Source organism: Nocardiopsis sp. CA-288880, from assembly GCF_050955985.1.
In the GTDB taxonomy this organism is placed as follows: domain Bacteria; phylum Actinomycetota; class Actinomycetes; order Streptosporangiales; family Streptosporangiaceae; genus Nocardiopsis; species Nocardiopsis tropica.
This window is the reverse complement of the sequence record NZ_CP192105.1, coordinates 3981050-4200251: the sequence shown is the minus strand read 5'-3', so window position 1 is coordinate 4200251 and position 219202 is coordinate 3981050. Positions and strand designations below refer to the sequence as shown.

Sequence of the window (219202 nt, the reverse complement as noted above, 5' to 3'; positions counted from 1 at the left end):
CCAGGGACGCGGTGGTCCGGTGCACCCGTGCCGTCTCCTCGGCCAGGAGGTCGATGCTCTCCAGCGCCACGACGAACGGCGTCGTCTCGCGCAGGTAGGTGTTCCCGAGGTCGGTGGCCTCGTGGGCGCCGGCGACCCGGGGGCCGAGCAGCACGGCCGAGAGGGCGGTGCCGTTCGCGAGCCCCTTGCTGAGCACGGTGATGTCGGGCCTGGGGTCCAGGCGCGCCGTCAGCCCGCCCGGGCCGACGCGGAACCCCGTCATCACCTCGTCCAGGACGGCGACGCCGCCGAACCCGTGCGTGATCGCGATCAGCTCCTCCAGGTGCTCCGTCGGCATGACGTCGTGCTCGGGGGAGACGACGACGGCCGCGAGGTCGTCGGCGTGCTCGCGGCAGAGCGCGAGCAGCAGGTCGGCGTCGTAGCCGAAGTGGTGCACCCTGGGGTCGTACGCGTGCTGCCGGGCGTCGCCCTGGTACTGCAGCTGCCAGTCGTGCCATCCGTGGTACCCGCTGGTGAGGACGGTGTTCTTGCCGGTCGCCGCCCGTGCCAGGCGCACCGCTGCCGAGGTCGCGCAGGAGCCGGTCCGCATGAAGGCGACCCTCTCGCTGTGCGGGAACAGGTCCAGCAGCCGTAGCGCGAGGTCGACGCGGATCCTGCTCATGGTCCCGGGGAGGATGCCGCCGCCGTCGGCGAGGTGCCGGGTGACGGCTTCCACGATCCTGGGGTGCCCCATGCCGAGGGGAGCGGCGCCGGTGCACGAGGTGAAGTCGACGTAGGACCTGCCCTCGGCGTCGGTGAACGTCGCGCCTTGGCCCCGTTCCAGCAGCAGCGGGTTCTTGCGGTCCATGTCCCGCGTCCGGGTGCAGGTGGTGTCGAGCGCTTGCTGTATTCCGTCCAAGGGGTCCTCCTAGGAGTGCTGTGCGAGCTGCCTGCTGATGCGCAGCGCGTTGGCGATCACGGTCATCGTCGGGTTGGCGGCGGCCGCGTACGGGAAGTAGGCGGAGTCGGCGACATAGACGTTGTCGCACTGGTGGAGCCGTCCCTCGGGGCCGACCACCGAGGTCCTGGGGTCCGTGCCCGCGCGGCAGCCGCCCGCCAGGTGCGCCATGCCCGTGGCGTTGAACTCCTCCTGGGCGCGGACGCCGCGTCCGATGCGTGCGAGGGTGTCGACCGCGATCGAGCGGAGGGAGCGCAGCCGTCGCAGGTCGGACCGGTGGGTCCTGTGCCGGATCACGACGTTGGGACCGTCGGCGGAGGAGGGGGCCGGCGCCACGGAGTTCTCGGACATCGGCGTCTCCGACACGACGAAGTGCAGACGGATCGTGTCGGGCCGGTCGGAGGTCGACGCCTCGTAGAGGAAGCCGCCGCATCCGCCCCCGGGCAGCCGGTGGTAGAAGTCCGTGGTCGCGGTGGTGCTGAACAGGGTGGGGCTCTCCCGCAGCTGAGCCGAGGCGGGGGCCCGCACGTCGGCGTACCCGGTGAGCTTGAACTGGATGCCCCGTCCCACCTGGTCGTTCCCGTTGGCCAGTCCGTGCGGGTGGAGGCGGCTGGTGGAGCGCAGGAGCAGGGCGCAGCTGTTGAGCGCGCCGGCCGCGATGACGAAGTGCCGGGCTCTGATGGTCGCGTGCCGGCCCCTGACCGTGTCCAGGCACTCGACCGCGCTGACCCGGCCGCTCGGGCCGACCCGGAGGGCTTCGGCGGTGACCGCGTGGGCGAGGCGCAGCCGGTGCTCGGAGCCGGATCCCAGCACGAGCGGGAGCACCGAGGCCTTCGCGCCGGTCGGGCAGAGCGTCTCGTTGCAGGGACCGCACCGGGTGCAGGCGGGGCGTCGGGCGAAAGGCCGGGAGTTGACCCCGAGAGGTGTGGGGAAGTGTCCGATCCCGAGTTCGTCGAACGCCTCGTTGATGAGATCGGCCCGTGCGCTGGGCGGGTGCGGTGGCAGCAGGGGCGCGCACGAGGGCGGCTCGGTGGGGTCGAGGCCGGCGGTGCGCGCGATCCCGAAGCGCCGCTCGACCTCGTCGTAGTACGGGCGCAGGTCCTCGTATCCGATGGGCCAGCGCGGGTCGGCCGAGGCGTGGGCGAACGCCGCGGACCTGTCGAAGTCCTGCGCGCGGTAGCGGACCAGGATCCCCGCGTACCGCTCCATGCCGCCGCCGGGACCGCGCAGGGTCCACGGGTTGGCCGGATGGACGCCGTGGTCGCTCACGAGCACGCTGTCGGTCGTCGCGGCGCGCAGTTCGCCGTAGGAGCTCTCGGGCGAGGCCGCTCCGGCTTCCAGGAGCAGCGTCTCGCCGCGCCTGGAGAGCTCGTGCGCGGCGATGAGGCCCGCAGGTCCTCCGCCGATGACGCAGTAGTCGTAGTCGGGGTCTCGTGGGATCTGACTGAGCTGGACGAAATGCTTCACTGGCTCGGTGTCCCGTGCTGGCGTGGCTGGCCGGAGGCCAAGGTCGGGTGAGGGGCCTCGGATTACCGCGTGATTCCGACTGGTTCTCGTTCGACGTGAAAGGGAGTAGTGAATCCGGAGCGAATTCTTCCGGCTGGGGGACCGGTTTCCGGGGCGCTCGGTACGTTGGCGGGAATGGGGTCTGCCGGCACTCCAGGGCCGTTCGGTCTGTTCACTGCTCGTTCTCGGTCGTCGGCGAGAAGCCCCCCGCGGAACATTAGTTCCCTCAATCGCCCCAGTCAATAGCAGTCCCTTATTCGTTGATTTACCCGAATTGGTGTCGGTGTGGGACTTTATCGTTCCTTTGTGGGGGCGCCCGGGCGAGGGGGTGGACAGATACTTCTGTCCTGTGGGTGATAGTGGTCCTCGGCGCGGTCGTGCACACTCGTGGGAGTGTGCTGTGGCCCGTGGGATTCCCTGTGCGGCCGCGGGAGCATATCCGCCCTCGGGAAAGGAGTGGTGTCTCCTTTCTGTTTCCACTCGCGACGAAGGCCGGCGTTGTCCTTCGGTGGGAGTGGAGGCAGCGGGAGCCGTCATTTTTCACGGAAGCCCTTTCGCGCCGGTTCTGCCCGCGGTGGTTTCCGTCGGCCGACGGGCGGCGGAACGGCGGTTCGGCGCGCCGAACCGCTCTTTCGCCCTGCCGGCGAATGTTTCTCCGTGCGAGGACCCGTGTATCCGCGCACCGGGACCCCTCGGAACGGAGGGCCCCGCGCACACCGCCCCTGTCCGCCACGGCACGGCGCCCGGAGCCGCCGGTCCGACGCCGTTTCCCCGGGGGCACGTCGCCCGGGGGCACGTCGCGGGAGCCCGGGCAGGGGCCGGTGCGCGGCCCCGGACCCGCCCGGCGACGGCGCCGTGCAGTGCCTTCCTCACCCCGTGCGGGCGCGCCGGGCCGCGTCCGTGACGTCGCGCACGCTCCTGTGGTCCGAGGCGTCCACGAGCAGGCTCCGCGCCAGCCGCAGGGCCGCGCGTTCACAGGCCGCCCTCGCCCCGGGGTCGGTGATGCCGGTCAGGTCGGCGGGACGGGCGAAGCCGATCAGGCGCCTCATGAGCTCGGCTCCGCAGAAACCGACGGAGTCGCAGAGGACCCGGTCCAGATAGGCGCCGCGTTCGGCCTCCAGGGCGGCGGCCCCGCGGGCGTCGGCGAAGAGCGCGGCGGGGTAGGAGTCGCCGTGGCCGGACGAGCGCCACAGGGCCAGGAAGCGCTCCCGGAAGACGTTCCAGGTCTGCTCCACCTGGTCCAACAGCCAGGCCTGCTGCTCGTCCTCGTGGGGAGAGGGCGTTCCGCGGCGGCCGTCCGCGGCGAAGTAGGCGATGAGCAGGTGCGCCAGGAACCCGCCCACGTCGAAGCCCATGGGGCCGAAGCACGCGAACTCGTGGTCGAAGACCCTGCTCCCGGTCGCGCCCACCATGACCGAGCCGGTGTGCAGGTCACCGTGCAGCAGCGCCTGTCTGCTGGTGAGGTAGCGGTCCTTGAGGCGGGCGGCGGCGATCAGGACGCAGGCGTCGGCCCGGACGGCGGCCACCTCCGGGTCCAGCTCGGGAGAGGTCCAGCTGTTGCGGTGGAAGTCGCGGTAGATCTCCGTGAAGACCATGTCCTCCATGATCCGGCACATCTCGGTGTTGAGTTCGAACTCCGCGACCAGGGCGCGTTTGTCCGCGGCGGGCAGGGCCAGGTCCGAGGTGGCGAAGAGCGTGCGGGCCAGGTAGTCGCCGACCTGCTCGCCCAGCCCCGGGTGGAGGGCCCCTCGGCCGAGGTGGTGGCGCAGGACGGTGTGGTCCTCCACGTACTCCATGACGAGAAGGTGGCGGTCGCGGTCCAGGTGCAGGGGGGCGGGCAGCGCCCCGGGGGCCGCCCGCCCGTGCTCCTCCAGGGCGCGGTACTCGTGGACGACGCGTTCGGGGGTCAGCGGCCAGGACTCGCCCGCCACGCGCACGTAGGGCGGGGCCTGTTTGACGCACACCGAGCCGGAGGGGCCCAGGACCCGGTACACGAAGTTGACGTTGCCGTCGCCGACCTCCTCGACCCGCCAGTCGCCGGCCCCTCCGCCGAGCCGCGCACGCGGCCGGGGGAGCGTCTCCAGGTACGCGGTCAGGGCGCGGTCGGCGAACGCGGCGCGTCCGGGCGGGGCTGGATCGGTGTTCTCCACGGCGGCTCCTCCGGTCGTGTGCTTCCTGTCAGGGTGCGTTCAGCGGGCGCCCGCGTCGCGGTACCACTCCGGGACGGGCAGGGCGAAGTGTTCTCGAAGGACGGCCTCCGCGCTGTCGAGGGTTCCCTCGACGGATCCCGGGTCGTGGGTCCAGCAGTCGCCGACCACGTGCACACGCTCGCGTGCGGCCGGCTGCCCCATGCGCCGTGCCAGGGCGTGCGGGTCGTGGCCGGGGCGCCTCGTGTGCCACGCGCCGCTGCTCCAGTCCCGCCAGCAGGCGGCGAGGGGCGGTTCGAGGGAGGGCAGGCCGTGGACGTGTCGGAGCAGGGCGTGGGCGCGGGCGACCACGGCGGCGCCGGGCGCCGGAGCGTCGCCCGCGGAGGGGAAGGCGTGGTCCCCCGCCGTGCCCCCGCCGGCACCGACGCGGAGCCACTGCCCGACCGAGGGGCCGCTGGGGTAGGCGGCGAGCATCGGGGCGGGCGACGGGTGCGGATCGCCCTCGGAGGGTTGGCAGGTGCTTCCGTACCAGAGCTGGCGCAGGGGGGCGTCGGTGGTGCTCCTTCCCCGGGTCAGGCCCAGATCCCGCCACCACGGGCGCCGGTAGAGGTGGAGGAGCTTGAGGGCGGGGACGGCCTCGACCGCTGCCAGGTCGGCGGACAGGTGCGTGCCCATGGGCAGGCCGGTGAGGTCGAGAGCGCCCAGCGGCCCGGGAGGCAGGGCCAGCACGACGGCGTCGGCGCACACGCGGACATGGCCGGGCAGGAGACGCCCCCGCGTGTCCGACCGCCGGAAGAGGAGCCGGTAGTGTCGCCGCCCGGAGCCCTCGCCGGGAGCGTCCCCGCGCTCGACCCGCACCAGCCGGTGGCCGAGGCGGGTGGCGCCGCCGGCCTGCGTGAAGCGTTCGTGCAGGGCCCGCGGCAGGCTCTCCATGCCCCGCCGCAGACAGACGTACTCGGTGTCGGGCGGGGTCCGGTAGAGCAGGTCGAGCTGCGCGGTCGCGCCCTCGCCCCCTACGGACACGTCGTAGCCGCCCGCGTCGTGCACGAAGGCCACGGCGTCGCCGCTCAGGACCGCCCGCAGGGCCTCGGGCCAGGTCGCCTCCTCCAGGGGGCGGCCGTGCAGCCGCCCCGTGCGGCACCGCGACCTGAAGTCCGCCAGCGCGTGGTCGGCGACCGACCGGTCCCCTCGGGCGCGTGCCTCGTGGTGGGTGCGGCGGCTCTCGGTGAACCCCGGCACCAGGGTCTGCGCCACCCTGTCGGCCAGGGCCCCCGGCGCCAGCCCGCGTTCGGCCGGGCGCAGCCGGTAGGGGAGGGCGGCACCGGCCAGGTCCCCCTGCCGCGTTCTGCTCCCCCTCAGGTGGAACAGGTTCTCCGGCCGTCCGAACTCGAACGGCACCAGGTCCGCGCCCAACCCCAGGTCCTCGACGAGCGCCAGGACCCGGCGCAGGCCCGTGTGCAGCCGCATGGCGCCCAGGTCGGCCCAGGCCCCGGACGGGCCGGGAAGACGGACGGAGTGCATTCTTCCGCCGATCCTGTGGTCGTTCTCGAAAAGGCCGATTCTGCTCCCTCTCCTCGCCTCGGCCAACCTGTTCGCGACGTGGCATCCGGCGAGGCCGGCGCCGACGACCGCTACATCCAGATATTCCACATCGGAATCTTCTTCCCCTGAAACCACAGAACCATCACCTGCGCTTCCGCCCCACAGTACTCTTGCCAGCCGAAGGCACCGCACGCATACTGAGGGCATAATATTCTGTTCATATTTCCTTGAAACCGGGGAGCTGCATGATCTTCCGTCCGCAGGTACTTCAGGAGACCTCGAACGCTTACGACCAGTTCTCCGAGTACTTCCGCGACATCAGATCATTCTTCGAGGTCCTCAGTGTCCGGTTCTCCCTCCCCGAATACGGGACCCGGCTCACCCCCGTGGCGGGAAAGGCGCTGTTCTCCAACGCCAACAGCTACCTCCTGTCGGACGACAGCGCCTACCCCTACTACCTGTGGCTTCCCAGCTGGCTGGGCCGTTTCTACATCGACGCCGAGCGCATCCCCGAGGGCAGGACCGCCGACGACTGCCGTATCGCCGACGCCGGCCTCGTCGCCTTCGTCTGGCCCTGGCTCGGCTTCGGCGACGCCTACGTGCAGAACTCCCCGCACCCGGAATGCTGGTTCGGGGTGACGGACCCGCGGCCTCAGAATCCCGATGAGCCGGTTCTCACCACCGCTCAGAGCCTCTTCAACCACTTTCGCCTGGAAACCACGTTCGAGGCCGAGCGCGGGGGCTGGCTCACCGGTGGTTTCCATCCCGAACCGAGGATCGACTGCAACCTGACCGGCACCTGGTACCTGCGCCGTGTCCCCCTGTCGGTTCTCACCGACTACTACCAGGTGGAGAAGAACGTGATACGGCCGCTGGGCGAGAAATTCACCGAGCTGTCCGAAGCCGGGCGGGAAAAGACTGCTGTCTTCTCGGCCGGGAAAACGGAGGGGTCCTTCTCCGGCAACGGCGTGAACGGGAATTCGTCGAAATCGGAGATCCCCTGAGGGCTCATCCCGCGAGCCTCGGGAGGTGGCTCCGCGCCTGGTCCGGGATGTCCTTGAGTCGTGTCCGCGGCGAGGCTCCGCGTGGCGGGATCGGCCACGTTCCACGGAGGAAAGTCCTACCGCCTTCCGGGTCGGAACCCGACAGCACCTCGCGAGCGGACTGAGTGATGTGACGGTTGAGGGGTGGCTGGGCGGACGGGAAACCGAAACCCGAAAGCCACACCGTTGCGCGCGGAACCCGCGGCACCGGAAACCGGCCCCTGGATCCTCCCCGGTTCCATCGGGGCGACGAATCTCGGACATGAGGTGGCGAATCCGGGATGCCCAGGGGTTTTATGGCGTACTCGTCGGAACGTGGATCTGCGGTCGTCGGACGTGCATCACACTGGGTAGCCCATGTCCCTGTAGTCCAAGACCTTCATGATGTCGATGAACTCGCACGTTCCAGTGGTCAGATCGACCTGAATGGGGATGTTTCCCACAAGGCTGTCCTCCATCTTTCCCGTCTTCAGGAATGAAACAGTATTATAAGGTGCAATCAGATATCTTCCATGCTGGAATGCTCTCTCCCGTATGACTTCCACGTCATGGTGTTTCCATTCCCTTGATTCAGTTTTAAGGAACTTCTCGGCCTTGGTCAGGGCGCTTTCTCGATCCAGTTTCGGCATCTGATTCCTCCTGGTGGGGCGATGGTGTCGTCGCGTGTCGGCATGGTCGGCGAGGGCCTGTTGGAATTCGAGGAAGACAATATTGGGCGCCTGCTGATTTCGGATGTGCTCGAAATTTCCTGCATCCTCATGTACGGCAGTAAGCTCGTCGATCATGCTGATGGATGTCGAGATGAGCCCTTACTCCTGAGGAGCGGTTGTGTACAGGGTCTCGGCGACCGCGATCATGGCCTCACGCTCCCGCCGCGGGCAAGGTTCTGCTGGGAGGTTCATCAGGGCCGGTCCGAAACGGGCGAAGAACTGGTCGGCATCGTCGATGCCGTCCGGCAGTTCGATGAACCATCGAAAACCGCAGGGTTGGGAGGGCACCCGCGCGTCGGTGAGGTAGTCGTGAATCATTGAGTCAACCGCCGACCGGTCGCCTCGCGTCCGCTCCTCGACTCTGACCGTACGCTTGCCTCTGCTCTCGCAGACCACGCGGACCGGTTCGGGGGGACGGGTGTCCAGGCACCGGACCATGTGCTCGGGGCCGACGGCCCAGGCGAACAGGGCATGCCAACCGGACTCGGGGACCTCGAAGAACCTCCGTCCATCGCCCGTTCCGCTGTCGGTCGGCGGTTCGGCGACGATCGGAACCGCTGACCATGAACGTTCGTGCATCAGAGCACTCTCCTCGTCCTCGCGACGGTCTGCCGTCTTCTGTCCGAGGGAACGAGCGGGATTCGTCCCCATCCATGCTCGGAGGGCAGTGGAAAACCCGTATTCAACGGAGGCATGCCCGTGGAACCATATCCCCCAGGCCATGCGTGCCCCTTCGCGGTGCATGGTAATGGAGGGCCTCCTTCAGGGGTCGCCGAGGGCCCCTCAGGGCCCCGGAAGCGCGCGTCATGGAAATATTCCTCCTGGAAGGTGGGCTGCGTGGACAGTGGACCGGACTGGACCGACCTTCTCCCGGAGTTCCGGTGATCGAGAAAACACCGAACATGGAAAGCTTCATGCTCTCGATCCAGGTGGCGTCCTGGAGCGGGGAACGCCAACTGGACTGGATCATACACACGGGCTGTGCTGAGGACGAGATCGTCCTGCAGTTGGCAGACTTCTACATCGCTGTGAAAAGACGTGTCACGTATGACGAGGAGGAAGAGTTCCCCGACTTCCTCGATGAAGGGATCCAGGAAATCCTTGATCTCTTCACGGGACTGATCGACGTCGATCCGGAACTGTGGAGCCCTGAGTCCATGGTTTCTGCGAGGCAGTGGGAAGTGGTAAGGGAGAGGGCCCGCCGCCTCCTGGTGGAAATCGGGGGTTCTTCGTGGTCCTCCTTTTTGGACGGGTGAACTCGTCTCAGGTCGGGGTCGGAGAGCTGGAACGCGGTGATCGCCCTTGCGTCCATGGGAGTAGTGATGGTCGAACAGGCTGTGTGCCTGAGTGATGCGTGCGAGGAGTGCGGTGGTGTCCGGAAGGGCTGGGTCGTTCAACTGGTCAAGAGTGGCAGGCTCCGTTGGGAGGTCGAGTGGGAGTGCCCCGGCTGTCTGGTCTCTCACCAGTGGGTGTGGGGCCCCGCCCCGGCTCATGTGCGCGACCTTTTGATCGACCGGCACGGCGTGGAGCGCTTGAAGGTCGTGGGGGAGGTCCAGAAGAAGGGTGTGCTGCTCAAGGTTTTCAGAGAAGTTTTCGGCGTGCCTATCGCCGAGGCCCAGGAATTCAGTCGGGACGCAATGAGCTCCGGATATGAGGGAACCCGAGTGGAGGTGGCTCTTCTGTCCCGGCTCCTACGTGAGAGGGGTGTGGAAGTCGAGGCGGGCTCTGGTGCGTGCGGGTGATCCTTGGGAGCGGGGAGATACGTGACGACATCCACGAAAACTCCCGCACGCCAGCCGTAGAATGTGATCTTATTGGTGTGGGGTAGCGGAGAGATATGCACGGCCACCGCTGATCATCGGTGTAGGAAGACCGAAGATCGCGCGGTGGCCGCAGGGCACAGCGTGGAGCCTGCCCGTCGGCAGGAGTCGTTCGAGGTCCTGATGTCCCGGACAGCGGACCGGCTCGCGCGGGTTGAACCCCGGCGCCGAGTAAGAGCTCATCTCATGTGGATTCTCGGTAACCAGGCCGCGTGTCGACGGTTGAACGGCTGGTGCCGGACGAGCTGTGGGAACTGTTCCAACCGGTGGTGCCCGAGGCGCCCACCCGACCCCAGGGCGGCGGGCGGCGCAGACACGGCGACCGCCAGGTGCTGGCCGCGACCGTCTTCGTCGCGACCAGCGGCTGCACCTGGGCGCAGCTCCCGCCGGTGTTCGGCCCCCGGTCCCGACGCGAACCGGCGCTTCGCCGGGTGGCCTCCATCGCCCGCCTGCTCGGGGTCAGCAGATCGACGCTGTACTAGCACGTGCCGGAGCTGTCCGGCGGCCGCCCCGGCGCCTGCGGTCAGTCGAGGACGACGCCGTAGACCGCTTCGACGATCCGGGCGGGGAGGTCCAGGCTTCGCGGCTCGATGTTGCTGTGGACGACGACGCTGCGCCGACCGTCCGCGGTGCTCAGCGCGAACGTGAAGGACCCGGGCAGGGTGCCGCTCACACCCCGCAGGGTCAGGCCGTCGGTCGCCGCGGGGTCGAACTCGATCACGCCGAGGCCGTAGCGGGCGTGCGGCAGCCAGACGGCGTCATCGGGGGAGACCGTGGTCCACATCGCGCGGTGCTGTGCCTCGGGCAGCAGGGCGCCGGTGGCGATGGCCCGCAGGAAGCGGCCCAGGTCGCCGGTGGTGGATACGATGCCGCCGGCCGCCCACCCCCACGAGGTGTTGAGCCCGGTGCCGTCGACGGGGGGCCGAGCGGAGTCCTGGACCATCCGTGCGTAGTCCTCCGGGGTGAGTGAGGCCGGGTCGGCGCCGTTGTCGAGGACATCGGCGATGTAGGCCCGCGGGTGCGGGTTCGGGTACCCGGTGTCGGTGGCGGGCCGCACGTAGGTGTCGGCCAGGTCGAGCGGCCGGAGGACCGTGCGTTCGACCTCGGCGGCGTAGCTGTTGCCGGTAGCCTTCTCGATGATCGCTCCGGCCAGGTAGTAGCCGCCGTTGGCGTAGAGGAAGCCCTCGCCGGGCTCTCCGGTCGGCGGCTGGGAGACGGCGAGGTCCAGCAGCTCCGAGGTGGTCCAGACACGGGATGGATCGGTGGCGAGGCTGTGCTGGAGTTCGGGTGCCAGGCCGGTGAGGAACAGGCCGCTGGTGTGGTTGAGCAGGTGCCGGACGGTGATCGTGCCGCCGTCGTAGCCGCCCGCCGCCATCACACCGGGCAGCCAGGTGTCCACCGGATCGTCCAGGCCCAACGTGCCTTCGGCCGCCAGGGTGAGGATCACGGCGGCGGTGAAGGCCTTCCCGGAGCTGCCGATGTGCAGGTGTTCTCCGGCTCGCCGGGTTCGGCCGGTGGTCAGATCGGCCACTCCCGCGGTGGCGAACCACGGTCCCCGCGAGTCGTGGACTTCGGCGACGATGCCGGGAACGCCGTCCTCGGCCACGGCCCGGTCCAGGACCTGCTGCACCTTCTCGTGCGTGGTGGGTGTCATTTCGTTGCCTTTCCAAGGGTGAGCAGCGGGGGCGGGCACTGCTCGGTCAGCGCCCGGCGCGGGTGAAGGCGCGCAGCGACAGGGGGACGAACACGGCCAGCAGCGCGGCGGACCAGAGAAGGACGGCGGCCACCGGGTGCGTGAGCGGCCACGCCGCGTCCGCGCTCGGGGCCCCCGGGTTGCCGAACAGCTCGCGGGAGGCGGCGGTGAGTGCGCTGATCGGGTTCCAGTCGGCGAGGAACCTCAACCAGCCGGGCATGCCGTCGGTGGGGACGAACGCGTTGGAGAGCATCGTGACCGGCAGGAACAGCGGCACCCACTGGGCGGCGCTCTGTTCGTCCTTGACCACGAGGCCCAGGTAGACGCCCACCCAGCTCAGCGCGTAGCGCAGCACCAGGATCAGAAGGAACGCCTGGATCGTGGGGACGGGGCCCTGGTGCGGCTGCCATCCGACCAGCAGGCCTGCGGCGACCATGGCGGCCAGCAGCACCGCGCCGATCACCGAGTCGGCGCCGGTCTGCGCGAACGGTACCGCCAGCCGTGCCATCGGCATGGACCGGAAGCGGTCCATCACTCCGCGGGAGGCGTCGGCGGCCATCCTTCCCATGACGCCCTGCACGGCGGTGAAGGCCATCATCGCGAACAGTCCGGGCATGAGGTAGGCGCGGTAGTCGCCGCCGTCCGGCACCTGGATGGCACTGCCGAAGACGTAGCCGAACAGCACCACCATCACGACCGGGAAGGCCAGTGCCGCAACGATCTGCCCGGGTTCTTGCCGCAGCCTGGCCAGCTCGCGGCCGACCAGGACCAGCCCGTCGGTGAGCGTGTGGCTGAGGCGTTCGCCCACGGTGGGGGTTGCGGCGGTCATCGGGCGGCCTCCGCACGGTCGGTGAGGCGCAGGAAGACCTCGTCCAGGGTGGGGCGGCGCAGGCTCACGTCCACGACTGCGACCCCGGCGCGGTCGAGTTCGCGCACGACGTCGGCGAGCCGGACGCCGACCGCGGGCAGGGGGACGGTGAGGCGGTCGCCCGAGGTCGCCGTGGGCCCGGTGCCCGCGAGGGCGGTCAGGACGGTCGCCGCCCGGTGCTGTGCGGCGGGGTCCTCGACGACGACGTCGAGGCGGTCGCCGATGGCGGCCTTGAGTTCGTCAGGGGTGCCCGCGGCGATCACCCGCCCGTGGTCGATGACGGCGATGTCGTCGGCCAGGTGGTCGGCCTCGTCCAGGTACTGCGTGGTGAGCAGCACGGTGGTGCCCTGGGCCACCAGTTCCCGGATGCTGTCCCAGATCTCGCCGCGGCTGCGCGGGTCCAGCCCGGTGGTCGGCTCGTCCAGGAAAAGCACGTCGGGGCGCTGGATGAGGCAGGTGATCAGGTCGAGGCGGCGGCGCATCCCGCCGGAGTAGCCGGTGACCGGGCGGTCGGCCGCCGTGGCCAGGCCGAAGCGTTCGAGGAGTTCGTCGGCCCGCCGGTGCGCCTCACGCCGGGGCAGGTGGGACAGGCGTCCGAACATGCGCAGGTTGGCGCGGCCGGTCAGTTTCTCGTCGACGGCCGCGTACTGGCCGGCCAGCCCCATCTTCTCGCGGACCCGGCCGGCCTGGCGGACGACGTCGTATCCGGCGACGCGGGCGTGGCCGGAGTCGGGGACGGACAGGGTGGCCAGGATGCGCACCGCGGTGGTCTTCCCCGCGCCGTTGGGGCCCAGGACGCCGCAGACCGTTCCCCTTTCCACGCTCAGGTCCAGGCCGCGTAGTGCTCGGGTGTCGCCGAAGGACTTGTGCAGTCCTTCGGCGAGCACGATCGGATCGGCCATGACGCCTCCACTGGGTACGTTGTACTCGGTTGTCGCGCTCAATGTAGATGACTGGGTACCATGTACGCAACAAGGGGGTGGGGCGGTGACCGACGCCGAGTACGTGAACATCTGGATGCGTCCCGAGCGCGCGGCCCGTGGGCCCCGGCCGGCCTACAGCCGCGCGCAGATCACCGAGGCGGCGATCCGGATCGCCGACGCCGAAGGGCTGGAGGCCGCGACCATGCGGCGGATCGCCGCCGAGATCGGCGCCGGCGCGATGTCGCTCTACCGGTACGTGCCGAGCCGCGACGACCTCATCGAGCTCGTGGCCGACCGGATCCAGGGCGAGGTCGACGTCGCCGGCCTGCCCTCCGGCGACTGGCGGGCGGACCTGGCCCACTACGCCCACGGCATGCGGGGGATGTGGCTGCGCCACCCCTGGATCGCCACCGTGCACCGGTCGCTGCCCGGCTACGGGCCCTGCCAACTGCTGCTGATCGAACGGGTGATGGGGGTTTTGGACGCCCATGTGGGCATCGACGACAACCTCGGCCTCATGGCCCTGTTGAACAGCTACATCGAGGGAGCCGTTCGCGAGGAGATCAGCTCGGCCGAGGAGGCCCGCCGCCGAGGGCTCAGCGAGGCGCAATGGGCGGCGCGGAGCTTTCCGCGCATCCAGCAGATCGTGTCCGGTGGTGAGCACCCGATCTTCACCAAGATCGTGACGGACTCGCGCCGGTCGCGGCTCAGCCGCGACGAGCAGTTCCGGCAGGGGCTGGAACGCGTCCTGGACTGTATCGCCGCGACCGTCTCACCCCAGGGCGGCACCCGCGATCCCGGAACACCGGCGCCGTGACCACATCGCCGACCCGCCCGGCCCCGCTCGTACCTGACGGTGGCCCGCGCCCGGTCTGACGCCTGGACCGCCTCCCACACCCCGCACGGGACGAACCGGGAGAACAGGGCCGCGCAGGTGTCGGAGACGTAGTGGTCGGTGTTGTCGGCGTACCCTGCCTCCAACGCGGTAGAGGCGCACAGGTGCCGGTGCTCGAGGTGGTCGACGAACCCCGCCGCGGTGTCGGGCAGGCCGACCCCGGCGCAGAACGCGGCCAGCTTCTGCTCGCACTCCTCCCACGGCAGCGGGTGCTCGGACCAGTCGGCGTACTCGTTCGAGCCGACGACGGCGATGTCGCCGGTGTGCAGCTCCTCGGCCAGGTAGCGCAACACCATCGCCTCGAAGCGGCGGCGCTCCACCATGCGCCGCCAGTTGCCCGAGGTGAAGCCGATCCCCGACTCCGCATCGTCCGGATCGGTCGGTTGATCAGCCCATTGCCGCTTGCCGGCGTACCTGGTCCGCCCCCAGGTAAGCCACGACCGGCGACAAGCGGCACAGCCATGGAGCTCACGAACTGCGGCGGACAGTTGGTCGTTGCAGACCAAGAGGTTCTTCACACCGGGTCGGCTACAGGCCACTCGGGCTCTGGGCGGAGTCTGGATCTCGGGCATCGACGATTTCGTCCCAGTGCTCCGTTGTCCAGGCGTACACGTCGAGCAGCAGCGCGAGCAGGCTCCGCCCGAGGGGCGTGAGTCGGTAGCCGGTTGGACTGGGGGTGATGAATCCGTCGCGTTCCAGTGACCGGAGTGCGCGAGTGAGTTCCTTGGGGCCGATGCGCGGGAGCTTCAGTCGGAGAGCATTGAACGATTGGTCACCGTGGTCGAGCAGCCGTAGCACGAATGGTGCCCACTTGTTCTGCATCCGGACCGGCAGCATCGACGACGGGCAGAGCTCCTCGTCGAACGTGAGGGGTGTCGTTGGGTGCATACAACAAGCGTAGGTACCCGAGCGGGAACCGGATGTCGATCTAGCATCTCGCACATGTTGAACATCGTGATCTTTGGAGCCGGCGGCCAGGCTGGGACCACTGCTGCGGCCGAGGCATCGTCGCGGGGCCACCATGTGACCGCCTTGCGAAGGGCTGATGCGGACGTCACCGATCCGCAGGCGATAGCCGGGGCGGCGGTCGGGCACGATGCCGCAGTCGTCGCAGTGGCACCCTCCGACGGCGACCCGAGGGAGTTCTATCCCGCCGCCGCGAACAGCCTCGCGGCCGGTCTTCTCGAAGCGGGCATTCAGCGCTTGGTGTGGGTGGGTATCGCGTCACTGCTTCCGGGTGCCTTCGGGGTCGCTCCGGTCGACGCGGAGGGTTTCCCGGCGGAGTACCGCCCGTTCTCCCTCGGCCACCGTGCTGCCCTCGAGAGTTTCACCCGATCGGAACTGGCATGGACCGCTGTGAGCCCGGCGGGAGACTTCGACCGTACCGGCTCGCCTCACCGCCGCTACACCCTGACCGCGGCCGGCGACCTCGGTGCGCGGATCACCTACGCCGACCACGCCCGCGCACTCATCGACCTCGCAGAGCAGCCCAGCGAGCACGTCGGCGAGCATGTCGGCGTTCTGCTGCCGGCATTGCACACGACCGCGACACCAACGTCATAGCCTCCTACGGTCAGCGGTCCTCCAACTCGACGAACCGGCTCGCCCATGCCCTGAACCGGTCGTCGGTCTTCTTCCGACCGGTCCAGAGCGCGTCCAGGTCCTCCGGCGGCTCAAGGCCGAAGTTCTCCTTCAACCAGGTGAGGAACTCATGGTGGCCGTCGCTGTGCTCCTCGACGTCCTCCGGGGCGAGAAACCCGAAGTCGGCGACGGGCTCACTGTCGATCGCCAGAAGCCGGAACAGCTCCCTCAGGTCTCGCGCGATCACATAGAGGTGCCCTTCATCGCCGACCAGGACGACGGGCAGAGTGGCGAGGTCGGTCCGATCGTCGCACCGCCACAGCGCGTAGTCGGAGCCGGAGTGGTTGGCCTGCGCGAAGGGGATGAACCGGCTCAGGAACTCCGGATGCTCAGACCAGGTGTGGAGGCCGGCGTCCGCGCCGTACTCGCGCAGCTCGAAACCCTCCGAGTAGTGGACCGGACCGATCCGGCGCTCGAACTCCTTGAGCAGGTTCAGCTCCGGGATCGGCGAGTACGCCTCGCTCATGTGGCCTCCTTGCCGGGCCGGGACGCCTGGCGTCGTTGCGGACGTCTTGCACCGGCCAGGTGATGCTATCCACGCCGGGGACCACCGGGCAGTGCCGCTGCGCCCCGCGACGGCGACCGCGGGCGCGATTGCGGGGGCCGTCCGGCCGGGGAGCGCAGGCGCCCACGGGGGAACAGCGGTTCCGAGCCGTGGCACGCCCTCGTGCGCCGGTGGCGTCCGCAGTCGTTGCGGCGGTCGTCCTCACTGCATGGGGGAGCAGTCGGCATCGGGGTCCCGCGTGATGGCGATCACGTCGTCGAGCCGGTCGCGCACGTCGAGCAGGTCGGTGATCCGCTGGTCGATGCGGGCGCGTTCGGACTCCAGCTGGTCCAGGAGCGCCGGGTGCGCCTCACCCGAGTCCACGCACGGCAGCACATCGCGGACCACCCTGCTGGGGAGGCCCGCGGCGTACAGCTGTTGGATCAGCCGGACCCGGCCGACGGCGGTGGCGGGGTAGTGCCGCTGGCCGCCGGGGCTGCGGTCGGCCGGGAGCAGATCCTGTTCCTCGTAGTAGCGCAGCGCCCGGACGCTCACTCCCGCCTTGTCGGCGACCTCACCGATACGCACCGGTCCTCCTCCGTGCGGGCGGTATGCCCGATTTGCACCTGACGTCAACGTCAGGTTCTAGCGTAGTGGGTGTCGGCACTCGCCGAGCATTCGCCTCACCGATCTCACGAACGGCCGGTTCCGGCCGCGTGGAAAGGCAGAACATCATGCGCGCAGTCCGTTATCACGAGTACGGCGGTGTGGAGACCCTCGTGGTCGAGCAGGCGCCGGACCCGCACCCCGGACCCGGCGAGATCCGCATCCGCGTCGCGGCGGCCGGCGTCAACCCCGTCGACTGGAAGGTGCGCTCCGGTGCGGTCCGGGAGATGCTCCCCGTGGACCTGCCCGCGATTCCCGGGCGTGACGCAGTCGGCGTCGTCGACGGGATCGGTGACGGGGTACAGGGGGTGGACGTCGGCGACCGCGTCTTCGGCCTGGGCGGCGTCACCGGCGCGACGGCGGAGCTGGCCGTGCTCTCGGCCTGGGCCCACGCTCCCATCACATGGACGGACGAGGAGGCCGCCGGCGCCGGTCTGGCATCCGTCACCGCGATGGGCGGACTGAAGGTGCTCGGCCCCCTGCGGGGACGTACCCTGCTCGTCGAGGGCGCCGCCGGAGGCGTGGGCAGTGCCGCGGTCGAGATCGCGGTGGCCCGGGGCGCCACCGCGATCGGGACGGCCAGCGAGCGCAACCACGCCTTCCTCGCCTCCCTCGGGGCCGTTCCCACCACCTACGGCACCGGCCTCGCGGAGCGCCTGGCCTCCCTGGCCCCGGGCGGCGTCGACATCGCGCTCGACACCGCGGCCTCCGGCTCCCTGGACGACCTCGTCGCGATCGTGGGCGACCCCTCCCGCGTGTCGACGGTCGCCGACCACGCCAATGCGCAGCGCCTGGGCACGCACCTGGCCAACGCGGAGAACGACTCCGCGCTCCTCGCCGAAGCGGGCGAACTCGGCCGACAGGGCCGCTACACACCGCGCATCGAGCGGACCTACCCCCTCGAACGGCTCGCGGAAGCGCACGCCCACGCCGAGCGCGGACACACACGGGGCAAGATCGTGGTCCGCGTCTGAGTCCGTCCGACCGTCCAGGGCTTCCCGCTGCTTCGGCCGCGGGGAGCCCGCGTCCCCGGAGGGGCCGTGCCGATGTCCTTGGGGCGGGAGCGGCGCTCCGGCGCGTCCCCCGCTGTCCCGACCCGCTCGGCGACCGGTTTGCCCCGGCCGATACCCAGGGTGCCCTAGAGTCGGCCGTATGCGGCGAAGGACGGGGCTGGCGGTGGTCGGGATCCTGACCCTGGCCTGGAGCGAGTGGCTGAACTGGCGCTGGTCCCGGACCCTGGTGGGGAGCGGTGGCGGAGCCGCCGACGCCGTGGTCGTGCTCGGTTACCGCAACCCCCAGCCGAGGGCGAACGCCGTCAACCGGTGGCGGGTCCGCGCCGGGATCCGCTCGATCCCGGCCGATAAAGCGCACGCCACCCGCCTGGTCCTCAGCGGTGGCGCGGTCGGCAGCGGCGTCGCGGAGGCCCGGCTGATGGCCGACCACGCGAAGTCGCTCGGGTTCGACGGCACGGTGCTCCTCGAGGACCGGAGTACGACGACCTGGGAGAACGTCGAGAACGTGATCCCGCTGATCGAGGACGCCGAACGCATCGCGATCGTCTCCCAGCCGGCCCACGCGCTCAAGGCCCGCGCGTACCTGCGGCGCCGGCGCCCGGACCTGGCCGCGAGGCTGGTGCGCGCGGACGACTACCGTCCCGGCGAGTGGGTGCTCGTCAAACCTCTGCTGGCCCTGTACGGGCTGTGGGCGCTTCGCCGTCTCGGGGCCGACGAGCGCACCACCTTGACCGGCATGTTCGAAGACGATCCCGGCCTGCTGGAGCAGCGCCCCGGTCAGATACTGATCGCGGACAAGAACTACTACGGGCGCGACTTCGAGCGCTCCCTGGACCAGGCGGGGGTGAGCCTGCTGCGTCCGGCCCGCAAGGGCGAGCCCCCGCGGGCCGGAGCGGCGTTCTTCCGCCCGTTGCGGCAGGTGATCGAGTCGATCAACCAGACGTTCAAGGGCCAGCTGGATCTGGAACGGCACGGTGGCCGCACCCCGGGCGGGGTGATCGCCCGGGTGCTCCAGCGCATCCTGGCGCTGACCGCGGCGGTCTGGCACAACGACCGCACCGGCCAGCCGGTCCTACGCTCGTTGACGGCCTACGACCACTGACCCCTTGGAATTACTCATCTAGCTGCGAACCGCCTATGACCGGACCGCACAAGGGTTCAGAGCGCGGGTGTCCGGTCGCAAGGGCGCCCTGCCCCGGCCCCGTCCGGGCGGGCCCGCCCACTGGGGAAGCCGACCCCGAGCGCGAGGTCCACGAGCCTGTCGACGTCGCCGGAGTCGGCCTTCGCGGGGCCGCCGGTTGCACAGCCAGCGGGTGGGGTCAGCCCAGATCCGCCATGACGTAGGGCTCCAGCTCGGCGGCGAACGTCTCGCTTTTGACTCCTTGCGCCATGCCCGGGGTGCCGGAGTCGATCGGGATGCGCAACGCGCTCGGGCACGATGAGTACGCATCGAGGTCGCTGTCGATGACGAAGGTGGCTACTGCCTCACCGGTCCTGGCCTCGTACACCCTGAACGAGTGCGTCGCCGGGTACACCGGGCTCTCCCCGAAATCCCATTCGCCGGTGCCCATCGGTGTGAACTCCCGCTGATGAACACCGGTCAAGCACACGACCAACTGGCCCGGTAACGGTTCGTCCTCCTGCGTTTCCTCGTCGTAGGCCCGCCATTCGTGAGGCACCGTGTAGATGTCGAAAGATCCACTCCCCAGGTCAGAGCCGGATGAGGGCAACAATTCCACGCCGACCAGCACGAGGTGCGGTCCGGGACCCGCGTAGGGAGGCGCGGCCGGGTTCGGAACGCCCCACCGCCGAGGCAGTAGTCGACGGAATTCGAGGGCTCCGGTGAAGTGGGAGCTGCCGTCGGCACGATCGGGGTGGGTGAGGGAGTCGGTTCCGGCTCACCCGACCCGCCGCATCCTGGGGCGCTCGCCAGCAGCACAGCGATCAGGGACAGCGCACTCCGGTATGGCATGCGTTTCATGGAACCGTAAAACCGTAAAGACGTGCCGAAGGGAACTCTGGTTGTTCCATTCTCCGTCCTGGGAAGACCTCGGTTTCTGGCCTGCTCGACCGGTTCCCCGAGTTGTGCGGGGCGGAGCGTCAGTGGCACACGGTGAGGAACATTCCGGTCGCGCTCGGCCTTTGAGAAGCCCTCATGGTCGCTGCCCGCATCAGGCTGCGGCTTCCTCGTGACGTGCCGGGCGGGGCACCCGGCGGGGGCTGATCAGGATCAACGTCGTCGCCACGGCGAAGCCGGACAGGAGGGCGGATACGGTCAGGACGGCTTGAACCCCGTCGGTGACAGCTTCGCGGTCGGCGCCGCCGTAGAGGGTGTAGACGGCGCCGAGCGCTGCGGTACCGATACCGGCTCCGACGGAGGCCAGGGTGGAGACGCTTCCGGCGACCATGCCGACGCGTTCGGGTGCGGTGACGTTGACCGCCACGGCCATCACCGGCGCTCCGGCGATGCCGCCTCCGGCGCCCCAGGCCAGCAGCGGGACCAGGAGCACCCACCACGGGGTGTCGGGGGCGACCAGCAGCGCCAGCGCGAGGAGCCCGGCGCCTTTGAGGGTGTAGCCCAAGCCGATGACCAGACCGGGCGCCCAGTGGCTGAGGAGCTTGGAGCCGACCATTCCGGTGATCATCTGCGCGAGGAAGATCGGCGTCATCAACAGGCCCGCGAGGGTCGGGCCCAGCAGCAGCGCGTCGGCGAAGTACAGCACCAGGTAGACAGAACCCCCGATGCTCAGAACGCGGGAGAGGAACACCGCGAGCATCGCCCCGGAGAACGCCGGCTGGGTGAACAGCCGCAACTCCAGTGTCGGCTGGGGCACGCGGAACTGGAGGACGGAGAACCCCGCCAACGACGTGAGCGCAACGATCAGCAGTGCCGTGTCCTGTATGCCCCAGGTTGCCTCTGGGCGGAGCATGAGCGTGGTGGCGGCGCCGAGACCGACCATCAGCAGCACGCTGCCCAGCCAGTCCGGACGGGCAGCGGGGCCGGGCTGCGCGGTGCGTGGCAGCACACGCGCTGCGACGATGTAGGCCGCGATGCCCAGGGGGATATTGATCCCGAAGACGGCCTGCCATCCGAAGGCCTCGATCAGCAGCCCGCCCAGGGTCGGGGCGAGCAGCCCGGCCGCAGTGGCGAACGATCCCCAGGCGCCAATCGCGAGGTTGCGTTCTTCACCCGAGTACCGGTCCGAGAGCAACGGGATGCCATTGACCATGATCACCGCAGCCCCGGCGCCCTGGACGACCCGGGCGAGGTTCAAGAACCCCAGGCTCGGCGCCAGCATCGCCGCCAGCGAGGCCAGGGTGAACACCGCGATCCCGGTCAGGAACAACGGCCGCCGCCCCCACCGGTCGGAGAGGCTTCCCACCACCTGCGTGAGGGCGCCCATGGCGACCGTGTAGGTCACCACCACCGACTCCACGGAACCTCCATCGGCGACGTCGGCGCTGATCAGCGGTAACCCGAGCGCGACGATCGTGATGTCGACGACCACCAGCCCGGTGGAGGCCATCACCAGCACCAGCACCCCGCTCAACGGCGGCAGACGACGGGACTTCTCGGCGGCCATACGATCCTCGGCTTTCGACGTGTCAAGGGTTACCTGAGCCAGGGTGCGGCACCAACGACCTAAAAGTCAATGTGTGTGAAGTTTAAGTGTGCGGCCCTAGGATGGGGCCATGCCCAGCTCGCAACGCCGCCGACCGACGACCCGCAAGGGCCGCCCCGTGCTCACCCGCGAAATCATCGCGACCAAAGCCTTGGAGATGGCCGGCGCACAGGGGTTCCGCGCGATCACGATGCACGCCCTGGCCGCCGAACTCGGGGTGACCGTGCGGGCGTTGTACAACTACGTCGAGAACCGCCGCCAGGTCATCGACCTCACCGTCGACCTCATGCTCGACGCCTGGAACCCGCCCCCGCTCGACCCCGGGACCTGGGAGGACTCGGTAGCCGCCCACGCCCGATCACTGCGAGCGCTGTACCGGCGCTGGCCCCGCGCCCTGCTCGTCGCCGTCGACGAGGACACCCCGCCGACCTCGGTCCACCCCAACCGGCTGACCAACCTCGACCGGTTCCTGACACTGCTGCGCGACATCGGCCTCGACACCACCGCCGCGCTCGAGGTCCACCGACACCTGTCCCTGCTCGTGTTCTCCTTCGCCCTGATGGTCGACCACCCCGCCGACCGCGCCACCACCGCGAACCGACCACTCATCCCCGCCCCCTGGCTGGAGGAACACACCGACCTCGACATCCCCACCCTCCGCGAAGCCGCCGCCCTCCCCACGCCGAGCCCGGACGAACAGTTCCAGGCCCTGATCGCCTTGATCACCACACAGGTCAGAAGCCACCTCCACAGTCGGTAACCGGGTTGCTGCAAGGAACGCACCGCGTACGAGGGATGGCACGGTCTCGTCACAGGCCGGGGCGTTAGAGGGCCCGGACCGGTGGCTGGACGCCGGGAACGAATCCGGCGGGGGCCGCACCGTCTCCACGGCGGCCCCGGCCGCCGGCGAACGGCCCCGTGTACGGTCTGCGGCATGACAGCAGAGGAAGGGAAGGCCCCCAGGCCCCGGGTGCAGCTGGTCATCGGCATCGTCCGCCAGGGCCATGAGGTCCTGCTCGTGCGGGAGAGCCTCGGCAGCGGCGGCGAGATGCGCTGGTCACTGCCCGGCGGCGGGGTCGAGGACGGCGAGCTCATGCACGAAGCCCTGCGCCGCGAGCTGCGGGAGGAGACCGGGCTGTTGGTGGGCGACCCGGTGAGGACCGCGTTCCTCATGCACATCGACTCCGAGGAGCACCCCTCCGCAGTGGCCGCAGCCTTCGAGATCGACGAGTGGTCGGGGGACATCGCCCCGCAGGACGACGACATCGAACACGCCGCCTTCTTCCCCCTGCCCGACGCCCTGAAGCTGCTCGGCGAACTGGACAGCGCGACACAGCGGGAGCCCATCCTCGGCTACCTGACCGGGGCCGTCGCGTCGGGGGCCACCTGGCTGTACCGCAACCGGGGCACGCAGGAGAGGCTTGTCGCCCGCTGGTGACGCCAGACCGCATCCACTGTCGTCTTCGCGGCTGCCAACGGTCGCGCGGCCTCGCGCACGGCACTCCGTGATCCGGTGTTGCGTCCCGGACCCCCGTGCCCACGACGGCGGCGGCCCCGGCCGCTCCGCCGGGGACCGTGGCCGCGCATGACATCTGTCATCCCGGGGCCGTGCGGATCGCAGAGGGATCCCGTGACCGGTGGCACTCGGTTGCGGGCGCACCCCGAAATACGTTCGTGGCATGTACCGCAACGATGACTTCTCCACCCCCCTCCCACCGTCACGACCAGCCGCCGGGCCGTTCCGCACGGCGTGGGGCGGCGGTGCGGGGCAGGCCCCGCAGCCCCCGCTGTCCGGAGAGCCCGGCCACTCCGCACCGGTTCCTGGGCGCCGCGGTCCGCGGGCGGTCCCGCCGGGCGTGGAGTACCACCGCGTGCTCGCCGGGGACAAGCGCCGCATCGGTCGGGGCGTCCTCGCGATCGTGCTCCTGGTGGCGGGGCTGTTCGTCTTCAGCTTCGCCTTCGTCCAGGCCGCCACCTTCCTGGACACGCGGATGGGCGACACCAACCCGGCGGCTGGCGGCACCGACTACACGCCGCTCTACCACGCCGCGGGCATGCTCTCCCTCGCGCTGCTCATCCCGTGGAGCATGCTCCTCCAGCGGTGGCTCTACGGGGTGAGGGGCGCCTCGCTGCACTCGGTGGTCTCGGGCTTCCGGTTCGACGTGTTCGGCCGGGCCCTGCTGTTCATCGGCCCCGTCTGGCTGATCGCCGTGGTCGTCATGAACGTCTCGATGCCTTTCGAGCAGACCTACTGGCCGGTCGCCGACCTGGTCGGCGTGCTGGTCGGCACCCTCCTGCTGACGCCCCTGCAGTCGGCCGGAGAGGAGTACGGGCTGCGCGGCCTCGTCTTCCGGGTCGCCGGGAGCTGGAGCCGCGGACCGCGCACCGGGCTGGTCCTCGGCGTCCTCGTCTCCAGCCTGCTGTTCACGACCATCCACGGCGCGGACGACCCGTGGATCAACCTCTGGTACTTCACCCTCGCCGTCAGCCTGGCCGTCATCACCTGGCGCACCGGCGGCATCGAGATCGCGGTCGTCGTCCACGCCTTGCTCAACACGCTCACCTTCATCATCGTCACGGCCCTGCACTCCGACATCGGCAGTGCTGTCACGGACCGGTCGGTGGGCACTGGCTCGGCCGTCCTGCTCGTGCCGAGCGTCACCGTCGCCGTGATCGCGGCGGTGGTGTGGCTGCGCACGCGCAGGACGGGGCCGGCTCTCACCCCTTCCGGCCCACACCCCGTGCGGGTCTGACGGGGCGACGGCGGCCATGCGCGCATGGCCGCCGTCCGGCGACCGCGGCGGCCCGGCGGCCGGTCGACGTTTCTTCCTCTCCTGAACACCGGTGACTTTCTGTCCGACGGCTGGTCTACAACGACGGATACAGGCGAATCGACGGGGGCAACTCATGGGACGACTGGTCGTGGTCAACTTCGTGTCGCTGGACGGCGTCATGCAGTCGGTCCTCTCCGCGGACGAGGACCGGGAGGGCGGGTTCGACGGGGGCGGCTGGGTGCTGCCCTACGTCGACGACGCCGTGGAGCGGTTCATGAGCGAGGCCACGGCCGGAGCCGGCGCGCTGCTCCTCGGCCGCAGGACGTACGAGATCTTCGCCGGAACCTGGCCGTACGGCGACATGGACGATCCCGCCGTGGCGGCGATGAACGCGATGCCCAAGTACGTCGCCTCCCGCACCCTCGAGGACCTCGGGTGGGCCAACTCCGTTCTCCTCGGCGCCGACCTGGTGGCGGAGGTCGGCGGGATCAAGGCCGCGACGGAGGCGGAGACCGTGGTACTGGGCAGCGGGGACCTGCTCCGGACGCTGATCGGGCACGACCTCGTCGACGAGTACCGCCTGCTGGTCTTCCCGCTCATTCTGGGAAGGGGCAAGCAGCTCTTCGCCGAGGGCACGGCCCCGCGCCGCCTGGCCCTGGCCGCCACACGGTCGACACCGTCCGGCGTCCTGATCAACACGTACCGCCGTGCGGCGGAGAGCGCCGCCACCGCATAGGCCCGCCGGCCCGGGGCGGCCCCGCAGGGCCGCCCCGAGCCGAACCCTTCCCACCGCGGATACGGGCGCGCGGACGTCGTCGCGTCCCCTCGCGGAGCGGCATGGACGTGGTTGGATTGGCGACGCACCTTCGCGCCGGAGCGCCCTGGTTCGTCCGGCGCTCGCTGCGCCGCCGCCCCTCGATCGGCTGCCGACAGGGCGGTCGGAGCGCCCTGGCGAGAGGCCGTCCCGGCCCGCTGCTCGACGGCACACCCCCGTGAGGAACCACGCGATGAGCACCCCGCCCGCCTTCCCCCTGAAGCCCGTTCCGATCCACGTCTGCGACGAGGTCCTCGACGACCTGCGCGCCCGCCTCGCATCGACCCGACCGCCGCTGGACGAGGGGAACGAAGACTGGTCCTACGGCGTCCCCGACAGCTATCTCCGTGAGCTGGTCGCCTACTGGCGGGACGGCTACGACTGGCGCAGGGCCGAGGCCGCCATCAACGTCCACGAGCACTACCGGGTGGACGTCGCCGGCGTTCCGGTGCACTTCATGCGCAAGCCCGGCCGCGGCCCGCGGCCGATCCCGCTGATCCTCACGCACGGCTGGCCGTGGACGTTCTGGCACTGGTCGAAGGTGATCGGCCCGCTCGCCGACCCGGCCGCGTTCGGCGGTGACCCCGAGGACGCCTTCGAGGTCATCGTGCCCTCCCTGCCCGGCTTCGGCTTCCCCGGTCCGCTCACCGGCTTTCCGGACGTCAACTTCTGGAAGGTCTCCGACCTCTGGCACACCCTGATGACCCGGACCCTGGGGTACGGGAAGTACGCCGCCGGGGGCTGCGACATCGGCGGGATCGTCTCCAGCCAGCTCGGCCACAAGTACGCCGACGAGCTGTACGGCGTCCACATCGGCTCCGGGCTGCCGCTCGACTTCTTCAACGGCCCCCGGGCCTGGGACTTCGCCCGCAACCGGCCCCTCACCGACGATCAGTCGGCCGATGTCCGCGCCCGGATCGTCGAGATGGACCGCCGCTCGGCGAGCCACCTCGCCGTGCACATGCTCGACGGCGCCACCCTCGCCCACGGGCTGAGCGACTCACCCGCCGGACTGCTCGCCTGGCTGTTGGAGCGGTGGAACGCCTGGAGCGACAACGGCGGCGACGTCGAATCCGTCTTCACCAGGGACGACCTGCTCACCCACGCCACGATCTACTGGGCGAACAACTCCATCGCCACGTCGATGCGTTACTACGCCAACGCCAACCGCTACCCCTGGACGCCCTCCCACGACCGCACTCCGGTCGTACAGGCACCGGTCGGCCTCACCCTCGTCACCTACGAGAACCCGCCCGGGATCCACACCGCAGCCGAACGCGTCCAGGCGTTCAGGAACGGCCCGCAGGGCGACTGGTTCAACCACGTCAACGTCAACGCCCACGACCACGGCGGCCACTTCATCCCCTGGGAGAACCCCGGAGCCTGGGTGGACGACCTGCGCCGCACCTTTCACGACCGCAGGCCCTGACCGGCCTCCGCCGGCTCCCGGGCCGACGGCCGGGAGTCGGCCCGGCGGGGGGTGGGCCCAGGCACTGTTCTTTGAACGGGTCAGGTCGCGGAGCCAGATCCGGACCGAGGCCACTTGAATGGTCCCGTCGAAGATCGCGGCCCGCTTGTCGTAGCGGGCCGCGATCGCCCGGGACGCACGCGCTTGCCCACCCGGGATGTGAACGAGTGCGCGGTCGGTTCCTTCCTCCGGCGACTTCGCGAGTTCGAGCGTTCCGTGTCGGGTCAGTGGAGGAGTGGGATGAGGTAGATGACCTCCCAGGCCTCGAAGACGGCGACGACGAAGAGCACCAGGACGATGACGGGATAGAGGCGCAGGTTGACGCCGAGGCCCGCCCGGTACCCCGCCCGTTTGGACGGCAGTTCGAGTCGCTGGTACCCGAAGGTCGATCGCCAGAGAATGATCGTGCCGAGCGTCGCCAGGATGTAGGCCTGGAATTCGATGATCAGGACGGGGAGGTGGGGGATGAGGGCGATGGCGGCGTCCGAGGACGTCGGGGTGAGCCATATGCCGATTTCCATGGCTCGGTAGACCGTGGCGGCGACCCCGAAGAACGGAATGACGAGCGAGGGGATCGTGGTCGTGAGCAGGGCAGCGAAGGTGAGGTTGAAGATGAACGTGCCCAGGGCCGCCGACACGAAGTCGCCGTTCACGTAGGCGGAGACCACGAAGTCCATGGGTCCGGGCTCCATGAAGGCTTGGGCGCGTTCGAGTCCCCTCTCCTGCAACCCGGGGGAGAGGGCTGTCACGGCCATCGTCGCTCCCAACAGGCCGTAGACGGCGATATTGAGAAGGACGTAGGTTCTTCCATGCTCTCTGATGACGTTCAGGAAATCGCGAAAAAGGCGCATCAGGTCGTTCCCTTCTGGTTCTGCGGCCGAACGGCGACGCCGTTCAGTGGCCGAGGGCATCGAGGGCTGTGGCGATGATGGTGGGTCGCCATTCCCGCTCACGGCCGACGCGCACGGCGGTCAGGCAGGCGTGGGTGAGCACGGCGGCAGCGCTGATCACCCGGATCTGGCGTTCCTCGTCGGAGGAGGCCCAGTCGATCCCGAAGGCGCGTGTGACGGCTTCCCCGCAGGCGAGGAGCTCCGCGGGGGCGTCGTTCGGATCGATGTCGATCAGGCCCAGGGACAGCGTGCTCACGCCTGGCCACTGGAACGTGAGGTCCACGAACCCGGCTATCAGGCCCTGGTCCCGCTCCTCGCCTGCGGGGAGGGCCTCCACCTCGGCGGTGACGGCGGTCACCGCTCGGCTTATCGCGGTGATGGCCGCCTCGTAGAGCGCGTCCTTGGTGGCGAAGCGGCGCAGGATCCCGGCCTTGGAGTATCCGGTCGCGTCGGCGATCTGTTGGACTGATGTGTTCTCGAAGCCGTGGCGGGCGAACAGGCCCGCCGCCCGGTCCACGATCTGAGCGTCGATCTGCTCACTGGTCGGTTTCACCATGGGGAGACCATAGCGCATGTGTGACCATAACGGTCACAAGGTGACCGATATGGTCACAATGGAGATGGTCCATGCGGGAGCGTTGCGGTGGGCGGCGGAGTCCCCTGGCCTGATGCTCTGCTGGCCGGGCGAACTCATGTGGTGGCTCCGTGCTGGGGGTTGACCTCGATGGGGAGGGGCGGGCTCACGCCGGCAACCACCCCGTGGCCAGCGCGAACACCGCCGGCGCAAGGGGTCGGTGGGCGGCAGGCCCCCGGCCTTCGCCCGGGTGGCCCACCGCGAGCGCAACACCGTGGAGCGGGCGATCAACCTGCTCAAGCAGAGCCGCGCGGTCGCGACCCGCTATGACAAGCGGGCCGCGATCTACGACGGGACCGTGCAGGTCCCCCCCGATCAGGATCTGGCTCTGCGACCCGACCCGTTCAAAAAACAGTTCCCGGGCCGACCGGCCCCTCCCGTTCGCCACGCCCCCTGCTCGCGCACGCGTTCCTCCGCGGCCCTCGCGGTGTCCCGGGGGCGGCCGTGCGGGGCCCGCCGGCCCGGGAAGAACGGCGGGCACGGCCGGGCCGCCCTCAGGCCCCCGGCTCCTGGCGGACGCGCTCCTGGTGGCGACGGGCCTTCAGGCGGTTGCCGCAGGTCTTCATCGAGCACCAGCGGGCGGTGTTGGCGCGGCTGCGGTCCAGGAGGAAGAGGCGGCACTCGTCGTTGCCGCAGGGGCGCAGCCGACCGGGCCTGTGCGCCCGGACCTCGTACCAGGCGAGCACCAGCTCCACCGCGAGCCTCCGCTCGGGCGGCCCCTGCAGAGGCCACCGCAGCTCCTCCCGGCCGATCTCGGGGACCCGGTGGGCGCCGGCGAGGATCCGCCGCAGCTCCGTCTCGGGCAGGGGGCCGCGGGTGGCGGCCTGGACCGCGTCCCTGGCCGTCCGCAGCCAGTCGAGCGCCGGCGCCTCGTCCGGGCCGCCGTGCTCCTGCGCCCACCGCCGCAGCACGGCGTCATCGGCCCACAGGTCCTGCGGTCGGCCGTCCACCACCGGGGTGCTGTTCAGTGCCTCCAGCAGTGCCTTTTCGTCGATCACGACCACCCACCTCCCCGTCTAACCCTCTTGCTCCACTTGACAGGTTACCTTGCGTGGGGTCCACTGGGGGTGCAGATAACCACCAAAACAGATTGATGGGGTTAGTCATGGTCGAGGTTCGCCACCAGTACGCCACCGTTCGAGGGCACCGCGTCTTCTACCGGGAGGCCGGTCCCCGCGATGCGCCGGCCCTGGTGCTCCTGCACGGTTTCCCCACCAGCTCGCGCATGTTCCGCCACCTGATCCCGCGGCTCGCCGACCGGTTCCGCGTCATCGCCCCGGACCATCTCGGCTTCGGCCACTCCGACACCCCGCCGGCCGACACGTTCGGCTACACCTTCGACGCGCTCACCGACGTCACCGAGGCGCTCCTGACCGAGATCGGCGTCGACCGCTACGCCGTCTACGTGCAGGACTACGGCGCCCCCATCGCCTGGCGGCTCGCACTCCGCGCCCCGGAGGCGATCACCGCGGTGGTCTCCCAGAGCGGCAACGCCTACGAGGAGGGTTTCGTCCCGCAGTTCTGGGCACCCCTGGAGGCCTACGCCGAGGACCCGGGGCCCGGGACGGAGCCGGCGGTCCGCTCCGCCCTGGGGTTCGACGCCATCCGCTGGCAGTACCTCCACGGCGTGGACCGCCCGGAACTGGTCGACCCCGACACCTGGACGGCCGACCACCGCGACATCAGCCGCCCCGGCAACGACCTCGCGCAGCTCGCCCTCTTCCGGGACTACGCCACCAACCGGCCCCTGTACCCGCGGCTGCACACGTACTTCCGGGAGAGCCGCGTCCCGCTCCTGGCCGTGTGGGGGGAGGGGGACCTCATCTTCGGCCCCGACGGTGCGCGCGCCTTCGCCCGGGACCTGCCGGACGCCGAGATCCACCTGGTGCCCGGAGGCGGCCACTTCCTGCTCGAGAGCCACCTGGACACCGTGGTCGGCCACATGCGGGACTTCCTGGGCCGCACGCTGCTGTGACCAGGGGCGGGGCCGGCACCGAGGAGAGAGCCGGCCCCCGGCGCGGGCTGTGACGCTCCGCCCCCGCGCGGTCCCGGCGGCCGACGCCGCCCGGACACCCGCCGAACCCCGCCGTGCGTGCCGGCGCCCCTCGGCGCGCACGGCAGGGAACGCCCGTGACATGGCCCCGTTCGGGCCGGGACGGCGGCAAGCCCCCGCCGGCGGGGCGGGAATCGGAGTTCTCCTGCGCCCGCCGGCCTCCCCGGCGAGGATGGGGTCATGACCCTCCCGCGCCCCCTCCTCGCCCCGGCCGCACTCCTCGTCCTCGCCCTCACCGCCTGCGGCGGACAGGACACGGCCCCCGACCCGGAGCCCTCTCCCACCGCCGACGCCTCGGCGTCCCCCTCACCCGAGGGCCTGTCGCAGGAAGCCCTGGAGCAACAGGAGATCGACACCGTCTCGGCGTGCACGCACGCGCGCATGGCCGCGGAGTCGTGGGACGTGGCCGCCGGTGTGGAGCCGGCGGAACCCGGTGTGGACGCCGACAGCACCATCACGTCCTTGACGGAGCTGGGCGACATCTACGCCGGGACGGCAGCCGATTTCCTGACGACGGCGACCCCGGAGGCCCGGGAGGCGGTGGCCGACCAGGCCTCACCCCAGGGCATGGTGGCGGTCCTGCGCGAGTGGTGCCTGGACACCGGGGTCATCGACGAGGAGGGGGAGCCGATCGACCCTCCGCCCGGGTACGAGCCCCCTGCCGAGGCGGAGTGACACGGCCTCTCGCCCTCATCGTGGCCCGTTGGCGCAGGACGACGACCCGCGTAGGGGGAAGCCCCGCCCTTCACACGATGTGGAGGGCAGGGCTTCTTCGCGTCCAACCGCACACCTGTCGCGCACGGCCGCGTCAGGTCTGGAAGGGCGGGGGGTTGGTCCCGCGCAGGCGGTAGTCGGGGCGGGGCCGTTCCAACCGGATCGACTCCAGCACGGTGTAGGCGTGGTACTTGGTCTGGGTGGTGGCGCCCGCAAGGCGCTCCCACCACAGTTGCCCGTTGCCGGTCCGCTTCTCCAGAACGTGCTGGGTGGTGTAGTTCGCCATGGAGTTGATCCAGTTCTCCGTGCCGACGAAGACCCTGTCCTGGCCGGCGCCGGCCAGGATGCCGACCAGCGCGTCGGAGCCGCTGAACCGCTCGACCGCCGCGGTGGCCCCTTCGAGCACGTCGGCGAAGTACTCCACGCACAGCTCCACCTGCTCACGGGTGCCGTAGTGCATGTGGTGCCCGCCGACGAAGAAGTCGAAGTCGTACTCGAGGATCTGGGAGTGCGCCTCGTACCAGCCGGAGATGTTCTGCGAGGCGTCGCAGTGCATGAACGTCACGGAGCCCGGGCTCAGGATGTCCACGGCGGTGAGCACCTTCTGCCGGGGGGCGTAGACGAAGATGTTCCCCGGGCAGTGGTTCTCGCCCTTGTAGGACAGGTGCAGCTCCACGCCGCCCACGTCGAGGACGTAGTCGTTCTCGAACGTGCGCGTCGGCACCGGGCGCTTGGGGTCGGGGAACCGCTCCAGGAGTTCCTTGGTGATGCTGTGGGCGACGATCTCGACGTCGGGGCCGTACACGGAGGCGGCGCCGATGTGGTCGGCGTGCCAGTGGCTGTAGACCACGTGGGTCACCGGTTGGTCGGTGACCTCCTCGATCGCCGCCAGCATGTTCTCGCCCAGCGTCGGCGGTGCGTCGATGGCGACCACGCCCTCGCCGGTCACCACGAACGCGGCGTCGTAACCGGCGCTGGTGACCCAGTAGAAGCCGTCGCGCAGTTCCTCCACGTGGTAGCCGTACTTCTGGAAGCGCTCACTCCGCAGATACGGGGGGTAGTAACCCTCGGGGTCGGAGGGGTCGTCCTCCCCGGTCCTGGGGAAACCGTAGTGGTCGATGCCGTAGAAGTCCGGGGCGCTGTCGGCGGTGATGGTTCTCTGGCTGCTGGGGCACATCGGTGAAATACCTTTCCCTGTTCTTCGCTCATGTGGAACATGCGGTCCTCAGCGCGGCGCACGAACGGCCGCGCTGTTCCGGTCACGTGAACCGCAGGACCGCCTTGGTGATCCGACCCGAGCCCGCGTCGTCGAACGCGGTGTTGATGTCGGTGAAGTCGTAGAAGGACAGCAGCCGGTCGATCGGGAACCGGCCCGCCCGGTAGAGTTCGGCGAGTTCGTCGACCAGCAGCGGCGACACGGCGTCGCCCTGGATGATGCCTTGCAGCGACTGGCCCGCCGCGAGGCGGCCCGCGTCGACCACCGCGCCCCCGCCCTCGTGGAAGGCCACGAAGCCGAACCGCCCCATGGGCGCCAGCGCGCCGACACCCGCGTCGAGGTTCTCCGCCCGGCCGCTCGTGTCCAGGACGTACTCCATGCCGCGCTCCTGGACCGCGCGGAGCTCGGCTGCCAGGTCCCCGACCAGCCCGGGGTCGACGGTGTGGGTCGCTCCCAGTTCGCGCGCGAGTGCGAGCCGGTCGGCGTCGACGTCGACGGCCACGATGACGGCCGCACCCGCGACGCGCGCCGCCATGACCGCCGCCAGGCCCACGGCGCCCACGCCGAACACGGCGAGGGACGCGCCCACCGGAACGGCGAGGGCCTTGAGCACGGCCCCGGCGCCCGTCTGCAGACCGCAGCCGAGCGGGGCCATGACCTCGAGGGGCAGGTCGGCGGGCACCTTGATGGTGTTGCGCTGGTGGGTGAGGGCGTAGGTGGAGAAGGAGGACTGCCCGAAGAAGTGTCCGCGGGGTTCGGGACCGGTCCCGGGGCCGCCGACGGCGTGCAGCCCGTTCGACCCGTCCAGGCGGGCACCCGCGAAGTTCGCCGCCCAGACGTCGTCGCAGTAGGCCGCGTGCCCGGAGACGCACGGCTTGCACCGACCGCACGAGTGGTAGGACAGCACGACGTGATCACCGGGTGCGACGGAGGTGACGGCGCTTCCCGTGCGTTCGACGACCCCCGCGCCCTCGTGCCCCAGCACCACCGGCAGCGGTGTCGCCATCCGCTGGGCCCGCACGTGGGCGTCGGTCGCGCATATCCCGGTCGCGACCATCCGGACCAGGACCTCGTCGGACCGGGGTTCCTCGACCTCGACGTCGCGGAACTCGAACGGCCCGTCCTGCTTCTCGATCACGGCGGCCAGCGCGGATGTGGTCGTACGGCGTTGCCCTCTCACAAGGCCCCGCCGACGCCGAAGCGACCGAGGACAGCATTCATCGACGACTCCTGGAATCGGTGTGGTGCGGGCCGAAAGACCCTCGAGCGGGACTGAACCTACGGCAGCCGTCCGGGTCCGCGAATCGGTCGCCGTATCGGTCACGGCCTGCGCGCCGCGGGGCACGCCTGTGCGGTCCGGTCGACCGGAACACCCGTCGAACGCGTTCCCACCGTGGTGTCGTCCGCACGCGCACGCGCACGGGCCCCGGCCTGCTCTTTCGGACCGGGGCCCGCCACGTGCTCGGGGCCGCGCCTTCAGCCTTGGGGCCGGTGCTCCGAGCGATGGGGACGCTGTCCCCCAGCCCGCTGTGAACGCCGCGACCGTCGGCCCGCCCGGAACCGCGAGCGGTCACGTGGGCCGGCGCGTCGGACCGGTCACGGCCGCAGGTGCTGCCGGAGGCCGGTTCGCGCGGCCTGTTCCACGCGGGCGATCAGTCGGCTGTTGTGGACGGCGTGCGCGAACCCCGGGGTGTCGTACGTCCCGTTCCCGATGTCGCGGGCCAGAGCGGCATACACCTCTCCCACGTTGACGGAGGCGCCCGTCCAGACCTCCGCGGCGGCCGGTCCGGTGCCGGTGGCGACGGGGGCGTCGGGCGCCGTGAACTCCGCACTCGAGGTCAGCGCGAGGTCGCCGACCTGAACACCCGCGGGATGGTCGCCGGTCAGCGCCAGCCAGCCGTCCGTTCCGCGGACCTCCAGGCTGAAGCGGGCGTCCGCCGCGGGTACGCCCGCCAGGACCTGTACCCCCACCGGCGCACCCGAGGCGGTCTTGACGACGGCGTCGAGGTGGTCCGGTGTCTGCCGAACCGACATCTCGCCGGTGTCGGTCAGCCGTACCCGCGGCCACAGGAGTTCGGTGCGCGCGTCGATCTCGGTGACGCGCCCGAGGACCGCCTCGACCACGTCGAGCACGTGGCCCACCGCGACGGTCAGGAAGCCGGCCCCCGCCGCCGCCTTGTCGAAGTACGCGTAGGCGCTCACCGACTCCGGGCCGTTGCCGAACGTCGTCGCGGCGACCCGTGCCGAGAGCAGTCGCCCCAGCCGTCCCTCCGCCACGATCTGCCCGGCGCGGCGCACCGAGGGGTTGTGCCGCCCCTGCAGGCCGATCGCCGTGTGCAGCCGGCCCGCCGCCGCGGCCATCTCCTCGGTCTGCGCGACGGTCGCGCCCAGCGGGGACTCCGAGTACACGGCCTTGCCCGCCGCGAGTGCCGCCAGCACGAGTTCGCGGTGGGCCGGAACCTTGACGGCCACGGTGACGAGATCGACGGAGGGGTCGCCGATCAGTTCGAACGGGTCGGCGAACCAGCGTTCGGCGCCGAACACCTCGGCAGCGCGGCGCGCACTCTCCTCGCGCCGGGTCGCCACGGCCGCCAACCTGAACTCCGGCTGCGCCGCCAGGGCGGGGATGTGCGACGCCCCCGCCCAACTCGCCTCGGTGTCGGCGCCGATGACGCCGACACGGATCGGGCTGCTTGACATGATGTGCGGTTCCGTTCTCGAGTCGCGGCCGGCGTACGGCTGGTCCGTAGGTCCGGTCCGCTGCAGGGACGTGGAAGTGGTGGAGCCGTCCCGGGAGGCGTCGCGCCGCCGCCCGGGAGCCGACCGGTGCGGTCGGCGGGGGGGGCGGGGCGGTACTCGCCCCGCCGCCTTCTCAGCGGTCGACGGCGGCCATGTCGGCGGCGGCGTGGCGCTCGCCGGAGGCCGGTGCCAGTTCGTTCAACCGGGTGATCTGGGCGCCGGTGAGCCGCAGGCCGTCGGCGGCGGTGTTCTCCTCAAGACGGTCGGCGCGCCTGGTGCCCGGAATGGGAGCGATGCCTTCGCCCTGCGCGAGCAGCCACGCCAGGGCGACCTGCGCCGGCGTGGCCCCGACCTGCGCGGCGACCTCGCCGACCTCGTCGACGATGCGCAGGTTGCGCGCGAGGTTGCCACCGGTGAACCGGGGGTTGGTACGCCGCCAGTCGGTGGCGTCCAGGCCGTCCAGCGAGCGGATGCCACCGGTGAGGAAGCCGTGCCCGAGAGGCGAATAGGGGACCAGGCCGATGCCCAGTTCCCGCAGAGCGGGCAGCACGCCGGCCTCGACGTCGCGGGTCCACAGCGAGTACTCCGTCTGGACGGCGGTCAGGGGGTGGACCGCGTGGGCCCGGCGGATCGTCGCCGGGGCCGCCTCCGACAGGCCGATGTGGCGCACCTTGCCCGCGGCCACCAGTTCGCCCAGCGCGCCCACCGTGTCCTCGATCGGGGTGCCGGGGTCGACGCGGTGCTGGTAGTACAGGTCGATGCGGTCGGTTCCGAGACGCCGCAGGGAGCCCTCCACCGCCGCGCGGATGTTGGCGGGGGTGCTGTCGGGGCCCGGTCGGCCGGTGTGGGAGACGAGGCCGAACTTGGTGGCGATGACGACCTGGTCGCGGCGGCCGCTGATCGCGCGGCCCAGGAGTTCCTCGTTGACGTAGGGCCCGTAGACCTCGGCGGTGTCCAGATGGGTGGCGCCGAGGTCCACGGCGCGCTGGACGGTGCGGATCGACGCGGCGTCGTCACGGCCTGCTCCGGTGTAGAACGCGGACATTCCCATGACGCCGAGGCCGATGCGCGAGACCTGTAGTCCGCCGAGCGATGTGGTCCGCATGAGGTGGTCCTTCCTGGAGGGGGTCGCCGACCCGCGGTGGCGCACCTGTGCCGGTGCGCCCCGGACCGTTCGAACTTGACGCATCAAGTTCTACGTGACTCAACTTGATCCGTCAACAACGGTGGTTAGGATGGGGCCATGGCGAGAAACACGGCGGGTGGGCACGGGCCGGACCGGGAGGCCTCCCCGGGGCCGAGGGCCGAGGAGGCGGAGCCCGGCGAGGATCTCCACGCGGGACGGCCCCCCGCTTCGGCTGCCCGAACGCGGTGGCTGGAGCCCGACGAGTTGGCGGCGTGGCTGGCCAACTCCGCGCTCATGATCAGCCTGCCGGCCGCCCTGGACGCGCGGATGCAGCGCGAGGCCCGGATGACCTTCTTCGAGTACATGGTGCTCTCGGTGCTCTCCGAGCAGCCGGCGCACACCCTGCGCATGAGCGAGCTGGCCGCGCGCACGTCGGCGTCGCTGTCGCGGTTGTCGCATGTGGCGGGACGGCTGGAGAAGCGCGGACTGCTCACACGGGCCCGGGTCCCGGGGGCCGGTCGGCGCACCGACGCGATACTGACCGAGGCCGGCTACGAGGCGGTGGTGGCAGCGGCGCCGGGGCACGTCGCGGCGGTCCGCGAGTATCTGATCGACGGCCTGGGGCCGCAGGAGCTCGCGGCGCTGCGCCGGATCGGCACCGCGGTCGAGGCCGCCATCAAACACGGGCGGTCCGAGAGCGGCTCAGCGGCACCGGCTCCCGAGGAGGGAGCGACATCCCGGGCGGACGGTCCCGTGCCGCCGCACGGGTGACCCCGCCACCCGGTCCCGGGCGGACGGGGGCGCGGGCTCATCGGTCGAGATCCGTCACTCCCGGTCGTTCTCGACGCTCCACTCGATGAGCGGGTGCAGGACGCGCATCAGCCCGGCGCCGCGTTCGGTGGGCCGGTACAGGATCTGCACCGGGGTGGTCGGCACGACCGTCCGGTCGATCAGCCCGTGGGCCTGCAGTTCCCGAAGGCGCTGGGACAGCAGCTGGTTCGAGATGCCGGGAACGTACGCGCGGTACTCGACGAACCTGCGGGCGCCCCGCACGGACGCCAGCAGCACCGAGGCGGTCCACTTCCTGCCCACGATCTCGACCGAGCGCTGGAAGCTGCGGCACACCTCGTCGTCGATGTACGCGAAGTCGTCGGCCGTACCACTGTGGGCGGAAGGAGCCGCGGACGTGTCGGTCGGTCGGGATCGGGCCATGTGGGCAGGGTACCGGAGAGGGTCATCTTTGCTGATCGAGTCATGTCTGTTTTGTTGCTGAAGGGAGCCGTGGGGCAGTCTTGGGCCATGAACACGCATCCCCTCTGCCGGGAGTCGCCGTGAACAGGGGACACCCGCCGGGACGCGAGCCGTACCCGCCCACCGGTGCCGCTCGCGAGCCCCTCACCGCCGAACGAGCGCCATGAACCCTCCGCCTTCCGACACGCACACCGCCGAAGCCGGGGTTCTCCCGGCAACGGCGGAGCCGATCGGCCGCCAGGAGGAGACCGCGGCCCTCGACGGCCTTCTCGCGGGGGCCCGCGACGGCAGGGGCGGCGCCCTCGCGCTGTGGGGCGAACCGGGTATCGGCAAGTCCACCCTGCTGCGCTACGCCCACGACCGGGCCGCGGACTTCGTCCGGCTCAGCCACCGGGCCACCCGGTCGGAGTCGGACCTGCCCTTCGCCGGGTTGCACGGGCTGCTGCGACCGGTGGCCGCGCGGACGGGGTCGCTGCCGACGGACAGGGGCGCGGCATTGCGTACCGCACTCGAAGCGGGTACGGCGTCGGCGAACCCTCTCCCGGTGGGGGCGGCCGTGCTGTCGCTGCTCTGCGCGATCGCCGAAGAGCGGCCCGTCCTCGTCTTGCTGGACGACGCGCAGTGGCTCGACGGAGCCAGTGCGCGGTGCCTGGGAATCCTCGCCCGGCGTGTGGCGGCACATTCCGTGGTGGTGCTGGTGGCCGACCACGGAGACCCGGCCGCCCGGCCGTGGGAGGGCATCCCCGACGTGCGGGTCGAGGGCCTGGCCGAGGAGAGCGCCCGGCGTCTTCACGCGACCGTGGCCCCGCGCGCCGACGAGGCCGTGGTGCGGGCGGCGGTCGAGGAAGCGGGGGGCAACCCCCTGGCGCTGCTGGAGTCGGTCGGGTCCGACTGGGTCCCCGACGAGGTCGAACCCCTCCCCGGCCGGCCGAGGCCGCCCATCGGACCGCGGCTGTCTCGCGCCTTCCGTGCCGCGATCGAGGCCCTGAGCCCCCCGGCGCGGTTGCTCACCGTACTCGTGGCGGCCGAGGAGCACGGTGACCTGCTCCTGGTGCGGCGGGCCGGCCGCGCCTCCGGCATCGACGACACCGCCTGGGACGAGGCGGCGGACGCGGGCCTGCTGCGCGTGAGGGGCGACCGGGTGGGGTTTCGCCACCCCGTCGTGCGCAGAGCCGTCTACGAGTGCTGCGGTGCCGCGTCGAGGCGGCGGGCGCACCAGGCCCTGGCCGCCGCGCTGCCGGACGAGGCGGAGGAGCACGCCTGGCACCTCGCCTCCGCGGCACACGACCACGACGAGGACGTCGCCGGACTGCTCGAACGGACCGCGGCCCGCTCCCGGCTCCGCGGTGCCATGGAGGCGGAGGCACGGGCGCTGCGGCGGGCCGCCGAACTCTCCCCGGCGCCGATCGACGCCTCCCGGAGGCTCGCCGGAGCCGCACGGGCCGCCTGGGACGCCGGGTGGGCGACCACCGCGGAGCGCCTGCTCGACGACGCGGAGCGGTTGGCCCCGGGGACCCACATCGCCCGCTGCAGCCTGGGCCTGCGGGGTGTCATCGAGTCGTCCCGCGGCGCCCCCGAACTGGCCCACCACTACCTGACCACCGACATGGAGCTGGTCGAGGACCCGGGTACGGCGCTGGAGCTGGGCACCACGGCCATGCGCGCCGGCTGGGCGGCCGGACGCAGCGATCTGGCGGCCGGGGCTCTGGAGTCGCTGCTGGAACTCGACGTCGAGGAGCGGGCCGGGCTGCCCGTCCTCCTGGCCTGGTGGAGCGACGACCCGGCCGCCGACACCGCGCCGGCCGACGCGACCGGTTTCGCCGACGCCCTCTCCCGGGCGCGGAGGACGCCGCTGCGGTTGCTTCCGCCTGCTCCTCTCGCTGTGGTCTGGGGCATCGACACGGCGACGGGGGACGCGTTGCGCCGCCGAGCGCCGCACCTGCGGCGGCGTTTCGAACCGGCCCGGCTCGCCGACGTCCTGGCCCATACCGCGACGCTGGACGGCTTCGCCGGCCGCTGGGCGGAGTCGGATTCCGCGGCCGAGGAAGGGTTGCGGCTTGCGGAGGACGTGGGCGCCGACCAGATCGCCGCCCACTGCCGCAACTGCCTGGGCTGGCTCGCCGCCGTGCGCGGTGACGAGCACCGGGCCGCCGAGGCCGCCGACCGCGTGTTACGGACCGCGCTCCCCCGGGGAAGCCGTGCGGTGAGCGCGGCGTCCTACTGGATCAAGGGCATGACGAGTCTGTTCCAGGAGCGTCCAGAGGAAGCGCTGGACACCCTGCTGCGCCTGGCCGACCCCGGACACGGCGCGATGCACCCGACCTTCGCGCTGCTGGCCGCGCTCGACACCGCCGAGGCCGCTGTGCACGTGGGACGTCTCGACGTCGCCGAGGAACGGGTGCGGCGGCTGCACGCCTGGGCACGGCGCACCGGAGCGCCGTGGGCGTGCTCCTCCGCGCACGCCGCCGAGGCGCTGTTGGGCGGACCCCGTGCCGAGGACGCCTTCCACGCCGCGCTCGACGTGCCTGGCACACGATCGCAACCTCTCCTGCGCGCCCGCGTCCAGCTGTTCTACGGCGAGTGGTTGCGGCGGGGGCGCCGGCGGACCGACGCGCGTGTCCACCTAGGGAGCGCCTTGGAGGTGTTCGACCGCCTGGGGGCCGAGCCGCTGAGCCGGCGCGCGCGGCGTGAACGGGACCTCACCGGCCCCCCGGGCGGCCGGGGGAGCCCCGACGCCGGAGAGGACGTCCGACTCACAGCCCAGGAGCACAGGATCGCCCGGCTGGCCGCTCAGCGGATGACGAACCGCGAGATCGCCGCGAAGCTGCGGATCAGTCACCGCACCGTGGGCCACCACCTCGGCAACGTGTTCGCCAAGCTGGGCATCACCACGCGGTCCGAGCTGGGACGCACCCACGGCGACCCGGAGCCGGGTTGAGCCGCGCCGGTGTGCGGGGCGTCGCGGCCGGGCGGTGTGGCGCCTGCTGCCAGGGGGAGCGACCGCATCGCGAACATCTGACAAGCACCGCGGACGGGGCACCATGCCTCACCCGCTATCACGCACCAGCTCGTCAGGCTTCGTCGTGTCCGGGGCCGGTCGGCCCCGGACACGACGCCGCTGCGAGGGGCGCCGAAGCCGTTCGCGGGCCGGGCGGGGCCGGGGCGGTGGTCGCCGGGGGTGCGGGCCGTCTCCGGTAGCTCGGGGGGACCTACCGGAGACGGCGCCGGGGGGCACCTTCTCGAACGGGGCGCGAAGGTCTCCACTCCTCGCTCCCCGGTGTCCAGTCGAGTCGCCCTCCCAGGTTTCAGAATCCCGATAACCTGGTTTGCGCGTGACCGGAACTGAGAAACTTGTTCTGATCAGCGCATGGCGTTTTGTACCCGCCGAGCCTCGTTTAAAAGCCTACGAACGAGTAGATCTCACCTGTGAACGTTCCTGAACGTTTCTGAACTCCTGAGAACGCGATTCCGACGTGTGGGCACATCAGACTCATTGGTTCATATTAGGCGCCCAATCGGGCATAACCTGTTCTCCCCCATGCCGCTTCCTCCTCGACTTGAGGTACTTTTCCCCACATCGACACCTCACGGACATTCACCTCTCGAACGCGACGTCTCCGGGGTATCTGTCGCGATTTCCTTCCGATGAGCGGGTGTGTTCCGGTCCAGTCGAAGAGGAAAATCCTTCACGAAAGGGTTGTTGAGCCCATGATTCGCTTCATCTTTCACAGGGGCACCACATCCACAGGCACGGTGTACGCCTGCGGCCGGACCGGGGGCACAGCCCCCGTCGCGCACGGGGCGGAGGCCGGCCGATGAACCAGCGGCGCCAGCCCGAGAGCGGCCCCCAGCAGTCCCTGTTCCGCTACCGCCCCGAATACGGCTACGAAGTCGTCCCCGACGCCCTGCCCCGCCGGATCCGCGTGGACGCCGAGGGAATGCTGTGGGGCGAGGTGCCCGTGGTCCCGGTGGTCTCCGTGACGCCCCCGGAGGAGCCCCGCCCCCGGACCGGCCGCAGCGTGGAGGTGCTCGTCGTCGGCGAGCGCTCCTCCCACGGCTCCGCGGCCGGGGCGCGCCGCCGGCCGCAGGCCGTGCCGGACCTCCCGGGCCACGACCTCAAGCCCGACCCGCTCCTGGCCGCGACCCCCGCCGAGTTCATCGAGACCATGCGCCGCTACCGGCGGTGGGCGGGGGAGCCCTCGTTCCGGGAGATGAACCGCCGGGTGGAGTTCTGCTCGGCCGCGGCCTTCTGCGCGACGCTGCGCGGCGACCAGCTCCCCAAGTACTCCGTGCTCAACGCGTTCGTGGTCGCGTGCGGAGGGTCGGAGGAGGACTTCCAGCGGTGGGTGACGGCATGGCGGCGCCTGGACCAGAACGGCGAGGAGCGCCCCACCATGATCCTGCTCCCGCCGAAGGACTGACGGTGCGGGGGGACGGGGCCCGGCGGCCCCACCGGAGAAGGCCGGGGTCTCGCGCGCGAGGAGAGGCAGAGGGACAGGTGTCCGGCAACCGGGACGGGACGCGGGGCCGGAGCGCCCGGAGAAGGGCGGGGTGCTGCTCCGCCGAGAACGGCCCGTCCGCCGAGGAGGCCCGGCGGAACACGAGGATGCTCCTGCTCACGGCCTTGGGAGTGGTGATCGCGGCCGCGGCGCTGGCGGTCGGCGTGGGCCAGTGGTACACGTCCGCCCGGTCGGCGCCCGGGAGCGACCCCGACCGCTCGACCCTTCAGGTGAACGTCACCGTGCACGAGTGACCGCACGCCGTTCCGGGCCGAGCGGCCGGAGCGCCCGCGACCGGCGTGGTGTCCCCTGTGTCCTGCCAGGAAACCCGGGGCACCCCGCCGGGACCCCCACCGGCTCGTGGATACCCACGACGGGTGGGCGGTGAACGGCAAGGCGCGATCCTGTCGGGGATCCGCCGATCGGGTCGGCCGCAAGCGGGAACGCCTGTCCACGCGTTCGCGCAACGGTGCCCGTGCCATCACCGGCCGAGCTGTTCGGCCAATCCGACGATGATCCCCGCGGGGCCGCGGACGTAGCAGAGCCTGTAGCTGTCCCCGTACCGGGCCAGCCCGCCGACGAGTTCGGCGCCGTGAGTGCGCAGGCGGGCGACGACGTCCTCGATGTCGTCGACGGCGAACATGACGCGATGCATGCCCAGCGTGTTGTGCGGCGGGTTGTGCGGCCCGGCGCCGATCGGCGCGGGGGAGTGGTATCTCGCCAGCTCAAGACGTCCGTGTCCGTCTGGGGTGCGCATCATCGCGATGTCGCAGCGGACGCCGTCGAGTCCGACGGTGAGGTCCGCCCACGGGCCCTCGATCTGCGCTCTGCCCTCCGTCTCCATGCCGAGTTCGGTGAAGAAGGCGATGGCGGCCTCCAGGTCGTCGACGACGATGCCGACGTTGTCCATCCGCTGAATCGTCATGGTTCTCCTTCGTCGCGTGGCCAGGCGTGTCCAGGTGTACCCGGGACGGAGCCGGCGCCGCGTTTCCGACACTCGCGAACGGGCTGAGTTCCCCGGGGCCTGCCCCGACCCTCACCGCCCCCGGGGTGCCTGCCTGGGACGCGAGGTGATCCAGGGCGAACCCGAGCAGGAACAGCGGGACCGCGATGACGCGTACCGCTCGCTCGAAGCGGGGCCGCTCCGACAGGGCCCGAAGCCGGCCACCACGGACGGCCCGTGGAGCAGCAACAACCCGAGCAGCACCACACCGAGCAGTCCGACGATGAAGTAGGGGCCTTCGCGCTCGGCACGAAGGGCGCGCCCCCAGGTCATCAGCCGGGCCGGGCCGATGACGTCCAGCAGGGTGGTGGTACCGGCGAGGAACGCGGGCAGCTTCCCGAGTCTGCCCGACCACAGCACGGGCGCGCCGTGCAGGGTGTGGTCGGTGAGTTGCAGGCCGGACCACCACAGGGCCCAGGCGTCGAGGAGGAAGAGATGCATGCCTCGATGAGACCCCGGCCTGAGCACGACACGGGGGTCTCCCACCAGATCCTGTAGTGGTTCCACTGGCTCCGGGGGAGTCGAGGCGGGGTGTCGTCGCCTTGGCGGCCAGCCGGGCGGGTGTGCTCCGCCGCCCGGGCCTCCTTCACCTCACCTCCTACAGGTGAACCCAATTGACGTTGGGACAACCCCGGTTGACGGCATTGGGCACGAGAGAGCCCCCGGGCAACGGCGAGTTGCGCGGGGACTGTCGTGATCTCGACGTCTAGCAGTCGACGAGGCCGTCGAACCTGCCGGGATACCCCCAGCTCCAGCTGACGGAGCGACCAGAGCGAATCGTGGTGCAGGGGATATCGGTCATATAGGCGAGCACGACCTTGACGCGCACGCTGGAGCTGCAGGTATTGGTCACGGTCAGCTCGTCCGTGATCCCATCGTCGTCGAGGTCGGTCTCAACGCAGTCGGGGACCGCCACAGCGGCCTGCGGAGCTGTCTCAGCGGCGGCGGGAGTGGACCAGGCCAGAAGCCCGGCCGCCACCAGCGCACTGGCGGCGATTGCTGAAGTTGTCTTCCCAAGCACGGCAAAAACTCCTTGTGTCAAAGGTAAATGGGGCAAGGACAGCATGCGCGCCATGGTCGGGGCAGCCAAGACCTCATCGGCGTCCGGGTGTGGCCATGTCCAGTCATGGCCACCCTGCGCGGAAGAGGGTTGGAGGGGCTATTCGTCGTCGGTCAGCTCTGCCTGCTCGTGTAGAGCGCGAAACCGTCGAGTGGAGGGCTCTGTGGTCTCAGTCGTCCTTGGCCGGGGGCTGCTCGGTGCGCTCGGGCTCCGACGGCCCGCACCCTCACCGCCCCGTGAGGGCCTGGGCCGCGAGACGGTTGCCGTGTCGTCCGCGACGTCGCTCCAGCACGGGTGGGTCACAGGGAGGCGCGGGCGATGGTGCCCGCGGCGAGCGTGGCCAGCATCTCCTGCAGAGCGGTCACGAAGTCCAGCTCGAACGCGGTGAGTGACGGGTCGTCCCGGTAGGCGGCGAGCATCGCCTCGGAGGGGCGGGAGTGCGTCCACACGGCGCCGATGGCCATGATCATGGCCGCGGTCAGCTGCGGCGCGCTGCTGCCCAGCTCGGGAAGGTGCCGGTGGGCCAACGCCGCGATGTCGGCGACGTTGGCCACGGCCGCGCGCTTGTAGCGGGCGGCCACCTCGGCGGAGACGTTGTGCTCCAGTACGCCCGCCTGCGCGCTCAGCAGGTCGCACAGGACCCGGCGCTCGGCGAGGGAGCGGGCCACGACGGTGGCGAACTGCTCCGTGCGCCGGTCCACGGACGCCGCCTGGTCGATGCCGGCGTCGAGGAGGGCGGGCAGGTCGGCGATCCACTGCTGCCAGGCACGGTCGAGCAGCTCCAGCAGGATCGCCTCACGCGATTCGAAGTAGCGCAGCACGTTGGACTTCGCCAGCCCGACACGGCGGCTCAGTTCGTTGAGGCTGACGGCGCTGGCGGGCATCTCCTCGAGCATGGTCGCGGTGGTGTCGAGGATGGCCTGGCGCCGTATCTCGCGCTGCTCCTCACTGCGCGCACGCTGGAAGTTCGTCATACCCCAAGGATACAGACTGCCGGTCTTTTGACATCAGACCACCGGTCCCTTAATTTGGGGACGCGCCACAGAAGACCTCCTGGCCGGGTATCCGGTCGCCATTCGGGCTGCTCCATGCGCCACCGTGAGTAGCTTCCTGCTTACGCAAGGGGCTGCCGCGGCCCCCTGAAAGCGAGAACACCATGAGCCCCGCCGCAAGCACCGAAGCGAACATCGCGGTCGTCAGACGCTTCGTCGACGAAGTCGTCAACGGAGGCGACCTCGACGCGATCGACGAGCTTTGGACCGACGACATGATCTGGCGCGGCGGCAGCCTGGGCGAGCACCACGGCATCGACGCCTACAAGGACTTCATGGCGGCCAACGCCGTCGGCGCCTTCACCGGCATGCGCCTGGACGTCATCCAGGTCGTCGCGCAGGGCGACACCGTCGTGCTGCTGTTCACCAACAGCGGCATCCACACCGGCGCGTTCATGGGCGCCGCTCCCACCGGCAGGCACGCCCAGTGGCTGGGCACCGGCGTGTACCGCATCAAGAACCACAAGATCGCCGAAGCCACCTTCGCCGAGGACATCCTCGGACTGTTTCTCCAGCTCGGCATCACGACCCTTCCGAGCGCCGGATGACCCGCGCGCAGCACACGACGAACAGGCGGAGAGACACAGAGATGAACCACTGGACGCCCGACAGCATCCCTGACCAGAGCGGCCGCACGGCGCTGATCACCGGCGGGAACAGCGGGATCGGGCTCGAGACCGCCCGTGTCCTGGCCCGGCACGGGGCCCGCGTCATCCTGGCCGGACGCAGCCGGGCCAAGCTGGACCAGGCGGCGGAGGCTGTGCGCGCCGCAGCCCCCGGGGCCCGGACCGACACCCTCGTGCTCGACCTGTCCGACCTCTCCTCCGTCCGCGACGCCGCCACCCGCATCGCCGAGACCGAGACGGTCGACCTGCTCTTCAACAACGCCGGCGTGATGAACCTGCCCGAGCGTCAGCTCACACGCGACGGTTTCGAGATGACGGTCGGCACCAACCACCTGGGCCACTTCGCCTTCGACGCCCAGGTCTGGCCCGCCGTGCGCCGCTCGTCCGCGCCGCGCGTGGTCACCGTCAGCGCCATCGCGGCGCGGTGGCAGGCGGGCAGGCTCGACGACCTGATGAGCGAGAAGGGCTACCGCGCCATGGGCGCCTACGCCAAGTCCAAGCGCGCCAACGTCGTCTACACCCTCGAACTCGCGCGCCGCACGGCAGGCAGTCCCGTCGAGGCGCTCGTCGTCCACCCGGGGTCGGCGATGACCGGTCTGCAGCAGCACGGCAACGACGCTCTGAGCCGCATGGTCACCCCGATCGCCGCGCGCCTGCTCATGGGCTCGGCCGAGGGGGCGGCCTGGCCCTCCCTGTACGCGGCGACCAGCACGCGCGTCAGCACCGGAGAATTCATCGGCCCCGCCGGACGCGACCAGACCTCCGGCACCCCCAAGCCCGCCAAGCTCCCCACGGGCGCCGACGACCCCGCGGAGGGCAGGCGGCTGTGGGCGGCGAGCGAACAGCTCACCGGCGTCCCCTTCGACCCCGGGACCGAAACAGCCCCCTAGACCCCCCACGGTCGGCACGTGGGAAGCACGCACCCTCGACCGACACCCCACCCACGCAAGGAGTTGGACATGAACACCGGACTGATCCTCGGCGGAGGCGGCTTGGTCGGCATCGCCTGGGAGACCGGTGTGCTCGCCGCCCTGCGCGAGCACGCGGGATTCACCCCCTCGGCCTGCTCGGTCGCCGTCGGCACATCGGCCGGAGCCTACGTCGCGACGATGGCCATGGGCGGAGTCGACCTGGTCGAGCGCGCCCGCGCCGAACAAAGCGGCGCCCTGCTCACGCCACTGGCGCCGCTCCCCGAACCGACCCCCGGCGCCACCACTGACACCGGTGGCGGCACCAGCGCGGTTCCACCGGACATCATGCGCTTGATGCTCGCCCCCGAAGGGCCGAGCATCGAGCGAGCACGCGCCATCGGTCGTCTCGCCATGGCCGCCACACGCGACCTGGGCCAAGACGCGGCCGTGCACATGTTCCGGTCCCTGCTGCCGCTCTCCAGCTGGCCGGAGGGCGACCTGCGCATCACCAGCGTGCGCTGTGAAACCGGCGAGACCGTGTCGTGGACACGAAACGACGGCATTGACCTGGCCTCAGCCGTCGCTTCGTCCTGCGCCGTACCCGGATTCTTCCCACCGGTCCGGTTCGAGGGCGCCCGTTACTGCGACGCCCCCCGCCTCCCCGGCGCCGCCGCGCTGGCCGAGGAGAAGAACCTCGACGCCATCGTCTTCATCGGTCCTCGAGCGGGAGCACTCGCCAACGTGGCCGAGGACGCAGAACTCGACGAGCTCGAACGACGGGGTCTGCACATCGTGAGGATCACCGACGGCCCGGACTTCACCGAAGTCGCCGGAGAACTCCTCGACCAACGACTGCGCCCCCGCGCCGCCCGGATCGGCCTGGAGGACGGCCGCAGGGCCGCCCAGCAGGTCGCGGCGCTGCTGTGAGGGCCGACCCACTCGGCTGTCGGAGCAGGGGGTCGTCGTGGAGCGCGGTGCGATCATCCAGTCCCTGGCGGGCCGGCACCGGGCCGCGGTCGGGTCGGACGACGAACTGCACCGCGATCCAGTACGCCGACCACAGGGCGCCCAGTGCCAGCACGGTCTCCACGGCCCTGGGAACCAACCCCATCGTGTGCTCCGTGCCCCAGGGGTCCACCCCCGCGTAGAGGGCTCCGCCCACCGCCAGGGGAGCGCACGCCGCCATCACGACCGTGATCAGCTCCCCGGTGACCGTGGCCGCCTGGCTGGGCCGGCCCCCTGCGACCTCATCCGTAGCCGGCTGGGCAAGCACTCGGGTGGTGGTCTTGTCGTGGAGCCCCGGGCCCGGACGAGGACCGGGGACACGGGTCCGTGGAGTCGGAAGGGAGCGGCCGCAGGCGGCTACCCCTGCTGTGCCGGGGTCTGGCCGGTGTCGACGGATCCCGGGTGGCGGCTCCCGAGCAGCATGGCGATGAGGGCGGCGCCGAGCGCGAGCAGCACGGCGGCGGCGACGAGCGCGAACGAGAAGCCCTCCGTCGCGGCGAGCGACGGGCCGACCGCGCCGGTGAGGGCGTCGCTGCGGTGCACGGCCAGGGCGACCAGCACCGCCAGGCCCACAGCACCGCCCACCTGTTGGACGGAGCTGAAGAGAGCCGCGCCCAGGCCGGCGTTCTCCTCGGTGGTGCCGGTCACCGCGGCGACGGCCAGGGCGGGCAGGCTCAGGCCGCACCCGAGGCTCGTGACGAGCAGGCCGGGAAGCACACCGGACGCGTAACCGTCATCCGGCGCCACGCCGGACAACAGAAGCAGACCGGCCGCGCTGATCAGGAACGACACGATCAGGGTGCGGCGCATCCCGAACCTGAGCACCGCGCGGGAGGAGAGCCGCAGGCCCACGAGGATTCCGGCGCCGTAGGGCAGGTAGGCGACACCCGCCTTGAGCGGGCCGTAGCCGAGAACGGTCTGCAGGTGGACCATCAGCAGGAAGGCCATCGCGTAGAAAGCGGCGGAGAACAGCAGGGCCGTGCCGTTGGCCACGGCACGGGGCCGGAAGGCCAGGAACGACAACGGCACCAGCGGCTCGGCCGTACGCGACTCGACCACGAGGAACGCCGCCGCCAAGGCGGCGGCGAGGAGCAGCGGTCCCACGAAGGCCGTGCCGCCCCAGCCCGCCTCCCCGGCCCGGAGGAAACCGTAGACCAGGGACACGACGGCGCCGGTGCCCAGTACCGCACCCGGTACGTCCAGGCGTGCTCGGCGGGCGGCCCGGCTCTCGGGGACCACGCGGGGGAGCAGCACCAGGGCCAGAGCGGCCACGGGCAGGTTGATCAGGAAGATCCAGCGCCAGGAGGTGAGGTCGGTCAGCACACCGGAGACGACCAGCCCCATCGTGCCGCCCAGACCCGCGATGCCTCCCCAGATGCCCAGTGCCCTGGCGCGCTCCTCGGTGCTGGGGAACAGGAGTGTGATCAGGGACAGCGCCGCCGGGCCGGCCATGGCCGCGCCCGCCCCCTGGGCGAACCGTCCGGCCACGAGCTGCCATGGCTCCTGGGCCAGTCCGCAGGCGAGGCTCGCCGCACCGAACAGCGCCACGCCGCAGAGGAAGACGCGCCGTCGGCCCAGCAGGTCGGCCGCACGGCCGAACAGCAGCAGCAGCCCGCCGAAGGCGAGGAAGTACGCGTTGGCCACCCAGGCCAGACCCGCGGCGCCGAAGCCGAGCTCCTGCCGGATGCTGGGGAGGGCGACGCTCACCACCGTGTCGTCCAGGACGAGCATGAACTGCACGAAGCACAGCAGGAACAGCGCCAGCCGACGGCGGCCGGCGATCGCGGTGAGGGGTGAAGCTGAGGTCATGACGCACGCCCCTGCGGCGTGGTCGGCGGTTTCGTCCTGGAGGAGCGCCGTCGGCGCGGAGGATTGATCGGCATGCGACGAAGCTACGCACGGGCCGAGTCGGCCACAATCCGCTATGGGGCCACATCGTGTCGAGTTGAGGCCATACCCTGGAGCGCATGAGCGAAGACGACCTGGGAGCCGTTCCACCCGGGGTGGGGACGATCGTCGTCGGGAGCTTCCCCCTGTCGTCGGGGCAGTGGATACCACCGCACAGCCACACGAAGCACCAGTTGGCCTGGTCCCGACACGGTGTGCTCGGCGTCGCCGTCGGGGAGACCCACTGGGTCCTGCCGCCCACGCGGGCGCTGTGGGTGCCCGCGGGGGTCGTCCACCGGACCGGTGCGACCCGCGACGCGGTGCTGCGCTGTCTCTACCTCGAACCGGACCAGTGCGGTCTGGACTGGACGGAGCCCACACCGGTAGGCGTCAACGGACTGCTGGCCCACCTGATCGAACACCTCAGTCGGCAGGACCTCGCCGACGACGTACGGTTGCGGGCCGAGGCGGTCGTGCTGGACCTTCTGCACCCCCTGCCGACGATGCCCATCGACGTGCCCCGCCCCGTCGACGGACGTGTGCGCGCCGTGGCCGACGCGCTGCTCGCCGATCCCGCGGACCGGCGGAGCCTCGAAGCCCACGCACGGGCCGTCGGAGTGAGCCGGCGCACCCTGACACGGCTGTTCGTCGACGACACGGGCATGAGCTTCGACCGCTGGCGCACCCATGTGCGGCTGCGAGCCGCCCTGCCGCTCCTGGCCGAAGGCCAATCCGTGGCCCGGGTCGCACACGCCACGGGGTACGCGACACCGAGCGCGTTCCTGGCGGCGTTCCGCCGAACCGTCGGCACCTCGCCGAGGCGCTACCTCGACGGCGACGCCGTCTTCGAGGCGTCCGACACGAGCCTCTAGTGCTGGTCGGGGCCGGTCTTCCGCCGACCGGTCGGCGGACGGGACGAGGCCGTCGCCCGCTGCGCAGCGCGGCGAGGAGGGGACCGGAGCGGCGCCGGGCCGTGCGCCGAACAGTCAGATGCACCGGCCACCATGGCAGCGGCAGCGGCGGCCCCGTCGCACTCCGGCGCCCGACCGTCCACAGCACCGAGCCCCCTGACGGAACTGGGTTCCCCGTGCTCGACCGCCTCACCCCGGCACGATTCGTCGCCCTCTACGAGCTGGACGCCGTACCCGGGATCCTCGACCTCCGCGACATCCCTCCCGACCGGTGGCCTCCGGACGCGCTGCGCGAGGCCGGATGGAGTGCGGAGCCGGGCGCCTGCCGGTGCGTCCACGTCCGGGCGCCCGGCCAGGGCGGGGCCAGGGCGGCGGTGCCGGGAACGGTGGAGGTCGTGGTTCCCCGTGGGGACGCTGCGACACAGGTGGGATCGGCCTGCCCGACCTCGGAGTGAGCGACGGCGGGTGGGCGGCGGGCGTCGACCCCGGGGCGCGGTGTCCGACGGCACCGACGGGGCGGCCCGCCCGTCGGATGACCTGACCGGAGGGCGCGAAGCGCCGTCAGTCCAGCTGCTCCTCGATCTTCGCCAGCTGCAGGGCCGGCCACCTCGCGACCATGTCCAGCTTCTCCTGTTCGCCCACCTGGCCGCTTCCGTCCCAGACGATGGACTCGACGACCACCGTCCCGGTCCGGACGGCCATGACCGTGACGCCCGGGACCTCGAACACCACGCCCGCGTCACCCAGATCGGACGGGCGCTCCTCGAAGTCCGGGAGTTCGCCGGAGGTACGGCGCTGGTCTGCCGCCAGCCCGTTCCACGCGGCCTCCGCAGCCTCCTCGTCGTCGTAGGCCAGGACGGTGGACAGGACGCGGAAGAACACGTTCTCCGACTGTTCGAGCACGACCATGCCCGCACCGCGCACCTGCCGGCACGCCCAGCCGTCGCCTTCCTCCCGCCACGTCCGGCACTGCTCGTCCAGGTCGGCTTCGGCCAGTACGGAACGCCCCTCGTCGTTGTCGGGCGACACCGACAGGGTGCCGGTGAGCCCGTCGTAGGGGATGAACCCCGGCAGGTCCCGCTCGGTCGGGAGTACCGTGTCGAGGTCCGTGGCGTCGAGCGTGGGGGCGGGCCACAGCAGATAAGCGCCGAGGCCGACCAGTGCGGACACGGCGGTCACCACACCGATCAGCGCGCGGCGGCGCGTCGTTCGAGCCATGCCGGTCGTGAACACCTTCCGGACCGGGGCCGGGCGCGGTCACGCTACAGCCGCGCCCGGACCGGTGGGGGGGCGAAGGCCGCATTCGGCCATGAAAAGTCCTGTGCCACGCCCCGTCTGCCGTGCCGGCCCAACGCCGCACTCCCTCGGCCGGACGCGGTGGAGGCGGCCGGCGGCGTCGGCGACCACGGCCGGGGCGACGGGACCGCGCAGGGGGAGAACAGGTGGTCGTCCGCCCCGAAGACGCGCTCGACGTCTTCTTCCACACTCCCGGGAGTCGAGGGCAGGGGCTACGGGTGGAGGGGAAGCGACGCGGAGCGCACGGTCCCGCTCCGGTTGTTCCTCACGATCCGGCTCCGGGCGGCGGAGGAAACGACGCAGCCTTCGACCGCCGCTGAGCTGGGGGCAGGCATGCGGGCAGAGCGGTGTCAGCCGTGGTGCCTGTCAGCCCCGACCGGGGGTTCGGCGCCGGGCGCGAAGCCGTGCCGGGCCAGCACCGAGTTCCGGTCGAGGCGGACCACGAACTGCGACACGACCCAGTACGCCGACCACAGGGCACCCAGCAGCAGCATCGTCTCCACGGCCTTGGGAACCAACCCCATCGTGTGTTCCATGCTCCACGGGTCCAGCCCCGCGTAGAGGGCACCGCCGACCGCCAGGGGAGCGCACGCCGTCATCACGGCCACGAGTGAGACCAGGCCCCAGCCGAAGCGGCGCACCGCGAACCAGCGCCCGGCCGCATCGTCGCGGACCCACATCCGGTACTGGTAGGGGAGCCGGGAGCCGAAGAGGCGGTAACCGGCCCACGCCCACAGCGGCGGCCTCTCCCGCAGGCGTGTGCGCACCCCCGCTAGGACCAGCCCCCGCAGCTCGGCGCGGTCCACCGTGGTCGCACTGGAGGTGCGCAGCTCCAGTGCGGTGGCCACGATCTCCTCGCCGCGGCTCTCCCGGTAGTGGCGCGGGTACCAGCGCAGTGCCCGGCGCAGCCGCTGTTCGTAGGCGTCCATCGGTCAGGCTCCTCCTGGCTGGGGGCCGGGGTTGAGCAGGCGGTGGGCGAGCTCGGCGAGGCGGGCCATGCGCTCGGTCTCGGCGGCCAGGACCGCGTGCCCCTGGCGCCGGATCCCGTTCCGTTGCCCTCAACCCCCAAACCGCCACCGGTCAACCACTGAAGAGCCGATTAAGGCGGGCGTCGAGGACCGTCATGGCCCGGTCCCTGGTCATGTGGCCGAGGAGGGCTTGCACCCTCAGCCCGTCCGTCAGGGCGAAGACCTCAGTGGCTGCCCACTCCGGGTCGGTACCGGCGGAGACCGTCCCCTCGTTGATCCCCAGGCCCACCATCCGCTCCAGAAGCGCCTGGATGTCCGCGTAGCCTTGGAGTAGGAATGCTGCCAGGGAGGGCTCGACCACAGCCCTCGCCGTAAAGGCGACGTTGACCCGCTGCGCCTCCTCAGAGCGGGGCCCGTCTTCGATCAGGCCGCCCAGAACCGTGCGGACGACGACTCGTGGGGAGGGCGGTTCCGGCGCCTGTTCCAGGAGCTCGAGCGTTCTGGCGACCTCGCGATAGCCCACGTACTCCAGCGCGAACAGCAGCATCTCATCCTTGGTCCGGAAGTAGTGCTGTACCCGGCCCATCGAGATTCCGGCCTCGGCGGCCACGTCGCGCAGACTGACGGCATCCAGCCCCCGTGCAGAGACGAGTGAGCAGACGGCGTCCGCGATCTGGACGCGTCGCTGCTGGTGGTCCACCTGTTTGGGCATCGACTCCCTCACTTCTCATCCGAAGCACAGCATTGCACCACACCCCGCACCAAAGTTGCAATGCAAATGCATTGCAATGCTGTCGCATCGCTACTACTTTGGATACGGTGTGTCACCGAAAGACCTCGGTGCGCCCACGATCGCCTCCTCGAACCAGAGGTCCCGTCTTGTCAACGCCTTAAGCTCAGCCCTTCCGAAGGACCAACAGGTGTGGTGTAGGTAAAGCGAGTGCCTTCCGGTGTCCGCGCGAGCTCGCACGGACACTCGGTCTCCTAAAAGTGACCTCTGATAAGCCCTCATTAGCGCTGGTTGCCGCCCGAGCCCTGTTTCTGAACGAAACACATTCGGTCACCCCTCTCAGAATCGTCTCTTCGGAGATCCGCTTCACCGATCCGAGTTCCTCCTGCTCTGACCGCACTGCGGGGCAGCGCGCAAAGGGCCTTGTCACATCAGGTGGGAATGGCAGCGATGGTAAGAATCCACTTCACCAGCACCGACTTCGCGCGAACCGTGGTGGCGGCGGAGCCCGACCCCATGTGGGAGACGCTGCTCAGCCTTCACATGCTCCAGAGCCGGGACGGGCGCAGGGTGTTCGGACCCTGGCGCCGCACTCTCGGAGGGGTTCCTTCCGAGTCACTGCGCGACGTGCTGCCCCTGGTGCCCCCGCGCGGTTACTCTCCCGACTTCCTCACCCCCGCAGGGGTCATCGGACACATGGAGGAGGGGATCGACGTCCTCGCGGGCACGCCGCGCTCCCGACTGCGCGGAGACCTGGAGGTTCTCGGACGCGACCGGAAGCTGCCCGGATGGAGCTCGGACCTGGCGAGCGGAGGCACGGGCGCCCTCCGCAGGCTCACGGGCGCTTTGCGCGACCACCACGACCGTGCCCTGGCGCCCCACTGGGACTCCGTCCGCCGGCATGTCCACGCAGACCGGGCCCTGCGCGCCCGCACGCTGCTCCAGGGAGGCGTCGACTCCCTGCTCTCCGGTCTGAGTCCGGTCCTGGACTGGCAGTCCCCCGTGCTGGAGATGCGGAGTCTGCTCACCGACCGGGACCTGTACCTGGACGGGCGAGGACTGCGCCTGATCCCGTCCTTCTTCTGTTGGCGCGCCCCCATCCTGCTCCGGGATCCCTCCCTGCCGCCAGTCCTGGTCTACCCCGTCGACCACGACGCGGTGGAGGCCGACTGGCTCTTCGGCGGGAGGGGGCGCCGTGGCGACGAGGCGCTGGGAAACCTCCTCGGCCGGACCCGTGCCGAGGTCCTGTGCACAGTGGCCCGTCACGGGCACTCCACCACCCAGGTGGCACGCCAGGTCGGCGTCTCCATGGCGACGGCGAGCCAGCACCTGAGCGTGCTGCGGGAGAACGGCCTGGTCGCCACACACCGGCTCGGCTCCTCCTCGCACCACACCGTCACACCCCTGGGACGTGGTCTGTGCGGTGGTTGAGCGGTGGTCCGGCTCCGCGCGGCCGAGGGTGCGCCCGGTGGTCCGGCCCTGCCCACGGCCTGGCGGGGGCTCCTCATCGACCTCCATCGCTCCGGTGCCGGCTGCCGAGTGGAGGCCCATCCGTGACTGGGAGGTCCCGTTCCCTGGACGCCACTCCTACCTGTGTCTTTAGGGCAAGGCCGAAGGTTGTTGCCGGTCCGAAGCCGTTGAGCGGAGGATATGAACGACAACGGGAACCCGCTCCGACAGCGTCAGACGGCCCCGTACCCCCGTGAAAGTGGAGCCCTCATGCGTCTGAAGACCTTCCTCGCCCCTGCCCTGGTCGGCCTCATGGCCACCGGTCTGTTCGCGACCGCCGCACCTGCCTCCGCTGCCGCGGCACCCTCCGCGGCCCCGGCCGACGAGGTGTCGGCCCAGGCCTACCGCGTTACCGCCTGGGGCGGCCAGACTCCGGTGCGCTCCCAGCCCAGCAACACCAGCAGGCAGATTAGCTACGTCGTGGGCCCCAACGCCTACAGCGCCGAGTGCTGGGGCCACTACCAGTGGATCGACTACCGCGGTTACCGCAGCGACGTGTGGGTTCGGCTGCGCCTGAACTCCGGCGGCATCGGCTGGGTCACCGCGATCGCTCTCAACGGCGATTACAAGGCCAACCTGCCCGTGAACGCGCGGTGCTGATTCCCTGACCGCTGCCCAGAACGTCTCCGCGCCGCGAGCGGCGCGGAGACGTCCGTGCTCGGGTCGGTCGCCGCGCCTCGGGCGCCTTTCAGGTAATGCCGGATCCTGTTCCGATGTCCCTGGCACCCCGCTTCCCGTGCACGCCCGCCCGCCGCCCGGCGCCGGTTCGCGACCCCGGCCGAATTCGTCCGCGAAAACTCATCGTGGAGGGCATCCGCGAGGGCCTGGCGGCCCGCGCGGCAGGCACCCGCCCCGGGTGTCCTCCGGCCACGGCCACCACCCCGGCCTGCCCACGCCGTTGCACCAGTCTCCGACGAGGCCACAGGCCCCGTTGTAGGGACTCACCGGTTCCTTGTCCTGTTGCCGTGCGTTCGGAAGCACCCCAGGAGCTGTTCTGGGGTATGCCTAGACTGCGAGCATGAATTTCGAGGTCGACGCCATTTTGTTTGACATCGACGGGACGCTCGTCGATTCCACGCCCGCTGTGGTCCGCACATGGACCGCATTCGCGCAAGAGCGGACGCTCGACATCGAGGAAATCCTGCGGGTCTCCCACGGTCGTCGTACCGAAGACACCTTGGCGGATCTGCTGCCCGCTTCCGAAGTTGCGGCGGCCACAGCACAGATGGAGCAGATGGAGCTCGACGACCTCGGCGACGTCACGGCCCTTCCGGCGGCCGATTCCGTCCTGAGGGGACTGCCTGCCGATCGCTGGGCGGTGGTCACGTCCGGCTCGCGTCGTTTGATGCGGACCCGGTTGCGAGCTGCAGGACTTCCCGTGCCGCAGGCGTTCATCGGTGCTGAGGACGTCGAGCATGGCAAGCCTGACCCCGGGGGCTACCTCACCGCTGCTGCGACGTTGGGGGCGGAGCCGACACGGTGCCTGGTCGTGGAAGACGCTCCAGCGGGCATTCGGGCAGGCCGCGCGTCGGGAGCCGCAGTCCTGGCCGTGGCCACATCACACGACGAAAGCGTGCTTTCCGAGGCTGACGTAGTGGTCAAGGATTTGAGCATGCTCGCGGTGACCGTGACGCCCGCGGGCCTCCGGGTCAGCGCAACCTCCATGGTCAGTACACCCGGGGCTCACCCCTTGACACGCGAATAGCCCTCGCTCTTGCGAAACGCGCCGGAGGAGCGAGGGCTGTGGGGCGACAGCGCCTGAACACCCGAGCACGACGCGACGGCCTGCCCCGACGGTCTTCACCGTCGGGACAGGCCGTTTTCTTAGGTGGGGTCTACTCGTCTTCGTCGTCGTCCAGCGGCTGGTCGAGGTCGCGGAGTTCACGGCGGCCGCAGGGCATGTCCGGAAGCAGGAACGAGTAGTGGCTCGTTGCCCTTCCCGGCACCCCGGCCCCGCTCTCAGGGCAGCTGGTCCAGGAACCAGGTGGACAGCTCCTCGGTGACCAGGGTGTGCATCTCGCTCTGCGACGCGAATTTGACGGCGTGGAAGGGCGTCTCCTCCAACTCCTCGTCGCTGATCGGGGTGTAGAGGTCGTCGCGGGTGGCCGGCTCGCGCAGGGCGATAGCGCTGACGGCCGGGACGAAACAGTGCTCGCGGACCGGGTTGTCGACCTTGAAGCCCAGCCAGGACGGAAGATCGTTCAGCGCGTCGGCGAGGATCCCGAAACCGGGGAGGGTGCCGCCGGGCGCGCCGTCGATGTCGGGCAGTTCGCTGGTGCGGATCTGGCGGGTGGGCAGGGTGACCACCCGGAGCTTGGCGGCCAGTTGGTCGTCGCCCTCGGGCTGGGTGCGCAGCTCGGTGCCGGTGACGGCCAGCCCCTTGCCGACCACGGCCTCGATTCCGGGGACCACGCCGTTGCCGGCGCCGCTGTCGGGGCCGTTGGCCAGGGCGATCAGCCGGGTCTGCCTCGACCGGGGCCAGTTGCCGACCTCCTCCAGCGCGCGCAGGAACTCCAGGCGCCGCTCACTGGTGACGGGCTTGTCCTGCCAGCTCGCGATGTGCTTGCTCAGCAGCTCCTGGGCGGCCGGACTGTTGATCTGGTCCGAGAAGCGGGCGTCGAGCTTCCTGGTGTAGTGCGCGAACGCCTGGAGGGAGAGGGGGATCCAGGCGCCGGTGTGCGGGCTGTCGTAGGAGTAGTAGAGCTCCGTCTGGTGCTCGATGCCGACCGTCTCCATCTTGGCGAGCGCGTACCGGGTGACCAGGCCGCCCATACTGAAGCCGCCGACGGTCAGCGGGTGGTCGCCCACACGGCGGTCGATCGCCTCGATGACGGCCGCTATCACCGTTTCGGAGTTCTGCAGGATCGACGCGCTGCGCTCGTGGTAGCCGACCAGGACCACGTCGCGGCCCCGGCGGCGGAGCTCGCTCAGCAGCGGGTAGGGGCCGTACTCCAGTTGCTCCCAGGTGAAGCCGAGGTCGCTGGGGCCGGCGCTGAAGCCGTCCGCCATCAGGACCGGGCGGGTGAGCTGGCCGTTGCCCTCGCCGTGGTAGACCCAGGCGGTGCCGTGGGGCAGGTCCCAGATGTCGTCGGGCGGGGGCGGGGTGCGGTCGGTGGTGCGCGGGCCGGGAGCCAGGATGATCGGGGGAGCGGCCTGCAGGGCTTCGGCGGCCTGTTCCTCGGTGGTGCTCACGGGCATTCCTTCGTCCTGGGCGGGCGCCTGCCGCCCGCCGCGTCCCGGCCATCCTGACTTTCCGTGCGCGAGATCGTGGGAAAACAGGCCACCAGCGGCCGATTACCGGAGCAGGACGTGCGGTTGGCGGTGGTATGGGGCGGTTGCAGGAGCCACACCTGCGGGGATCCGGCCGACCGCAGAGCCCTCTTGCGGTCCGACCGGGTCCGCCCTTCAGCCGACACCGCTCCCGCGAAGCGGCGGCCGACCGTCACGGTCGCCGCCCGGCGCCGGTTCGCGACCACTGTGCAATGCGTTTTGTCCGACCCCGCGGCGGCGCGGGATAGTCTGCTCGGGTGTTCGAGACAACGGCGTGGAAGGAGCGCGTGCTCCGGCCCGCACGAAGAGTGGGAGCGGCCGACGCCCTGCTCCCAGCGGCCCTCGTGGCCCTGTCCTTCGTCCCCGGCGTCGCCCACCAGGGGGTCGATCTGGTGGAACTGCCGGACGACCGGTCCCTGGACACCCTGGGCCTGGCTCTCCTCGCCGCCCAGGCCGCGCCCCTCGCCCTCCGGCGCCGGTTCCCCCTCACCTGCCTGGTCGTGGTCGCCGCCGCGTTCACCGCCTTCCAACTGCTGCGCTACCCCAACGCCTTCGCCTCCCTCGCGCTGATCGTGGCCCTGTACACCGCCGGCACGCGCCCGCCGCGCCGCCCCGCGGCAGTGGCCGCGGGGGCGGTCGCCGTCTACGCGCTCGTCTGCTCCTTCCTGCACCTCGCGGGCTCGCGGGCCACCGTGGCCGACTACTTCGCCTTCGGCCTCGTCCTGGCCGCGTGCTGCGCTCTCGGCGGGTGGGTGCGCGCCCGGGCCCTGGACGCGGAGGAGCGCCGCCGCCGCGCGGAGGCGGACGCCGCTGCCGCCGAACGGGCCCGTATCGCCCGCGACCTGCACGACGTCGTCACCCACCACGTCACCTCGATGGTGGTCCAGGCCGACACGGCGGGCTACCTGCTCGGGCAATCCGACCGGGTGGGAACCACCCTGACCAGCATCGGGGAGACGGGGCGGCGCGCACTGGACGATCTCCGGCACCTGCTCGGCGTCCTGGACGCGCGCGAGGAACCGGCCGGTCCCTCGCTCGGCGAACTCGCCGGCCTCGTCGAGCGCTCCCGCAGGGCCGGGCAGAACGTGGACCTGGTCGAGGACGGCGAGCCCCGGCCGATGCGCCCCCAGGAGGAGGAAGCCCTCTACCGCGTCGTCCAGGAGTCCGTCACGAACGCGCTCAAGCACGCGCCCGACAGGCACGTCGTCGTCCGCATCGATCACGGGGACGAGGCGGTGGGCGCCCGGATCACCACCGGGGGCGGCGCCCCTCCGGCCGAGGGGAGCGGACCCCCTCGGCTCAATCCTGGCGGCGGTCGCGGCCTGACGGGCCTGCGGGAGAGGGTCGGCGCCGTCGGCGGGGAGCTGCGCGCGGGTCCTTCCGACGACGGGGGCTTCACGGTGCACGCCAACATCCCCAGAGGAGAGAAGTGAACGGTGGTTCGCCCATCCGCGTCGTGGTCTGCGAGGACGACGAGCTGGTGCGCGCCGGGTACGCCGCGGTGCTCGACGCCCAGCCGGACATGGCCGTGGTCGGGCAGGCCCGCGACGGTGTCGAGGCGGTGAGCCTCATCCGGGACCTGCGGCCCGACGTCGCGGTGATGGACATCCACATGCCCGGTCTGAGCGGCATCGAGGTGACCGCCCGCCTGGCGGAGCCGCCGGACCCCCACCCGGTGCGGGTCCTGGTGGTGACCACCTTCAACCTGGACGAATACGTCTACGAGGCGCTGCGGGCGGGTGCGAGCGGGTTCCTGCTGAAGGGCACCCCGCTGCACGAGCTGATCGCGGGCGTGCGCACGGTCGCCCGGGGAGAGGCCCTGCTGGCGCCGGCGGTGACCCGGCGGCTCATCGGCGAGTACGCCCTGCGGATCCGCCCCGCCGACCCCGTCCCTCCACCGGTGCACACCGAGCCGCTGACCGGGCGCGAGCACGAGGTGCTGCTCCTCATGGCGGAGGGACTGTCCAACGGTGAGATCGCCGAGCGGATGACGATCGCGCACGAGACCGTCAAGACCCACGTGTCGCGGATCCTCACCAAACTCCGATTGCGCGACCGGGTCCAGGCCGTCGTGTTCGCCTACCGCTCGGGGCTGGTGCGGCAGGGCTGAGAGCCGGGTCCCCCTTCCGAGCTACCGAATCGCGCTCGCGCGGGCGATGTGGCCGAGGGGGCTCCTTTTCTAGCCTGGGAACCGGTCGGAGCGCCCCCCGCGCTCCGCGTTCCAGGAAGTGGTCCCGACATGTCCCACGACGCCGCACCCGCGTCCACCCCCCGCAGGCTCCGGCAAGTGGCTCCGCGCTTGTTGCTCCTCCTGCTCCTGTTCGGCGTCCTGGCCGCGCTCATCCCCGGTGTGACGGGCGCGGTGGGCACAACGGTGTGGGCCCTGCCCGTCGGCGTCGCGGCGGCGGCCCTGGGTCTGTGGGCCTACCGGCTCGCGATCCGCCGGATCGAGGCGAGGGAGCCGCTGGAACTCTCCCGCGAGGGGGCGGCCCGCGGACTCGGGTGGGGAACGGCGGCAGGCCTCGGCGTGTTCACCGCGACCATCGCGGTCATCGCCGTCTTCGGGGGCTACCGGATCACCGGCTGGGGATCGTTCGAGGCGTTCCTCGCCGTGTGCGGACTGATGTGCGCGGTCGCGGTCGCGGAGGAGCTGCTGTTCCGCGGGGTGCTCTTCCGCGTCGTGGAGGAGTTCTCCGGGACCTGGGGCGCGCTCGCCGTCAGCTCCGTGCTCTTCGGCGGACTGCACCTGGTGAACCCGAACGCGACCCTGTGGGGCGCGCTGGCCATCGCCCTGGAGGCCGGTCTCATGCTCGGCGCCGCCTATGTGGCCACGCGCTCCCTGTGGCTGCCGATCGGTCTGCATCTCGGCTGGAACACGGCGCAGGCCGGGGTCTTCGGCACCGCCGTCTCCGGCAGCGAGGACGCGTTCGCCGGGCTGTTCGCCGGGGAGACGAGCGGGCCCACCGCGCTCAGCGGAGGCGCCTTCGGCCCCGAGGGCAGTGTCTTCGCGGTGCTGCTCTGCGGCGCGGTCACGGTGTACCTGCTGCGTGTGGCCCACCGCAGGGGCCACATCGTGCCCCGGCCCGCGCGCCGGGCCTGAGCTCCCGGTCGTCGGCTGCGCCGCCGAACAGCGAGGGGTCCCCGGTCGGCCCGGGGGTGGTCACGGCCCGCCTCGGACGGGGACGCGGCTCCGGGGCCCGGCCCACGAACTGCTGAAGTGCCTGCGTGCTGCCGTCCGGGAGGGGCGCTGTGCCACGGGCCGGACGGACTCGCGCCGCTCCTTCCGCATGGGTCCGCGCGGGTAGCAGCGGCCCCGGACACGGGATCCCTTGGGGGAGACGGAGGTGAGGACCTCGGCGCACAGTGCGTCGAGGTCCTCGCGGAGTTTTCCCCAGCGGCCGGGCCCACGCGCCCGTCACGACAACGACCGTCGCCGCCCGGCCGCGGAGGCCGCCCCCCTGGGGGCGGCCTCCGTGTGTCAGCCCTCGTCGTCCATGGGCTCCTCGTCCATTCCCTCGTCCATGGGCTCCTCGGACATGTCGTCGCCCATGGGGTCCTCCGACATGTCGTCCTCCCCGGACTCCTCCGTCATCTCCTCGGACGTGTCATCGGTCATCTCCTCCGACATGTCCTCGTCCGCGGGACCGTCGGTCATCTCCTCGGAGTCCACCGAGTCCCCCTCTCCCCCCGCCGTGTTCTCGCAGGCGGCCAGACCGAGGACGGCGGTGACGGCGATCGCGCCGGCGGCCAGCAGCGTGCGGCTCCGGTGAAAAGTCGTGGGCATGGTGTCTTCTCCTTCTCGTGGTGTGCGTTTCCCGCCCGGCTCGCGGTCCGAGCCGGGTGTTCCTCACGGGCGGCTCAGACCACCGTCACGGTGATGCGGTGGTGTCCGGTGGCGCCGGCGGGCGCAGGGGCCGCCCGGTCGGGGGTCTGTACTCGTCCGGCCCGGTCGGTGGCGCGGACGGTGATCGTGTGCTCTCCGGGGTCGGCTTCCCACTCCAGGACCCATTGGCGCCAGGTGTCGGTGCTCCCCTCCGGGGCGAGTTCAGCCTCGGTCCAGGACCCGTCGTCGACGCTGACCTCGACCCGGTCGACGCCGGTGCCCTGTGCCCAGGCCACTCCCGCGACCGCGATCCGGCCCCGCTCCGGGCTCGCCCCGTCGCGCGGGGTGTCCACGCGCGACTGGGTCCTGATCGGGCCGCGCTCGGCCCACCCCCGCGGGACCCAGTAGGCGTCGAAGGACGCGAAGGTGGTGAGTTCGACGTCGACGATCCACTTGCAGGCCGACACGTAGCCGTAGAGGCCGGGGACGACCATGCGGACGGGGAAGCCGTGCTCGTGGGACAGGGGGCGTCCGTTCATGCCCACGGCCAGGAGGGCGTCGCGCCCGTCCATGACGTCGGCGACCGGGGTGCCGATGGTCATGCCGTCCTCGGACCTGGACACCAGTTGGTCGGCGGGCCCGCCCTCGTCGGGAGGGCGCACCCCGGCCTCGGCGAGCAGGGAGGCGAGCGGGACGCCGAGCCAGCGCGCGTTGCCCAGGTAGCCGCCGCCCACCGGGTTGGACACGCAGGTGAGCGTGATGTCCCTTTCGCGCAGGTCGGCGTGGCGGAGGAGGTCGTCGTAGGCCAGGACGAGCTCCCGGCGCACGCCGAGGCCGTGGATCCGCAGCGACCAGGTGGAGGCGTCGATGCGGGGGACCGAGAGCGCGGTGTCGATGCGGTAGAAGTCGCTGCCGGGGGTGAAGTACGGGGCGAGGCCGTCGATTTCCAGGTCCACCCCCTCGGGCAGGGGCGCGGCTCTGTCGGCGGGCGCCGGCAGGCGGACGGTGGCCGGGGTGAGGCCGCCGCCGGAGATCCCGGCGGACAGCAGGCGGGCGCCGGCGCCGACTCCGGCCGCGGCGGCCGTGGCCGCTCCGGCGAGGAGGACGAAGCGACGCCGGTCGGGACCGCCCGCGGCGCCCGGAGCGCTCCGGCCGCCCCGTAGTGTGCGGATCGACCAGGTGAGGGCGACTGCGAAGACGACCGTTCCCGCGGCGGTGGGCAGGGCGTCGAGCGGAACGGCGTCGGGACGGCTGAGCGCGGCGGTCAGACCGGCGCCGGCGAACAGCGCGGCGCCCGCCGCCCCGAGGACGGGACGCCGGGACGCCGCCGAGCCGATCAGGGCCGCCGCGCAGGCGAGGAGGACCCCGATGCCGGTGAGCAGCGCCACCTTGTCCGCAGTGCCGAAGAGGTCGACGGCGAACTGCTTGAGGGGGAGGGGGACCAGGTCGATGACACCGGCGCCGACGGCCTGGACCGGCGTGGCGGTCGGGCGCGACAGGACCGCTCCGACGACTTCGGCCGCGGCCAGGGCGACCGCTGCGGACACGAGTCCGGCCAGGGAGGCCGAGCCCGTGGGGATGCGTCGTGGTGTGTCGGTCATGCCCTTGGTTCGGTGCCGGACCGGCGGGGGCGACTCCACATTCGGTAACGAACAGGTGACGAATGCGGAGCGGCGGTCTCCTCGGGCCGCCCGGGACCGAATTCCGGAGTGACGAGGTGGGAAGGTCGGTGGCGAGGTGAGGCGGGCGAGGATGCGCGTTCCCGGATCGGGGGCCCACACGGTGTCGGACGGGGAGCGCGACGACGAGGAGTCCTCCGGCGGGAGGCACGCCCTGTCCGCTCTGCTGCGCGAGGTCGCACTCGGCGACCTGTCGGCGTTCGAGTCGCTCTACCGGGAACTCTCGGGGGCGGTGTTCGGCGTGGCCAGACGTGTGCTGGTGGATACGGCCCAGGCGGAGGAGGTGTGCCAGGAGGTGTTCCTGGAGGTCTGGCGGACCAGTGCCCGCCACGACCCGTCCCTGGGCAGCGTGGACGCGTGGGTGCTGACCATCGCCCACCGCCGGGCGGTGGACCGGGTCCGCTCCGAGCAGGCGGCGTCGGACCGGTTGACCGCGGTCGGCCGCCTGGAACCGCGGGCCACGCCGCACGACACGGTGCCCGAGCAGGTGGAGCACCGGTTGGAGCGGGAGAAGGTGCGCCGCTGTCTGCGGAAGCTGACCGAGCCGCAGCGCGAGGCCGTGCGCCTCACCTACTACACGGGGTACACGCAGCGGCAGGTGGCCGACCTCCTGCGGGTACCGCTGACCACGGTCAAGGGACGGCTGCGCGACGGGTTGATCAAACTGAGGGACTGCCTGGGGGTGACGGTGTGAGACGGCGGGGGGAACACGGTCTGACGGCGGGCTACGCCGTCGATGCCCTGGATCCCGCGGAGGTCCGGGCGGCGGAGAGGCACCTCGCCGAGTGCGAGGACTGCCGGCGCGATCTCGTGGAGTTCCGTGAGACCGCGGTGCGTCTGGCGCGCGCGGAGACGGTGCAGCCGAGGGAGGAGGTGTGGGAGTCGATCCTGGCCGAGGCCCGTGTGACACGTCAGAAGCCGCCGGCGCGGTCCCGTCCGGAGGGTCGGACCCTCCGTTCCCGGACAGTGGGGCGGTGGCTGCCGTGGGGGCTGGCCGCGTCCCTCGCGCTGTTCTCCATGGTGCTGGCGGGGACTCTGGCGTCCGTCAGCGAGCGGCTCGCAGAGCAGGAGGCCCGGACCTCGGAGGTGGAGACGCTGCTGGCTGCGGCCGACACCAACATGGTCGCGGCGTCGCTGGGCGAGGCCCGTGCCACGGTCTTCGCCTCCTACGACCGCGACGCCGCGGTCTTGGTGGTCGAAGGGCTCTCCGCCGCGCCGGAGGGTATGGACTACCGCATGTGGTGGGTGGACGGTGACGGTGTCCGCCCTGCGGGGGTCATGGAGTCCTCGGGCGAGGGCCGGTACGCGGGTGTGGCCGGTGACATGGGGTTCCCCGACCAGTTGTGGATCTCTCTGGAACCCGAGGGCGACATGGCGGAGCCGAGCGGTGAGGAGCTCTCCATCGATCTGTGAGGGTCCGGCCGGGACCTGGAGGTCGACCTCCTCATAGGTGTGGTCGGTGTGCCGGAACACCAGCAGTTCGCCGTCGCGAACGATGCAGCAGAGCACCTTGTCCTTGACGGTCTTCTCGGGCACGAATCCTCTTCTCCTTTGTGGATGTGGCCGGTGCTTGGCGGGGTGGTCGCGGCGGGTGTCGCCCTGACGCCCCATCGTCCTCGGCCGGGCCCGCCCGCCACCGGGTGGGGGCGTCGGCGACGTCTGCCCGTAATCGCGGCCTCCTCGGAGGAGGAGCATCGGCTTGTCGAGTGCGGCGGCGGTCGCCACCGGATCGAGATCGCGCAGTTCGAGCGACAGCCCCGAGCAACGGGGTGCTGCGCGAGGCTGCCTCTGTAACCTGTAGCACTTCTCCGAGGAACCGCTATTTCATCGGTCCCGGTCCCGACACGAACGGAGTCACCCGATGAGCCGCGACATACAGGTCACCTTCGACGCCCACGATCCGAGGGCGCTGTCGTTCTTCTGGTGTGAGGTGCTGGGCTACGTCCATTCCGGCCCGCCCGGAGTCGACCTGCCCGAGGGCGCCGACCCGCTGGTCGCCCGGGAAGACTTCCTCACCCGGCTCGGCGTACCGCAGGACCAGCACGACACCACGATGGCCATCGAGGCCCCCGGCGGGCGGGGACCCCGGCTCTTCTTCCAACGGGTGCCCGAGGGCAAGGTCGTCAAGAACCGTCTCCACCTCGACGTTCGGGTGGATCCGGAGCTGCGGGGACAGGCGCGGATGGCAGCCCTGCAGGCCGAGTCCGACCGTCTTCTCACTCTGGGGGCCTCCCAACTGCGCCGCCAGGACCCCGAACCGCCGCTGGAGACCGGCTTCATCGTGATGGCCGACCCCGAGGGCAACGAGTTCTGCCTGGACTGACTGTGAGGCCGTGTCCGAAGGGCGGCCGCCACCTCGCCGCGGCCGCGCCGGCGGGCTCGGCTTCGGCTCCACCGCCGGCCGAGCCCGCCGGTGGAGCCGAAGCTTCGGCGGAGTGATACCGCGCCGGGGTGCGTGCCCGGCCTGGAACGGAGCCGCCGGAGCCGGCTGCCCCGGGGCCGCCCCGCGGGAGCACGGCGGGCGTCCGGTTCAGCGGGAGGCGGTCCGGCCGGTGAAGCAGGCCAGCGGATCCGGTCCCGCTGGCCGGATCGAAGCACTCCGGTCACCGCGGGCGCCTCCTCACGCGGAGGCGGCACCCGCCGTCCCGGCCCGGCGCATGCGGTTCACCCCCATCGGCCCCCGCCCCCGCCGGGAGCGCCGTTGCCGAGGTTCCTCACTCTGTCGATGTTCTGTTCCTCGTTGACCCTGTAGTTCCTGGCGGTGCCCACGGTGCGGTCGGAGGCTTGGCGCAGGCCGCGGGCGACGGGTCTCAAGTACGGCATGAGGTTCTCCTCCACCGGTTGCATGACGTTGTTCATCTGCCTGGCGAAGTCGTCGCCCTCGCCCCAGGGCGTTCCCAGGGCCGGGCGCACGGACTCGTACCACTCGACCAGTGCCTCGAGCCTGTCGGCCGGTTCGTGGATGTAATGCCCGTCGCGCGCCAGTTCGTCCGGCGCGACGTAGAGGGAATCGTTGGAGCTGCTGCCGCTGCCGTCGTATCTCGGCATGGTCTCTCCTGCCAGATGTGTGTACCGCGGTGAAAGTCGAGTGCCGCCCCCCGGCTACAGCGGCGGCGGTTCCACGCCGAGACCGCGGAAGAGGTCGCGGATGTTGAGGGTTCCCTTCATGACGTCGTCCACGGCGACGCCCTCGGGAGCGAAGGGCTGGTAGAGCGTCTCCACCCGGTCGGCCATTTGCCCCCGTGCGCGGTTGATGACGTCCTTGACGGCGCTCGCCAGTTCCGTGGGCGCCATGTTCCGATAGGACTGGCTGTTGAACTTCAGATCGACCAGTTCACCGCTCGCGTTCACCGTCGCCGCGACGAGGCGGTTCTTGGACACGGCCTCCTCGGTCGCCTGCTCCAGGTTCGCGCTCGCGTCCTCCACCTCGCGGAGCGTCCGCTGAAGCCGAGCCAGCTCTTGTGCGTTCTGTGCTTCCCAGCCGCTCATCGCCCGTTCCACTCCTTCTGTCCTTGTCTTCGGCCACTCTGGGTAGCGGCCTGTCCTGAAAAATGTTGTTCTGTGCAGACGAGGCGCCTTGCATCCGCTCGGCCTCCGGCCACGGGGCACACGGGTCGGTCCGCTCCGGCCTGGTACGACCTGGGGGGAGGCCGGTCGAGTCGCGGTGCCGAGCCCGGCGCCGCGGCTTGCTCCGGTGACGACGGCGCGTGCCGGGCCGATTCGGCCGGGGGATGCCGATGATCCTGCGCGGTAGTGTCTGCTTCCCAGTCGTTGTGCGTGGTCCACTGTCGCGGAGTCGGTCGGAGTTATACAGGGACTTCCGATCAGAGGATGTGGCGGGCGAGGTTCCGTCCTCGCCGAGCGGAAGGGCGTCCACGGCCTTTCGTCCGGGGATCACCGGACCGCCGCCCCGCTTGAAGGGGGAACAACGGCCCGCGGCCGACAGAGCCCGCTGACGGTGGGAACGACAGAGCACCGAGCAAGAAGGAGACGGCCGTGATCGACCGGGCCGGACTGGCGACATTCCTCCGACTCCGCCGGGAGTCGCTGCAACCCGAGGACGCCGGCCTCCCGCGCGGACCGCGCCGCAGGACCAGCGGGCTGCGCCGCGAGGAGGTCGCCGAGCTCTGCCACATGTCGACCGACTACTACACCCGACTCGAACAGGAACGCGGACCCCAGCCGTCCGTGCAGATGCTCGCCTCCATCGCCCAGGGGCTACACCTCTCCCTCGACGAACGCGACCACCTGTTCCGCCTCGCCGGGCACAACCCGCCCACCCGCGGCGCGGACAGCAAGCACATCAGCCCCGGCCTGCTGCGCATCCTCGACCGACTGGACGACACCCCCGCCGAGATCGTCACCGAACTCGGGGAGACCCTGCGCCAGAGTCCGCTCGGTGTGGCACTCATCGGGGACACGACCCACTACACCGGCCCGGCGCGCAGCAACGGCTACCGCTGGTTCACCGACCCCGGCGCCCGGCAGCTCTACGCACCCGACGACCACGAGCTGCTGTCGCGGATGTACGCGTCCGGCCTGCGCCGGCTCGTCACGCTCCGGGGCCCCGACTCGCAGGCGGCGCACTACGCCGATCTTCTCCTCGGCCAGAGCGAGGAGTTCCGCCGCCTGTGGGAGGAACACGAGATCGGTGTCCTCCCCAACGAGGTCAAGCGGTTCGTCCACCCCGAGGTCGGCGCGCTGGAACTGAACTGCCAGACGCTGCTCGACCCGCACCAGTCGCACCGCCTGCTCGTCTACACCGCCGTCCCGGGCACCGAGAGCTACGACAAGCTGCAGCTCCTCTCCGGTGTCGACGTGCAGACCCCTCACTGACCTCCCACCTCGTGGGCCCCCTGGGCGCGACGGCTACGACGACGGTCGACCCGAGTGGCCGGCGGGGATCAGCGCTCACGCCAGGCGTCCACGAGCGGCAGGTCGGAGCGGGTCCCGGACGGACCGGTCCTATCCGGGGATCCACGATCCCTGGCTCCCGTCGCCTTCAAGCGGGACAGTGGTACCGAAGGAAGACGACGACCGCGCCGACGCGGAGTTCGGACCCGACGAACCGATTCGGGCATCCCCCTTCATGAACGCAGCCCTCCCGCCCGAACCGGGCGGAGGCGGGCAGACCGCCCGGCCGACACCCCGGCCGGGCTCGGAGGTCTCGGTCCGAGCGATCCCCGGACATGAGACGGCCACCGCTGTGACCATGCGGTGTGCTGGAACCGGACGACCAGCGGTGGCCGCGCCGCCCACCGGAGCAGGGGTCGCCCCCACGGTCCGGGTGAACGGGTTCGACGACCTGTTCGCCCGGACCGGGCCCCTACTCCGGCCGTAGGGAACCCGGGCCGCGCACCCGCCCCCGGTCGATGAACCTGCCCGGTGACCTGAACCACAAGGACGGCCGTCCCCCGGTCGTGTTCGCCGACGACACCGCCGCCAGGAACGGGCTCCCGACCAGTGCCGAATACGCCCCACCGGTCACCGAGGGCGAGCGGAGTTCTTACAGTTCGTCACACCACCAATACAACACAAACGGCCGCAAAGTCATATAAACGGAACCGGAAACCAACGTATCCCCACAGTGCTGGGTGGCGTGCCCGTACCGCCGTTCTGCCGGCGAAGAGCGGGCCCACGGCAAGAACCCCCTTGTGGCCTGGCGAAAAGCAACGATGGAAGGAGCGGTCACCCTCATGCCTCCTTTTGGTCCCGACACCGCCGAGTGGGTCCGCGAGACCGCCAAATGGCTCCTGGGCATGGAGATCCCCTCGGCCAACCCCCCCGCCATGCGCCGGCTCGCCGACCACAAAGACCATGTCGCCGCGACCCTCGAGGAACTCAAAGAACTCCTCACCCTGGTCCGCCGCAAGGTTCGCACCGACTTCTCCGGCACCGCCGCCGACTACTACGACGCCTCCATCGCCCAGTTCACCACCGGCGACAACGACTACATCGGCTCCGGGGCCAAGACCGCCCGCAACGCCTCCACCGTCCTCCGCGACGGCGCCGCCAACGCCGAGCACTCGCACTGGATGGCCTTCGGCCAGCTCGTCCAGCTCATCCTCGAGATCGCCTGGTGCATCGCCATGGCCCAGTGGACGATGGGCGCCTCGCGCGCCCTGATCCCCTGGTTCAAGTACATCCGCTCCATCGCCATCCAGCGCATCCTCACCTGGCTCACGCTCACCGCCCCCTCCCACCAGATCACCGAACAGCTCTTCGCGTCCCTGGACTCCATCGTCCAACGCGTCCAGATCGACGCCGGCACCCGCAGGTTCCACGACAAGGAGATGACCCGCCTCACCCACGGCGGCGCGGGCCTGTCCGCCCTCATCTCCGCCGGGTTCTCCGGCGCCGTGGACGGCCTCTTCAGCCACCAGGTCCGCGACCTGCTGCGCACCAACCTCGACACCCTCGCCGAGGTTCCCCCGCCCTCTCGCATCGACACCCCTCCCCCCGGCCGCCCCGACACCACCCCCACGCCCGGGGCCGGCGTTCCGGGCCACACGCCCACCCCCACGCCCAAGGCCGCCGTTCCCGTCCCCGACCTCAACATCAACCGCGACCTCGCCGACGTCTTCGCCGCGTACGAACGCGATCTCGCCGCCACCTTCAACCCTCCTGCCGGCAAGACCGCCTTCGACAACCCCTTCGTCAACAGCGACTTCCGCGACGACCTCGCCGACGTCTTCACCACCCACTACGGCTCCGCCCTGGGCGCCACCGGCGCCCGCGCGCTCGGCAGCGGCTACGCCGACACCCTCATGGCCCACTGGGGCCGCCCCGACCTCACCCACCGCCTGGCCGACCTCCTGGACGCCACCCCTCTGCCGTCCCCGACCCGCACCCATCTCGCCCAGACCATCCCCACCGCCCTCACCCACGGCATGGGCGACTACATGACGCGCCCCCTCGTCAAAGCCGAGATCCTCGGTACCGGCGCCGCCTCCGGCGCCCTGGAGGGCTACCTCGGCGAAGGCACCACCAACGCCCTGCTCACCGACCTGGGCTGGCAGGCCAACGGCTACTCCGCCACCTCCGGCGCCTTCCAGTCCACCTTCCAGACCGTCACCGTCGACACCGCCCTGGCCGCCATCGACCACGTCCAGTCCCCGCCCGCACCACTTCCACCGCCCGACGCCGAAACCACCACCGGCAGCAGCACCACCGGGCCGACCGGACCCACCGGGATCAACGGGAGCACCAACGGGAACGGCCGCGAGTCCGATCCCGTCCCCTCCGACCGGTCCGCACCCCCCGGTGCCACCCCCGGTACCCACGAAGCACCCGACACTCCCAGTACCGACATCACCCGCACCGACACCGCCCCCGCCCCCCCACCCCACACCCTCGGCGACACCGGCGCCCCGCACGGCCGCACCGGCAGCGGCGGCGAGGATTCCACCCACACCACCACCTCCGACGGCACCCGCGGCGAGGACCTCCACACCCCCCGCACCGTTCCCTCCGACCCCCTCGCGCCTGTGAGCGAGCACCCCGACCGCTTCGCACCCACAGCCGTGGGAAGCCCGACCGGCGAGCAGCCGACGGCCCCCGGACACCATGCACCGGACGACCGGCGCACCCCCGAAACCGATTCCGGCGCCACGCCCCTCACGGCCGCCGCGCCCGTCGTGCCACCCGTCCAGCAGCACACATCGAACACGCCCGCGAGCACCACCACCGGCACCACCGCAAACGGCACTGCCGCCCCCGGCACACCGGCCGATACACGGAACCGGCCCGGTCCGCCCCTCGACCCCGCCCACGGCCGAGACGGCCTCCGGACCGGTGACCACTCCGGTACCCGCGCACCCGCCACCACCGACCCCCGCTCTGCCGGCGATCCCTCGGTCCGCACCTCCAGCACCGCTTCACCCGCCGACCGGGGCGAACACGACGGTGTGGAGCGCACTCCCGGCCCCGCCGCCCGCGCAAGCGACACCGCGTCCGAGTCCCTCGCGCACGCGCCTCTTTCCGACCACGGACGCACATCCTCCGAGGCGGTTCCAGAGCGCGGCGGCTCCGAAGCGGACCGTCCGCCGCAGGCCGACTCCTCCTGGTCTTCCGAAGACGCTTCCGCCGCAGACCGCGGGCAGCCGGATCACGGTGCCACTTCCGATTCCGGACGCGAGAGCGCGGAGCGCAACAGCGGGGCGGACACCGGCGACGTCCCGCCACGCGAGCACGGCACGGCGGACGGGGACATCGACGACCTGGACGACGACTTCTACAGCCTTTCCGCACCCGCCCCCCACACGACCTCCGACCCTGACGACCCGTGGAACGGCAATCCCCCCACGTCCCTGGATCTCTCGGCGCTCACCGCCGGGGGCAAGGACACCAAGTCCGTCGAGCAGCCCCTCACGGTCGGGGAGGCCGTCGCCGATCTCACCGACAACGGCTACGGCCCCCGCGATCTCGACGCCATCGGACGCCAGACGGTCGAAGACATCCGCGTCTTCACGATGGACGTCGACGACCCCGACAGCGACGACAGCGACAGCGATCCCGAAAACCTCCCCGACGCGCCCCACCACGCCGACAGTGGGCAGGCCGGCGGTGTCCCGGCACCTGCCCCTTGGCGCGGAAGCGACCAGGACCAGGCTCCCGGGACCGGCATGGGCGAGGCCGTCCGCGCTCGGACCGATGACCAGGCCGCCGACCAGTGGGCCGGGAGCGTCCTGCCCACCGTGGTGACGGCGCAGGGAACACCCGACCAGGTACCAGGGGCACCCGGACCGGTACAGGGCGTCCCGATCCTCGACACCACCCCCAACCAGGCCCACTCCCTCTGGGAGTACACCGACCACCTGCGCGGCACGGTCGACGACGGCCTGGCCACTGGCGACGTCGCCCCCGACGACCGCGACGACTTCGCCTGGATCGTCTCCGACATCGACACCGTCTTGGGGCACGCGGCCCTGCCCGTCGCGATCACCGTGCATCTGGGCGCCGACCGCGCACTCTTGCAACGGTTGGGCATCGACCCCCACGACCCCGGCCGCGTCGTGGGGACCGTGGTGGACATCCCGCACTACATCTCGGGCACCTTCGGCACACGCGCCGCCGAGGACGCTCCCGCCTACGTCATGCTCCGCATCCCCCACGGCTACCCCGCCGCCCATATCCGCCCTTCCTCCCCGGGCCGAATCCTGGGCGCCCGGGGGGCACGCCTGTACATCCACGCCGCCTACACCCAACCCGGCGAACCGGCCCCCGGCACACGGGCCGAGAACCTGTTGTTCGTCGAAGCCGAGGTCGTCCCCGGCCACTGGGCTCCGCCTCCCGGCCACCACCCCAGCCCTTCCCACGACGCCCACCACGGCTACCGGCCGAGCACCGTCTCCACCCCGCCTGCCGACCCCCAGCAGCCCGAGACGTTCGAAGGCCTCCTCCACGGGTTCGAAGAGGGGGGCCTGCTCGGCGACGGACCGCTCTTCTTCACCGATGACGGGGACGCCTTCGACCCCATGGAGAGCGACCCCATCGCTTTCCTGGACAACCCGGGCGTGCTTGACCTGCTTGACCAGGGCGACCCGTTCGGGTTCCTCGACGAGGACGTGGACATGCTCGGCGGCGCGGAGTCCTTGTCGGTCGGCCCCGCCGACCGACCCGACCCCGGGCCCGTTACCGTCCCTCCCGGGTTCCCACCGGTGAGGCTCTCCGGTGGCAGTGGACACGACGACACCGCACCGATCGACACCGGGGCAGCCCAGGCCATCACTCACATCAGCACCCTGAGCGACAATGCATTCGAGATCCTCGTCGCACTGGGGGGCGGACGCACCGACTCAGAGATCCTCGCCCGGCCCGATTGGACGCCTCGCAGATTCTCCCTCGTCATGCGTGGTCTCGCTGATTCCCTGGGTCTGCAGGCGGGTGACCGCTCGGGGATCACTGCCGTCGCCATCGCTGCCGGGCTCGCCGACGACACCGATCCCGATGCCCTGCCATCCGATGAGCGGCACGAACGCGCCCTCAACCGCATCCGATTCCTGCGCCCGGATCAGCAGGAGGTACTCGCCCATTACGCGAGTGGGCTGAACCCCGACGAAATCGCCAAGCGGATCCCCGCGAATGCGAACAAGAACTCGGTCGACAGCCTCCTCACCCGCCTTTCGCACCGCCTCGGTGTGCTCGGCCGTGAAGAAGCGGGCGCTGCCGCCCGCGCCGCCGACCTGAAGGCCCCGCCACTTCCCGCGCTCACCGACGAGCAGAAGACCCTGGCGATCGCCCGCATCCCCGCCCTGGGCGACAACGCATTCGACCTTCTCGTCGCCCTGGGGGCCGGGCGCACCGACGAGGAGATCCTCGCCCGGCCCGATTGGTCACTCCACAGGCTCACCCTTGTCATGCGTGGTATCGCCGGTTCCCTGGGTCTGCAGGCGGGCGACCGTGCGGGGATCGTCGCCGTTGCCATCGCTGCCGGGCTCGCCGACGACACCGATCCCGATGCCCTGCCATCCGATGAGCGGCACGAACGCGCCGTCATCCGTATCCGATTCCTGCGCCCGGATCAGCAGGAGGTACTCGCCCATTACGCGAGTGGGCTGAAACCCAGCGACATCGCCAAGCGACTCTCCTCGATCCCGAGCACGGTCAGCAACCCCACTTTTCATGTCAACAACTTCATCACCCGCCTTTCGCACCGCCTCGGTGTGCTCGGCCGTGAAGAAGCGGGCGCTGCCGCCCGCGCCGCCGAACTGGAGGCCCGACCACTTCCGGCGCTCACCGACGAGCAGAAGACCCTGGCGATCGCCCGCATCCCCACCCTGAGTGACACCGAATTCGAGATCCTCGTCGCGCTGGGGGCCGGGCGCACCGACGAGGAGATCCTCGCCCGGCCCGATTGGTCACTCCACAGGCTCACCCTTGTCATGCGTGGTATCGCCGGTTCCCTGGGGCTGCAGGCGGGTGACCGCGCGGGGATCACTGCCGTCGCTATCGCCGCCGAACTCACCGACGACACCGACCCCGACGCCCTGCCATCCGGCGAGCGGCACGAACGCGCCCTCAACCGCATCCGATTCCTGCGTCCGGACCAGCACGAGGTACTCAGCTATCACGCGAGTAGGCTGAATCCCGACGACATCGTCAAGCGGATCTCCTCGAACGCGAACGCGAGCTCGGTCGACAGCCTCCTCACCAGCCTTTCGAAGCGCCTCGGTGTGCTCGGCCGTGGTGAGGCGGGCGCTGCCGCCCGCGCCGCCGAACTGGAGGCCCCGCCACTTCCGGCGCTCACCGACGAGCAGAAGACCCTGGCCATAGCCCGCATCCCCGCCCTGGGCGACCGCGAATTCGACCTTCTTGTCGCGCTGGGGGCCGGGCGTACCGACGAGGAGATCCTCGTCCGACCCGGTTGGTCCCGCGGATTCTCCCTTGTCATGCGTGGTCTCGCTGGTTCCCTGGGTCTGCAGGCGGGTGACCGCGCGGGGATCGCCGCCGTCGCCGTCGCGGCCGGACTCACCGATGACACCGACCCCGATGCCCTGCCATCCGGCGAGCGGCACGAACGCGCCCTCAACCGCATCCGATTCCTACAGTTGGACCAGCACGAGGTACTCGCCCATTATGCGAATGGGCTGAAATCCAGCGACATCGCCAAGAGGCTCTCCTCGATCCCGAGCACAGTCAGCAACCCCACTATTTATGTCAACAACTTCCTCGCCCGCCTTTCGAAGCGCCTCGGTGTGCTCGGCCGAGGTGAGGCGGGTGCTGTCGCCCGCGCCGCCGAACTGGAGGCCCGACCACTTCCCGTGCTCACCGACGAGCAGAAAACCCTGGCGATCGCCCGCATCCCCGCCCTGAGCGACCCCGAATTCGAGATCCTCGTCGCGCTGGGGGCCGGGCGCACCGACGAGGAGATCACCGCCCGCCCCGATTGGGCACCTCAGAGACTTGCCATCGTCATAAGCGGCCTCACCGATTCCCTGGGTCTGCAGGCGGGTGACCGTGCGGGGATCGCCGACGTGGCCGTCACCGCCGGGCTCGCCGATGACACCGACCCCGAGGCCCTGCCATCCGGCGAGCGGCACGAACGCGCCCTCAACCGCATCCCATTCCTCCAGCCGGATCAGCGCAAGGCCCTCACCTACCTCGTGGCGGAGTGGAAACGCCCCCAAATCGCCGAACAGCTCCGCCTGGATCCGACCGCCGTCAGTCACCAGTCCAGCAATCTCGTTGCCCGCCTCGGGGTACTCGACCGTGGTGAGGCGATGCAAGCCGCCCAGGCGACACCCGCCCTCGCCGCCGAAGTGGCGGCTCTGCGCCCGGCACCGGCCCGTGCCGCGCCCACTCGTGCCGCACGCACCCGGGTGGCTCCCACCTCCGTGGCACCCGCCCCCGAACTCACCCCGGAGCAGATCGCCCGGGCCGTCGACCGCATCAACACCCTGAGAGACCCCGACTACAGGGTCTTCGTCCGACTGGGCGCAGAGCTGGAAGCCGTCGAGGTCGCCACACGCCTCGGGTTGCGCAGGAGCACGGTTGCCAATCACATCCGCAGCATCGTCCACGCCCTGGGGTTGAACAATTCCGGGGACATCGTCGCCGTTGCCGCTGCTGCCGGCCTCGCACCCACCACCCCACATCCCCAACCTCACAACGACGAAGGCCACGACAGCTCGGACAGCGAGGACAGCTCCGACAGCGAGGACGACCTCTACGACGCCGACGACCATCCCCCCGCCCGCCGCGGGGGCGGCCCCCGCGACGACGACCCACCCGCACCTCCGACAGGCCGTGACCACGGCTCCGCCACGGCACCGTCCGCACGGTCGGGAACCGGAAACAGCGGTGCCCGAACCACGGGTCGCTCCACCGGCAGCTACAACACCCGCTCGGGAAACCGCACCCGGCAAGGACTCCCGCCCGCCGACCACCAGGGAAACGACACCCCCGGCCTCTCCGACGACCACGACCACGACCATGGCCACGGCCCCGTCGTCACCGACGCTCCTGCAGAGCCCCCCACGGTGCCGCCCCACCAGGACTTCACCGCACTCTTCGACAGCACGCTCAACCCCTTGCCTCCCTCCCCGGCGCCCCACACCCGGGAAACCGACCAGCCCCGGACCGACGACCCCGCCGGTGACCTGGACGACGACTTCTACGGCCCTGCGCCGGCGGTGCGCACGCAGGAGCCGGCTCTCGCCGATTCCGGCGACCCGTGGGGCGGCAACCCCCCGACCGGGCCCGATCTCAGCGCGCTCATCGCCGCGGACAAGAAGAAGGACGACAAGCCCTCGACGGTCGAGGACGTCATCGCCGACCTCACCTACCGCTACCGGCCCCAGGACATCGGCCACCACACCGCCCAGGACGCCCAGGTCCAGGTCTTCATGGCGGGCCGCCACGAGACCGACCCCTACGAGCAGTACACCGACACCGACACCGACGGCTACGAGACCGCCCCGGGCCCGGCCTACCCCCCAGGCACCCAGGTCTCCCAGTACCCCGCCCCGCTCCAGTACGCCCAGGACCCCGCCGGGACCCACGACACCTCCACGGCGGCCTACGACCAGCAGCCCGCGGGGAGCCGCACCCAGGCGGCACGGGTCCGTTGGCACGGGTCCTACGACGGGATCGAGGACCTGATCACCTCCGCGCAGACCGGCATCGTCGAACAATGGGAGTTCGGCGAGGGAGGAGGCCAGGACGAACTCACCGAACTCGTGCAGTTCGGCGACGGCACGCTGGCGGTCCACAAGGTCACCGAGGACACCGACTTCACCCAGGACCCCGCGTCCAACCCCGAGTACGTCGAAAACGCGCTGGAGTCGGCACGCCAGCGCGCCGACGCCGAACACCTCGCCTCACTGGTCGGCCGCGCCATCGGCGCCCACGTGCCCGGTGTCTACCGGGTCGGCCCCCACGAGTTGTACATGCACTACATGGACGGCAGCTCAGGGGCCACGCAGCACGACCACCCCCGCCCCGAACTGACCCGGACCGTGTCCGGGCTCAGACTGGGGCTGCTGGACATCCTCATCGCCAACAGCGACCGCAACCCGGGAAACCTGCTGTACACCGACGAGGGGGCGGTCGTGGGCATCGACCACGGCTCCGGCTGGGTGATCGAGGAGAACGAGCCCTACGCCCCCGCTGACCTGGGCGGACTGGCCCACACCGACACGATGGAGACCTACTACGACTTCGAGGACAACCAGTGGATCGCCAACCCGCTGACAGCGCGCGACGTGCGACGGCTGGAACGCGCGCTCAGCGCACTGCACCCCGAGTTCGCCCGGCTCGACAGGGAGGTCTGGTACAACGGCATGCTGACGCGGTTGCACATGCTGCGAAGCTTCGCCTCGGGCACCGTCGACCTGCTGGGCGGCGGGCGATGAGGGCCCGGGTGCTGTACGCGCAGGACCGCCGCACCAAAGAGGTGCGGTCGTTCCTGACGCTCCTCGACGACGGAACTCTGACCAGCGACGACCTCCACATGACCAAGGCGATTTCGCGCTACCGGGAGAAACGCGGCTGGTCCGACGAGCGCGTATTCGAGTACTTCACCACGAAGTCCAACGCCTACGTCCGCTACTTCGAAGAACCGGCGTGACCACGGCCGACCCTTGCGCCAGCGCGGCCGGGCTGTCCTGGACCGGCCCGTGCCCGCCCGGCGCTCGCGTGTGGGTCCCCGTGCCGTGAAACGATCCCTCTCCCGCTACGCCCACGAGAGCCCTCGGGCGGGCCGCCGCACCTGCAAGGCCGCCCCGAAACCGCTCCGGACGCACGCGGACCGCCCCGGGCGCCGGGTTCGGCGCGGCCTGCCGACCGGTCAGCCCGCGGGTCACGGGGTCGACGAGGCGTGACCTCCCCCCTCGAACGCCGCCAACGAGGTGATGAAGCGCTCGGCCGCGGCGTCGACCTCGGCGGTCGGGGTCAGCAGTCTCTGCAGCAGGAGTCCTCGCAGGGATGCGGTCGCGATGATGCTCTGCTGCCTGGCGTCGGTTTCCGTGGCGCCGTCGCGAAGAGCTGCCGCTTCGAGCAGCTGAGCCAGGCCGTCGATGTCGACGACGAGCTCCTGGAACGCGTCGCGTTCATAGACCGCGAGCCCGACCAGGTGGAAGAAGGCATGAACGCGGTCGTCGTGCGCGGGGTCCGAGTAGAAGCTCCAAATGGCTCTGCACAGGGCCGCGAACCCGAGTTCGTTGCCGGCCTCGGCGAGGACGAGGTTGTCGCGGCGGCGCGCCTCCAACAGCACGGCACGCAGCAGACCCGGCCGCGATCCGAAGTGATACGTCAGCAGCGTGTGGTGCACACCGAGCCGCTCCGCCACTTGGCGCATCGACAGGTTCGGACCGGGGCCGTTCTCGCCGAACTCGTCGAACAGCGCCTCCAGGAGACGCTTCTTCCCTTCCCCGACCGGCGATCTCACGTTGCCTCCGTTGACAGTTTCACCACTGTTGAGTACGTTACCGCACAGTGAATTCACCACTGTTGAGTACGGTGGGCCGCGGCCCGGGGGAGGAGGTTCCATGACCGCTACATGGCTGGTCGGCGGTACCGTCGCGGACGGATCGGGCGCCGACCCCACCGCGGTCGACGTGTGCGTGGAGGACGGCATGATCACCGCGATCGGCAGGGTGCCGTCGGGCGCGGCGATCGTCGACCTCGGCGGCATGGTCCTGACCCCGGGACTGATCGACGCGCACGTCCACCTGGGTCTCTCGAGCCCGGTCGGAGCGCAGTTCGGGTTCCAGCTCTCGGCCGCCGAGCTCGCCGCCGACATCTTCTCCGCCGCGGGCCAGGCCCTGGACGCGGGCTTCACCACGGTGCGCGACACCGGCGGCATCGACGGCGGTGTCGTCGGGGTCATCGCGAAGGGCAAGGTACGGGGTCCGCGGGTGCTCTCGTGCGGTCCTGTGCAGTGCCAGACCGGGGGACACGGCTACTACGGGGCCGCATGGGAACCGACCGGGCTGTGGGAGGCCCACCACATTCCCGGGCTCTGTGCCCTGTCGCTGATGTCGGGCAACGCCGACGAGCTCCGGCGCAACGTGCGCGAGTCGTTCCGCCGCGGCGCGAGTTTCCTGAAGCTGTGCGTCACGGGCGGCGTCGTCGGGGGGCACGACCGCCTCGACGACACACAGTTCACGCACGAAGAGATCGCCGTGGCGGTGGAAGAGGCACGCGCGCGTGGCACCTACGTCACGGTGCACGCGCACAACAACGCGGGCATCCGCAACGCCGTGCGGGCCGGCGTGCGCTGTGTGGAGCACGGCACCGACATCGACGAACCGACGGCCCGGTTGATGCGGGAGCACGACGTGGCCCTGGTCCCCACCTTCGCCGTGGTCGAGCAGCTCATGGACGCCGAGAGCATGGGCCTGGACCCCGCGACGCGGGACCGCGTCGCCGGAGTCCGCCAACGCATGGCGACAGCGCTGGAGATCTCTCGCGCGGCGGGCCTGAGGATCGGCCTGGGCTCGGACCTCATCGGGCCGGACCAGCGGCGCCGGGGCCAGGAGCTGCGCCTGCGCGCCGAGCTGGAATCACCCATGCGGGCGCTGGTGTCGGCCACCAGCGTCAACGCCGACATCCTCGGGCTGGGCGGGACCGTCGGGATGATCCGCGTCGGGATGCGGGCCGACATGGTCGCCTGGCGACAGGACCCGCTCCACGCCCCGAACGTATTCGCCGATCCGGACATGGCCGCCCTCGTCTTCAAGGACGGTCGCATCATGAAGGGACAAACCCGATGAGCGAGATACTGCACGGCTGCCTGCAGGACACGGAGTACCTGGAGATCACTGCGCGGTCAGGGCACCGCTACGGCGTCTGGGTGACCACGCCCCCCGGTTATGAGGACTCCACGGACCCCCTGCCGCTGATCTACGTGTTGGACGGCAACTGGACGGTCGGCCTCACCGCGCCCCTCATCGTCACCCAGGCGGACCCGTATCTGACGATCGCCCCCTACATCCAGGTCAGCATCGGGTACACCGGTGAGGAGGCGGCGGCCTGGGCGCAGATTCGCAACCGCGACCTCGTACCGCCGGGGGAACCCATCGGTGACGACATGCTGGCCACCCTCACGAAAGCTCGCGACACGGGTGCGATGACCCAGGAGCAGGTCGACGCCTACCTCGCGGAGCTGAAGGAGGCCCACGCCGACGTCTTCCTCGACTTCCTGACCGGCGAACTCCACCCCCACCTCCGGTCGAGGCTGCGTGTCAGCGAGTCCGGGCACGGCCTCTTCGGGTACTCCTACGGAGGTCTTTTCGCCCTCTACGCGTGGCTGCGCGAGACAGGGCTCTTCGCGAGCATCGGTGCGGGCAGCCCCGGTGTGGCCAGTACGGACAGCCAGATCTTCACCCTCGTCGAAGCCCTGCCGGAACTCGGCGAGGACGCGGCCGCTCCACAGCTGCACATCACGCTGAACGAAGCCGAACTGCTGGGAGAAATCCCGTTCTATCGCGGAATGGCCCGTAACGTCCTTGCGACGGTGGAACAGCTGCACACACGGGGGCGGTCGGAGCAGGTCTCGCACGCGTTGTTGCGGGAGACGCACGTCACCGGGCTGCAGGCATCCTTCCTCAGCTACCTGAAGACATGCCACAGGCGCTGACCGGCCGCGGCCGTGAGCGCCCCGGCAGTTCATCCGCCGGGCCGGTGCCGAACGTGCGGCGCGGGCGGCCCTAACGCCCCACCGCCGTCGGCCGGGTGCGGTGGAGCCAGTCGGCGACGCCGGTGACCACGGCCGGGTCGACGTGGTGCGGCAACGCGTAGTCGGCCGGGGTGGACGGGCCCGCGCCGGGGAAGAACAGGTGGTCGTCCGCCTCGAAGACACGGAAGTCCACCCCGGGCCGGTCGGCCAGGCCCGTCCGCCACCGGGCGAGGTCGTCGGCGACGGTGACCTGGTAGTCGCGGCCTCCTTGGAGGATGAGCATCGGCTTGCCGAGAGCGGCGGCGGTCGCCACCGGGTCGTAGTCGCGCAGTTCGAGCCAGTACGAGGCGGGCAGCCCGAACGGCAGTTCCGAGGCCGGGGTCGCGGAGGTCAGTCCGGGGCCGTCGACGAGGGCGGCCTGCTCGGCGAACGTCTCGACCAGCGAGGCCGGGACCTGGTCCGGGAGCACCGAGGAGAGGTGGGAGACCACGCGGACGGCGGCACGGTGCATCGGCTGTGCGTCGCCGGCCATGACCACCAGGCCGGCGACGGAGGGCTCGGCGGTGGCGACCAGCGGGGCGACCTTGCCGCCCATGCTGTGCCCGAGGACGAAGACGCGCCCGGCGTCCACCTCCGGGCGGCGCCCGAGCAGGCCGACCGCGTCGACGGCGTAGGGCACGTACTCCCGTGACATGGTCAGGTCGGGCGAGGCCGCGAACCCGCTGTGGGCGAAGGTCGCCTTGTCGAAGCGCAGCACCGCGACCCCGAGACCGGCCAGCCCCCATGCCAGGTCCTTGAGCGGCTTGTTCGGCCCGCTGGTCTCGTCGCGGTCGAAGTGCCCGCCGCCGCTGAGCAGCACCACGCCGGGACCGGGGCCCCGGTTCTTCGGGACGCTCACGGTGCCCGGTACGGCCAGGGGGCCGGTGCCGACCGTGACGTCGTGCTCGGTGAACAGGTGCGGGTCGGCGTAGGGCGGCGGGGCCCAGACGGGCACGGTTCCGGTCGGGGGTTCGTCAGACATCGTCAACACCTTTCTCAATTCATGCGAACGTTAGCATGATGTGAGATCATTCCGGCATGGACGGTTTCGAACTACTCGCACACCCGGTACGGCTCCGGGTGATCCACGCGATGCGCGGCGGACAAGAGCTCACGACCGCCGACCTCTGCCTGCGCATCCCCGACGTCTCGAAGGCCACGGTCTACCGGCACGTCGACCTGCTCGCGGCCGGGGGAGTCCTGGAGGTCGCCGGGGAGCGGCGGGTACGCGGCGCGGTCGAGCGCCGCTACCGGCTGCACCGGGAGCGCGCGGTGATCGACGCCGACACCGCCGCATCACTCTCGCGCGAGGACCACCGGCGCGCTTTCGCCACCTCTCTGGCCGTCCTCGCGGCCGAGTACGACGCCTACCTCCGCCGTGACGAGGCCGACCCGGTGGACGACCAGGTCGGCTACCGCCAGCACGCCGTCTGGCTCAGCCACGAGGAGCTGCGCGAGACGATCGAGGGGATGCGGGGGGCGATCGCGCCCCACCTGGCCAACGAACCGGCGGACGGCCGCACGCAGTACCTGCTCAGCCCGATCCTCTTCCCGATCGCGGCCCCACCGGCCGGAACCGATCCCGGCGCCGTCGACCCACCGGCGCCCGGCGGCTGAACGAGCCGGGTGTCGCCCCCTTCGCCGACCGCACTGACCCGGGCCAGGTCGCTCCAGGGGATGGACCGCCGCCCACCTGCGGTCTTCGTGCTCCGGTCCGCTGTCACGCAGGACCGGACGCGGTCAGGCGTTCCCCCCGGAAGGCCGCCGAGCTGCGCGCCGCCGTGGAGGGGAGCCGACGGGTGAAGGCGGCCGAACGCACCTTCTGACCGCGTGCGACGGAAGGCCTCCGCCGAACCGGCGGAGGCCTTCATGTGTGTCCAGGGCGCTCCGGCAAGGAGGCCGGTGGCGGCTGTGGTTCCTCCGCTCGATCCTGCGACGGCCCTCACCCCGGGTTCCCGGTCACGCCTCTGGGGTTCACATGTACAGGGCCCGGCTCAGACGGACGCCGTATTCCGCGTCGGGGTTGGTCGCGGCGTCCCCGACCCTTTCCTGGATCGCAGCGACCGCCAGGTCCCGCCGTTTCGGCAGGCGCGCCGCGTCGGCGGCCTCGAGCGCGGCCGGCATCTCGCGGCGGGTGAGGTCGGTGCAGTAGCAGGGCGCACCCGGCTGCTGCCGCCATGACTGCGCGAGCGTTCCGGCATCGAACGCGTCGAACCCGGTGTCCTCGACGAGGGCCATCCCCACACCGCGCTCTCTGTCGCTGTCGGCCGCAACGGGGATGGCGATGCGCTCCGGGCTTCCCGCGGGCTTGTCCTTCCTGGCCAAGGAGTCGGAACCGATCGCGTTCCATGCCTTGACCACGGGTCGGCCCAGTTGTTCGGCCACCCACAGGCTTTCGACCTGGCCTGCCTCGATGGCCGTGATCCTGTCGTCGCGCATCGGATAGTAGTTCGACGTGTCGATGACGACCGTCTCAGCAGGAACCCCGGCGATCAGCGGCGCGATCTGCGCGAGACGGTTCAGGGGGATCGACAGGATCACGACGTCCACGTCCACCACGGCTTCGGCCGCTGGGACAGCTCGCCCTCCCGAGGCCAGCACGTCGGCCGCGATCGTGTGCGGGCCACGCGAGTTGGCCACCTTCACGTCGTGTCCGGCAGCGCTCAACCGCTGGGTCAGGGTCTTGCCGATGTGTCCGACTCCCAAAATGCCGATCTTCACGGTGGACCTCCTGTGTAGTGATGGGTGTGGTGAAGCGGGTAGCTGGTCGGCCCCGGCACTGTTCCTACGCCGACACCCGGGTGCTGGACGCGAGCGACACACCTGACACCACGGGGTAGGTGTCTGCGTGCGGCCGGTCGGGCCGGGGCCTGCGCGGTGACGGGTGTCCGTGAGGGCCCTTCGTTCGTCTCTAGTGCGCCCCGTCGAGGACGCCGGGGGTGTCGTGCAGCACCACGCTCTCGGCCAGCGGTACCCGCCCCATCCGGTATTCGCTCGCAGGTCCCTGGGGGTCGGCCAGACCGAAGGAGATGCCGAACAGCAGCTTCATCTCCGGCTTGACGCCCAAGGACTCGCGCACCACGTCGGAGTAGAAGCCCAGCATCGTCTGCGGGATCCCGGCCAGGCCGCGCGCCTCCAGCGCCAGCAGGAAGGTCTGCCCGTACATGCCGATGTCGCCGGCCGCGCGCACCCCGTCGCCGAACTCGGGCATGAACAGGAACGCGACGTGGGGGGCGCCGAAGAACTCCAGGTTGCGCAGCGCGGCGGCGCGGCGTCCTTGAGTGTCGGAGCGCTCCACCCCCAGGGACCGGTAGTAGGCCGCGCCCTGCACGCGGGCACGCTCGCGATACATGCCGTCGCCGAAATCGGCCTGGTCGAAGCTGAAGTCGTAGGAGATCCGGTCTTCCCTGTCCGCTTCCAGCAGTGCGCTGCTCAGGGCGTCGCGGTGCGCGCCCGAGACGACGTGCACCTGCCAGGGCTGGGTGTTGCAGTTGGAGGGCGCATTCTGGGCGTCCTCCAGTACCGCACGGATGTCGGCTGCGGGCAACGGGTCCGGGAGGAACCCTCGGACCGAGCGGCGTGAGCGCACGATGTCGGTGAAGGAGCGGGGACTGTCGGGCACAACTGTTCCTTCCAGGCGGGGTCGGCTCACGAGCACACCGGACGACCTCGTTCCGGTGGTGCGTGGTGGACGCGCCGCTAGACTAGGACCTGACATCGGTGTCAGGGGCAAATCGGGGCGGAGGCCGATCGTGCGGATCGGGGAACTGGCCGAGCGGACCGGAGTCAGCGTGCGTTCCCTGCGCTACTACGAGAAGCAGGGCATGCTCTCCAGCGAACGCAGCGCCAGCGGACAGCGCTACTACGGCGAGGACGCCGTGAGCCGTGTGGTGTTGATCCGGCAGTTCTTCGCCGTCGGCATGAACAGTAGGACCATCGCCGCGCTCCTGCCGTATATCAAGAACAACGGAGAGCGCTGTCCGCCGGAGGTCCTGCGCCAACTCATCGCCGAACTCGACCGCATCGACACCCAGGCGGACGAACTGGCCCGCGCACGCCAGACCCTGGACGGCATGGTCAAGGCCACCCGGGAAGCCATGCGCGGCGATTGAACACCGCCTGGGCAACGCCTGCCCGGTCGGCCCTCGTGCCTCGGTGCCGCCAGGCGTAGATCGTTTCGGTGCTGATGTCCGGGTCGCGTGCCACGTCACCGACGCTGCGTCCGGCCTGGAGCAGGGCCGGGACCTTGCGGCGGAACCCTGCGGGGGATACACGACGTCCCACGATGTCCTTCTTCAAGGGTCACGTGGTCCCAGGATTCAGGAAACCGACTCCGAAGCATGCAGGACGCACCACCGGTGCGGGATGCCGCTTCGACGGGCGCAGTCATCCACGTCGCGGAGAGCGCTGTCGTCAAAACCCTGACCTGATGTCCAGGAAGGTCCTTACGTGCCATGATCCCCATGGGTCATCTGATGATGACCGGATGTCACTGAACGGGAGAGCACATGAGTGAGCGCCAGACGGGCACTGTGAAGTGGTTCAACGATGAGAAGGGGTACGGCTTCGTCACGCCGGAATCCGGACCTGACCTGTTCGTGCATTTCAGGGCGATCGAGAGCAATGGCTTCAAGTCCCTGCAAGAGGGACAGAAGGTCAGCTTCGAAGCCGTTCAGGGTCAGAAGGGTATGCAGGCCGACAAGGTTCGCGTGGAGGCGTAGTAAGGGACCGGGGTCGGTCTTGCGAGCCGGACCGAAGCCGTGAAGACGCTTCGCGGCTTCGGTCCGGGGCCGATGAGTCGGACTCCATCAGTTGCCGGGTGTTCGCCGGGGTTTGTCGTCCTGTGTGTGCAGGGTGGTGATGAGGTCGTCGAGGTGTGCGGCGGTGGTGTGGGCTCCGGTGTCGGTGGCCAGGTCGCGGGCCTCTTCGAGGGTGCGGATGAGGGTTGCGTGGTCGGGGCGTGCGTCGAGCAGGGTGGTGATCTGGGTGCGGGGGTAGCGGCGGTGTCCGCCGAGGGTTTTGACCGAGGCGAGGCGGCCGTCTTTTTCCCAGCGGGCGACGGTTTTGGGGTCCACGCGGAAGAGGCGGGCGACCTCTGCGGGGGTGAGCAGGGCCTCGGCGCTCTCGACGAGAGCGGGCAGGGAGGAGGACAACCTTGTTCTCTTTCTGTCTGGGCGGGGGTCGGGGCCGGACCGGGGAAGGACGTCCGGCCCCGAGTTGAAGGGGCGGGGCCGCCGGCCCCCCTTTTTTGGCGGCGGCCCCGCGGCCCGGCGGTGGTGTGCCGCCGGGTGGGGGAGTGGTTCAGCGGCCGAAGACGGCGCGGACGGTGATCGCTCCGCAGGGGGCCTGTGTCCAGTCCCAGTAGGCGCACACGGCTTCGACGAGCCGTAGGCCGTTGCCGCCCACGCGCAGGGGTTCGGGGTCGGGGACGGCGGGGAGTGTGGGGGCGGTTCCGGGTGTGGGGCCGTTGTCGGTGACGTGGAGTTCGAGGTGGCGGCGGGTGCGGTGGATCTCGATGCGCACGGTGCCGCCGGGCAGGCCGGAGGCGGTGTGTCGTAGGGCGTTGGCGGTGAGTTCGGTGACGGTCAGGGCCAGGGGGTCGGTCAGGCCGGGGCGGGAGCGGGTGGCGTGGGCGGTCCATTGGCGGGCGGCTTTGACGTGGCTGGGGTGGGGGCCGATGAGGATGCCCGATGTTGTGGGGGTTCCGCACAGGCGGCGTGGAAGTGCGGGGGGAGGGGCGGTAGGCTGCATTCGTCTCACCTCAGGTCATTTTGGACAGGTGGGGCACTTGCCTCGGCAGTCGCTCTCTACTTCGGCTGCCGAGGTTTTTTTGTTGCCGACCATGTGGAGCCACCATGCCTGATCAGGGGTTAGTCATTCCATAGATGAGTGAGGATTGCATTCCTTCTCGAACTTCGAGTGTTCATCCGCAGCTATTTGTGGCAACCTGAGGTCATGCCTCCTAAGACGACGCCAGCTGAGCAAGCTGCTATGAACCAGTTCGGAGCAGAACTGAGGCATTTGCGCGAACTGTCTGATTTGAGTCAAAGGGAGCTTGGGGAGCGCACGAAGACCTCAAAACAGCAGGTCGGGTCTATCGAACGTGGTGAGCGGCGTGCGTCGAAGTACTTTGCTGAGCAGGCCGACAAGGTTCTGAACAGCCACGGACGACTGCAAGATCTGTGGCCGGGGGCGAGGCGTACCCAGCCCTGGTGGTTTCAGCAGTACGTGGACATCGAGGAAAAAGCTCAGATCATCCACGAGTTTCAACCCCAAGCTGTGCCTGGTCTTCTTCAGACAGAGGGCTACGCAGATGCCGTTCTCGGTGCTTCCTTCCCGCCTCTCCCCCCGCAGGAGCGAGAGCCGCGTCTTCTGGCGCGAATGGAACGCCAGAAGATCATTGACCGAGATGAGCCACCTCTCCTGCTCTTCATTGTCGAAGAGGGGGCGTTGCTCAGGTCAGTTGGGAAACCCGGACTCATGCGTGCGCAGTGGTCTCATATTCTCAAACAGGTAGAAAAGGACCATGTGCAGGTTCAGGTGATGCCCTACGGGCGCGGGGCGCATGGAGCTTTGAACGGTGCGTTCATCATCCTGAAGATGACCTTCCTGGAGTCAGTGGTGTACGCAGAGGTGCCGGGAGGAGGGCATGTCATAGCGGACCACGGCATCGTGGCACGATGTCAGGAGCGGTTCGGATCGCTCCGAAGTATGGCGCTCTCCCCCGCAGAAAGCACCGAGTACATCGCATCACTGAAGGAGTAGTCGTGCGCGAGAGGGACTGGCACAAGTCCAGCTACAGCGGCAACGAAGGAGCCTGCGTCGAGATTGCGGAGGGGCCGGTCACCGGTATCCGGGACACCCAGAATCGGGAGCTGGGGCATCTCGACGTCCCTGCTCCTGAGTGGACCGCGTTGATGAACGCGGTGCGCGGCCGGTAACACCCCTCACATCCTGCACGCGAAGAACCGCACCCCGTCCGGCTACGGGGTGCGGTTCTCCTGTTCAGCGAGGTCCCAAGACGTCGCCGATGTTGTTCGCGGAGTGCCTGGCGTGCGCGGAAGTTCCAGGAGGAAGTCGAATATTGCGGCCGTCGGAGTCGTGTCAGACTGCCAGGAGCGGTGGAGCGCTTCGTGGTCCGGCGTTCCCACCTGCTGAAGGCACCTGCTTCATCGCCTCGGATTGAGGAGCAGCTAGTGAACGCATGGCACAAGTCCAGCTACAGCGACGGCAGTGGTGGTAACTGCGTGGAGGTCCGTGAGGGTCTGGTCACGGGCATCCGGGACACCCAGAACCGGGCGCAGGGGCAGATCGACCTCCCCTCCGCCGAGTGGATCGCGCTGATGAGCACGGTGCGCGGCCAGTAAGCGGGCGCGTCCAAGCCGCCGATCTTTCTCCAAGACGCCCTTCGAAAGCCCTCCATGTGACGATGAAAGGCCTGTGATGAGCACGGTCGACAAGCGGTCCTGGCACAAGTCCAGCTACAGCGGCAACCAAGGCGCCTGCGTCGAGGTCCGTGAGGGTGTGGTCACCGGTATCCGGGACACCCAGAACCGGGCGCAGGGGCAGATCGACCTCCCCTCCGCCGAGTGGATCGCGCTGATGAGCACGGTGCGCGGCCAGTAAGCGGGCGCGTCCAAGCCGCCGATCTTTCTCCAAGACGCCCTTCGAAAGCCCTCCATGTGACGATGAAAGGCCTGTGATGAGCACGGTCGACAACCGGTCCTGGCACAAATCCAGCTACAGCGGCCAGCAGGGCCACTGCGTCGAGGTTGCAGAGGGTCTGGTCACGGGCATCCGGGACACCCAGAATCGGGAGCTGGGGCATCTCGATGTCCCTGCTCCTGAGTGGACCGCGTTGATGAACGCGGTGCGCGGCCGGTAACACCCCTCACATCCTGCACGCGAAGAACCGCATCCCGTCCGGCTACGGGGTGCGGTTCTCCTGTTCAGCGGGACATCCAGGACGATGCCGATGTTGTTCGCGGAGTGTCTGGCGTGCGCGGAAGTTCCAGGAGGAAGTCGAATATTACGACCACCTGGGTCGTGTCAGACTGCCAGGAACGGTGGAGGGCTTCATGGTTCATCGCTCTCACCCGCTGAAGGCGCCTACCTCATCGCCTCGGATTAAGGAGCAGCTAGTGAACGCATGGCACAAGTCCAGCTACAGCTCGGGGTCGCAGAACTGTGTGGAGGCATCTGAGGGGAAGAGGACCCTGGTCCGCGACACCCAGAATCGGAGCCACGGGCACCTCGACTTCACGCCTGACGCCTGGATCGCTCTGGTGAGCACGGTCGACAAGCGGTCCTGGCACAAGTCCAGCCACAGTGCTGGCGGAGGTAACTGCGTGGAGGTCCGTGAGGGTGTGGTCACGGGCATCCGCGACACCCAGAACCGGACTCTGGGCCACCTGACGGCCCAAGCCTCCGAGTGGACGGCGCTGCTGGCAGCGGTGCGCACTCCGTAGGGGAGGCGGTGAACCGGCCCGGCCCAGACAGCCGGGCGGGGCCGGTTCGCGGCCTCGGATCTAGAGGCTGCCCCAGTCCCACAGGGCATGGAGGACCGGGCCGAGGCGGCGGCCCCGGGGCATCAGCGAGTAACGCACCCTCGGCGGCCGGCCCGGACGCCGTTCTCGCCCGCCACGGCGGGCCGCACCGGGTCAACGGGTGTGCGCCACCGCCGCCAGAACGCGCCGGACGGCCCGTTCGGCCGCCGTGCTCTCCTCCTCCCGGACGTCCCCGGCCAGGTGCCGGGCGCGGTCGGCGTGTTCGCGGGCGCGGTCGATCGCGGCGGCCAGCCGCTGCGGCGTCAGCGTTCCCGTGAGGGGGGCGGGGCCCACACCCGCCCGCCGGACCCGGTCGCCCCAGAACCACTGGTCCCCGACGAAGGGCCGCACGACCTGGGGGACACCGGCGCGCAGCGCGGCGGCGGTGGTCCCCGCCCCGCCGTGGTGCACCACGGCCGCCATACGCGGGAACAACCGGTCGTGGGGGGCCTCGTCCACCACCAGGACGTCGTCCGACGCCTCCCCGGCGGCGGAGAGGGCTCCCCACCCGGTCGCCAGGACGGCCCGGTGGCCGCTCAGGCGCACACCCTCGACGACGGTGCGGGTGAGCTCGGCGGCATCCCTCGACACCATGCTGCCGAACCCGACGTAGACCGGCGCACTCCCCGCGTCGAGGAACCGGGCCAGCTCGTCCGGCGGGGCCCACCCGTCCTCGAAGGGCAGGAGGAGGGCGCCTGAAGGGGCGGCGTCGGGCGGCCAGTCGGCGGGGGAGGGCACCAGGTGCCGGCTCCAGATGTGCAGTGCCCCGCCGGCGGAGATGCGTTCGGACAGCGACGCGGACCGCCCGTGCAGTCCCAGCTCCTCGGAGCGCCAGCGGCGCAGCAGCCCCCGGTAGGGGGCCTCCACGGCGGCGGCGAGCCGCCAGCTCGGACGGTGGAGGAAACGGGGCACCCGGACCGGGACCAGCGGGGAGGCGAACTCGGCGGTCGGCGTGTACAGCGGCAGGGTGAGCACCGCGATCGAGGGCACCCCGAGGAGGTCGGCCAGGTCGGCGGCGCCCAGCGCCTTGGGCGCGTGGACGACGACGTCGCAGCCGGCATCGGACAACCGCGCCACGTCGTCCAGCCAGGCCCGCATGAGCGGCCCGACCGCGCGGGCCGAGGTGAGGGCGGCGAGGGTTCCCCGGTGGGCGAGGTCGTCCTGGAGGGCGAGCACGCCCTCGTCCATCGGCAGGAAGTCCGTTCCGTGGCGGGAGGCCAGCGGCGCGAACCGGCGGGGCGCCGCGACCACGGCCCCGTGGCCCTCCCGCGTGAGCGCGCGTGCCAGGGCCACGAAGGGCTGGACGTCGCCCCTGCTCCCGGTCGTGACGATCAGCGCCCTCATCGCCGTCCCTCCTGCTTGACCCGGTCCCACTCGTCCAGGAGCTTCGGGAAGCGGTCGGCCATGAACCCGTACATGTCGCGCATGAGCTCGAGGCGTTCGCGCCGGGCGGGATCGTCGCCCACCGCCGCGAGACCGCGCTCGGCCAGGTGGCGGAACCCCTCGAACTCGGCCATCTTCGCGCGGAAGGCGCGCTCGAAGACGTCCTGGGCGAGCCGGTACCGGTCCCGCCGCTCCCCGCGGCGCCGGAACCGCTCCACGAGCCCGCTCCGCTCCAGCCCGCCCAGCGCGACGCTCATGCTGCTCTTGGCGACGGCCAGGGCCTCGCACAGCCGGGGGGCGTCGGCGTCCTCCTCGGCGGAGCTCATGAGCCACCCCATGACCCGCCCCTGGGTCCTGCTCAGCCCCAGGCGCTCGTAGAACATCGCGGCCTCCTCGACGAAGGCCTCCACGTCGTCCATCCGCCACCGTTCATCGCTTTGTTCGGATCGTTCCGAACAAAGTAACCCTCGGGGGCGGTGGCGGCAAGCCCCCGTCCGCGAACAGTCATCCCCCTGTCGTGCGCTCCGGCCGGGCCGGCGGGCGTCGGCCCCACCGTGCAGAGGGAGGCTGCAGAGGGCTCTTGAAAACAAAAGTACAAAATGTTTTTATGTACACAACTGATCGAAGGAGATCTCCGTGGACCTGCTCGCCGACTTCGCCGCCTGGGCCTGGCCGCGCCACCTCAACCCCCTGAGCTGGTACATCCGCCCCCTGTTCTTCCTGCCCGTCGCCTACTTCTGCTGGACCCGCCGACCCCTGGCCCTGTCCTTGACCATCGCCGCGATGCTGTCGAGCTTCTTCTGGTTCCCCGAACCCGAGGAGGTCGACCCGGCCATGGCCGCGGTCCTGGCGATGGAGGAACAGCTGTTCACCGATCCCACGTGGGTGACCTGGGCCAGCCTGGCCCTGGTCCCCCTCCTGCTCGGATCCCTGTGCGCGGCCTTCTGGTACCGCTCCCTCGGATGGGGTCTGATCGTCGTCAACGGCGGCCTGGCCGCCAAGATCTCCTGGACCGTCGCCAACTCCGGCGCGGACGGGATGGCCACCCTGCTGCCGCTGGGATCGGGCATGGTGATCATGACCGCCGCCGTCGTCCTCGTGGCCCGCCGCAGAGGACTGCCGCTGTCCCTGACCGGGGCCCGGCACGGCGATCGGGACACGCGACCGGTCACCCGATGACCGCGCGCACCGACATCGAGAGGGGAGCAGATATGCCACCGGCGTTCTCACCGCGGGAGAAGGCCCGCATCACCGACCTGCTGCTGGGGTCGGGAGAGGCCCTGTTCACCGCACGGGGCCTGCGCAAGACCTCCCTGGAGGACCTGGTCGCCCCCGCCGGCATCGCCAAGAGCAGCTTCTACGTGTTCTTCGACTCCAAGGAGGCCCTCTACCTGGAGCTGATGCTGCGCCGGATGGCCGACGTCAAACGCCGCGTCATCGACGAGGCCCTGACCACCACCGACGACACCGAGGAGGCGCTGCGCCGCTTCCTGCGCGCCACGCTGGAGGTGCTGGACACCGACCCCCTGTACCGGCGGCTCATGACCCACCCCGAGGAGATGGACGCCGTCCTGCGCAAGGCCGACCCCGCCCGCCTGGAGGGGTTCCCCGACAACCCCGTGAACGCGCTCAACGCGTTCGTCACCGCGGGCCTGGAGGGCGGAGAGCTGGTCCCGGCCCCTCCGGCCGCCGTCGTCGGCGTCATCCAGGCCGTCATGCTGCTGCCCATGAACGCCGACCGGCTGGCGGCGCCCGAATCCTACGAGCAGACGCTCGACCTGCTCATCGACATCGTCGCGCGCGGTCTGACCGCCCGAAGGGAATGACGTGCACGCCCTGCTGCTCACCCACGGCACCCGGGGGGACGTCCAGCCCTTCCTGGCCCTGGCCCGCGCCCTGGCCGACGCCGGCCACACGGCCACGGTCGCCGGCCCCCGGTCCTACGCCGCCCTCGCCGCCGACCACGCGGTGGCCTACCACCCGGTGGACGACGGCCCCAACGCCCTCATGGACGACCCCGCGATGAAAGGGGTGATGGAGACGGGCCTGCGCGGCCTGCGCGGCGCGGCCCACACCGTCTCCCTCCTGCGCGAGATCACCCCGCTCATGCGGCGCGTGTACGCCGACATGGCGGCCACCGTCGACCTCGGGGCCGACGTCGTCGTGCACATCCCCGGAATGCCGGGCGCCCACATCGCCGAACGCCTCGCCGTGCCCGCCGTGCCGGTGGCCCTGCAGCCCTCCTGGGTCCCCACCCGCGCCTTCCCCGCCCCCGGGGTGCCATGGCCGGAGCGCGCCCCCGGAGCGCTCAACCCGCTCACCTACAGGCTGGCCGCCCTGGCCCTGCGCGGCCAGCGCGGCGTCGCCGAGGACCTGCGCCGGGAACTGGGGCTGGCGTCCCGGCCCGGGCGGCACGACCCCCTCCTGCGGCCGGACGGCGCACCCGCCACGGTGCTCCACGCCTTCAGCCGGCACCTGCTCCCCGCCGGGGCCCACTACCCCCCGCAGGTGCGGACCACCGGTTTCTGGTTCGCCCCGCCCGACACCGCGTGGGAGCCCCCGGCGGAGCTGGAGGCGTTCCTGGCCGCCGGCGAGCCCCCCGTGTTCGTCGGGTTCAGCAGTCTGCCCACCCTCGATCCCGCCGCCACGGGCCGCGTCGTCACGGCGGCCGTGCGCCGCGCGGGCGTGCGCGCGATCGTCGCCGCCGGGCGCGGCGGCATCGACGCCGCCGAGGCGGACGGCGACGTCCTGCTCATCGACCGCGCTCCGCACGAACGCCTGTTCCCCCGGTGCTCGGCCGTCGTCCACCACGCGGGGGCCGGGACCACGGGGGCCGCGGCTGCCGCGGGGCGCCCCCAGGTCGTGTGCCCGTTCTGGGGGGACCAGCCGTTCTGGGCCGCGCGCGTCCACGACGCGGGGGTCGCCCCCGCCCCGCTCGGCGGCCGGCGCCTGACCGAGGACGGCCTGGCCGCCGCGCTGACCGAGGCGCTCACCGGTCCCGGAACCGCCGCGCGCGCCGCGGAACTGGGGGAGCGGGTCCGTGCGGAGGGCGGAGCACGGGAGGCGGTCCGCGTCCTGGAGGAGGTCGCGCCGCCCGGCCCGGCCGGCTGAGACCTCGGCCGGGGCCGCCCGGGGGCGCCCCGGGCGGCCGTCGCCCGTGTCGCGGTCCGCTGCGGCTTCGCCGGGCCCCCTGTTGGCGGCCGCGAACATGACAGTCGATTCGGCCATGGGGATGACAGCGACTTCTCCATCACCGGTCCTCATCCGGTATCAGGTCCAGCACACGGCGCAGGTTCTCCTCGGACGTGTTGATCGCCGAGTCCAGCACCAGGTGCGGCTCCTCCCACGGCTCCCACAGCTCTTTCATGCGTTCGGCGTGCTCCCACGAGACTGTCGTCGGCCAGCAGGGGATGCCTCTGGACCTGCCCTCCAGCCGGAGTCGCTGGACCTCTTCGTCCGAGCAGACGCACTCCACTCCGAGGAACGTCCCGCCCAGGCGCTCGGTGATCGACTGCCATCTGCGGCGCTGGGCCCTGGTGTGTCCGGTCGCGTCGATGATCGCGCTCATGCCCAGGGTCAGCTGGCGTGTCACGGCGGCGGTCAACATCAGCTCGGCTATCGGGGTGCTGTTGTCGGGGCGAAGGACCCCGAACACGTCAGTGCTCACCTCTGCTTCCTCTCCGGCTGACGGTGAGTGCTCGAGGAAGAGGCTGAACCGGACGTCCGGGGCGACGGCGAACCCGTCCTCGACGCCGCCCGCTGGCAGACCTGCTGCGGCCACGCCTCGGAGACCGGAGTCCCAGTCCGCGCCGCGCGGAGGGGGACCGAACCCCGGCAGCGCGGCCAGGACCCCGGCTTCCTCCGCTCCGATCGGGATCGCCCGCCCGGCGGCTTTCTCCAGCGCGGCCCGCTGTTCGGCGGTGAGCAGGCCCATCCGGGCCCCAGGACGTAGGTGTGCGGTCCGGTGCGGCGCAATGCCCAAGCCCCGGCCCTGTCCGGGTGCGCCTGGAGGTGGTCGAGTGCGGCCTTGAGCGGGGGCGGCCGGTCGAGCGCCTGGCACAGCGTGTAGGGGTGGTTCTCCCGAAGCTGCGGCGAGGGGCAAAGCAACCCGTCAGTGGCTACGTGGCTTGGATCGTGGCTCGGCCGCCGGCCGTCTCCGGCAGGGAGGAGGAGCAGCGGCCCGGCAGATTCACTCAGTGGAGGCCGGGTTCAGGAAAACGAGCGCCCCCGGCGGCGGGCGCCGGGGGCATCGGATCCAGAACGTGCGCTACCTCAACGGCACCCCTTCGGCCGAGATTCGCGCTGCGCACCTGCGGCCCGGGGCGGCACAGGCCGGAGGGTCAGCGGGGTTCGAGGGCCGCCAAGAGCAACTCCTGCACCGCGGGCAGGACCTCCTCGACGTCCGCCCCACGGCGGGCCATCCGGTCGCCGCCGGCGCGCACGATGCCGCTGAGCAGGTGGGTGGTCAGCGGAACGTCCGCCAGCGGGCGAAAGGAGCCCTCGGCGACACCGTCGGCCACGACCTTCTCCACTGCGGCGGCAACCTGGGCGAAGGGGCCCTCGGGGAGTTCGAGGACCTCCTGGGGCACGGTGTCCGGGGGTGCGTGCAGCATCAGCCGGAGCGCGGGGGCCGTGAACGATCGCATCAGCACCTCCGCGATGTCGGCCAGGCGCTGGGGGGCCGGCCCCGGGCCTGCGGCGATCTTGTCGACGCGCTCCAGGACGTCGCGGCTGGCGAGCTGGGCGGCCTTGGCCACCAGGGAGGCCTTGTCCTTGGCGTAGTTGTAGATCGTGTTGCGTGCGATCCCGGCCCGGGCGGCCACGTGCGCGAGGTTGAACCCGTCATAGCCCTGCTCGTCGAGCAGACCGCCCAGCGCCTCGGTCAGGTCGTCCCAGACCTGTTCGTGGTGGGCCTGGAAGGTGGCGCCCTTGATACGTGCCATGAGCCCAGTATCACCCGCCCACGGGGGCGTCGGCGCCGGTCTTGCGCGACTTCAGCCGCCCGACCGCGCCGATGACCCCCAGCAGGAGGGCGCGCAGGCGTTCGGCCACCGGCCCCGAGGGCACGAAGAACTGCTGCATGATCCGGGCACGGCGCTGTTGGCGGGTGATGAAGGGGCGCATGCCCTTCTCCCAGTCGGCCAGGGCGCCCTGGAGGTCGCCGGGGCGGGCCGCCAGGGCCTTGCCCAGGTCCGCGCCGCCGCGCATGGCCGCGGTGGAGCCCATGCCGGAGTACAGGTTCAGGCACCAGGCCGCGTCCCCGACCAGGACCACCCTTCCCGAGCGCCAGGAGGGCATCTTGACCTGGTTGACCGAGTCGAACAGGAAGTCGGGGGCCCGGCCGAGCTGGTCCAGCGCGTGGGTCAGGGCGGGGTGGTCCATGCCCGCGTACACCTCGCGCAGGGTCTCCAGGGCAGGTCGGGCGAATTGCGCGTCGACGTCCTTGGTGCGGTAGGTCAGCAGCACGGTGGGGGTGCGGTCGGCGAAGCCGAAGACCCAGACCGCCCGTCGGGAGCGGGCGTTGATGACGCCGTCCTGGGGCCCGTACCCGGGGACCTGGCTGTCGAGTTCGAAGGCGCAGATGATGGCCTGCCACTGGTCCAGGTAGTCCTGGTGCGGGCCGAAGGCCAGCTCGCGCACGCTTGAGCGCACCCCGTCGGCGCCCACGACCAGGTCGTACTCCTCCATGGTCTGGGTGCCGGTGGTCGCCTCCTCCAGTGTCGCCGTCGCTCCCTGCGGGGTCTGTGTGATGGCGACCGGGCGGGTGTCGAAGCGCACCTGAACGTCCCCGAGTTCCTGCAGCGTGCGCCACAGGCCTTCCTCGATGTCCCCGCGCAGGACCGCGTAGGGGCCGCCGGGCTGGTCGAGGAACCCGGCTCCGGGTGTGGCCCGGCCCGTGGGGCCCACGCTCCAGTCCCTGCCGACGGTGGGGTTGCGCACGTGCAGGTGCCGGGTCATGCCCAGGTCCTCGGCGGCCTTTTTGCCGTCGGGGAAGACCCCGACGAAGTACCCGCCCGTGCGGCGCTCGGGCGCGCGTTCCACGATCACGGGCTCCCATCCGGCCCTGCGCAGGCCGATGGCCGCCGAGATCCCCGCGATGCCCAGTCCCACCACGAGCGCGCGCTTGTCCTGCTGTGTCATCGAGACACCCCTCCAAAAGTTGCGACGATCTGTCGCAACTTCAAGTTACGACGTTTTGTCGCAACTTTGGCGCGAGGGGCAGGTGCCCTGCGTCACACATTGGGGACGGTTCTGGTGGAGGCCGGTGATCGAGTACTCGGTCTTCGCCTCTTCCCGTCCCGTGTAGTCACTCTGCGTGACCGTTGGGGGCGTAGTGGGACCACGGGCTTCCCGCCTCGGCGGGCAGCGCGGTGATGTGTTCGGGGTGGTAGCCGAGCATCCGGGCGATGACCGGTGCCGGGGCTTGGGGCACGGGCGCCGGGGGCCTGGCCGACGCCGGGCTGACGTCCGTCACCGTTGAGGGCGAGCTCGCCGTCGACCCGGCTGTGCGGTTCAGTCTTCTCCCCGAGCACTCATCGGCAGCACAGGAGGAGACGGAGGAGGAGCACTGACGAGTTGGCGGCCGATCCACTGGCATCCCCGCGGCCGTCAACAACCCCTGCCCGGTCCGCCCGCGAGGGGCCTTGCGGTGGTGGCGCATGACACGGGCGGACGGCCTCCCTCTTCTAGTACGTTTGTACTTGTACGCACGTACCAGACATTGGGGTGAAAAGGATGCTGTTCCGGACCTCTGGGCGACGCGCACAGGGGGAGCGCCCATGACCTCCCGCCGGGACCCCGAGGGGCGCCGACGCGCCATGGTCGAGGCCGCCGCCCAGGAGATGGTCGCCAACGGCAGCTCCGCCCTGACGCACCGGCGGGTGGCCGAACTGGCCCGGGTGCCGCTGGGGGCCACCACCTACTACTTCGACTCCCTGGACGACCTGCGCGCCGCCGCACTGCAGGCCATCGCCGAGCAGGCCGACGAGGAGCTGCGCGAGTTCGCGCAGGAGATCCACGGCTGCGCCGGCCGCCCCGAGGGCATCGCCGCGCTGTTCGCCGCCTACCTGGGCGACCGCGAGCGGCTGCGCGCCGAGAGCCTGCTCTACTTCGCCGGCGTGGACAACCCCGAGCTGCGTCCGTTCGCCCAGCAGTGGGTACAGGGGGTCACCGAGATCCTGCAGGCCTACGCCGCGCCCGAAGCGGCCCGGGCCACGGCCGTCTACCTGGACGGGGTCATCCTGTACACCCTGCTCCACGACCGGCCCGTCGACGAAGCGGCGCTGCGCATGGCGATCGCCGCCCTGATGAGCACATCCCTGGAAGAGAAGCCGTGAGCACTCCGCACCACACCTCCGACGCACCGGGCGCCACCGCCGGACACCTGTCCGCCGGCCGCCGCTGGGCCGCCCTGGCGGTGCTGGCCGCCAGCCTGCTCGTGGTGGTCATGGACATGACCATCCTCAACGTCGCCCTGCCCGAGATGGCCGCGGCGCTGTCCCCGACCGCGGCCCAGCAGCTGTGGATCGTCGACATCTACTCGCTGGTCCTGGCCGGCCTCCTGGTCACCATGAGCACCCTGGGCGACCGGTGGGGCCGCAAGAGGATGCTCCTGACCGGCTTCGCCGTCTTCGGAGGGGCCTCCCTGCTGGTCCTGGCGGCCGAGTCGGCCCCCGTGGTGATCGCCGTGCGCGCCCTGCTGGGCGTGGGCGGGGCGATGATCATGCCGGCCACGCTCTCGATGATCCGCAGCCTGTTCACCGACCCGGCCGAACGCGCCAAGGCGCTGGGCATCTGGGCAGCCGTCGCCTCCCTGGGCGCGGCCGTGGGACCCATCGTGGGCGGTCTGCTGCTGGAGCACTTCTCCTGGCACGCGGCTTTCCTGCTGAACGTGCCCCTGATGGCCGCGGCCATCGTCGCGAGCCTGTTCCTGCTGCCCGAGGCGCGCAACCCCCACCCCGGGCGCTGGGACGCCCTGGCCACCGCCCTGTCGATCGCGGGCATGACCGCCCTGGTGTGGGGCATCAAGCGCATCGCCAAGGAGGGACCGGCCGACGCCCTGGCGCTGGCGGCGCTCGCGGCGGGACTGGCCCTGCTGGTCTGGTTCGTGCTGCGCTGCCTCCACAGCGACTCGCCGCTGCTGCGGGTGCGCCTGTTCACCGTCCCCTCCTTCACGGCCGGGACGCTGGCGGCGCTGTTCACCATGCTGGCCATGGGATCGGCGCTGCTGCTCGCGGCGCAGTGGTTCCAGCTCGTGCAGGGGCTGTCGCCCCTGCAGGCCGGGATCGGGCTGCTGCCGATGGCCGTCGCCGCCACGGTGGTCTCCCCGCTGGCGCCGGTGCTGGCCCAGCGGATCGGCGCCCGCACCGTCCTGGTGGGCGGCCTGGCGCTGGCGGCGCTGGGCTTCGCCGCACTGGCCCTCGCCCCCGCACCGCTCACCTACGCGCCGGTCGCGATCTTCCTGACCCTGCTCGGCGCGGGCATGGGATCCCTGGCCATCGCCTCGGCGATCATCATGTCGGGGACCCCGGCCGAGCACGCGGGCAGCGCCGCCGCGATCGAGGAGACCTCCTACGAACTGGGCGCGGTCCTGGGCGTGGCCGTGCTGGGCAGCGCGGCGGCCGCCCTCTACCGCGCCGAACTGCCCGCCTCCGACCTCGCCGCCGCGGGCCTGGGCCCGCAGGGGGTGGGGGCGGCGCAGGAGTCCCTGGGCGGCGCCCTGCACGTCCTGGCCGACCTGGGCCCCGCCGGCGCCGCGGCCGCTGCCCAGGCCCAGGAGGCCTTCACCCACGGCCTGACCCTGGTCGGCGGCATCGGCGCCGCGATCATGCTGGTGTCGGTGGTCGTGGTGTTCGCCCTCACGCCCAAGGACCTGGACGTGACCAAGGGCCACTGAGGCCCGACCGCCGCCGCGGGGCGGCGGACCGGGCGCCGCCCCCGCACCGTCACCGGACGGGCGCGGGGGCGGTCGGCGTCCTCACGGTCGGGACGGGGTGTGATCAGCGGGCGAGCACGACGGTCTTGCCGGGCAGCCGCCCGGAGGCGGCGTCCCCGTGCACGGCGGCCAGCTCGGCCATCGGGCGGCGGTCGGCGACGTGGAGCCGGAGCCTGCCGGCGTCCACCTTGGCGACGAGCTCGGCCAGCTGAGCTCCGTCGCTGCGGACCCACAGGCTCGCGGTGCGCACCTTCCGGTCGGGGTCCTCGGGGACCGGGCCGGCCGTGCTGGCGGCGACCCCGCCGTCGGCGACGTAGTCCGCCAGCCGCGCGAGCTCCTCCGGGGAGACGCGCACGTGGTTCACCACGACCTGGAACGGACCGCCCACGACGGCAGGGCCCGCGGCCAGGTCGAGGGGTCCGACGACCCGGTCCGCGCCGTAGCCCCGGAGGCGGTCGGCGTGCTGCGGCGCGTCCACCGCGGTCACGTGCGCTCCCGCGTCGACGGCGAGCTGAACCACGAGGCCGCCCACAGCGCCCCCCGCCCCGTTGACCAGGACGCTCTGCCCGGGCTTCAGCTCGGCGAGCTCGAAGGCCGTCTGCCAGGCCGCCAGGCCGGTCAGCGGCAGCGCCGCGGCGTCGACCAGCTCGATCGTCCGGGGCGCCGGGACCAGGGACCCGGCCGGGACGAGTGCGTACTCGGCGGCCCCGCCGGCGGAGTCCAGGGGCAGCATCGCCACGACCCGGTCGCCCACGGCCGGGCCCGTCACGCCCGCGCCGAGTTCGGCGACGGTGCCCGCCAGGTCGATCCCCGGCACGTACGGCAGGGTGATCGGGAGCATCTCGGCCAGGACGCCGGCGCGGATGTGGTCGTCGACCGGGTTGAACGAGGTGGCCGCCACCCGCACCAGCACCTGGCCGGCGCCGGGGACCGGACGGTCGACGTCCTCGTGGCGCAGGACCTCGCTGCTGCCGAACTCGTGGAAACGGATTGCCTTCATAACACTTTCCTCCAGGGTGTGATGGTGTCGTCGCCCCAGGACGGGCGACCAGGCGCGAAGGTGGAGCACGTCGAGGCGCTCAGGCCAGCTGCACCGACCGGATGGAGTTGCCCATCACCATGCGGTCGATCGCGCTCACGGCGCTGCCGGGGTCGTCGGCGGCGCCGACGGTCAACAGCAGCGGGACGAAGTGGTCGGCCGTCGGATGGGCGATCGCGGCGCCGGGCGCCTTGCCGCGGTAGTCGGCGAGGGCGTCGGCGTCGCCCCGGGCGAGGGCGTCGACGGCCCATGCGTCGAAGGCCGCGGTGGCGGCGGCGAGTTCGGGTCGGCGGAAGACGGCGAAACTGTGCGTCATGAAGCCCGAGCCGAGAACGAGGACGCCTTCGTCGCGCAGGGACCGCAGGCGTGTGCCGAGGTCGAGCAGGGCGCCGGGGTCCAGGCCGGGCATCGACAACTGCACGACCGGGACGTCGGCGGCGGGGTACATGGCCATGAGCGGGATGAAGGCGCCGTGGTCGAGGCCGCGGTCGGCGAACTCGTGCACCGGTGCCGGGCCCAGCAGGCCCGCGAGCCGCCGGGCCAGGTCGGTGGCGTCCGGGGTCGCGTAGGGAAGGGTCTTGTAGCGGGGGTGGAAGCCGCTGAAGTCGTAGTGGAGCGGGACGCCGGCCGCGGCTCCCGATATCGCGGCCGGCGCCTGTTCCCAGTGGGCCGAGACCACGACGACGGCCCGGGGCTTGGGCATCGACCGGGCCCAGTCGAAGAGGTCGTCGAGCCACTGCGGGTCGTCGAGGGTGAACGGGGCGCCGTGGCTGACGAAGAGGCTGGGCATGGGCCCGTCGGAGGGGGTCCACACCCGCTGTCCGCGCGCCTGTGGCAGGACCCGGGCGAGGAGGTCGTCGTACGCCGCGGCCGGTGCGCGCGGCGGTACAGAGGGGTTCAGGCTGCTCGTGGTGGTCAAAACCAGCTCCTTCACTTGCTCAGGAAAGTGTTTTTACTTTCCTAGGCAAGTGAAACGTAGCCGGTCGAGGGTTGCCTGCGCAAGTGATGCGAGTTGCCCAGGCAAGTATGATGGGGCTCATGGACACCCAACCCTGGCTCGACGACGACCAACAGGACCTGTGGCAGGCGCTGCTCACGGTCGTCATCGCCCTACCAGCTGCCCTCGACCGCCAGCTGCAGCGGGAGGCGGGCATCTCCAACTTCGAGTACGGGGTCCTGGCCCGGCTGTCCATGGCCGACGAGGCCACGATGCGGCTCAGCGAGCTGGCCCGGCTCTGCGACAGCACCCAGCCCCGCCTGTCGAAGGTGATGGACCGTTTCGAGGCCCGTGACTGGGTCGTCCGCCGACCCGACCCCGGCGACGGCCGGTACACCCTCGCCACCCTGACCGGCGCCGGCCGGCAGAAGCTCGTCGAGAGCGCACCGGAACACGTCGCGCAGGTGAAACGGCTCGTGTTCGACCCGCTCACCGCCGCTCAGCGCCGCCACCTCGGGACCGCGCTCACCCGCATCGCCGCCACCGTGCGCCAGGAGGCCGAAGGGGGCTGAGCGCGCCGTTTCCTGAGGGGGCCTCCGCTGGCCCCCGCCCCCGCGACGCCGGTGACGGGGTGTGGGGTTGGGCCGCTGCGAGGTGGGCTTTGGCCGCGCGTAGGGGCTCGGCGCACATAGAGGCGCGGTCGACCTGCTGCAGGCGGCCCGGCGTCAGGGGGCTCGTCCCGGGTTCGACCACGGGGGAAGGCCGGTGCTGCACGCCTCGGCGACCAGCAGGGCGCACACGCTGAACAACGCCCCCGGCTCCACCGCTGGTAGCCGTCCGGACCATCTCCAGCGCCGGGCCACGCCGCTGCACCGGCTCGTCGGCGCCGAGTCCTCCTGCCACCTCGCCCGGGACGCCGAGGACGTGCGGGCCGGGGCCTCGGCCCTGGCCCGCACGTGCGGCCACTTACACCTGGGCGTATCCACCGTCGGCGTGGAACTCGGCGCCGTTGATGTAGCTCGACGCGTCCGAGGCGAGGAATGTCGTCAGGGCGGCGATCTCCTCGGGCTCGGCGAGCCGGCCGAGGGGGATGGCGGCCTCGGCCTGCTTGAGCGCCTCGGGTGGGACGAGCTCCAGCAGGCCTTCGGTGCGTGTAGCACCGGGGGATACGACGTTGACACGGAAGCCGTGTGTGCGCGCGCTGAGGGCCCAACCGCGAGCGAGGGTGCGAACTGCGGCCTTCGACGCCGCGTAGACCTCAAGTCCCTGGTCGGGTCGGGTCGGGGCGGTCGAGCCCGTCAGGATCACCGAAGCGTTCTTGCTGAGCAGCGGTAGCGCCTGCTGGAGCGTGAAGATCGTTCCCTTGACGTTGGTGGCGAACACCGAGTCGATCAGCTCTTCGGTCACCTCGCCGAACGGAGCCGCGATGCCGATGCCGGCGTTGGCGACCAGCACGTCGACGCGTCCGGCCTGGTCCCGCACGGTGCTGTAGAACGCGTCGAGCTCGGAGGGCACCGAGACGTCGCAGACGACGCCGGTCACGCGGTCGCCGAGTTCGGCGACCGCGGCGTCGAGCACGTGCTTGCGGCGACCGGTGATGAACACCGTGGCGCCCGCGTCGCGGAACGCGCGAGCGGTCGCGAACCCGATGCCGGTGCCGGCCCCGGTGACGACGGCGATCTTACCTTCCAAGACGGCCATGCCGCCCTCCTCTTCATTGTGGACTGGTGCGTCAATAACCATACCCCTGTTATGGACCGATCGGTCAAAATTGGGCTCGTGTCGAAACATCGGGGCTCCGCGTCTCGGGCCCACCCCGTCACCGGCGGCGGCATCACAGGGGCGGATCGGCCCCCCGGGGCGGCCCAAGTCGTCGGTCGCGGATCGGGCCGACCGGCAGCCGGCAGCACACAGAGGGCCTGCAGGCGGACCGCGTTCCCCTCGGAAACAGCGGCGCGCAGCTCGAGGGCGCGCCGCAGGGTGCCAGGCCGGCCGCGGACTGCGGCGGTACGGGCCGGTCGGTAGGGCGCTGTTACTGCGCTGGGATGGGCAGCAGTCGCGCCAGGGCGGAGTGAGCGATCGTGCTCAGCACGTCGATGTCCATGCCGGTGCGCCCAAGGGCGATGAGACCGAGCTGTGCGACAAGGGCCGCACGGGCGGTCTCGGACGGATCGGCGCCGGGATCGAGGTCGCCTTCGCTCCGGGCGCGCTCCAGCGCCGCGGTGAGGACGGCGGTGATCGCGTCGTAGCTGCGGCGGGCCTCGGCAGCGACGTCCGGGGTGCTGGCGGCAAGCTCGGCGTTGCTGTTGGCCAGCAGGCAGCCCCGGCGCGCAACCGCCCCGGTCGGGTCACCGGTCAGGCCGAGGACGAACTCACGCACCACGTCGCCCCCCTTGGCGGCAGAAGCCAGACGCTCGCGCAGTGCCAGCAGGTTCGCGTCGTCGTACTCCCGCAGCACCCGGAGAAACAAGCTCCTCTTATCCCCGAACGCCCCGTAGAGGCTGCCCTTGCCCAACCCGCTCACGCGCAGCAGGTCGTCCATCGACGTCGCCGCGTACCCCTTGTCCCAGAACTCGTCGCGGACAGCGAGAAGCACGCGGTTTTCGTCGAACTCACGAGGTCGCGCCATCCGCCCAGCGTACTGGTTCTGGACTACGCGGGCCACAACGAGGGGTTCCGCGTCGTCCGACGGCTTGTGCCCGGCGCGCACAGCGAAGACGACGCCCACCGCGTGGATCGCGTTGAGATCGGGGCATGACAGGACCCTCGGCCGCAGTGGCAGAAGACGCTGGACCGCAAGACCGGTCGGCACATCGGCCTCTTCCTGGCGATGAGGGCCCGCCGGGTCGCCGATCCCGTCGCTCTGCCAGAAGGCCGGCGTCGCGACCGCCGCTGCCGGGGGTCGAGACAGTCAGGAGTTGTAGACCGAGTGATCTGCGTTCTCCGTGGTTCCGGCCGCCGTGATCACTGCGTGTGGTCGCTGGAGGCGTAGCGGCTCCAGGTCCCGCCCGCCCGGGCAACGGCCCGGGTGGGCGTGGAATGGAACCCCAGCGCCTGGGCGAGGACCGGTGCGGGGCCTGGAGCACGAGTTGACGCAGCGCGGAGGCGCGCACCGCCGTTCCGGGAAGACCGATGTCGCGGATCAGCTCGGCGAGACTGTGCGGATACAGGGGGCGTCCGGCCCTGCGTCCGGGAAACAGCCAGGTCGCATCCCGGTTGTTCGTGTTCATGTCGGTCCGTCGGTCCCTGGCCTGGAGCGGCGGGTCAGCGAAGGGTTCGGGGACCGGGGCCGGTGGGTCGCCGAGCCGGATGAGCACCCGCCCGTCGGCGTCCTGGGTCAACCGACAGGCGGGTCGGCCTGGTCGACGCGCTCGACACGGAAGGCGTCCAAGACCGCGTCGGCGATCAGCGCAGGCATCTCACCGACCGGGCGACACACCCCGAGTTGCGCCTCGATCTCGTCCGCGATCACAGCGGCGAGTGCGCGGGCGACCGCGCGCTTGTCCATCGCACCCTCTTCCTCTGCGCCGGGTGGACAGGGAGCCCGAAAGGAGCTGAGGTCGATGGCGGCGCGAGCGCGGTTCATCACGGCGTCGTAGCCGTGAGCGCCGAGTTCCGGGAGGATGAGCGGCGCGAGCGCCTGCTGTACGTCGGACAGCACCTTCTGCTCGACCGGTCTCGCCGATTCGATCGAGCTCAGGTCGTACGCGAACTCTGCAAAGGCGATCAGCTCGTGTAGAACCGTCGCCTCGGCCTGCGACATGCCCAGGGTCACGGACCCGTCGGGAGCATCGGTTGCACGCATCGCATCGCTCCTGCTCAGATGTGTCATCGTGTCGGAACTCGACGGCGTCGCCGTCGGCCGTCACGTACTCGGGCGCTCTCCCCGGCCGAGCTCCAACGCCTCATGCGCCGAGCGGTCGTTCGGCCCGGCGGGATGGTCAGGGCACAGCCGATGACCCTCCCCGTGCGATCGGTGGCCGCCGGCAGCGCCGACAGGCCCGTGGGAGCCCCGCCGACCACGGGCGCGGCGGGCGTCTCAGCGCGTCGGGACGCGGTGGCTCACGGAGCCGCCGCGGGTGCGTCGCCGGGGGAGGGGGCGCTGTCGGCCGGGGCGTCCCCGGGACCGGGCTCCCGTTCGGGGCCGGGTGCGTCACCGGGGGCGCCGGTGACGCCGTCGGGGTGCAGGTGGGCCATCAGCCCCCGGAACCGCACCCAGGAGTCGTGCTCCACCCCGGTGCCCACCCGGTACCAGAACGCGGGGGTCAGCGGCGGCCCGAACGGCAGCGGGCGCACGGGGGCGCCCAGCGCCCGGCCGGTGCCGATGACGGCCACCGCCTCCTGACCCAGGGCCATGCCCACCGGCAGCGGCAGACCCGCCCAGTGCGGCGCGTAGGTGAGGTCGGCGCGGCCGCCCACCCGGCGCACCGTCATGGTCCGCAGCACGTCCCGCCCGGTCAGCTCCCCGACCAGCGCGGGAAGCACTGACAGGTCGGGTTCGACGCCCTCGGGGTACCCGACGGAGAACGTGATCGCCTCGCGCACCCCGGACGAGGTGCGGCTCACCCGCACCGTGCCCGCGAACGGGCGCACGCCGTCCTCGCGCGTACCCTCGGGCGAGCCGGAGAACGCCGCCCAGGTCTGGCCGGGGGCGCGGTCGCGCACGGTCCGGGTGAACACGGCCCGCCTCCACTCCTGGGGGAGGGGCTCGGCCGTGCCCCACACGGCGGGCGGGCCGCCGCCCAGGCGCTCGGCGAGCAGTTCCACGGAGTGGCCCAGGACCAGGCCGTTGTCGGCGGGGTGCTCCACGTTGAGGTCCACGTGCAGTTGGCAGCCGCGGTCGGCGTCGTCGGCGCGGAACGCCTCCGGCGGGCCGTCGGCCCGGGCGTCCCCGTCCACGGTGAAGGCCTCGCGCTCGTCCCAGCGCAGCCGAACGCCGGAGAAGCCGTCGTAGTAGGAGCCCCCGGGGGCCTGGACCACCCAGCGGGCGGCGGGGGACATCAGGAAGGAGTGCAGTGCGTGGGTGATGCGCGAGGTCGAGGGGGTGACGACCTGGAGGCGCAGGCCCCGGCGGCCGTGGCGGGCCAGGACGTCCACGATCCAGGGGGAGAGCGGGACCAGGGGGCGGTCCTGCACCACGACGGCGGCCTGCTCGGTGAGGGCGGTGACCGCGGGGTGGCCGGTGGCGCCCTCCAGGAACGGATCGCGCCGGTCCAGCCCGGGGACCGGCTCCCACACCGAGCCGCCCAGGCGCTCGGCGAGGCGGCGGGCGAAGCGGCCGACCACCCCGGCGGTGTCGGCGCCGGGGAGGTCCGCGCCGCGGGCCTCCACCCAGTACGGCTGGGCGGGCAGGTCGTCGGCGATGCCGTCGGCGAGCAGGCGCTCGGCCTCGGCGGACAGGGCCAGCTTCTGGGCGGCCTGCATGGCGGCGACCACCCGGCCGCCCTCGTCGACGAGCTCCACCAGGGCTCCGTCGGCGACCAGGCGCACCCGCAGGCCGCGCCCGGCTGCGGCGAGCGCGTCGATGAGGGCGCGGCGGTCGGGGGCGTCGGCCAGCAGGGCGACCGCGTCGTGGCTCAAGGGGGACTCCTCAACACAGGGGGTCGGACGGCGGAGTGGTGCCGGGTGGGATACGCGGGATGTCCGGAAGGTTCACGTCCATGTGTTCCCAGAGCGGCCCCCGCGACGCCTCCGACGGCGGGGGCGCCGCGGAACCCGCTCCTGGCGAACCTGCGCGGCGCCCGGCCCCGGAGGGGGCGGGCGGCACCCCGGTCCGTGCCGCCGCAGGCCGCGGCCGTCCCCCGAAACCCTCGCGCGCGGGTGGTTTCCTTTCGTCCGAAGACGGTGAAACCTTCAACGCGGAGGGAGCGTCACACCTGTGTCCGCGTCCCGGGAGCCGGCCCCGCCGGCCGCCGGGACCGTGGCCCCGGGCGACGTCCGACCGGGGTCCTTCGCCCCTCGCGACGCCTGACCCTCGCGCCGCCCCCCGTCCGCACCCTTCAACGACCCGCACCCCAGGACCGACGGGTCCGGACCGCGCCGGCCGCACGCCGACCGGCGCACACGCGAAAGGAGCAGTCCGTGTCGCAGTGGAACATCCAGCCCGCGGCCGTGGGCGGCGTCCTCCAGGCCGTCGCCGGCCACCTCGGCGAGGAGGGCAGCGGCGAGGGCCTGGTCGGCGTCATGGAGAACGTCGAGGAACACCTGGTGGACAGCGGCGAATACGCCAAGAGCGGTATCGTCGGCATGGCCCTGGGCGAGTTCGCCGAGCACTACTTCGGGATCATGGGCGACATCGCGGGCCTGACCATGGCCGCCGTCACCGGCGCCAGCGAGGCCACCACCCACTACATGAACGGCAACCTCGAGATGGCGGAGGAGGCCCAGGCCAACGCGGGAGTGATCCCGCCGCCGCCCCCGCCGCCCCCCTCGAACGGCCCCAACCAGGCCGTCTGACGCCCACCCCCACCGGACCCCGCCCCGAGGCCCCGACGTGAAGGGATTCACGATGAGCACCACCACCGCGGTCAGCGACCTCGCCGTCCGCATCCACGCGATCGACTGGGACGGCGACCTGGAGCACACGCGGTCGCGGGTCGCGCTGATGCGCGAGTACCTGCGCCGCTCGGCCGTGTGGACGCGTGCCCTGGGCGCCAAGGGGTGGCCGTTCTACGACATCGCGGAGTTCGCGGCGCCGGGCGTGCGCGCCGCCGACGAGGTGGTCGAAGGCGTGCTGGGGAGCCCGGTGGTCATCGAGCAGTACCCGACGGTGGGCAAGAGCTGCGTGTGGGCACTGCACATGGCGGCGGCCCGCGACGCCGGGGCGCCCCTGCCGGACCTGCCCGACCCCTTCGAGCCGCTGATCCGCATGTACGAGCGCGGCGGCGGCTTCTCCCTGTCGACCACCGGCACTATCGACATCGACGCCGCGGGCCTGTACCGGGGCACGCTCCCCACCCACCTCGGGGACGAGCCCAGGGCCCCCGAGACCGAGGCCGGGCTCAACGCCCTCGACGGCGCCTGACCCTCCCCGGTGCCGTGCGCCCGGCGCACGGCACCACCGCCGAACCCTTCCCCCGCCCCCTCCCACCGGTGCCAGCCCCCGCCGGCCGCACGGACCCGCTCCGCCCGACCCCCCTCGGACCGGGACGCGGATCCGCCCCGCACAGACACGTACGGAACCCGGGAAGCACCGCGGCCCCGCACCGCCCGCGGCCTTCCCCCGGCACTGGTAACGGTGGTCCCCCTTGTCCGACCTGATCGATCCGAGCGGTTTTCCCGTCCCCGAGACCCTCACGTACGCCCTTGACGCCGTGGCCGCGAAGCTGAAGACCGACGGCACCGACCTCACCGACACCACCGCCGACATCACCGGCGCGTGGGGCGGGCTGGAGGGCATCTACAGCGCCCCCGAGGACCAGGACCTCTTCACCGTCCTCAACCCGCTCACCGGCGACGCCGAGGACGTGTCCGGCGCGCTGTCCAGTGCCTCCGGGTCCCTCATCGACTTCGCCGAGAAGGTCCGCGACATCAAGGCGCGCTGGGCCACCCTCAAGACCGACTCCTACGCGTTCCTCAGCAGCATCGACTACGGGAACAAGGAGGACTGGGACGAGGGCAGCGGCTTCCTCTGGTGGAAGGAGGAGAGCGAGAACGTCACCAAGCACAACGACCTCCTCGACCGGGCCGCGGGCCTGATGCACGAGTTCGAGGAGGCGGAGCGGACCTGCGCCAACGCCATCACCGGGCTGTTCGGCGGCACCACGTTCATCGCCCAGAGGGCCGACGGGTCGGTCACGGCGGGCGACGGCGAGTTCGTGTACGGCTTCGACGCTCCCCTCGAGGGCATCGCCATGGAGTGGGGGGCGCCGCAGACGACCGACCATGCCTGGTACAACGACGTCGGCGACGCCGTCGGCGACTTCTTCGTGGGCATCGCCGAGGACGTCGGCGGGATGGTCGGCGCGCACGGCCCGGACGGGTGGTTCGCCGGGAACTGGGGCGACAACCTCTGGGAGTACTGGGGCGGCACCGTCGAGGGCCTGGGCGCTCTGGTGGGCGTCGGCAAGGACGAGAACGGCGAGTGGGGCTTCTCCTGGGAGACCGCGGGCAACGCCTGGAAGGAGGCGGCCCACGCGGTCGTGCCGTGGGAGGAGTGGGGCGAGCGGCCCTGGTACGTCATCGGCACGGCGGCCCTCAACATCGGCGCGACGGTGGGCGGCGCGCTGCTCACCGCCACCGGTGTCGGCGCGGTCGTGGGCGTGCCGCTCATGGCCTGGCGCGGCGCCAACATCGTCAACGCGGTCGGCGGCAGCCGCACCCCGGACGTGCCGGACCTGTCGGAGTTCCCCGGCGGCATCGACCCGTCGGTGCTGGCCCGGGTGCCCCGGTTCGGCGACGGGTCCATCACCCCGGTGGACCTGAGCGACCTGGCCGATCTGGACCTCAGCCCCGCGGACCTCGGGCGGATGACCGACGCGCTGGAGCGGCTCAACGCCGCCGGCACCCCGGACCTCCCGGACGGCGACGGACGGCGCACCACGGGCGACGGCTCCGACGGGGACACGGGATCCGACACCGAGCCCACCGGGGACACGGGGTCCGTGCCGCGCGGGACGACGAACACGAACACGGATCCGGATCCGGAGAACGACAACCGCCGGAACGGGGACTCCGGCTCCGAGGAGACCGTCGACCCGACCGCCGACCAGCTCGACGCGGGCGCGGACTTCCTGGACGGCGTGGACCCGGAGTCGCGCCGCGACCTCGCGGAGGGGCTGGACGGGGAGCAGGACCGCTGGGTCGCCTCCCAGGTGCCGGACGACGCGGCCGCGCTCGACGACACGCCGGCGGACCGGTTCGAGGCCGACGACGAGAGGGTCGAGGTCGACAGCGCGGGCAACGAGATCGACGCCCGCGACGACGGCACGTTCGACAACAGCGTGGACGGCGCCACGGGGCTGGACGGCCCGCGGAGCGGCACGACCGTGGTGGACGCGGACACCGGGTCGGGACGGGGCGGCAACGGCGGGCCCGACGGATCGGACCGCGGCCACCACGGCTCAGACGGCGGCGGCCTGTCGGAGGGCGACCTCACCCCGGACGGCGACCTCGCCCCGGACCGCGCCGACGGCCCGGACGGGGAGCGCCCGGAGCACGTCCAGCGGGCCGGCGGGTCCGAGGGCGACAACAACCCCTCGGCCAACCTGGAGGAGGGGCCGGGCTTCTTCGACAGCCAGGGCGACCACATCGAGGTGGGATACCGGGACGAGACCGGCACCTACTTCGACGACGACGGCAACCGGTACATCGACGTGCCGGAGAGCGCCGAGGCCCTGGAGCGCTACAACGAGATCCGCGCCAACGACGGCGACGTCGACCGCATCTCCGAGAACACCGGCTTCGACTCGGACGTCCTCGACGAGATCAAGCAGCACCTGTTCTTCCGCGAGCACCCGGACGTCCCGGTACCGCCGGACGGGACGACCCAGCGCAGCGGCCGGTTCGCCCCCATGGACCACGTCGCCGACCTGTGGCGCAAGGCCGAGGCGGGCACCCTGGACGCCTCGGAGGCGGCCCACTTCCGCCGTCTGGTCATGCACGAGTACGTCGAGGCCCGGCTGATGGACGAGGGCGTCCCGTACCGTTCGCGCGATCCGCAGCTGTGGAGCGACGACACCTACTGGCCGAACCCCGACCGGAACGGCGCGCACGACATCGCGCCCCGGGAGGGCGGCCCCAACGCCTTCGGCATGTGGGAGAAGTGGGGCATCCCCTCACCCGACCCGGACTTCCGGATCTCCGACGACCTGTCCAACCTGGACGGGTACGTCGACTCGGCGCTGGACTGGTGGCGCGACCGCAACCCCTACGACGGCGCGGCGAACCGGCCCTCCTTCGAGCACACCCAGAGGATCGACGCGGGGGACCCGGGTTTTCCCGCAGGGAACCAGCGGTTCGGAACAGGGTCGAACGGGGCCGAGGTCCGCCTGGACCCCGACACCCTCTACCGGGTGGAGGGCCGGGGTGTCTTCATCACCGACTCCGACGGCAGGATCACCCACGTCGAGACCCGGGCCGGGACGGACACCCAGGGCAACCCCGAACTCGTCTACCCCAGGCCGAACGCCACGTACTACGTCGACAGCCCCAGGACGGGCGGGCAGCTCGTCTACGAGACCGACGCCAAGTCCAGGACGGTCTCCATCGAGGGCGAGCTCAGGCCGGGGAGGGAGTCGCGCAACAACGAGCAGACCGCCATCGGCCATGAGGGCAGGAACTACTTCGACGAGTACAACGCGCGCGACGACGCGGAGTACGTCTACGACACTTCCACCTGGCAGGGCGGGCACGTCGTCGCGAGCAACTTCTTCGCCGGCCCCGGGGAGCGCATCAACATCATCCCCATGCTCAAATCCCTGAACCACCCAGGTGGGAGCGAGACCTTCGCCCAGAACTGGGGGCGCCTCGAATACCTCTGGAACGGGATCCTCTCGGGGGACGACGGGCGCCTGGGCCGGGCGTACAGCACCGACTACGCGGAGGGCCACCCGGGAGGGAAGCCGGCGCTCGTCGACCACTGGCGCGACCTCGCCGGCGACAATCCCTCGATCACGTTCCGGGTGGAACTCGACCACGACGACTCGCTTCCGGATTTCGACCGGGATGAATTCCAGGCGAGGCAGGACAACCTCAATAGCTATGCGAATCGGTATGACAGCGACCGGCCTGATGAAATGAATAACCTGGGAGCCCCGCCTTCGAGGATCATGGTAAACTGGGAGCTTAATGGCGAGGATCAGGCGGGGTTGCGGTATGACAACCATCCCACGCGGACTCCGAGGAATTAGCGGAAGGAAGTTCGATGGATCTCGTCCGGCAGCAGGAGTTGGTACGCGAAATGGCCCTTGAGCTGGTCGAGGCCGCTCCGGACGGCTGGACCTCGATGAATTACAGGTATGAATACATCGGGGGCGTCGCGGCCATGGAGAACCTCGTGACCTTCGAGAGCGGAGAGACGAAGAGGAAGCGCCACCCGCGCCCTGTCGACAACAAGGCCGACATCCTCAAGAGTGAGATGTACGAGGAGGGCAAGGGGACATGGCTCGCCATGTCGATCCTGGTGACCCGTCCGGAGAAGTTCAAGGCGGAATTCCATTACGACAGGGAGCTGGGGGTCCATCCGATTCCTCCGTCGCCGGACAGCTATGTCTTCGAGCTGGCCAAGTTCCCCCGGGACGACGACGCGCTCTCCGACTGGCTCAGGGAGAAGATCGGCCAGGCCCAGGGCTAGGCCGTGTCCTGGCAGCGGCCGGACGCCCCCGGCGCGCTCGTCCTTCGCTGACAGGGCGGCAGACGCCATGACCACGCGGTCACCGAGGAATTAGTGGCAGGAAGTTCGATGGATCTCGTCCGGCAGCAGGAGTTGGTGCGCGCCATGGCTCTTGAGCTGGTCGAGGCCGCTCCGGGCGGCTGGACCTCGATGAATTACAGGTATGACTACATCGGGGGTGCTGCGGCGAGCGAGAATCTCGTGACCTTCGAGAGTGGAGAAACAAAGAGGAAGCGTCACCCGTATTCCGTCAGCCAGAAGGCCAAGTTCCTCAAGGGCGAGATGTACGAGGAGGGCAAGGGGACATGGCTGGCCATGTCGATTCTGGTGACCCGTCCGGAGAAGTTCAAGGCGGAGTTCCATTACGACAGGGAGTTGGGGGTCCATCCGATTCCTCCGTCGCCGGACAGCTATGTCTTCGAGCTGTCCAAGTTCCCCCGGGACGACGACGCGCTCTCCGACTGGCTCAGGGAGAAGATCGGCCAGGCCCAGGGCTAGGCCGTGGCGGGATCCGAGCCCGCTGCGGGCACGAGAGGGCGTCGAGGATCGGTGTGAGGTCCGGCCTCGTCGCCCTTCCCGCGGCAATGCCCGTCGGGGGAGGAAGGCCGATCGGGGATCAGCCCTTCGCTTCGCGGACGTCCTTGCCCTGCTCCGCGAAGTCCTTGAAGTCCTGCATGTGCTGTTGCGACTGCTTGCGGAAGGTACCGGGCATCAGGAGCCCCACCAGCCGCATCATCACACCGCTGAACCGGTACTCGCTCTCGCTCGCCCAGAGCGTCGTCTCCGGACCGACTTCGGTCAGCCGGTCGCGCACCGCGCTCCACATGCCCCCGCCGACGATCTCGCGGTCGAAGTGAACGACCTGCCCTCGCGGGATCTCGCGCAGGTCCGCCGGTTCCCGGCGCGTGATGGTCTCGGTGCACTCCATCTCCTGCTCCCCCATCCGCATCACGACCCGCGATGTGGTGCCGACCTGCCCGTGCACCCCGCTCAGCGGCTCGTGCAGGACCAGACCCCGCAGCCACTTCGACATGTGCACCGGGTCGGCGAGCAGTTGGGCCACCCTCTCCCTCGGTAGGGCGATCTCGGTCGAGACGGTGTACTTCATGGCGCAGTGCTCCGGTTTCCCGAGTGGCAGGGCATGCGAGTGCAGCCTCACCTCATGGTATTCAGCCACGACATGTGAACGTTTCCCCCGGTCCGCGTGGTCATGGCACCTGCCGCGGACGCGACCGTCCGGGCGTTGGGGAACCAGCTCGGACCGGAGCGGCACACTGAGCGCACGGGCCGTGAGTGCTGGGCTCGTGTGCGCCCACGCGCGGTGCCCTCAAATGCGGTGATGCCTCGCAGCTGGAGCCCCGGTGCCCCGGTCGAGCGGTCGACGGTGGTCCGTGACCTCTGACCAGGACACACATGCCCTACCGGCGGTCTAGGGCTGGTAGGGGATCAGCGCACGGAAGGTGTAGGTGCCGAAGATGCCGTCGACCCCGATCCCGAAGAAGATCTGCGCGTCGCGGACCGCCCGCTCCGTGGCGGACCCGTACCTTCCGTCGACGGTGAGGCCCGCGTTGAACTTCGTGTTGAGCTCGCTCTGGATCATCTCGACGACGAGGCCGGAGCTGCCCGGGCCGTACTCGCCGAAGGTCTCGGTGCGTAGCTGCTGCCAGGTCGCCTCGTCGAGCTCCCCCGTCTCGACGAGGTTCGTGTGGGCCCGCTGGTACCGCTCGACAGTGTTCTCCAGCGAGAGGTTGAAGAACCACGACGTGGTGCTGTCCGAGCGGTAGCCGTGGTGTGCGAGCAGCTTGCGGGCGGCCTGGACGTCGACCGACCGGGCGCCCCTCATGTAGTGGGGCCACGGCTCGGCCTCGATCTGGGCCAGGGTCTGCTCGGACGTGCGGTCGAGGTTGTCGGCGGAGGCCGCGGGCGCTGTGGCGACGACGGCGGTGGCGGCGATCGCGGAGGCGGCGATCAGGGAGATGAAACGCCTACCCAAACCATCAAAGAAGTGTGGAAACATGCGAAAATAGGCCCTTTTCTCCTGGGTAATGGGAACTACAAGGCTCATGCTCACACGAAGTATCGGCGTCATGGCTGATCGCCTCAATGATTCGTCTGCGATTCGTCGCACGACGAAAGCGGTCCCCGGAACGAAGGCTCTCCGAGCCTGCCGGAACAGCGTCCGGCGCCGCCTCGGGACGGCGCGCTCCACCGCCCAGCCGCCGGACGGAGCGGTCTCCCGGGGCACGGGTGTGTCGTGGGCCACCCCGTCCCATTTCACGGAACAGCAGCTGGTAGGGTCTGTGCCGTTGTCGGTTTTGCGTAGGACGGGAGGGGAGTTGGCCGTGCAGTCGTCGCCTTCCCCGTTCGCCTCGTCCTCGCCCGACCGCCGTTCCTCCGGTCGGCCGCCCCTCTGCGCGCGGCCCTCTCTCGCAGCCACCGGGCGGATGCGCTTCGCCGAGCGCCACAAGATCTCGGTCCGCAACCCCCGCCCCCTGGGCACCAACGGCTACTCCACCTCGTGGGGCACCAACGCCCACGGTGAGCTCAGCGCCTGCCCGCCCGGACGCAGCTGACCCGTTCCCTCGCCAGAGGGCTCTCTCTTTCACGCGACGACCTCTCCCGCCGCACGTGCGCGCACGGGCCGCTTCGGCGTACCCGGGCCGCGCACGCCCGTAGCGGGTAGCACGGGCCTGCCCCGTCCCGGTCGCTCGCGCGGCACTCCCGGAGTGCCCCACACCATCCTCGCTCCCTGATCGCCGGTGGTCCCGTGCCCGTGGGCACGACCGCCCCCCGGTGTGCGCCAGCATGCCCGGGGACCGGCGAGGAACCGTGAAAGGACGCGGCGTGCCGCTGCTCCTCCTCCTTGCTGTACTCACAGTGACCGTCCTGTCCGTTCCCGTGCTCGACCGCCTGCTGGGCCGTGCCACCGGGTGGCCCCTGGCCGCGGTGTTCGCCCTGCTCACCGTCCCGGTCCTGGCCCGCGGTCCCGACCTCTGGAACGGGGGCCCGGCGCTGGAGGCCTCCCTGCCCTGGATGCCCGCCCTGGGCATCGGGCTGTCCCTGCGCATGGACGGCCTGGCCTGGCTGTTCTGCGTCCTGGTCCTGGGCGTGGGCGCGCTGGTCATGGCCTACTCCGCCCGCTACTTCCCGCCCGGGCGCCGCACCGGTTTCTACGTGCTGATGAGCGCCTTCGCCCTGGCGATGACGGGGCTGGTGCTGGCCGACGACATCGTCCTGCTGTTCGTCTTCTGGGAGCTGACCACGATCTGCTCCTTCTACCTGATCGGCCTGTCGGGCCCCTCGGCGTCCCGGCCCGCGGTGCGCACCTTCCTGCTCACCGCACTGGGCGGACTCGCCCTGCTCGCGGCGGTCGTGCTGCTGTGGGTGCGCACCGGCACCACCCGGCTCAGCGCCATCCTGGGCGACCTGTCCTGGACCCAGGACACCGGCTTCACCACCGCGGTCGCGGTGCTGGTCATCGTCGCGGTGTTCACCAAGTCCGCCCAGTTCCCCTTCCACTACTGGCTCCCCGACGCCATGGCCGCCAGCACCCCGGTCAGCGCCTACCTGCACGCCGCCGCCATGGTCAAGGCCGGCGTCTACCTGGCGATGCGGTTCTCCCCGGCCTTCGCCGACACGGCCGTGTGGGGCACCACCCTGCTCCTGGCGGGCCTGGCCACCGCCCTCCTCGGGGCGCTGCTCGCCCTGCGCAGCCACGACCTCAAGAAGCTCACCGCCTACTCCACCGTCAGCCAGCTCGGCTTCCTCATCGCCGTCATCGGCGTGGGCACCACCCAGGCGCTCATCGCCGCCGCCGTCCACACCCTGGCCCACGCCCTGTTCAAGGCGACGCTGTTCATGGCGGTCGGCGTCGTCGACCACCAGACCGGCACCCGGGACCTGCGCGAACTCGGCGGCCTCCGGCGCGCCATGCCCGTGACCGCGACGGTCAGCGCGCTGGCCGCGCTGTCCATGGCGGGGGTGCCGCCCCTGCTGGGGTTCGTCAGCAAGGAGAACCTCTTCGAGGCCCTGCTGCACACGCCCGGTCCCGCCTGGCTCGGCCCGCTCGCCGCCGTGACGGCGGTCCTGGCCGCGGCGCTGACCGTCGCCTACGCCTTCCGGTTCGTGTACGGGACCTTCGGCGGAGCCCGGGTGCGCCACCCGGGTCCGGACCGGCCCCGGGAGGCGGGCGCCCTCTTCCTGGCCGCCCCGGCCACCGCCGCCCTGGCCGGCCTGATCCTGGGCCTGGCGGCGCCGCTGCTGAACCCCATGGCCGAACGCGCCGCGGCCGACGCCACAGGCGAACAGGCGCAGGCGCACCTGGCCCTGTGGCACGGCGTCAACCCGGCCCTGGCGATGTCGGCGGCCGCCCTGCTCCTCGGAGCCCTCGTGGCCTGGGGCGCCACCGTTCGGGACCCCGCGTCCTCCCGGCTGCGGCTCCCGGTGACGGGCACGGGCGCCTTCGAGCGCGTCCACGCCGGACTCATCGCCCTGGGCGCGCGCACCGGCGACCCGACCCGCAGCGACACACCGGCCCGGCACCTGGCCGTGCCGTTCGTCCTGATCATCGTGTTCGCCGCCGCGGTGGCCGTCCTGGGCCCGGACTACGGGACGCCGGCGGACGGGACCTCCCGGCCCCTCGACTGGATGATGGTCGCCCTCGTGGCCGTCTCGGTGCTCACCGCCGTGGTGACCCGGTCCCGGCTGGCGGCCCTGGCCCTGACCGGAGTCGCGGGGTTCGCCGTCGCCCTCTGGTTCCTGTTCCTGGGCGCCGTCGACGTGGCCCTCACCCAGCTCCTGGTGGAGATCCTGACCGTGGTCGTGGCCGTCCTGGTCCTGCGCCGGCTGCCGGACCGGTTCCACCGCGCCCGCCCCTCGCGCACCGCCGCCACCGCGCTGATCGCCCTCGCCGCGGGCACGGCCGCGGGGCTGGGCGCCTACCTGCTCACCGGACGCCGGGAACCCTCGGCGGTGAGCACCCACCTGTTGGAGAACGCGCCCGCCGACACCGGCGGCACCAACGTCGTCAACACCATCCTGGTCGACTACCGGGCCCTGGACACCCTGGGCGAGCTCACCGTCCTGGGCGTGGCCGGGCTCATCATCATCGCCGTCCTGCACTCCTCGGGGCTCACCGCCAACGACGGGCCCCGGCCGACGGTGGGACGCACCAACCCGGTCCGGGACGCCGACGCCAACACCGTCATCATGCGCACCGTCGCCCGCGTGCTGATCCCGCTGCTCCTGGTCTGGTCCGCCTACCTGCTCCTGCGCGGACACAACGCGCCCGGGGGCGGGTTCATCGGCGGACTGGTCGGCGGCTCGGCCTTCGCCCTGGCCTACCTGGTGGCGCCCAGCGCCTCCGTGGCGCGCATCCGCCTGGCCTACCCGGCCTTCATCGCCGCCGGGGTGGTCACCGCCGTGGCCTCCGGGCTGCTCGGCCTCGCCGACGGCTCCTTCCTGCGGCCCCTGCACGCGGACATCCCGCTGCCGTGGGGCGGCCACTACCACTTCACCAGCGCGCTCGTCTTCGACGTCGGCGTCTACCTGGCCGTGGTCGGCGTGATCCTGACCGCCCTCAACCAGCTCGGCCTGCCGCGCACCGGAGCCGCGCCCGAACGCACCGCCGCTCCCGAACGACACGACACGGCCACCGGAGGCACACGATGACCCTGGCCATCACCATCGGCGTCCTGATCGCCGGAGCCGTCTACCTCATCCTGCAACGCGGCATGGTCCGCATCGTCCTGGGCTTCGTCCTGCTCAGCCACGGCGTCAACCTCCTGCTGATGTCCGCCGGCGGTGTCTCCCGAAGGGAGGCGCCCCTCCTCGCCGGGGGAGGCGGGGAAGCCCTGGCCGACCCGCTGCCGCAGGCGTTCGTCCTGACCGCCATCGTCATCGCCTTCTCCATCACCATCTACATGCTCACCCTCGCCGCCACCGGCAAGGGCGACGACACCGAGGACGCCTCATGAACACCGTGCTCCTCCCGCTCCTGGTCGCGGCGCCCCTGCTCGGCGCCGCCCTGCTGACCGTCCTGCCCGCCGGACGGGTCGCCCGGTCCCTGTTCCTGGGCACCAGCGCCGGCGCGCTCGCCGCCGGACTGGCCCTGCTCGCGGCCACCCGGGACGGACAGGTGTACGCCCACCAGGTGGGCCTGTGGCCCGCCGGGGTCGCCATCCCGTTCGTCGCCGACACCTTCAGCGCCCTGATGGTCACCACCACGGCCCTGCTCGTCCTGGTGTGCTCGGCCTTCGCCATCGCCACCGGCGAGGCCGGACGCCGCTTCTTCGCCCCGCTGGTCCTGGTGCTCTCGGCCGGCGTCTACGGGGCGCTGCTCACCGCCGACCTGTTCAACCTGTTCGTCTTCGTCGAGGTGATGCTGCTGCCCTCCTACGGGCTGATGGCCATCGCCGGAACCCTGCACGGCCTGCGCGGCGGACGCACCTACGTCACCGCCAACCTGCTCACCTCCACCGTCTTCCTCGCCGGCGTCGCCCTGGTGTACGGCACCGCCGGGACCGTCCACCTGGGCGAACTCGCCGGCGCCGCCCAGGACTCGCCCGTGGTCGCCGTCGCCATGGGCCTGGTCCTGCTGGCGATGACGGTCAAGGCCGCCGTCGTCCCGGTGCACGGATGGCTGGTGCGCACCTACACCGCGCCCTCCCCGGCCGTGACCGCCCTGTTCTCCGGCCTGCACACCAAGGTCGCCATCTACGTCGTCTACCGCCTGTACGCCCTCGTCTTCGACGGCGAGGCCTCACTGCTGTGGATCGGCCTGGTCGTGTTCACCGCGACCATGGCCGTCGGCGTCCTGGGCGCGGTCGGCGAGACCACCACCCGCTCGATCCTGGTCTTCCACATGGTCAGCCAGATCGGCTACATCCTGCTCGGCGTCGCCCTGTTCACCGAACTCGGCCTCATGGCCGGGATCTTCTACCTCGTCCACCACATGGTGGTCAAGGCCTCCCTGTTCCTGTCCACCGGCGCGATCGAGCACGTCCACGGCACCGGTGACCTGGAACGGCTGCGCGGCGCGGCCCGCGGGCAACCCCTGCTGGCCCTGGCCTTCCTGGGCGCGGCCCTGTCCCTGGCCGGGCTGCCGCCCTTCTCCGGGTTCGTCGCCAAGCTCACCCTGGTCGCCGCGGCCCTGGACGCCGGGCAGTGGACCGTCGCCGCGATCGCCGTCGCCGTCAGCCTCATCACGCTGATGTCGATGCTCAAGATCTGGGGCTCGGTCTTCTGGGGCCCGCCGCCCGGGGCCGGGCCCGCACCGGAGCCCGAACCGGCGCAGGCGCCCGAAACCGCCGGCGGCACCGCCACCGCCGCCCCGGCCGCCACCCGGGCCCCGGCCCGGATCAGGACCGGACTGGTCCTGCCGGCCGTGGCCCTGACCGCGGTGACCCTCTGCGTCGGCCTCGGAGCCCAGGCCCTGCTCGACCTGAGCGCACAGGCCGCCGCCCACCTGCTGGACACCTCTGCCTACGTCGAGGCGGTGACGAACCGATGAACGGCCTGCTGCGCAGGGCCGCGCGCATCGCGTGGTTCCCCTTCTTCTACGGAACCCGGGTGGTGACCTCCTCGTTCCAGGTCGCCCGGGACATCCTCACCCCCGGCAGCTCGGCGACGCCCGCCTTCCTGGAGGTGCCGCTGCGCTGCCGCACCGACACGGAGATCACCGCCATCGCCAACATGGTCTCCCTGACCCCCGGCACCGTCACCGTGGCCACGCGCACGGACCCGCCCACGCTGTGGGTCCACGGCCTGTACACCGCCGACGAACAGGCCTTCCACGACGACATCCGCCAGATGGAGGACTACCTGCTCGCCATCACACGCCCCCGGGACACGCACCCGCGCACCACCGCGGGAGAGGAGCACCGTTGAACCCGCTCGACATCGCCCTGCTGCTCCTCGGAGCCGCCATGGTGGCCGCCGTCCACCGGATCCTCACCGGCCCCCACCAGGCCGACCGGGCCGCCGGATCCGACATCGTCTTCCTCGGGTTCGTCGGCATCGTCATCGTCCTGGGCCTGCGCCTGGACTCCGCCGCGGTGGTCGACCTCGTCCTGGTGTGCGCCCTCATCGGGTTCCTCGCCGCCCTGTCCCTGGCCCGACTCGTCTCCGGAGGCAAACGATGACCCCCCTCGAAGGACTCGCCCTCCTCTGCGTCCTGGCCGGCGCGGCCGTCTTCGCCGTCGGAGCCTGGGGCCTGGTGCGCCTAGACGACTTCTACGCCCGCCTGCACGGGGTCTCGATCGCGGCCGGGCTGGGCACGCCGCTGCTCCTGCTCGGACTCCTGCTGTGGTTCCCCACGGTGGAGAACGCCGTCAAGATCGGCCTGGCCCTGCTCGTGCAGCTGGCCACCGCCGCCGTCGGAGGCAACGCCCTGGCCCGCGCCGGCTACCTGGCCGGCACCCCCGCCGCCCCGCGCACCCGGCGCGACGCCCTCGCCGAGGCCGACCGGGCGCCGCACCGCGAACAGGACTGACCGGGACCGCCCCGCCCCGGCGGCCCACCGCCGGGGTGGGGGAGGGAGGACACTCATGGACGACATGCTGGTGGGCGAGGTCCGCACCTCGCTGCAGGTCCTCGCCCTCGTGGCCACGGCGGTCACCGGGCTGCTGCTCCGGGTCGCGCACCGGGCCCACACCCGGCTGCGCACCCTGGAGCAGGCGCACGCCCCGCCCCTGCGCGACCTGCCCGCGCCCGGGACCGAGGTCGCGGTCGACGGCAACGCCGAGACGGGCCCCGACGGCCTGCTCACCGCGCCGTACTCGGGGGTCTCCTGCGTGTGGTTCCGCATCGAGGTGTGGGACCGCAGCCCCAACCCCGACACCTACCACGAGAGAATCCGCCACTCCCTGCTCTACTCCAGGCAGAGCCGCACCCCGTTCGCCCTGCGCGACCGGACCGGCGCGGTGCTGTGCGAACCGGACCGCGCCGCGGGGGACCGGCTGCCCCCCACCCACGAGTCCTTCGAGCCGGGGGAAGGGGGAGGGGGCGGGACCCCGCACGCCGAACACGTCGCCCCCGACAGCGGGCGCGTCTTCCTGGAGTGGGCCATCGCCCCGGGGACCCGGCTGCTGGTGCACGGGACGGTCGCGCGCAGGGACGGCAGGACCGTGATCCGCTCCACCGAGGAGGACACGATGCTCGTCTCCACCCGCCCCGCGCCCGAGTTCAGGGACGCCCAGCGGATGACGATCCTCTTCACGGCCCTGGCCTTCGCGGTGTCGCTGACGGGGTTCGTGTGGCTCGTCCTCACCTGAGAAGGCCTGGTTCCCGCAGCCGAAGCGACGGCGAGCCGTAAAGCAACCCGTCAGCAGTTACAGGGTCTGGATCGTGGCTCGGCCGCCGGACAGTTCCGGCACGTGCTCGCAGGCCTGGTTCTCCTGAACCCCCAGCAACAGGACGAGTAACCCGTGGGCAACCGGGAGGGGTCTTGACGTGTCGTACCGGGGTCGGCGCGTCGGGGCCCCTTCCATCTGTCACCGTCCGTGCCCGAGATGGCGCGTGAGTGCCCTGGCGGCCTTGTCGCAGACCTCCGTCAGATGCGTGGTTTCGTAGGAGTGGTTCCTCAGGTCGAACTGCGCCTGCTCGACGCGCTTGCTCAGCACACGGCGTTGCCCGGAAGCTTCGAGGCACCCCACACCCACGCCACCTCGGGAACGATCACCTCATCGCCCGGCCCCAGATCCAGAGCGCGCAGGGTGAGTTCGAGGGCGGCGGAGGCGCTGGCGCAGGACATCGCCCCGGCGCGGCCGGTCAGGTCGGCCACGCGGGCTTCGAGCTGTTGGAGGTGGTGGCCGCCGATCGAGCCGAGCGTGCCGGAGGCGAGCAGGGCCTGGGCAGTGGCGGCCTGGGCAGAGGAGGTCAGGGTGCTGTACTGGTACACGGCAGAGCCGGGTCCGGGCATGCGGAACTCCTGTGTGGTTCGCGGGGGAACGATTACAGGTGGGTGGCGTGGGTGAGGCGTCCCAGGACGGGCAGCGGCGTGTAGTTCTCCGCGTGCGTCACACCGATCCGCCCGCCCCACAAGCGCGCGAGGGTGCTGGCCATGGGGCCGAAGTGCTCGGTGATCGGTTGGGACCGGTGCTGCGCGAGGGCCCGCATCTTGGTCTCGAAGGTGTCACTGACGTCGACCATGGTCGACGGGGCGATCGCACCGTCCAGGGTGAGCCCGTTGTAGGAGTCGGCGGTGTAGACGCGTCGGGGGTGCCCCGTGGAGATCACCACCTCAGGAAGCGCTTCGAGCAGCGCCTCGGCCACACGGCGGTGGTCGGGGTGGACATCGCGCACCGGGTGCGTGATGACCACCTCGGGCCGCTCCTGCTCCAGAAGGGCGGCCAGGCCTGCACGGTCGGCGTGGTCGAGCAACCTCACCCGCGCGCCGAGCATGGCGGCCCCGGCCTCGGCCTCGGCGTCGCGTTCGGGGTCATGGCGGGGCAGGGCGACGGTGACCTGGGAACCGGTGCGGGCGCACAGGGCCAGGTACCCTCCGGCCCACAGTTCGGCGTCGTCGGGGTGGGCCATGACCGTCATCACCGACCCGGGCGGCCTCACCACAGCTCCAGCTCCTCCACGACCGCAGCGGGTGCGGGAAGCAGAGGAGACGGAGCGTTGGAGGGTTTGGCCGGGAGGGGGACGGAGGTGTCCATGGTGATCATCCGGTGCCAGGTGAGCAGCTGCTCCCACTGGGCGCGGACACGCTCCCCGGCCCGGCCGGTGAGCCTGCCCGAGGCGGGCAGGTCCTGGACCTGGGCGCCGTTGGCCAGAAGTCTGGCGGCGGTCTTGTCCCCGATGCCGGTGACGCCGGGGATGTTGTCGCTCTTGTCCCCGCTCAGGGCACGCAAGGACGCCCACTGCGCGGGGCTGATGCCGTACCGTTCGCTCACCTGGGCGGGGCCGATGTGGCGTTTGCCGGGGTGCATGCAGGTGTTGAGCACCTGCACCTGGTCGGTGAGCAACTGGTAGTAGTCGCGGTCGGTGGAGAAGATCCGGGTCGGCCGTTGCGGATCCAGGTGCACCAGGGTGGCGATGACGTCGTCTGCCTCGGCGTCCTCGACCTCGACCCACGCGATGCCGTGCAGGTCCAGGCCCTGCTTGACGTGCGGCAGGGCCAGGATCGGTGTGAGGGCCTCATCGTCGGCGGGGCGGTTGGCCTTGTAGTCGGCGTCGTCCTGCTTGCGGTCGTCGCTGCCGTGCTCGCCGTCGAACACCACCAGCACCTCAGGCAGGTCGGTGAACTCGTCGCGGATCGCCACACGCAGCAGGGCGAAGAACCCGAAGACGGCGGTCAGGTCGCGGCTCTTGTCACGGGAGCGGATCTCGGCGGGGAAGCCGAAGGCCGCGCGCCACAACAGGTTGTGGCCGTCGACCAGGAGCAGGGGCGTGTTCGTCATCGGGGTACCGCTTTCAGGCATGACTGGGCGACGGTGGACGGCCGGAAGTCCCGCGCGCGGTAGTACGCAGCCTGTGCTCTGGCACGGTACGTTACCGGATTCGCGAGCAGGTCGCGGGCGGCTTCCCACAAACCCTCCGCGCCACGGCCGAGGGGCACGAGGACGTCCCCGGCTGTCTCTTCGGCGCCGATGAGGTCGGGCAGGTGGCCCACGTCGTGGGCCACGACGGGAACCCCGACGCTCATGGCCTCCAGAGCGACCAGGCCGAAGGTCTCCTGGAGGGAGGGCACGATCACGACCCCGGCCTGACCCAACCACACCGGGACCCGCTCCCACCGCACGCCACCGACCACACGGACCTGCGGTTGGCGAGCGGCCAGGCGTCGGCACGTGTCCAGGAGCCGCTGTTGGGCTCCAGCGGAGGAGGCGAAGGGAGCGGGCGCCAGGGCGATGTCGACCCTGTGCCCGCGGGGAGCCGGTGCGGCCAACAGGCGGTCGACCCCCTTCTCCGGACCCAGGCGCGCGAGCACGCGCACCGGACCCCGGGTGCGCCGTTCCTCGACCCGAGCGGGCGACGGCGCGGACGGGGGCTCCCGGTGCAGGCTGTTGGGCACCACCTTCCAGTCCCCGGTCCGGTACCCGCGTTCGGTGGCCTGGCGGAGCACGGTGGGGGAGGGGGCGATGACGGCGTCGGCCGCCGCGAGGGCCGGCGCGAGGTCTTCGTCGTGCCCCACCACGTGCACCGCCAGGACGTGACGCGCCGGGTGGTCGGCCATGGCCCGCCCCATGCCCCACAGGGCGTCGACATAGACCACCGTGTCCACCCCGTGGGCGGTGAACACCGTGCCCAGTTCACGGTGTCCGGCGTCCAGGATCCGTTTGAACATGGTGTAGGCGTGGTGGGTCTTGCTGCTCCCAACCGGATCCAAGAGCAGGATCCGTGTCGTGGCGTCTTTGAGCACCGGGTCGCACCACTGATCCGTCCCGGACCGGTCGAACAGGCGGAGAAGTATGTGCGGTGTCTCCCGGAGAGGGCGACAGGGTCCTCTGCGCACGGCAGGTTTCCCGGAACCGTCGCCAGCGCTGAGCCCCCGGTGGCTCGATCCTCGACCGACTGTTCGGGGCCCGGGGGCGTCCGGACGAGAAACCGCGCCGGGCGCCCGGCTTGCGCCGGCGTCCCCCCGAAGCCGCCGACAGGCCGACCGTCCCCGGCTGGGCCTCCGGGGGAACCGTGCCTGGACGAGTAGATCCGAAGTTCGGGCCCGTCAAAGGGGCGAGGGTGTCCATGGTCCGTGTGTGGCGACAGACCTGAGCATCCTCTTGACCGCACTGTAGGTGAGGATCGACGACGGGATCGGGGGAACCCGATGCCTCGGCAGGCCACCGCCGTTCAGCGACTCCGACCCCTTCTGTCTGGCGGTGGCACAGGCTTTGCCCGGCTTCCGCCCTGAGGCTCGTCGGCTGGGCTACGCGAACAAGCACCTGTGGAGCATGTTCCCGTATCCGCCGCAGCGGGCGGGCGGCAACAAGCGACTCCGCTCGGCGCTTGCGCCTTTCGGGGGCGTCGCCGTCCGGGTTGCCCGGCGCGTCCTGGCGATGGCGGCCGGCATCTGGCACCACAACAAGATCGGTGCACCGGTCACCAGGTCGCTGGTCGCCTGCGATCACTGATCGCGGCGGCCCCCGCTCCATCGGGTCGGCATGCCTCCGTGCGGACTGTTGACCACCAACGGCACAGATCCTTCCGCGAGGTAGAAGTGCCCGGGGTAGTAGTCGATGTGGAGGTGTCCTCCGTCCTCGGCGGAGGCCATGTCGCGCACATTGTCCGCGAGCACCGCCCTCCCTGCGGCGTCGCCGCTGATCATGAGGATCTGCCGCTCGGAATCAAGGTGGATGAGGACCCCGGGGCCGGGAGTCTTCTTGACCTCGACCCCCGCCAGGGCGTCAGCGGTCGGCGCCGTGGAGCCGAGCAGCCCCTCGCCCTCGGCGACCGCATCTGCCAGACGGTTCAGCTCTTCCGCCGACGCCGTGAGATCCACTTCGTCGCACACGGTGGTCCAGTTGAGTATCACTGGCAGCACTCCCTCGAGGTCGGACTCCTATGATGCCTGCCGGCCGGTGAACGCCATCGGGCACTTCGGATCTACTCGTCTAGACGGGCCCGATGCCCTCCACGATGAGCAGGACCTCCTCGGGGTGGCCCTCCACGGTGCCGTCGGGGCTCTCCAGGAGCTCGTCCATGACGGTGTCGTCCATGTAGGAGACCTCGACCACCACGCCGGGTTCGGGGGAGAAGAGCGCCCCGGCCCCGTTGTAGTGGCCGGTGCCGTCCGGGAGCTCCCGGACGCCGCCTCCGGGCAGTGCCTCCTCGAGGGTGGTGCCGCCCTCGGCGTCAGGCTCCAGGTAGGCGTCCACGTCCGTGAAGTCCGCGTGCCGGCGGACCGTGACGTACACGTCGGAGGGGGCGAACACCTCGCGCTCGGGAAGGACCCGGCCGTCGTCGTCGACGAGGTGGTCCACATCCACGGTGTCGGGCAGCCAGGACCGCTCGACCTCCTCGGCGTCGGGCAGGACGACCTCCTCCTGCCCCTGCTGCTGCCGGGACATCCAGGCGTTGACGTCGTGGTCGTAGGGGGTGCCCTCCACGGCGTCGGGCAGGTAGCCGATCTCGTAGCCGCTGAGGTCGCCCTCGGCGGGGAGGTAGCCCTGAGCCTCCAGGAACGGTGCGGCCTCCTCCAGGGACATGCGCTCGGAGGGCGCGCTGCCGTCCGGGTTCAGCTCGGGGAGCGACTCCTCGGGGGAGGAGCTGGGCTCCACCGCCTGTGCGGTCCCGCACGCGGTGGTGGCGACCATGACAGCCACGGCGCCGACAGCCATGGCGAGGACGGGGGAGAGGGGGGTGTGCTTCTGCCGGAAGGTCATGGGTCCATCCTGCGGGCCGGGGTCCGCGTCGGCATGAGTACGCGCACTCAACCGCCCTTCGCGGAGAGGTCTGCGGCAGACGTGGTCCGCCTTCCGTGCCACGCGGCGACGGCGCCCTCCGCCGTCGTGGCGGGACCAGCACGGCGTCCGTCCCGGACGGGGGCCGGTGGCCGGGATCACCGCCCCGTCGGTCGTGACCGCCTTGACCCCGACGCAGCGTCCGGGTCTTTCCTGGTCGCATGCCGCTCAAACAATCCCTCGTCGTCGTCCCCTACCTCGCCTCGCACCTGCTGAGCCTGCTCGGCAACGGCATCGCGGCGGTCGCGCTGCCGCTGATCGTGCTGCAGACGACCGGCAGCCCGCTGGGCACGGCGGCGCTGGCGGCCGCGACAGCGGTCCCGGCCGTGCTGGTCGGGCTGCTCAGCGGGGTGGTGATCGACCGGATCAACCGGCGGACGGCCTCGGTGGTCTCCGACCTGATCTCCGCGGCCTCCGTCGCCGCGCTGCCGCTGGTCGACCTGGTGTGGGGCCTGGACCTGGCGTGGTTCATCGTGCTGGGCGTCCTGGGCTCGTTCGGGGACGTGCCGGGGACGACGGCCCGCGAGGTGCTGGCCCCGATGGTGGCCCGGCACGCCGGGCTCGACCTGACACGGGTCGTCGGCCTGCGCCAGACCCTGACATCCGCCGCCCTGGTGATCGGCCCGGCGGCGGCCGGTGTGCTGCTCGCCGCCTTCGACGCCGCTTCCGTACTGTGGATCACCGCGGCGACCTCGGCCGCCGCGGCGCTGCTGACGCGGACGCTGCCGCGTCGGCTCGGTGAGGTCGAGTCCGACGGGTCGCCTCGCCGGTCGGTCCTGCGCGAACTCGGGGAAGGCATGGCGGTGGTGGTGCGAAGCCGGTTCCTGCTCGGCACCTCGGGCCTGGTCGTCGGCCTGGCCGTGGCGCTCGGCGGGCTGCAGGGCCTGGTGATGCCGCTGTACTTCGACCTCATCGACCGCCCCGACCTGCTCGGCCTCGTCCTCACCGCGCTGGCCCTCGGGATGCTGGGCGGCGCTGCGCTCTACAGTGCCGTCGGCCGACGGCTCCCCGTGCGCACATGGCTGGCGGCCGGGCTCGTCGTCACCACCGCCGGCTTCCTGCTGATGGCCTCCCTGCTGGCCCCGGCCGTCGTGCTCGCCGGCGCCGCGGCCCTGGGCTTGGGCAACGCCGTGGTCGGAGCGGTCATCGGGGTGCTGCAGGTCGAACGGACCGCCGGCGCGGTACGCGGGCGGGTGTTCAGCGTCAAGACCGCCCTGCTGATGGTCGCCGCACCGGCGGGGATCGGTCTGGCCGGGGTGGTGGCGGAGTACGGGACCCCGGTCCTGGCCGGGGTCGGCGTCGTCGGGGTGTGGATCCTCGTGCTGCTGGCCGTGATCGTGTCGCGTGCCCTGCGCGACCTGGAACCGAAGGAGCTGTCCCATGCTCAGCGGTGAGCTCGCGGAGCTGGCCGGCGTCACCGTCCGCACGCTGCGCCACTACCACCAGATCGGACTGCTGCCCGAGCCGCCGCGCTCGGCCGGAGGCTACCGGGACTACGACGTGGGCCACCTCGTCCGCCTCCTGCGCATCACGAGGATGACCGCACTCGGCGTACCGCTGTCCGCGCTCCCCGCGGTGCTGGACGATCCGGCGGCCGCGGAGGAGCTGCTCGACGAGCTCGACCGCCAGGCCGCCGCCGAGATCGAACGGCTCGTCGCCCGCCGGGCCGGCATCGCCGCGCTGCGCCGCAGCGGCGCCCCGCCCGACCTGCCGCCGGAGCTCTCGGCATGGCGCACCGGCCCGGCGGTGGAGATGCCGGCGGACATGGCCCGCTACGAGCACGAACAGCTGGTCCTGGTCGGCCACCTGCTCGGCGAGGACGGCGCGGCGGGGTTCGCCGCCCTGTTCGGCGGGGCGGACAGCGGCACGGCCGCGTCCGCGCCGCTGACGGCGCGCTTCTACGCCCTCGGTCCCGACACCCCCGACGACGAGGTCTCCTCGCTGATCGACGACCTGGTCGCGCACCTCGAGCCGCTGGTGCAGCGCCTGGCCAGCCTGCCCCCGCTCGACGCGCAGGCCGAAGAGCTGATGGACGAACTGAACCGGCAGAACCTCAGGCCCGTGCAACACCGCGTCCTGCGCCGGGTCCAGCAGCGGCTGGCCCGGCCCGACGGGGCCTGACCCGGCTCCGCGGCCCCGTACCGGTCCGTGCCCCGAGGCGCACCGTGACCCAGAACATCTCCCGCGGGCTTGCGTACGACGCGACGTCGGGGTCTTGACTCGGGGGCGTCGCATCCACCGACCCCGAGGATCCGCCATGACCGCTCCCTCGAAGCCGATCTCCGTCGAAGAGTTCTTCGGCCCGCCCGCCCGTAGCCGGGCCCTGCTGTCCCCGGACGGCGCGAAGGTCGCCTACCTCGCCCCGTGGCACGGACGGCTCAACGTGTTCGTCCGCGACCTGGACTCGGACTGGACCGCCCCCGACGACGCCCACGCCCCGGACGCCCGGCGCGTCACCTCCGACACCCGGCGCGACATCGACGCCTTCTACTGGACCGCGGACGGCCGCTACCTGCTGTTCCAGCAGGACGCCGACGGCGACGAGAACTGGCACCTGCACCGTGCCGACCCGTACCGGCCAGACGAGCCCGCGGTCGACCTGACCCCCTTCGAAGGCGTGCGGCTGCTCGGCGCGCAACTCCCGCCGGACCGGCCGGGCACCGCGTTCGTGCAGCTCAACCTGCGCCGACCCGACCTGATCGACCTCTTCGAGCTCGACCTGGCCACCGGCAGCCTGACCACCGCCGCGGAGAGCCCCGGCGACGTCCTCTCCTGGCTGCGCACCCCCGGCCGGCTGCTGGCCTTCACCATGGAGGAGGGGGGCGACCACGTGCTGTCGGAGTGGGCCACGGGTGAGCGGCGCCCGATCGCGCGGTTCTCCGGCACCGACGTCCTCTTCGGGGTCCTCCCGGCCGCGCCCACCCCGGACGGGAGAGGACTGTGGATCGGTTCCTCACGCGGCTCGGACCGCACCCGCCTGGTCCGGGTCGACCTGGACACCGGCGAGCAGACCGGGGTGGACAGCCACCCCGTGTTCGATCTGGACACTCCCCGCCCCGAGGCCGACCCGCGCTTCCCGTCCTCGCTGATCCTGCACCCGGCCACCGGAGAACTCCTGGGCGCCCGCTACCTCGGCGCCCGGCAGGAGATCCACGCGCTCGACACGCACTTCGCCGCGGTGCTGCCGCGGCTGGCCGAGCTGTCCGACGGCGACCTGGGCCACGTGTCCTGCGACGCCGCGGCGCAACGCTGGGTCGTGGACTTCACCCACGACCGCGATCCCGGCGTCACCTGGTTCTACGACCACGCCACGGGGCGGGCCCGCCGCCTGTTCCGGCCGTTCCCGCACCTGGACCCGGCCCGGCTCGCACCGGTCGCCCCGATCACCGTCACCGCCCGCGACGGCCTCTCCCTGCCCTGCCACCTCACCCTGCCGGTCGGGGTCGAGCCGCGCGGCCTGCCGACCGTGCTGCTGGTGCACGGCGGACCGTGGTACCGCGACAGCTGGTGCTACGACCCGGAGGTGCAGCTGCTGGCCAACCGCGGCTACGCCGTGCTGCAGGTCGACTTCCGCGGCTCCACCGGTTACGGCAAGGCCCACACCCAGGCCGCGATCGGCCAGTTCGCCGGGCGCATGCACGACGACCTGATCGACGCCCTCGACCGGGTGGTCGAGCAGGGGATCACCGACCCGGACCGGGTCGCGATCTACGGCTGCTCCTACGGCGGCTACGCCGCACTCGTCGGGGCCGCGTTCACCCCGGACCGGTTCGCCGCAGCGGTCAGCTACACCGGGATGTCCGACCTCGCCGACCTCGTCCGGTCGGTCGTCCCGTTCGCCCGCCGCGCCGTCGAGAACAGCTACCTGCGCTACATCGGCGACCCGGACGACCCCCGGCAGGAGGCCGACATGCTCGCCCGCTCACCCATCGGACGGGTCGACGACATCACCGCGCCGGTGCTGCTGATCCACGGCGCCAACGACGTCCGTGTCGCCCGCCGCCACTCCGACCGCGTCGCCGACGCGCTCCGCGCCCGCGGCGCCGAGGTCGAGTACCTGCTGAACGAGACCGAGGGCCACTGGTTCGTCAACACGGACAGCAACATCGAGCTGTACCGCACGCTCGAACGCTTCCTGGCCCGGCACCTGGGCGGGCACTCCTCGACCACCGCCTGAGCCGGAGCGGCCGACCGCGGGTCACGGCGGAGTTCCCAGGGCCTGTTCCAGCAGGGCGTCCGCGGCCGCCCGGCCGTGTCGGCCGTAGTCCCCCTGGTTCAGGACCATGGCGCGGCTGGCCGCCCCGTCGGCGAGGGTGACCAGCTGCTCGGCGAGCGCGTCGGGGCGGGGACACCCCAGTTCCGCCACCAGCGCGGCCACCAGCCGCAGCATGCGCAGTTTCTGTTCGCGTGCGTAGGCGTGGACCGGGTGCTCCGGGTCGGGGAACTCCGCCGCGGCGTCGATGAACGGGCACCCGCGCACCACGGACGTGTCCGCGCCGGGCTGGTCGAACAGGCGGAGGAGCCGTTCGCGGGGGCCGAGGTCCGCCCGGAGCAGCACGCTCTCCATGGTGTCCCCCGAGTCCACGAGCGCCCGCAGATGGGCGAGGGCCAGTTCGTCCCTGGTCGGGAAGTGGGCGTAGAGGGTCCGCTTGGAGACCGGTGCCGCCGCCGCGACCTGCTCCATGCTGGTCGCGGTGATCCCACCGCTCGCGAACAGTCGGGATGCGGCGGCCAGGATGCGCTCCCTCGCCCCGCGTCCCCTGCGTGTCGTGCCACTCGCCACAGTCATGCGCAAAGTATACGGATGCGTTTACCTGAACCGTGGGCGCCGCTATGATCGGCGTCAAGTAAACGGAACCGTTTACTTGGATCGCCGTCGAGGAGCACCCGTGAACCACCCAGAACACACCGAGCTGAGCAGCCACGCGGAGAAGCTGATCCGCGGCCGGCGCGCGACACGCGCCTTCCGCCCCGAACCCGTGCCCGAGGAGACGATGCGCGCGATCTTCTCGCTGGCCGCCGCGGCGCCGTCCAACTCCAACGCACAGCCCTGGCAGGTGGAGGTCGCCAGCGGCCCCGCACGGGACCGGCTGGCGGCAACCCTCCAGGAAGCCCACGCCGCGCGCCGCACCTCGGTCGACTTCCCCTACAGCGACGACATCCACTCGCCGGCGCAGCAGGAGCGGCGGGCCGCCTTCGGCGGCCGGCTCTACGGCACGCTGGGCATCGGCTTCGACGACCACACGGCGCGCGCGGCGTACGACGCCGAGAGCCTGCGGTTCTACGGAGCGCCCCACGTCGCGTTCCTCTTCGTCTCCGGTGAGGACAGCGCCCGCCTGGCCGCCGACGTCGGCGCCTACATGCAGACCCTGCTGCTGGCGATGACCGCCTACGGCGTGGCCAGCTGCCCGCAGGGTCTGCTGAGCTTCTACGCCGACGACGTACGCGCCGAACTCGGCGTCACCACGGGGAAGCTGCTCGTGGGGATCTCGTTCGGATACGCCGACGACACCGCGCCGGTGAACCACATCAGCACCGGCCGGGCCGCGCTGGGGGAGACCACGACCTTCCACGACTGACGCGGCGGCCACGGTCGGCCGGGCCTCACGAAGCCGATCACCGATCGGCGTGCCCCGCCGTGAACCCGGGGGATCGAGTCCTCACAGTTCGGCGTGCTGCTCGACCCAGCGCTCGTCGGCGTACCACCGCAGCGCCCCGCGCAGACGCTCGGTGCTGTGGAGGTCCGGCACGCCGATCTGCTTCGCCGTGTACACGACCTTGCCGCCCTGGAAGTCCTTCAGCCGAGGATTCTCGGCATCCACCTTCAGCGGGCGGTCCTTGCGGGGCCAGACCACGAGCCGGGCGTCACCCCCCTCACCGACCACACTGACCTGGGTCAGGTCGCTCCAAGGGATCGACCGCCGCCAACTGCGGTCCCCGTACTCCGGGCGGTAGGGCGGTGCCGGTCAGGAGCATGTCCAGGACCTGGCGTGCGACGTCGGCGTCGGGTCCCCCGCTGACGGAGACGTCGCCGTGGACGACGCCGATCTGCAGGGCCGAGCCCGAGACGTCACCCGTCAGACGGTTCTTCACCTCAGGAGAGGCCGGGGGCTCACGAATGCCGTCCTCGGTGGTGCCGTGAACGGAGCGGTCACGCCCCCCCGGGGTCCAGGGCTGCTCCGCACTCGCCACAGAACTTCTCCCCGTGGTGGAACTCGACGTCACATGAACGGCAGTGGCCGGTCGAGTTCTCCATGAGCCGGGTGCTCCCTGCTGTGCGTACCGATTGCGGTCACGGTACAACCGGATACGGGCCGGCGTGGAGGCCAAGTCCGCATGCGGTCACGAAGAAGCCTGAAGCATGGGTGTGTGGTCCAAGGGGAGCGCGTGAGGCCCACGAAAAAGTGCCGTGCCTCGTTCCGGGTGTGATGGGGGCCCTGGTGTGTCCCGCGTTTTTCGAGCTCGGTTTTCCAAACCCTGTGACCACGTGCCCCTTGAAGGGCGCCATCGTGCGACGTCGGACACCCCCGACAGGTCCGGAACTGCGGGTTCGGAGCGGAGGACCGCGTCATCGACAGGGGTGTGTCTCGCCCCCGCCCGGGTGAACCGGTGGGGCGGAGATTGCGGCATGACGCGTTCAGGTGATCCGGCCGTCTCATTCCCCGAGCGCGGCATGCCGAATGTTCGCACTGTGTCGTGACATGGACGCCTGCGGCGGAGCCGGTTCGGGGCGGAGCCGTTTGCGCCCGCGCAGGTCGGGCGAGGACACCACCCGGCCGCCCCCTCGAGGGACGGCACAAGGCACCACTCGTCCTTGTCACGCACATCCGATGCCGGTTCGCCGGCCTCGTTGGAAAGAGAACGACCATGGCGCACATCCACGCCCACGTCACCACCGGATTCGACAAGCGCAAGGAGACCCTCGCGGGCGGCACCGCCTTCATTCTCTACTGGGACCGCTCGGACCTGGGCATCTACTACCCCGTCAGCCTGCTCGGCGGTTCCGGCGGCGACAAGCACGACTTCGCCTTCAAGGACGGCGTCTCCCCGTCCTCCATCCTGCAGTTCCGCTTCGACACCGCCGCGGAGGAGCTGACCGAGGCGGTCCTGGACGACACCAACCTGCACTTCCGCCGGGGCCGCACCGGCTCCTGGGAGCGGGCGGTGCAGCGCAAGGGCAGCGACTACTACATCGCCGCCCAGGGCTCGGACAACAGCATGACCGGGATCCAGCAGGGACACGTCTACGACGAGCAGATCCGCTTCGCCCTGCGCATGGCCATCGCGGGCAAGGGCGACTCGTGGATCTCCGCCGATGAGAACTCCGGCAGCATCCGGATGCGCGACGACGTCATGCGGCGCGCCCACCTGGTGGCGCTGCGTCGCGGCGACGACCTGAACGACGCCACGGGCGGTTACGACGCCAAGTTCTACCCGATGTCCTCGGCCGAGCTGATCGACGAGATCAAGTAATACCGCGGCGGTGAGACGAGGCACGGGCGTCCCGCCCCGGGGGACGCCCGTGCATGTCGACGGGGAACTCGAACGACTCCGACGAGAGGGGATCGAGGACCCCGAGGACGATCCCTCGGTGCTCGTCCGGCCGGTCTCGGGAGCCGCGCCCCGCCTGTTCTTCAACAAGGTCCCCGAACTGAGGAGCGCCGAGAACCGGTTGCACCTGGACCTGTGGGCCGAGGACGTCGATGCCGAACGGCTCGTCCGACTGGGCTCCACCAGGACGGCCCGGCGCGAGGACCGGGTGGCGATGGCGGATCCCGGGGGCAACGAGTTCGACGTCCTGCCCGCGGAGTAGTCGCGCTCGAAGCGTCGCGGCCTCTCCGCACAGGGCAGGCCCCCGCGGGCGGTGCCGCGGGGGCCGAAGCCGGAGCTGTCCCGGTGGGCGTCCTCCTGCCGGAGGGCGGGGCTACCCGGCGACCAGCGCCTTGAACGTGGCCGCGTCGACCTCGCCGTCGGCCTCCAGGCCGGCCTCCTGCTGGAAGCCGGTCACGGCGTCGTGCGTGGCGGAGCCGAAGGTGCCCCGACCGGGGGTGTCCGAGGAGTACCCGTCCTCCGCGAGGTCGTACCCGTGCTTCTGCGACAGCGCCGTCTGGACCGCGCTGACGGCGTAGCTCTTGTCGCCCTGGCGCACCGGACCGGCGTCCTCGACCAGGAACTCCCAGCTGCGGGCGTCCAGCACGCCGGTGACCTTCAGGTCGGTGTCCTGCTGGTAGTCCATGAGGGAGTCCAGCGCCCGGTCGTCGAGCACGTGGTCGACGACCTTGTAGGGCTCGTAGTAGCCCTGCTCCCACAGCAGGTACTTGGCGACCGCCACGTCCCAGCCCATCTGGCCCCGCGTGTACTCCGGCCACTCGCCGCTCTGTGAGGCGGTCGAGACCTGCGCGGAGGGGCCTGCGCCCTCGGCCGCGAGGGCAGGCGCCCCGGCCAGCCCTATTCCGGCCGTCAGGCCTCCGGCTGCGATGAGGGCGGTGACGGTACGTGCGGTTCGCGCCATAGGGGTTCTCCCGACCTTCGGATCCCGCGGAACCCCGGTGGTCCCGCTGCCGACGGACCCGCCACGACGAGGAGTGGATCCCCGCGCGGCCTTGGGTCCGCCTTTGCCCGAAGCTGCCCGAGGCAAACGGGCCGCCCGGCGGGCGGAGCCCGTCCGGTGGATCCGCCGGGCCGATCCGGCGCCCGGCCGCGGGGGCGGACGCCCTGCCCGGGCCCACCGGCGCCGCCTCGGGACCCCAGGGCCGCCCAGCGCCCCCGTCCGGTCGCCGCTGGTGCGGACGTCCGCTCCCCACCACGTGCTCGCGGTGCGGACGAACAACCTCGGTATTCGGTGTTGCTATGTACCGGTAGTCAGTACTACTATGCACTAGTAGTCAGTGTTGATGAGTAGCCAGAGGAGGCGTTCCGTGGGCAAGCAGGCGACAGAGATGCTCAAGGGGGTCCTGGAGGGCATCGTCCTCGCGATCCTGTCCGGCCGACCGGCCTACGGCTACGAGATCACGGCGTGGCTGCGGGACCAGGGCTTCTCCGACATCGCCGAGGGCACCGTCTACGCACTGCTCGTCAGGGTCGAGCGGCGCGGCCTCGTCGACGTCGAGAAGGTCCCGTCCGAGAAGGGGCCGCCGCGCAAGGTGTACTCGCTCAATCCCCAGGGGCGTGAATACCTCGAAGAGTTCTGGAGGACCTGGAGCTTCCTCACAGAACGGCTTGAACAGCTCCGAGAAGGAGGAAAGTGAAAATGGCATCCAGTTGGATCGAACAGGTCACGGGATCGTTCGAGGACAAGAAGCGGTACCGGCAGTACAAGGCGCGCACGAAACAGCTTCCCGGGAACTACCGCACCGCGATCGAGGCGCTCGACCGGTACCTGATGTACTTCGGCTCGATCACGAAGGGGGACATTCTGATGGAGATGCTGGACGACCTCATCGACCTCTTCGAGCAGAGCGCCGCGGCCGGAACCCCGATCCGGGAGATCGTCGGGGAGGACCCCGTGGAGTTCGCCGAGACCTTCCTGGCGAACTACGCGGAGGGCCAGTGGATCAAGAAGGAGCGCGAACGCCTGGCCGGGGCCATCGAACGCGCCGCCGCAGAAGACACCGGGAAGGAAGGCGGATCCCTGTGACGAGGACACAGCAGCAGCCGGCGATCCGCCTGCGGGGCCTGGAGAAGTCCTACAAGGACCTGCGCGTGCTGCGCGGGGTGGACTTCGACGTCGCGCCGGGCAGCATCTTCGCCCTGCTGGGCTCCAACGGGGCGGGCAAGACCACGGTCGTGAGAATCCTGTCCACCCTGCTCAGGGCCGACAAGGGCACCGCCGAGGTCAACGGCTTCGACGTCGCCGCGCAGTCGGCGAACGTGCGGGAGTCCATCAGCCTCACCGGGCAGTTCGCCGCCGTCGACGAGATCCTCAGCGGACGGGAGAACCTCGTGCTCGTCGCCAGGCTGCGCCACATGGAGGAGCCGGGCGCGATCGCCGACGACCTGCTCTCCCGCTTCTCGCTGACGGAGGCGGGCGGGAGGAGGGTGTCGACCTACTCGGGCGGCATGCGTCGCCGCCTGGACATCGCCATGAGCCTCATCGGGAACCCGCCGGTCATCTTCCTGGACGAACCCACGACCGGGCTCGACCCCCAGGCGCGCGTCGAGGTGTGGGAGGCGGTGAAGAACCTCGCCGGGAGCGGCACGACGGTCCTGTTGACCACGCAGTACCTGGACGAGGCCGAACAGCTCGCCGACCGGATCGCGATCCTCCACCGGGGCCGCATCATCGTCAACGGCACCCTCGCCGAGCTCAAGGCGATGCTGCCGCCCGCCGAGGTCGAATACGTCGAGAAGCAGCCGACCCTGGAGGACGTCTTCTTCGCGGTCACCGGCGGCTCCGACACGGACGGCGAAGACCGCCGGACCGCATTAGAGAAGAAGTAGGGGACCGACCATGGCAACGCACTTCATCGGCGACACCGCCGCCCTCACCGGGCGGACCCTGCGCCACGTCACGCGCAGCCCGGACACCATCATCACGACCGCCGTCATGCCCATCGCCATGATGCTGATGTTCGTCTACGTGTTCGGCGGCGCGATCGACACCGGGTCGGTCTCCTATGTGAACTACATGCTGCCCGGCATCCTGCTCATCACCATCGCCTCGGGCATCGCCTACACCGCGTTCCGCCTCTTCACCGACATGCAGGGCGGGATCTTCGAGCGCTTCCAGTCCATGCCGATCGCCCGGTCGGGCGTGCTGTGGGCCCATGTCCTCACCTCGCTCGTCGCCAACGTCCTCTCCCTCGTGGTCGTCGTGGGCGTCGCCCTGCTCATGGGCTTCCGCTCGGAGGCCGGGGTGGGGGCATGGCTCGCGGTCGCCGGCATCCTGATCCTGTTCACCCTGGCGCTGACCTGGATCGCCGTGATCCCCGGCCTCTCCGCGACCTCGGTGGAGGGCGCGAGCGCCTTCTCCTACCCGCTCATCTTCCTGCCGTTCCTCAGCTCGGCGTTCGTGCCCACCGACACCATGCCCGGCCCGGTGCGCTGGTTCGCCGAACACCAGCCGGTGACGTCCATCGTCAACACGATCCGCGACCTGCTCACCGGCCAACCGGTCGGCAACGACGTCTGGACCGCCCTGGCCTGGTGCGTCGGCATCCTCGTCGTCGCCTACGCCTTCGCCATGGCCACGTACCGCCGCAAGATCAGCTGAGCGCGCCCCCGCCAGGACGTCCGTCGGGGACGAAGGGCGCGGACCGGCGCCCCCCCGAGGGCGTCACGGCACACCGGGCAGGAGCCCGGCGTCCACGGATACGCCCCACCGCGCACCGTGACCCTGTGAGATCACCCCGACGCGCACGGCGACCACGGCCGCCCGTGGCGACACCGACGGCCCAGCGGGCCCCGCACCGGATTCGTACCGGTGCGGGGCCGCCGTGGTGGAGGGGTGTCGGTACGGGGCGGGAGGGAACCAGGCAGGCGCACCCTCACACGCACGTCCGACCACGGAAGAACACGGTCTCCGAGGTGGCTCCGCCGGGGCCGGGCGCTCCACGGCGGCCGGTGAGGGCGCCGGGGTGTTGGAGGCCAGGGCCCCTTGGTTCTGGATCCTGTGCCGATGCCCCTCGACCCCAGGGGGCCGCAGACCTCAACGGCCCGGCGCGTCGACCTGTCCGGAGGGACCCGTCTCCGCGGACAGGGTCTCGGGGAAACCACAGTTGCGCAGTCCGGGAATGGGCTCGTAGTTTCCGCCCCCGGAAACGTTCACCGCCGGGAACCAGCCCCATCCCTGGTCCAGATAAGCCTCATCGCCCTGGGTGTAAAGCCACCAGTTGTTGCGGTACTCGCCGGCCGGAGGGTTCTCCAGGTAGGTGAATTGCTGCTGGCAGACGAACCATGCCCTGTTCGCGTAGAGGTATCCAGAAATTTCACTGGGGTTGTCCCTGCCGACACCCCTTTCGAGGTTGCCGCCGAGCCATGCATTGCAATACGTCGTTGACCAGGACGTTCCGTGGTGATCGACCACGGTCGGCCCTGCGCCGGAGCACCCCTGTGCCGCACTGGCGGGCCCGGCCGCGGCGATGCTCCCGGCCAGCGATGCCGCGACAAGGAGGATTCTCGTCATTTTTCTCATCGTTCCCGTCCCAGTGGTGGCATTGAGGGTAAACGCCGTTGACAACGATCCTCCCATGTGCGGGAGATAACCACTGGGAAAAAACAAACAATGTCCGATTCCGGCCATTGTCGATGGTGAGGAGTCGGTGTCACGCCATTCTCGCGTGCATCAGGATTCCCATCCTGCGAGCGTGTCGCCGTACGCCGATGCGCGTGCGCCGACGGGTGCGTGCGCCGGCACGCCGTTCTGCGGAATACCCGTTGTCATGGGTGATGGACCGAAGATCTGCGGATCCGAGTGGATTCGAGCCTCCGCGCACCCCGGGCGGCACGGGTCATCGGCCGCGTCGGCCGCCTGTCGGCAGACGGTCGTCTGCCGACAGGCGGCGCCGCGGATGTCGGGCGTCGCGCGCCGGTGTCAACGTTCCGGCTTCGGGTCGGGCCGACGGGTCGGGGCGTATCTGGCGAGCATGGTCCGGACGGCCTGTTCGACGGCGTCGTGGATGTCGGAGGCCGCGGGGTCCCAGTCGGTCAGCAGCATGCGGGGCCACAGGACGTAGTTGGCGATCATGCCGAGGAACTGGTTCGCGGCGCTCACCGCGTCCGGGACATCGGCGTTGCCCGCCTCGTGCTCGGCTTCCAAGTAGTGCTGAACAGAGGTGAAGTAGGGCATTTTGCCGAGCTGGAACTGCATCCGTCCCAGTTCGGGGAAGCGGGGCAGTTCGGCGATGACGATCCGGAACAGGGCTGTCATGCCGGGTCGGCCGACCAGGTCGGCATAGCGGTGGCCGATGGTCGCCAGTCCGGAGCGCAGATCTCCGGTCTGCGGCCGCGCGGCGGCGTCGCCGGCGTCACGCTGCCAGGACTCGGTGACGATGGCCTCGAAGAGGGCCGCCTTGGTGGGGAACCGCTTGAACAGGGTGGACTTCGAGACCCCGGCCGCTTCGGCGACCCGGGCCAGCGAGGTGCCGTCGTAGCCGCGATCCAGGAACAGCTCTGTGGCCGCGGTGATGATCGCCTCGCGTTTTTGCTGAGCGAGCCTGCGGTGGTGTGCGGAGAGTTCTGCTGCCATGCGGCCAGTATGCCGCAGGCCCGAGGCGAGTCACTTGACTCGCCACTCGGTCCTGCCTACGATGCGAGAGCAAGGCGAGTCGAGTGACTCGCATCTTATCTGTGGCGCCCGGGTGAGTTCCGGTGGCCGCGCGGTGGAGGAACAGTTCATGACGATCGACAAGATCGCTTTGGTGACCGGTGCGAATCGCGGCCTCGGACGCGGCGCGGCCATCGCTCTGGCCAGACGCGGGGCGCGGGTCCTGGTCACCCACCGCGGTGATGCGGCCGGGGCCGGGAAGACGGCGGAAGAGGTGCGGGCGGTGGGCGGGACCGCAGCTGTTCTCCGGCTCGACATCAGCGACGTCTCCTCTTTCTCGTCCTTCACCTCCGAACTGGGCGAGCAGCTGGAGCGCTGGGGTGCTTCACGGCTCGACATCCTGGTCAACAACGCGGGCGTGGGGATCTTCGGACCGCTGGAGGACGTCACGGTCGACGACTTCGACACGGTGATGGGCACCAACGTCCGGGGCACGTTCTTCCTCGTCCAGTCACTCGTGCCGCTGCTGGCCCAGGGCGGCCGCGTCATCAACGTCTCGACGTCGCTGACTCGCCACACCAGCCCCGCCACCTCGGTCTACTCCGCCTCGAAGGCCGCCGTCGAAGCCCTGAGCCGCACCCTCGCCGCAGAACTCGGCCCGCGCGGCATCCGGGTCAACTCCATCGCCCCCGGGCCGACCGCCACCGATTTCAACGGTGGAGCGATGCGGGACGACGCCGAGATGCGCCGGGGTCTGGCCGGACAGACCGCGCTCGGCCGCGTCGGCGAACCCGAGGAGATCGGCGACGCCATCGCCGCGCTGGCCTCCGAGGGCCTGCGCTGGGTCACCGCCCAGCGCATCGAGGTCTCCGGCGGCGCCCTCCTCTGAGCGACCGGGCGACGGCCTGGCAAGACGCAGGCAGCGGGCCCCGGCTCCGGCGCATCAGGGTCCCGAACCGGACGCAGGACGACGGTGGTGGGGGTCGAGGCGGTGAAGCTGTACCGGCCGAGCAGGTTCAGGTCGCGATGCTTGGGTGGGGAGAGCCGGGCGATCTCCTCCTCACGGAGTTCATGCGACGTGCTGGGGATCGAACCGGAGGGGTTCGAGGCAGCCCTGGAGGAGGTCGACTTCACCGCCCTGGACCTTGCCTCGTGAGCCCGTCGTGCTACCCGGCGGACCCTATCAGCGGCAGGGTCTGTGGCGCCTGCGCCCGGATTCGGTGAAGTAGCGCACACCGGTGCTGGCGCTGCAGTGTCCTGCGCGGCCTCCAACGTGAAGAGAATCACCACGCTCGGTGACGCCCGTTGTGGCCATCGTGACGGTTAGAGTGCGGCGCATGCCCAAGATCAACGCTGCCCGTCTGCATGCCCCCGGCCACCCGTTGAAGGTCGAGGCGGTCGACAAGCCCGTGCCCGGCCCTAAAGAGGTCCTGGTCAAAGTCGCCGCGTGCGGTCTGGTGCCCAATTCCTACAACGTCGTCAACGGCCACACCCCCTTCACCCTGCCCGACCTGCCGGCGGTGTTCGGCCTCGATGCGGCCGGGACGGTGGAGGCCGTGGGCGAGCACGTCCTGGGTATCGAGGCGGGAGAGCGGGTCTACGTCGACCCGCACATGACCTGCGACACCTGCTCTCAGTGCCGCAAGGGCCGCCAGGACCTGTGCGTGCACGGGTGCCTGCGCAGCTACATGGCCACAAGCGGCGACGGTCGGCTGCTCAACCAGAACCGGACCGGAGGGCTCTCGCAGTACCTGCTGGCCCCGGACGCGCGCGTGGCCCGCCTGCCTGAGTCGATCGACCTGCTCACCGCGGCCCGGTTCGGCTATGTCGGCACCTCGTTCGGCGCGCTGTGCAAGGGGGAGTTGAGGCCGGGCCAGACCCTGCTGATCAACGGGGTGACGGGAACACTCGGGGTGGCCGCGGTGGCGATCGCCCTGGGGATGGGAGCCACCAAGATCCTGGGGGTGGGGCGCAACCGGGAGCTGCTGGCGCGGGTGCAGCAGATGGCGCCGGACCGGGTGGAGACGGTCTCCTCCGAGGACGGTGTGGACCTGGCTGCCTGGGCGCGGGGGCGCACCGGCGGCGCGGGTGTGGACGTGCTCTACGACTGCCTGGGCGTGGGCGGACAGGGCAACTCCACCAACACGCTGCTGCGGGGGGTCAGGCCCGGCGGGTGCGCGGTCCTGGCCGCGGGCGGGGTCGAGGGACAGATCAGCCAGAGCTACGCCGAGGTGGTGGCACGCGATGTGCGGGTCCTGGCCTCCAATTGGTTCACCTCCGGTGAGATCGACCAGATGATCGAGATGATCGCGGCTGGGGTGATCGACCTGTCGTTCCTGGAGCACCGCCCCTTCCCCCTGGCACAGGTCAACGACGCCTTCGAGCTCGTGGGGTCGCGGCCGGGCGGCTTCGCCAACGTGGTGGTCCTGCCCGCCTCGCCGGAGGCCCCGGTGGGTGTGTGAGCGCACGCAAGCAGCCGGAGGTGTCGAAGGGCGGGCAGGCGTGACGGTCCCCGCGCGCTGTGGTGGCTACGGCACCTGGATCGAGGCCCGGCCGCCGGACAGCTCCGGCACATGCTTGTACGGGGGCGAGCGGGAGACCTCGAGCAGGCGGGCGATGGAGGCCACGCTGTTCTCCGGGCGGGTGAGCAGGACGCTGGCGTGGCGGACCTGCTCGGGGGTCATCGCGGGGCCGCCCCAGGCGCTTGCCCGCAGCGCGGACGGCCGGGGGGCCTGCGCCGCACATACCGCCCGGCCGCCCGCCACGGGCGGCCGGGCGTGCGGGTCAGGAGGGCTCGGCGGTCGCGGTGCGCCGCACCTTCACGGCGGTGACGGTGCGCCCGCTGGTCTCGGCGACCTCGGCCTCCCAGTCGCCGAAGGAGACCTTCTCCCCGGGAGTCCTGGGGATGTGGCCCAGGATCGCGATGAGCAGCCCGGCGACGGTGACGTAGTCGCCCTCGGGGGGATCGTTCAGCGGCAGGTCCAGGTCGGACAGGTCGTGCACCGGGTAGGTGCCCGGCAGCGTCATCGTGCCGTCGTCGTTGGAGACCACGGTGCGGATGTCGGAGTCGGTCTCGTCGTAGATCTCCCCGACGATCTCCTCCAGCAGGTCCTCCAGGCTGACGATGCCGTCGATGCCGCCCATCTCGTTGACCACCACGGCCAGCTGCTGGTGCTCGGCGGTCATCCGGCGCAGGGCCAGGGAGACCACCAGGGAGTCGGGAAGCAGCATCGGCTCCCGCGCCAGCTCACCGGCCGCGCCCTCGCCGCGGACCAGGTCGGACCAGTGCACGACGCCGAGCACCTCGTCGAGGTCGTCGTCGGCGACGACGGGGGCGCGGGAGTGGCCCTGGTCGGCGAGCATGCGGGCGGCCTCCCCGGCCGGGGTGCGGGCCGGGATGGTGAAGACCTCGCCCCGCGGGACGACGACCTGGCGCAGCCGCCGGTCGTCGATCTCGAAGGCGCCCGAGATGATGGTGCGCTGCTCGGCGGTCATGCCGCGCTGGGTGGAGAGCATCTCGCGCAGCTCCTCCTCGCCGATCTCCTCCTTGGCGGCGGAGGGGTCACCGCCGGTCAGGCGCACGACCAGGTTGGTGGAGGCGCTCAGCAGCCACACCACGGGACGCGAGAGCGCGGCCAGCAGGTCCAGGGGGCGCGAGACCACCAGGGCCCACGTCTCGGCGCGCTGCATGGCGATGCGCTTGGGCGCGAGCTCGCCGAAGACCAGGGTGACGAAGGTCAGGACGATGGTGACCAGGACGACCGAGACCGGAGCGGCCGCGGAGCCGAGGAAGCCGAGCGGTTCGACCAGGGGCTGGGCCAGGGCCACGGCCGCGGTGGCCGAGGCCAGGAAGCCGGCCAGGGTGATGCCGATCTGGATGGTGGCGAGGAAACGGTTGGGGTCCTTGGCCAGGCGGGCCACGGCCCTGCCGCCGGGCCCCCGCTCCGCCAGCTGCTTGATCTGTCCTTCGCGCAGGGTGATCAGGGCGATCTCGCTGCCGGCGAAGAGGGCGTTGACCACGACGAGGACCAGGACGAGGCCGATTTGAACCCCGTAGCTCTCCATAACTGCTGTCGTCTCCGATGCTGCTGGTGAAATGTGTGGTTCCTGCCCGGTTCCGGGCCGCACAAGCCTCCCACAAACACCAGTCGGCCCAGAAGGACCGCCGCGAGCCTCCGCAGACGGGGCGGGCGGGGCCGTGTCGCCCCGCCCGCCCCTACACACCAGTGCGCGCCCCCGCCCCACGGGGCGCCCCCGCCTCGCGGGACGGCCCCGCGGTTACGCCGGCTTCGGCAGGGTGAGGATCTCGGCTCCGTCCTCGGTGACGGCGATGGTGTGCTCGCTGTGCGCGGTCCGGCAGCCCGTCTCGCTGCGCAGCGTCCACCCGTCGTCGTCGGTGACGAGCCGGGCGGTGTCCGCCATGACCCACGGCTCCAGCGCGAGCAGCAGTCCGGGGCGCAGCTTGTACCCGCGGCCGGGCCGCCCGGTGTTGGGGACGTGCGGGTCCTGGTGCATCGTCGATCCGATGCCGTGGCCCCCGAACTCGGTGTTGATCGGGTACCCCGCCCCGCGCAGGACCTTGCCGATGGCGTGGGAGATGTCGCCGATACGGGCCCCGGGCGCGGCGGCGGCGATGCCCGCGGCCAGTGCGCGCTCGGTCGCCTCGATCAGCGCGACGCTCTCCGGCGGCCGGGAGCCGCCCACGACGAAGCTGATGGCGGAGTCCGCGGCGACCCCTCCCAGGGAGACGGCGAGGTCGAGCGTCAGCAGGTCGCCGTCGGCGAGCGCGTAGTCGTGCGGCAGGCCGTGGAGCACCGCGTCGTTGACGGCCGTGCAGATGTAGTGGCCGAACGGTCCGCGTCCGAAGGACGGCGCGTAGTCGACGTAGCAGGACTGCGCGCCGGCCTCGGTGATCATCTCCTGGGCCCACCGGTCGATCTCCAGGAGGTTCGTGCCCACCGTGCTGCGGTCCCTCACCGTCCGCAGGATGTGGCCGACCAGGGCCCCTGTCTCTCTGGCCTGGGGCAGCTTGTCAGGGTCCAGGATCTCGATCATGCGGCGCCTTCCTCATGCAACCAATAACTATACCGTCCGTACTATACCGACTCTGGGGTCCGAACGAGGCCGGGCCGTCCCGCACTCCCGCGGAGAACGGCGGCGGGGAGGACGGCCACAGGATCCGGCGCCGGGAGCGGGTCCTCGTCCCGGGATTCCCCACCCCCGGCAGCGGCCGGAAAGTGTCCCATACTGGTGCGCATGAACGACTCGTCCTCCCCCCGCCCCTTCGGCCCGCTCCGGGCCGTCGCGCTGGCCGCCGCGGTCCTGGTGGCCGGCGCCTGCTCTCCCCCCGCACCCCAGGACGAACCGGGTCCCGCAGCCTCCGGCGAGCCGGCGTCCTCCGCCGACGCCGGTGAATCCTCCCGGGTCACCAGCCTGAACGCCGACTTCACCACACAGGCCCAGCTCGTCGAAGGGCTCACCGCGGCCGTGCGGAACGTCGAGCGCACCACGGACGACAGGGGCGCCCCGGCCCTGGCGTTCGACCTCACACTCACCAACGCCACAGGCCAACCCTTCGACGCCACTCGCGTCGCCGTGTTCGTCTTCCACGGCCCCGACAGCAAGGAGGCGTTGCCGGCGATCCTGGAGACCGACGAGAACGGCTACGGCACCCTGGCCCACTTCGACGCACCGGTCCCCGACGGGCAGGAGGCGACCGTCACCTACGGGTTCGACGTGTACCCCGACCACGAACAGGTGCTGATAGAGATCGTCCCCGAGGGCTCCGAAGGGTTGTACTTCAGCGGAACCGTCCCCGTCTGAGAAAGCCCGTGGGGGATGCCGGTCCCCGCTCACGCGCCTGCGACGGCCGAACGGCGCCGTGGCCGGACCCCTGTGCGGGGGACGAACCCGCCTCGACCCTCCCCGACGGGGCCGGCATCCTCTCGCACACCCCCCGCAAGGAGGACTGTTGAGTTACGACGTGGTGGCCCTGGTCGCGGAGAGGCCCGACGAGCCGGCGGTCGTCCACGCCCTCCGAGGCCTCGACCCGGAACTGCGGCTGCACCGGCACAAGGACACCGGCGTCCTGCAGATCCGCGACGGCGACGGCCTCCTGCTGGCCACCCTCGAACCCGGACAGCGGGTCGAGGCCGCGGGCGAGGTCGAGCGCCTGCTCGGTTCGGAGGTCGTGGCGGGCCTGCCCGAGCGGTTCTGGTGGACGGAGACCCGGGCGCGCCCCGACGAGCAGGGCCGCGAGGTGGCACACCGGTTCGCCGACCGGCTCGCCCTCACCCTCGGGGGAGCGGTGTGGACCTCGGGGGCGGCCGACTTCGGACTGTGGGAGGAGTCCGAGCACCCGGCGGCCGAGCGCGCCGCGGCCAGGGCGGTCCTGGTCGCCCAGGACCGCGACGTGGTGCCCTTCTCCTCCTGGCTCAGCGACGCGGTGGCCACCCACGGCGGCCGCAAGACACTTCAGGTGCTCACCCCGCCCACCGCACGGCTCACCTACGGCGTGCGCACCTTCCTCGCCGGGCCGCTGGGCCGCTGGGTCGTGCGCGGTCAGGACGGCGGCCACTACGACGGCCTCACCGGACTCGCCGTGCACTGGGACCACACCTACGGGTTCCTCGCCGACAAGGAGCCCTCCGGGCCGAACTGGGCGGCGAGGGAACCCGACGCCGCGCCCGAGCCCGGGTTCCTCGTCGGCTTCGCCGAAGGCGCCGGGACACAGGTGGTCGTGGACGTGTCCGCCCTCCACCGGGACCCCGCCGCCCCGCGCCCGGGCCGCGCCGCGGAGATCGTCGCCGAGCACCTGGCCGGGCACGCCCCGGCGGCCTGGGGACCCCACGAGCCCGCGCTCCGGCACTGGGACCGCGAGCGCATCGCCCGCTTCGCCGCCGAGCGCGGCCCCAGGGCGTCGATCCTCTACCTGGCCGGGCCGCTCGGCCGGGGACGGCCGCTCACCGGGCAGATCAGCCTCACCCACCGGGGCGACCGCCTCCTGGAACGGATCTCGATCGTGGCCGGGTTCGAGGACAGGCAGAGCGTCCCCTTCGGCGCGCTCCCGGACCTGGTGCGGACCCTCGCAGCGGAAGGACTCCTGGAGAGCCTGCGGGTACGCCATGTGCCCGGGCACAGCGACACCACCCACGGACCCGTGTGGGCCGGACCCCCGACCCCGGTCGGAGTGGCCATCGGCCCCGACCGCCTGCGCGCGATCGGCCTCGGCCGCGCCCAGGCCGGACCCGTCAGGGGCACGCTCCTGGGGGAGGGCGGGGACCGGGCGCTCTGGTACCCCGTGGTGCAAGACGCCGCATCGCCCCTGAAGGGCCTGTGGCTCATGCAGCGCCAGACCGACTACCTCGCCTCGGCCTCCCCGGGGTGAGGGGCGGACCGGAACCGCCGCCGACTGCCGCGAAGACGGGTTCCGGCCCCGCTCCTGCGGTGCGCCGGGCGGGTGGAGGACACGGGTGCGGAGCACATGTCCCGTGCGGGGCCCGGCCGGCGTGAGGCCCGGACCCCGCACGGGACGGGAGCGTCAGCGCTCCATCAGGGCGAAGACCCCCCAGCCGAGGTACTCACGCGTGGCGCGCGCATAGCGGGCGGGCTCGGCGTCGAGCTCCTCCCGCACCTCGGGGGCCAGCTCGTCGTCCGGGTTCCGGTCGAGCCAGCGGCGCATGTTGAGCCACTGCGCCGCGGCGTACCGGTCCCAGCTGTCCTGGTCGGCCAGCACCATCTCCACGACGTCGTACCCCAGGCCCTGGAACCGCCCGATCAGCTCCGACAGCGACAGGAAGTCGTCGATGCCGGCGGCGTTGCAGTCCCTGGCGGTCTCCTCGTCCGGAGGGGTCCGCCGCCAGTACGGCTCACCGATCAGCATCAGGCCCCCGGGGCGCAGGCTGCGGCCGAGCAGCTCGGCCGTCCCGGCGACGCCGTCGCCGATCCAGGTGGCGCCGACACAGGCGGCCAGATCGACCGGCTCGTCCGCGACATGGCCGGAGGCGTCGCCGTGGACGAACTCGACGCGGTCGTCCACGCCCAGCTCGACGGCGCGGGCCCGGGCCTGGGCGGTGAAGGCCGTGCTGATGTCGACGCCCGTGCCCGTGAAGCCCAGGTCGCGCGCCCAGGTGCACAGCATCTCGCCCGAGCCGCTGGCCAGGTCGAGCACCCGCGTCCCGGGGGCCAGGTGGAGCGCCTGGCCCAGGGCGGCGAACTTGGCCGGGGTCAGCGGGTTGTGGATGCGGTGGCTGCTCTCGCGGATGGTGAAGATACGGGGAAGGTCCATGACCTGATTCCTTTCCGTCATGCCTTGAAGTTCGGGGACTGCTTGATGGCGCGTCGCAGGCGCGCACCCTGCTTGTCCTGCCGGTTCATCTCGGCGCGCAGCCGCGCGTCGGTGCGGGAGGCGGCATGGGCATTCTCGCGAAGCAGCCGGTGATAGCTGTCGAGGCGCCGCCCGGAGAGTCGGCCGTCCTCGACGGCGGACAGGACGGCGCAGCCCGGTTCGGCGGAGTGAGCGCAGTCCGCGAAGCGGCAGTCCCCGGCCAGCTCGGTGATCTCGGCGAAGACCTGGTCCAGGCCCTCGTCGGCCTCGTGCAGGCCGACGCCGCGCAGGCCCGGTGTGTCCAACAGGACCCCGCCGTGGGGCAGCGGCAGCAGCTCCCGCCACGCGGTGGTGTGCCGACCCTTGCCGTCGCTCCCGCGCACCGCGCCGGTGGCCAGCAGGTCCTGGCCCAGCAGGCGGTTGCCGAGCGTGGACTTGCCCGAGCCCGAGGACCCGAGCAGGACGACCGTGCCCGACAGGGCGGCGGCCAGGACGTCCATGCCCTCGCCGGTGGCGGCGCTGGTGACCAGCACCTCCACACCCGGGGCCACCTCGGCGACCTCGGACGCCGCCGACACGGGGTCGGCGGACAGGTCGGCCTTGGTGAGCACCACCACGGGCGTGGCGCCGCTGTTCCAGGCCAGGGCGAGCATCCGCTCGATCCGCCCGTGCCTGAGCGGATCGGCGAGCGGGACGGTCACGGCCACGGTGTCGACGTTCGCCGCCAGTACCTGGCCGTGGGAGGTGCGCGAGGCGGTCGAGCGGACCACGGCGGTGCGCCGCTCCAGTACCTCCACGACAGCGGCGGAGTCGGAGGCGGTGGCCGGCAGGACGGCCACCCAGTCACCGGTGCACGGCGTCAGCCGGTCGCCGGTGGCAGCCGGGGGGACGAGCACCGCGCGGACGGGCCCGGTCTCGGCGACGACGTCGCACTGGCCGCGCTCGGCCCGCACCACGCGGCCCGGGACCAGTCCGCCGACCCGTGATGGGGCGAAGGAGCGCTCGCGCTCCGCGTCCCAGCCGTAGTCGGCCGGTGTCAGGACGCGCTCGGGCGAAGGGAGAGCAGGATGGTGTGAAGCGTGTTGATGAAACACAGTGGAGACCCTTGGAAGGGGACCCCGCCGGACGGCAGGCGTGCCGGAACCACCCCTACGGAGGAGGAAGGCAGGCGAAGGTCAGGACGAGGCCCGGGAAGTGAGGATGGTCCGGGCACCGCGCACAGCGGTGGTCTCCACGACAGTCATCAACTCACCTCCTTCGGTCTCCGCAAGCGAACCGGTCGTCGCTGCGCCAGAAACTCTAGCACCCGTTTCGATGAGCCCGGATGGGAGTTCCGTCACCGTTTCCGGGACGTGCCCGCGAAGACCCGTACCCGGTGGAGCGTCCACCGGTGCCGTCCTCCCGCCCCGTCCTGTCCGGCGGCCGGGTCACGGGAGCTCGTCGAACAGGCCGCCACCGCCGTGCTCGCGGTCCTGGCCCAGCTCTCGCTCGGTGGAGGGCGGGGCGTCGTCGCGGGGCTGTGCGGCATGGCCTGCGAGGCCGTCGTGCTCGTGCGTGCGACGATGACGGCCGACAGGGCAGCCCGGAGCGCCTCCTAGCGCAACGCCCGACACGGCGGCCCCACCGAGAGGACTTCCGATGCGCAGCGTGATCTATTCGATGGGCGTCTCGCTCGACGGCTACATCGTCGGGCCCGACGGCGGCTTCGCATGGTCGGAGCCCGGCGACGACGTCTTCCGCTTCGTCACCGACGAGATACGCGGGATCGGCGTGCACCTGATGGGGCGACGGCTCTACGAGACGATGCTGTACTGGGAGACCGCAGACCAGGATCCCACGGTCGACGCCCCGACGCTCGAGTGGGCCGAGCTCTGGAAGCCGCTCCCCAAGGTGGTGTTCTCCACCACGCTGACGGCCGTGAAGGGCAATGCCCGCCTGGTCTCCGGCGGCCTGGCGGAGGAGGTCGAGCGGTGGCGGGCCGAGCCGGGGGAGGGCGACATCGCGATCGGCGGCGCGGCGCTCGCGGCCGAGGCGGCCGAGCTGGGCCTGATCGACGAGTACCGGCCCAGGGTCCACCCGGTGCTGGTCGGCGGCGGGATCCCCTTCTTCCCCCGGCGCGAGCGCCGGGCGGATCTCGAACTCGTCGAGAACCGCACCTTCGGTTCGGGGGTCGTCTGCCTCCGCTACCGTGTGGCGCGCTAGGTGTGCTGACCACGGAGGTCGGTAACACCCACCCCGCCTGGGAGGGCATGCCGCAGCTGCTCGCCGCCGCATGCCCGGGACCGCCGAACCCGGTGGACGGGCTGTCAGGCGGTGCGGTAACCGGCCATGATCGAGGCCGGGTAGCGGCTGCCTGCGGAGCCTTGGGGGAGGACTTCCCGGATCCGGGCCAGGTCGGCCTCGGTGAGTTCTACGTCGGCGGCGCCGACGTTCTCCTCCAGACGTGCGGCGCTGCGGGTGCCCGGGATCGGGGCGACGTCCTCGCCCTGGGCGAGCAGCCAGGCCAGGGCGAGCTGGGCGGGGGTGACGCCCCGGGCGGCGGCGAGCTCTCGGAGCTGCTCGGCGGCGTTCAGGTTGTAGACGTAGTTCTCGCCCTGCCAGCGCTCGTCCCAGCGGCGCATGTCGCCCTCGGGATACTCGTCGGCGGGCCTGACCACGCCGGAGAGAAAGCCGCGGCCGAGCGGCGAGTACGGTACCAGGCCTATCCCCAACTCCCGCAGGACCGGCAGGATCTCGTCCTCCACCTCGCGTTCGAAGACCGAGTACTCATACTGAAGGGCCGTGACCGGGGTGACGGCGTGGGCGCGGCGGATGTACTGCGGGCCGACGTTGCTCAGGCCGAAGTACTGCACCTTGCCCTCGGTGATCAGGTCGCCGACAGTGCCGGCGACCTCCTCGGCCGGCACGTCAGGGTCGGAGATGTGCTGGTAGAAGAGGTCGATGGAGTCGGTCTGGAGGTAGCGCAGGCTGTTCTCGGCGACCTCGCGGATGTTCTCGGGGCGGCTGTTGACACCGCCCCCCGGCGTCTTGCCGGTCATGTCGAAGCCGAACTTGGTGGCCAGGACGACCTCGTCGCGGAAGTCCTTGACCGCGCTGCCGAGCAGCGTCTCGTTGCTGCCGGTGCCTTGGCCGTACACCTCGGCGGTGTCGAAGAAGTCGACTCCGAGTTCGTGGGCGCGGTGGATGGTGGAGATGCCGTCCTCGTCGTTCGAGGGGCCGTAGGCCATGGACATCCCCATCACGCCCAGTCCGAGCGCGGAGACGCGTAGCCCCTGCTGTCCCAGGCTGCGGTGCTGCATGCAATCGCTCCTCATGTCATGTCGGCACCCTGCAGCCGACCAAACCAAACTGTTCGGTTTGACCCTACGCCTGTCCGGAGTGCAACGCAAAACCGAACGGTTCGGTCGCCTATCCTGGGCTCATGCCCTCCTCCGCCAACCCTGGCCAGACCTCGGACGCCGCCATCGCGGGTGGGTCCGCCGACTCCACGCGCCAGCGGATCGTCGCCGCGGCCAAGGAGGAGTTCGCCCGGCACGGGATCGCCGGCGCCCGGGTGGACCGCATCGCCAAGCAGGCCAGGACGAGCAAGGAACGTGTCTACGCCTACTTCCGCAGCAAGGAAGCCCTTTACGCGCACGTCGCCGAACGCGAGACGACCGCACTCGTCGAGGCGACCCAGCTGGACCCGACCGACCTGCCCGGTTACGTCGGCACCCTCTTCGACCATTTCACGGCACATCCGGACCACTACCGCCTGATCATGTGGGGCCGCCTGGAGCTGGTCGAGCCCGCAGGCAGCACAGCCGACCGCCTCCAGGCCACGGTCGCCGGCAAGCTCGACCAACTCCGCGACGCTCAGCGCACCGGGTTGCTCGACCCGGCCTGGGACCCGGTCGACGTCCTCGCCCTGGTCAACCAGATCGCCATGACCTGGGCAGGTCAGCCCGAAATCGCCGCCGCTGCCGCAGGCCAGGCCGTAGTCCCCTCCGTCGCCGCCCGCCGCGCCGCACTGGTGGCCGCCGTCGAGCGCATGTTCCCTCGCCCGGGCTGAGAACAACGCTCAAACCGTGTGGTTTGACGCACGCCTCGGGTGTGTCCGTCGAAGACGGCGTCGCCGGCAGACGGCGGCGGTACTGCGGTCGGTGCTCACGGCGGGCAGTGATCGGGGGCAGCAGGGGGCGGATCAGGTCCCACCCCTCATCGGAGAGCTCGAATCTGCGACTCGTGTACCGGTTGTGCACCGAGCGTGAGAGCCACAGGTCCGAGATTCAGGATCCACGGAACATGCCCCAGCGCCGCTACGGGGACCCCTCGTCCGGTGAGCGGGCAGACGTGTAGGGGCCCCGGTTCCCTCCGCGTCCGGCCCGGCGTGCGCCCGGCGCACCCGCACTGCGATGGAGCACGACCGCCGGAGTCCGGAGCCGAGCACCCGTCGGACCGAACGGCGCGGAACCAACTCCCGGGTCACCGCGTCACAAGCGTCGATGAGAACTGAAGAGAAGGCGGTGGCCCCGTGAGCCACGTGCAGGACGCACTCGTGCTGACCCCGAGCCGTCGCAGGGTCTGGACCAGACTGGCCGTCGCCGCGGTGCCCGCCGTGACGGCGACCATCGGCGCCTGGTTCAAGCTCGGGCCCGTGGCGGGCCTGATCGTGGGCGCACTGTTCGCCGTGATGGTCGTGCTGCTCCTGCTGCACACATACCGTTCCAGCATCGTCCTGACCCCGTACGAGTTCATCGAGAAGGGGCTGGGCTTCCAGCGGCGCCGCCCCAGGGGCCGCATCGCCCGCCTGGTCCGCGCGAACGTCGTCGTGCCACGCTCGGGCGCCAACGAGACCCTGTACGTGCTCGACGCCCACGACGACGTGGTGATCAGGCTGTACGGCGCGAACTACTCGTCCCAGGACATCGACCGCCTGGTCCGTGCGCTCGCCGTGCCGTGCGAGGGCCCCGACCGGCCGGTCACCTACGCCGAGCTGGCCAGGACCCACCCGCACGTCCTGTCGTGGGTGGAGCGGCACCCCGTGCTGATGACCCTGACGATCCTCGGCGTCCTGCTCCTGATCCTCGCGGTGTTCGTCCTGTTCATGCTCCTGCTGGACCTGACGGGGTACGTGTAGGACCCGTCCCGCGGGGGCGGGGGACCGGACGTCCACCGGGACCGCCGAGGGAGCCCCCGGGCGGACCCGGCCCCGGGGCCTGTGCCGGTGCTCCTCGGACTGCCGTCCCCCGGAGCTCCGTACGGGCCGGTCGGGCTGCGGTCCTCCACTACGGACGAGGCGCCCGGTGAACACGGGCAGGCCCCGGAGCGTCCCTTTAACCGCGGGAAGGGCCCGGGTGACCGCGGATGCCGTCGAGGAGGAAGGCGGTACGGCGGTCGTAGGCGTCCCGGGGCGGGAGGGCGCCGTGTTTGAGGGCGAGCGCGTTGTCGACGATGAGCGCGTGGAGGTCGTCCGCCGTGAACTCGGGCCGCAGAGCTGCGGAGGCGTGTCCGGCAGCGACGAGTTCGCCGTTGATCTCGCCCGCGGCCCGGCAGATGTCCATGAGCTGCTCCGAATGGGGGTACTCCTGCAGCAGGACGTCGTTGGCGGTGGGCTGGCGGTACTGGAGGTCCCGGATCGCGGTGACGTAGTACGCGATCCGCTCCCCGGCACGGTCGAGGGCCCTCGTCCAGTCGATGACGGCGTAGAGCTCGTTCGCGACGACTTCTTCGATGACGGCCTCGATGAGTCCGACCCGTCCACCGAACCGGTTGAAGATCGTGGCCTTGCTCACCCCTGCCGCCCTGGCCACCTCCTCCAGCGGCACGCTCAGTCCCCGCCCCTGGAAGGCGTCGATCGCGGCTCGGCGTATCTGCTCCGTGTTGCGCCGGGCGTCGGCGCGCAGCCGAGGCTTCGCGGGTGTCGCACCGGTCATGGTCCCTGCCGCTCCTCGCTCACGCCGCCATAAGTTGACTCTGGTGGTCAGTTTATCTACGGTCGACGACGAACGCGAAACTGACTCCACTGGTCAACTTCTTCGACGGTCCGTCTCCGGGCCGGACACCAGTGCGGACACCCAGGGAAGGGCACGACCATGATCGTCGTCACCGGTGCCACCGGCACCCTCAACGGAGGCACCGTCGAACACCTCCTCAAGCGCCTGCCGGCCGACAGGATCGGCGTCAGCGCGCGCGACGCCGCCAGGGCCCGACACTTCGCCGACCGCGGCGTGCGCGTACGGCAGGGCTCCTACGAGGACCCGGCCGCCCTGCGCGACTCCTTCGCCGGCGCCGACCAGGTCCTCCTGGTGTCGGGGAACGACCCGACGGCCGACATGGTGGGCCTGCACCGCAACGCCATCGAGGCGGCCGTCGCGGCCGGAGCCCGGAGGATCCTGTACACCAGCCAGCAAGGCGTCGCGACCGACGGTCCGTACCCTCCGGCGGCCATCCACGCCGAGACCGAGGCGTTCCTCGCCGATGCGGGGGTCGCGTGGACCTCCCTGCGCTACGGCTTCTTCTCCCACAGCTTCGCCCCCCTGCTCGGGCCGTGGCGGAAGACCGGGGTGATCGCCGCCCCCGCCGACGGGCCCGTCCCGTGGACAGCCCCCGCCGACCTGTCCGAGGCCACGGCGGTCCTCCTCTCCGGTGAGCGCGCCTTCGACGGAGCCGTCACCCTGATCGCCGGTGAGGCCGTCACCCTCGACGACTTCGCCGGGATCGCCTCCGAGCTCAGCGGCCGCCCCGTCGAACGTGTCGTCGTGGACGACGAACAGTGGGTGACCGGCCAGATGGCGGACGGCGTTCCGGAGCAGGCAGCCCGCTTCATGCTCACCATGTTCCGTGCGACCCGCGAGGGGTACTTCGCCGAACAGAACCCCCTGCTGGCCGAACTCCTGGGCCGTGAACCCCGAGGCGTCGCCGACCGGCTCGCCGAGCAGATCGGGGCCTGAAGGACTCGGGGCGGGGCCGAGGAGGACGCGGTGGACCGGGCGCCCGCAGGGGTGGTGGCGTCCATGCCCCGTGCAGGACGGCAAGCGGCCGATCCCGGTCCCGCGTGCGCCCGAACACGGCGCGGAAAGCCGTTTGGCATGTCCAGCCGTTAGCGGCTGAGGCGGTGAATCGGGCCGGCTCGCCAGAACCACTCCCCGCCCGGTATCAGCGGCGCCGCGTTGCTCCGGTACTTCCTCCTCGACCTCGCACCGGCCTCGCTGTCGCCGCGCAACCTCCGTGCGTGCGCCGAGATCGCCTGCCCCGATGACGTCGCCGCGGAGATCGTCGGACGCCTCCGCCGGCACTGAGATCGCGTCGACAAGGAATCCCTTCATGCGTCGTCGCCGACCGTGAACGACCGGGTCATCCACACCCGCCGGACGTCCCGGGCCACGGCCCGAGCGCGCAGACGCGTCGGCCCACCCCGGTCGGAGCCCACCCATCGGCCCGAGGCCCCTTCACGGCGCCACCGTGCGGCCGTGTCCCCGGGTGGCCCGGTGCGGATTCCAGGTCGCACACAGGCCCTGTTCCACGTGGCGTCCCCGCCCTCGGAGAACGGCGCAATCTGAATTCGCATGGGAAGAATTCACCTTTCCCGCGAAAAGAAAGAGTGATGCAAGTCACCTTCTTTGGTTCGGCGAAGTGGGCCTTGGACATTCAGCCTGCTCAGCTCGATTCCGGCGGCTGTGGGAACGGCGTTCGAGGTGGAACAAAGCCCCTGAGAAAAGTCACTGCATGTAGGCATACTGCAACTGCAAACCCTCGAAGGCAGGTGCAGCACTGACAAAGAGGAGAAAGCCGGGCGAATGAAGTTCGAGCTGGTAGACCCCCCGGAACAACCCCCCACCACCGGCGAACTCCCCGGCCCCTCCACCGCGGGCCAGGACCGGAGGGAACAGGCCGCGCCCTCCGCGGCCCCCGAGCACCCTTACGCCCTCCTCCCACCGGTCAGGGAACGCATGGGCACCGCGGTCGAAGGCGCCCGCGCCTCGCTCGGCCAGCTCAGGGCCCGCGTCGCCGACAAGAGCATGGCCGAGGCCGCCCACGCCGCCGCCCAGGTCCGCGACGCCGACGCCGGCGCCGACTTCCACCCCCACCGGTTCGCCGCCCGCACGCAGGCGGGTGAGCGATGAGCCGGTGGGACATCGACGTCCACGGTGTGGCGCTGACGCTCACCGACTTCAGCACCCGGCTCGGCCTCGACGGCGAAGGCTTCTCCGCCACTATCGACACCACCGCCGACGGCATCGACATGGCCCTGACCAACGCCAAGAGCCCCCCGGTCGAAGCGGCCCTGGGCGGTTTCCTCGGCCACTTCACGACCCAGACCAACGCCATGTTCACCCGCAGCCTCTCCTGCCTGCAGGGCGCCAACGACGCGACCCTCGCCTACGACCAGGGACAGGAGGAGATGGCCGCCGAAGCCCAGAGCCAGGCCGGCACCGGCTTCAACCTCGACCTGGGACCCGACGCCCCCGCCACCCCCGGAGGACCACGGTGACCTTCGAGCCCACCCAGCCCCAGGACGGGGTGGACCCGAACATGTTCACCCTCATTGACCCCGAGGCCATCCCCTACCCCCTGACCGACGTCTGGTCGCTCAACTACGCCGCCGAGACACTGCGCACCGGCGGGGAGAACCTCCTCGGCGGCGCCGAGGACATGCACTCCACCTGGAGCGGGCTGCAGGCCCACTACATCGCGCCGGAGAGCGAGACGCTCTTCGCCGCCATGGACCCGGTGGTGACCCGAGGCGAGGACATCCAGAGCGACCTGGCCACCGTCGCCGACGCCCTGGAGGAGCTGGCCGAGGCCGCCTCGACGGCGCGCTCCTCGCTCAACACCCTCAGGATCGAGGCGCAGTCGTTCTGGAACAAGCACCACGACAAGAAGGTGTGGTGGCTGGACAAGGACGACGAGACCGACGAGTGGGCCCTCCAGGAGAACATCCGGCTCAAGGACGGCGTCAACACGGCGTGGGCCACGTTCAACGAGGCCGAGAACGCCTGCGCCACACGGATCTCCGCCCTCTTCGGCGGACCCTCCTACGCCTCGCCCGACCAGGCGGGCGGGGACGACGTGCTCGTCTACGGGCTGCCCACCGACGCCGGCGAGCGCGAACTGCCCGAATTCGGCGACATGGGACCGGCCAACGACTTCACGGCGTGGCTGGGCACCGAGTTCCATCCCTCCATGGCGAGCTTCTCCAACAGCACCGACCAGGCCGCGTGGGACATCCTCGTGGTCGACGGGCTGTGGGGGTCGGCGGTAGGGCTGGCCTCGTTGTCCGGCCTGTGGCACCCCCAGGGCGGATGGCAGATCACCCCCAGCGGGCGATGGGAGAACGCCAAGAACACCGTCAAGGACGGATGGATGGACGCGATGACCTTCATCGGCGTCCACGACGAACACGGATGGGTGGCCGATGGTGCCGAGGGCACCAGGTGGGACCGCTGGACCACCAACATCGGCGCCAGCTGGGACCAAGCGGTGGAGGGGCACACGGCCTGGTCCAGGCGTGAGGAGGACCCGGAGTACACCGGTTCCACCAGCGTCCTCAACACCGCACTGATGACCGTGGGCATCCCGCTCAAGATCGGCACGACCGTGCTGACGCTCGGGCCGGGCGGAGAGGCGATCACCCCCTCCAACCGGGACGGCTCCTACTCCGACGGCGACGACCATTCCTCCCAGTCCGGCGGGCGCCTCCCGGTGGGCCCGAGCAGCCCGCTGCCCCAGCGCCTGGAGGAAGGAAGCACGCCGATCGGCGAGCGCTTCCAGCACGACCTCACCCTGCTCAGGGAATCGCTCCTGGACCCCGACCAGTACCGCAACACACCCACATCCCGGCCGGATGCGCCGTCACCGACGCCGAACCGGCCGGTGGTCGGCGACGGCGGAGACCAGCCCTCCCCGACCGCACCCCAGCGCGGTGACACCCCGCAGGGCCAGGGGGAGGGCCCTTCGCCCGACCGGCCCCGTGCCGAGGACACGGACGCTCCCAGAAGGCCCGACCAGGAGTCCGAAGCTCTCTCGCCGACCACACGTCCGGATACCGAAGGGCAGCGCGGCGGCAACGACGCCCCACACGCCGAGGACGATCCCGAACGGCGTCCTACGAGTCGTACGGACGATGACGGAACCGACGGTCAGGGTGATGACCGCCCCGTGCGGCGTGACGACGCTCCGAGTGAGGAACCCGCGCGTCCGGAAACCGCCACCGGTGGTGGTGAGGGCGGCGGAGACCAGCCGCCCCGGGACCGCACCGCCACCGGCGGGGATGATGGTGAAAATAATGACTCAGGTGAGGAGAATATTTCTCCTCCCTCTGATCCAGGTTTGGAAAGAAGGCTCGATAAGGCGGAAAAAGCCGAGAATGCTCTTCGTGGTGCTAATTTGTCTGAAGAGGAGATTCTTGCCCTCCGTGGAGATTATCCCCGTGATGGAGATCAGTGGCAGCGTGTTGCATCGGCTCTCAGTCAGAATTTTGGGGGAGGCGTGGCAGGCGATATGCATCCGAGGGCCACTCGCTTTGCCATGGAGGGCGCCGAAAATCCGCGAGAGTTCGCCTATCGATACGAGTATTTCAAGGCCACCTTTGACGAATTGGCGGCTGAACTCCAGGAAAGTGGAGTTGGCAAGAGGGATTCGCAGAGAAAGGTGGCATCCGAGATGACAGATGGTTTTGTTGCTCAACGCCTGGAACAGGACCATGCTGCGGTTGAACAAAAAAGACCTGATCAGCCAGCTCGTGTGGATACAGAATTGCCGCCCGAAGAATTCGAGCAGGCAATCCGAGGTCAGGCTGGAAATATCGGTATGGGTCACCAGACATCCACTGCCTACCATGCGCGGAAGCACTATGATGAGATTCAGCCGTGGGAGCAGGAGGGGAGCATCGTAGATGACTATATGGACAGTGCGGAGGAGACGATCCGGCATGGAGAGATTCGTAGCCGGGAGCCACTTGACGGTGGTGGTGAGATATTGGAAATAGCAAGACCGAAGCTTGACTTGAATGGGAATCAGGTAATCGACAAGAGAAAGAAAAAAGAAGTATTCTTAAGGGCGGTAGTGATTGTCAAGGAAGACGGTTCTATAGTCATGCCGACATACGGAAGCACGGTCTTCAAAGACTAGTTCAACTGGGAGAATTTATGTCTCATGAAGACATGGAAAAAATTATAGAAAAACTGGAAAAGAAAAAAAGCAAAAAAGAGGCGGTGTTGGAAGTTGGCTCGGTGCTCGACTTGCTGCCTTCCTTCTATGTCGAAATGAAGAATAGTCCCGTTTCTGTTGATATTCCAGAAGGTTTCAGGGCTTCTTTTTCCAGTCTCTTGGTGAATGAGGATAACCTAGGGGGCCTTAGGTCCTATGTTGGAAAGTGTTCCAACTATGCTGAGCGTGGCCGCCTGGATGGATTTGAAGCGGCATGCTGGATGCGTTCAGTGCTGCAGTTGCTCGACGATGAGTTCATGGATTGGGATAGTGTTGCTCCAACGAGTGTAGAAGTTACCTTTCATGAGGATCTTGAAGATATAGATGAAATTATCAAAGATGTATCAGATGAAGCTCCGCCTGTGCGGAGTGCGGATGTTCCAGACTGGGTGCCCGATGGGCACTGGTGGTGGAGTTCTCCGGTTCGGCAAGATATGAGTGAAGAAGAAAAAAGAACACGGATTGAATATGATCATCTTGATGGCGTGTATGATGGATGACAATATCTGATTTTTCTCTGAATTTCGCCCTCTTCCTTCCTTTTCTCTTTTGGCGTTCCTTGGTCTGGGGTCGGTACAGGTGAAGTCATCTCGATATATCCAGTGCGAAGAAGGAGTCTCGGAGGGTTAGGGCGCGTACGCCATTTCTCGTGACCACCTCCCATCTGTACAGATGAGACCCTCGATTGAGTGCTTGGATCGCACTGGCGGTGGTATGTCCGGGTTCCAGGTTATGAACGAACCGGAACAGCCCTGGAGGCGCCACTATGAGACGTCGCCGCTGTGACCGAAGATCTTCTACTACTCAGGAGTTTCCTTGTCTTATGGCCTCACCCCCGAAGAGATCGCCGCTGCGCGGTTGCTCGCAGACCCCAGCCTGGTGCAGCGACGCCTGGGCCAGGATCTGGCTGCGATAGCAACGCTCGGTCGTAGCGGAGTTCGTATAGAATCTGACGCGGATTCGTCTGCTGTGTGTGAGGAGCTCCGTGCTTACGCGAACATGCTGACGTTCGATTCCCCCATCAATGCTGCGACACAGACCAAACGCCGACTCGTTGAACTGCCTTTTACGGAACGCAGGGACGGCACGCCTGTCCGTGCATTCCACGCGTCGGCGTCCACCACAGTGCGAGAAGGATCTGTGGTCAGTGACAGCGTGGACTCCGACGGGTCACGCGTTCTGACCTTCCACCGAGTGGCGGCCGACACCGAGCTGGCTGCCGTTACCCTGTCGGCGCGGGTGCGCGTGGAGACCGACGGGGCGGCCCACTTGGACAATTACGGTTGGCCGGCTCCCCCCACCGAACCCGTGCACACCTTCAGTGGAAGCGGACACGAGCTGATCTTCCAAGCCGCATCCGATCTGGCCGACGAGCACGTCCCGCTCGACCGGGCGCTCCTCCTTCTCTGGGGAGCCACGCTTCGGGGTGGGACGCCGTCCCCGGACGAGAGGCTTCGCATTGCCGAACTCGCCGCGGATCGAACAGGGGAGATCAACGCCTACCTCGGCCAGGCCGACACCTACGCGCTGATGTCCGAAGGAGAGGGCTGGTACGGAGCCTGCCTGTATCGTTCGGCTCTGGAGAATCTGTTCGAGATCTACCTCGGCAGTCTGACTTTCACCTTGCTGGACGCCGAAGACATTGACGATACCGACGAGGAGATCCGGACGAATCTGTCAGGCGTGCTAGGCGCTGGCACTGCGGTCCCCGAAGGCGTTCCCGTGAGCCACTGGTGGTGGGAGATGGCAACGAAGGGATAGTCAGCTCTCCTATATCTGTACCCGGTGCTATTGGGTTTGAGCTTCAGGTTCACCATGGTATTTGGTCTTCCTATGCGTTCGACGGTACCCCTCACCCCACGATTCGTGAAAATAACGCTCCGAGGATCGCCCGGGCCATTGAAGGTATGGAGGAAGTTCTTCGTATCGAAGCCGAGCCGGGGGAGCCGACATATTTCGGAACTCCTGACAGGTGTGGAGTACGTGACTCGCGGCCAGAAGAGATCTTCGATGGCAGGGGCTTGACAAGACTGATCAGTTCTGAATTCCGTTGGCTGTCGGAAAGTCGAGTCCTGTAACCAACTCCTCAAGCGCACGATCGCTCGGGAGATCTTCCGCTACCCCACCACACCGGTCACCGTCACGGATGTCTCGGACCTTCGGCCGGCACGCCAGGCCAAGAACATCACCCTGACCACCGTCGCCGAGCACTTCGGCGTCTGGCCGACCGTGATCTCCTGTATCGAACGCGGGACACGCCGCGACGACGGCCTCGCAGGCGCCTGCCGGGTCGGCTCACCGCCCTGACCTCTCTCCTGGGACCGTGCTCAGTCCGTCCAGGTCAGAACCGCCAGCCCACGTTGGCCGGCGATGAGATAGAAGCTCTGCAGCAGCCCGAAATGCTCGACGAGGTACTCGCGCGGGTGTCCGTCGAACCCTCGGAATCCGCATGCCTCGGCAGCTTCCAAGTGGTTCGCAGGCAGGCGGGTGAGCACTTCGCCGATGTCCAGAGCGGCCAGCCCATGGGCCACTTCCGCCGCTGCCGCAGGTGCAAGAAGGGCTGGAGGGGAGCCGAAGCCGTCATAGACCTCGGGATGATCGAGGAACTCGACATCGCCGCCCGGGTCTCCCGAGATGCTCCGCTCGAGGACCTGGACGCACGGCCCCTCGATGCGCATGCGTTGACAGAACCGGATCAAGCCCCAGATCGCCCAGTCGAGATCCACCGTGTCCTCCGCGGGTGGATCCCAACCGGGGCTGCCGTCATGTGACACTTCCGCAGCTGCCCGGCACTGAGCCAGGTACTGCGGGGACACCCGTGCGAGTTGCTGTGTCAGCGCCATGAATTGGAGTATCACGGACCACCGACGCCCGAAACCGCGAGCCCCGGCACATGACCGGCGACCTGGCACACCACACCGCGTGACTGCCGATAGGAACATCAGCAGGCTGACCGACGGCTGTGTCGGGTCGGCGCCCGGCCCGGCATCGGAAGACGCGGATCATCCCCGGGCCGCTGATCGCGAGCGGCCCTCAGACGCCGAGCCAGGTGTGCAGGCGGTGCGCCAGCCAGGCGGGGTTCTGCAGCGGGAGGCCGTGCCCGCACCCCTCGACGATCTCCAGCTCGCTGTGGGGGAGGGCCCGGCGCAGAGTCTCGGCCGACTTCTTCATGAACGTGCGCTCCCCGGCCCCGGCGAGGAGGAGCGCCTCACCGGAGAAGGCCGACCACCCCGCGGGCACGGTGAAGCGGATGTTCTCGCCGACGGCCGCGAGCAGCGTGCCCCTGGAAACGGTGGAGGAGGTGCGGAGGTAGTCGTCGAGGAGCTCGGGCGGGATGAAGAGCTCCTTCGCCTGCAGCCGGGCGAACCTTTCGTGCTTGGCGAGCCCGGCGGTCGCACCGAGCAGGGCGAGGACCAGGCGTGGCGCCGGTGAGGGGACGGCCTGCGCGCTGACGGCCGCGACCCGGTCGACCAGGTCCGGCCGACGGGCGGCGAGCAGGACCGCCAACTGCGCGCCGAGGGAGAACCCGACGACCGCGGCGGGCGTCGCCGCCTCCTTCTCGAGCAGCGACTCCAGCTCGGCGACCACCTGCTCGTGCGAGCGGTAGGCCGTGTCGGCGCTGCGGTCGTGTCCGGGAAGATCCGGTACGAGGAGCCGGAGCCCCGGGTCCAGGTGCGCCCTCAGGGGCTCCCACATCCACCCTGCGACGCCGCCGCCGTGCAGGAGCAGCACGGGCCTGTCCTCTACACGGCCGAATGTCCTCATGTACACGTGCGTTCTCATTCCCGGAGGGCGGAGCGGTCGGGCGCGGGGGACGATCCACCGGGCCCGAAGGTCGCGGCCATTATCGCGTCGGGACCGCGCTGCCGGACCAGGGCCTGTCCTGACTTCTGATCACGATCCGGGCGTTCGCCCCTCGCAGGAGTGCCCGGACGACTGGCACGACCGGCACGGTCCCGTGGACGCGACGACCGACCGGGTCGCCGTTCGCGGGGGCGCCGACGCAGACCCTGGCCGGGGCCCGTCCGGTCGTGCGCCTTCCGGGGCGGCTGGCCGCCCCCGCCGGCCCCTCACGCGTGAAGGTCGGCCATGACCAGGTAGGCGTCGCCGGGCAACGCGTCCAGGAGCGCGTTCGCGCGGCGCAGGTACTCGCGCCGTGCCTGCCGCGCTTCGGGGCCGTCCCCTGCCCCGGGCAGGTGTTCCACGGCGTACCAGGTTCCGTCCGTGTCGATGAGGGCCCATCCCGGCACCGCGCCCCGACGCGCCTGTTCCACGAACTCCTCCCGGGGCGTGGAGTAGTGCTCGACCGCGCACCCGGCGAAGTGCGTGAGCCCGGCCCCGCCGAGCTCCCGGACGGCGTCCTGGGCACGGTAGGCCTTCAGGGCGGCCGTCCGTTCGGCGGGGGCGGTCCTCCCCGCCGTCGCCCCGGGACGCGCCAGCCCGGCCCTTTCCCCGCCCCGCAGGAGGAACGCGGAGAGCGCCTCGGTACCGGGGTGGCGCCGGAGTATCCCCGTGGCGCGGTCCCACCTGTCGGCCGCCCTCCCGGCCGCCGCCTCGCGCTGCGCGTCGAGGTCGAGCAGGGACGCGGGCGCCGCCGTCACCAGGCGGGGGTCGCCGTCCTCGGCGGGCAGGACCCGGGGGTCGTCGGGGTCCGTGCACAGGAACGCGTTCTCGAACCGGCCTCCGATCATCCACCGGTCCCACCAGCGGCCGGGCGGGTCCGTGTCCTCGTCCGCGTAGTCGGGTTCTCCCAGCAGGGGCAGCAGCTCCCGCAGGAGCGCGCTGCCCAGGGCGGCGCCTGCCGAGGTGTCGGGCGGCTTCGGCAGGACCACGACGACCTGGTAGTGGGACACGTTCGCCTCCGGGGGGTTCGGCGGGAGGAGCAGGATCGCACGGACCCACGACACGACGGCGTCCCCGACGGCCTCGCAGCCACCGGTCGAGAGTCCCGTTCGCGAGGCGTCCGCGGAGCTGCGGGAGGGGAGCGGCCGTGGCGCCGCCCGCCACCGGATCCAGGGCGGCAGACAACCACAACCGGGTTGACCTGCGCACTCGCAGGGCAGGCCGATACGGGGCACGCCGCCCCCGACTCGACAAGCAAGTGGTTGCTTGCCTATCATGGTGGCCGTGGCCGACCAACTCTTCAAAGCTCTGGCCGACCCCACTCGCCGCACCATCCTCGACGAGCTCACGGAGAAGTCCGGGCAGACACTGTTCGAGATCTGCTCGCGGCTGAGCATGAAGCACCGGCTCGGCATCTCGCGCCAGGCGGTCTCCCAGCACCTCGCCGTGCTGGAGTCCGCCGGGCTCGTCGAGACCAGGCGGGAGGGCCGCTACAAGTTCCACGACCTGAACACGGCCCCGCTGCGGCACATCGCCGAGCGGTGGCCCCTGCCAGACGCATCCGGACCGGAGGGGAACACCCCATGAAGATTCACATGACCAGCGTCTTCGTCGACGACCAGGCCCAGGCCGAGCAGTTCTACACCGAGGTCCTCGGCTTCGTGAAGAAGCACGACGTCCCGGTGGGCGAGAGCGACCGGTGGCTGACCGTCGTCTCGCCCGAGGAGCCCGACGGCACCGAGCTCCTCCTCGAGCCCGCCGCCCACCCGGCCGCCAGGACCTACCGCGACGCCCTGGTCAAGGACGGCATCCCGCTCGCCCAGTTCGCCGTCGAGGACGTGCAGGCGGAGTACCAGCGCCTGCGCGGCCTCGGAGTCCGCTTCACCCAGGATCCCCTGGAGATGGGCCCTGTCACCACCGCCGTCCTCGACGACACCTGCGGCAACCTGATCCAGATCGCGACGGCGCCGCAGTAGGCGGCGAAACGCGTGCGACTTCCGTCGGCGTGATCGGCCTCCGGGCGACCGTCCGGGGCGGGAACGGGCCGGCACGCCGACCCGCGTGCGCAGGGCCGCGGGCGGCGTCCCGCCCGCGGCCCCGCCCGTTCCCGTGCCCGGGGCGTCAGAACTGGTGTTCGCCGCCGTCGACGTACAGGGTGGTGCCGAGCATGAAGCTGCTGTCGGGTGAGGCGAGGAAGGCCACGGCCGCGGCGACCTCCTCCGGGCGCCCCATGCGGCCGATGGGGACCCCCGCCGCGAGGCCCGCCTTGGCGGCGGCGACGTTCTCCTCGCCGACGGCGCCGTCGATGCCGGGGGTGTCGATGGCCCCCGGCGAGACGGCGTTGACCCGGATGCCCCGGCCCTTCAGCTCGTTGGCCAGGGTCCGCGCCAGGGACCGGACCGCGGCCTTGGACGCCGCGTACAGGCCGTAGTCCTCCCAGCCGTCGTCGGCGCGGATCGAGGCGTTCAGGACCACCGACGCGCCCTCGCCGAGCAGCGGCAGGGCCTTCTGCACGGTGAGCAGCGTGCCCCACACGTTGACGCCGAAGGTCCGCTCGAACTGCTCCCCGGTGGCCTTCTCCAGCGGTGCGAACGAGACCGCGGCCGCGTTGGCGAACAGCACGTCCAGACCTCTGCCGCGCTCCCGGACCGCGTCGTACAGCCGGTCCAGGTCGGCGGGGTCGGAGATGTCGCCCGCGACCGCGGTGACCGCGGGGCCGATCGTCTCCGCGGCCCGCGCCAGCACGTCCTCGCGCCGGCCGGTGATGAACACGTGGGCGCCCTCGGCCGCCAACCGCGCGGCGGTGGCCAGGCCGATCCCGGTGCCGCCGCCGGTGACGACGGCGGTCCTGCCTTCCAGCTGTCCCATGGGTGAGCCCCCAGAAAGTTAGGTACCGAGTGGTACAGAACTAGACCCTAGCACTTCTGTACCGTTCGGTACCAATGGAGCGGGTCGGCGGCTCGGAGGCGGGGAGGGACTGGGCGTCCCCATGTTCGCGCCGGCGCTCCGGCCGCCGGTCCCGGCCGACGGGACTGCGGCGGACCTGCGTTTTCGTCCCCGGCCGCCGGGTAGTCGTGTGCGCGAGGCCCACCGAGAGGTGCGACCGGGGCCGGGGGAGGGGAGCCGATGTCCGCACCGACACGGGCGCAGCCGCGCCCGCGCCACGGCCGCAACCTGGTCGCCGGGATCCTGTTCGGGCTGGGCACCGTCGCCTTCGTCGACGAGGTGGTCTTCCACCAGCTCCTGCACTGGCACCACTTCTACGACCTGTCCACCAGCGACGTCGGCCTGGTCTCGGACGGGCTGTTCCACGCCTTCAGCTGGTTCGCCACCGTCGCCTCGCTGCTGACGGTCGCCGCCCTGCGCCGCGAACGCGCCTTCCGGGGCGCGGCCTTCACCGCGGGATGGCTGACCGGGGCGGGGTTCTTCCAGCTCTACGACGGACTGGTCCAGCACAAGGTCCTGGGGCTGCACCAGATCCGCTACGGGGTGGACCTGGTGCCTTACGACGTGACCTGGAACGCCGTCGCCGCCGTCCTGCTCGTGGCCGGGATCGTGCTGTGGGCCGTGACCGCGCGACGCGCGGGCCGCTCCACCGAACCCGCCGGGACCGGGGCCTGAGCATGCACCACCACGGACACCACGGGACCGAGGCCGCTCTGCTCGGCCCGGGCGGGTGGGCCACGGCGATCCTGCTGGCGGCCGCCCTGGCGGCCTACCCGGCCGCGGTGCTGGCCCTGTACGGGCGCGGTACCGCCTGGCCGGCGGCCCGCACCGCGTCGTGGACGGCCGGGTGCCTGTGCGTGGGCGCCGCTCTGATCGGTCCCCTGGCCGAACGCGCCCACCACGACTTCACCGCCCACATGGCCGGACACGTCCTGCTGGGCATGCTGGGACCGCTCCTGCTGGTCCTGGCGGCCCCGGTCACCCTGGCCCTGCAGGCCCTGCCGGTGCGCGCGGCCCGCCCCCTCGCCCGCATCCTGTCCTCGCCCCCGGCGGCCTTCCTGACCGACCCGTTCGTGGCGGGCGCGCTCAGCGTCGGCGGCCTGTGGGCTCTCTACCGGACCGGCCTGTACGCCCTCACGCACACCGATCCGCTCCTGCACGCCCTGGTCCACGCGCACGTGCTCGCCGCCGGGTACCTGTTCGCCTTCGCCGTCCTGGGCGGCCCCGACCCTGCGCCGCACCGGCCCTCCCCGCCGTGGCGGGCAGCGGCCCTGGTCCTGGCGATCGCCGCGCACAACATCCTCGCCAAGACCCTCTACGCGGCCCCGCCCGAGGGGGTCCCCGCCGAGCAGGCCCGCGCGGGCGCGGAGCTGATGTACTACGCGGGAGCGCCGGTGGAGATCGCGCTGATCCTCCTGGTGTGCCGCCCCTGGATCCTGCCGCGCCGAAGGGCCTCGGACGGTCCCGGGGTCGGCTCCGCGCAGGTCACCTGACGCCGTGCCCGGGGCGCCTCCGCGCCCGGGGCCCCCGGCGCCGCAGCCCCGGACGCCAGGGGTCCGGCCGTCGTCGGCTGTGCCCGACCCACTCTCCTCCCGGCCCCTTCACGCCGACAGTGACACCACGTCACGTCCCCACCCCTACGAACGTCATGGTGCATCAGTGACGTGGTGCGACTGCCGGACGGCGGCGCCGACGGCTGGAATGGGGACATGCCAACGCAACCAGTCATCGAAGTCGAGCACCTGAACGTGAAGTACGGCGACTTCCACGCCGTGAAGGACCTGTCCTTCCACGTGGGGCGCGGGGAGCTCTACGCGCTGCTCGGCACGAACGGGGCCGGGAAGACCTCGACCCTGGAGGCCGTCGAGGGCCACCGCCCCGCCACGTCCGGCACCGTGCGGGTCTTCGGGAGCGACCCGCGCGACCGCCGCGACGTACGGCCCCGCACGGGCATCATGCTCCAGGAGAGCGGCTTCTCCCCGGACCTCACGGTCCGGGAGTCGGTCCGCCTGATCGGCCGGCTCAGCAGGCGCACGGACAGCGTCGACCGCCTGCTCGGCGTCGTCGACCTCACCCGCAAGGCCGGCACCAAGGTCTCCCAGCTCTCGGGCGGAGAGAAGCGCCGGCTGGACTTCGCCACCGCCGTCTACGGGACACCGGAGCTGGTCTTCCTCGACGAGCCCACCACCGGCCTGGACATCCAGTCCCGGGACGCCCTGTGGGAGGCCGTGGACCGGCTGCGCGAGGACGGCTCCACCGTCGTCCTGACCACGCACTACCTGGAGGAGGCCCAGCAGCGCGCCGACCGGATCGGACTCATGCACCAGGGCGTCTTCCACCGCGAGGGGACGGTCTCCGAGCTCACGCGCACGTTGCCCGCCACGGTCCGCTTCTCCCTCGCGCCCTCCGCCCCGGCGCTGCCGCTGCCCGCCGTGCCCCAGGGCGACGGAACGTTCCTCGTCGAGACCACCGGCCTGCAGGAGGACCTGCGCGCGCTCCTGAACTGGGCGCACGACCACGGGGCGGAACTGCGCGACCTCCAGGCCGGGCCGACCCGCCTCGACGACGTCTTCCGCGCCATCGGCAGCGAGTAGGCCGTGCGGTCCCTCCCGGACCCGGCCGTCGCCGGCCGCCCTTCTTCCACCACTTCCAGTCAAAGGATCCCCGCCATGCTCGCGATCGCTCACGGTGAGCTGATCCAGATCTTCCGGAACCGGCTGATCCTGGTCACCATGCTCGTCATGCCCGCGGCGTCCAGCGCGTTCTACATGTACCTGCACGAGCGCATACCGGCCCTCGACCTCGGGGCCGTCGCCGCGGTGCTCATGTTCCTCGTCGTGACGATGGGGCTCTACACCACCGCCGTCACCACGCTCGCCTCCCGCCGCCAGAACCTGTTCCTCAAGCGGCTGCGCTCCACGGCGGTGGACGACACCCGCATCCTCGCCGGTCTGCTGCTCCCGGTCACCGCGATCGCGCTGGCCCAGGTGGGCGTGGTCCTGGTCGTGCTGTCCGTCGTCGCCGACCCGCCGGCCGACCTCCTGCTCACAGGGGCGGCCACCCTCGCGACGGTGGTCATGATGATCGGACTGGCGCTGGCCACGGCCGGGGTGACCAACTCTCCCGAGCACGCCCAGGTGACCACGCTGCCCGTCCTCATCGGCGTGCTCGCCGTGTCCGGCTGGGTGGGGTTCACCGGCACCGAGGAGCTCACCCTCCTCAAGCGGCTGCTCCCCGGCGGTGCGGCTTCCGAGCTGGTCGTCAACGCCTGGAACGGCGGCGTCCCGCTCTCGGAGTCGCTGTTCCTGCTGGCCCCGACCCTGGCCTGGGTCGTCGTCGCCGTCACCCTGGCAGCCCGGATCTTCCGGTGGGAACCGCGCCGCTGAGCCACGGCGCCGCGGCCCGCGTCGGGGCGCCCGCACCGGGAACGGTGCGGGCGCGGCAGCGCTCGGGCAGGCGTCCGCGAGCTTGTCGCGGAGGGACGCCCGCTAAGGCAGCCAGTTCCGCAGTGCCATGTCGGCGCTGTCCTGGAGCTCGTCGCGGCCGAGGCCGTTGGCGGCCTGGACGGCGATGCCGAACGCCACCGTCATGATGTACCTGGCGAGGCGCCGCGGATCGGCGCCGTCCGGGAGGTCGCCCTCGTCGACGGCCCGCCGGAAGCGCTCCTCCAGGCGCCGCGTCGCGTCGTTGCGCCAGGCGACGAGCATGTCGTGCGCGGGCCGGCCCCCCTCGCCCGAAGCCAGCGCACCCTGCACGCCCAGGCACCCGGGAGGGCCTTCGGGGAGGGTCGTGGTCCGCACCGAGCCGCGCAGGAGCGCCTCGGCGACCTGCCGGGCGGTCGGCTCCTCCATGGCGCGCGCCGCGTAGGAGGCGGGCCCCTCGGTGTAGCGCTCCAGGGCCTTGCGGAACAGCTGCTCCTTGTTGCCGAAGGCCGCGTACATGCTCGTCTTGGTGATCCCCATGGCGCCGGTCAGGTCGGCGAGGCTCGCCCCCTCGTAGCCCCTCTCCCAGAAGACGCGCATGGCGCACTCCAGCGCCTCGTCGACGTCGAACTCCCTGGGGCGGCCGATGGCAGTACTCCGGGAAACACCCATGCCACGATCCTAACCGGTCGGTACAGAAACCCGGGGTGAGGAGCCGGGGCCGGGCGGGCCCCGGCCTCCGTCCGGCCCCGCGCCGATGCCGCCGGGCGGGGCGGCGGGGACGCGCCCACGTGGGCGGGCATCCGCACCGCGCCCCGGCAAGGGCGTCCTACGTCAGGGACCGGCTCCGGCGAGCGGTGGGGGAGTGGCCTGGACGGCACCGCAGGTGCTCAGGCGCGGCCGCTGCCCGTGCCGGGGAGCATGACGGCGATCTGGCCGCGGATGTCCCGGACGATCTCCTCGACGCTCGCCGTGATGTTCACCGACGCCGCCATGCTGAGGAACATGACGGCCGACACGGTGTGCGCCAGTGTCGCGGCCTCGTGTTCGCCGATCCCGGGGTCCCGACCGATCAGGGCGGCGATGCTCGCCTCGGTCCGGGCCGTGATCGTGAGGGCGTCACGGTGGTGGGGCTCCTCGGGGTCGCCGAACACCATCTCGCGCAGGTAGGTGCGTCCGTTCTCGATCTGCGTGCGGTTGCACTCGACGATCGGGCGAACGACGGCCATCACGGCGTCCACCGTGTCGGTGATGCCCTCGGCGTCCCTGACCCCCCGCTCCAGGGACTCGGAGTAGTGGGAGTTCTGTACCAGCAGAAGCAGTTCGCCCTTGCTCTTGGCGTAGAGGAACAGGGTGCCGGTGCCGATGTCGGCGCGCTCGGCGATCTGCTGGGTGGTGACCTCGTCGATCCCGTGCTCCGCGAAGAGCTCGCCGGCGGCGGCGGTGATGCGTTCGAGTTTTTGCTGCTTGTTGCGCTCGCGTCGCCCCTGCGCCCGGGAGGCGGATGGCATCGTGCCCTCCTTGGGAATAGAGACTGACTGGGCTCAGTTATGAGCATAGTCATTAAAGTGTGGTGCCGACTTGACGGGGCTCATTCTCCCACGCGGGTGTGGAGTACCCCTCCCGCTCCTGCCACTCCTCGCCCCGGCCGAAGGGAGCTTCCGCTCCGTCTCGCGTCGGCCCCGAGAGCCTGCCACCGCGCCACACCCTCACGCAGCAAGGAGAACGAACATGCCCGCACTCGACGGATCCGTCGTCCTGGTGACCGGAGCCAACGGCGGTATCGGCACACACTTCGTCAACGAGGCCCTGGCGCGCGGCGCCGCCAAGGTCTACGCCACCGCGCGCAAGCCCCGGACCTGGGACGACGAGCGCATCGTCCCCCTGCGTCTGGACGTCACCGACCCCGCCTCCATCCGGGAGGCCGTCGAAGCCGCCGGTGACGTGACCGTGCTGGTCAACAACGCCGGGACCTCGGTGTCCAGCCCGGGCATCCTCACGCACACCGACGAGGAGATCCGCGCCAACGTCGAGACCAACTTCCTGGGCCCGCTCTTCCTCGCCCGCGCCTTCGCCCCCGTCCTGTCGGCGAAGAAGGCGTCGGCCATCATCGACATCCACTCGGCGCTGAGCTGGTACGCCGTAGCCGGCATCTACAGCGCGACCAAGGCCGCACTGTGGTCGGCGACCAACTCCCTGCGCCTGGAGCTCGCCCCTGAGGGGGTGCACGTCGTCGGAGTGCACGTGGGCTACGTCGACACCCCGATGGCCGCGCACTCCGCCGGCCCCAAGACCGACCCCGCCGACCTCGTGCGCGCCGTGTTCGACGCCACGGAGGCCGGGCGGTACGAGGTCCTCGCGGACGAGGACTCCGTCAAGGTCAAGGCCGGGCTCAGCGCCCCGATCGAGGCGCTCTACCCCCAGCTCGGCGCGACGAACTCCTGAGACCCCGCTGCCGGGCGCCGCGACCGCGACACACACGGTCGCGGCGCCCGGCACCGGCGCGGTGGACCGCTGTCCGCGGGAGGGGAGCCCGGACGGCGTTCGACGGCCTCGCCGAGTGCACGCGCGGGACTCTTGCTCCACCCCCTCGGCAGTCGGGGCCCGGGGACGCTCCCGCGGCGTCAACGGGTGAGGAACTCGACGGCGACGGGGGCGAACTCCCGGTGGTACTGGAAGATGCCCCCGTGGCCCGAGTCGGGGTAGATGACCAGTTCGGAGCCGGGGATGCGCCGGTGCAGGTCCTCGGACAGCACCGAGGGCACCATGCGGTCGTTGTCCCCGTTGGCGATCAGGGTGGGCTGAGTGATCACCGACAGGTCGGCGGGCGCCGAACGCCCCCACCTCTTGATGGCCTTCAACTGCTTCTGGAAGGCCTTGACCTTGATGGGCGCGTCGCGATCCGCGGTGCGTTCCCCAAGCCGCTCGACGAACGCCCTCCCCGCCTTCTTGCCGGTGGCGTCGCGGTTGAAGAACAGGAACTCCTTCGGGTCCGACCGGGCCAGCGCCGCCCGCGCCATGTCGTAGTACGTGGTCCTGGCGACCTTGTCGATGTCCTTGCCCCCGGCGGGCCCGGTGCCGGTGAGGACGAGCCTGCGGACCAGTCCGGGGTGCTCGCTCGCCAGTACCTGGGCGACCATGCCGCCGAGGGAGAAGGAGAAGACGTCGATCTCCCCGAACCCGAGGGCCCTGACGAAGGCGGCCGCGTCGGCGGCCATGGCCTCCACCGTGTCGGGGACCTCACCGGTCGAGGCCCCGACCCCGCGGTTGTCGAAGGCGACCACGTGCCGTTCCCGGGCGACGGGATCGACGATGCGCGGGTCCCAGTTGTCCAGGGTCGCGGCCAGGTGCACGAAGAAGACGACGGGGACGCCCCCTCTCGGCCCGAGTTCCCGGTAGGCGTAGGTCACCCCGCCCGCGGTGACCGTGCGGGTCGGCGCCTTCGCGTACGAGGTGTTGACCGGTTCGTCGCTGGTCTCGCTCATGATGGTTCCCCTGATGGTGTGTCGGCACGGGACGGCTCGACGGCGATGGACGGTTTCCGACGAGTGGTCACGTGCGGCTGATGACGACCTTGCCGCGGATGCCTCCCTCCGCCAGGGCCCGCAGGGCCTGGGGCGCCTGTTCGAAGGGGAACACCCTTCCCACGACGGGGCGCAGCTTTCCGTCGTCGACGAGTGAGCTGATCCGGCGCAGTTGGGCACCGTCGGCGCGCATGAACAAGAACTCGTACGTCACGCCGAGTTTCTTCGCCCGGCGGCGGATCCCCGCGCTCAGACCGGTGATCGCCAGGCGCAGCAGCGGGTTCAGGCCGATCTCCCGGGCGAAGTCCGGGTCCGGCGGTCCGGAGATCCCGATCGCCTTGCCGCCGGGCCGGAGCACACGCAGCGACTTCTCCAGGTTCTTGCCGCCCAGGCTGTCCAGGACCAGGTCGTAGCCGTCCAGTACCTGCTCGAAGTCCTGACTGCGGTAGTCGATGACGGTGTCCGCGCCCAGCTCACGGACGAAGTCGGCGTTGGAGGCACTGGCGGTCGTCGCCACGTGCGCACCGAGGTGTTTGGCGAGCTGGATGGCGATCGACCCGACGCCACCCGAGCCCGCGTGGACGAGGACCTTCTGGCCGGGCCCCACGCTGCCGCGCTCGACCAGCGCCTGCCAGGCGGTGAGTGCCACCAGCGGCAGCGATCCCGCCTCCGTCATGGAGATCGACGAAGGCGTGAGGGCCAGGTCCGCCTCGGAGACGGCGATGCGTTCGGCGAAGGTGCCGATCCGGTCCTTGCGGGGCCGGGCGTACACCTGGTCGCCGGGTTGGAAACCCCGGACCTCGGCGCCGACGCCGATGACCGTTCCGGCGACATCGTTCCCCAGGATCAGCGGAAACTTGTAGGGCAGGATCTGCTTGAACTCGCCGGCACGGATCTTCTCGTCCAGCTGGTTCAGCCCGGCGGCCTCCACCCGTACGAGCACGTCCCCTGCCCCGACGACCGGTTCGGGGACCTCGGTCTCCCGCGGCTCCTCCTTGTACCTGGTGATGACGAACGCTCTCATGCCCTGTCGCTCCTTCTCCGTGGGGCCGGGTGTGGTGTCGGCCGCTGCGCACCGAACAGAAGGGACCGTCCCGCGGCGGTGCACGCGTTGCGGTGCGGGAAGTCGGCGCCGCCTCCGGGCGGCCACGTGAGCGGTGACGGTGTGGCCGAGGCCACGAGCTCGTATGCCGTTGTCCGATGCACCACAGGCCGACCTGCCCTGACCTGGACATACCCGGCTTTAATGAGTGTAATCAAAAATGAGTATACTCATAAATTGTGCGGGGGGAGCCTGGACGTGTGCAGGCGCGTGTCGCAGAGGCGGGGCGTCAACGCCCCGGGCGGTGGCGCCGTGGACCGGGGAGAGCGGGTCCGGCAGGAAGGCCGCCGAGTGCCGCGCCGTGATCGCGGTCGGGTTTGGACTCCAGGAGTGCGGCCGCACCGGGTTCGGCGGCCTCTCCGGGCTCAGGGAGACGCTCCATCGCCGGTGGGGCCGCGCCCGCCCACCGTGGCCTCCATGGCCAACATCCGCTCGAGGCCCTGGCGGGCCGGGTCGGCATCGTCACGGCGGCTTCGCCGCACTGCGGCCCGGGGCGCCGGCTCGGCCGGGCGGGCCCCGGCCTCCGCCCGGCCACGCGCCGATGCCGCAGGGTGGGGCGGCGGGGACGCGCCCACGTGGGCGCGTCCCCGCTGTGCCCCGGCAAGGGCGTCCTACGTCAGGCGCAGGCTCCGACGGGAGCCCTCACGGGCGGCCCTCACCGCTCGTCGGTGTCGAAGGCCTCGGCGACGGCGAGGCTGTCCTCGTAGACGTGGTGCCTGGCGACCAGGCCGTCCTCGAAGGTGAGGTGCATGGCGAACCGGGCGCGGTACGCGCGTCCGGTGGGCCGGGCGGTCTGGCGGATCTCCCCGAGCACGACCGCGTCGTTCCCGTCGACCAGGACGCGTTCGATCTCGGTCGCCACCTGCTCCGGCACATGGTGCTCGGCGATCTCGCGGTAGTGGGCGGCCGCGTCGGCCCGGGTGGACCGGTGGCGGATCCAGGGCGTGGCGGCGCGGCCGTGCTCGGCCTGCGGCCAGCTCAGCTTCCAGTCGCCCCGCTCGGCGTACAGCGCGGCGATGCGCTCGGGGTCGCCCTCGCCGATCCTGCGCAGCAACTCCTCCACCGCTGTGCGGGTGTTCGCGGTTGCTGTTGTCGACATGGCCGGCTCCTCCGTAGGGTCCGCCTCCTGCTCGGGCGGAGAAGGCCCCAACCTAGCCCGCGGCGAGGACGATCGGGCCCTTCCATGATCGGGGCAGAGGGCTGCCCCGGCCCGCTCCCGGACGGGGCAGCCAGACGGCCCCGATCGGGAGCGGCTGTCGGCCGGTGGCTCCAGAACCCGTACCCCGCCGTCGCGCGTGGTCGGCGTTGCCGCTCCTGCCCGTTCGCCCAGGTCCGACAGGAGCGACCCCACCGGGTGACGTCCCAGGGTGTCGTCACCGTTAGGGTCGGTCCATGGCGAGATGGAACCCGGGCACACAGGGGCGGCTCGAGCAGGCCGCACTGGAACTGTTCACGGAACACGGGTACGACAACGTGACCGTGGCGCGCATAGCCGAGCGCGCGGGCATCACCAGGCGCTCGTTCTTCCGCTACTTCCCCGACAAGCGCGAGGTCCTGTTCGGCGGCTCGGAACGGCTGTCCGCCGCCGTGGCGCAGGCCGTCCTCGACGCAGACGCGGACGACGCCCCGGTGACCGCCGTCTTCAGCGCCTTCTCCCAGGTCGGTGCCCGCCTGGCCGACTACGTCGACCACGCAGTCGAGCGCCGCGCCGTGATCGAGACGAGCCCCGATCTGCAGGAGCGCGACCGCACCAAGCTCGCCGCCCTCGCCGGGGCCGTCGGGGACGCGCTGGTGCAGCGCGGCGTGGAACCCGGCTCCGCGAGGATCCTTGCGCGGGTCGCCGCGGCCTTCTACCAGGAGGCCTTCGAGCGGTGGGTCGACGCCGGCGGCGAGGAGGAGTTCGGTTCCTGCCTCCTCGCGGCCGCCGCCTCCCTCCAGGAGGTCCGTTGACCGGGTGCCGACAGCGATGACCGAACCGGCGCCGATGACCGTCCCGTTCCCCGATCGCGGGACGCAGGGGTAGCGGGTCGGGTGGCGGCAGCTCTCCAGCGCCGAACGCCGCCGTGCGTGCACCGGCAGGGGAGCGGGCCCGCACGATATCCCATCGCTCGTGGGCCCGGGCCCCTCTATCGTGGCCGCCATGGTCCACCCCCTGCTCGGGGCTCTGCCGGAGACGCTGCCCACCCGGATCCCCGATGTGTCCCTGCGCGTGCTCACCCCCTCATGCGCCGCCGACATCCGGGCTCTCCTGCAGGCCAACACCGCCCATCTGACCCGCCACGGCGACTTCACCGAACAGGTCCGGGCTTCTGTGGAGGAGATCGAGGAGGCACTGTCCGACTCCGCGGGGAAGGAACGCGCCTACGGCATACGGCTGCGCGAGAGCCTGGTGGGCCAGGTCAGCATCATCGCGGCCGCTCCGCCGCACTACGGCCTGGGCTACTGGCTGGCCCGGTCCGCCACCGGGAAGGGCCGGGCGGGCGCGGCCTGCGCCGCTCTCATCGGGAGCGCCTTCACCGTCCTGGGAGCCACCGACATGTTCGCGGGCGTCACCCATGGCAATGATCCGAGCGCCGCCGTACTGCGCAGGCTCGGATTCGCCCCGGTCGAGGAGTTCCCGACCTACACCCGTTTCCACCTGCCGTTGACCTCCCCCGGCCCCAGGTGGTTCCGGCTCCGCAGCGATCTGCGCCGATGAGCGTTCACCCAGGTCGGAGGGTTCTGTTGAGGGATCTTCACGGGGTTTGGGGGCTGTTGGGAGAGGCCCGCGTCGCCGAGTTCGGCACGCACGCGGACGATGAGGCCCTGAATCCCGGCTGGCGCCGCATCAGCGGACCTTGCGCGGTGGTGGGGCGACGCGCCGTCGTCGACAGGGTGGACGTCGCCCGATGCGGCACTAGTCGCGTCCGCCGCGGCACCAGCGCTGTGCGGACAGTGCGGCCGGGCCGTCCGCGAGCCGGTCCGCGAACGGCCGCACGACCTCCACCGCCTCGTCCGGCAGGGCCCGCACGACCGCGATCATCCCGGTCGTGGCGGTCCCGTCGTCGTCGACGAGGAGTGCCGTGAAGTGCAGGCTGCCGCCGGGGCCGGTGTCCGACGGCAGCAGGTCGGACTCACCCCCGGAACGGGGCCTCGGGGCCCACGCACCGGTGACCAGCGTGTGGGGCGCCTCCTCCCCGTCCGTGTCCGGCTTGCGGTCGGACAGGAGAACCGCGTGGAGGGCCGTGTACCCGGCGTAGAGCCCGGCCGACCAGTAGGGCTCCTCGGTCGCGAACCGCTCCGCGGCGGCGCGGTCGGGGACCTCGACCACGTGGACGCTCCCCGTGTGCTCCTCACCGTCGTCGTCCAGGGTGGGGCCCCGCAGGACGAACCGGTCCTCGAACCGGTCCATGTAGGACCAGTGCTCCTCCGCGAGGTCGTACAGTTCGGACCCCAGCCCGGGGCGGTCCTCGGCGTGCACGTGAAACAGCATGGGTGAAAGGTACCGGTACGTCCCCCGGGGGCAGGAGGCCGGGGCAGGGTCGGCCGCCTTCGCTGACGACTCCGGTGCCCGGGCGCCCCCGCGTTGTGGGAGACGGGACCGACCGGCTCGAACGCGACCGGACGGCGGCCCCGTGCCACGACGGGATTCCCTGCCGGTACGGGGCCACCGTCCGCGGCCACCGGTGAACGGGGTCGGTTCAGCGGGCCGGGGGCGGCTCCGGCGGGCGCATGCGGCCGTTCTGGAAGGAGGTGAACAGCCATGCACCGTTCTCGCGGACGGCCACGCGTGTCTGGACGGACAGGTCCTCGGGACGGCCGGTGCGAGCGCCCGGCCACAGCACGCAGACACCGCTGGTGATGACCACCGCCAGGTCGGAACCGACGAAACGGATGTGCCATGCCTGCGGGTCGGTGAGCCGGGTGCCCGCCATGAAGGTGTCGAACCCCTCCTGCATGCTTGCTGCGATCCCGGCCCGGGTGCGCAGGTGGGAGCCGTCGACGGCGACGAAGTCGGCGTCCTCGGTGAAGGCCGCCGCGAACGCCGCCCCGTCGCCCGCGGCCCAGGCCCGCTGCGGGGCCGCCACCAGGGCGCGCAGCTCCTCTCGCGCCGCCTCCTGCGCGTCGTCCCCTCGCACGGGCCGTTCCTCCTCCGTGGTCATGATCGTTCTCCTGCCGTCCACGGCCCTCCGAGGGGGCCGTCCTGTGTGCTTCCCCGACGGTGGATCCGCCGGGGCCTCCTCTGGCGTCCCGCCGGTCACCGCGCCATGGCCTTCCGCAGAGCCAGGAACTCCAGTCCCGCGTAGACCGCCACGACCACCGCTCCGCTCAGCAGGAACGCCGTCCCCGGACCGGTGAGCGGGATCGGCCCCGCGAACACCAGGACCACGAGCGCCACGCAGGAGAGCGCGTTGCCCGTGACGACCATGGCGGTGTACCGGACCGGGACGGCCGGGTAACCGGCGATCAGCCCCAGGGCGGCGGCACCGCCGAGCATGGCGATACCGAACGGGACCGACCAGGCGAGCGGGAGCCCCAGCAGTTCGACGAACGGCCGACCGGCGGCCAGCAGGACCACACCGAAGACCGCGGTGCTCCAGCCGTCGATCCGCAGGACGGTGCGCAGCTGTTCCGCCGCCCTGCCGTCGATCGCCGTGCGCGCGGCAGAACCCGCCACAACCGATGCGTTCATACCGGCTCCTTCTCCTTCGTGCGGCCCGTACGGGCCGCGTGGGGAGAAAGACTCCCACCGTCCGCTCAGCGCCTCAATAACCTCCGAGGTCATGGCGGCGGCTCCCCGCGGACCGAGGACCTATGCTTCCGGGCATGGAAACGCGAGAGCCGTCGGCCGCGGGCCCCCTGCTGCGGGACTGGCGCCGACGCCGCAAGCTCAGCCAGCTCGACCTGTCCCTGCTGGCCGACACCTCCGCGCGGCACCTGTCGTACATGGAGACCGGGCGGGCCCGCCCGAGCCGGGAGATGCTGCTGCGGCTGTCGGCCGCGCTGGACATCCCCCTGCGCGAGCGCAACACCCTGCTGCTGGCCGGAGGGTACGCCCCCGCCTATCGGGAGAGCAGCCTCGACGACGCGTACATGGCCTCGGTCAGTTCGGCCCTGGAGACCGTCCTGGCGACGCACGAGCCGTACCCGGCCGTCGTCGTGGACCGGCTGTGGAACGTGGTGCGGGGCAACTCCGCCATGTCCGTCCTCATGGAGGGCGTTCCCGCGCACCTGTCGCAACCCCGGCCGAACGTGTTCCGACTGGTGTTGCACCCCGAGGGCCTCGCCGCGCGCCTGGTCAACCTGGGCGAGGTGCGCGAGCTGTTCCTCGACCGGTTGCTGCACCAGGTCAACACCACCGCCGACGCCGACCTGCGGGCCCTCTACGAGGAGGTGTCGCGCTATCCCGCCCCCGGGCCGCCCTCCGACGCCGACACCGGTCCGGCGGACGGGCCGAACCCCATCCGGGTGCCGCTGCGCCTGCGCACCCCCTTCGGAGAACTGGCGCTGTTCAGCACCATGGCCACCTTCGGCGCACCGGCCGACGTGACGCTGTCGGAGCTGGCGATCGAGCTGTTCTACCCCTTGGACGGCTTCACCGCCGACACACTGCGCGCCCTGGCGCCGGCGTCCTCGAAGAACTCCGCCGCTCCCGAGAACGTGTTCCCGTAGCCCGACGGCACGTCGTGACGGGGCACCGGCGACGGTGCGCCGCCGCCGGGGGCGCACCGGGGACGGACGCCCCTTCCCCGACCCGTGCGGCCCGTGCGTCCTCGTGCCTCGCCCCCGGCAGACCGAGGAGCACCGGCACACGTGGACCGATCGGTCTGCGAACGCCTCCCGGTCCTCGTCCGACTCTGCGCGCCGCCGCCGAGACGGCGGACCGGCGGCACCCCGGCCCCGCGCCGGCCCCCTGTGGTGTCCTTGTCACCGGATCCGACGCTGAGAGGTGATGACGGCCCGGCGCTTTCGCACCAAGGACGGCAAGCGGGCAGGGGTCGGCGACCGGGTGTGGACCACGAACCACCGGCCCTGGGTGATCACCGGCGTCGCGGACAGGGTCGGCACCGCCTGGGTGCTCATGGAGCACACCGAGGTCGGCCACGACACCCTCGACATGGCGGTCGAGGACTTCGGGGCCTACGTCTACAAGTCGCATCCTCCCGAGGAGGGGTGCCACCGCGCGGGCTGCCGGTACCGCCCCTGGGGAACCCGCGCCTGAGCCGCGGCACCGGGGCCGGCGCCCGCGGGGACGTCCTCGAGCCCACGCCGCCGGGTCGCCGGATCCGCCGGGCGGGAGCGTGGCGGCGTTCGGGGGACGCCGTCGACGCCCCCGGCGGCGGCGCCGACGGCTCAGGAGGGCGAGACGTGGTCCTGGTAGGCGGTGCTGTCGGTGAGGGCGGCGGTGAGGCCGCGGATCGCGGAGATGCCGACCTCCTCGGCCTGCCGCAACGCTCCGGGGACCTGCAACTGGTAGCTGCGCGCCTTGGCCTCGCCCGCCGCGATCAACGGCAGCACCGCCGTGAGGGGCGACTCCGGGATGCCCATCGCCACGGCGTTCGCACCGTGGAAACGGTGGGCGAGTGCGTGCATCAGGTCGCGCCAGCCCGACCTGTCCATCGGCGACTGCGGCGCGGAGGCGAGATTGGCGCTGGCCGCGTCGAACAGCGCTCCGACGAGTTGCCTGCTGTTCTCGTCCGGTGCGGCGGAGGTCGAGTCGAGCAGGTCCAGCAGCTCGCCGGCCTGCTCGTGGTCCTCGATGCCGAGGAAGAACTCCTCGTCGAGGCCCAGCAGGTGGCCCACGTACCACCAGTAGCGGTAGAGGAGCGACTGTTCCTCCTCGGTGAGCCGGTAGCCGATGCCCTCCAGGAGCTTGAACGGCACGACGGTGAAGTCGAGCCATGTGCGTGCGACGTCGGCCTGGTTGATCGGCACCCCCCACCGGTCGGAGTCCCAGCCGTGCTTGGTGGCCGCGGCGCGGACGCGTGCGTGCAGCAGCCGGACCTGCACGGTCTGCACGAGGCCGGAGGCGCCGTGGAGCAGGCCGCCGGGCAGGATCGCCGAGGCGTTCCACAGCCCGGTCTCGGCGAGCCGGCGCGGCGCCGTCGAGGTCAGCCGGCCGGTGCCCACGAGCAGTCGCGCGATCGAGGGGGAGCTGTAGGTGTGGGTCAGCGATCCGACGGAGAAGGCGAGACTCCTCCAGTGGAACGGCACGGCGAGCGAGGGGCGGTCGCCCTGCTCCAGGAGTTCTTGCGAGACCCATGCGGGCACGGTCTCCGCGTGGGCGAGCAGGGCGTCGACGGCCGGCGGGGCGTCCGGCACGCTCGCACGGCCCTCGGCGAGGCCGCGCTGGAGGGCGGCGCGGGCGGAGCGGCCGTGTTCGTCGAACTCGGCGATGACGGCGTCGGCGAGCGGGTCGCCCACCTGCAGCATGGGCACCAGGAAGTCGACACGGTCGCCGTGGCGGGTCCGGGCGGCGGCGAGGTCGACGAGCCGCTCGGGCACGGACTGGGTGTGGTTCACATCGGTCATGAGGTCGTTTCTATCCTTCCGCGCCCGGAGGCAGCCACGGCCTGCCGATCCCCCCTTCCCCGGGCGAGCCCGTCCGGGCTCCGGGGCGGACCGGCCCCGTCGTACGGAGGAGCGGTCCCCGCTGTCCCCACCTCTCTCTATCCTGCATAGAATAGCTTCTATCTTCCATAGAAGAGTGTGGTGCGGGAGGGGCCCGCCCCCGCGGAGTGCCGCGGCCCGGCGCCCCCCGAACCACCCAGGACGAGAACCACGAGACCCCGCGCCAGCGCGCGACACCGGAGGTGCCCTCCATGCCCGAACGGTCCGGACGCCCGATCGCACCGGCCCTGGTGCTCACCGGAGCGGCCTGCGTGGCACTGGCCCTCGTCCTCCTGTTCGTGAGGGCCGAGGTGCTCCGGAACCCCTCGGCCGGGGCGGGCGGGGAAACGGCGGCCACCGTCAGCGAGGACATGAGGCAGGCGGGGGAGGAGCTCGCGCGCAGACAGGCCGGCGACCCCCGCGCCATGGGAGCGGTGGACGCACCGGTCGTCATGGTCGCCTACTCCGACTACCTGTGCCCCTACTGCGGCGAATGGGTGCGCCGGGTCCAGCCCGAGCTCACCGACATCTACGTCGCGGAGGGCCTGCTGCGCATCGAGTGGCGGGAGTTCCCCTACCTGGGCGACGACTCCCGCCTCCTGGCCCTGGGCGCCGCGGCCGCCGCCGAGCAGGACGCCTTCTGGGAGTACCACGCCCTCGTCTACGACGCCCCGCGGGAGTTCACCGGCGACGACGCGGCCCTGCGCACACGGCTGGAGGGAGCCGCGCAGGAGCTGGACCTGGACGCGGAGCGTTTCGCGCGGGACCTGGAGAGCGCCGACGCGGAGGAGGCGGTCGAGGAGGACTTCGCCGAGGGGCAGGCGATGGGGATCAGCGGCACACCCGCCTTCCTGGTCAACGGCGACCCCGTCCTGGGGGCCCAGCCGCTGGAGTCCTTCACCGGAGCCGTCGACCTCGCCCTGCGCGACGCGGGACGCCGGCCGTGAGCCCCGCCCAGGAGGACCCCCGCAGCCCGCACCGCCCCTCCCGCGCGGCCCCGCCCCGCCGGGGGACGGCGGTCCGCCGACCGCCCGCCGCCGCGGCCCTCTGCCTGCTCCTGGCCCTCGCGGCCTGCGGCAGACCCGAACTCGCGGACCCCGCCGACGCCCTGCCCCTGGACGGGGACCCGGCCCCGGCCGCGGCGGTGGAGCCCGACCTGCTCCCTGGCGTCCTCGACGGAGCGGCCGGGCGGGCCACGCCCTACTCCTCCGAACCCCGCGGCACCGACACCGGGTTCGTCGGACCCGTGACGCCGGAAGGAGGCGGCGAACTCCACTTCGTGGGCACGGACGCCGACGGGCGCACCCGCTGGACCACCGAACGCAACCCGAGCTGCACCGGGTTCACCCTCACCCGCACGCAGGGCGGCGACGACCTGGTCGTGCTGCTCGACAGCGACGCGGCCCCCGAACGCGGACTGCTGGCCACCCGGACCACCGCGGCCGCCCTGGACCCCTCCACCGGACGCAGGGTGTGGGGCCCCACGGAGGTACCCGGCACCTGGGTGGGCCCGGGGCTGGTCTTCGCGCAGGTCGCCCACACCGTCATGAGCGCCGACACCGGCCCCGCCGTCGCCCTGTCCGCGGACACCGGCGAGGTCGTCGCGGACGAGAGCCGGGGCGGGGCGGTCCTGCACGAGTACCAGGGCACCGTGGTCCTCCACCGCGACGGCGCGCTGCGCGCGGTCGACGCCCGCTCGGGGGACGAACTCTGGCACCATGCCGACCTGCCTGTCCCCGACACCCTGGAAGGGGAACCGGGGGAGACCTCCCTCACCTACGGGCCCCGCCCCGCCAGCGGCTCCGCCCCGTGGGCGGTCATCACCTGGGAGCGGGGGGAGGCCACGGCGTTCACCGTCCACGACCTGAGGGACGGCCGCGCCCTGGCGGAGCCCCTCGCGGGGGCTCCGCCCGTGTCGGTGGGCGACGAGCACGGGCGGGCTGCCGTCGCCGGGACCTCCGCCCGCTCCGGCGAACCCGTCATCGCGGGGTGGGACCGGGCCTCCGGGAACCGGGCGTGGACGGTGGGGGCGGACCCGGGGGAGCGGCCCGTCGGCATCGTCTCCGGATACCTGTACACCTCGCTCGACGGGGAGAACCGCGTCCGCTCCATGGCCGACGGCGCCCTCCTGGGACGCGGCGACTGGCGGATCCCGGTGGCCGGGACGGCGGGAGGCACGGCCGTGGCGGCGGTGCCCGGCGACGGCGGCGCCGACTCCTACACCGCGTTCCCCCCGCACGGCGCCGACCGCGAACGGGGAGGAGCGTGATCACTATGCTGAGGGAGGATTCGACGTCGATGCGGGGTGCGGGTGCGATGATCGCTGGGCTGGGACCACTGGAGGCCGCGGTCATGGAGGTGCTCTGGCGGGCGCCCGAGCCCCTGCCCGTGCGCGGTGTCCTGGAGGGGCTCACCGACCACGAGGTCGCCTACACCACTGCCTCCACCGTCCTGGAGAACCTGCGGCGCAAGGAATGGGTCGACCGCGAGCGGATCGGCCGCCTGTGGTTCTACCGCCCCCTGCGCGACCGTTCGACGCACGCGGCCGAGGTGATGCACGAGGCGCTGACCGGCAGCCGCGACTCCGAGGCGACACTGCTGCGCTTCGTCGACACCATGCAGCCCGAGGACGTGCGCGCTCTGCGCGCCCTGCTCTCCGAGGTGCCGGGCGAGGAGGAACCGTGATCTGGTCCTTCGCCGCCCTGTGCGCCGTGGCCGCGCTCGGGGCCAGGGGCCCCGGGCTCCTGCGCCGCACCGCCCGCTCCTGCGACCCGGGCCCGCGCACCATGCTGGCGCTGTGGACCGCGGCCACCGCGGCCTGGGTGCTCTCCTGCGCGACCCTGCTCGCGGTGCTCGCCGCCGACCTCCTGGGTCCCTCGGTCAAGGGCGTCCTGGCGGCGTGCGTCAGCGTCCTGCAGGCCCTGGAGCGCAACCACGCCGGGTGGGGGATCGCAGCCGGGGCGGCACTGGCCCTGGCCGCCCTCCTGCGCCTGCTGTGGACCGCCGCCTGCCAGGGGCGGGCCGGCCTGTCCTGGAGGCGCACCCACCACGACGGCCTCCTGGCCACGGCGCAGCGCCGACGCCTGCACGGCCAGCCCGTGTGGCTGCTGGAGACCGCCGAGCCCGGCGCCTACTGCGTCCCCGGCAGCCGGGGCGGCGTCGTCATCACCCGGGGCGCCCTCGGCGCGCTCACCGCCTCCCAGGCGCACGCCGTCCTGGCCCACGAGCGGGCGCACCTGCGCGGCCGGCACCACCTCGTCGTCGCCTGGGCCCGGCTGCTCGACCGCGCCTTCCCCGGAGTCCCCCTGTTCCGCGCCGCGGCGCGCGAGGTCCCCGTCCTGGTGGAGTGGGCCGCCGACGACCACGCCGTGCGCGCCGTCGGGATGCGCCCCCTGGTCCACGCGCTGGGCTCCCTCGCGGGGGCCGCGCCGGCCGGGGCGCCGCAGACCCTGTCCATCGGCGGCGCGTGCCCGGTCGAACGCGTGCGCCGCCAGGTCCGGCCGCCCGAGCGGTGCCGCCCCTGGAGGGCGCGGGCCCGCACCTGGGCCACCGCCGGGCTCGTGGCACTGCCCCTGGTGTTCACGGTCGCGTCGGCGCTCGCCGCGGTGCTGATCCCGCACTGCCAGTGCGCCGCCGGCTGATCTCTTCCGCGTGCCCGCACGGTCGTGGTGGGCATGTCTCCAGTCCGTCGTCGGCGGTCCACCCCCCCCGAAATCAGGATCATCCCCAGGGGCACACCGTGCCTTCTTCCTGATCTTCGCGCAGGCCGCTCCGCCGACAGCTGCTCGGACAGCCGCGGGCAGGCGGCGATGCCGGCGGCAGACGCTTTCGAATCCGTTCGATGGCCGGTCACGTCCGAGCGGTGCGAGGGTGCTCAATGCAGGCGAGGGATGCTCCAGGGGAGCCCATGGAAAGTCGACCGACAGGCACCGCGCGCTCGTATTCCCATCGGATTCACTCTGGGTCGGTGGATCGTCGGAAGGGAAAATTCTCGCCGGGTTTTAAGGTGTGAAGTACGACTGTCCGTCATCCATTCAACGAGGTTCGACGCCGACAAGGGGGTTGTGCGGCGCCAAGGCTCGGATGTGGGATTTCCTGTGTTGGAAGAACCTCTTTTTGTGGTTTTGTTGGCACTTCTTCGATTGCTGTCGTCCCGGCAAAATGCATGTGGCTTGACGCGTATTACTGCCCTGTTAGCCTGAGGCGGTGTTCCGGTGCCCCCGCTCGGGATCGCCCCGAAACACCGGTCGCCTGGAAGATCGGTGTTGCCTGTATGTCCGACTCCACGAGAAAGGCGCCGGAGACGCCACTCGGCGGACGGTTCTGGGCCTTCTGGTCCGCGTCCCTGGCCTCGAATCTCAGCGATGGTGTGGCGATGATCGCGATGCCGTGGCTCGCGTCTTCACTGGCGCCCGACAACCCCGCTCTTGTGGCATCGGTGGCTGCTTTCGGGCGCCTGCCCTGGCTGTTCCTGGCGCTCCCTACCGGAGTTCTGGTGGACCGGGTACCCAGGCTCACGCTGATGGTCGGCTCCAACTCCCTCCGCATGCTTCTCTGGGGACTTCTCGCTGTCGTGGTGTTCTCCGGATGGGCCTCGATCCCCCTCCTGGCGGTGTTCGCGTTGGCGTTCGGTGCGCTCGAGGTCTGTTACGACACGGCGGTTGAGACCACGGTGACCTCCCTGGTGGCCAAGGAACGGCTCGAGGGTGCGAACGGGCACCTCCGGTCCGGGGCCATCGTGGCGCAGGAGTTCGCCGGCCGTCCGCTGGGCGGTTTCGTGCTGGCGCTCGGGTTGTTCGTCCCGTTCCTGTTCAACATCGGTGCGCTGCTGGTGTCGGTCGTGGCCCTGCTGCGGGTGCGCGCCACCGTGCTGTCCGCCGTCACGCCGCAGGCTTCTGTGAGCCCGGTTCCCGAGCCCCCTGCGACGCCCGCCGCCCTGCGTGGTCTCAGCGGCGTGGGAGAGGACTTGGCAGAGGGCGTGCGGGCCCTGTGGAATCAGCCGCTCCTGCGTGCCGTGGCAGTCGTGGCGGTGTTCGTGAACACCGCTTTCGCGACCGTGCTGTCCACGCAAGTCCTGTTCGTCCGAGACACCCTGGGGCTCGGTCCGGTCGGCTTCGGACTTCTGATGGCCTTCGCCGCGGTCGGCGGAATCGCCGGGGGACAGGTTGTCCCGTGGCTGCGGAACGCTCTCCCGTACGGCACGCTGCCGGTCGTGTGCCTGACAGGAAGCGGACTCCTGTACCTGGCGGTGACACTGTTTCCGATCACGCCGGTGGTGGCCGGGGCGTACTTCCTCACGGGTGGTCTGGTGCTCGGATACGGGGTCGCGATGACCTCCATCCGCCAGAGGATCACGCCGGACCACCTGTTGGGCCGGGTCAACGCCGCCATGCGCACCGTCACATGGGGCATGAGCGCTGTGGGCATGGCGCTCGGCGGTGTCCTGGTGTCGTCCCTGTCCCCGATCCTGGACCAGACGGACGCGCTCCGCGCTCCCTACGCCCTGGTGAGCGTGGTCGTTCTGACCGTCGTCGTGTTCTTCGGCCGAAAGCTCACCCGTCTCGTGCGCGAGAACGACGTCTGAGCTCTTCTCGCTCCCGGGGTGGTGCCGAGGTTGCGTGGTGCCGGCTCGAAAACAGGGACCGCCACCACAGGTATGTGGGCACACCCACCCCGAGTCGGCAAGGCACTCCGCGTCACGCCGCAGGGGGAGGGGCGGCAGCCGCGCAGCACATTCCGGCGCTCCATGCGCGCGAAGGTGTGCCCGACTCGGGCGCGCACGCTTGGGTGCGCGGCGTTGTGCTCCTCCCTCCACTGGGCGAGGGGCTCGTCCCCAGAGCCCTGGAGGTGCTCTTCGGCCAGCGGCGTCAATCCTCGTTGACGAATTGGGTGGCGGTCAACTACGGTTGACTCATGGATGTGGAACAGTTGACCGAGCTCGCGGCACCGACGGCCGCCCACGACCCGTTGGCGGGATTGCGCGCCCTGGCGCGACTCCGCGCCGAGACGGAACGCATCGAAGCGGTGCTGGTGCGCCGCGCCCGCGACAACGGTGCCACCTGGCCGCGAATCGCCGCCGGCTTGGACGTTTCGGAACAGGCGTTTCACGACAAGTACGCCGGGCGGGGCCTGTTCGGCGGTCGGTCATGACCGCCGGTACATACGGCGACCAGCAGCTCGTCACCAGGCTCGGCGAACTCTTGGGCCCGCGCCACCCGGTCGCCGCGGCGGCCGTGGTCACGCCTGCGGGCATGCGCGTGGCGAGCCGCGGAACCGGCTTCGACGCCGACTTCGAAATCGGCTCGATCGCGAAGGCGGTCACCGGGCTGCTCTACGCCGACGCCCTCGCCCGAGGCGAGATCACCCCCGACACGAGCCTGGGCGAACTGTTGCCCCTGGGCGAGGCCCCCGCCGCACGAGTGACACTGCGATCGCTGAGCACACACCGCTCCGGCCTGCCCCGGCTGCCGAGATCCGCACGACCCTGGCAGCGCACCTTCGCCCTGTGGCGGCACGGAACCAACCCCTACGGCGAGGACCTCGAACAACTCCTCGACCAAGCCCGGGGTACTCCGCTGAGCACGCCGCGGTCCCGCTACTCCAACCTCGGGTTCGAACTTCTCGGGCACGCCCTCGCCCGCGCCGCCACGACGACCTATCCGGAGCTCGTCCGCCAGCGCATCGCCGCCCCGCTGGAACTCGACTGCTTCTACGTCCCGGGGACGGCCGACGAGCTTCGGCCCGGGGCGCTCGACGGCAGAAGCCGCCGTGGACGACCGCGACAACCCTGGACCGGTGAGGGACTCGGACCGGCAGGCGGCATCCGGGCCTCCATCGCCGGCATGGCCCGCTTCACGGCGGCGGTACTCGACGGCAGCGCCCCGGGCGTCGCCGCACTCGATCCGATCGCCCCGTTCGGCGCCGGCGCCCGCATCGGCGCCGCATGGATCACCATCCAGGTGGAGGGCCGACCGCTCACCTGGCACAACGGCGGCACCGGCGGCTTCCGGTCCTGGCTCGGACTCGACCGCGGCACCGGGACCGGCGTCGCCCTCCTCTCGGCCACCGCCGCACCGGTCGACCGTCCCGGGTTCACGCTCCTGGCCGAGCACAGCCGCACCAGCCGCCGATAACACGACCAGGCACGTCCTCGCCTGCCGACAACGGACACTGGCGGGGCCGTCCTCGGCCGCCCGCTGCCGGTCCCCGGGGGAGCGGCAGCCGCTGTTCCGCCGGGCGGGGGAGCGGGCCGGGGCGGCACGCACCCGAACCGTGTTTCTATCCACCTTAGCGGCTCTACTATGTTGGATAGAAACAACTGCCGGGTGAGGAAAGAGGCCGACGATGTCCGATGCCCCGAAGCAGGGAGCCCAGCCCGCGGGCCGCTCATCCGGAGGCGGAACCGCTGCCCGCGGCGGCGCCTCCTGGAAGGTGCCGCTGGCGGCGGGCGCGGCCCTGCTCCTGGTCACCGCCGCGGTCGCCGTGGTGCGGTTCACCGGGGGCCCCGCCGAGGAGACGGGCGCAGCGCAGGAGGCGGGCGCGTCGGATGCGCCGTCCGGGTCCGCCGCCGACGGGCCCGGGGACGCGGCCCCCGCCGGGGCCGACGCTCCCATGGCCCGCAGGCAGGCCGACGACCCCACGGCCCTGGGCGACGTCGACGCACCGGTCGTCATGGTGGTCTACTCCGACTACCACTGCCCCTACTGCGGCCGCTGGGTACAGGAGACCCAGCCCGAGCTGGCGCACTACGTCGAGTCCGGCGACCTGCGCATCGAGTGGCGGGACTTCCCCGTCATCACCGACACCTCCGAGGACGTCGCCCGGGCCTCCCGCGCCGCCGCCGAGCAGGGCGCCTTCTGGGAGTTCCACGAGGCCTACTACGCCGCGACCGAGGAGCCGGGCGAGCGCGACACCGAGGAGACCCTCGCCGGGGTCGTCGACGAACTGGGACTGGACGCCGGGCGCTTCGACGAGGACCGCGCCGCGGACGCCGCGGCCGCGCAGGTCGAACGCGACTTCTCCGAGGGGCTCTCGATCGGTGTCACCTCGACCCCGGCCTTCCTGATCAACGGCCAGGCCGTCATGGGCGCCCAGCCCCTGGAGGTGTTCGAGGCGGTCATCGACAGCTCCCTGGAGGCCGCCGGGACCGGGGACGGGGGTGGGCGGCAGTGACCGACATCGGTTTCGCCGCCGCACTGGCCGGCGGGGTGCTCGCCCTGCTCAGCCCCTGCAGCGCGCTCCTGCTCCCCTCCTTCTTCGGCTACGCCTTCCGCGACCCGCGCCGCCTCCTCGTGCGAACGACCGTGTTCTACCTCGGGCTGTGCACCACCCTCGTCCCCCTGGGGGCGGGGTCCGCGCTGGTCAGCCGCCTGGTCTACGGGGAGCGGGAGCTCCTGATCGCCGTCGCCGGATGGCTCGTCATCGCCTTCGGCGTCGCCCAGATCGCGGGCTTCGGCTTCTCCTCGGGCCTGGCACAGCGCATCCAGGGACGCCTGGCCGGCAGGACCAGCGGGGTGTCGGTCTTCGCCCTGGGGGCGGTGTACGGGTTCGCGGGCTTCTGCTCCGGCCCCATCCTGGGCGCGGTGCTGACCGTCGCCGCCACCGGCGGAACCGTGCGCGGCGCCCTGCTGCTGGCGGTCTACGCCCTGGGCATGGCCGCGCCGCTGTTCCTGCTGGCGCTGCTGTGGGACCGCTACGACCTCGGGTCCCGCCGCTGGCTGCGGGGCCGCACCCTCCGCCTGGGCCCGGTGGAACTGCACACCACCGCCCTGCTGTCGGGCCTGCTGTTCATCGGGGTCGGGGTCCTGTTCCTCACCTCGCAGGGGACGGCGACCCTCTTCGGCGGAACGGGCCGCCTCACCGAGGCGGCGCACGGCGTCCAGGAGTGGGTCTTCGGGGTCGGCGGATCGGGGGCCGACACCGTCCTTCTGGCGGCGGCGGGCCTTCTGCTCCTCGCGGTCGGACTCCGCGGCTGGTACCGCCAGCGCGGGGACGCCGCGGGGCCGGAGCCGACACGGCCCTCCGGGGCGCCGGGGCGGGGGTTGGACCGGGGCGGGGACGCCCCTGTTCCTCCCGGCCCTGAAAGCCCCTCGGGCTCGGCGGGATCCTCGTTTTGACGGTCGCGGGGACGCCGGTGGACCGGCCGCCGGCCTGTCGGCGAGCGACGCCCCAGAACATGTCGGTGCTCCCTTCCAGGTGACGGTGCACGAGCGCAGGAGAGGGCGGGGCGGCGGCGAACTCGACCTCGCCATGGTTTCCCGCGGACGTTTGCGCCGACGAGCACGAACATGCAGTGGGCGCGAGCATGAAGATGTCAGTGTGCCCTCGTGCTCCTGTTGCGCTCAGACCGAAGCGGCCTCGCTCGAAGCGGGGCACCGCACGCGCACCAGTTGGGCGAGCAGGGCCAGCACCGGCAGTTCCAAGAGCGGACCCACCACGAGGGCGACCGCTATCAGGGGCCGGTCGGGGAAGGCCGCGACCGCGATGGCCAGTGCGATGGGCGAGTTGCGGGCCGTGGTCACCATGGTCAGGGTCACGGCCTGGTCTGCGGGCAGGCGCAGCAGGCGCGCCAGGCCGGTGGCGACCAGCGGCAGCGCGACGAAGAAGACCGCCAACGGGAGCAGCAGGGCGAGCAGGTCACCGGCGTGGTTCAGGACGGTGCGGGCCTGCCAGGCGAACATCGCCAGCACCGCCGTGTACAGCAGCGGCAACACCAGGCGCGAGGCCGGACCGTTCACGTACCGCTCGCGTCAGGCGGCTCCCTTGAACCGGTTCGATGCCCACCGCAGCACCAGGGCCAGGGCCACTGGGACGACGAGGACGAGCAAGACCGACTCGGTCAGGGTTCCGGCGTCGACCATAGCGGCCTGCCCGCCCAGCAGCAGCACGTACACCGGCAGCAGGAGCAGTTGGAGGATGAGGTTGACCGGCAGCAGGGCCGCAGCGATGCCGGTGTGGCCCCGGGCCATGGCGGTGAAGACCAGGTACCAGTCCGTGCACGGGGTGACCAGGAGCAGCAGCAGACCGATGCGCAGGTCCGGCTCCCCGCCCAGCAGACCGGCGCCCAGCGCCCAGGCCAGGGCCGGGGTGAACACGAAGTTCAGCACCAGGCTCGTGACCACGAGGGTCTTGGCCCGGCGCACTTCGCCGACGTGGGCGGCGTCCATCTGCACGAACACGGCGGTGAGCATCACCAACAGGGCGGGCAGCACCACGTGCTCGGCCGCCGGGCCGATGGGCAGCAGCAGCCCGACCCCGAGGCCGATCAGGGCGGCCAGGGCCACGAACAGGCTCTGGAGGCGTTCGGCGGACGACATCGGGTCAGTTCTCCTTGACCGGGCCGAGGACGCCGAGCAGGCGGGCGGCCTGTCCGGCAGGGGAGTCGGGGGCGGGGCGGTGGTCGGGGTGGACGCTCACGTGCAGGTGCACCCGTTGGGGGGTGAAGTCGATGCGCAGGTCCAGGAAGGCGCAGCACTGCTGTTTGGCCGCGGCCAACTCGGCGAGGTGCCCGGCTTTCTCCAGGGGCAGGCTCCAGGATCTGCCGTGCGCGCGCGGGGTCGAGGCTGCCCGGGCCAGAAGTTCGCGCCAGGCGTCCAGACGGCGTTCGTGCTCGCCCGCCTCCAGCAGGCAGGTGGCGCCACCGCCGGCGGCCATGGGCAGGGCGCGCGGATGCCCCGGGTGCTCGGGGGGTGCCAGCTCGGCCAGGAACGCGCACCCCGGATCGCACGGGGCGTCGCGGTCGGCCAACTGCTGGAGGCGGGTGTGCGCGGTGCGCAGCAGGGCTTGGAAGTCGGCCAGTTCGGCGGCCCGGTCCCGGGCCTGTTCCAGGCGAGGGGTGAGGGCTTCCTTGACGCGCGCGCAGGGGTGGGCCGCCCACAGGGCGGTCAGCTCCCCGATCTCGTCCAGGTCCAGACCCAGGCGTTTGGCGGTGGTGATGAACGCGAGCCGGTCCAGGGCGCGCTCGTCGTAGAGGCGGTAGCCGGCCGGGGACCGCTGCGCCGGAAGTAGCCCGCGCTCCTCGTAGTAGCGCAGGGCGGTGGCCGCCACGCCGGAGCGTTCGGCCAGTTCAGAGACCCGCATCAACACCATGCGCCCACGGTGGACCTTCGAGTCGACTCGAAGGTCAAGTCCGGACCCTGCCCTTGATCCCTGCCCGTGACCACACACGGTGGCGAACAAGGGGCAGGGCTGGTATGCGCCCTGCGGTCCTGGCGGTCGCTGTTGACGAGCGCGGGGTCGGCGGGAAGGGCAACACTGGGATCGCCCTGGTCCTCTGCACACGCACCAGGGCGGGGCGGCACTCTGCGGGAGCCCCCGCCTCGCCGGGCGGGGGCTCCCGTATTGGTCGGCTCAGGGCCGCCTGTCAGGCGGTGGGTGCGCGGAGCGCGCGGACTTCGGCGCGCAGTGCTGTGACCTCGTCGTCCAGTTCCTGGACGAGCTTGTGCAGAGCCTGGATGGAGACCAGGGCGACGCCGCTGGAGTCCACGACGGGGATCGTGGTCTCGCTCTGGCCCAGGCCGAAGGCGGCGTGGAAGTCCTGGGCCATGGGGCCCAGGTGGCGCACGTGGGCGGGCTCGGCGTCGTAGCGCCAGGTGGAGATGGGCAGGGCGCTGACCTTGTCCAGGATCGTGAAGCCGTTGACGGGCTCGCCCTGGTGTTGGGGTGCGGGGGGGAGCCGCCCCGGGGGCGGGGCGGCTCTTGCGGCGGCCGAACACGGGTCAGCGGCTCCAGTCGACCGGGACGATGTCGCTCTTGATGTTGCGGTCGCTGCCGAAGACGGCCTTGAACGCGTGGTTGACGATCCCCGCGGCGTCGTCGAAGGGATTCCCTTCGTGCTTGCCGGGTTCGAACTGCGTTCCGGTCTGGGTGGGGGCGTCGTCGGCCTGGGCGGGGCCGGCCAGGGAGGCCAGGGTCAGGGCGGCCGCGGCCACGCCGAGGCCCAGGGTGGCGAGGCGTTTGGGGATGCGCATGGTTCCTCTTCACAATTGATGACCAAGAGTCATTGAGTCACTACTTCTCGTGTCCGTTGGGGGTGGTGGGTTCGGCCCAATTCCCCGAAGCCACGGCGAGGGATGAGCGCTCGACGGGACGCACCCACAGTGACCATGACTCCTGTCCGGACTTCTCCGCCCGCACCGCCGCTACGCGGGGCACGGCAGGGGCGAAGGCTTCCCGGGAGGACGGATGTCAAGGGGAGATGCTCTTATCCGTGCGGTCAGAGACCCCCGGGCTTCGCTGGAAGACGCCGTTGCCCATTTCCGGCGCACTCGGCTCGCCCCCGCGTCCTTCGCAGAGGTGTTCTTCCGATGTTCCTCAACCCCGCAGCCCCCGCGCAACCACGTGTTGCGCGGGGCTCTCCCCTGTCCGGGCGGGCCGCAAGGGCGGCTGCGGTCGGACCGGATCCCCCGCGCAACCCGGGCCCGTAGCGCCCCATACCGGGACGGGTCGCCCGACGTGCGGGCCCATCGGGTCGGCATCGGCCCGTTGTGCCCGACCGAACCCACGAGGGGGGCGAGGATGGGCCAGCCGGAGCGCGCGACCCGCGCCGGGCCACCAGCGACCACACGCACCCCTGAGAACGGGAGAACCACACGATGTCCGAGCAGACCGTGAAGTCCGCCTTCACCATGGAGAAGGCCAACGCCGACCTGTACCCCTGGATGGACGGGCACCACCACGTCGAGCCCGGCTCAGGCGACGCGCCGATGCACGTCTTCGCCCAGACCGCGGACGGCGGCCCGGTCTACGGCCCGGACGCACAGCCCTCGGAGAGCGGCTACGACATCCAGGTGCCGCTGAAGGCGGTCGCGCTGCAGGCGCACGTGATCATCGACTTCTCCACTCTGGGCGTCTCCGCCGATCTGGGCTACGCACTGCCGTTCCACCCCACCGTTCACCTGGCCGGCCTCAGGGGAAACCTCCGCGACGGGCTCACTGTCCGCGTGGGCGGGCTCGTCCAGGGCGAGGTCTCCCTCTCCTTCGCAGATCAGTGGCTGAAGATGAGGTTCGACGGGTCGGTCCTGGGGGAGAAGTCGGTGTTCGACATCAAGCTGGTGCCCACCCAGTTCTGAACTCCACCCGCACGGCTTGCGGCCGGGGGACGGGACAAGGCAGGCCGGGAAGGGGCAACGACCTCTTCCGGGCGCGTCGGCCCGGGCGCCGCCGACGCGGGTAGGTTGCCGGGGGCGTCCGATGCGGAGCCGGAGAAGTCCGGCGCCGAGGAGGGGCAGCACGGCGGCCAGGGTCACAGACCAGCCGACGAAAGCCCTCCGCCCGACCGAGAGGTGGTGCGCGGGGGGCTTCGTCGTGCCCGCGAAGGAGCTTCGGCCACGGTGGGTCACTCCCCGGTGTCCGGTTGCAGGGGGTGCGGTGGCGGCCGGGAACGGACACATCTTCCACACGGGATTGTCGTCCGGGTCATCGCTGCAGTCCTCGGTCGGAGCTCCCGAGGACTGGTTGATCGGAAGGTACTGGTCTTGTGGCCGGCTCACGAAGGGTCACGGAGCCCTGTGCCCGTGAGCCCTTACGGCCGGGGTCGGGCAGACTTCGGGGCATGACCGCGATCACGCGAAAGAGCGGAAGTATGACCGGAGTCAACGGGATGAGTGAACGCGAGTACTTCGCCGGCGCGGCCCGACAGCACTTCGCGCACATCGCCCCCGACCCGCCGAAGGATCCAGAGGTCCCTCCCATGAGCATCCGGACGACGCATCGCGCTCTGCTGAGCCGTCTGCTGCCCGACGACGAACCGGACGGCCTCGCAGTACGCCAGGGGCAGTTCCACACCGTGGTCATCGGCTCGGACCGCGTCGTGTGCCTGCCCCGCACCCGGGCGGCGGCCGCCCGGCTGCCCGAGCGGGCGGCCGCACTGCACGCACTCGCCGGCCTCGACCTCGACTTCCGCACACCCGAGCCGCTGCTCCGGGGCGGCGCCCACGGCACCGACGAGGAGCCGTTCCTGGTGCTCGGCCGCATCCCCGGGGAACCGCTGGAGCCCGACGCGCTCGACGACGCCCGAGTGGCCGGCGCCGTGGCTGCGCAGTACGCCGCGCTGCTGTCCGGTCTGGCCCGTGCCGGCGCCGACGAGACGGTGCGAGCGGTTCTGCCCCAGGCGCCGGAAGACCGGTGGCGGCGGTTCGCGGCGGACGTACGCGCGGAGCTGTTCCCGCTCATGTCCGACAGCGGGCGCCTGCGGGCCGAACGGGAACTCGCCGTGCTCGACGGCCTTCCCCACGTCGACCGGGCAGTGGTGCACGGTGACCTCGGCTCGGAGAACGTCCTGTGGGAGTGGGAGCACGGCCTGCCGCACCTCTCCGGAGTGCTCGACTGGGACGATGTCGCACTCGGCGACCCGGCCGAGGACCTCGCGGCCATCGGCGCCGGCCACGGCCGCGGCCTCCTGGAGCGGGTGCTCGCCCTGGGCGGTCGGCCGGACGACGGGCTCGCCACCCGCATCGCCGCGATCCGCGGCACGTTCGCCCTGCAGCAAGCCCTCTACGCCGTCCGCGACGGCGACGGGGAAGAACTGGCCGACGGCCTGGCCGGCTACCGCTGAGGCGCACCGGCGCATCCGCCGCACCGTGCCCCTCGTGTCGACGGCGGCCCGGCGGACGCAGGCGGCCGCGGCACCGGACACGGGGGCGCCCGCCGGAGCCTCAGCCCTGGGGCCGAGGGAGCGGGCAGGAGTCGGCGGTGCGCAGCCGGGCCCGCAGGGCCACGGCGAGGAGGACGAGCCCGGCCGCGGCGAGCACCGGTTGCAGCGGCGCGAACCAGGCCAGGGTGCCCGAGGCGCCCAGCGCCAGCAGGACGAGCTTGTTGCACACCGGGCAGCCGATGGCCAGCCAGGTCAGGACGACACCGCCCAGGCCGCCCCGCGTGTTCCCCTCCCGTTCCCCGCCCCCGCCGACGTAGGTCGCGGCGAGCAGGCCGGACAGCACTGCGCCGGCGCCCCAGACGGGGTAGGACCACCAGGTGGGCTCGATCTCCCTCGTGAAGAAACCGTTGGGCACCAGTACGGTGGGCACCCCCAGGAGCACCAGCGCGCCCAGGGTGGCGGCCGCGGCGACCGCCCAGTGCCGGTGGGTCCACGCAAGCATCCGCGTCCTCGCCTCTCCCGGGGCCGCTCCGGGGGAGGCTGGCCGCCGATCTGTTTTCTATCTCGCATAGAAGATAAGTCATTGCCGGGCGGGACGGGTCCATGGGGGCGGGGTGAGGGCGTCCGGTGGGTGGTGTGACCCTTCCGACTGTCGGAACGGATACACCCGGGGGTATGCTGGCGGCCATAAGGCGAAAGGATGCAGATGAAGCCTGAAATGGTCGGCGACGCCCTCACGAGGCTCAAGCGCGCCCAGGGGCAGCTCTCCGGTGTGATCTCGATGATCGAGGAGGGCGAGGACTGCGCGGCGGTCCTCCAGCAGCTGGCGGCCGTCTCCCGGGCCCTGGACCGGGCCGGGTTCAAGATCGTCGCCAGCGGCATGCGGCACTGCAACACCGCCCGTGACCGCGGCGAGGAGCCCGAGCTCACCGAGGAGGAGCTGGAGAAGCTCTTCCTCGCCCTGGCCTAGGACTTCGCGGGGCCCGTCCGCGCACCCGTGCGCCGTCCGCGCCGGGAGCCGGGTCCTCCCGCTTCGGCAGGGGCGGGTCTGTGCGGTTCAGATACTCCCCCCGGTATGACCGGGCGGCCGAACCGTGCGGCACAGGGCCCTCCTCCTTTCGCCGCGCCCGAGGGGCCGGTCCGCTCTCTCGATACTCCCCGGGGTATGGAGGGGCGGGCGGTCGCCCACAGGGCGCCCACGCGGCGCCCACGAACCACCGACGGCCCGCCCGGGCCGTCCGAGAACCCACGGAGACACATGAGCGGCAACAGCATCGACGTGCACGCCGTGCGCAGCCTGGTCGAGACCGACCCCGACACCCTGCTGGTGGACGTGCGCACCGCGGCCGAGTACGAGAGCTCCCACATCCCCGGAGCGGTCAACCTGCCCCTGCAGCGGGTGGACGACCACCTGGCGCGCATCGCAGCCGAGGCCGGGCGCGGCCTCGTCCTGGTCTGCCAGTCCGGGGCCAGGGCCCGCCGGTGCCAGGACAGGCTGGCGGAGGCGGGCCTGCGGGACACGGCGGTGATGAGCGGCGGCATGAACGCCTGGGAGGCCCAGGGAGCCCCCGTCGTGCGGGGGCGGGAGCGGTGGGCGCTGGAGCGCCAGGTCCGCCTGGTCGCCGGGGGTCTCGTGCTCGTCTCCGTGCTGGCCTCCCTCCTGTGGCCGCCCGCGGTGGCGCTCGCCGGGCTCATCGGCGCCGGCCTGGCCTTCGCCGCGGTCACCGACACCTGCATGATGGGCACGGCCCTGGCCCGCCTGCCCTACAACCGGCCCCGCGGCCACGTCGACATCGAGGACTCCCTCGGACGGATCGCCGCCCGCCGGTGACCCGGGCGCCGCCGCCGGACCCGCCGGAAGCGGCCCGGACCGCCGCACGGGCCCGCCCCGGCCACGGCCCGGGAGCGGCGCCGACCGCCGGGCCCGCACGGCGCCGACACGAACCCCGGGGCCGGGACCGGCCCGCAACCATCGCCGCACCCGCTCCTGTGGATACCCCCCGGAGTATCCACAGGAGCGGCGGACAACCACCCACAAGGAGAGACATGCTGCTGGAACGCGTCTACGACGACGACCTCGCCCAGGCGAGCTACCTCATCGGCTGCCAGGCCCGGGGAGAGGCCGTCGTGGTCGACCCCCGCCGCGACATCGGCGAGTACCTCGACCTGGCACGCAGGCACGGCATGCGGATCGTGGCCGTGACCGAGACCCACATCCACGCCGACTACCTCTCCGGCACACGCGAACTCGCCGCGGCGACGGGCGCCACCGCGTACGTCTCCGGCGAGGGCGGCGAGGACTGGCAGTACGGCTTCGACGCCGAACGGCTCATGGACGGCGACACCGTCACCGTCGGCAACATCACCGTGCGGGCCCGGCACACCCCCGGGCACACCCCCGAACACCTGTCCTTCCTGATCACCGACGGGGCCTTCAGCGACCGGCCGGGCTACCTGCTCTCCGGCGACTTCGTCTTCGCCGGCGACATCGGCCGCCCCGACCTGCTCGACGAGGCCGCCGGGGGAGAGGACACACGCTTCGAGGGCGCGCGCCACCTGTTCGCCGGCCTGCGCGACACCTTCCTGGCCCTGCCCGACCACGTCCAGGTCCTCCCCGGGCACGGGGCCGGCAGCGCGTGCGGCAAGGCACTCGGAGCGCTCCCGGCCACCACGGTCGGATACGAGCGCCTCAACGCCTGGTGGGGGCCCTACCTGCGCGACGGCGACGAGAAGGGCTTCGTCGACGAACTCCTCGACGGACAGCCCGACGCCCACGCGTACTTCGCCCGGATGAAGCGCCAGAACAGGGAGGGGCCCGAGATCCTGGGCCCCCCGGCCCCGCTGCCCGAACTCGCGAACGCCGCGATCGGCAGAGCCCTGGAGGAGGACCGGATCGTGTTCGTCGACACCCGGCCCCACACCGAGGTGCACCGCGGCACCGTGGCCGGGGCGCTGAACGTCCCCGGCCCGGCCAAGGCCGCGAGTTTCGGCGCCTGGGCCCACGACCCGGAGACCGAGACCCGCCCCCTGGTGCTCCTCGCGCCCGACGGCGGCACCGCCGGGGAGGTGCGCGACCACCTGCTGAGGGTCGGCATCGACCGCGTCGCCGGCTACACCACCGGGCTCGAGGGCCTGCCGACGACCGTTCCGGCCGTCATCGCCCCCGCGCACCTGGAGGACTACGGGGCCGCACTCGTCCTGGACGTGCGCAACAGGGCCGAACACGCCGCGGGACACATCCCCGGCTCCACCCAGATCAGCGCGGGCCGGGTCCTGTGGCACCTCGACGAGCTGCCCGACGACGGCCCCGTCGTGACCTACTGCCAGGCGGGCGCGCGCAACTCCGTCGCGGCCAGCGCCCTGCGCCGCGCCGGCTACGACGTCGTCGAACTCGACGGCAGCTACACGGGCTGGACCGCCTGGAAGCAGGAACGGGACGCCCGGCCCTGAGCGGCCGCCGACCCGGCCCGACGACAGGGGCGGGGCCCGCCGGCGCCCGGCGACGGCCCCGCCCCGGCGCCCGCCCGGACGGGGCGGCGCACCCGACCGACCCGACCACCCCGCCCCCCCGACCCGACCACCCCGCCCCCCCGGACCGACCGGGGGCGCACCGCCCACGCGGCCGCGCCCGCAGAACCACGCCACGGAGAGTGACGAAGCATGGAGTTCCCACTGATCCTCGTCGTGGGCCCCGCCCTGGTGGTGGGGCTCGCGCTCGGACTGCTCGGAGGCGGCGGCTCCATCCTGATGGTCCCGCTGCTGAGCTACGTCGCGGGCATGGACCCCAAGGGCGCCGTGGCCGCCTCCCTGTTCGTCGTCGGCGTGACGTCGCTGGTCGGGGCGGCCACCCACGCGCGCAGGGGCAACGTCCGGTGGCGCACCGGCCTGGTCTTCGGGGCGTCCGGCATGGCGGGCGCCTTCGCCGGCGGCCTCGTGGGCGGACACGTCCCAGGGGCCCTGCTGATGACCGCCTTCGCCCTCATGATGGTCGCCACCGCGGCGGCCATGCTCCTCGGCAGGGGGAAGACCTCCGCCGGGGACGGCGAGCGGCGGCGCGACGGCCTGCCCCTCAGGCGGATCGTCCTCGACGGCCTGGCCGTGGGCGCCGTCACCGGTCTGGTCGGCGCGGGCGGCGGCTTCCTCGTGGTGCCCGCACTGGCGCTGCTCGGCGGCCTCGCGATGCCCGCCGCCGTGGGGACCTCCCTGCTCGTGATCGCCATGAAGTCCTTCGCCGGACTCGCCGGGTACCTGACGACGGTGAGCCCGGACTGGACGCCGGTCGCCGTGGTCACCGTCGCCGCCGTCGCGGGATCGCTCCTCGGCGCGCCACTGGCCTCCCGGGTGCCCGAGGGCGCGCTGCGCAAGGGGTTCGGCGCCTTCGTCCTGGCCGTGGGCGTCCTCGTCCTCGCCCAGGAGCTCCCCGCGCCGTTCGGCCCCGCCGTGGCGGCCGGAGCCGCCGTGCTCGCGCTCCTGGCCGTCCTCTGCCGTGTCGCGGGGGAGCACTGCCCCCTGCCGCTGCTGAGGGCACGGGCCTGAGGGGGAGCCGGGCGCCTGAGCACTCCGCGCTCCCCGGACCCCGATGGGGCGCCGGCCTGTCGGGTCCGCCCCGTCGGACGCCCCCTGATCACCGCCCCCGGGAGCGCCCCGGGACCCGGCGGCAGGCGGGGCGCGACCCGGCGCGGTCCAGGGAGCCGGGGCCCGGGCGGAGGGCGGCCCTACCCCGAGGCCCCGCGCCTGCGCCGCCGTGACGGTCGGACGAGCAGTCCGATGACCACGCCGGCGGCGACCGACACGGCCAGAGCGGCCCACAGCGGCGCCGTCAGGGAGACGACCAGGAACTGGATCTGCGCCGTGTCCCGGTTCTGTGCCACGAAGAGGACGGTGACGACGAGCAGGACCAGCGCCACCCACATGCGGGGCGGGACCGACGACAGCCCCTTGCGCGACGATCCGTGCCCGGCGGTCCCGTCGACCGGTGGTGGGGGAGCGTTCATCGGATCGCCTCCTGCGCTCGTGGGAAGGGGGCCTCGGAGCGGGGCCCGCGTACTTCCTCCGGCGCGGCCTGCCGGTCGCCGCGACCGGTAGGAACGGGATTCCCCGCCCGGCCGCGCGCGAGGGCCGGAAACCGGAAATTCTTCTCCCCGATTCGACAGGCAGCGGGGCCGGGACCGCGTGTGGGCGGTCCGTCGGGGTGTTCGTTCCACGGACGAACGGGGTCGGGGGCGATGACAGTGCAGGTCGGAGCGGGTCCGGGGTGTTCGTGTCAGAACCCCGACTTCCTATGCGTCCCCCCGGGGACGCCTCGCACCGGGCGGCGGGGCGGGGGAGCGGCCGCGGTTCCCGCCAGGGGGCTCCCCCCGCACCCCCGCCGGTCGGCCCCCGCCGACCCCGGCGCCGCACGTCCGGGCGCCGGGGACGGTCCCGCGCGCCACCGTCCGGCCCGGCGCCCCCGGTGGGACCCGCCCCCGGCCGCCGCGGGATGATCGCGGGGCCGGCACAACGGTCGGCGCAGTCGAGGGGAGCCCTGCCGTGACCGGACGTCTGCTGCACGTGGGACCGGTGATCGTCGACGTCGTGATGGAGGTCGACGCCCTCCCCCGGGCCGGCGGGGGAGTGTTCGCCTCCTCAGCGCGGACCGTGGCCGGAGGCGGCTTCAACGTCATCGCCGCCGCGGCGCGCGCGGGCATGGAGGTGGTCTACGCGGGGTCGCACGGGACCGGGCCCCACGGGGACCTGGTCCGTGCCGCGCTGCGCTCGGAGGGGGTCGCGGTGGCACACGCCCCCTTCCCCGACGCGGACACCGGCTTCTGCGTGGCCCTGGTGGACGGCGACGCCGAACGCACCTTCATCACCCGGTTGGGCGCCGAGACGGAGGTGTCCCTGGCCGAGCTGCGCACCCTGCGGCCCCGGCCGGGGGACTCCGTCTACACCGTGGGGTACTCGCTGCTGCCCGGACCGCGCGCCGACGACCTCCTCACCTGGATCGGCGACCTCCCCGAGGGGGTGCGCCTGGTCCTGGACCCGGCGCCGGTCGTGGGCGACCTTCCCCGGCGGACCCTGGACCGGGCCCTGGCCCGCGTCGACCTGCTCAGCCTCAGCGCCGCCGAGGCCGCGACCGTGACCGGGAGCAGCGTCCCCGAGGAGGCCGCCGCGCTCCTCCTGTCCCGGATCCGCCCCGGCGGCACGGTGGTCGTGCGCGACGCCGCGAAGGGCTGCGCGGTGGCCGGGGCCGGGAACGCACCCCTGCGTGTGCCCGGTTTTCCCGTGCGCGCCGTGGACACCAACGGGGCGGGCGACGCGCACGTGGGCGTGTTCACCGCCGCGGTGGCCGGCGGCCTGGCCGCCGTGGAGGCCGCCCGCAGGGCCAACGCGGCCGCCGCGCTCTCCGTCACCCGCCGCGGACCGGCCACGGGTCCCACAGCGGGGGAGACGGACGCCTTCCTCGCGCGGCATCGGGACGAGGCGCTCCCGGACCGGAGCCGGTGAGCCGACCGGAGGCGTCGCCGGTGGGGCGTGGGCCCTGCGACGGCCGGGCGGCCGGTCCCGAAGGGTGGGGCCGGGGAGGCGGCGCACGTGCGCGGGTGCTAGCTTCCCTCCCGTGACGGAGCACCAGGAGCGGACCAGGGCGGCCTACGACGGGGTCGTCGAGCTGTACGCGTCGATGTTCGCCGACCGGTTGGAGACGCAGCCGTTCGCGCGGAACATGATCGGCACCTTCGCCGAGCTGGTGCGCGGGACGGGCAACCCGCGCGCGGCCGACGTCGGGTGCGGGCCCGGGCACCTGACGGCCATGCTGCACGAACGGGGGCTGGACGCCTTCGGGCTCGACCTCTCCCCGGCCATGGTCGACCACGCCCGGCGGGCCCATCCGGAGCTGCGGTTCGACGAGGCGCGCATGGAGGCCCTGCCGGTCGGGGACGGCGCGCTCGGCGGCGTGCTGGCCCACTACTCGATGATCCACACCCCGCCCGGGGAACTGCCCGCGCTGCTCGCCGAGCAGGCACGCGTCCTGGCGCCGCAGGGCCTGCTCCTGGCCTCGTTCTTCGCCACCGACGGACCGGAGCCGGTCCGCTTCGACCACAAGGTGGCGCCCGCCTACAGCTGGCCGGTGGACCGGTTCGCCGCGCTGATGGCCGGGGCCGGGCTCGTCCCGTTCGCACGGCTGGTCCACGACCCGGCCTCCGAGCGGGGCTTCCTCGACGCCCACGTGCTGGCCCGCCTGGACCGGCCGGGCGGATCCGGGCAGAGCGCGCCCTGAGGAGGGGCGGGCACGCCACCCCATCAGCGGTCCGGCCTCCCGACCGACCGGCAGGGGCACGGTCCGACCCCAGAACTCAACGGTTCCGGCGACGGAAGTGCTCACCTGCCGGCGGCTACGGCGCCAAGATTCACCGACCCGGCAGATCCCATCAGGCGGCGTCGACGACCTCGTGCAGGCGCAGCCGCCGGTTGAACCCGCCGGCCACCCGCGCGACGACGGCGCGCGGCAGCAGGCGCGCGGGCCAGGTCATGACCCGGTTCACGGTCCGGCCCGGGTAGGACACCGCGCGCCGCCGGGCGTAGTCGTCCAGGGTGTGGGCCGCGACGGTGGCCGCCGTGTCGGCCTGGGGGCCGATCGTGGCCGAGGTGCCGTCGAAGAAGCCGGTCGCGATCGCGCCGGGGTGCGCCGCCATGACGTGGACGCCGGTGCCGCGCAGCTCCTCGGCCAGCGCCTCGGTGAAGGAGAGCACGAAGGCCTTGGTCGCGCCGTAGCTGGCCTGGTACGGCATGGGCTGGAAGGCCGCGGTGGAGGAGACGTTGACGATGCCGCCGGAGCCGCGGGCGACCATCTCCGCACCGATCGTGTGGGTCAGCGCGAGCAGGCCGCTGACATTGAGCCCGACGGAGGCCAGTTGCGGCCCGAGGGGGCGGGTCAGGAACGGGCCCACGCTGCCCATGCCGGCATTGTTGAGCAGCAGGTCGACGGTCAGGCCGCGCTCGCGCAGCTCCCGCAGGATCCGCTCCGGGCCGTCCGGGGCGGCGAGGTCGCCGGTGACCACCTCGGCCGCCCCGGCGCCCGGCGCCCCGGCCCCTTGTCCGCCGTGCCGTTCCCGGATCTGCGCGGCGAGCTCCTGAAGGTCCCCCTCCGAGCGGGCCAGCAGGATCACCCGCGCCCCCCGGCGTGCCAGTTCCAGGGCGTAGGCCCGCCCCAGCCCCTTGGACGCGCCCGTGACGAGCGCGGTGGTACCGCGGTAGTCGTCTTTCACAGGTCCCCCTTTGTTTCGAGTCTCGAAGTACCAAGCTAGCATGATCCTTCGATGCTCGAAGCGTTTGTAGAATGGCGGCATGACCACACCCGAACTCACCGCGGTGGTCGCCGCGACCCACGACATCTGGATGCGGACCAACGACCTGATCGGGCAGGCGCTGGCCGGTCACCAGCTGACGCCGGCGACCTTCCAGGCGCTGTGGGCCGTCGACCCGGACGAGCCGCCGCCCTCGATGAAGGTCATGGCCGAGCGCCTGTACTGCAACGCCCCGAACCTGACCTTCATCACCAACCAGCTCGCCGACAGGGGCCTGGTCGAGCGCGCCGTGGACCCCGACGACCGCCGCTCCCGGGTCCTGGTCCTGACCGACAAGGGCCGCGCGGTCCGCGACGAACTGGTCCGGGCGACGCTGGAGAAGACCCCGCTGGCGGCGCTGTCCGACAGCGAGCTGAGGCAGCTCATGGCCCTGCTCGGCCGCGTGGTCCGACCCGGCTGAACCACCGGGCGGGGGCGCTCCGCCGACGCCGCGCCGACGCCGTGCCGCCCCACCGGTCCCCGGCGGGAGCCCTCGGCGGCCCGAACCGGTCGGACGGCCCACGGCCCGCCCGGTCGGCCCGAAGGCCGCGAAACCGGACGGAGCGGGCTCCGGGGCGCGCCCCGGAGGTCACCGTCCCCGGCTCCGGCCCCGCCGGGCTAGGACCGCCCGCCCACGGCGGTGAGGGGCGCGGGAACGGCGCCCGAAGGCCGGATGCGCGGACCGGCCGACTGCCCGGGGACGAGTGCGTCCGCGCGCCGGAAACCGCTCGGGCTGACGCCCCGGATCCGCTTGAACGCCGCGCTGAAGGCGAACGCGTCGGAGTAGCCCACGGCGCGGGCGACCTCGGCGACGGTCGCCGACTCCCGCTCGACCAGCAGGTCCGCCGCGAGCGTCATGCGCCAGCGGGCGAGGTAGGTCAGCGGCGGTTCGCCGACCAGGTCCGCGAACCGCTTGGCCAGGGTCGAACGCGACACCCCGGCCCGCACGGCCAGGGAGGCGACCGTCCAGGGCGCCGCCGGTTCCGCGTGCAGCAGGCGCAGTGCGGCGCCGACCACCGGATCGCGCTGGGCGGCGTACCAGGCCGGCGGCTCGCCGCCGGGACGGTCGAAGTAGTCGCGCACCGAGCAGACCAGCAACCAGTCCAGCAGGCGGTCCAGGACCACCTGCTGGCCCGGGGTGTCGGCGGCGACCTCGGCCGCCAGGTGCTCCATGACGGGATCGGCCCCGCCGCCGGAGGCCACGCGCAGCACCACGGGCAGCGCCTCCAGCAGCCTGCGGCTGACCTCGCCGCTCGCCGCGTAGGCGCCCACCACCAGCGTCGTCGCGCCCTCGCCCGGGACGCCGCAGCTGTCGCTCCAGCCGACCCGGTGCCGGGTCCCGCCCTGCTCGGGCGTCGCGCAGTACTCGCCGCAGTCCACCGCCTCGGCCCGGGTGCCGGGCTCGTCCACGAAGGAGAAGGGCGCGGGACCCCGCACGATGACCGTCTCCCCGGCGCGCAGCGGCTCGGGCGTGAGCCCCTCCGGCACGATCCAGCCGCCCCCGCCCAGGACGGTGCACAGCGTCAGCGGCGCCCCGTCCACGAAGCGCAGAGCCCACGGCGGGGTCAACGTGGAGCTGCCGAACAGCGAGCCCTGGGCCCGCATCCCCCGGAAGAGGTCACCGAACGCGTCCATGCCCACGAGATTAGACGATCGCAAAGGGCTTCCGGTGTCTCGCCCATGGAATCGTCCGGACGGATGCCGTTGAATCGCTGTCATGAACAACGACACCACCCTCGTCCTCGGCGCCACCGGCAAGACCGGCCGACGGGTCGCCGCCCGCTTGCGGCTGCGCGGCCTCCAGGTGCGCGCCGCCTCCCGCACCAGCCCCACCCCCTTCGACTGGTCCGACCCCGGCGGCTGGGACGCGGCCCTGCGGGGCGTCACCGCCGCCTACGTGGTGGCCCCGACCGTGCCCGGACCGGTGCACGAGTTCGTGGAGCGGGCCGGGGCCGCGGGCGTGCGGCACCTGGTACTGCTCTCCGGGCGCGGCGCCGACACCTGGGGCGACTCCGATTTCGGGCTGGACATGCGCTCGGCCGAGGACGCCGTGCGCGGCTCGGCACTGGAGTGGACCGTCCTGCGGCCGTCCAACTTCGCCCAGAACTTCGACGAGGACCTCTTCCACGCCCCGCTGGTCGCCGGAGAGCTGGTGCTCCCCGCCGGAGCGGTCCCCGAACCGTTCATCGACCTGGAGGACGTCGCCGACGTGGCGGCCGCGGTGCTGGCCGGACCCGGAGAGCACGCCGGGCGGACCTACGAGCTGACAGGGCCGCGCGCGCTCACCTTCGCCGAGGCCGTCGAGCTGATCTCCCGCGCGTCCGGGCAGACCATCGCCTACAAGCAGGTCTCCCCGGCCGAGTACACCGCGGCGCTGGTCCGGGAGGGCTGGGGCGAGGACGACGCCCACCACGTCGCCGAGATGTTCGTGCTGATGGAGCGCGGGGTGATCGCCGCGACGACGGACGACGTCGCCGCCGTGCTGGGACGCGGGCCCCGCACCTTCGAGGACTACGTCGTACGGGTCGCCGCGGCGGGAGCCTGGCGGCCGTGACCCCCGCGGCGGCCGCCCGGGACCCCCTGCGCCTCGGCGGGCGGGAGCCCCGCGCGCAGGGGCGGCCCCCGGCCGCCGCCGACCCCGTGCTCCGCACCGCCCGTTCGCCGCACGCGCGAACGGACGGCGCGGACCGCCCACCGTCACCACCGTGTTCGGAGAGGAAAGCGATGAGCACCGCCACCGACCTGCTGACCGCCGAGGACCTGGAGTTCCTCCGGCGACCCCTGCACGGGTTCCTGTCCGTGGCCGGGGGAGCTGAGCCGCCCCAGCCCCGGCCCGTGTGGTTCGAGGCCACGGACGAGGGGACCCTCCAGCTCTTCACGGAGCCGGACGCGCTCAAGGTGCGGCGCCTGCGCCGCGACCCCCGCGCCTCGATCGTCGTCGCGGCCCCGGTGGGCGAGCGCGAGCGCTGGGTGTCCGTCGTCGGCCGTGCCACGCTGGAGGCCGACGGGGCGCGCGACCTGGCCGCCCGCCTGGCCGCCCGCTACTGGGACCTCGAGGACCCGGCACGCGCCGAGGAGCTCGCGGGGATGCTCGCCGACGACCACCTCCGCGTCGTCATCCACCCGCAGACCGTGCGCCGACTGACGCACTGACCCGCTGCCCCGGGCGCCCGCCGCGGACCGGGTCCGCCCCGGGCGCCCGGCACGTTCCCGCGCCTCCGGCACCGCGACGGCGCCGGCCCGCCCGGCCCGGGCGCGAGAACCGCGTCGTCCCAGCTCCCCGCGCCGGGCCCTTTCCCGGTCCCCGTCGACGCATGACATCTGTCATGCCGGACCCGTGCGGATCGTGCGGGAAACCCATGACCCGTGACACTCCGTCACGGCTCGGCTCCGGCCTAGGTTCGAGGCATGGACCCCGACGACCACCGTTCCCCCTTCCCGCCAGGCCCTGCCGTCGCTGCTCCCCGCCCCGGGCGGGGAGCAGCGACGGCGGCCGTCCCGGGAGCCGGGGAACGGGGTCGCGGGCCGACGGCGGCCTCGGGACCGACACAGGTGAGGACGGACATGGGACGAAGGCGTGGAGCAGGACGGAACTGGGCCGTGGCGGCGGTGATCGGCCTCGCCGGACCGCTGGTCGCGGTACCGGCCGCGGCCGACGAGCAGGGCGCGGAGCCCGCGGGGCGGGTGGAGTGGGGCGCCTGCCCCGAGGAGGTGGCGGCCGAGGCGCCCGGGATCGAGTGCGGCCTGGTGCCCGTGCCCCTGGACCACTCCGACCCCGGGGGCGCGCAGATCGAGATCATGGTGTCCCGGCTGGCGAGCCAGAACCCGGACGAGCGGCGCGGCGTGCTGATGTTCAACCCGGGCGGCCCGGGCGGCTCCGGGCTGACGATGCCGGCGGACCTGGTCTCCCGGGGCCTGCCCGCCGAGGTCTCGGACAGCTACGACCTCATCGGCATGGACACCCGCGGAGTTGGGTACTCGGCGCCGATCAGCTGCGGTTTCACCGACGAGCAGGACTACCGGGGCGCCATCCCGCCCTACGCGGTCGACGACGCGGCGGTCGTCGAACAGGCCGCTGCCGCCGAGGCGGTCGCCGCCCAGTGCGCCGACAACGACCGCGACGGCAGGCTGCGCCACGTGTCGACGGCCAACATGGCACGCGACCTGGACCTGATCCGGGAGGCGCTGGGAGAGTCGAAGACCAGCTTCTACGGGGCCTCCTACGGCACGGCGCTGGGCGCCGCCTACGCCTCGATGTTCCCCGAGCGCTCCGACCGGATCGTGCTCGACAGCAACATCGGCGACACCCACCTCGACCACGAGGGGATGCGCAGGTACGGCCTGGGCGCCGAGGAGACCTTCCCGGACTTCGCGCGATGGGCCGCCGAACGCCACGACGAGTACGGCCTGGGAGAGTCGGAGGAGGAGGTGCGTCAGACCTACTTCGCGCTCGCCGAGCGACTGGACGAGGCCCCGGCGGACACGGCCGGCGGCCCCGTCGACGGCGGCCTCTTCCGGCTGTCCACCTTCGTGGGGCTCTACAGCGAGCTGTCCTACCCCGTGACGGCGCAGGCCTGGCAGGAACTGCTCGCCTCCGACCCGGCGGCGGCCGGGGAGCTGCCGGACGGGACCCCGGACACCGGCGAGGCGGCCCCCGGCGCCCGGCCCGCGACGGACGCCGGGCTGTCGCCGTACGACAACACCTGGTCGGTGTTCCTCGCCGTCACCTGCAACGACGTCGAATGGCCCGAGGACGTCGACACCTACCGGCGCAGCGTCGCCGAGGACCGCGAGAGGTACCCGCTGTTCGGCGCCGCCTCCGCCAACGCCATGCCCTGCGCCTCCTGGTCCTCCGGACCGTCCGAGCCGCCGGTGGAGGTCCTCGACGAGGGACCGGGCAACGTCCTGATCGTGCAGAACCGGCGCGACCCGGTCACACCGCACCTGGGCGGGGTGCTGCTCGACGAGAAGTTCGGCCAGCGCTCCCGGCTGGTGAGCGTCGACGGCAGCGGGCACGGCGTCTACGTCAACGGCGACAACGCGTGCGCGCAGGACGTGACCACGGCCTTCCTGGTCGGGGGCGACCTGCCGGAGCAGGACACCTCCTGTCCCGCCTGAGCGCCCCGGGGCCCGTGACCCGACGGGCCCCGGCGCCGCTCCCGCCGGCCGGCCGGAGCGCACAGAAGGAACAGGGGTGACCGCGGCCCCCGTGGGGGCGGGTGGGGCGACAGTCCCGGCCGCGCCCGCCCCCGCTCGCCCAGGGCCGCGCGACCGCCACCACCGGAACCGCCCGCCCCGCGAGACAGGGCGCGCGGGGACCGTCCACCGCCAAGACACCCGTCCTCCCGCCGGGGCGGCCCCGAGGCCGCCGAGGCGTTCCCACACGACGACAGGGAGCCCGAGATGCTCAAGGAGTGGCAGCGGCGCCGAGCCGCACGACGTGTAGAACCCGGGAACGGGAAGCCGCTGAAGCCCTTCCGCTGGTGGCAGCCGCTCTCCCGTGTCCTGTTCCACCTCCCGCTGCGCAGCGGCGACGGCGGGCGGACGGACTACGCCGTCGAGGTCCGCTACGCACAGCGGTTCTTCTCCGAGGACGGCAAGGGCAGGGCCCACCTGTACCTCGACGGCAGGCACCACGCCGAGTCCAGGCTCCCCGCCGCCTTCCCCGTCCGGGGCGGCACGATCGAGGTGGCGCTGACACCCTTCGGCCTCAAGCGCTGCCACTACGTCACCGACGGGGGAGCCGAACACCAGCTCGTCCCGGACCGGCGCTCGGCCGAGGGGCGGCGTGCGCGACTGGACCGCGAGCACCCCGTGCTGAGCCGCGGGATCGGCCTCTGCTCACTGGTCCTGCTCCTCGTCCCCGCGCTCCTCCTCGTCCCGCAGCTCATCGAGGCGGCCTTCCAGGTGCCGCCCGTGACCGAGCGCTTCGGAACCTTCACCTCGCCCGTCCAGCTGCCGCTCTGGCTCAACATCGCGCTCACCCTCGGCGCCTCCGCGGCGAGCACGGAGCGCGCGCTGCGCCTGCGGTACAACTGGCTGCTGGACTCCGCCGCCCAGGGGGAGTGACGGCGCGGCCCGTCGACCGGCCACCGGGCGTCCCGCCCCCGTCGCGCGGACCGCGCCCGCGCCGCCCCGCGGCCGAGGGCGGGGCGGCGGCAGGGGGCGGGTTTCCCCCCGTTGGAGGCTTCTGGGTCCTGTCCCCCGACAAAAGGACGACAACCCTCAACCGTTCTTTCAAGGATACGGTTGAGGGGTATGAGCCAAGACATTCGAGACTTCGCGACCACGCCGTGCGAGCTGCTGGCCCTCGGCGAACCGGTCCACCCCACACAGGAACCGGTCTTCGGGCACGTCCGCAACGACGTCTTCGCCTCGCTCGCCGAGCTGGGCTACCGGTCCATCGCCCTGGAGACCGACCGGGTGGCCGCGCTGGCGGTGGACGACTTCGTCCGGCACGGGCGGGGAACCCTCGACACGGCGATGGACGAGGGCTTCTCGCACGGCTTCGGGGCCCTGGAGGTCAACCGGCGGCTGGTCGCCTGGATGCGCGCGTACAACGAGGACCGCCCCGCCGAGGAGCGGCTGGCCTTCCACGGCTTCGACATCCCGGCCGAGAACACCAGCGCACCCAGCCCCCGGCTCCACCTGGAACACGTGTGCGACTACCTCGGGACCGCCCCGGACCTCGCGGGCCTGCTCGGCGACGACGAGCGGTGGAGCCGCCAGGAGGCGATCCTGGACCCGGCGGCCTCGGTCGGCGCAGGCCCCGGTGCCGAGCGGCTGCGCGTGATCGCCGACGACATGCTCACCTCGCTCCACGCACGCGCACCGGAACTGGTCGCGGCGACCTCCCGCGCCGACTGGTTCCGGGCCCGCACCCACCTCGCCGCCGGCCTCGGCCTGCTGCGCTACCACGGGCAGGCGGCCCGGCGCGTCGAGGAGAGCGCACGCATCTCCGGCCTCCTGGCCACCAGGGACGCGCTCATGGCCCAGAACCTCCTGGAGATCCGCGGCATCGAGGCCGAACGCGGCCCCACGCTCGCCTTCGCGCACAACAGCCACCTGCAGCGCAACCCGAGCTCGATGAGCATGGCGGGCATGGACCTCGGCTGGCACTCCGCGGGCTCCGTCGTCGGCACCCTGCTGGGTCGGCGGTACACCGTCGTCATCGGCAGCCTGGGCCGCAGCGGGGCCCTCGGGCTCGCGGAGCCCGAACCGGACACCTACGAGGGCCTCCTCCAGAGCCGCGCCACCGGTTGGGGCCTGACCGGGGCGGCCGAGATCGCCTCCGGGCGCACGCGCACCGACGCCCGGCCCGAGAGGGGCTACTTCCCCCTCGACCGGGCGCTCGTGGAGGCGGCCGACGCGATCCTGCACGTCGACGCCGGCCCCGCGGCGCCCGGGGGAGAGGACCGGACGTGACCGGCCACCGCGCGGCACGGCCCCTGCACCCGCCCGGCCGCCGGAGCCTCCCCGCCCACACGCAGCCCACCCGCGGCCGACGCGGGGCCCACGCCCCGCACACGGGCGCCCCTCCACCCGACCGGGTGGAGGGGCGCCCCGAGAGACCGCTCCCGCGAGAGGGGACGGCGCTCAGTAGTACACGGCGAGCGGCCCGCGCGGCCCGTCCACGACGGTCACCGGCGTCTCGAACACCCGTGTCAGCACCTCGTCGGTCATGATCTCCTCCGGGGTGCCGAACTCCACGACCGCGCCGTCCTTGACCGCGCAGATCCGGTCGGCGTAGTGGCCCGCGAAGTTGATGTCGTGGAGCACGACCACGACCGTGCGCTCCAGCTCCTCCGCCACACGGCGCAGGTGCCGCATCATCTGCGCCGAGTGGCGCATGTCGAGGTTGTTGAGCGGCTCGTCGAGCAGCACGTACTCGGTCTCCTGCGAGAGCACCATCGCCACATAGGCGCGCTGGCGCTGCCCGCCCGAGAGCTGGTCCAGATAGCGGTTCTCCAACCCGCCCAGGTCCAGGAAGTCGATCGCCCGGCTGACGACCTCCTCGTCGGCCGCCGTCAGCCGCCCCCGGGAGTGGGGGAAGCGCCCGAAGGCCACGAGCTGGCGCACCGTCAGCCGGGTGACGAAGTGGTTCTCCTGCCGCAGGACCGAGACGACCTTGGCCAGGTCCTCGGACGCGGTCCGGGCCACGTCGTGGCCCGCGATCTCGATCACCCCGGCGTCCAGGCCCAGCAGGCGGCCCGTCATCGTCAGCAGCGTCGACTTGCCGGCCCCGTTCGGACCCACCAGCGCGGTCACACCGCCCCGGGGGATCCGCAGGTCCACGGGGCCGATCGCGACCTCGCCGCTGTACTCCTTGCGCACACCGCTGAGCGTGATCACAGCCGGCCCTTTCTGAGGATGACGAACAGGAACACCAGACCGCCGACGAGCTCGATGATGATCGAGACCACGCCGTTGGCGTAGAAGACGTGGCGCATGACGAAGTACGCGCCGCTGAGCACGACGAAGCACGTCAGCACCGCCACCGGGAAGACGTACCGGTGGGCGTGGGTGCCGGTGAACTGGTAGGCCAGGGTCGCGACCAGGAACCCCAGGAACGTCATCGGCCCCACCAGCGCGGTGGAGACCGCCATGAGGACCGAGACCAGGAAGAGCACGCGCATGGTCTCGCGGCGGTGGTCCAGCCCCAGGCCCGTGCTCGCGTCACGCCCCAGCGCGACCACGTCGAGCCGCCGCGAACCCGCCCACAGCAGGACCGCCGCGCCCAGGCACAGCGGGACCGCGAGCGGCAGGTAGGACGCGTCGGCGTTGGAGACGTTGCCGAACAGCCGGGCGGCGAGCACGTCGAACTCGCTCGGCGTGAGCAGGCGCTGCATGAACGTGGAGACCGAGGCCAGGCCGCCGCCGATGACGATGCCGATCAGCAGCATCACCTGGAGGTTCGCGTACCGGCCCGACAGCAGCCACCCGTACAGCAGCATCGCGAAGCCCACCATGAGCACGAGCTGGAGCGCGAACTGCGGGAGGCCCTGGACCGCCACGACCCCGGCCACGCCCAGGAAGTACACCGCCGTGGTCTGGACCGCGACGTAGAGCGCCTCGAACCCCATGATCGACGGGGTGATGATGCGGTTGCCGGTCACGGTCTGGAAGGCCACCGTGGCCACGGCCTGGCAGATCGCGACCACGGCCATGACCACCAGGTCCGTCCCGCGCATCTGCGCGATGCGCCAGAACCCGTCCGAGCCCACGGGCATCGGGTTGTCCCAGGCGAGCAGGCCGAAGCCGAAACCGGCGGCGAGCACGCAGAGCACCGCGACGACGGTCCGGTAGCGGCGGCGGGCGCGCCGGGTGGGAAGGGCCCCGGAGGAGCGTTCGGGCGGTGCGGGGAGCGGCCCGGTCGCACGGGACGCGGTCGTCTCAGCCATGGCGACGCTGCCTCAACAGGAGAAGGACGAACACGACGGCTCCCACGACGCCGAGGATCAGGGACACGGGCACCTCGAAGGGCATGATGACGACCCGGCCGATCAGGTCGCAGACCGTGACGGTGCCGACGCCCAGCAGGCACACCCACGGAAGGTTGCCGCGCAGGTCGTCGCCGCGGAACATCGAGACGACGTTGGGGACGATGAGCCCGAGGAAGGGCAGGTTGCCCACGACCACGGTCACCACGCCGGTCGCCACCGCGATGAGGCCGGTGCCCAGCAGGATGACCCGGTCGTAGTCCAGGCCGACGTTGGTCGCGACCTCCTCGCCCAGTCCGGCGACCGTGAACCGGTCGGCGGCGACGAACACCGCCACGGCCGCCAGCGCCACGATCCACAGCAGCTCGTACTGGCCGCGCAGCACGGAAGTGAAGCTCCCGGCGAACCACACGCCGAGGTTCTGCAGCATGTCGGTCTGCAGCGCGACGAAGGTCGAGACGGCGCTGACGACGGCGCCCAGCATGATGCCGATGATCGGGACGACGAGCGAGGAGCGCAGGGTGACGCGGCGCAGGAAGAGGAAGAACACCATCGTGCCGACGAACGCCGCCAGGACCGCGCCGAGCATGCGTGCGCCGATGCTCGCGCCGGGCGCCAGGACCATCACCGTGAGCAGGCCGAGCCCGGCCCACTCGGTGGTGCCGGTGGTCGTCGGCTCCACGAAGCGGTTCTGGGTCAGCAGCTGCATCACCAGGCCCGACATCGCCATCGCCGCGCCGGCCAGGACGAGGGCGACGGTGCGGGGGATGCGGGTGATGGCGAACATCTCGCCGCCGTCGTCCGCGCCGAAGACGTCGTACACGCCGGTGAACAGCGAGAGCACGACCAGGGCGCCCACGACGGCGGCGCCCACGAGCAGTTTCCCGTCGAGGAGGCGTCCTTCGCGCCGCGCCCGGGGGACGGGGGTCGCGGTCGTCATGCCCCGCTCCCTCCCTCGCGCCGGCGGGCGCCGGCGGCGTCGCCGCCGCCGGCGCGTGCCGTTCGGTCGGACCGGGTCACGCCCGGGCCTCCAGCGCGTCGGCGAACGCGTCGAAGAACTCGGTGTAGGTCTGGATGCCCTCGTTGGTGTAGGTGTCGGCGGGCATGTAGAGGATCTGCTCCTCCTGCACGGCCGTCACGCCCGAGAGCGCCTCGGAGTCCGACAGGATGTTCGAGGCGGGCTCGTACCCGGTCTCGTCGGAGGCGACGGCGGCGTCGCGGTCCATCACCAGGATCCAGTCGGGGTCGGAGTCGGCGATCGCCTCGACGGAGATGTCGTCGCCCTGGTGGTCGTCGCTGGAGCCCTCGACCTCCAGTGCGGGGGTGAGGCCGAAGATGTCGAAGGCGGGGCCGAGCGTGCGGCCCACGCCGGGGGCCAGGTAGCCGATCTCGCCGCCCGAGGTGTTGACGGCCATGACGGACTCGCCCTCGTCGTAGGCGGCGTTCACCCGTTCGACGGCCGCGTCGAAGTCGGCGACGAGCCGGGCGGCCTCGTCCTGCTTGCCGAAGACCTCGCCGAGCACGGTGACCTGGCGCTTGAGCTCGGCGTCGAAGGGTTCGCCCTCGCGCGGGTCGAGCTCCAGGATCGTGGCCTCGGGCACCAGGGAGGCGATGTCGTCGTGGTACTGGGTGAAGCGCTGCCCGTTGACGACGACGTCCGGGCCGGCGGCGACGATCGCCTCGAGGTCGGGCTCGTTGTGCGTGCCGATGTCGATGACCGACTCGTCCTGGGTGTAGCCGACGGTGTCCGGCATGAGGGACACCGCGCCCGCGGACAGCTCCACGCCCCAGTCCGAGAGGGTCTCGAAGGTGCGGTTGTCGAGCGCGACCACGGACTCCGGAGGGGAGGCCACGGTCTGGGCGCCGTTGTTGTCCTCGACCTCGATCGTGCCGCTCGGGGCGGAGGCCTCCTCGGCGTCCTGTCGGCCGGAGGCGCAACCGGAGAGGAGGAGGGCGGAGGCCAGGGTGATCGAGAAGGCGGTCAGGGGACGGCCGGGGGACTGCATGGAGGTTCTCCTTCGCTTACTTGAACAAAGGGGAGCCTAACCTAACTACTGGGTGGAATGTGTATGGGTGTGCCCCTATGAGGTGTTTTTCTCAACGGGGGAGCCCGGCGGCAAGGTGTGCACAGGTCCTGTGCTCCCATGAGCGGGAAGGGATGGAGGGAGCCGCGCCCCGGCCGGCGGCCGCCCCTCCGGCCCGGTGGGAGGGGCTGCGGGAGGGAGGGGCCCGTGGCCGGTCGGCCACGGGCCCCGGTGGCGCCGGGGCGGCCCCGCCCGGGTACGGCGGAGCGGGGCGGCCGTGTCAGGGGGTGACGACGGCGAAGTCGGGGTCCGCGTCGTCCAGGAGGCCGAACAGCGTGGTGAGGACGCCGGTGTCGCCTTCGGCCGTGATCCCTTCCGGGCTCTGCGTGGCGACGAGCCGCAGGAGCTGTGCCTTGGTCAGGGTCAGCGTCAGGTCGGCGTCGCTGCCGTCGTGGGCCGTGGTCTGGACGAGGACGCCGTTGGCGAGCTCCAGCCTGACCTCCTCCACGGGATCGGTGAAGTTCCAGTCGATGGTCAGGGTGGTGTCCCAGGCGCGGGGGCCGTCCACGCGGACGGCCACGGAGTCGAAGACCTGCGCGATGCTCAGGGCGCCCATGACGTCGGGGGAGGCGCTGTCGATGGGCGTGGGAGCCTTGTCCCCGCGCAGTTCCGCCGCCCCCTGGAGGTAGAAGTTCCGCCAGGTGCCGTTCTCCGCACCGTGGCCCAGGGCGTCGTAGACCTCGGCGAGCAGTGCGCGCGCCCCGGTGTCGCCGGGGTCAGCGAACACGACGTAGTCGAGGACCTGCGCGGCCCACCGCAGCTCCCCCGCCTCGACGGCGGCCCTGGCCTTCGACAGGACCTCCCGGGCGCCGCCCATGAACTCCACGTGCTTCTTCGCCGACTCCTCCGGCGGCAGTGCCCACAGGTGGGCGGGGTTGCCGTCGAACCACCCCATGTAGCGCTGGTAGACCGCCTTGACGTTGTGGGAGACCGAACCGTAGTAGCCGCGGGCGTGCCAGGCGCCCTCCAGGGCGGGAGGCAGCTGGATCCTCTCGGCGATCTCGGCGCCGGTGTAGCCCTGGTTGAGCATGCGCAGCGTCTGGTCGTGCAGGTAGGCGTACAGGTCGCGCTGCTGGGACAGGAACAGCGTGAGCTCCTCCGTGCCCCAGGTCGGCCAGTGGTGCGACGCGAACAGCACGTCGGAGCCGCCGGAGAACAGCTCGATGGCCTCCGTGAGGTAGTTCGCCCACACGTGCGGGTCCCGGACGAGCGCGCCGCGCAGCGTCAGCACGTTGTGCAGGGTGTGGGTGGCGTTCTCGGCCATGCACAGGGCCCGCCGGTCGGGGAAGGAGAAGTTCATCTCCGCGGGCGCCTCGGTCCCCGGGGTCAGCTGGAAGACGATCCGGACGCCGTCGACCACCACCTCCTGCCCGGTCCTGGTGACGTACGTGTTCGGCTCGACCAGGGAGATCGTCCCGGTGGAGGTGGTGGGCCCCAGGCCCGCGCCGATCTGGCCGGCTGCCCCCTTGGGCAGCACGGCCCCGTACATGAAGACCGATCGCCGGTTCATGGCGGTGCCGGCGTAGACGTTCTCTGCGACCGCGTGCTCGAGGAAGCCGGAGGGCGCGATGACCGGGACCTCCGTACCGTCGGGGATCACCCCCCGTACCCCGCCGAAGTGGTCGGCGTGGGAGTGGCTGTAGATCACCGCGGTCACCGGGCGTTCGCCGCGGTGCTCCCGGTACAGGGACAGCGCGGCCGCCGCGCACTCGACGGACAGCAGGGGATCGACGACGATGACGCCCTGGTCGCCCTCGACGAAGGAGATGTTGGACAGGTCGAAGCCCCGTACCTGGAAGATGCCCTCGGCGACCCGGTAGAGGCCGTGCTTGGCGGCCAGCTGAGACTGGCGCCACAGGCCCGGGTTCGCCGTGTCGGGCGCCTCGCCGTGAAGGAAGGCATAGGCGTCCAGGTCCCAGACGACCCGTCCGGTCCCGTCCGTGATCTGCGGTTGTGACG

General features: G+C 71.4%; 225 protein-coding genes and 8 pseudogenes (2 of these 233 cut by a window edge). 132 read left to right on the top strand and 101 right to left on the bottom strand.

Annotation, left to right across the window (positions count from 1 at the left end):
* The 4 genes from ACQPYD_RS18590 to ACQPYD_RS18575 all read right to left on the bottom strand — a co-directional run.
* Positions 1-898 carry the 5' portion of an aminotransferase class III-fold pyridoxal phosphate-dependent enzyme gene (locus ACQPYD_RS18590; protein ID WP_433696864.1) on the bottom strand. Its footprint begins 410 nt before the window's first position, so 898 of the gene's 1308 nt are visible here — the first part of the coding sequence; it begins with the start codon at positions 896-898; the stop codon falls past the left edge of the window.
* A gap of 9 nt (positions 899-907) precedes the next feature.
* On the bottom strand, positions 908-2404 hold the full coding sequence (locus tag ACQPYD_RS18585; protein WP_433696863.1) for a GMC oxidoreductase: 1497 nt from the start codon (positions 2402-2404) through the stop codon (positions 908-910).
* A gap of 908 nt (positions 2405-3312) precedes the next feature.
* Entirely contained in the window at positions 3313-4593 is a 1281-nt protein-coding gene (mtnK, locus tag ACQPYD_RS18580; protein WP_433696862.1) for an S-methyl-5-thioribose kinase, read from the bottom strand.
* A gap of 39 nt (positions 4594-4632) precedes the next feature.
* A complete protein-coding gene (locus ACQPYD_RS18575; protein WP_433696861.1) occupies positions 4633-6339 on the bottom strand; it encodes a flavin monoamine oxidase family protein in 1707 nt (568 codons plus the stop codon).
* Between the two features lie 38 nt (positions 6340-6377).
* On the opposite strand from ACQPYD_RS18575, the gene ACQPYD_RS18570 reads away from it, so the two are divergent.
* Entirely contained in the window at positions 6378-7136 is a 759-nt protein-coding gene (locus ACQPYD_RS18570) for a hypothetical protein (RefSeq protein ID WP_433696860.1), read from the top strand.
* 380 nt (positions 7137-7516) lie between these two features.
* Here the strand turns inward: ACQPYD_RS18570 and ACQPYD_RS18565 are convergent, their stop codons facing one another.
* Positions 7517-7960 (bottom strand): hypothetical protein, encoded by a 444-nt coding sequence (locus ACQPYD_RS18565; RefSeq protein ID WP_433696859.1) that lies wholly within the window; start codon positions 7958-7960, stop codon positions 7517-7519.
* A 24-nt stretch (positions 7961-7984) separates the two neighbouring features.
* Entirely contained in the window at positions 7985-8464 is a 480-nt protein-coding gene (locus ACQPYD_RS18560; RefSeq protein WP_433696858.1) for a DUF5956 family protein, read from the bottom strand.
* Positions 8465-8766: 302 nt separating this feature from the next.
* Here ACQPYD_RS18560 and ACQPYD_RS18555 point away from each other — a divergent pair, with 302 nt between their 5' ends.
* The 3 genes and pseudogenes from ACQPYD_RS18555 to ACQPYD_RS18545 form a co-directional block, all read left to right on the top strand.
* The gene (locus ACQPYD_RS18555; protein ID WP_433696857.1) at positions 8767-9141 is read left to right on the top strand and encodes a hypothetical protein; all 375 of its coding nucleotides are present in this window, start codon (positions 8767-8769) and stop codon (positions 9139-9141) included.
* 66 nt (positions 9142-9207) lie between these two features.
* Positions 9208-9627: a hypothetical protein gene (locus ACQPYD_RS18550; protein ID WP_433696856.1), complete on the top strand. Its 420-nt coding sequence runs from the start codon at positions 9208-9210 to the stop codon at positions 9625-9627.
* A 290-nt stretch (positions 9628-9917) separates the two neighbouring features.
* Positions 9918-10140 (top strand): annotated as a pseudogene (locus ACQPYD_RS18545) (transposase); the annotation flags it as partial.
* Between the two features lie 88 nt (positions 10141-10228).
* Here ACQPYD_RS18545 and ACQPYD_RS18540 read toward each other — a convergent pair.
* The 3 genes from ACQPYD_RS18540 to ACQPYD_RS18530 are packed head-to-tail and all read right to left on the bottom strand — an operon-like array spanning position 10229 to position 13168.
* A complete protein-coding gene (locus ACQPYD_RS18540; protein ID WP_433696855.1) occupies positions 10229-11359 on the bottom strand; it encodes a serine hydrolase domain-containing protein in 1131 nt (376 codons plus the stop codon).
* 46 nt (positions 11360-11405) lie between these two features.
* Positions 11406-12227, bottom strand: coding sequence for an ABC transporter permease (locus tag ACQPYD_RS18535; protein ID WP_433696854.1), 822 nt, complete (start codon positions 12225-12227; stop codon positions 11406-11408).
* Complete coding sequence (locus ACQPYD_RS18530; RefSeq protein WP_433696853.1) at positions 12224-13168, bottom strand: ATP-binding cassette domain-containing protein; 945 nt, start codon at positions 13166-13168, stop codon at positions 12224-12226. The genes ACQPYD_RS18535 and ACQPYD_RS18530 overlap by 4 nt, the downstream gene beginning before the upstream one ends.
* A gap of 85 nt (positions 13169-13253) precedes the next feature.
* On the opposite strand from ACQPYD_RS18530, the gene ACQPYD_RS18525 reads away from it, so the two are divergent.
* Positions 13254-14006, top strand: a complete 753-nt coding sequence (locus ACQPYD_RS18525) for a TetR/AcrR family transcriptional regulator (protein WP_433696852.1) — start codon at positions 13254-13256, stop codon at positions 14004-14006.
* A gap of 219 nt (positions 14007-14225) precedes the next feature.
* The gene (locus ACQPYD_RS18520) at positions 14226-14369 is read left to right on the top strand and encodes a hypothetical protein (RefSeq protein WP_433696851.1); all 144 of its coding nucleotides are present in this window, start codon (positions 14226-14228) and stop codon (positions 14367-14369) included.
* Positions 14370-14612: 243 nt separating this feature from the next.
* Here the strand turns inward: ACQPYD_RS18520 and ACQPYD_RS18515 are convergent, their stop codons facing one another.
* Complete coding sequence (locus tag ACQPYD_RS18515) at positions 14613-14972, bottom strand: winged helix-turn-helix transcriptional regulator (protein ID WP_433696850.1); 360 nt, start codon at positions 14970-14972, stop codon at positions 14613-14615.
* A gap of 54 nt (positions 14973-15026) precedes the next feature.
* Between ACQPYD_RS18515 and ACQPYD_RS18510 the strand changes: the two genes are divergently transcribed.
* Positions 15027-15647, top strand: coding sequence for an NAD(P)-dependent oxidoreductase (locus tag ACQPYD_RS18510; protein ID WP_433696849.1), 621 nt, complete (start codon positions 15027-15029; stop codon positions 15645-15647).
* 10 nt (positions 15648-15657) lie between these two features.
* On the opposite strand, the gene ACQPYD_RS18505 is transcribed toward ACQPYD_RS18510, so the two are convergent.
* Both ACQPYD_RS18505 and ACQPYD_RS18500 read right to left on the bottom strand, forming a co-directional pair.
* Positions 15658-16191 carry a hypothetical protein gene (locus ACQPYD_RS18505; protein ID WP_433696848.1) on the bottom strand — a complete coding sequence of 178 codons (534 nt, stop codon included), beginning with the start codon at positions 16189-16191 and terminating at the stop codon, positions 15658-15660.
* A gap of 240 nt (positions 16192-16431) precedes the next feature.
* A complete protein-coding gene (locus tag ACQPYD_RS18500) occupies positions 16432-16797 on the bottom strand; it encodes a MerR family transcriptional regulator (protein ID WP_433696847.1) in 366 nt (121 codons plus the stop codon).
* Between the two features lie 146 nt (positions 16798-16943).
* Between ACQPYD_RS18500 and ACQPYD_RS18495 the strand changes: the two genes are divergently transcribed.
* The 3 genes and pseudogenes from ACQPYD_RS18495 to ACQPYD_RS18485 all read left to right on the top strand — a co-directional run.
* Positions 16944-17849 (top strand): NADP-dependent oxidoreductase, encoded by a 906-nt coding sequence (locus ACQPYD_RS18495; protein ID WP_433696846.1) that lies wholly within the window; start codon positions 16944-16946, stop codon positions 17847-17849.
* A gap of 178 nt (positions 17850-18027) precedes the next feature.
* Positions 18028-18426 (top strand): annotated as a pseudogene (locus ACQPYD_RS18490) (YdcF family protein); the annotation flags it as partial.
* 111 nt (positions 18427-18537) lie between these two features.
* Positions 18538-18990, top strand: a pseudogene (locus ACQPYD_RS18485) (IS982 family transposase); the annotation flags it as partial.
* Between the two features lie 217 nt (positions 18991-19207).
* Here the strand turns inward: ACQPYD_RS18485 and ACQPYD_RS18480 are convergent.
* Together ACQPYD_RS18480 and ACQPYD_RS18475 are read right to left on the bottom strand one after the other, a co-directional pair.
* Positions 19208-19639 carry a hypothetical protein gene (locus ACQPYD_RS18480; protein ID WP_433696845.1) on the bottom strand — a complete coding sequence of 144 codons (432 nt, stop codon included), beginning with the start codon at positions 19637-19639 and terminating at the stop codon, positions 19208-19210.
* A 420-nt stretch (positions 19640-20059) separates the two neighbouring features.
* Positions 20060-21472 carry an MFS transporter gene (locus ACQPYD_RS18475; protein WP_433696844.1) on the bottom strand — a complete coding sequence of 471 codons (1413 nt, stop codon included), beginning with the start codon at positions 21470-21472 and terminating at the stop codon, positions 20060-20062.
* A 109-nt stretch (positions 21473-21581) separates the two neighbouring features.
* Between ACQPYD_RS18475 and ACQPYD_RS18470 the strand changes: the two genes are divergently transcribed.
* From ACQPYD_RS18470 to ACQPYD_RS18450, 5 genes are all read left to right on the top strand, one after another.
* Complete coding sequence (locus ACQPYD_RS18470) at positions 21582-22271, top strand: TetR/AcrR family transcriptional regulator (RefSeq protein WP_433696843.1); 690 nt, start codon at positions 21582-21584, stop codon at positions 22269-22271.
* A 174-nt stretch (positions 22272-22445) separates the two neighbouring features.
* Entirely contained in the window at positions 22446-22949 is a 504-nt protein-coding gene (locus tag ACQPYD_RS18465) for an NUDIX hydrolase (RefSeq protein WP_433696842.1), read from the top strand.
* Positions 22950-23190: 241 nt separating this feature from the next.
* Positions 23191-24264, top strand: coding sequence for a lysostaphin resistance A-like protein (locus tag ACQPYD_RS18460; protein ID WP_433696841.1), 1074 nt, complete (start codon positions 23191-23193; stop codon positions 24262-24264).
* Between the two features lie 154 nt (positions 24265-24418).
* Positions 24419-25021, top strand: coding sequence for a dihydrofolate reductase family protein (locus ACQPYD_RS18455; protein ID WP_433696840.1), 603 nt, complete (start codon positions 24419-24421; stop codon positions 25019-25021).
* Between the two features lie 271 nt (positions 25022-25292).
* Positions 25293-26528 carry an epoxide hydrolase family protein gene (locus tag ACQPYD_RS18450; protein WP_433696839.1) on the top strand — a complete coding sequence of 412 codons (1236 nt, stop codon included), beginning with the start codon at positions 25293-25295 and terminating at the stop codon, positions 26526-26528.
* A 263-nt stretch (positions 26529-26791) separates the two neighbouring features.
* Here ACQPYD_RS18450 and ACQPYD_RS18445 read toward each other — a convergent pair whose 3' ends face one another.
* The 3 genes from ACQPYD_RS18445 to ACQPYD_RS18435 form a co-directional block, all read right to left on the bottom strand.
* Entirely contained in the window at positions 26792-27322 is a 531-nt protein-coding gene (locus tag ACQPYD_RS18445; protein ID WP_330157369.1) for a hypothetical protein, read from the bottom strand.
* Between the two features lie 139 nt (positions 27323-27461).
* The gene (locus tag ACQPYD_RS18440; protein WP_433696838.1) at positions 27462-28013 is read right to left on the bottom strand and encodes a TetR/AcrR family transcriptional regulator; all 552 of its coding nucleotides are present in this window, start codon (positions 28011-28013) and stop codon (positions 27462-27464) included.
* A 572-nt stretch (positions 28014-28585) separates the two neighbouring features.
* A complete protein-coding gene (locus ACQPYD_RS18435; protein ID WP_433696837.1) occupies positions 28586-29089 on the bottom strand; it encodes a CGNR zinc finger domain-containing protein in 504 nt (167 codons plus the stop codon).
* A 107-nt stretch (positions 29090-29196) separates the two neighbouring features.
* Between ACQPYD_RS18435 and ACQPYD_RS18430 the strand changes: the two genes are divergently transcribed.
* Positions 29197-30066, top strand: a complete 870-nt coding sequence (locus ACQPYD_RS18430) for an alpha/beta fold hydrolase (RefSeq protein WP_433696836.1) — start codon at positions 29197-29199, stop codon at positions 30064-30066.
* Positions 30067-30324: 258 nt separating this feature from the next.
* A complete protein-coding gene (locus ACQPYD_RS18425; RefSeq protein WP_433696835.1) occupies positions 30325-30819 on the top strand; it encodes a hypothetical protein in 495 nt (164 codons plus the stop codon).
* Positions 30820-30952: 133 nt separating this feature from the next.
* Here ACQPYD_RS18425 and ACQPYD_RS18420 read toward each other — a convergent pair whose 3' ends face one another.
* The 4 genes from ACQPYD_RS18420 to ACQPYD_RS18405 form a co-directional block, all read right to left on the bottom strand.
* A complete protein-coding gene (locus ACQPYD_RS18420; RefSeq protein WP_433696834.1) occupies positions 30953-32035 on the bottom strand; it encodes an MBL fold metallo-hydrolase in 1083 nt (360 codons plus the stop codon).
* An 82-nt stretch (positions 32036-32117) separates the two neighbouring features.
* Positions 32118-33212: an NAD(P)-dependent alcohol dehydrogenase gene (locus ACQPYD_RS18415; protein ID WP_433696833.1), complete on the bottom strand. Its 1095-nt coding sequence runs from the start codon at positions 33210-33212 to the stop codon at positions 32118-32120.
* Positions 33213-33670: 458 nt separating this feature from the next.
* A complete protein-coding gene (locus ACQPYD_RS18410) occupies positions 33671-34774 on the bottom strand; it encodes a Gfo/Idh/MocA family protein (protein WP_433696832.1) in 1104 nt (367 codons plus the stop codon).
* 172 nt (positions 34775-34946) lie between these two features.
* Positions 34947-35918: an aldo/keto reductase gene (locus ACQPYD_RS18405; RefSeq protein WP_433696831.1), complete on the bottom strand. Its 972-nt coding sequence runs from the start codon at positions 35916-35918 to the stop codon at positions 34947-34949.
* A 138-nt stretch (positions 35919-36056) separates the two neighbouring features.
* Here ACQPYD_RS18405 and ACQPYD_RS18400 point away from each other — a divergent pair, with 138 nt between their 5' ends.
* Positions 36057-36710, top strand: coding sequence for a MarR family winged helix-turn-helix transcriptional regulator (locus tag ACQPYD_RS18400; protein WP_433696830.1), 654 nt, complete (start codon positions 36057-36059; stop codon positions 36708-36710).
* 54 nt (positions 36711-36764) lie between these two features.
* Here the strand turns inward: ACQPYD_RS18400 and ACQPYD_RS18395 are convergent, their stop codons facing one another.
* The gene (locus ACQPYD_RS18395) at positions 36765-37151 is read right to left on the bottom strand and encodes a winged helix-turn-helix transcriptional regulator (RefSeq protein WP_433696829.1); all 387 of its coding nucleotides are present in this window, start codon (positions 37149-37151) and stop codon (positions 36765-36767) included.
* Between the two features lie 202 nt (positions 37152-37353).
* On the opposite strand from ACQPYD_RS18395, the gene ACQPYD_RS18390 reads away from it, so the two are divergent.
* The 3 genes from ACQPYD_RS18390 (at position 37354) to ACQPYD_RS18380 (ending at position 41943) form a co-directional block, all read left to right on the top strand.
* Positions 37354-40128: an AAA family ATPase gene (locus ACQPYD_RS18390; RefSeq protein WP_433696828.1), complete on the top strand. Its 2775-nt coding sequence runs from the start codon at positions 37354-37356 to the stop codon at positions 40126-40128.
* An 877-nt stretch (positions 40129-41005) separates the two neighbouring features.
* The gene (locus ACQPYD_RS18385; protein WP_433696827.1) at positions 41006-41611 is read left to right on the top strand and encodes a hypothetical protein; all 606 of its coding nucleotides are present in this window, start codon (positions 41006-41008) and stop codon (positions 41609-41611) included.
* A gap of 185 nt (positions 41612-41796) precedes the next feature.
* Positions 41797-41943: a hypothetical protein gene (locus tag ACQPYD_RS18380; RefSeq protein ID WP_433696826.1), complete on the top strand. Its 147-nt coding sequence runs from the start codon at positions 41797-41799 to the stop codon at positions 41941-41943.
* Between the two features lie 227 nt (positions 41944-42170).
* Here the strand turns inward: ACQPYD_RS18380 and ACQPYD_RS18375 are convergent, their stop codons facing one another.
* The 4 genes from ACQPYD_RS18375 to ACQPYD_RS18360 form a co-directional block, all read right to left on the bottom strand.
* Positions 42171-42599: a VOC family protein gene (locus ACQPYD_RS18375; protein ID WP_433702086.1), complete on the bottom strand. Its 429-nt coding sequence runs from the start codon at positions 42597-42599 to the stop codon at positions 42171-42173.
* Positions 42600-42725: 126 nt separating this feature from the next.
* Complete coding sequence (locus ACQPYD_RS18370) at positions 42726-43133, bottom strand: hypothetical protein (protein ID WP_433696825.1); 408 nt, start codon at positions 43131-43133, stop codon at positions 42726-42728.
* Between the two features lie 265 nt (positions 43134-43398).
* Complete coding sequence (locus ACQPYD_RS18365; protein WP_433696824.1) at positions 43399-43758, bottom strand: hypothetical protein; 360 nt, start codon at positions 43756-43758, stop codon at positions 43399-43401.
* Positions 43759-44051: 293 nt separating this feature from the next.
* On the bottom strand, positions 44052-44726 hold the full coding sequence (locus ACQPYD_RS18360) for a TetR family transcriptional regulator (RefSeq protein ID WP_433696823.1): 675 nt from the start codon (positions 44724-44726) through the stop codon (positions 44052-44054).
* Positions 44727-44908: 182 nt separating this feature from the next.
* Here ACQPYD_RS18360 and ACQPYD_RS18355 point away from each other — a divergent pair, with 182 nt between their 5' ends.
* From ACQPYD_RS18355 to ACQPYD_RS18340, 4 genes are all read left to right on the top strand, one after another.
* A complete protein-coding gene (locus ACQPYD_RS18355; protein WP_433696822.1) occupies positions 44909-45352 on the top strand; it encodes an ester cyclase in 444 nt (147 codons plus the stop codon).
* A gap of 41 nt (positions 45353-45393) precedes the next feature.
* On the top strand, positions 45394-46320 hold the full coding sequence (locus ACQPYD_RS18350) for an oxidoreductase (protein WP_433696821.1): 927 nt from the start codon (positions 45394-45396) through the stop codon (positions 46318-46320).
* Positions 46321-46389: 69 nt separating this feature from the next.
* Complete coding sequence (locus ACQPYD_RS18345) at positions 46390-47268, top strand: patatin-like phospholipase family protein (protein ID WP_433696820.1); 879 nt, start codon at positions 46390-46392, stop codon at positions 47266-47268.
* A 47-nt stretch (positions 47269-47315) separates the two neighbouring features.
* Positions 47316-47489, top strand: a complete 174-nt coding sequence (locus ACQPYD_RS18340) for a hypothetical protein (RefSeq protein ID WP_433696819.1) — start codon at positions 47316-47318, stop codon at positions 47487-47489.
* A 214-nt stretch (positions 47490-47703) separates the two neighbouring features.
* On the opposite strand, the gene ACQPYD_RS18335 is transcribed toward ACQPYD_RS18340, so the two are convergent.
* Entirely contained in the window at positions 47704-49155 is a 1452-nt protein-coding gene (locus tag ACQPYD_RS18335) for an MFS transporter (protein WP_433696818.1), read from the bottom strand.
* A 158-nt stretch (positions 49156-49313) separates the two neighbouring features.
* Here ACQPYD_RS18335 and ACQPYD_RS18330 point away from each other — a divergent pair, with 158 nt between their 5' ends.
* Positions 49314-50105, top strand: coding sequence for an AraC family transcriptional regulator (locus tag ACQPYD_RS18330; RefSeq protein ID WP_433696817.1), 792 nt, complete (start codon positions 49314-49316; stop codon positions 50103-50105).
* Between the two features lie 215 nt (positions 50106-50320).
* Positions 50321-50599, top strand: a complete 279-nt coding sequence (locus ACQPYD_RS18325) for a hypothetical protein (protein WP_433696816.1) — start codon at positions 50321-50323, stop codon at positions 50597-50599.
* Between the two features lie 106 nt (positions 50600-50705).
* On the opposite strand, the gene ACQPYD_RS18320 is transcribed toward ACQPYD_RS18325, so the two are convergent.
* The 3 genes from ACQPYD_RS18320 to ACQPYD_RS18310 all read right to left on the bottom strand — a co-directional run bounded on the left by ACQPYD_RS18320 (position 50706) and on the right by ACQPYD_RS18310 (position 53120).
* The gene (locus tag ACQPYD_RS18320) at positions 50706-51362 is read right to left on the bottom strand and encodes a hypothetical protein (RefSeq protein ID WP_433696815.1); all 657 of its coding nucleotides are present in this window, start codon (positions 51360-51362) and stop codon (positions 50706-50708) included.
* Between the two features lie 428 nt (positions 51363-51790).
* Positions 51791-52369, bottom strand: a complete 579-nt coding sequence (locus tag ACQPYD_RS18315) for a hypothetical protein (protein WP_433696814.1) — start codon at positions 52367-52369, stop codon at positions 51791-51793.
* A gap of 151 nt (positions 52370-52520) precedes the next feature.
* Positions 52521-53120: a TetR/AcrR family transcriptional regulator gene (locus ACQPYD_RS18310; RefSeq protein WP_433696813.1), complete on the bottom strand. Its 600-nt coding sequence runs from the start codon at positions 53118-53120 to the stop codon at positions 52521-52523.
* Between the two features lie 459 nt (positions 53121-53579).
* On the opposite strand from ACQPYD_RS18310, the gene ACQPYD_RS18305 reads away from it, so the two are divergent.
* The 3 genes from ACQPYD_RS18305 to ACQPYD_RS18295 all read left to right on the top strand — a co-directional run bounded on the left by ACQPYD_RS18305 (position 53580) and on the right by ACQPYD_RS18295 (position 56352).
* On the top strand, positions 53580-54569 hold the full coding sequence (locus ACQPYD_RS18305) for an ArsR/SmtB family transcription factor (RefSeq protein WP_433696812.1): 990 nt from the start codon (positions 53580-53582) through the stop codon (positions 54567-54569).
* A 288-nt stretch (positions 54570-54857) separates the two neighbouring features.
* Positions 54858-55247, top strand: coding sequence for a hypothetical protein (locus ACQPYD_RS18300; protein ID WP_433696811.1), 390 nt, complete (start codon positions 54858-54860; stop codon positions 55245-55247).
* A gap of 418 nt (positions 55248-55665) precedes the next feature.
* Positions 55666-56352 carry an HAD-IA family hydrolase gene (locus ACQPYD_RS18295; protein WP_433696810.1) on the top strand — a complete coding sequence of 229 codons (687 nt, stop codon included), beginning with the start codon at positions 55666-55668 and terminating at the stop codon, positions 56350-56352.
* A gap of 254 nt (positions 56353-56606) precedes the next feature.
* Here ACQPYD_RS18295 and ACQPYD_RS18290 read toward each other — a convergent pair whose 3' ends face one another.
* Positions 56607-57845, bottom strand: a complete 1239-nt coding sequence (locus tag ACQPYD_RS18290) for an esterase/lipase family protein (RefSeq protein WP_433696809.1) — start codon at positions 57843-57845, stop codon at positions 56607-56609.
* 329 nt (positions 57846-58174) lie between these two features.
* Here ACQPYD_RS18290 and ACQPYD_RS18285 point away from each other — a divergent pair, with 329 nt between their 5' ends.
* The 3 genes from ACQPYD_RS18285 (at position 58175) to ACQPYD_RS18275 (ending at position 61017) form a co-directional block, all read left to right on the top strand.
* Positions 58175-59350, top strand: coding sequence for a sensor histidine kinase (locus tag ACQPYD_RS18285; protein WP_433696808.1), 1176 nt, complete (start codon positions 58175-58177; stop codon positions 59348-59350).
* Positions 59347-60027, top strand: coding sequence for a response regulator (locus ACQPYD_RS18280; RefSeq protein ID WP_433696807.1), 681 nt, complete (start codon positions 59347-59349; stop codon positions 60025-60027). Before ACQPYD_RS18285 ends, ACQPYD_RS18280 begins: the two co-directional genes overlap by 4 nt.
* 177 nt (positions 60028-60204) lie before the next feature.
* Positions 60205-61017 carry a lysostaphin resistance A-like protein gene (locus ACQPYD_RS18275; RefSeq protein WP_433696806.1) on the top strand — a complete coding sequence of 271 codons (813 nt, stop codon included), beginning with the start codon at positions 60205-60207 and terminating at the stop codon, positions 61015-61017.
* Positions 61018-61395: 378 nt separating this feature from the next.
* Here the strand turns inward: ACQPYD_RS18275 and ACQPYD_RS18270 are convergent, their stop codons facing one another.
* Both ACQPYD_RS18270 and ACQPYD_RS18265 read right to left on the bottom strand, forming a co-directional pair.
* The gene (locus tag ACQPYD_RS18270) at positions 61396-61701 is read right to left on the bottom strand and encodes a hypothetical protein (RefSeq protein WP_433696805.1); all 306 of its coding nucleotides are present in this window, start codon (positions 61699-61701) and stop codon (positions 61396-61398) included.
* 74 nt (positions 61702-61775) lie between these two features.
* Positions 61776-63341: a molybdopterin-dependent oxidoreductase gene (locus ACQPYD_RS18265; protein ID WP_433696804.1), complete on the bottom strand. Its 1566-nt coding sequence runs from the start codon at positions 63339-63341 to the stop codon at positions 61776-61778.
* Between the two features lie 151 nt (positions 63342-63492).
* On the opposite strand from ACQPYD_RS18265, the gene sigK reads away from it, so the two are divergent.
* The 3 genes from sigK to ACQPYD_RS18250 all read left to right on the top strand — a co-directional run bounded on the left by sigK (position 63493) and on the right by ACQPYD_RS18250 (position 65742).
* Positions 63493-64113: an ECF RNA polymerase sigma factor SigK gene (sigK, locus tag ACQPYD_RS18260; protein ID WP_433696803.1), complete on the top strand. Its 621-nt coding sequence runs from the start codon at positions 63493-63495 to the stop codon at positions 64111-64113.
* On the top strand, positions 64110-64832 hold the full coding sequence (locus ACQPYD_RS18255; protein WP_433696802.1) for an anti-sigma factor: 723 nt from the start codon (positions 64110-64112) through the stop codon (positions 64830-64832). Before sigK ends, ACQPYD_RS18255 begins: the two co-directional genes overlap by 4 nt.
* A gap of 448 nt (positions 64833-65280) precedes the next feature.
* The gene (locus tag ACQPYD_RS18250) at positions 65281-65742 is read left to right on the top strand and encodes a VOC family protein (RefSeq protein ID WP_433696801.1); all 462 of its coding nucleotides are present in this window, start codon (positions 65281-65283) and stop codon (positions 65740-65742) included.
* 341 nt (positions 65743-66083) lie between these two features.
* Here ACQPYD_RS18250 and ACQPYD_RS18245 read toward each other — a convergent pair whose 3' ends face one another.
* On the bottom strand, positions 66084-66467 hold the full coding sequence (locus tag ACQPYD_RS18245; RefSeq protein WP_433696800.1) for a hypothetical protein: 384 nt from the start codon (positions 66465-66467) through the stop codon (positions 66084-66086).
* 54 nt (positions 66468-66521) lie between these two features.
* On the bottom strand, positions 66522-66908 hold the full coding sequence (locus ACQPYD_RS18240) for a YbaB/EbfC family nucleoid-associated protein (protein ID WP_433696799.1): 387 nt from the start codon (positions 66906-66908) through the stop codon (positions 66522-66524).
* Positions 66909-67415: 507 nt separating this feature from the next.
* Here ACQPYD_RS18240 and ACQPYD_RS18235 point away from each other — a divergent pair.
* The 3 genes from ACQPYD_RS18235 (at position 67416) to ACQPYD_RS18225 (ending at position 77988) form a co-directional block, all read left to right on the top strand.
* Positions 67416-68255, top strand: coding sequence for a helix-turn-helix transcriptional regulator (locus ACQPYD_RS18235; RefSeq protein WP_433696798.1), 840 nt, complete (start codon positions 67416-67418; stop codon positions 68253-68255).
* A gap of 860 nt (positions 68256-69115) precedes the next feature.
* Complete coding sequence (locus ACQPYD_RS18230) at positions 69116-77773, top strand: hypothetical protein (protein ID WP_433696797.1); 8658 nt, start codon at positions 69116-69118, stop codon at positions 77771-77773.
* Positions 77770-77988: a hypothetical protein gene (locus tag ACQPYD_RS18225; protein ID WP_433696796.1), complete on the top strand. Its 219-nt coding sequence runs from the start codon at positions 77770-77772 to the stop codon at positions 77986-77988. Before ACQPYD_RS18230 ends, ACQPYD_RS18225 begins: the two co-directional genes overlap by 4 nt.
* Before the next feature lie 231 nt (positions 77989-78219).
* Here ACQPYD_RS18225 and ACQPYD_RS18220 read toward each other — a convergent pair whose 3' ends face one another.
* Positions 78220-78807 carry a TetR/AcrR family transcriptional regulator gene (locus ACQPYD_RS18220; RefSeq protein WP_433696795.1) on the bottom strand — a complete coding sequence of 196 codons (588 nt, stop codon included), beginning with the start codon at positions 78805-78807 and terminating at the stop codon, positions 78220-78222.
* Positions 78808-78907: 100 nt separating this feature from the next.
* On the opposite strand from ACQPYD_RS18220, the gene ACQPYD_RS18215 reads away from it, so the two are divergent.
* A complete protein-coding gene (locus ACQPYD_RS18215; protein WP_433696794.1) occupies positions 78908-80134 on the top strand; it encodes an amidohydrolase family protein in 1227 nt (408 codons plus the stop codon).
* Positions 80131-81000, top strand: coding sequence for an alpha/beta hydrolase (locus tag ACQPYD_RS18210; RefSeq protein ID WP_433696793.1), 870 nt, complete (start codon positions 80131-80133; stop codon positions 80998-81000). The genes ACQPYD_RS18215 and ACQPYD_RS18210 overlap by 4 nt, the downstream gene beginning before the upstream one ends.
* 70 nt (positions 81001-81070) lie before the next feature.
* Here the strand turns inward: ACQPYD_RS18210 and ACQPYD_RS18205 are convergent, their stop codons facing one another.
* Positions 81071-82060, bottom strand: coding sequence for an alpha/beta hydrolase family protein (locus tag ACQPYD_RS18205; RefSeq protein ID WP_433696792.1), 990 nt, complete (start codon positions 82058-82060; stop codon positions 81071-81073).
* A 56-nt stretch (positions 82061-82116) separates the two neighbouring features.
* On the opposite strand from ACQPYD_RS18205, the gene ACQPYD_RS18200 reads away from it, so the two are divergent.
* Positions 82117-82695 carry a helix-turn-helix domain-containing protein gene (locus ACQPYD_RS18200; protein WP_433696791.1) on the top strand — a complete coding sequence of 193 codons (579 nt, stop codon included), beginning with the start codon at positions 82117-82119 and terminating at the stop codon, positions 82693-82695.
* A 357-nt stretch (positions 82696-83052) separates the two neighbouring features.
* Here the strand turns inward: ACQPYD_RS18200 and ACQPYD_RS18195 are convergent, their stop codons facing one another.
* Both ACQPYD_RS18195 and ACQPYD_RS18190 read right to left on the bottom strand, forming a co-directional pair.
* Positions 83053-83799: an NADPH-dependent F420 reductase gene (locus tag ACQPYD_RS18195; RefSeq protein WP_433696790.1), complete on the bottom strand. Its 747-nt coding sequence runs from the start codon at positions 83797-83799 to the stop codon at positions 83053-83055.
* Positions 83800-83989: 190 nt separating this feature from the next.
* The gene (locus ACQPYD_RS18190) at positions 83990-84700 is read right to left on the bottom strand and encodes a nitroreductase (protein ID WP_433696789.1); all 711 of its coding nucleotides are present in this window, start codon (positions 84698-84700) and stop codon (positions 83990-83992) included.
* Positions 84701-84830: 130 nt separating this feature from the next.
* Between ACQPYD_RS18190 and ACQPYD_RS18185 the strand changes: the two genes are divergently transcribed.
* Positions 84831-85190, top strand: a complete 360-nt coding sequence (locus ACQPYD_RS18185) for a MerR family transcriptional regulator (protein WP_433696788.1) — start codon at positions 84831-84833, stop codon at positions 85188-85190.
* Here ACQPYD_RS18185 and ACQPYD_RS18180 read toward each other — a convergent pair.
* Positions 85156-85284 carry a hypothetical protein gene (locus ACQPYD_RS18180; RefSeq protein WP_433702085.1) on the bottom strand — a complete coding sequence of 43 codons (129 nt, stop codon included), beginning with the start codon at positions 85282-85284 and terminating at the stop codon, positions 85156-85158. The two genes, ACQPYD_RS18185 and ACQPYD_RS18180, sit on opposite strands and share 35 nt — an antisense overlap.
* 302 nt (positions 85285-85586) lie before the next feature.
* Between ACQPYD_RS18180 and ACQPYD_RS18175 the strand changes: the two genes are divergently transcribed.
* Positions 85587-85799: a cold-shock protein gene (locus ACQPYD_RS18175; protein ID WP_433696787.1), complete on the top strand. Its 213-nt coding sequence runs from the start codon at positions 85587-85589 to the stop codon at positions 85797-85799.
* A 234-nt stretch (positions 85800-86033) separates the two neighbouring features.
* On the opposite strand, the pseudogene ACQPYD_RS18170 reads toward ACQPYD_RS18175, so the two are convergent.
* Positions 86034-86219 (bottom strand): annotated as a pseudogene (locus ACQPYD_RS18170) (BldC family transcriptional regulator); the annotation flags it as partial.
* Positions 86220-86379: 160 nt separating this feature from the next.
* Entirely contained in the window at positions 86380-86829 is a 450-nt protein-coding gene (locus tag ACQPYD_RS18165) for an ATP-binding protein (protein WP_433696786.1), read from the bottom strand.
* Between the two features lie 240 nt (positions 86830-87069).
* Here ACQPYD_RS18165 and ACQPYD_RS18160 point away from each other — a divergent pair, with 240 nt between their 5' ends.
* From ACQPYD_RS18160 to ACQPYD_RS18130, 7 genes and pseudogenes are all read left to right on the top strand, one after another.
* A complete protein-coding gene (locus ACQPYD_RS18160) occupies positions 87070-87843 on the top strand; it encodes a helix-turn-helix domain-containing protein (RefSeq protein ID WP_433696785.1) in 774 nt (257 codons plus the stop codon).
* A gap of 2 nt (positions 87844-87845) precedes the next feature.
* Positions 87846-88019, top strand: coding sequence for a DUF397 domain-containing protein (locus tag ACQPYD_RS18155; protein WP_433696784.1), 174 nt, complete (start codon positions 87846-87848; stop codon positions 88017-88019).
* A gap of 255 nt (positions 88020-88274) precedes the next feature.
* Complete coding sequence (locus ACQPYD_RS18150; RefSeq protein WP_433696783.1) at positions 88275-88445, top strand: DUF397 domain-containing protein; 171 nt, start codon at positions 88275-88277, stop codon at positions 88443-88445.
* A gap of 76 nt (positions 88446-88521) precedes the next feature.
* Positions 88522-88704, top strand: coding sequence for a DUF397 domain-containing protein (locus ACQPYD_RS18145; protein WP_433696782.1), 183 nt, complete (start codon positions 88522-88524; stop codon positions 88702-88704).
* 76 nt (positions 88705-88780) lie between these two features.
* Positions 88781-88963: a DUF397 domain-containing protein gene (locus tag ACQPYD_RS18140; protein WP_433696781.1), complete on the top strand. Its 183-nt coding sequence runs from the start codon at positions 88781-88783 to the stop codon at positions 88961-88963.
* 193 nt (positions 88964-89156) lie between these two features.
* A pseudogene (locus ACQPYD_RS18135) lies at positions 89157-89315 on the top strand (DUF397 domain-containing protein); the annotation flags it as partial.
* A gap of 48 nt (positions 89316-89363) precedes the next feature.
* Positions 89364-89546 carry a DUF397 domain-containing protein gene (locus tag ACQPYD_RS18130; protein ID WP_433702084.1) on the top strand — a complete coding sequence of 61 codons (183 nt, stop codon included), beginning with the start codon at positions 89364-89366 and terminating at the stop codon, positions 89544-89546.
* A 60-nt stretch (positions 89547-89606) separates the two neighbouring features.
* On the opposite strand, the pseudogene ACQPYD_RS18125 reads toward ACQPYD_RS18130, so the two are convergent.
* The 3 genes and pseudogenes from ACQPYD_RS18125 to ACQPYD_RS18115 form a co-directional block, all read right to left on the bottom strand.
* Positions 89607-89702, bottom strand: a pseudogene (locus ACQPYD_RS18125) (winged helix-turn-helix transcriptional regulator); the annotation flags it as partial.
* A 36-nt stretch (positions 89703-89738) separates the two neighbouring features.
* Entirely contained in the window at positions 89739-90968 is a 1230-nt protein-coding gene (locus ACQPYD_RS18120; RefSeq protein ID WP_433696780.1) for a glycosyltransferase, read from the bottom strand.
* Positions 90965-91426: a GbsR/MarR family transcriptional regulator gene (locus ACQPYD_RS18115; protein ID WP_433696779.1), complete on the bottom strand. Its 462-nt coding sequence runs from the start codon at positions 91424-91426 to the stop codon at positions 90965-90967. Before ACQPYD_RS18115 ends, ACQPYD_RS18120 begins: the two co-directional genes overlap by 4 nt.
* 217 nt (positions 91427-91643) lie before the next feature.
* Here ACQPYD_RS18115 and ACQPYD_RS18110 point away from each other — a divergent pair, with 217 nt between their 5' ends.
* The 3 genes from ACQPYD_RS18110 to ACQPYD_RS18100 are packed head-to-tail and all read left to right on the top strand — an operon-like array spanning position 91644 to position 94118.
* Positions 91644-92186: a hypothetical protein gene (locus tag ACQPYD_RS18110; protein ID WP_433696778.1), complete on the top strand. Its 543-nt coding sequence runs from the start codon at positions 91644-91646 to the stop codon at positions 92184-92186.
* Positions 92187-92218: 32 nt separating this feature from the next.
* Positions 92219-92833 (top strand): TetR/AcrR family transcriptional regulator, encoded by a 615-nt coding sequence (locus ACQPYD_RS18105; protein ID WP_433696777.1) that lies wholly within the window; start codon positions 92219-92221, stop codon positions 92831-92833.
* Between the two features lies 1 nt (position 92834).
* Positions 92835-94118: a glycosyltransferase gene (locus ACQPYD_RS18100; protein WP_433696776.1), complete on the top strand. Its 1284-nt coding sequence runs from the start codon at positions 92835-92837 to the stop codon at positions 94116-94118.
* A gap of 139 nt (positions 94119-94257) precedes the next feature.
* Here the strand turns inward: ACQPYD_RS18100 and ACQPYD_RS18095 are convergent, their stop codons facing one another.
* From ACQPYD_RS18095 to ACQPYD_RS18085, 3 genes are all read right to left on the bottom strand, one after another.
* Entirely contained in the window at positions 94258-94941 is a 684-nt protein-coding gene (locus ACQPYD_RS18095; protein ID WP_433696775.1) for an AAA family ATPase, read from the bottom strand.
* Positions 94942-95347: 406 nt separating this feature from the next.
* Entirely contained in the window at positions 95348-95950 is a 603-nt protein-coding gene (locus ACQPYD_RS18090) for a TetR/AcrR family transcriptional regulator (protein WP_433696774.1), read from the bottom strand.
* 10 nt (positions 95951-95960) lie between these two features.
* Positions 95961-97148: an FAD-dependent monooxygenase gene (locus ACQPYD_RS18085; protein WP_433696773.1), complete on the bottom strand. Its 1188-nt coding sequence runs from the start codon at positions 97146-97148 to the stop codon at positions 95961-95963.
* A 266-nt stretch (positions 97149-97414) separates the two neighbouring features.
* Between ACQPYD_RS18085 and ACQPYD_RS18080 the strand changes: the two genes are divergently transcribed.
* From ACQPYD_RS18080 to ACQPYD_RS18070, 3 genes are all read left to right on the top strand, one after another.
* Positions 97415-97579 (top strand): hypothetical protein, encoded by a 165-nt coding sequence (locus tag ACQPYD_RS18080; protein ID WP_433696772.1) that lies wholly within the window; start codon positions 97415-97417, stop codon positions 97577-97579.
* Between the two features lie 207 nt (positions 97580-97786).
* Positions 97787-98344: a TetR/AcrR family transcriptional regulator gene (locus ACQPYD_RS18075; RefSeq protein WP_433696771.1), complete on the top strand. Its 558-nt coding sequence runs from the start codon at positions 97787-97789 to the stop codon at positions 98342-98344.
* A gap of 110 nt (positions 98345-98454) precedes the next feature.
* A complete protein-coding gene (locus tag ACQPYD_RS18070) occupies positions 98455-99903 on the top strand; it encodes an MFS transporter (RefSeq protein WP_433702083.1) in 1449 nt (482 codons plus the stop codon).
* A gap of 103 nt (positions 99904-100006) precedes the next feature.
* On the opposite strand, the gene ACQPYD_RS18065 is transcribed toward ACQPYD_RS18070, so the two are convergent.
* Together ACQPYD_RS18065 and ACQPYD_RS18060 are read right to left on the bottom strand one after the other, a co-directional pair.
* Positions 100007-100942, bottom strand: a complete 936-nt coding sequence (locus ACQPYD_RS18065; RefSeq protein ID WP_433696770.1) for an NADP-dependent oxidoreductase — start codon at positions 100940-100942, stop codon at positions 100007-100009.
* 79 nt (positions 100943-101021) lie between these two features.
* Positions 101022-101900, bottom strand: coding sequence for a dioxygenase family protein (locus tag ACQPYD_RS18060; protein ID WP_433696769.1), 879 nt, complete (start codon positions 101898-101900; stop codon positions 101022-101024).
* A 119-nt stretch (positions 101901-102019) separates the two neighbouring features.
* Between ACQPYD_RS18060 and ACQPYD_RS18055 the strand changes: the two genes are divergently transcribed.
* Complete coding sequence (locus tag ACQPYD_RS18055) at positions 102020-102490, top strand: MarR family winged helix-turn-helix transcriptional regulator (RefSeq protein ID WP_433696768.1); 471 nt, start codon at positions 102020-102022, stop codon at positions 102488-102490.
* Between the two features lie 394 nt (positions 102491-102884).
* Here the strand turns inward: ACQPYD_RS18055 and ACQPYD_RS18050 are convergent, their stop codons facing one another.
* The 4 genes from ACQPYD_RS18050 to ACQPYD_RS18035 form a co-directional block, all read right to left on the bottom strand.
* The gene (locus ACQPYD_RS18050; protein ID WP_433696767.1) at positions 102885-103619 is read right to left on the bottom strand and encodes an SDR family NAD(P)-dependent oxidoreductase; all 735 of its coding nucleotides are present in this window, start codon (positions 103617-103619) and stop codon (positions 102885-102887) included.
* A 331-nt stretch (positions 103620-103950) separates the two neighbouring features.
* Complete coding sequence (locus ACQPYD_RS18045; RefSeq protein WP_433696766.1) at positions 103951-104730, bottom strand: TetR/AcrR family transcriptional regulator; 780 nt, start codon at positions 104728-104730, stop codon at positions 103951-103953.
* A 525-nt stretch (positions 104731-105255) separates the two neighbouring features.
* Entirely contained in the window at positions 105256-105723 is a 468-nt protein-coding gene (locus ACQPYD_RS18040) for a hypothetical protein (protein ID WP_433696765.1), read from the bottom strand.
* A gap of 257 nt (positions 105724-105980) precedes the next feature.
* A complete protein-coding gene (locus ACQPYD_RS18035; protein ID WP_433696764.1) occupies positions 105981-107498 on the bottom strand; it encodes a DUF6177 family protein in 1518 nt (505 codons plus the stop codon).
* 501 nt (positions 107499-107999) lie between these two features.
* On the opposite strand from ACQPYD_RS18035, the gene ACQPYD_RS18030 reads away from it, so the two are divergent.
* The 5 genes from ACQPYD_RS18030 to ACQPYD_RS18010 all read left to right on the top strand — a co-directional run bounded on the left by ACQPYD_RS18030 (position 108000) and on the right by ACQPYD_RS18010 (position 113748).
* Positions 108000-108374, top strand: a complete 375-nt coding sequence (locus tag ACQPYD_RS18030) for a DUF6507 family protein (RefSeq protein WP_433696763.1) — start codon at positions 108000-108002, stop codon at positions 108372-108374.
* A 52-nt stretch (positions 108375-108426) separates the two neighbouring features.
* Positions 108427-108942 carry a hypothetical protein gene (locus ACQPYD_RS18025; RefSeq protein ID WP_433696762.1) on the top strand — a complete coding sequence of 172 codons (516 nt, stop codon included), beginning with the start codon at positions 108427-108429 and terminating at the stop codon, positions 108940-108942.
* Between the two features lie 223 nt (positions 108943-109165).
* A complete protein-coding gene (locus ACQPYD_RS18020) occupies positions 109166-112768 on the top strand; it encodes a DNA/RNA non-specific endonuclease (RefSeq protein ID WP_433696761.1) in 3603 nt (1200 codons plus the stop codon).
* A 14-nt stretch (positions 112769-112782) separates the two neighbouring features.
* Positions 112783-113211, top strand: a complete 429-nt coding sequence (locus tag ACQPYD_RS18015) for a hypothetical protein (protein WP_433696760.1) — start codon at positions 112783-112785, stop codon at positions 113209-113211.
* Between the two features lie 108 nt (positions 113212-113319).
* A complete protein-coding gene (locus tag ACQPYD_RS18010; protein WP_433696759.1) occupies positions 113320-113748 on the top strand; it encodes a hypothetical protein in 429 nt (142 codons plus the stop codon).
* 118 nt (positions 113749-113866) lie between these two features.
* On the opposite strand, the gene ACQPYD_RS18005 is transcribed toward ACQPYD_RS18010, so the two are convergent.
* Positions 113867-114358, bottom strand: a complete 492-nt coding sequence (locus tag ACQPYD_RS18005; protein WP_433696758.1) for an SRPBCC family protein — start codon at positions 114356-114358, stop codon at positions 113867-113869.
* Positions 114359-114679: 321 nt separating this feature from the next.
* The gene (locus ACQPYD_RS18000) at positions 114680-115243 is read right to left on the bottom strand and encodes a peptidoglycan-binding domain-containing protein (protein WP_433696757.1); all 564 of its coding nucleotides are present in this window, start codon (positions 115241-115243) and stop codon (positions 114680-114682) included.
* Between the two features lie 451 nt (positions 115244-115694).
* On the opposite strand from ACQPYD_RS18000, the gene ACQPYD_RS17995 reads away from it, so the two are divergent.
* The 8 genes from ACQPYD_RS17995 (at position 115695) to ACQPYD_RS17960 (ending at position 122522) form a co-directional block, all read left to right on the top strand.
* Complete coding sequence (locus ACQPYD_RS17995) at positions 115695-115823, top strand: hypothetical protein (RefSeq protein ID WP_344182696.1); 129 nt, start codon at positions 115695-115697, stop codon at positions 115821-115823.
* A 271-nt stretch (positions 115824-116094) separates the two neighbouring features.
* The gene (locus tag ACQPYD_RS17990; RefSeq protein ID WP_433696756.1) at positions 116095-118920 is read left to right on the top strand and encodes a DUF4040 family protein; all 2826 of its coding nucleotides are present in this window, start codon (positions 116095-116097) and stop codon (positions 118918-118920) included.
* On the top strand, positions 118917-119225 hold the full coding sequence (locus tag ACQPYD_RS17985; protein WP_433696755.1) for a sodium:proton antiporter: 309 nt from the start codon (positions 118917-118919) through the stop codon (positions 119223-119225). The genes ACQPYD_RS17990 and ACQPYD_RS17985 overlap by 4 nt, the downstream gene beginning before the upstream one ends.
* Positions 119222-120760: a monovalent cation/H+ antiporter subunit D family protein gene (locus ACQPYD_RS17980; protein WP_433696754.1), complete on the top strand. Its 1539-nt coding sequence runs from the start codon at positions 119222-119224 to the stop codon at positions 120758-120760. Before ACQPYD_RS17985 ends, ACQPYD_RS17980 begins: the two co-directional genes overlap by 4 nt.
* Positions 120757-121137 (top strand): Na+/H+ antiporter subunit E, encoded by a 381-nt coding sequence (locus tag ACQPYD_RS17975; protein ID WP_355012420.1) that lies wholly within the window; start codon positions 120757-120759, stop codon positions 121135-121137. The genes ACQPYD_RS17980 and ACQPYD_RS17975 overlap by 4 nt, the downstream gene beginning before the upstream one ends.
* Positions 121134-121391: a monovalent cation/H+ antiporter complex subunit F gene (locus ACQPYD_RS17970; RefSeq protein WP_267944781.1), complete on the top strand. Its 258-nt coding sequence runs from the start codon at positions 121134-121136 to the stop codon at positions 121389-121391. Before ACQPYD_RS17975 ends, ACQPYD_RS17970 begins: the two co-directional genes overlap by 4 nt.
* Positions 121388-121741: a monovalent cation/H(+) antiporter subunit G gene (gene mnhG / locus ACQPYD_RS17965; RefSeq protein WP_433696753.1), complete on the top strand. Its 354-nt coding sequence runs from the start codon at positions 121388-121390 to the stop codon at positions 121739-121741. The genes ACQPYD_RS17970 and mnhG overlap by 4 nt, the downstream gene beginning before the upstream one ends.
* 55 nt (positions 121742-121796) lie before the next feature.
* Complete coding sequence (locus ACQPYD_RS17960) at positions 121797-122522, top strand: GIDE domain-containing protein (protein ID WP_433696752.1); 726 nt, start codon at positions 121797-121799, stop codon at positions 122520-122522.
* A gap of 341 nt (positions 122523-122863) precedes the next feature.
* Here the strand turns inward: ACQPYD_RS17960 and ACQPYD_RS17955 are convergent, their stop codons facing one another.
* Genes ACQPYD_RS17955 through ACQPYD_RS17940 form a run of 4 tightly spaced genes read right to left on the bottom strand, consistent with a single transcriptional unit; the run spans position 122864 to position 125617 of the window.
* Positions 122864-123169: an aminotransferase class I/II-fold pyridoxal phosphate-dependent enzyme gene (locus tag ACQPYD_RS17955; protein WP_433696751.1), complete on the bottom strand. Its 306-nt coding sequence runs from the start codon at positions 123167-123169 to the stop codon at positions 122864-122866.
* A 32-nt stretch (positions 123170-123201) separates the two neighbouring features.
* The gene (locus tag ACQPYD_RS17950) at positions 123202-123819 is read right to left on the bottom strand and encodes a PIG-L deacetylase family protein (protein WP_433696750.1); all 618 of its coding nucleotides are present in this window, start codon (positions 123817-123819) and stop codon (positions 123202-123204) included.
* The gene (locus tag ACQPYD_RS17945; RefSeq protein WP_433696749.1) at positions 123813-124655 is read right to left on the bottom strand and encodes a 5'-3' exonuclease; all 843 of its coding nucleotides are present in this window, start codon (positions 124653-124655) and stop codon (positions 123813-123815) included. Before ACQPYD_RS17945 ends, ACQPYD_RS17950 begins: the two co-directional genes overlap by 7 nt.
* On the bottom strand, positions 124652-125617 hold the full coding sequence (locus ACQPYD_RS17940; RefSeq protein WP_433696748.1) for a glycosyltransferase family 4 protein: 966 nt from the start codon (positions 125615-125617) through the stop codon (positions 124652-124654). Before ACQPYD_RS17940 ends, ACQPYD_RS17945 begins: the two co-directional genes overlap by 4 nt.
* Positions 125618-126215: 598 nt before the next feature.
* On the opposite strand from ACQPYD_RS17940, the pseudogene ACQPYD_RS17935 reads away from it, so the two are divergent.
* Positions 126216-126326 (top strand): annotated as a pseudogene (locus ACQPYD_RS17935) (IS982 family transposase); the annotation flags it as partial.
* Here the strand turns inward: ACQPYD_RS17935 and ACQPYD_RS17930 are convergent.
* Together ACQPYD_RS17930 and ACQPYD_RS17925 are read right to left on the bottom strand one after the other, a co-directional pair.
* Positions 126320-126727 carry an Imm32 family immunity protein gene (locus ACQPYD_RS17930; RefSeq protein WP_433696747.1) on the bottom strand — a complete coding sequence of 136 codons (408 nt, stop codon included), beginning with the start codon at positions 126725-126727 and terminating at the stop codon, positions 126320-126322. The pseudogene ACQPYD_RS17935 and the gene ACQPYD_RS17930 overlap by 7 nt on opposite strands.
* A gap of 79 nt (positions 126728-126806) precedes the next feature.
* Entirely contained in the window at positions 126807-127577 is a 771-nt protein-coding gene (locus ACQPYD_RS17925) for a hypothetical protein (RefSeq protein ID WP_433696746.1), read from the bottom strand.
* Positions 127578-127816: 239 nt separating this feature from the next.
* On the opposite strand from ACQPYD_RS17925, the gene ACQPYD_RS17920 reads away from it, so the two are divergent.
* The 3 genes from ACQPYD_RS17920 (at position 127817) to ACQPYD_RS17910 (ending at position 131832) form a co-directional block, all read left to right on the top strand.
* Positions 127817-129049 carry an MFS transporter gene (locus tag ACQPYD_RS17920; protein ID WP_433696745.1) on the top strand — a complete coding sequence of 411 codons (1233 nt, stop codon included), beginning with the start codon at positions 127817-127819 and terminating at the stop codon, positions 129047-129049.
* Entirely contained in the window at positions 129036-129776 is a 741-nt protein-coding gene (locus tag ACQPYD_RS17915) for a MerR family transcriptional regulator (RefSeq protein ID WP_433696744.1), read from the top strand. Before ACQPYD_RS17920 ends, ACQPYD_RS17915 begins: the two co-directional genes overlap by 14 nt.
* 136 nt (positions 129777-129912) lie before the next feature.
* Positions 129913-131832 carry a S9 family peptidase gene (locus ACQPYD_RS17910; RefSeq protein ID WP_433696743.1) on the top strand — a complete coding sequence of 640 codons (1920 nt, stop codon included), beginning with the start codon at positions 129913-129915 and terminating at the stop codon, positions 131830-131832.
* A gap of 21 nt (positions 131833-131853) precedes the next feature.
* Here ACQPYD_RS17910 and ACQPYD_RS17905 read toward each other — a convergent pair whose 3' ends face one another.
* Positions 131854-132444: a TetR/AcrR family transcriptional regulator gene (locus tag ACQPYD_RS17905; RefSeq protein WP_433696742.1), complete on the bottom strand. Its 591-nt coding sequence runs from the start codon at positions 132442-132444 to the stop codon at positions 131854-131856.
* A 100-nt stretch (positions 132445-132544) separates the two neighbouring features.
* Between ACQPYD_RS17905 and ACQPYD_RS17900 the strand changes: the two genes are divergently transcribed.
* Positions 132545-133234 (top strand): nitroreductase, encoded by a 690-nt coding sequence (locus ACQPYD_RS17900; protein ID WP_433696741.1) that lies wholly within the window; start codon positions 132545-132547, stop codon positions 133232-133234.
* A gap of 81 nt (positions 133235-133315) precedes the next feature.
* Here the strand turns inward: ACQPYD_RS17900 and ACQPYD_RS17895 are convergent, their stop codons facing one another.
* Together ACQPYD_RS17895 and ACQPYD_RS17890 are read right to left on the bottom strand one after the other, a co-directional pair.
* Entirely contained in the window at positions 133316-133540 is a 225-nt protein-coding gene (locus tag ACQPYD_RS17895) for a hypothetical protein (RefSeq protein ID WP_433696740.1), read from the bottom strand.
* Positions 133530-133748: a hypothetical protein gene (locus tag ACQPYD_RS17890; protein ID WP_433696739.1), complete on the bottom strand. Its 219-nt coding sequence runs from the start codon at positions 133746-133748 to the stop codon at positions 133530-133532. Before ACQPYD_RS17890 ends, ACQPYD_RS17895 begins: the two co-directional genes overlap by 11 nt.
* A 774-nt stretch (positions 133749-134522) precedes the next feature.
* On the opposite strand from ACQPYD_RS17890, the gene ACQPYD_RS17885 reads away from it, so the two are divergent.
* Positions 134523-135128, top strand: a complete 606-nt coding sequence (locus ACQPYD_RS17885) for a hypothetical protein (RefSeq protein WP_433696738.1) — start codon at positions 134523-134525, stop codon at positions 135126-135128.
* Between the two features lie 49 nt (positions 135129-135177).
* Complete coding sequence (locus tag ACQPYD_RS17880) at positions 135178-135468, top strand: VOC family protein (RefSeq protein WP_433696737.1); 291 nt, start codon at positions 135178-135180, stop codon at positions 135466-135468.
* Between the two features lie 111 nt (positions 135469-135579).
* On the opposite strand, the gene ACQPYD_RS17875 is transcribed toward ACQPYD_RS17880, so the two are convergent.
* Complete coding sequence (locus ACQPYD_RS17875) at positions 135580-136167, bottom strand: peptidoglycan-binding domain-containing protein (RefSeq protein ID WP_433696736.1); 588 nt, start codon at positions 136165-136167, stop codon at positions 135580-135582.
* Between the two features lie 382 nt (positions 136168-136549).
* On the opposite strand from ACQPYD_RS17875, the gene ACQPYD_RS17870 reads away from it, so the two are divergent.
* The 4 genes from ACQPYD_RS17870 to ACQPYD_RS17855 are packed head-to-tail and all read left to right on the top strand — an operon-like array spanning position 136550 to position 138867.
* On the top strand, positions 136550-136903 hold the full coding sequence (locus ACQPYD_RS17870) for a PadR family transcriptional regulator (protein WP_433696735.1): 354 nt from the start codon (positions 136550-136552) through the stop codon (positions 136901-136903).
* A gap of 2 nt (positions 136904-136905) precedes the next feature.
* Positions 136906-137292: a DUF1048 domain-containing protein gene (locus tag ACQPYD_RS17865; protein ID WP_433696734.1), complete on the top strand. Its 387-nt coding sequence runs from the start codon at positions 136906-136908 to the stop codon at positions 137290-137292.
* Positions 137289-138095 carry an ABC transporter ATP-binding protein gene (locus ACQPYD_RS17860; RefSeq protein ID WP_433696733.1) on the top strand — a complete coding sequence of 269 codons (807 nt, stop codon included), beginning with the start codon at positions 137289-137291 and terminating at the stop codon, positions 138093-138095. Before ACQPYD_RS17865 ends, ACQPYD_RS17860 begins: the two co-directional genes overlap by 4 nt.
* A gap of 10 nt (positions 138096-138105) precedes the next feature.
* The gene (locus ACQPYD_RS17855) at positions 138106-138867 is read left to right on the top strand and encodes an ABC transporter permease (protein WP_433696732.1); all 762 of its coding nucleotides are present in this window, start codon (positions 138106-138108) and stop codon (positions 138865-138867) included.
* 435 nt (positions 138868-139302) lie between these two features.
* Here ACQPYD_RS17855 and ACQPYD_RS17850 read toward each other — a convergent pair whose 3' ends face one another.
* Entirely contained in the window at positions 139303-139779 is a 477-nt protein-coding gene (locus tag ACQPYD_RS17850) for a hypothetical protein (RefSeq protein ID WP_433696731.1), read from the bottom strand.
* A 408-nt stretch (positions 139780-140187) separates the two neighbouring features.
* Entirely contained in the window at positions 140188-140841 is a 654-nt protein-coding gene (locus tag ACQPYD_RS17845) for a TetR/AcrR family transcriptional regulator (RefSeq protein WP_433696730.1), read from the bottom strand.
* A 148-nt stretch (positions 140842-140989) separates the two neighbouring features.
* Here ACQPYD_RS17845 and ACQPYD_RS17840 point away from each other — a divergent pair, with 148 nt between their 5' ends.
* The 3 genes from ACQPYD_RS17840 to ACQPYD_RS17830 all read left to right on the top strand — a co-directional run bounded on the left by ACQPYD_RS17840 (position 140990) and on the right by ACQPYD_RS17830 (position 143321).
* Entirely contained in the window at positions 140990-141748 is a 759-nt protein-coding gene (locus ACQPYD_RS17840) for an SDR family NAD(P)-dependent oxidoreductase (RefSeq protein ID WP_433696729.1), read from the top strand.
* A 141-nt stretch (positions 141749-141889) separates the two neighbouring features.
* A complete protein-coding gene (locus ACQPYD_RS17835; RefSeq protein ID WP_433696728.1) occupies positions 141890-142015 on the top strand; it encodes a hypothetical protein in 126 nt (41 codons plus the stop codon).
* 181 nt (positions 142016-142196) lie between these two features.
* Positions 142197-143321, top strand: coding sequence for an alcohol dehydrogenase catalytic domain-containing protein (locus ACQPYD_RS17830; protein ID WP_433696727.1), 1125 nt, complete (start codon positions 142197-142199; stop codon positions 143319-143321).
* A 66-nt stretch (positions 143322-143387) separates the two neighbouring features.
* On the opposite strand, the gene ACQPYD_RS17825 is transcribed toward ACQPYD_RS17830, so the two are convergent.
* The 3 genes from ACQPYD_RS17825 to map all read right to left on the bottom strand — a co-directional run bounded on the left by ACQPYD_RS17825 (position 143388) and on the right by map (position 145914).
* Positions 143388-143543 carry a helix-turn-helix domain-containing protein gene (locus tag ACQPYD_RS17825; protein WP_433696726.1) on the bottom strand — a complete coding sequence of 52 codons (156 nt, stop codon included), beginning with the start codon at positions 143541-143543 and terminating at the stop codon, positions 143388-143390.
* A gap of 100 nt (positions 143544-143643) precedes the next feature.
* Positions 143644-144924 (bottom strand): hemolysin family protein, encoded by a 1281-nt coding sequence (locus tag ACQPYD_RS17820; RefSeq protein ID WP_433696725.1) that lies wholly within the window; start codon positions 144922-144924, stop codon positions 143644-143646.
* 213 nt (positions 144925-145137) lie between these two features.
* Entirely contained in the window at positions 145138-145914 is a 777-nt protein-coding gene (map, locus tag ACQPYD_RS17815; protein ID WP_433696724.1) for a type I methionyl aminopeptidase, read from the bottom strand.
* A gap of 201 nt (positions 145915-146115) precedes the next feature.
* Here map and ACQPYD_RS17810 point away from each other — a divergent pair, with 201 nt between their 5' ends.
* Positions 146116-146682, top strand: a complete 567-nt coding sequence (locus ACQPYD_RS17810; RefSeq protein ID WP_433696723.1) for a hypothetical protein — start codon at positions 146116-146118, stop codon at positions 146680-146682.
* Positions 146683-146830: 148 nt separating this feature from the next.
* Complete coding sequence (locus tag ACQPYD_RS17805) at positions 146831-148246, top strand: DUF6177 family protein (protein ID WP_433696722.1); 1416 nt, start codon at positions 146831-146833, stop codon at positions 148244-148246.
* Between the two features lie 153 nt (positions 148247-148399).
* Here the strand turns inward: ACQPYD_RS17805 and ACQPYD_RS17800 are convergent, their stop codons facing one another.
* Entirely contained in the window at positions 148400-149146 is a 747-nt protein-coding gene (locus tag ACQPYD_RS17800) for an SAM-dependent methyltransferase (protein WP_433696721.1), read from the bottom strand.
* A gap of 17 nt (positions 149147-149163) precedes the next feature.
* Entirely contained in the window at positions 149164-150279 is a 1116-nt protein-coding gene (rsgA, locus tag ACQPYD_RS17795; protein WP_433696720.1) for a ribosome small subunit-dependent GTPase A, read from the bottom strand.
* A gap of 258 nt (positions 150280-150537) precedes the next feature.
* Between rsgA and ACQPYD_RS17790 the strand changes: the two genes are divergently transcribed.
* Both ACQPYD_RS17790 and ACQPYD_RS17785 read left to right on the top strand, forming a co-directional pair.
* Positions 150538-150783, top strand: coding sequence for a hypothetical protein (locus tag ACQPYD_RS17790; RefSeq protein WP_433696719.1), 246 nt, complete (start codon positions 150538-150540; stop codon positions 150781-150783).
* Between the two features lie 40 nt (positions 150784-150823).
* The gene (locus ACQPYD_RS17785) at positions 150824-151387 is read left to right on the top strand and encodes a dihydrofolate reductase family protein (protein ID WP_433696718.1); all 564 of its coding nucleotides are present in this window, start codon (positions 150824-150826) and stop codon (positions 151385-151387) included.
* Positions 151388-151491: 104 nt separating this feature from the next.
* Here the strand turns inward: ACQPYD_RS17785 and ACQPYD_RS17780 are convergent, their stop codons facing one another.
* Positions 151492-152484, bottom strand: a complete 993-nt coding sequence (locus ACQPYD_RS17780) for an aldo/keto reductase (RefSeq protein ID WP_433696717.1) — start codon at positions 152482-152484, stop codon at positions 151492-151494.
* A 122-nt stretch (positions 152485-152606) separates the two neighbouring features.
* Here ACQPYD_RS17780 and ACQPYD_RS17775 point away from each other — a divergent pair, with 122 nt between their 5' ends.
* Positions 152607-153236, top strand: coding sequence for a TetR family transcriptional regulator (locus tag ACQPYD_RS17775; protein WP_433696716.1), 630 nt, complete (start codon positions 152607-152609; stop codon positions 153234-153236).
* A gap of 462 nt (positions 153237-153698) precedes the next feature.
* Positions 153699-154304 (top strand): hypothetical protein, encoded by a 606-nt coding sequence (locus tag ACQPYD_RS17770; RefSeq protein WP_433696715.1) that lies wholly within the window; start codon positions 153699-153701, stop codon positions 154302-154304.
* Positions 154305-154500: 196 nt separating this feature from the next.
* On the opposite strand, the gene ACQPYD_RS17765 is transcribed toward ACQPYD_RS17770, so the two are convergent.
* A complete protein-coding gene (locus ACQPYD_RS17765; protein WP_433696714.1) occupies positions 154501-155100 on the bottom strand; it encodes a TetR/AcrR family transcriptional regulator in 600 nt (199 codons plus the stop codon).
* Between the two features lie 159 nt (positions 155101-155259).
* On the opposite strand from ACQPYD_RS17765, the gene ACQPYD_RS17760 reads away from it, so the two are divergent.
* The 7 genes from ACQPYD_RS17760 to ACQPYD_RS17730 all read left to right on the top strand — a co-directional run bounded on the left by ACQPYD_RS17760 (position 155260) and on the right by ACQPYD_RS17730 (position 162136).
* The gene (locus ACQPYD_RS17760) at positions 155260-156117 is read left to right on the top strand and encodes an NAD(P)H-binding protein (RefSeq protein ID WP_433696713.1); all 858 of its coding nucleotides are present in this window, start codon (positions 155260-155262) and stop codon (positions 156115-156117) included.
* A 219-nt stretch (positions 156118-156336) separates the two neighbouring features.
* Positions 156337-156465, top strand: a complete 129-nt coding sequence (locus ACQPYD_RS17755) for a hypothetical protein (RefSeq protein ID WP_433696712.1) — start codon at positions 156337-156339, stop codon at positions 156463-156465.
* A 498-nt stretch (positions 156466-156963) separates the two neighbouring features.
* On the top strand, positions 156964-157290 hold the full coding sequence (locus ACQPYD_RS17750) for a cell envelope biogenesis protein TolA (RefSeq protein ID WP_433696711.1): 327 nt from the start codon (positions 156964-156966) through the stop codon (positions 157288-157290).
* The gene (locus ACQPYD_RS17745; protein ID WP_355012476.1) at positions 157287-157658 is read left to right on the top strand and encodes a DUF6507 family protein; all 372 of its coding nucleotides are present in this window, start codon (positions 157287-157289) and stop codon (positions 157656-157658) included. Before ACQPYD_RS17750 ends, ACQPYD_RS17745 begins: the two co-directional genes overlap by 4 nt.
* Positions 157655-160297 carry a hypothetical protein gene (locus ACQPYD_RS17740; protein ID WP_433696710.1) on the top strand — a complete coding sequence of 881 codons (2643 nt, stop codon included), beginning with the start codon at positions 157655-157657 and terminating at the stop codon, positions 160295-160297. Before ACQPYD_RS17745 ends, ACQPYD_RS17740 begins: the two co-directional genes overlap by 4 nt.
* A 17-nt stretch (positions 160298-160314) precedes the next feature.
* On the top strand, positions 160315-160875 hold the full coding sequence (locus tag ACQPYD_RS17735) for a hypothetical protein (RefSeq protein ID WP_433696709.1): 561 nt from the start codon (positions 160315-160317) through the stop codon (positions 160873-160875).
* A gap of 640 nt (positions 160876-161515) precedes the next feature.
* Positions 161516-162136 (top strand): hypothetical protein, encoded by a 621-nt coding sequence (locus ACQPYD_RS17730; RefSeq protein ID WP_433696708.1) that lies wholly within the window; start codon positions 161516-161518, stop codon positions 162134-162136.
* A gap of 566 nt (positions 162137-162702) precedes the next feature.
* On the opposite strand, the gene ACQPYD_RS17725 is transcribed toward ACQPYD_RS17730, so the two are convergent.
* From ACQPYD_RS17725 to ACQPYD_RS17715, 3 genes are all read right to left on the bottom strand, one after another.
* Positions 162703-163218, bottom strand: coding sequence for a hypothetical protein (locus ACQPYD_RS17725; RefSeq protein WP_433696707.1), 516 nt, complete (start codon positions 163216-163218; stop codon positions 162703-162705).
* A gap of 190 nt (positions 163219-163408) precedes the next feature.
* The gene (locus tag ACQPYD_RS17720) at positions 163409-164107 is read right to left on the bottom strand and encodes an alpha/beta fold hydrolase (protein ID WP_433696706.1); all 699 of its coding nucleotides are present in this window, start codon (positions 164105-164107) and stop codon (positions 163409-163411) included.
* A 338-nt stretch (positions 164108-164445) separates the two neighbouring features.
* On the bottom strand, positions 164446-165282 hold the full coding sequence (locus tag ACQPYD_RS17715) for a hypothetical protein (RefSeq protein WP_433696705.1): 837 nt from the start codon (positions 165280-165282) through the stop codon (positions 164446-164448).
* Positions 165283-165493: 211 nt separating this feature from the next.
* Between ACQPYD_RS17715 and ACQPYD_RS17710 the strand changes: the two genes are divergently transcribed.
* Together ACQPYD_RS17710 and ACQPYD_RS17705 are read left to right on the top strand one after the other, a co-directional pair.
* The gene (locus tag ACQPYD_RS17710) at positions 165494-165805 is read left to right on the top strand and encodes an ArsR/SmtB family transcription factor (protein WP_433702082.1); all 312 of its coding nucleotides are present in this window, start codon (positions 165494-165496) and stop codon (positions 165803-165805) included.
* Positions 165802-166194: a VOC family protein gene (locus tag ACQPYD_RS17705; RefSeq protein WP_433696704.1), complete on the top strand. Its 393-nt coding sequence runs from the start codon at positions 165802-165804 to the stop codon at positions 166192-166194. Before ACQPYD_RS17710 ends, ACQPYD_RS17705 begins: the two co-directional genes overlap by 4 nt.
* 145 nt (positions 166195-166339) lie before the next feature.
* Here ACQPYD_RS17705 and ACQPYD_RS17700 read toward each other — a convergent pair whose 3' ends face one another.
* Positions 166340-167086 (bottom strand): SDR family oxidoreductase, encoded by a 747-nt coding sequence (locus ACQPYD_RS17700; protein ID WP_433696703.1) that lies wholly within the window; start codon positions 167084-167086, stop codon positions 166340-166342.
* A gap of 258 nt (positions 167087-167344) precedes the next feature.
* Here ACQPYD_RS17700 and ACQPYD_RS17695 point away from each other — a divergent pair, with 258 nt between their 5' ends.
* The 4 genes from ACQPYD_RS17695 to ACQPYD_RS17680 all read left to right on the top strand — a co-directional run bounded on the left by ACQPYD_RS17695 (position 167345) and on the right by ACQPYD_RS17680 (position 170550).
* Entirely contained in the window at positions 167345-167839 is a 495-nt protein-coding gene (locus tag ACQPYD_RS17695; protein WP_433696702.1) for a DUF2243 domain-containing protein, read from the top strand.
* Between the two features lie 2 nt (positions 167840-167841).
* Positions 167842-168657, top strand: coding sequence for a cytochrome c oxidase assembly protein (locus tag ACQPYD_RS17690; protein WP_433696701.1), 816 nt, complete (start codon positions 167842-167844; stop codon positions 168655-168657).
* Positions 168658-168873: 216 nt separating this feature from the next.
* Entirely contained in the window at positions 168874-169758 is an 885-nt protein-coding gene (locus ACQPYD_RS17685; RefSeq protein ID WP_433696700.1) for an ABC transporter ATP-binding protein, read from the top strand.
* Between the two features lie 75 nt (positions 169759-169833).
* Positions 169834-170550 (top strand): ABC transporter permease, encoded by a 717-nt coding sequence (locus ACQPYD_RS17680; protein ID WP_433696699.1) that lies wholly within the window; start codon positions 169834-169836, stop codon positions 170548-170550.
* A gap of 102 nt (positions 170551-170652) precedes the next feature.
* On the opposite strand, the gene ACQPYD_RS17675 is transcribed toward ACQPYD_RS17680, so the two are convergent.
* Both ACQPYD_RS17675 and ACQPYD_RS17670 read right to left on the bottom strand, forming a co-directional pair.
* Complete coding sequence (locus ACQPYD_RS17675) at positions 170653-171258, bottom strand: TetR/AcrR family transcriptional regulator (RefSeq protein ID WP_433696698.1); 606 nt, start codon at positions 171256-171258, stop codon at positions 170653-170655.
* A 218-nt stretch (positions 171259-171476) separates the two neighbouring features.
* Complete coding sequence (locus ACQPYD_RS17670; protein ID WP_433696697.1) at positions 171477-172097, bottom strand: TetR/AcrR family transcriptional regulator; 621 nt, start codon at positions 172095-172097, stop codon at positions 171477-171479.
* Positions 172098-172317: 220 nt separating this feature from the next.
* Here ACQPYD_RS17670 and ACQPYD_RS17665 point away from each other — a divergent pair, with 220 nt between their 5' ends.
* Entirely contained in the window at positions 172318-173031 is a 714-nt protein-coding gene (locus tag ACQPYD_RS17665; protein WP_433696696.1) for an SDR family oxidoreductase, read from the top strand.
* A 179-nt stretch (positions 173032-173210) separates the two neighbouring features.
* Here ACQPYD_RS17665 and ACQPYD_RS17660 read toward each other — a convergent pair whose 3' ends face one another.
* From ACQPYD_RS17660 to ACQPYD_RS17650, 3 genes are all read right to left on the bottom strand, one after another.
* Entirely contained in the window at positions 173211-174071 is an 861-nt protein-coding gene (locus ACQPYD_RS17660) for an alpha/beta fold hydrolase (RefSeq protein WP_433696695.1), read from the bottom strand.
* A 67-nt stretch (positions 174072-174138) separates the two neighbouring features.
* A complete protein-coding gene (locus tag ACQPYD_RS17655; protein WP_433696694.1) occupies positions 174139-175134 on the bottom strand; it encodes an NADP-dependent oxidoreductase in 996 nt (331 codons plus the stop codon).
* A 733-nt stretch (positions 175135-175867) separates the two neighbouring features.
* On the bottom strand, positions 175868-176311 hold the full coding sequence (locus ACQPYD_RS17650) for a nuclear transport factor 2 family protein (RefSeq protein WP_433696693.1): 444 nt from the start codon (positions 176309-176311) through the stop codon (positions 175868-175870).
* A gap of 293 nt (positions 176312-176604) precedes the next feature.
* Between ACQPYD_RS17650 and ACQPYD_RS17645 the strand changes: the two genes are divergently transcribed.
* Both ACQPYD_RS17645 and ACQPYD_RS17640 read left to right on the top strand, forming a co-directional pair.
* The gene (locus ACQPYD_RS17645) at positions 176605-177162 is read left to right on the top strand and encodes a TetR family transcriptional regulator (protein ID WP_433696692.1); all 558 of its coding nucleotides are present in this window, start codon (positions 176605-176607) and stop codon (positions 177160-177162) included.
* A 190-nt stretch (positions 177163-177352) separates the two neighbouring features.
* The gene (locus ACQPYD_RS17640) at positions 177353-177910 is read left to right on the top strand and encodes a GNAT family N-acetyltransferase (protein WP_433696691.1); all 558 of its coding nucleotides are present in this window, start codon (positions 177353-177355) and stop codon (positions 177908-177910) included.
* 198 nt (positions 177911-178108) lie between these two features.
* Here ACQPYD_RS17640 and ACQPYD_RS17635 read toward each other — a convergent pair whose 3' ends face one another.
* The 3 genes from ACQPYD_RS17635 to ACQPYD_RS17625 form a co-directional block, all read right to left on the bottom strand.
* Entirely contained in the window at positions 178109-178684 is a 576-nt protein-coding gene (locus tag ACQPYD_RS17635) for a YciI family protein (RefSeq protein ID WP_433696690.1), read from the bottom strand.
* Positions 178685-178892: 208 nt separating this feature from the next.
* Positions 178893-179354: an SgcJ/EcaC family oxidoreductase gene (locus ACQPYD_RS17630; RefSeq protein ID WP_433696689.1), complete on the bottom strand. Its 462-nt coding sequence runs from the start codon at positions 179352-179354 to the stop codon at positions 178893-178895.
* A 95-nt stretch (positions 179355-179449) separates the two neighbouring features.
* Positions 179450-179884: a hypothetical protein gene (locus ACQPYD_RS17625; protein ID WP_433696688.1), complete on the bottom strand. Its 435-nt coding sequence runs from the start codon at positions 179882-179884 to the stop codon at positions 179450-179452.
* Between the two features lie 134 nt (positions 179885-180018).
* Here ACQPYD_RS17625 and ACQPYD_RS17620 point away from each other — a divergent pair, with 134 nt between their 5' ends.
* Positions 180019-180864, top strand: a complete 846-nt coding sequence (locus ACQPYD_RS17620) for a helix-turn-helix domain-containing protein (protein WP_433696687.1) — start codon at positions 180019-180021, stop codon at positions 180862-180864.
* A 280-nt stretch (positions 180865-181144) separates the two neighbouring features.
* A complete protein-coding gene (locus ACQPYD_RS17615; RefSeq protein WP_433696686.1) occupies positions 181145-181414 on the top strand; it encodes a hypothetical protein in 270 nt (89 codons plus the stop codon).
* A 131-nt stretch (positions 181415-181545) separates the two neighbouring features.
* Here ACQPYD_RS17615 and ACQPYD_RS17610 read toward each other — a convergent pair whose 3' ends face one another.
* On the bottom strand, positions 181546-182724 hold the full coding sequence (locus ACQPYD_RS17610; protein WP_433696685.1) for an oxygenase MpaB family protein: 1179 nt from the start codon (positions 182722-182724) through the stop codon (positions 181546-181548).
* Between the two features lie 290 nt (positions 182725-183014).
* Between ACQPYD_RS17610 and ACQPYD_RS17605 the strand changes: the two genes are divergently transcribed.
* The 9 genes from ACQPYD_RS17605 (at position 183015) to ACQPYD_RS17565 (ending at position 191918) form a co-directional block, all read left to right on the top strand.
* Positions 183015-183749, top strand: coding sequence for a DsbA family protein (locus ACQPYD_RS17605; protein WP_433696684.1), 735 nt, complete (start codon positions 183015-183017; stop codon positions 183747-183749).
* Positions 183746-185071 (top strand): PQQ-binding-like beta-propeller repeat protein, encoded by a 1326-nt coding sequence (locus ACQPYD_RS17600; RefSeq protein WP_433696683.1) that lies wholly within the window; start codon positions 183746-183748, stop codon positions 185069-185071. The genes ACQPYD_RS17605 and ACQPYD_RS17600 overlap by 4 nt, the downstream gene beginning before the upstream one ends.
* A gap of 5 nt (positions 185072-185076) precedes the next feature.
* Positions 185077-185487, top strand: coding sequence for a BlaI/MecI/CopY family transcriptional regulator (locus tag ACQPYD_RS17595; RefSeq protein ID WP_433696682.1), 411 nt, complete (start codon positions 185077-185079; stop codon positions 185485-185487).
* On the top strand, positions 185484-186443 hold the full coding sequence (locus ACQPYD_RS17590) for a M56 family metallopeptidase (protein WP_433696681.1): 960 nt from the start codon (positions 185484-185486) through the stop codon (positions 186441-186443). Before ACQPYD_RS17595 ends, ACQPYD_RS17590 begins: the two co-directional genes overlap by 4 nt.
* Positions 186444-187075: 632 nt before the next feature.
* Complete coding sequence (locus ACQPYD_RS17585; protein ID WP_433696680.1) at positions 187076-188386, top strand: MFS transporter; 1311 nt, start codon at positions 187076-187078, stop codon at positions 188384-188386.
* A 329-nt stretch (positions 188387-188715) separates the two neighbouring features.
* A complete protein-coding gene (locus ACQPYD_RS17580) occupies positions 188716-188952 on the top strand; it encodes a hypothetical protein (protein ID WP_433696679.1) in 237 nt (78 codons plus the stop codon).
* Positions 188949-189935, top strand: coding sequence for a serine hydrolase domain-containing protein (locus ACQPYD_RS17575; protein ID WP_433696678.1), 987 nt, complete (start codon positions 188949-188951; stop codon positions 189933-189935). The genes ACQPYD_RS17580 and ACQPYD_RS17575 overlap by 4 nt, the downstream gene beginning before the upstream one ends.
* 211 nt (positions 189936-190146) lie before the next feature.
* Entirely contained in the window at positions 190147-190974 is an 828-nt protein-coding gene (locus ACQPYD_RS17570; RefSeq protein WP_433696677.1) for a DsbA family protein, read from the top strand.
* Positions 190971-191918, top strand: a complete 948-nt coding sequence (locus ACQPYD_RS17565) for a cytochrome c biogenesis CcdA family protein (RefSeq protein WP_433696676.1) — start codon at positions 190971-190973, stop codon at positions 191916-191918. Before ACQPYD_RS17570 ends, ACQPYD_RS17565 begins: the two co-directional genes overlap by 4 nt.
* Positions 191919-192143: 225 nt before the next feature.
* Here ACQPYD_RS17565 and ACQPYD_RS17560 read toward each other — a convergent pair.
* The 4 genes and pseudogenes from ACQPYD_RS17560 to ACQPYD_RS17545 all read right to left on the bottom strand — a co-directional run bounded on the left by ACQPYD_RS17560 (position 192144) and on the right by ACQPYD_RS17545 (position 194771).
* Positions 192144-193118 (bottom strand): annotated as a pseudogene (locus ACQPYD_RS17560) (arsenic resistance protein).
* Positions 193119-193122: 4 nt separating this feature from the next.
* Positions 193123-193881, bottom strand: a complete 759-nt coding sequence (locus ACQPYD_RS17555) for a MerR family transcriptional regulator (RefSeq protein WP_433696675.1) — start codon at positions 193879-193881, stop codon at positions 193123-193125.
* Between the two features lie 283 nt (positions 193882-194164).
* Positions 194165-194347 carry a hypothetical protein gene (locus ACQPYD_RS17550; protein ID WP_433696674.1) on the bottom strand — a complete coding sequence of 61 codons (183 nt, stop codon included), beginning with the start codon at positions 194345-194347 and terminating at the stop codon, positions 194165-194167.
* A gap of 172 nt (positions 194348-194519) precedes the next feature.
* Positions 194520-194771 (bottom strand): hypothetical protein, encoded by a 252-nt coding sequence (locus ACQPYD_RS17545; RefSeq protein WP_433696673.1) that lies wholly within the window; start codon positions 194769-194771, stop codon positions 194520-194522.
* Positions 194772-195395: 624 nt separating this feature from the next.
* On the opposite strand from ACQPYD_RS17545, the gene ACQPYD_RS17540 reads away from it, so the two are divergent.
* The gene (locus ACQPYD_RS17540; RefSeq protein WP_433696672.1) at positions 195396-195872 is read left to right on the top strand and encodes a hypothetical protein; all 477 of its coding nucleotides are present in this window, start codon (positions 195396-195398) and stop codon (positions 195870-195872) included.
* A gap of 620 nt (positions 195873-196492) precedes the next feature.
* Entirely contained in the window at positions 196493-197356 is an 864-nt protein-coding gene (gene vph / locus ACQPYD_RS17535; protein ID WP_433702081.1) for a viomycin phosphotransferase, read from the top strand.
* A 100-nt stretch (positions 197357-197456) separates the two neighbouring features.
* Here vph and ACQPYD_RS17530 read toward each other — a convergent pair whose 3' ends face one another.
* On the bottom strand, positions 197457-197897 hold the full coding sequence (locus tag ACQPYD_RS17530; RefSeq protein WP_433696671.1) for a hypothetical protein: 441 nt from the start codon (positions 197895-197897) through the stop codon (positions 197457-197459).
* A 216-nt stretch (positions 197898-198113) separates the two neighbouring features.
* On the opposite strand from ACQPYD_RS17530, the gene ACQPYD_RS17525 reads away from it, so the two are divergent.
* The 4 genes from ACQPYD_RS17525 to ACQPYD_RS17510 all read left to right on the top strand — a co-directional run bounded on the left by ACQPYD_RS17525 (position 198114) and on the right by ACQPYD_RS17510 (position 201931).
* The gene (locus ACQPYD_RS17525) at positions 198114-198365 is read left to right on the top strand and encodes a metal-sensitive transcriptional regulator (RefSeq protein ID WP_267950408.1); all 252 of its coding nucleotides are present in this window, start codon (positions 198114-198116) and stop codon (positions 198363-198365) included.
* Between the two features lie 288 nt (positions 198366-198653).
* Positions 198654-199226, top strand: coding sequence for a rhodanese-like domain-containing protein (locus tag ACQPYD_RS17520; protein ID WP_433696670.1), 573 nt, complete (start codon positions 198654-198656; stop codon positions 199224-199226).
* A gap of 215 nt (positions 199227-199441) precedes the next feature.
* Positions 199442-200845: an MBL fold metallo-hydrolase gene (locus tag ACQPYD_RS17515; protein WP_433696669.1), complete on the top strand. Its 1404-nt coding sequence runs from the start codon at positions 199442-199444 to the stop codon at positions 200843-200845.
* A 210-nt stretch (positions 200846-201055) separates the two neighbouring features.
* Positions 201056-201931: a sulfite exporter TauE/SafE family protein gene (locus ACQPYD_RS17510; protein ID WP_433696668.1), complete on the top strand. Its 876-nt coding sequence runs from the start codon at positions 201056-201058 to the stop codon at positions 201929-201931.
* A gap of 179 nt (positions 201932-202110) precedes the next feature.
* Here the strand turns inward: ACQPYD_RS17510 and ACQPYD_RS17505 are convergent, their stop codons facing one another.
* Positions 202111-202389, bottom strand: coding sequence for a LapA family protein (locus ACQPYD_RS17505; protein ID WP_433696667.1), 279 nt, complete (start codon positions 202387-202389; stop codon positions 202111-202113).
* A gap of 535 nt (positions 202390-202924) precedes the next feature.
* Between ACQPYD_RS17505 and ACQPYD_RS17500 the strand changes: the two genes are divergently transcribed.
* A complete protein-coding gene (locus ACQPYD_RS17500) occupies positions 202925-203881 on the top strand; it encodes a PfkB family carbohydrate kinase (RefSeq protein ID WP_433696666.1) in 957 nt (318 codons plus the stop codon).
* 112 nt (positions 203882-203993) lie between these two features.
* Positions 203994-204653 (top strand): class I SAM-dependent methyltransferase, encoded by a 660-nt coding sequence (locus ACQPYD_RS17495; RefSeq protein ID WP_433696665.1) that lies wholly within the window; start codon positions 203994-203996, stop codon positions 204651-204653.
* 151 nt (positions 204654-204804) lie between these two features.
* On the opposite strand, the gene ACQPYD_RS17490 is transcribed toward ACQPYD_RS17495, so the two are convergent.
* Positions 204805-205641, bottom strand: coding sequence for an SDR family NAD(P)-dependent oxidoreductase (locus tag ACQPYD_RS17490; RefSeq protein ID WP_433696664.1), 837 nt, complete (start codon positions 205639-205641; stop codon positions 204805-204807).
* A gap of 79 nt (positions 205642-205720) precedes the next feature.
* Between ACQPYD_RS17490 and ACQPYD_RS17485 the strand changes: the two genes are divergently transcribed.
* Positions 205721-206140 carry a MarR family winged helix-turn-helix transcriptional regulator gene (locus ACQPYD_RS17485; RefSeq protein WP_433696663.1) on the top strand — a complete coding sequence of 140 codons (420 nt, stop codon included), beginning with the start codon at positions 205721-205723 and terminating at the stop codon, positions 206138-206140.
* Between the two features lie 197 nt (positions 206141-206337).
* Here ACQPYD_RS17485 and ACQPYD_RS17480 read toward each other — a convergent pair whose 3' ends face one another.
* A complete protein-coding gene (locus ACQPYD_RS17480; protein WP_433696662.1) occupies positions 206338-207354 on the bottom strand; it encodes an AraC family transcriptional regulator in 1017 nt (338 codons plus the stop codon).
* An 82-nt stretch (positions 207355-207436) separates the two neighbouring features.
* Here ACQPYD_RS17480 and ACQPYD_RS17475 point away from each other — a divergent pair, with 82 nt between their 5' ends.
* From ACQPYD_RS17475 to ACQPYD_RS17455, 5 genes are all read left to right on the top strand, one after another.
* A complete protein-coding gene (locus ACQPYD_RS17475; RefSeq protein ID WP_433696661.1) occupies positions 207437-208273 on the top strand; it encodes an NAD(P)H-binding protein in 837 nt (278 codons plus the stop codon).
* A gap of 170 nt (positions 208274-208443) precedes the next feature.
* A complete protein-coding gene (locus ACQPYD_RS17470; RefSeq protein WP_433696660.1) occupies positions 208444-208872 on the top strand; it encodes a pyridoxamine 5'-phosphate oxidase family protein in 429 nt (142 codons plus the stop codon).
* Between the two features lie 411 nt (positions 208873-209283).
* On the top strand, positions 209284-210837 hold the full coding sequence (locus ACQPYD_RS17465) for an alpha/beta hydrolase (protein ID WP_433696659.1): 1554 nt from the start codon (positions 209284-209286) through the stop codon (positions 210835-210837).
* Between the two features lie 285 nt (positions 210838-211122).
* Positions 211123-211788: a hypothetical protein gene (locus tag ACQPYD_RS17460; RefSeq protein ID WP_433696658.1), complete on the top strand. Its 666-nt coding sequence runs from the start codon at positions 211123-211125 to the stop codon at positions 211786-211788.
* A 189-nt stretch (positions 211789-211977) separates the two neighbouring features.
* On the top strand, positions 211978-213144 hold the full coding sequence (locus ACQPYD_RS17455; RefSeq protein WP_433696657.1) for an erythromycin esterase family protein: 1167 nt from the start codon (positions 211978-211980) through the stop codon (positions 213142-213144).
* 171 nt (positions 213145-213315) lie between these two features.
* Here ACQPYD_RS17455 and ACQPYD_RS17450 read toward each other — a convergent pair whose 3' ends face one another.
* The 5 genes from ACQPYD_RS17450 to ACQPYD_RS17430 all read right to left on the bottom strand — a co-directional run.
* Entirely contained in the window at positions 213316-214071 is a 756-nt protein-coding gene (locus tag ACQPYD_RS17450; RefSeq protein WP_433696656.1) for an iron ABC transporter ATP-binding protein, read from the bottom strand.
* Complete coding sequence (locus tag ACQPYD_RS17445; protein WP_433696655.1) at positions 214068-215120, bottom strand: iron chelate uptake ABC transporter family permease subunit; 1053 nt, start codon at positions 215118-215120, stop codon at positions 214068-214070. The genes ACQPYD_RS17450 and ACQPYD_RS17445 overlap by 4 nt, the downstream gene beginning before the upstream one ends.
* On the bottom strand, positions 215113-216099 hold the full coding sequence (locus ACQPYD_RS17440; protein WP_433696654.1) for an ABC transporter permease: 987 nt from the start codon (positions 216097-216099) through the stop codon (positions 215113-215115). Before ACQPYD_RS17440 ends, ACQPYD_RS17445 begins: the two co-directional genes overlap by 8 nt.
* Positions 216100-216175: 76 nt before the next feature.
* Entirely contained in the window at positions 216176-217165 is a 990-nt protein-coding gene (locus ACQPYD_RS17435) for a siderophore ABC transporter substrate-binding protein (RefSeq protein WP_433696653.1), read from the bottom strand.
* A 298-nt stretch (positions 217166-217463) separates the two neighbouring features.
* Positions 217464-219202 carry the 3' portion of an alkyl/aryl-sulfatase gene (locus ACQPYD_RS17430; RefSeq protein ID WP_433696652.1) on the bottom strand. 67 nt of this gene lie beyond the right edge of the window, so only the last 1739 of its 1806 coding nucleotides appear in the window; the start codon falls outside the window, past its right edge — the gene reads right to left on this strand; its stop codon occupies positions 217464-217466.

Bases quoted from the DNA above. Each gene is read 5' to 3' on its own strand.
- ACQPYD_RS17765 (WP_433696714.1), bottom strand. From the start codon at position 155,100: ATGACCGGTGCGACACCCGCGAAGCCTCGGCTGCGCGCCGACGCCCGG.
- ACQPYD_RS17725 (WP_433696707.1), bottom strand. From the start codon at position 163,218: ATGGCGCTGACACAGCAACTCGCACGGGTGTCCCCGCAGTACCTGGCT.
- ACQPYD_RS18295 (WP_433696810.1), top strand. From the start codon at position 55,666: ATGAATTTCGAGGTCGACGCCATTTTGTTTGACATCGACGGGACGCTC.
- ACQPYD_RS18395 (WP_433696829.1), bottom strand. From the start codon at position 37,151: ATGGCCCGATCCCGACCGACCGACACGTCCGCGGCTCCTTCCGCCCAC.
- ACQPYD_RS18470 (WP_433696843.1), top strand. From the start codon at position 21,582: ATGCCCAGCTCGCAACGCCGCCGACCGACGACCCGCAAGGGCCGCCCC.
- ACQPYD_RS17605 (WP_433696684.1), top strand. From the start codon at position 183,015: ATGCCCGAACGGTCCGGACGCCCGATCGCACCGGCCCTGGTGCTCACC.
- ACQPYD_RS17985 (WP_433696755.1), top strand. From the start codon at position 118,917: ATGACCCTGGCCATCACCATCGGCGTCCTGATCGCCGGAGCCGTCTAC.
- ACQPYD_RS17595 (WP_433696682.1), top strand. From the start codon at position 185,077: ATGCTGAGGGAGGATTCGACGTCGATGCGGGGTGCGGGTGCGATGATC.
- ACQPYD_RS17465 (WP_433696659.1), top strand. From the start codon at position 209,284: ATGGGACGAAGGCGTGGAGCAGGACGGAACTGGGCCGTGGCGGCGGTG.
- ACQPYD_RS17625 (WP_433696688.1), bottom strand. From the start codon at position 179,884: ATGAACGCATCGGTTGTGGCGGGTTCTGCCGCGCGCACGGCGATCGAC.
- map (WP_433696724.1), bottom strand. From the start codon at position 145,914: ATGATCGAGATCCTGGACCCTGACAAGCTGCCCCAGGCCAGAGAGACA.
- ACQPYD_RS17550 (WP_433696674.1), bottom strand. From the start codon at position 194,347: ATGGCCCAGGACTTCCACGCCGCCTTCGGCCTGGGCCAGAGCGAGACC.
- ACQPYD_RS18200 (WP_433696791.1), top strand. From the start codon at position 82,117: ATGGACGGTTTCGAACTACTCGCACACCCGGTACGGCTCCGGGTGATC.
- ACQPYD_RS17955 (WP_433696751.1), bottom strand. From the start codon at position 123,169: ATGCCCGGACCCGGCTCTGCCGTGTACCAGTACAGCACCCTGACCTCC.
- ACQPYD_RS18320 (WP_433696815.1), bottom strand. From the start codon at position 51,362: ATGGCTCGAACGACGCGCCGCCGCGCGCTGATCGGTGTGGTGACCGCC.
- ACQPYD_RS17610 (WP_433696685.1), bottom strand. From the start codon at position 182,724: ATGACCGATGTGAACCACACCCAGTCCGTGCCCGAGCGGCTCGTCGAC.
- ACQPYD_RS17820 (WP_433696725.1), bottom strand. From the start codon at position 144,924: ATGGAGAGCTACGGGGTTCAAATCGGCCTCGTCCTGGTCCTCGTCGTG.
- ACQPYD_RS17640 (WP_433696691.1), top strand. From the start codon at position 177,353: ATGGTCCACCCCCTGCTCGGGGCTCTGCCGGAGACGCTGCCCACCCGG.
- ACQPYD_RS17440 (WP_433696654.1), bottom strand. From the start codon at position 216,099: ATGACGACCGCGACCCCCGTCCCCCGGGCGCGGCGCGAAGGACGCCTC.
- ACQPYD_RS18290 (WP_433696809.1), bottom strand. From the start codon at position 57,845: ATGCCCGTGAGCACCACCGAGGAACAGGCCGCCGAAGCCCTGCAGGCC.
- ACQPYD_RS18495 (WP_433696846.1), top strand. From the start codon at position 16,944: ATGCGCGCAGTCCGTTATCACGAGTACGGCGGTGTGGAGACCCTCGTG.
- ACQPYD_RS18250 (WP_433696801.1), top strand. From the start codon at position 65,281: ATGAGCCGCGACATACAGGTCACCTTCGACGCCCACGATCCGAGGGCG.
- vph (WP_433702081.1), top strand. From the start codon at position 196,493: ATGAGCATCCGGACGACGCATCGCGCTCTGCTGAGCCGTCTGCTGCCC.
- ACQPYD_RS18140 (WP_433696781.1), top strand. From the start codon at position 88,781: ATGAGCACGGTCGACAACCGGTCCTGGCACAAATCCAGCTACAGCGGC.
- ACQPYD_RS17885 (WP_433696738.1), top strand. From the start codon at position 134,523: ATGGCGCACATCCACGCCCACGTCACCACCGGATTCGACAAGCGCAAG.
- ACQPYD_RS18315 (WP_433696814.1), bottom strand. From the start codon at position 52,369: ATGGACGCCTACGAACAGCGGCTGCGCCGGGCACTGCGCTGGTACCCG.
- ACQPYD_RS17945 (WP_433696749.1), bottom strand. From the start codon at position 124,655: ATGACGAACACGCCCCTGCTCCTGGTCGACGGCCACAACCTGTTGTGG.
- ACQPYD_RS18530 (WP_433696853.1), bottom strand. From the start codon at position 13,168: ATGGCCGATCCGATCGTGCTCGCCGAAGGACTGCACAAGTCCTTCGGC.
- ACQPYD_RS17620 (WP_433696687.1), top strand. From the start codon at position 180,019: ATGGAAACGCGAGAGCCGTCGGCCGCGGGCCCCCTGCTGCGGGACTGG.
- ACQPYD_RS18425 (WP_433696835.1), top strand. From the start codon at position 30,325: ATGACCCTCCCGCGCCCCCTCCTCGCCCCGGCCGCACTCCTCGTCCTC.
- ACQPYD_RS17445 (WP_433696655.1), bottom strand. From the start codon at position 215,120: ATGGCTGAGACGACCGCGTCCCGTGCGACCGGGCCGCTCCCCGCACCG.
- ACQPYD_RS18095 (WP_433696775.1), bottom strand. From the start codon at position 94,941: ATGGGCCTGCTCACCGCCGAACAGCGGGCCGCGCTGGAGAAAGCCGCC.
- ACQPYD_RS17580 (WP_433696679.1), top strand. From the start codon at position 188,716: ATGGATGTGGAACAGTTGACCGAGCTCGCGGCACCGACGGCCGCCCAC.
- ACQPYD_RS18175 (WP_433696787.1), top strand. From the start codon at position 85,587: ATGAGTGAGCGCCAGACGGGCACTGTGAAGTGGTTCAACGATGAGAAG.
- ACQPYD_RS17475 (WP_433696661.1), top strand. From the start codon at position 207,437: ATGAACAACGACACCACCCTCGTCCTCGGCGCCACCGGCAAGACCGGC.
- ACQPYD_RS17925 (WP_433696746.1), bottom strand. From the start codon at position 127,577: ATGACCTTCCGGCAGAAGCACACCCCCCTCTCCCCCGTCCTCGCCATG.
- ACQPYD_RS17505 (WP_433696667.1), bottom strand. From the start codon at position 202,389: ATGAACGCTCCCCCACCACCGGTCGACGGGACCGCCGGGCACGGATCG.
- ACQPYD_RS18565 (WP_433696859.1), bottom strand. From the start codon at position 7,960: ATGATCGACGAGCTTACTGCCGTACATGAGGATGCAGGAAATTTCGAG.
- ACQPYD_RS18075 (WP_433696771.1), top strand. From the start codon at position 97,787: ATGACCTCCCGCCGGGACCCCGAGGGGCGCCGACGCGCCATGGTCGAG.
- ACQPYD_RS17665 (WP_433696696.1), top strand. From the start codon at position 172,318: ATGCCCGCACTCGACGGATCCGTCGTCCTGGTGACCGGAGCCAACGGC.
- ACQPYD_RS17865 (WP_433696734.1), top strand. From the start codon at position 136,906: ATGGCATCCAGTTGGATCGAACAGGTCACGGGATCGTTCGAGGACAAG.
- ACQPYD_RS18065 (WP_433696770.1), bottom strand. From the start codon at position 100,942: ATGAAGGCAATCCGTTTCCACGAGTTCGGCAGCAGCGAGGTCCTGCGC.
- ACQPYD_RS18025 (WP_433696762.1), top strand. From the start codon at position 108,427: ATGAGCACCACCACCGCGGTCAGCGACCTCGCCGTCCGCATCCACGCG.
- ACQPYD_RS17775 (WP_433696716.1), top strand. From the start codon at position 152,607: ATGCCCTCCTCCGCCAACCCTGGCCAGACCTCGGACGCCGCCATCGCG.
- ACQPYD_RS18540 (WP_433696855.1), bottom strand. From the start codon at position 11,359: ATGACACCCACCACGCACGAGAAGGTGCAGCAGGTCCTGGACCGGGCC.
- ACQPYD_RS18535 (WP_433696854.1), bottom strand. From the start codon at position 12,227: ATGACCGCCGCAACCCCCACCGTGGGCGAACGCCTCAGCCACACGCTC.
- ACQPYD_RS18380 (WP_433696826.1), top strand. From the start codon at position 41,797: ATGCTCCTGCTCACGGCCTTGGGAGTGGTGATCGCGGCCGCGGCGCTG.
- ACQPYD_RS17975 (WP_355012420.1), top strand. From the start codon at position 120,757: ATGAACGGCCTGCTGCGCAGGGCCGCGCGCATCGCGTGGTTCCCCTTC.
- ACQPYD_RS17655 (WP_433696694.1), bottom strand. From the start codon at position 175,134: ATGAGAGCGTTCGTCATCACCAGGTACAAGGAGGAGCCGCGGGAGACC.
- ACQPYD_RS17875 (WP_433696736.1), bottom strand. From the start codon at position 136,167: ATGGCGCGAACCGCACGTACCGTCACCGCCCTCATCGCAGCCGGAGGC.
- ACQPYD_RS18370 (WP_433696825.1), bottom strand. From the start codon at position 43,133: ATGCATCTCTTCCTCCTCGACGCCTGGGCCCTGTGGTGGTCCGGCCTG.
- ACQPYD_RS18505 (WP_433696848.1), bottom strand. From the start codon at position 16,191: ATGAGCGAGGCGTACTCGCCGATCCCGGAGCTGAACCTGCTCAAGGAG.
- ACQPYD_RS18515 (WP_433696850.1), bottom strand. From the start codon at position 14,972: ATGCACCCAACGACACCCCTCACGTTCGACGAGGAGCTCTGCCCGTCG.
- ACQPYD_RS17575 (WP_433696678.1), top strand. From the start codon at position 188,949: ATGACCGCCGGTACATACGGCGACCAGCAGCTCGTCACCAGGCTCGGC.
- ACQPYD_RS17615 (WP_433696686.1), top strand. From the start codon at position 181,145: ATGACGGCCCGGCGCTTTCGCACCAAGGACGGCAAGCGGGCAGGGGTC.
- ACQPYD_RS17685 (WP_433696700.1), top strand. From the start codon at position 168,874: ATGCCAACGCAACCAGTCATCGAAGTCGAGCACCTGAACGTGAAGTAC.
- ACQPYD_RS18225 (WP_433696796.1), top strand. From the start codon at position 77,770: ATGAGGGCCCGGGTGCTGTACGCGCAGGACCGCCGCACCAAAGAGGTG.
- ACQPYD_RS18160 (WP_433696785.1), top strand. From the start codon at position 87,070: ATGAACCAGTTCGGAGCAGAACTGAGGCATTTGCGCGAACTGTCTGAT.
- ACQPYD_RS17680 (WP_433696699.1), top strand. From the start codon at position 169,834: ATGCTCGCGATCGCTCACGGTGAGCTGATCCAGATCTTCCGGAACCGG.
- mnhG (WP_433696753.1), top strand. From the start codon at position 121,388: ATGACCCCCCTCGAAGGACTCGCCCTCCTCTGCGTCCTGGCCGGCGCG.
- ACQPYD_RS18205 (WP_433696792.1), bottom strand. From the start codon at position 82,060: ATGTCTGACGAACCCCCGACCGGAACCGTGCCCGTCTGGGCCCCGCCG.
- ACQPYD_RS18305 (WP_433696812.1), top strand. From the start codon at position 53,580: ATGGCAGCGATGGTAAGAATCCACTTCACCAGCACCGACTTCGCGCGA.
- ACQPYD_RS18230 (WP_433696797.1), top strand. From the start codon at position 69,116: ATGCCTCCTTTTGGTCCCGACACCGCCGAGTGGGTCCGCGAGACCGCC.
- ACQPYD_RS17435 (WP_433696653.1), bottom strand. From the start codon at position 217,165: ATGCAGTCCCCCGGCCGTCCCCTGACCGCCTTCTCGATCACCCTGGCC.
- ACQPYD_RS17830 (WP_433696727.1), top strand. From the start codon at position 142,197: ATGCCCAAGATCAACGCTGCCCGTCTGCATGCCCCCGGCCACCCGTTG.
- ACQPYD_RS17915 (WP_433696744.1), top strand. From the start codon at position 129,036: ATGCTCAGCGGTGAGCTCGCGGAGCTGGCCGGCGTCACCGTCCGCACG.
- ACQPYD_RS17750 (WP_433696711.1), top strand. From the start codon at position 156,964: ATGAAGTTCGAGCTGGTAGACCCCCCGGAACAACCCCCCACCACCGGC.
- ACQPYD_RS17710 (WP_433702082.1), top strand. From the start codon at position 165,494: ATGGTGGCCGTGGCCGACCAACTCTTCAAAGCTCTGGCCGACCCCACT.
- ACQPYD_RS18510 (WP_433696849.1), top strand. From the start codon at position 15,027: ATGTTGAACATCGTGATCTTTGGAGCCGGCGGCCAGGCTGGGACCACT.
- ACQPYD_RS17905 (WP_433696742.1), bottom strand. From the start codon at position 132,444: ATGACTGTGGCGAGTGGCACGACACGCAGGGGACGCGGGGCGAGGGAG.
- ACQPYD_RS18145 (WP_433696782.1), top strand. From the start codon at position 88,522: ATGAGCACGGTCGACAAGCGGTCCTGGCACAAGTCCAGCTACAGCGGC.
- ACQPYD_RS17960 (WP_433696752.1), top strand. From the start codon at position 121,797: ATGGACGACATGCTGGTGGGCGAGGTCCGCACCTCGCTGCAGGTCCTC.
- ACQPYD_RS17810 (WP_433696723.1), top strand. From the start codon at position 146,116: ATGAACGACTCGTCCTCCCCCCGCCCCTTCGGCCCGCTCCGGGCCGTC.
- ACQPYD_RS17700 (WP_433696703.1), bottom strand. From the start codon at position 167,086: ATGGGACAGCTGGAAGGCAGGACCGCCGTCGTCACCGGCGGCGGCACC.
- ACQPYD_RS18245 (WP_433696800.1), bottom strand. From the start codon at position 66,467: ATGCCGAGATACGACGGCAGCGGCAGCAGCTCCAACGATTCCCTCTAC.
- ACQPYD_RS17515 (WP_433696669.1), top strand. From the start codon at position 199,442: ATGCTGCTGGAACGCGTCTACGACGACGACCTCGCCCAGGCGAGCTAC.
- ACQPYD_RS18265 (WP_433696804.1), bottom strand. From the start codon at position 63,341: ATGACCGACACACCACGACGCATCCCCACGGGCTCGGCCTCCCTGGCC.
- ACQPYD_RS17780 (WP_433696717.1), bottom strand. From the start codon at position 152,484: ATGCAGCACCGCAGCCTGGGACAGCAGGGGCTACGCGTCTCCGCGCTC.
- ACQPYD_RS18010 (WP_433696759.1), top strand. From the start codon at position 113,320: ATGGATCTCGTCCGGCAGCAGGAGTTGGTGCGCGCCATGGCTCTTGAG.
- ACQPYD_RS18350 (WP_433696821.1), top strand. From the start codon at position 45,394: ATGAACCACTGGACGCCCGACAGCATCCCTGACCAGAGCGGCCGCACG.
- ACQPYD_RS18385 (WP_433696827.1), top strand. From the start codon at position 41,006: ATGAACCAGCGGCGCCAGCCCGAGAGCGGCCCCCAGCAGTCCCTGTTC.
- ACQPYD_RS18270 (WP_433696805.1), bottom strand. From the start codon at position 61,701: ATGCCCACGACTTTTCACCGGAGCCGCACGCTGCTGGCCGCCGGCGCG.
- ACQPYD_RS17745 (WP_355012476.1), top strand. From the start codon at position 157,287: ATGAGCCGGTGGGACATCGACGTCCACGGTGTGGCGCTGACGCTCACC.
- ACQPYD_RS18360 (WP_433696823.1), bottom strand. From the start codon at position 44,726: ATGACGAACTTCCAGCGTGCGCGCAGTGAGGAGCAGCGCGAGATACGG.
- ACQPYD_RS18080 (WP_433696772.1), top strand. From the start codon at position 97,415: ATGACCGGTGCCGGGGCTTGGGGCACGGGCGCCGGGGGCCTGGCCGAC.
- ACQPYD_RS18240 (WP_433696799.1), bottom strand. From the start codon at position 66,908: ATGAGCGGCTGGGAAGCACAGAACGCACAAGAGCTGGCTCGGCTTCAG.
- ACQPYD_RS18070 (WP_433702083.1), top strand. From the start codon at position 98,455: ATGGACATGACCATCCTCAACGTCGCCCTGCCCGAGATGGCCGCGGCG.
- ACQPYD_RS17650 (WP_433696693.1), bottom strand. From the start codon at position 176,311: ATGTCGACAACAGCAACCGCGAACACCCGCACAGCGGTGGAGGAGTTG.
- ACQPYD_RS18330 (WP_433696817.1), top strand. From the start codon at position 49,314: ATGAGCGAAGACGACCTGGGAGCCGTTCCACCCGGGGTGGGGACGATC.
- ACQPYD_RS17630 (WP_433696689.1), bottom strand. From the start codon at position 179,354: ATGACCACGGAGGAGGAACGGCCCGTGCGAGGGGACGACGCGCAGGAG.
- ACQPYD_RS18475 (WP_433696844.1), bottom strand. From the start codon at position 21,472: ATGGCCGCCGAGAAGTCCCGTCGTCTGCCGCCGTTGAGCGGGGTGCTG.
- ACQPYD_RS18050 (WP_433696767.1), bottom strand. From the start codon at position 103,619: ATGGCCGTCTTGGAAGGTAAGATCGCCGTCGTCACCGGGGCCGGCACC.
- ACQPYD_RS18460 (WP_433696841.1), top strand. From the start codon at position 23,191: ATGTACCGCAACGATGACTTCTCCACCCCCCTCCCACCGTCACGACCA.
- ACQPYD_RS18090 (WP_433696774.1), bottom strand. From the start codon at position 95,950: ATGGCACGTATCAAGGGCGCCACCTTCCAGGCCCACCACGAACAGGTC.
- ACQPYD_RS17555 (WP_433696675.1), bottom strand. From the start codon at position 193,881: ATGCGGGTCTCTGAACTGGCCGAACGCTCCGGCGTGGCGGCCACCGCC.
- ACQPYD_RS18560 (WP_433696858.1), bottom strand. From the start codon at position 8,464: ATGCACGAACGTTCATGGTCAGCGGTTCCGATCGTCGCCGAACCGCCG.
- ACQPYD_RS17785 (WP_433696718.1), top strand. From the start codon at position 150,824: ATGCGCAGCGTGATCTATTCGATGGGCGTCTCGCTCGACGGCTACATC.
- ACQPYD_RS18215 (WP_433696794.1), top strand. From the start codon at position 78,908: ATGACCGCTACATGGCTGGTCGGCGGTACCGTCGCGGACGGATCGGGC.
- ACQPYD_RS18365 (WP_433696824.1), bottom strand. From the start codon at position 43,758: ATGCTGTCCTTGCCCCATTTACCTTTGACACAAGGAGTTTTTGCCGTG.
- ACQPYD_RS17485 (WP_433696663.1), top strand. From the start codon at position 205,721: ATGACCACACCCGAACTCACCGCGGTGGTCGCCGCGACCCACGACATC.
- ACQPYD_RS18210 (WP_433696793.1), top strand. From the start codon at position 80,131: ATGAGCGAGATACTGCACGGCTGCCTGCAGGACACGGAGTACCTGGAG.
- ACQPYD_RS17470 (WP_433696660.1), top strand. From the start codon at position 208,444: ATGAGCACCGCCACCGACCTGCTGACCGCCGAGGACCTGGAGTTCCTC.
- ACQPYD_RS18310 (WP_433696813.1), bottom strand. From the start codon at position 53,120: ATGCCCAAACAGGTGGACCACCAGCAGCGACGCGTCCAGATCGCGGAC.
- ACQPYD_RS18115 (WP_433696779.1), bottom strand. From the start codon at position 91,426: ATGGACGACGTGGAGGCCTTCGTCGAGGAGGCCGCGATGTTCTACGAG.
- ACQPYD_RS17845 (WP_433696730.1), bottom strand. From the start codon at position 140,841: ATGGCAGCAGAACTCTCCGCACACCACCGCAGGCTCGCTCAGCAAAAA.
- ACQPYD_RS17520 (WP_433696670.1), top strand. From the start codon at position 198,654: ATGAGCGGCAACAGCATCGACGTGCACGCCGTGCGCAGCCTGGTCGAG.
- ACQPYD_RS18105 (WP_433696777.1), top strand. From the start codon at position 92,219: ATGCCACCGGCGTTCTCACCGCGGGAGAAGGCCCGCATCACCGACCTG.
- ACQPYD_RS17870 (WP_433696735.1), top strand. From the start codon at position 136,550: ATGAGTAGCCAGAGGAGGCGTTCCGTGGGCAAGCAGGCGACAGAGATG.
- ACQPYD_RS17480 (WP_433696662.1), bottom strand. From the start codon at position 207,354: ATGGACGCGTTCGGTGACCTCTTCCGGGGGATGCGGGCCCAGGGCTCG.
- ACQPYD_RS18450 (WP_433696839.1), top strand. From the start codon at position 25,293: ATGAGCACCCCGCCCGCCTTCCCCCTGAAGCCCGTTCCGATCCACGTC.
- ACQPYD_RS18445 (WP_330157369.1), bottom strand. From the start codon at position 27,322: ATGGCCGTGACAGCCCTCTCCCCCGGGTTGCAGGAGAGGGGACTCGAA.
- ACQPYD_RS17670 (WP_433696697.1), bottom strand. From the start codon at position 172,097: ATGCCATCCGCCTCCCGGGCGCAGGGGCGACGCGAGCGCAACAAGCAG.
- ACQPYD_RS18335 (WP_433696818.1), bottom strand. From the start codon at position 49,155: ATGACCTCAGCTTCACCCCTCACCGCGATCGCCGGCCGCCGTCGGCTG.
- ACQPYD_RS17840 (WP_433696729.1), top strand. From the start codon at position 140,990: ATGACGATCGACAAGATCGCTTTGGTGACCGGTGCGAATCGCGGCCTC.
- ACQPYD_RS17695 (WP_433696702.1), top strand. From the start codon at position 167,345: ATGTCCGCACCGACACGGGCGCAGCCGCGCCCGCGCCACGGCCGCAAC.
- ACQPYD_RS17635 (WP_433696690.1), bottom strand. From the start codon at position 178,684: ATGCTGTTTCACGTGCACGCCGAGGACCGCCCCGGGCTGGGGTCCGAA.
- ACQPYD_RS17585 (WP_433696680.1), top strand. From the start codon at position 187,076: ATGTCCGACTCCACGAGAAAGGCGCCGGAGACGCCACTCGGCGGACGG.
- ACQPYD_RS17540 (WP_433696672.1), top strand. From the start codon at position 195,396: ATGTCCGAGCAGACCGTGAAGTCCGCCTTCACCATGGAGAAGGCCAAC.
- ACQPYD_RS17510 (WP_433696668.1), top strand. From the start codon at position 201,056: ATGGAGTTCCCACTGATCCTCGTCGTGGGCCCCGCCCTGGTGGTGGGG.
- ACQPYD_RS18400 (WP_433696830.1), top strand. From the start codon at position 36,057: ATGGCGAGAAACACGGCGGGTGGGCACGGGCCGGACCGGGAGGCCTCC.
- ACQPYD_RS18300 (WP_433696811.1), top strand. From the start codon at position 54,858: ATGCGTCTGAAGACCTTCCTCGCCCCTGCCCTGGTCGGCCTCATGGCC.
- ACQPYD_RS18405 (WP_433696831.1), bottom strand. From the start codon at position 35,918: ATGCGGACCACATCGCTCGGCGGACTACAGGTCTCGCGCATCGGCCTC.
- ACQPYD_RS17660 (WP_433696695.1), bottom strand. From the start codon at position 174,071: ATGAGCGAGACCAGCGACGAACCGGTCAACACCTCGTACGCGAAGGCG.
- ACQPYD_RS17460 (WP_433696658.1), top strand. From the start codon at position 211,123: ATGCTCAAGGAGTGGCAGCGGCGCCGAGCCGCACGACGTGTAGAACCC.
- ACQPYD_RS18410 (WP_433696832.1), bottom strand. From the start codon at position 34,774: ATGTCAAGCAGCCCGATCCGTGTCGGCGTCATCGGCGCCGACACCGAG.
- sigK (WP_433696803.1), top strand. From the start codon at position 63,493: ATGCGCGTTCCCGGATCGGGGGCCCACACGGTGTCGGACGGGGAGCGC.
- ACQPYD_RS17705 (WP_433696704.1), top strand. From the start codon at position 165,802: ATGAAGATTCACATGACCAGCGTCTTCGTCGACGACCAGGCCCAGGCC.
- ACQPYD_RS17570 (WP_433696677.1), top strand. From the start codon at position 190,147: ATGTCCGATGCCCCGAAGCAGGGAGCCCAGCCCGCGGGCCGCTCATCC.
- ACQPYD_RS18570 (WP_433696860.1), top strand. From the start codon at position 6,378: ATGATCTTCCGTCCGCAGGTACTTCAGGAGACCTCGAACGCTTACGAC.
- ACQPYD_RS18375 (WP_433702086.1), bottom strand. From the start codon at position 42,599: ATGGACAACGTCGGCATCGTCGTCGACGACCTGGAGGCCGCCATCGCC.
- ACQPYD_RS18005 (WP_433696758.1), bottom strand. From the start codon at position 114,358: ATGAAGTACACCGTCTCGACCGAGATCGCCCTACCGAGGGAGAGGGTG.
- ACQPYD_RS18430 (WP_433696836.1), top strand. From the start codon at position 29,197: ATGGTCGAGGTTCGCCACCAGTACGCCACCGTTCGAGGGCACCGCGTC.
- ACQPYD_RS18390 (WP_433696828.1), top strand. From the start codon at position 37,354: ATGAACCCTCCGCCTTCCGACACGCACACCGCCGAAGCCGGGGTTCTC.
- ACQPYD_RS18055 (WP_433696768.1), top strand. From the start codon at position 102,020: ATGGACACCCAACCCTGGCTCGACGACGACCAACAGGACCTGTGGCAG.
- ACQPYD_RS17735 (WP_433696709.1), top strand. From the start codon at position 160,315: ATGTCTCATGAAGACATGGAAAAAATTATAGAAAAACTGGAAAAGAAA.
- ACQPYD_RS17690 (WP_433696701.1), top strand. From the start codon at position 167,842: ATGCACCACCACGGACACCACGGGACCGAGGCCGCTCTGCTCGGCCCG.
- ACQPYD_RS17455 (WP_433696657.1), top strand. From the start codon at position 211,978: ATGAGCCAAGACATTCGAGACTTCGCGACCACGCCGTGCGAGCTGCTG.
- ACQPYD_RS17800 (WP_433696721.1), bottom strand. From the start codon at position 149,146: ATGGACCTTCCCCGTATCTTCACCATCCGCGAGAGCAGCCACCGCATC.
- ACQPYD_RS17910 (WP_433696743.1), top strand. From the start codon at position 129,913: ATGACCGCTCCCTCGAAGCCGATCTCCGTCGAAGAGTTCTTCGGCCCG.
- ACQPYD_RS17850 (WP_433696731.1), bottom strand. From the start codon at position 139,779: ATGACGAGAATCCTCCTTGTCGCGGCATCGCTGGCCGGGAGCATCGCC.
- ACQPYD_RS17855 (WP_433696732.1), top strand. From the start codon at position 138,106: ATGGCAACGCACTTCATCGGCGACACCGCCGCCCTCACCGGGCGGACC.
- ACQPYD_RS18120 (WP_433696780.1), bottom strand. From the start codon at position 90,968: ATGAGGGCGCTGATCGTCACGACCGGGAGCAGGGGCGACGTCCAGCCC.
- ACQPYD_RS17760 (WP_433696713.1), top strand. From the start codon at position 155,260: ATGATCGTCGTCACCGGTGCCACCGGCACCCTCAACGGAGGCACCGTC.
- ACQPYD_RS17525 (WP_267950408.1), top strand. From the start codon at position 198,114: ATGGTCGGCGACGCCCTCACGAGGCTCAAGCGCGCCCAGGGGCAGCTC.
- ACQPYD_RS17645 (WP_433696692.1), top strand. From the start codon at position 176,605: ATGGCGAGATGGAACCCGGGCACACAGGGGCGGCTCGAGCAGGCCGCA.
- ACQPYD_RS18420 (WP_433696834.1), bottom strand. From the start codon at position 32,035: ATGTGCCCCAGCAGCCAGAGAACCATCACCGCCGACAGCGCCCCGGAC.
- ACQPYD_RS18355 (WP_433696822.1), top strand. From the start codon at position 44,909: ATGAGCCCCGCCGCAAGCACCGAAGCGAACATCGCGGTCGTCAGACGC.
- ACQPYD_RS17980 (WP_433696754.1), top strand. From the start codon at position 119,222: ATGAACACCGTGCTCCTCCCGCTCCTGGTCGCGGCGCCCCTGCTCGGC.
- ACQPYD_RS17995 (WP_344182696.1), top strand. From the start codon at position 115,695: ATGCGCTTCGCCGAGCGCCACAAGATCTCGGTCCGCAACCCCCGCCCC.
- ACQPYD_RS18575 (WP_433696861.1), bottom strand. From the start codon at position 6,339: ATGCCCTCAGTATGCGTGCGGTGCCTTCGGCTGGCAAGAGTACTGTGG.
- ACQPYD_RS17920 (WP_433696745.1), top strand. From the start codon at position 127,817: ATGCCGCTCAAACAATCCCTCGTCGTCGTCCCCTACCTCGCCTCGCAC.
- ACQPYD_RS18165 (WP_433696786.1), bottom strand. From the start codon at position 86,829: ATGCAGCCTACCGCCCCTCCCCCCGCACTTCCACGCCGCCTGTGCGGA.
- ACQPYD_RS17825 (WP_433696726.1), bottom strand. From the start codon at position 143,543: ATGACCCCCGAGCAGGTCCGCCACGCCAGCGTCCTGCTCACCCGCCCG.
- ACQPYD_RS18040 (WP_433696765.1), bottom strand. From the start codon at position 105,723: ATGCGTGCAACCGATGCTCCCGACGGGTCCGTGACCCTGGGCATGTCG.
- ACQPYD_RS18345 (WP_433696820.1), top strand. From the start codon at position 46,390: ATGAACACCGGACTGATCCTCGGCGGAGGCGGCTTGGTCGGCATCGCC.
- ACQPYD_RS18440 (WP_433696838.1), bottom strand. From the start codon at position 28,013: ATGGTGAAACCGACCAGTGAGCAGATCGACGCTCAGATCGTGGACCGG.
- ACQPYD_RS18465 (WP_433696842.1), top strand. From the start codon at position 22,446: ATGACAGCAGAGGAAGGGAAGGCCCCCAGGCCCCGGGTGCAGCTGGTC.
- ACQPYD_RS18550 (WP_433696856.1), top strand. From the start codon at position 9,208: ATGGTCGAACAGGCTGTGTGCCTGAGTGATGCGTGCGAGGAGTGCGGT.
- ACQPYD_RS18085 (WP_433696773.1), bottom strand. From the start codon at position 97,148: ATGACACAGCAGGACAAGCGCGCGCTCGTGGTGGGACTGGGCATCGCG.
- ACQPYD_RS17675 (WP_433696698.1), bottom strand. From the start codon at position 171,258: ATGGGTGTTTCCCGGAGTACTGCCATCGGCCGCCCCAGGGAGTTCGAC.
- ACQPYD_RS17545 (WP_433696673.1), bottom strand. From the start codon at position 194,771: ATGCGCATCCCCAAACGCCTCGCCACCCTGGGCCTCGGCGTGGCCGCG.
- ACQPYD_RS17530 (WP_433696671.1), bottom strand. From the start codon at position 197,897: ATGCTTGCGTGGACCCACCGGCACTGGGCGGTCGCCGCGGCCGCCACC.
- ACQPYD_RS18015 (WP_433696760.1), top strand. From the start codon at position 112,783: ATGGATCTCGTCCGGCAGCAGGAGTTGGTACGCGAAATGGCCCTTGAG.
- ACQPYD_RS18455 (WP_433696840.1), top strand. From the start codon at position 24,419: ATGGGACGACTGGTCGTGGTCAACTTCGTGTCGCTGGACGGCGTCATG.